The 230686-nt window shown below is 39.2% G+C and carries 201 protein-coding genes, 3 tRNA genes, 2 rRNA genes, 7 pseudogenes and 4 riboswitches (1 of these 217 cut by a window edge); of the genes and pseudogenes, 160 read left to right on the forward strand and 53 right to left on the reverse strand.

Annotation, left to right across the window (positions count from 1 at the left end):
• From ACTWPX_RS06500 to tsaD, 10 genes are all read left to right on the forward strand, one after another.
• Positions 1 to 100, forward strand: a 23S ribosomal RNA gene (locus ACTWPX_RS06500); the annotation flags it as partial.
• 89 nt (positions 101 to 189) lie between these two features.
• Positions 190 to 303: ribosomal RNA gene (gene rrf, locus ACTWPX_RS06505) — 5S ribosomal RNA — on the forward strand.
• 94 nt (positions 304 to 397) lie between these two features.
• Positions 398 to 474: transfer RNA gene (locus ACTWPX_RS06510), tRNA-Met, on the forward strand.
• A gap of 109 nt (positions 475 to 583) precedes the next feature.
• Positions 584 to 660: transfer RNA gene (locus ACTWPX_RS06515), tRNA-Met, on the forward strand.
• 40 nt (positions 661 to 700) lie between these two features.
• A tRNA-Asp gene (locus ACTWPX_RS06520) sits at positions 701 to 777 on the forward strand.
• A gap of 164 nt (positions 778 to 941) precedes the next feature.
• On the forward strand, positions 942 to 1925 hold the full coding sequence (gene thiL, locus ACTWPX_RS06525; RefSeq protein WP_443119009.1) for a thiamine-phosphate kinase: 984 nt from the start codon (positions 942 to 944) through the stop codon (positions 1923 to 1925).
• Between the two features lie 4 nt (positions 1926 to 1929).
• Complete coding sequence (tsaE, locus tag ACTWPX_RS06530) at positions 1930 to 2385, forward strand: tRNA (adenosine(37)-N6)-threonylcarbamoyltransferase complex ATPase subunit type 1 TsaE (RefSeq protein ID WP_443119010.1); 456 nt, start codon at positions 1930 to 1932, stop codon at positions 2383 to 2385.
• Positions 2382 to 3068, forward strand: a complete 687-nt coding sequence (tsaB, locus tag ACTWPX_RS06535; protein WP_443119011.1) for a tRNA (adenosine(37)-N6)-threonylcarbamoyltransferase complex dimerization subunit type 1 TsaB — start codon at positions 2382 to 2384, stop codon at positions 3066 to 3068. Before tsaE ends, tsaB begins: the two co-directional genes overlap by 4 nt.
• 1 nt (position 3069) lies before the next feature.
• A complete protein-coding gene (rimI, locus tag ACTWPX_RS06540; protein WP_443119012.1) occupies positions 3070 to 3513 on the forward strand; it encodes a ribosomal protein S18-alanine N-acetyltransferase in 444 nt (147 codons plus the stop codon).
• Positions 3510 to 4541: a tRNA (adenosine(37)-N6)-threonylcarbamoyltransferase complex transferase subunit TsaD gene (gene tsaD, locus ACTWPX_RS06545; protein WP_443119013.1), complete on the forward strand. Its 1032-nt coding sequence runs from the start codon at positions 3510 to 3512 to the stop codon at positions 4539 to 4541. Before rimI ends, tsaD begins: the two co-directional genes overlap by 4 nt.
• A 347-nt stretch (positions 4542 to 4888) precedes the next feature.
• Here the strand turns inward: tsaD and ACTWPX_RS06550 are convergent, their stop codons facing one another.
• A complete protein-coding gene (locus ACTWPX_RS06550) occupies positions 4889 to 6823 on the reverse strand; it encodes an ABC-F family ATP-binding cassette domain-containing protein (RefSeq protein WP_443119014.1) in 1935 nt (644 codons plus the stop codon).
• A gap of 167 nt (positions 6824 to 6990) precedes the next feature.
• Between ACTWPX_RS06550 and moaC the strand changes: the two genes are divergently transcribed.
• The 3 genes from moaC (at position 6991) to ACTWPX_RS06565 (ending at position 9715) form a co-directional block, all read left to right on the forward strand.
• The gene (moaC, locus tag ACTWPX_RS06555) at positions 6991 to 7476 is read left to right on the forward strand and encodes a cyclic pyranopterin monophosphate synthase MoaC (RefSeq protein ID WP_443119015.1); all 486 of its coding nucleotides are present in this window, start codon (positions 6991 to 6993) and stop codon (positions 7474 to 7476) included.
• Between the two features lie 14 nt (positions 7477 to 7490).
• Entirely contained in the window at positions 7491 to 8147 is a 657-nt protein-coding gene (locus ACTWPX_RS06560; protein ID WP_128524716.1) for a redox-sensing transcriptional repressor Rex, read from the forward strand.
• A gap of 149 nt (positions 8148 to 8296) precedes the next feature.
• Positions 8297 to 9715 carry an MDR family MFS transporter gene (locus ACTWPX_RS06565; RefSeq protein WP_443119016.1) on the forward strand — a complete coding sequence of 473 codons (1419 nt, stop codon included), beginning with the start codon at positions 8297 to 8299 and terminating at the stop codon, positions 9713 to 9715.
• A 39-nt stretch (positions 9716 to 9754) separates the two neighbouring features.
• Here the strand turns inward: ACTWPX_RS06565 and ACTWPX_RS06570 are convergent, their stop codons facing one another.
• The gene (locus ACTWPX_RS06570; RefSeq protein WP_128524714.1) at positions 9755 to 9955 is read right to left on the reverse strand and encodes a YdiK family protein; all 201 of its coding nucleotides are present in this window, start codon (positions 9953 to 9955) and stop codon (positions 9755 to 9757) included.
• 2 nt (positions 9956 to 9957) lie between these two features.
• A complete protein-coding gene (locus ACTWPX_RS06575; RefSeq protein ID WP_443119017.1) occupies positions 9958 to 10668 on the reverse strand; it encodes a lysostaphin resistance A-like protein in 711 nt (236 codons plus the stop codon).
• A 286-nt stretch (positions 10669 to 10954) separates the two neighbouring features.
• Between ACTWPX_RS06575 and groES the strand changes: the two genes are divergently transcribed.
• The 4 genes from groES (at position 10955) to ACTWPX_RS06595 (ending at position 16873) form a co-directional block, all read left to right on the forward strand.
• Positions 10955 to 11239 (forward strand): co-chaperone GroES, encoded by a 285-nt coding sequence (groES, locus tag ACTWPX_RS06580; protein ID WP_128524712.1) that lies wholly within the window; start codon positions 10955 to 10957, stop codon positions 11237 to 11239.
• A 62-nt stretch (positions 11240 to 11301) separates the two neighbouring features.
• The gene (gene groL / locus ACTWPX_RS06585; RefSeq protein ID WP_443119018.1) at positions 11302 to 12936 is read left to right on the forward strand and encodes a chaperonin GroEL; all 1635 of its coding nucleotides are present in this window, start codon (positions 11302 to 11304) and stop codon (positions 12934 to 12936) included.
• Positions 12937 to 13182: 246 nt separating this feature from the next.
• A complete protein-coding gene (locus ACTWPX_RS06590; RefSeq protein ID WP_443119019.1) occupies positions 13183 to 15051 on the forward strand; it encodes an ATP-dependent nuclease in 1869 nt (622 codons plus the stop codon).
• Positions 15044 to 16873, forward strand: a complete 1830-nt coding sequence (locus ACTWPX_RS06595; RefSeq protein WP_443119020.1) for an ATP-dependent helicase — start codon at positions 15044 to 15046, stop codon at positions 16871 to 16873. The genes ACTWPX_RS06590 and ACTWPX_RS06595 overlap by 8 nt, the downstream gene beginning before the upstream one ends.
• A gap of 77 nt (positions 16874 to 16950) precedes the next feature.
• On the opposite strand, the pseudogene ACTWPX_RS06600 reads toward ACTWPX_RS06595, so the two are convergent.
• Positions 16951 to 18115: pseudogene (locus ACTWPX_RS06600) on the reverse strand (tyrosine-type recombinase/integrase).
• Between the two features lie 22 nt (positions 18116 to 18137).
• Positions 18138 to 18635 carry an ImmA/IrrE family metallo-endopeptidase gene (locus tag ACTWPX_RS06605; protein ID WP_443119021.1) on the reverse strand — a complete coding sequence of 166 codons (498 nt, stop codon included), beginning with the start codon at positions 18633 to 18635 and terminating at the stop codon, positions 18138 to 18140.
• Positions 18636 to 19099: 464 nt separating this feature from the next.
• Here ACTWPX_RS06605 and ACTWPX_RS06610 point away from each other — a divergent pair, with 464 nt between their 5' ends.
• Complete coding sequence (locus tag ACTWPX_RS06610) at positions 19100 to 19885, forward strand: hypothetical protein (RefSeq protein WP_443119022.1); 786 nt, start codon at positions 19100 to 19102, stop codon at positions 19883 to 19885.
• A gap of 277 nt (positions 19886 to 20162) precedes the next feature.
• Here the strand turns inward: ACTWPX_RS06610 and ACTWPX_RS06615 are convergent, their stop codons facing one another.
• Entirely contained in the window at positions 20163 to 20474 is a 312-nt protein-coding gene (locus ACTWPX_RS06615) for a DUF4145 domain-containing protein (protein WP_443119023.1), read from the reverse strand.
• A gap of 149 nt (positions 20475 to 20623) precedes the next feature.
• Here ACTWPX_RS06615 and ACTWPX_RS06620 point away from each other — a divergent pair, with 149 nt between their 5' ends.
• Positions 20624 to 20866, forward strand: a complete 243-nt coding sequence (locus tag ACTWPX_RS06620) for a hypothetical protein (protein WP_443119024.1) — start codon at positions 20624 to 20626, stop codon at positions 20864 to 20866.
• Positions 20867 to 20983: 117 nt separating this feature from the next.
• Entirely contained in the window at positions 20984 to 21238 is a 255-nt protein-coding gene (locus tag ACTWPX_RS06625) for a hypothetical protein (RefSeq protein ID WP_443119025.1), read from the forward strand.
• Between the two features lie 704 nt (positions 21239 to 21942).
• On the opposite strand, the gene ACTWPX_RS06630 is transcribed toward ACTWPX_RS06625, so the two are convergent.
• Complete coding sequence (locus ACTWPX_RS06630) at positions 21943 to 22641, reverse strand: toll/interleukin-1 receptor domain-containing protein (protein ID WP_443119026.1); 699 nt, start codon at positions 22639 to 22641, stop codon at positions 21943 to 21945.
• A 313-nt stretch (positions 22642 to 22954) separates the two neighbouring features.
• Here ACTWPX_RS06630 and ACTWPX_RS06635 point away from each other — a divergent pair, with 313 nt between their 5' ends.
• Together ACTWPX_RS06635 and ACTWPX_RS06640 are read left to right on the forward strand one after the other, a co-directional pair.
• The gene (locus ACTWPX_RS06635) at positions 22955 to 24865 is read left to right on the forward strand and encodes an HNH endonuclease (RefSeq protein WP_443119027.1); all 1911 of its coding nucleotides are present in this window, start codon (positions 22955 to 22957) and stop codon (positions 24863 to 24865) included.
• A 371-nt stretch (positions 24866 to 25236) separates the two neighbouring features.
• A complete protein-coding gene (locus ACTWPX_RS06640) occupies positions 25237 to 25662 on the forward strand; it encodes a hypothetical protein (RefSeq protein ID WP_443119028.1) in 426 nt (141 codons plus the stop codon).
• Positions 25663 to 26633: 971 nt separating this feature from the next.
• Here the strand turns inward: ACTWPX_RS06640 and ACTWPX_RS06645 are convergent.
• Positions 26634 to 27653 carry a LacI family DNA-binding transcriptional regulator gene (locus ACTWPX_RS06645; RefSeq protein ID WP_443119029.1) on the reverse strand — a complete coding sequence of 340 codons (1020 nt, stop codon included), beginning with the start codon at positions 27651 to 27653 and terminating at the stop codon, positions 26634 to 26636.
• 322 nt (positions 27654 to 27975) lie between these two features.
• Between ACTWPX_RS06645 and ACTWPX_RS06650 the strand changes: the two genes are divergently transcribed.
• The 39 genes and pseudogenes from ACTWPX_RS06650 to ACTWPX_RS06840 all read left to right on the forward strand — a co-directional run bounded on the left by ACTWPX_RS06650 (position 27976) and on the right by ACTWPX_RS06840 (position 72168).
• Positions 27976 to 29277, forward strand: a complete 1302-nt coding sequence (locus ACTWPX_RS06650; RefSeq protein ID WP_443119030.1) for an ABC transporter substrate-binding protein — start codon at positions 27976 to 27978, stop codon at positions 29275 to 29277.
• An 88-nt stretch (positions 29278 to 29365) separates the two neighbouring features.
• Entirely contained in the window at positions 29366 to 30247 is an 882-nt protein-coding gene (locus ACTWPX_RS06655; RefSeq protein WP_443119031.1) for a carbohydrate ABC transporter permease, read from the forward strand.
• The gene (locus ACTWPX_RS06660; RefSeq protein WP_443119032.1) at positions 30234 to 31088 is read left to right on the forward strand and encodes a carbohydrate ABC transporter permease; all 855 of its coding nucleotides are present in this window, start codon (positions 30234 to 30236) and stop codon (positions 31086 to 31088) included. Before ACTWPX_RS06655 ends, ACTWPX_RS06660 begins: the two co-directional genes overlap by 14 nt.
• An 8-nt stretch (positions 31089 to 31096) precedes the next feature.
• Positions 31097 to 32152: a zinc-dependent alcohol dehydrogenase gene (locus ACTWPX_RS06665; RefSeq protein WP_443119502.1), complete on the forward strand. Its 1056-nt coding sequence runs from the start codon at positions 31097 to 31099 to the stop codon at positions 32150 to 32152.
• Between the two features lie 15 nt (positions 32153 to 32167).
• Complete coding sequence (locus tag ACTWPX_RS06670; RefSeq protein WP_443119033.1) at positions 32168 to 32959, forward strand: sugar phosphate isomerase/epimerase family protein; 792 nt, start codon at positions 32168 to 32170, stop codon at positions 32957 to 32959.
• A gap of 20 nt (positions 32960 to 32979) precedes the next feature.
• Positions 32980 to 34020 (forward strand): Gfo/Idh/MocA family protein, encoded by a 1041-nt coding sequence (locus ACTWPX_RS06675; protein WP_443119034.1) that lies wholly within the window; start codon positions 32980 to 32982, stop codon positions 34018 to 34020.
• The gene (locus ACTWPX_RS06680; RefSeq protein ID WP_443119035.1) at positions 34017 to 36266 is read left to right on the forward strand and encodes a glycoside hydrolase family 65 protein; all 2250 of its coding nucleotides are present in this window, start codon (positions 34017 to 34019) and stop codon (positions 36264 to 36266) included. Before ACTWPX_RS06675 ends, ACTWPX_RS06680 begins: the two co-directional genes overlap by 4 nt.
• A gap of 2 nt (positions 36267 to 36268) precedes the next feature.
• Complete coding sequence (gene pgmB, locus ACTWPX_RS06685) at positions 36269 to 36958, forward strand: beta-phosphoglucomutase (RefSeq protein ID WP_443119036.1); 690 nt, start codon at positions 36269 to 36271, stop codon at positions 36956 to 36958.
• Position 36959: 1 nt separating this feature from the next.
• Positions 36960 to 38654, forward strand: coding sequence for a sugar phosphorylase (locus ACTWPX_RS06690; protein ID WP_443119037.1), 1695 nt, complete (start codon positions 36960 to 36962; stop codon positions 38652 to 38654).
• A gap of 66 nt (positions 38655 to 38720) precedes the next feature.
• Positions 38721 to 39379 (forward strand): annotated as a pseudogene (locus ACTWPX_RS06695) (glycerate kinase family protein).
• The gene (locus tag ACTWPX_RS06700; RefSeq protein WP_443119038.1) at positions 39360 to 39776 is read left to right on the forward strand and encodes a glycerate kinase; all 417 of its coding nucleotides are present in this window, start codon (positions 39360 to 39362) and stop codon (positions 39774 to 39776) included. The pseudogene ACTWPX_RS06695 and the gene ACTWPX_RS06700 overlap by 20 nt, the downstream one beginning before the upstream one ends.
• A 120-nt stretch (positions 39777 to 39896) precedes the next feature.
• A complete protein-coding gene (locus tag ACTWPX_RS06705; protein WP_443119039.1) occupies positions 39897 to 40508 on the forward strand; it encodes a hypothetical protein in 612 nt (203 codons plus the stop codon).
• A 611-nt stretch (positions 40509 to 41119) separates the two neighbouring features.
• Complete coding sequence (locus ACTWPX_RS06710) at positions 41120 to 42937, forward strand: cache domain-containing sensor histidine kinase (protein WP_443119040.1); 1818 nt, start codon at positions 41120 to 41122, stop codon at positions 42935 to 42937.
• Entirely contained in the window at positions 42906 to 44498 is a 1593-nt protein-coding gene (locus ACTWPX_RS06715; RefSeq protein ID WP_443119041.1) for a response regulator transcription factor, read from the forward strand. Before ACTWPX_RS06710 ends, ACTWPX_RS06715 begins: the two co-directional genes overlap by 32 nt.
• 124 nt (positions 44499 to 44622) lie before the next feature.
• Positions 44623 to 46473, forward strand: a complete 1851-nt coding sequence (locus ACTWPX_RS06720; protein ID WP_443119042.1) for a glycoside hydrolase family 32 protein — start codon at positions 44623 to 44625, stop codon at positions 46471 to 46473.
• 185 nt (positions 46474 to 46658) lie between these two features.
• On the forward strand, positions 46659 to 47969 hold the full coding sequence (locus ACTWPX_RS06725) for an extracellular solute-binding protein (RefSeq protein ID WP_443119043.1): 1311 nt from the start codon (positions 46659 to 46661) through the stop codon (positions 47967 to 47969).
• A gap of 85 nt (positions 47970 to 48054) precedes the next feature.
• Positions 48055 to 48987 carry a carbohydrate ABC transporter permease gene (locus ACTWPX_RS06730; RefSeq protein ID WP_443119044.1) on the forward strand — a complete coding sequence of 311 codons (933 nt, stop codon included), beginning with the start codon at positions 48055 to 48057 and terminating at the stop codon, positions 48985 to 48987.
• Positions 48988 to 48999: 12 nt separating this feature from the next.
• Entirely contained in the window at positions 49000 to 49836 is an 837-nt protein-coding gene (locus ACTWPX_RS06735) for a carbohydrate ABC transporter permease (RefSeq protein ID WP_443119045.1), read from the forward strand.
• 35 nt (positions 49837 to 49871) lie between these two features.
• Entirely contained in the window at positions 49872 to 51317 is a 1446-nt protein-coding gene (locus ACTWPX_RS06740; protein WP_443119046.1) for a glycoside hydrolase family 32 protein, read from the forward strand.
• Between the two features lie 34 nt (positions 51318 to 51351).
• Positions 51352 to 52308 (forward strand): carbohydrate kinase family protein, encoded by a 957-nt coding sequence (locus ACTWPX_RS06745; protein ID WP_443119047.1) that lies wholly within the window; start codon positions 51352 to 51354, stop codon positions 52306 to 52308.
• Positions 52309 to 52930: 622 nt separating this feature from the next.
• A riboswitch (cobalamin riboswitch) is annotated at positions 52931 to 53120 on the forward strand.
• Positions 53121 to 53253: 133 nt separating this feature from the next.
• The gene (locus ACTWPX_RS06750; protein WP_443119048.1) at positions 53254 to 54255 is read left to right on the forward strand and encodes a helical backbone metal receptor; all 1002 of its coding nucleotides are present in this window, start codon (positions 53254 to 53256) and stop codon (positions 54253 to 54255) included.
• Entirely contained in the window at positions 54218 to 55282 is a 1065-nt protein-coding gene (locus ACTWPX_RS06755; RefSeq protein ID WP_443119049.1) for a FecCD family ABC transporter permease, read from the forward strand. Before ACTWPX_RS06750 ends, ACTWPX_RS06755 begins: the two co-directional genes overlap by 38 nt.
• The gene (locus tag ACTWPX_RS06760) at positions 55279 to 56745 is read left to right on the forward strand and encodes an adenosylcobinamide amidohydrolase (protein ID WP_443119050.1); all 1467 of its coding nucleotides are present in this window, start codon (positions 55279 to 55281) and stop codon (positions 56743 to 56745) included. The genes ACTWPX_RS06755 and ACTWPX_RS06760 overlap by 4 nt, the downstream gene beginning before the upstream one ends.
• Positions 56745 to 57716, forward strand: a complete 972-nt coding sequence (cbiB, locus tag ACTWPX_RS06765) for an adenosylcobinamide-phosphate synthase CbiB (protein WP_443119051.1) — start codon at positions 56745 to 56747, stop codon at positions 57714 to 57716. The genes ACTWPX_RS06760 and cbiB overlap by 1 nt, the downstream gene beginning before the upstream one ends.
• Positions 57682 to 58767 (forward strand): threonine-phosphate decarboxylase CobD, encoded by a 1086-nt coding sequence (gene cobD, locus ACTWPX_RS06770; RefSeq protein WP_443119052.1) that lies wholly within the window; start codon positions 57682 to 57684, stop codon positions 58765 to 58767. Before cbiB ends, cobD begins: the two co-directional genes overlap by 35 nt.
• Positions 58755 to 59291, forward strand: coding sequence for a bifunctional adenosylcobinamide kinase/adenosylcobinamide-phosphate guanylyltransferase (locus ACTWPX_RS06775; RefSeq protein ID WP_443119053.1), 537 nt, complete (start codon positions 58755 to 58757; stop codon positions 59289 to 59291). Before cobD ends, ACTWPX_RS06775 begins: the two co-directional genes overlap by 13 nt.
• Complete coding sequence (locus ACTWPX_RS06780; protein WP_443119054.1) at positions 59288 to 60757, forward strand: cobyric acid synthase; 1470 nt, start codon at positions 59288 to 59290, stop codon at positions 60755 to 60757. The genes ACTWPX_RS06775 and ACTWPX_RS06780 overlap by 4 nt, the downstream gene beginning before the upstream one ends.
• Entirely contained in the window at positions 60754 to 61548 is a 795-nt protein-coding gene (locus tag ACTWPX_RS06785; RefSeq protein ID WP_443119055.1) for an adenosylcobinamide-GDP ribazoletransferase, read from the forward strand. Before ACTWPX_RS06780 ends, ACTWPX_RS06785 begins: the two co-directional genes overlap by 4 nt.
• A complete protein-coding gene (locus tag ACTWPX_RS06790) occupies positions 61506 to 62126 on the forward strand; it encodes a histidine phosphatase family protein (protein WP_443119056.1) in 621 nt (206 codons plus the stop codon). Before ACTWPX_RS06785 ends, ACTWPX_RS06790 begins: the two co-directional genes overlap by 43 nt.
• On the forward strand, positions 62078 to 62476 hold the full coding sequence (locus ACTWPX_RS06795; RefSeq protein ID WP_443119057.1) for a bifunctional adenosylcobinamide kinase/adenosylcobinamide-phosphate guanylyltransferase: 399 nt from the start codon (positions 62078 to 62080) through the stop codon (positions 62474 to 62476). Before ACTWPX_RS06790 ends, ACTWPX_RS06795 begins: the two co-directional genes overlap by 49 nt.
• A gap of 16 nt (positions 62477 to 62492) precedes the next feature.
• Entirely contained in the window at positions 62493 to 63083 is a 591-nt protein-coding gene (locus ACTWPX_RS06800) for a cob(I)yrinic acid a,c-diamide adenosyltransferase (RefSeq protein ID WP_443119058.1), read from the forward strand.
• A complete protein-coding gene (locus tag ACTWPX_RS06805; protein ID WP_443119059.1) occupies positions 63080 to 63559 on the forward strand; it encodes an ECF transporter S component in 480 nt (159 codons plus the stop codon). The genes ACTWPX_RS06800 and ACTWPX_RS06805 overlap by 4 nt, the downstream gene beginning before the upstream one ends.
• Positions 63556 to 64272 carry an ATPase gene (locus ACTWPX_RS06810; protein WP_443119060.1) on the forward strand — a complete coding sequence of 239 codons (717 nt, stop codon included), beginning with the start codon at positions 63556 to 63558 and terminating at the stop codon, positions 64270 to 64272. Before ACTWPX_RS06805 ends, ACTWPX_RS06810 begins: the two co-directional genes overlap by 4 nt.
• Before the next feature lie 1138 nt (positions 64273 to 65410).
• Positions 65411 to 66379, forward strand: a complete 969-nt coding sequence (locus tag ACTWPX_RS06815; RefSeq protein ID WP_443119061.1) for a LacI family DNA-binding transcriptional regulator — start codon at positions 65411 to 65413, stop codon at positions 66377 to 66379.
• Between the two features lie 203 nt (positions 66380 to 66582).
• A complete protein-coding gene (locus tag ACTWPX_RS06820; RefSeq protein ID WP_443119062.1) occupies positions 66583 to 67866 on the forward strand; it encodes an ABC transporter substrate-binding protein in 1284 nt (427 codons plus the stop codon).
• A 59-nt stretch (positions 67867 to 67925) separates the two neighbouring features.
• Positions 67926 to 68801, forward strand: coding sequence for a carbohydrate ABC transporter permease (locus tag ACTWPX_RS06825; protein WP_443119063.1), 876 nt, complete (start codon positions 67926 to 67928; stop codon positions 68799 to 68801).
• Between the two features lies 1 nt (position 68802).
• The gene (locus ACTWPX_RS06830) at positions 68803 to 69645 is read left to right on the forward strand and encodes a carbohydrate ABC transporter permease (protein ID WP_443119064.1); all 843 of its coding nucleotides are present in this window, start codon (positions 68803 to 68805) and stop codon (positions 69643 to 69645) included.
• Between the two features lie 85 nt (positions 69646 to 69730).
• Positions 69731 to 71215 (forward strand): glycoside hydrolase family 32 protein, encoded by a 1485-nt coding sequence (locus tag ACTWPX_RS06835; protein ID WP_443119065.1) that lies wholly within the window; start codon positions 69731 to 69733, stop codon positions 71213 to 71215.
• Entirely contained in the window at positions 71212 to 72168 is a 957-nt protein-coding gene (locus ACTWPX_RS06840) for a carbohydrate kinase family protein (protein ID WP_443119066.1), read from the forward strand. Before ACTWPX_RS06835 ends, ACTWPX_RS06840 begins: the two co-directional genes overlap by 4 nt.
• A gap of 603 nt (positions 72169 to 72771) precedes the next feature.
• On the opposite strand, the pseudogene ACTWPX_RS06845 reads toward ACTWPX_RS06840, so the two are convergent.
• A pseudogene (locus ACTWPX_RS06845) lies at positions 72772 to 72942 on the reverse strand (ATP-binding protein); the annotation flags it as partial.
• A gap of 485 nt (positions 72943 to 73427) precedes the next feature.
• On the opposite strand from ACTWPX_RS06845, the gene ACTWPX_RS06850 reads away from it, so the two are divergent.
• From ACTWPX_RS06850 to copZ (ACTWPX_RS06940), 19 genes and pseudogenes are all read left to right on the forward strand, one after another.
• On the forward strand, positions 73428 to 75269 hold the full coding sequence (locus ACTWPX_RS06850; RefSeq protein WP_443119067.1) for a hypothetical protein: 1842 nt from the start codon (positions 73428 to 73430) through the stop codon (positions 75267 to 75269).
• A 176-nt stretch (positions 75270 to 75445) separates the two neighbouring features.
• The gene (locus ACTWPX_RS06855) at positions 75446 to 75637 is read left to right on the forward strand and encodes a hypothetical protein (protein ID WP_443119068.1); all 192 of its coding nucleotides are present in this window, start codon (positions 75446 to 75448) and stop codon (positions 75635 to 75637) included.
• A 95-nt stretch (positions 75638 to 75732) separates the two neighbouring features.
• Complete coding sequence (locus tag ACTWPX_RS06860) at positions 75733 to 77709, forward strand: TOMM precursor leader peptide-binding protein (protein ID WP_443119069.1); 1977 nt, start codon at positions 75733 to 75735, stop codon at positions 77707 to 77709.
• Positions 77710 to 77735: 26 nt separating this feature from the next.
• On the forward strand, positions 77736 to 80417 hold the full coding sequence (locus tag ACTWPX_RS06865) for a lantibiotic dehydratase (RefSeq protein ID WP_443119070.1): 2682 nt from the start codon (positions 77736 to 77738) through the stop codon (positions 80415 to 80417).
• A gap of 5 nt (positions 80418 to 80422) precedes the next feature.
• Entirely contained in the window at positions 80423 to 81433 is a 1011-nt protein-coding gene (locus ACTWPX_RS06870) for a thiopeptide-type bacteriocin biosynthesis protein (RefSeq protein ID WP_443119071.1), read from the forward strand.
• Entirely contained in the window at positions 81433 to 82509 is a 1077-nt protein-coding gene (locus tag ACTWPX_RS06875; RefSeq protein WP_443119072.1) for a lantibiotic dehydratase C-terminal domain-containing protein, read from the forward strand. Before ACTWPX_RS06870 ends, ACTWPX_RS06875 begins: the two co-directional genes overlap by 1 nt.
• A gap of 2 nt (positions 82510 to 82511) precedes the next feature.
• Positions 82512 to 84002, forward strand: a complete 1491-nt coding sequence (locus ACTWPX_RS06880) for a SagB family peptide dehydrogenase (RefSeq protein WP_443119073.1) — start codon at positions 82512 to 82514, stop codon at positions 84000 to 84002.
• A gap of 61 nt (positions 84003 to 84063) precedes the next feature.
• Complete coding sequence (locus tag ACTWPX_RS06885) at positions 84064 to 84780, forward strand: ABC transporter ATP-binding protein (protein ID WP_443119074.1); 717 nt, start codon at positions 84064 to 84066, stop codon at positions 84778 to 84780.
• A complete protein-coding gene (locus tag ACTWPX_RS06890; RefSeq protein WP_443119075.1) occupies positions 84773 to 86065 on the forward strand; it encodes an ABC transporter permease in 1293 nt (430 codons plus the stop codon). The genes ACTWPX_RS06885 and ACTWPX_RS06890 overlap by 8 nt, the downstream gene beginning before the upstream one ends.
• A 28-nt stretch (positions 86066 to 86093) precedes the next feature.
• On the forward strand, positions 86094 to 86876 hold the full coding sequence (locus ACTWPX_RS06895; protein ID WP_443119076.1) for a class I SAM-dependent methyltransferase: 783 nt from the start codon (positions 86094 to 86096) through the stop codon (positions 86874 to 86876).
• Positions 86877 to 87439: 563 nt separating this feature from the next.
• Positions 87440 to 87723 (forward strand): annotated as a pseudogene (locus tag ACTWPX_RS06900) (TSUP family transporter); the annotation flags it as partial.
• Positions 87724 to 88047: 324 nt separating this feature from the next.
• Positions 88048 to 89088 (forward strand): M14 family zinc carboxypeptidase, encoded by a 1041-nt coding sequence (locus tag ACTWPX_RS06905; RefSeq protein WP_443119077.1) that lies wholly within the window; start codon positions 88048 to 88050, stop codon positions 89086 to 89088.
• Positions 89089 to 90248: 1160 nt separating this feature from the next.
• Positions 90249 to 91040, forward strand: coding sequence for a DUF2935 domain-containing protein (locus ACTWPX_RS06910; RefSeq protein ID WP_443119078.1), 792 nt, complete (start codon positions 90249 to 90251; stop codon positions 91038 to 91040).
• Positions 91041 to 91192: 152 nt separating this feature from the next.
• Positions 91193 to 91582 (forward strand): hypothetical protein, encoded by a 390-nt coding sequence (locus tag ACTWPX_RS06915; RefSeq protein ID WP_443119079.1) that lies wholly within the window; start codon positions 91193 to 91195, stop codon positions 91580 to 91582.
• Positions 91583 to 92715: 1133 nt separating this feature from the next.
• Complete coding sequence (locus tag ACTWPX_RS06920; protein WP_443119080.1) at positions 92716 to 93174, forward strand: CopY/TcrY family copper transport repressor; 459 nt, start codon at positions 92716 to 92718, stop codon at positions 93172 to 93174.
• Positions 93175 to 93224: 50 nt separating this feature from the next.
• The gene (copZ, locus tag ACTWPX_RS06925; protein ID WP_443119081.1) at positions 93225 to 93440 is read left to right on the forward strand and encodes a copper chaperone CopZ; all 216 of its coding nucleotides are present in this window, start codon (positions 93225 to 93227) and stop codon (positions 93438 to 93440) included.
• Between the two features lie 20 nt (positions 93441 to 93460).
• The gene (locus tag ACTWPX_RS06930; RefSeq protein ID WP_443119082.1) at positions 93461 to 95917 is read left to right on the forward strand and encodes a heavy metal translocating P-type ATPase; all 2457 of its coding nucleotides are present in this window, start codon (positions 93461 to 93463) and stop codon (positions 95915 to 95917) included.
• A 17-nt stretch (positions 95918 to 95934) separates the two neighbouring features.
• Positions 95935 to 96228, forward strand: a complete 294-nt coding sequence (locus tag ACTWPX_RS06935) for a glutaredoxin family protein (RefSeq protein WP_443119083.1) — start codon at positions 95935 to 95937, stop codon at positions 96226 to 96228.
• 181 nt (positions 96229 to 96409) lie between these two features.
• On the forward strand, positions 96410 to 96655 hold the full coding sequence (gene copZ, locus ACTWPX_RS06940) for a copper chaperone CopZ (RefSeq protein WP_443119084.1): 246 nt from the start codon (positions 96410 to 96412) through the stop codon (positions 96653 to 96655).
• A 482-nt stretch (positions 96656 to 97137) separates the two neighbouring features.
• On the opposite strand, the gene ACTWPX_RS06945 is transcribed toward copZ (ACTWPX_RS06940), so the two are convergent.
• On the reverse strand, positions 97138 to 98484 hold the full coding sequence (locus ACTWPX_RS06945) for an MFS transporter (protein WP_443119085.1): 1347 nt from the start codon (positions 98482 to 98484) through the stop codon (positions 97138 to 97140).
• Between the two features lie 172 nt (positions 98485 to 98656).
• Entirely contained in the window at positions 98657 to 99421 is a 765-nt protein-coding gene (locus tag ACTWPX_RS06950; RefSeq protein ID WP_443119086.1) for an MBL fold metallo-hydrolase, read from the reverse strand.
• Between the two features lie 132 nt (positions 99422 to 99553).
• Between ACTWPX_RS06950 and ACTWPX_RS06955 the strand changes: the two genes are divergently transcribed.
• A complete protein-coding gene (locus ACTWPX_RS06955; protein WP_443119087.1) occupies positions 99554 to 99961 on the forward strand; it encodes an Lrp/AsnC family transcriptional regulator in 408 nt (135 codons plus the stop codon).
• 1134 nt (positions 99962 to 101095) lie between these two features.
• On the opposite strand, the gene ACTWPX_RS06960 is transcribed toward ACTWPX_RS06955, so the two are convergent.
• Positions 101096 to 101701, reverse strand: coding sequence for a TetR/AcrR family transcriptional regulator (locus tag ACTWPX_RS06960; protein WP_443119088.1), 606 nt, complete (start codon positions 101699 to 101701; stop codon positions 101096 to 101098).
• Positions 101702 to 101868: 167 nt separating this feature from the next.
• Here ACTWPX_RS06960 and ACTWPX_RS06965 point away from each other — a divergent pair, with 167 nt between their 5' ends.
• From ACTWPX_RS06965 to ACTWPX_RS06990, 6 genes and pseudogenes are all read left to right on the forward strand, one after another.
• Positions 101869 to 102138 carry a hypothetical protein gene (locus ACTWPX_RS06965; RefSeq protein WP_443119089.1) on the forward strand — a complete coding sequence of 90 codons (270 nt, stop codon included), beginning with the start codon at positions 101869 to 101871 and terminating at the stop codon, positions 102136 to 102138.
• Between the two features lie 100 nt (positions 102139 to 102238).
• The gene (locus ACTWPX_RS06970; RefSeq protein ID WP_443119090.1) at positions 102239 to 102613 is read left to right on the forward strand and encodes a hypothetical protein; all 375 of its coding nucleotides are present in this window, start codon (positions 102239 to 102241) and stop codon (positions 102611 to 102613) included.
• Positions 102614 to 102625: 12 nt separating this feature from the next.
• Positions 102626 to 102946 (forward strand): hypothetical protein, encoded by a 321-nt coding sequence (locus tag ACTWPX_RS06975; protein ID WP_443119091.1) that lies wholly within the window; start codon positions 102626 to 102628, stop codon positions 102944 to 102946.
• Between the two features lie 35 nt (positions 102947 to 102981).
• Positions 102982 to 103059: pseudogene (locus ACTWPX_RS06980) on the forward strand (recombinase family protein); the annotation flags it as partial.
• Positions 103060 to 103216: 157 nt separating this feature from the next.
• Positions 103217 to 104065: an NmrA/HSCARG family protein gene (locus tag ACTWPX_RS06985; protein WP_443119092.1), complete on the forward strand. Its 849-nt coding sequence runs from the start codon at positions 103217 to 103219 to the stop codon at positions 104063 to 104065.
• Between the two features lie 292 nt (positions 104066 to 104357).
• The gene (locus tag ACTWPX_RS06990; protein ID WP_443119093.1) at positions 104358 to 104549 is read left to right on the forward strand and encodes a hypothetical protein; all 192 of its coding nucleotides are present in this window, start codon (positions 104358 to 104360) and stop codon (positions 104547 to 104549) included.
• 1232 nt (positions 104550 to 105781) lie between these two features.
• Here the strand turns inward: ACTWPX_RS06990 and ACTWPX_RS06995 are convergent.
• The 3 genes from ACTWPX_RS06995 to ACTWPX_RS07005 form a co-directional block, all read right to left on the reverse strand.
• Positions 105782 to 106351 carry a CotY/CotZ family spore coat protein gene (locus tag ACTWPX_RS06995; protein ID WP_443119094.1) on the reverse strand — a complete coding sequence of 190 codons (570 nt, stop codon included), beginning with the start codon at positions 106349 to 106351 and terminating at the stop codon, positions 105782 to 105784.
• Positions 106352 to 107288: 937 nt separating this feature from the next.
• Entirely contained in the window at positions 107289 to 107411 is a 123-nt protein-coding gene (locus tag ACTWPX_RS07000) for a YjcZ family sporulation protein (RefSeq protein ID WP_443119095.1), read from the reverse strand.
• Positions 107412 to 107996: 585 nt separating this feature from the next.
• A complete protein-coding gene (locus ACTWPX_RS07005) occupies positions 107997 to 108497 on the reverse strand; it encodes a DUF3231 family protein (protein WP_443119096.1) in 501 nt (166 codons plus the stop codon).
• Positions 108498 to 109022: 525 nt separating this feature from the next.
• Here ACTWPX_RS07005 and ACTWPX_RS07010 point away from each other — a divergent pair.
• The gene (locus tag ACTWPX_RS07010) at positions 109023 to 109199 is read left to right on the forward strand and encodes a DUF3954 domain-containing protein (RefSeq protein WP_443119503.1); all 177 of its coding nucleotides are present in this window, start codon (positions 109023 to 109025) and stop codon (positions 109197 to 109199) included.
• Between the two features lie 210 nt (positions 109200 to 109409).
• Positions 109410 to 109487 (forward strand): XkdX family protein, encoded by a 78-nt coding sequence (locus ACTWPX_RS07015; protein ID WP_443119504.1) that lies wholly within the window; start codon positions 109410 to 109412, stop codon positions 109485 to 109487.
• A 43-nt stretch (positions 109488 to 109530) separates the two neighbouring features.
• Here ACTWPX_RS07015 and ACTWPX_RS07020 read toward each other — a convergent pair whose 3' ends face one another.
• On the reverse strand, positions 109531 to 110265 hold the full coding sequence (locus ACTWPX_RS07020; protein WP_443119097.1) for a hypothetical protein: 735 nt from the start codon (positions 110263 to 110265) through the stop codon (positions 109531 to 109533).
• A 282-nt stretch (positions 110266 to 110547) separates the two neighbouring features.
• Between ACTWPX_RS07020 and ACTWPX_RS07025 the strand changes: the two genes are divergently transcribed.
• From ACTWPX_RS07025 to ACTWPX_RS07035, 3 genes are all read left to right on the forward strand, one after another.
• Positions 110548 to 110748, forward strand: coding sequence for a spore germination protein (locus ACTWPX_RS07025; protein ID WP_443119098.1), 201 nt, complete (start codon positions 110548 to 110550; stop codon positions 110746 to 110748).
• Between the two features lie 151 nt (positions 110749 to 110899).
• On the forward strand, positions 110900 to 111097 hold the full coding sequence (locus ACTWPX_RS07030; protein ID WP_443119099.1) for a hypothetical protein: 198 nt from the start codon (positions 110900 to 110902) through the stop codon (positions 111095 to 111097).
• 172 nt (positions 111098 to 111269) lie between these two features.
• Entirely contained in the window at positions 111270 to 111479 is a 210-nt protein-coding gene (locus ACTWPX_RS07035) for an S-layer homology domain-containing protein (RefSeq protein WP_443119505.1), read from the forward strand.
• 67 nt (positions 111480 to 111546) lie between these two features.
• Here ACTWPX_RS07035 and ACTWPX_RS07040 read toward each other — a convergent pair whose 3' ends face one another.
• Entirely contained in the window at positions 111547 to 111720 is a 174-nt protein-coding gene (locus ACTWPX_RS07040) for a hypothetical protein (RefSeq protein ID WP_443119100.1), read from the reverse strand.
• A gap of 151 nt (positions 111721 to 111871) precedes the next feature.
• On the opposite strand from ACTWPX_RS07040, the gene ACTWPX_RS07045 reads away from it, so the two are divergent.
• On the forward strand, positions 111872 to 112159 hold the full coding sequence (locus ACTWPX_RS07045) for a hypothetical protein (protein WP_443119101.1): 288 nt from the start codon (positions 111872 to 111874) through the stop codon (positions 112157 to 112159).
• Positions 112160 to 112205: 46 nt separating this feature from the next.
• Here ACTWPX_RS07045 and ACTWPX_RS07050 read toward each other — a convergent pair whose 3' ends face one another.
• Complete coding sequence (locus tag ACTWPX_RS07050; protein WP_443119102.1) at positions 112206 to 112379, reverse strand: hypothetical protein; 174 nt, start codon at positions 112377 to 112379, stop codon at positions 112206 to 112208.
• A gap of 88 nt (positions 112380 to 112467) precedes the next feature.
• Positions 112468 to 112683, reverse strand: coding sequence for a hypothetical protein (locus ACTWPX_RS07055; RefSeq protein WP_443119103.1), 216 nt, complete (start codon positions 112681 to 112683; stop codon positions 112468 to 112470).
• Between the two features lie 96 nt (positions 112684 to 112779).
• Here ACTWPX_RS07055 and ACTWPX_RS07060 point away from each other — a divergent pair, with 96 nt between their 5' ends.
• Complete coding sequence (locus tag ACTWPX_RS07060) at positions 112780 to 113001, forward strand: hypothetical protein (protein ID WP_443119104.1); 222 nt, start codon at positions 112780 to 112782, stop codon at positions 112999 to 113001.
• 143 nt (positions 113002 to 113144) lie between these two features.
• Here ACTWPX_RS07060 and ACTWPX_RS07065 read toward each other — a convergent pair whose 3' ends face one another.
• Positions 113145 to 113588 (reverse strand): YndM family protein, encoded by a 444-nt coding sequence (locus ACTWPX_RS07065; protein WP_443119105.1) that lies wholly within the window; start codon positions 113586 to 113588, stop codon positions 113145 to 113147.
• 752 nt (positions 113589 to 114340) lie between these two features.
• Positions 114341 to 114452, forward strand: a riboswitch (TPP riboswitch).
• A 152-nt stretch (positions 114453 to 114604) separates the two neighbouring features.
• Positions 114605 to 114709: riboswitch (TPP riboswitch) on the forward strand.
• 88 nt (positions 114710 to 114797) lie between these two features.
• Between ACTWPX_RS07065 and ACTWPX_RS07070 the strand changes: the two genes are divergently transcribed.
• The 11 genes and pseudogenes from ACTWPX_RS07070 to ACTWPX_RS07120 all read left to right on the forward strand — a co-directional run bounded on the left by ACTWPX_RS07070 (position 114798) and on the right by ACTWPX_RS07120 (position 124691).
• Positions 114798 to 116087 carry an acetylornithine deacetylase gene (locus ACTWPX_RS07070; protein ID WP_443119106.1) on the forward strand — a complete coding sequence of 430 codons (1290 nt, stop codon included), beginning with the start codon at positions 114798 to 114800 and terminating at the stop codon, positions 116085 to 116087.
• Positions 116087 to 116773, forward strand: coding sequence for a thiaminase II (tenA, locus tag ACTWPX_RS07075; protein WP_443119107.1), 687 nt, complete (start codon positions 116087 to 116089; stop codon positions 116771 to 116773). Before ACTWPX_RS07070 ends, tenA begins: the two co-directional genes overlap by 1 nt.
• Before the next feature lie 83 nt (positions 116774 to 116856).
• Positions 116857 to 117000, forward strand: coding sequence for an aspartyl-phosphate phosphatase Spo0E family protein (locus ACTWPX_RS07080; protein WP_443119506.1), 144 nt, complete (start codon positions 116857 to 116859; stop codon positions 116998 to 117000).
• A gap of 294 nt (positions 117001 to 117294) precedes the next feature.
• Positions 117295 to 117831: a hypothetical protein gene (locus ACTWPX_RS07085; RefSeq protein ID WP_443119108.1), complete on the forward strand. Its 537-nt coding sequence runs from the start codon at positions 117295 to 117297 to the stop codon at positions 117829 to 117831.
• A 502-nt stretch (positions 117832 to 118333) separates the two neighbouring features.
• Complete coding sequence (locus ACTWPX_RS07090) at positions 118334 to 118903, forward strand: C1q-like domain-containing protein (protein WP_443119109.1); 570 nt, start codon at positions 118334 to 118336, stop codon at positions 118901 to 118903.
• A gap of 599 nt (positions 118904 to 119502) precedes the next feature.
• On the forward strand, positions 119503 to 120456 hold the full coding sequence (locus ACTWPX_RS07095; protein WP_443119110.1) for a flavin monoamine oxidase family protein: 954 nt from the start codon (positions 119503 to 119505) through the stop codon (positions 120454 to 120456).
• Between the two features lie 49 nt (positions 120457 to 120505).
• Positions 120506 to 120661, forward strand: a pseudogene (locus ACTWPX_RS07100) (amine oxidase); the annotation flags it as partial.
• Between the two features lie 204 nt (positions 120662 to 120865).
• Positions 120866 to 121306, forward strand: coding sequence for a cell wall hydrolase (locus ACTWPX_RS07105; RefSeq protein ID WP_443119507.1), 441 nt, complete (start codon positions 120866 to 120868; stop codon positions 121304 to 121306).
• Between the two features lie 1027 nt (positions 121307 to 122333).
• Positions 122334 to 123410 carry a DUF3231 family protein gene (locus tag ACTWPX_RS07110; protein ID WP_443119111.1) on the forward strand — a complete coding sequence of 359 codons (1077 nt, stop codon included), beginning with the start codon at positions 122334 to 122336 and terminating at the stop codon, positions 123408 to 123410.
• A gap of 16 nt (positions 123411 to 123426) precedes the next feature.
• Positions 123427 to 123891: a hypothetical protein gene (locus tag ACTWPX_RS07115; RefSeq protein ID WP_443119112.1), complete on the forward strand. Its 465-nt coding sequence runs from the start codon at positions 123427 to 123429 to the stop codon at positions 123889 to 123891.
• Positions 123892 to 124127: 236 nt separating this feature from the next.
• Complete coding sequence (locus tag ACTWPX_RS07120; RefSeq protein WP_443119113.1) at positions 124128 to 124691, forward strand: hypothetical protein; 564 nt, start codon at positions 124128 to 124130, stop codon at positions 124689 to 124691.
• Positions 124692 to 125178: 487 nt separating this feature from the next.
• On the opposite strand, the gene ACTWPX_RS07125 is transcribed toward ACTWPX_RS07120, so the two are convergent.
• The 3 genes from ACTWPX_RS07125 to ACTWPX_RS07135 form a co-directional block, all read right to left on the reverse strand.
• On the reverse strand, positions 125179 to 126273 hold the full coding sequence (locus ACTWPX_RS07125; RefSeq protein ID WP_443119114.1) for a GerAB/ArcD/ProY family transporter: 1095 nt from the start codon (positions 126271 to 126273) through the stop codon (positions 125179 to 125181).
• An 85-nt stretch (positions 126274 to 126358) separates the two neighbouring features.
• Positions 126359 to 127564 (reverse strand): Ger(x)C family spore germination protein, encoded by a 1206-nt coding sequence (locus tag ACTWPX_RS07130; protein ID WP_443119115.1) that lies wholly within the window; start codon positions 127562 to 127564, stop codon positions 126359 to 126361.
• Positions 127565 to 129184 carry a spore germination protein gene (locus ACTWPX_RS07135; protein ID WP_443119116.1) on the reverse strand — a complete coding sequence of 540 codons (1620 nt, stop codon included), beginning with the start codon at positions 129182 to 129184 and terminating at the stop codon, positions 127565 to 127567.
• Positions 129185 to 129281: 97 nt separating this feature from the next.
• Here ACTWPX_RS07135 and ACTWPX_RS07140 point away from each other — a divergent pair, with 97 nt between their 5' ends.
• From ACTWPX_RS07140 to ACTWPX_RS07165, 6 genes are all read left to right on the forward strand, one after another.
• Positions 129282 to 129428, forward strand: a complete 147-nt coding sequence (locus ACTWPX_RS07140) for a TOTE conflict system archaeo-eukaryotic primase domain-containing protein (protein ID WP_443119117.1) — start codon at positions 129282 to 129284, stop codon at positions 129426 to 129428.
• Positions 129429 to 129719: 291 nt separating this feature from the next.
• Positions 129720 to 130169, forward strand: coding sequence for a DEAD/DEAH box helicase family protein (locus tag ACTWPX_RS07145; RefSeq protein WP_443119118.1), 450 nt, complete (start codon positions 129720 to 129722; stop codon positions 130167 to 130169).
• Between the two features lie 20 nt (positions 130170 to 130189).
• Positions 130190 to 130462 (forward strand): hypothetical protein, encoded by a 273-nt coding sequence (locus ACTWPX_RS07150; protein WP_443119508.1) that lies wholly within the window; start codon positions 130190 to 130192, stop codon positions 130460 to 130462.
• Between the two features lie 272 nt (positions 130463 to 130734).
• The gene (locus ACTWPX_RS07155; protein ID WP_443119119.1) at positions 130735 to 130956 is read left to right on the forward strand and encodes a helicase; all 222 of its coding nucleotides are present in this window, start codon (positions 130735 to 130737) and stop codon (positions 130954 to 130956) included.
• 261 nt (positions 130957 to 131217) lie between these two features.
• The gene (locus ACTWPX_RS07160; protein ID WP_443119120.1) at positions 131218 to 131541 is read left to right on the forward strand and encodes a nucleotidyltransferase family protein; all 324 of its coding nucleotides are present in this window, start codon (positions 131218 to 131220) and stop codon (positions 131539 to 131541) included.
• Entirely contained in the window at positions 131517 to 131915 is a 399-nt protein-coding gene (locus ACTWPX_RS07165; RefSeq protein ID WP_128524609.1) for an HI0074 family nucleotidyltransferase substrate-binding subunit, read from the forward strand. The genes ACTWPX_RS07160 and ACTWPX_RS07165 overlap by 25 nt, the downstream gene beginning before the upstream one ends.
• 703 nt (positions 131916 to 132618) lie before the next feature.
• Here the strand turns inward: ACTWPX_RS07165 and ppdK are convergent.
• From ppdK to ACTWPX_RS07180, 3 genes and pseudogenes are all read right to left on the reverse strand, one after another.
• Positions 132619 to 135294, reverse strand: coding sequence for a pyruvate, phosphate dikinase (ppdK, locus tag ACTWPX_RS07170; protein ID WP_443119121.1), 2676 nt, complete (start codon positions 135292 to 135294; stop codon positions 132619 to 132621).
• Positions 135294 to 136112, reverse strand: coding sequence for a pyruvate, water dikinase regulatory protein (locus ACTWPX_RS07175; protein ID WP_443119122.1), 819 nt, complete (start codon positions 136110 to 136112; stop codon positions 135294 to 135296). Before ACTWPX_RS07175 ends, ppdK begins: the two co-directional genes overlap by 1 nt.
• Positions 136113 to 136517: 405 nt before the next feature.
• A pseudogene (locus tag ACTWPX_RS07180) lies at positions 136518 to 137779 on the reverse strand (sodium:solute symporter family protein); the annotation flags it as partial.
• A gap of 150 nt (positions 137780 to 137929) precedes the next feature.
• Between ACTWPX_RS07180 and ACTWPX_RS07185 the strand changes: the two are divergent.
• From ACTWPX_RS07185 to ACTWPX_RS07195, 3 genes are all read left to right on the forward strand, one after another.
• Positions 137930 to 138520 (forward strand): LPXTG cell wall anchor domain-containing protein, encoded by a 591-nt coding sequence (locus ACTWPX_RS07185; RefSeq protein WP_443119123.1) that lies wholly within the window; start codon positions 137930 to 137932, stop codon positions 138518 to 138520.
• 16 nt (positions 138521 to 138536) lie between these two features.
• On the forward strand, positions 138537 to 139154 hold the full coding sequence (locus tag ACTWPX_RS07190) for a class D sortase (RefSeq protein WP_443119124.1): 618 nt from the start codon (positions 138537 to 138539) through the stop codon (positions 139152 to 139154).
• Positions 139155 to 139554: 400 nt separating this feature from the next.
• The gene (locus ACTWPX_RS07195; protein WP_443119125.1) at positions 139555 to 139731 is read left to right on the forward strand and encodes a hypothetical protein; all 177 of its coding nucleotides are present in this window, start codon (positions 139555 to 139557) and stop codon (positions 139729 to 139731) included.
• 400 nt (positions 139732 to 140131) lie between these two features.
• Here ACTWPX_RS07195 and ACTWPX_RS07200 read toward each other — a convergent pair whose 3' ends face one another.
• Entirely contained in the window at positions 140132 to 141793 is a 1662-nt protein-coding gene (locus ACTWPX_RS07200) for a sodium:solute symporter family protein (protein ID WP_443119126.1), read from the reverse strand.
• 574 nt (positions 141794 to 142367) lie between these two features.
• On the opposite strand from ACTWPX_RS07200, the gene betB (ACTWPX_RS07205) reads away from it, so the two are divergent.
• The 4 genes from betB (ACTWPX_RS07205) to ACTWPX_RS07220 all read left to right on the forward strand — a co-directional run bounded on the left by betB (ACTWPX_RS07205) (position 142368) and on the right by ACTWPX_RS07220 (position 147602).
• A complete protein-coding gene (betB, locus tag ACTWPX_RS07205) occupies positions 142368 to 143834 on the forward strand; it encodes a betaine-aldehyde dehydrogenase (RefSeq protein WP_443119127.1) in 1467 nt (488 codons plus the stop codon).
• Between the two features lie 44 nt (positions 143835 to 143878).
• Positions 143879 to 145564, forward strand: coding sequence for a choline dehydrogenase (betA, locus tag ACTWPX_RS07210; RefSeq protein WP_443119128.1), 1686 nt, complete (start codon positions 143879 to 143881; stop codon positions 145562 to 145564).
• Between the two features lie 149 nt (positions 145565 to 145713).
• Positions 145714 to 146274 carry a choline uptake/conversion transcriptional regulator CudC gene (gene cudC, locus ACTWPX_RS07215; RefSeq protein ID WP_443119129.1) on the forward strand — a complete coding sequence of 187 codons (561 nt, stop codon included), beginning with the start codon at positions 145714 to 145716 and terminating at the stop codon, positions 146272 to 146274.
• 476 nt (positions 146275 to 146750) lie between these two features.
• On the forward strand, positions 146751 to 147602 hold the full coding sequence (locus tag ACTWPX_RS07220) for a DegV family protein (RefSeq protein ID WP_443119130.1): 852 nt from the start codon (positions 146751 to 146753) through the stop codon (positions 147600 to 147602).
• 230 nt (positions 147603 to 147832) lie between these two features.
• Here the strand turns inward: ACTWPX_RS07220 and ACTWPX_RS07225 are convergent, their stop codons facing one another.
• Both ACTWPX_RS07225 and ACTWPX_RS07230 read right to left on the reverse strand, forming a co-directional pair.
• On the reverse strand, positions 147833 to 148174 hold the full coding sequence (locus ACTWPX_RS07225; RefSeq protein WP_443119131.1) for a general stress protein: 342 nt from the start codon (positions 148172 to 148174) through the stop codon (positions 147833 to 147835).
• A gap of 199 nt (positions 148175 to 148373) precedes the next feature.
• Positions 148374 to 150173: an asparagine synthase-related protein gene (locus tag ACTWPX_RS07230; RefSeq protein WP_443119132.1), complete on the reverse strand. Its 1800-nt coding sequence runs from the start codon at positions 150171 to 150173 to the stop codon at positions 148374 to 148376.
• Between the two features lie 352 nt (positions 150174 to 150525).
• Between ACTWPX_RS07230 and ACTWPX_RS07235 the strand changes: the two genes are divergently transcribed.
• The 3 genes from ACTWPX_RS07235 to ACTWPX_RS07245 all read left to right on the forward strand — a co-directional run bounded on the left by ACTWPX_RS07235 (position 150526) and on the right by ACTWPX_RS07245 (position 153717).
• On the forward strand, positions 150526 to 151686 hold the full coding sequence (locus ACTWPX_RS07235; protein WP_443119133.1) for a cytidylyltransferase domain-containing protein: 1161 nt from the start codon (positions 150526 to 150528) through the stop codon (positions 151684 to 151686).
• 62 nt (positions 151687 to 151748) lie between these two features.
• The gene (locus ACTWPX_RS07240) at positions 151749 to 152579 is read left to right on the forward strand and encodes an N-acetylneuraminate synthase family protein (protein ID WP_443119134.1); all 831 of its coding nucleotides are present in this window, start codon (positions 151749 to 151751) and stop codon (positions 152577 to 152579) included.
• A 13-nt stretch (positions 152580 to 152592) separates the two neighbouring features.
• Positions 152593 to 153717 carry a polysaccharide pyruvyl transferase family protein gene (locus ACTWPX_RS07245; protein ID WP_443119135.1) on the forward strand — a complete coding sequence of 375 codons (1125 nt, stop codon included), beginning with the start codon at positions 152593 to 152595 and terminating at the stop codon, positions 153715 to 153717.
• A gap of 112 nt (positions 153718 to 153829) precedes the next feature.
• On the opposite strand, the gene ACTWPX_RS07250 is transcribed toward ACTWPX_RS07245, so the two are convergent.
• Entirely contained in the window at positions 153830 to 155044 is a 1215-nt protein-coding gene (locus tag ACTWPX_RS07250; RefSeq protein WP_443119136.1) for a hypothetical protein, read from the reverse strand.
• A 424-nt stretch (positions 155045 to 155468) separates the two neighbouring features.
• Between ACTWPX_RS07250 and ACTWPX_RS07255 the strand changes: the two genes are divergently transcribed.
• Positions 155469 to 156935, forward strand: a complete 1467-nt coding sequence (locus tag ACTWPX_RS07255) for a flavin monoamine oxidase family protein (protein ID WP_443119137.1) — start codon at positions 155469 to 155471, stop codon at positions 156933 to 156935.
• A 106-nt stretch (positions 156936 to 157041) separates the two neighbouring features.
• The gene (locus ACTWPX_RS07260) at positions 157042 to 158019 is read left to right on the forward strand and encodes an ornithine cyclodeaminase family protein (protein ID WP_443119138.1); all 978 of its coding nucleotides are present in this window, start codon (positions 157042 to 157044) and stop codon (positions 158017 to 158019) included.
• 362 nt (positions 158020 to 158381) lie between these two features.
• On the opposite strand, the gene ACTWPX_RS07265 is transcribed toward ACTWPX_RS07260, so the two are convergent.
• From ACTWPX_RS07265 to ACTWPX_RS07280, 4 genes are all read right to left on the reverse strand, one after another.
• Complete coding sequence (locus ACTWPX_RS07265) at positions 158382 to 158957, reverse strand: cytochrome c oxidase subunit 3 (RefSeq protein WP_443119139.1); 576 nt, start codon at positions 158955 to 158957, stop codon at positions 158382 to 158384.
• The gene (locus ACTWPX_RS07270) at positions 158950 to 160872 is read right to left on the reverse strand and encodes a cytochrome c oxidase subunit I (RefSeq protein WP_443119140.1); all 1923 of its coding nucleotides are present in this window, start codon (positions 160870 to 160872) and stop codon (positions 158950 to 158952) included. The genes ACTWPX_RS07265 and ACTWPX_RS07270 overlap by 8 nt, the downstream gene beginning before the upstream one ends.
• Before the next feature lie 21 nt (positions 160873 to 160893).
• Positions 160894 to 161577: a cytochrome c oxidase subunit II gene (coxB, locus tag ACTWPX_RS07275; RefSeq protein ID WP_443119141.1), complete on the reverse strand. Its 684-nt coding sequence runs from the start codon at positions 161575 to 161577 to the stop codon at positions 160894 to 160896.
• A 343-nt stretch (positions 161578 to 161920) separates the two neighbouring features.
• Entirely contained in the window at positions 161921 to 163531 is a 1611-nt protein-coding gene (locus tag ACTWPX_RS07280; protein ID WP_443119142.1) for an FMN-binding glutamate synthase family protein, read from the reverse strand.
• Between the two features lie 589 nt (positions 163532 to 164120).
• Here ACTWPX_RS07280 and ACTWPX_RS07285 point away from each other — a divergent pair.
• The 4 genes from ACTWPX_RS07285 (at position 164121) to ACTWPX_RS07300 (ending at position 169696) form a co-directional block, all read left to right on the forward strand.
• Positions 164121 to 165923, forward strand: a complete 1803-nt coding sequence (locus ACTWPX_RS07285) for a PTS mannitol-specific transporter subunit IIBC (protein WP_443119143.1) — start codon at positions 164121 to 164123, stop codon at positions 165921 to 165923.
• A gap of 96 nt (positions 165924 to 166019) precedes the next feature.
• Positions 166020 to 168113 (forward strand): BglG family transcription antiterminator, encoded by a 2094-nt coding sequence (locus tag ACTWPX_RS07290; RefSeq protein ID WP_443119144.1) that lies wholly within the window; start codon positions 166020 to 166022, stop codon positions 168111 to 168113.
• Positions 168114 to 168131: 18 nt separating this feature from the next.
• On the forward strand, positions 168132 to 168572 hold the full coding sequence (locus ACTWPX_RS07295; RefSeq protein WP_128524565.1) for a PTS sugar transporter subunit IIA: 441 nt from the start codon (positions 168132 to 168134) through the stop codon (positions 168570 to 168572).
• Entirely contained in the window at positions 168572 to 169696 is a 1125-nt protein-coding gene (locus ACTWPX_RS07300) for a mannitol-1-phosphate 5-dehydrogenase (RefSeq protein ID WP_443119145.1), read from the forward strand. The genes ACTWPX_RS07295 and ACTWPX_RS07300 overlap by 1 nt, the downstream gene beginning before the upstream one ends.
• 678 nt (positions 169697 to 170374) lie before the next feature.
• On the opposite strand, the gene ACTWPX_RS07305 is transcribed toward ACTWPX_RS07300, so the two are convergent.
• Positions 170375 to 171346, reverse strand: coding sequence for a C40 family peptidase (locus ACTWPX_RS07305; RefSeq protein ID WP_443119146.1), 972 nt, complete (start codon positions 171344 to 171346; stop codon positions 170375 to 170377).
• 424 nt (positions 171347 to 171770) lie between these two features.
• On the opposite strand from ACTWPX_RS07305, the gene betB (ACTWPX_RS07310) reads away from it, so the two are divergent.
• Entirely contained in the window at positions 171771 to 173243 is a 1473-nt protein-coding gene (betB, locus tag ACTWPX_RS07310; protein WP_443119509.1) for a betaine-aldehyde dehydrogenase, read from the forward strand.
• Between the two features lie 190 nt (positions 173244 to 173433).
• Complete coding sequence (gene betA / locus ACTWPX_RS07315; protein WP_443119147.1) at positions 173434 to 175122, forward strand: choline dehydrogenase; 1689 nt, start codon at positions 173434 to 173436, stop codon at positions 175120 to 175122.
• A 504-nt stretch (positions 175123 to 175626) separates the two neighbouring features.
• Here the strand turns inward: betA (ACTWPX_RS07315) and ACTWPX_RS07320 are convergent.
• From ACTWPX_RS07320 to ACTWPX_RS07330, 3 genes are all read right to left on the reverse strand, one after another.
• Positions 175627 to 176361, reverse strand: a complete 735-nt coding sequence (locus ACTWPX_RS07320) for a hypothetical protein (protein WP_443119148.1) — start codon at positions 176359 to 176361, stop codon at positions 175627 to 175629.
• A 168-nt stretch (positions 176362 to 176529) separates the two neighbouring features.
• The gene (locus ACTWPX_RS07325; RefSeq protein WP_443119149.1) at positions 176530 to 176790 is read right to left on the reverse strand and encodes a WGxxGxxG family protein; all 261 of its coding nucleotides are present in this window, start codon (positions 176788 to 176790) and stop codon (positions 176530 to 176532) included.
• A 357-nt stretch (positions 176791 to 177147) separates the two neighbouring features.
• On the reverse strand, positions 177148 to 177336 hold the full coding sequence (locus ACTWPX_RS07330) for a hypothetical protein (protein WP_443119150.1): 189 nt from the start codon (positions 177334 to 177336) through the stop codon (positions 177148 to 177150).
• Between the two features lie 189 nt (positions 177337 to 177525).
• Between ACTWPX_RS07330 and ACTWPX_RS07335 the strand changes: the two genes are divergently transcribed.
• A complete protein-coding gene (locus ACTWPX_RS07335) occupies positions 177526 to 177837 on the forward strand; it encodes a hypothetical protein (RefSeq protein ID WP_443119151.1) in 312 nt (103 codons plus the stop codon).
• 89 nt (positions 177838 to 177926) lie between these two features.
• Here the strand turns inward: ACTWPX_RS07335 and ACTWPX_RS07340 are convergent, their stop codons facing one another.
• Positions 177927 to 179849, reverse strand: coding sequence for a right-handed parallel beta-helix repeat-containing protein (locus ACTWPX_RS07340; RefSeq protein ID WP_443119152.1), 1923 nt, complete (start codon positions 179847 to 179849; stop codon positions 177927 to 177929).
• A 166-nt stretch (positions 179850 to 180015) separates the two neighbouring features.
• Here ACTWPX_RS07340 and ACTWPX_RS07345 point away from each other — a divergent pair, with 166 nt between their 5' ends.
• Positions 180016 to 180771, forward strand: coding sequence for an AraC family transcriptional regulator (locus ACTWPX_RS07345; RefSeq protein ID WP_443119153.1), 756 nt, complete (start codon positions 180016 to 180018; stop codon positions 180769 to 180771).
• Positions 180772 to 180875: 104 nt separating this feature from the next.
• A complete protein-coding gene (rlmD, locus tag ACTWPX_RS07350) occupies positions 180876 to 182336 on the forward strand; it encodes a 23S rRNA (uracil(1939)-C(5))-methyltransferase RlmD (RefSeq protein ID WP_443119154.1) in 1461 nt (486 codons plus the stop codon).
• Between the two features lie 99 nt (positions 182337 to 182435).
• Here the strand turns inward: rlmD and ACTWPX_RS07355 are convergent, their stop codons facing one another.
• The 3 genes from ACTWPX_RS07355 to ACTWPX_RS07365 form a co-directional block, all read right to left on the reverse strand.
• The gene (locus ACTWPX_RS07355; RefSeq protein WP_443119155.1) at positions 182436 to 183851 is read right to left on the reverse strand and encodes a hypothetical protein; all 1416 of its coding nucleotides are present in this window, start codon (positions 183849 to 183851) and stop codon (positions 182436 to 182438) included.
• A gap of 91 nt (positions 183852 to 183942) precedes the next feature.
• Entirely contained in the window at positions 183943 to 184416 is a 474-nt protein-coding gene (locus tag ACTWPX_RS07360; protein ID WP_443119156.1) for a CBO0543 family protein, read from the reverse strand.
• Positions 184340 to 185452, reverse strand: coding sequence for a DUF2515 family protein (locus ACTWPX_RS07365; RefSeq protein WP_443119157.1), 1113 nt, complete (start codon positions 185450 to 185452; stop codon positions 184340 to 184342). The genes ACTWPX_RS07360 and ACTWPX_RS07365 overlap by 77 nt, the downstream gene beginning before the upstream one ends.
• A gap of 112 nt (positions 185453 to 185564) precedes the next feature.
• On the opposite strand from ACTWPX_RS07365, the gene shc reads away from it, so the two are divergent.
• Both shc and ACTWPX_RS07375 read left to right on the forward strand, forming a co-directional pair.
• Positions 185565 to 187457 carry a squalene--hopene cyclase gene (shc, locus tag ACTWPX_RS07370; protein ID WP_443119158.1) on the forward strand — a complete coding sequence of 631 codons (1893 nt, stop codon included), beginning with the start codon at positions 185565 to 185567 and terminating at the stop codon, positions 187455 to 187457.
• 290 nt (positions 187458 to 187747) lie between these two features.
• Complete coding sequence (locus ACTWPX_RS07375) at positions 187748 to 188782, forward strand: NAD(P)/FAD-dependent oxidoreductase (protein ID WP_443119159.1); 1035 nt, start codon at positions 187748 to 187750, stop codon at positions 188780 to 188782.
• 158 nt (positions 188783 to 188940) lie between these two features.
• On the opposite strand, the gene ACTWPX_RS07380 is transcribed toward ACTWPX_RS07375, so the two are convergent.
• The 5 genes from ACTWPX_RS07380 to ACTWPX_RS07400 all read right to left on the reverse strand — a co-directional run bounded on the left by ACTWPX_RS07380 (position 188941) and on the right by ACTWPX_RS07400 (position 193967).
• On the reverse strand, positions 188941 to 189765 hold the full coding sequence (locus ACTWPX_RS07380) for an alpha/beta fold hydrolase (RefSeq protein ID WP_443119160.1): 825 nt from the start codon (positions 189763 to 189765) through the stop codon (positions 188941 to 188943).
• A gap of 360 nt (positions 189766 to 190125) precedes the next feature.
• The gene (gene prpB / locus ACTWPX_RS07385; protein WP_443119161.1) at positions 190126 to 191046 is read right to left on the reverse strand and encodes a methylisocitrate lyase; all 921 of its coding nucleotides are present in this window, start codon (positions 191044 to 191046) and stop codon (positions 190126 to 190128) included.
• Positions 191047 to 191071: 25 nt separating this feature from the next.
• Complete coding sequence (locus ACTWPX_RS07390) at positions 191072 to 192514, reverse strand: bifunctional 2-methylcitrate dehydratase/aconitate hydratase (protein ID WP_443119162.1); 1443 nt, start codon at positions 192512 to 192514, stop codon at positions 191072 to 191074.
• 72 nt (positions 192515 to 192586) lie between these two features.
• Entirely contained in the window at positions 192587 to 193702 is a 1116-nt protein-coding gene (gene mmgD, locus ACTWPX_RS07395) for a citrate synthase (protein WP_443119163.1), read from the reverse strand.
• Positions 193703 to 193745: 43 nt separating this feature from the next.
• Positions 193746 to 193967, reverse strand: a complete 222-nt coding sequence (locus ACTWPX_RS07400) for a hypothetical protein (protein ID WP_443119164.1) — start codon at positions 193965 to 193967, stop codon at positions 193746 to 193748.
• 165 nt (positions 193968 to 194132) lie between these two features.
• A riboswitch (cobalamin riboswitch) is annotated at positions 194133 to 194330 on the reverse strand.
• A gap of 373 nt (positions 194331 to 194703) precedes the next feature.
• On the opposite strand from ACTWPX_RS07400, the gene ACTWPX_RS07405 reads away from it, so the two are divergent.
• From ACTWPX_RS07405 to ACTWPX_RS07485, 17 genes are all read left to right on the forward strand, one after another.
• Positions 194704 to 195699 carry an ABC transporter substrate-binding protein gene (locus tag ACTWPX_RS07405; protein WP_443119165.1) on the forward strand — a complete coding sequence of 332 codons (996 nt, stop codon included), beginning with the start codon at positions 194704 to 194706 and terminating at the stop codon, positions 195697 to 195699.
• Positions 195700 to 195752: 53 nt separating this feature from the next.
• Complete coding sequence (locus ACTWPX_RS07410; protein WP_443119166.1) at positions 195753 to 196769, forward strand: FecCD family ABC transporter permease; 1017 nt, start codon at positions 195753 to 195755, stop codon at positions 196767 to 196769.
• Positions 196762 to 197805 carry a FecCD family ABC transporter permease gene (locus tag ACTWPX_RS07415; RefSeq protein ID WP_443119167.1) on the forward strand — a complete coding sequence of 348 codons (1044 nt, stop codon included), beginning with the start codon at positions 196762 to 196764 and terminating at the stop codon, positions 197803 to 197805. The genes ACTWPX_RS07410 and ACTWPX_RS07415 overlap by 8 nt, the downstream gene beginning before the upstream one ends.
• Positions 197802 to 198437, forward strand: coding sequence for a hypothetical protein (locus ACTWPX_RS07420; RefSeq protein WP_443119168.1), 636 nt, complete (start codon positions 197802 to 197804; stop codon positions 198435 to 198437). Before ACTWPX_RS07415 ends, ACTWPX_RS07420 begins: the two co-directional genes overlap by 4 nt.
• Positions 198438 to 198649: 212 nt before the next feature.
• Complete coding sequence (gene cidR, locus ACTWPX_RS07425) at positions 198650 to 199543, forward strand: cidABC operon transcriptional activator CidR (protein ID WP_443119169.1); 894 nt, start codon at positions 198650 to 198652, stop codon at positions 199541 to 199543.
• A gap of 201 nt (positions 199544 to 199744) precedes the next feature.
• Entirely contained in the window at positions 199745 to 200278 is a 534-nt protein-coding gene (locus ACTWPX_RS07430) for an acyl-CoA thioesterase (RefSeq protein ID WP_443119170.1), read from the forward strand.
• Positions 200278 to 200652 carry a hypothetical protein gene (locus ACTWPX_RS07435; protein WP_443119171.1) on the forward strand — a complete coding sequence of 125 codons (375 nt, stop codon included), beginning with the start codon at positions 200278 to 200280 and terminating at the stop codon, positions 200650 to 200652. Before ACTWPX_RS07430 ends, ACTWPX_RS07435 begins: the two co-directional genes overlap by 1 nt.
• Before the next feature lie 377 nt (positions 200653 to 201029).
• Positions 201030 to 201659, forward strand: a complete 630-nt coding sequence (locus ACTWPX_RS07440; RefSeq protein ID WP_443119510.1) for a 2OG-Fe(II) oxygenase — start codon at positions 201030 to 201032, stop codon at positions 201657 to 201659.
• 345 nt (positions 201660 to 202004) lie between these two features.
• Complete coding sequence (locus tag ACTWPX_RS07445; RefSeq protein ID WP_443119172.1) at positions 202005 to 204152, forward strand: DNA topoisomerase 3; 2148 nt, start codon at positions 202005 to 202007, stop codon at positions 204150 to 204152.
• A gap of 300 nt (positions 204153 to 204452) precedes the next feature.
• Complete coding sequence (locus ACTWPX_RS07450) at positions 204453 to 205412, forward strand: ATP-dependent 6-phosphofructokinase (protein WP_443119511.1); 960 nt, start codon at positions 204453 to 204455, stop codon at positions 205410 to 205412.
• 239 nt (positions 205413 to 205651) lie between these two features.
• The gene (locus tag ACTWPX_RS07455) at positions 205652 to 206833 is read left to right on the forward strand and encodes an alanyl-tRNA editing protein (RefSeq protein WP_443119173.1); all 1182 of its coding nucleotides are present in this window, start codon (positions 205652 to 205654) and stop codon (positions 206831 to 206833) included.
• Positions 206834 to 207085: 252 nt separating this feature from the next.
• Positions 207086 to 207604: a DUF1456 family protein gene (locus ACTWPX_RS07460; RefSeq protein WP_443119174.1), complete on the forward strand. Its 519-nt coding sequence runs from the start codon at positions 207086 to 207088 to the stop codon at positions 207602 to 207604.
• 153 nt (positions 207605 to 207757) lie between these two features.
• On the forward strand, positions 207758 to 208246 hold the full coding sequence (locus ACTWPX_RS07465) for a PH domain-containing protein (RefSeq protein ID WP_443119175.1): 489 nt from the start codon (positions 207758 to 207760) through the stop codon (positions 208244 to 208246).
• Positions 208247 to 208248: 2 nt separating this feature from the next.
• Entirely contained in the window at positions 208249 to 209835 is a 1587-nt protein-coding gene (locus ACTWPX_RS07470; RefSeq protein WP_443119176.1) for a PH domain-containing protein, read from the forward strand.
• Between the two features lie 275 nt (positions 209836 to 210110).
• Positions 210111 to 212027: an LTA synthase family protein gene (locus ACTWPX_RS07475; protein WP_443119177.1), complete on the forward strand. Its 1917-nt coding sequence runs from the start codon at positions 210111 to 210113 to the stop codon at positions 212025 to 212027.
• Positions 212028 to 212310: 283 nt separating this feature from the next.
• Entirely contained in the window at positions 212311 to 212706 is a 396-nt protein-coding gene (locus tag ACTWPX_RS07480) for a VOC family protein (protein ID WP_443119178.1), read from the forward strand.
• 314 nt (positions 212707 to 213020) lie between these two features.
• On the forward strand, positions 213021 to 213173 hold the full coding sequence (locus tag ACTWPX_RS07485) for a hypothetical protein (RefSeq protein ID WP_443119179.1): 153 nt from the start codon (positions 213021 to 213023) through the stop codon (positions 213171 to 213173).
• A 170-nt stretch (positions 213174 to 213343) separates the two neighbouring features.
• Here the strand turns inward: ACTWPX_RS07485 and ACTWPX_RS07490 are convergent, their stop codons facing one another.
• Positions 213344 to 213910, reverse strand: a complete 567-nt coding sequence (locus tag ACTWPX_RS07490; RefSeq protein ID WP_443119180.1) for a TetR/AcrR family transcriptional regulator — start codon at positions 213908 to 213910, stop codon at positions 213344 to 213346.
• 169 nt (positions 213911 to 214079) lie between these two features.
• On the opposite strand from ACTWPX_RS07490, the gene ACTWPX_RS07495 reads away from it, so the two are divergent.
• The 4 genes from ACTWPX_RS07495 (at position 214080) to ACTWPX_RS07510 (ending at position 220282) form a co-directional block, all read left to right on the forward strand.
• Positions 214080 to 216125: an efflux RND transporter permease subunit gene (locus tag ACTWPX_RS07495; protein ID WP_443119181.1), complete on the forward strand. Its 2046-nt coding sequence runs from the start codon at positions 214080 to 214082 to the stop codon at positions 216123 to 216125.
• A gap of 2 nt (positions 216126 to 216127) precedes the next feature.
• A complete protein-coding gene (locus ACTWPX_RS07500; protein WP_443119182.1) occupies positions 216128 to 217948 on the forward strand; it encodes a YhgE/Pip domain-containing protein in 1821 nt (606 codons plus the stop codon).
• Positions 217949 to 218204: 256 nt separating this feature from the next.
• The gene (locus ACTWPX_RS07505) at positions 218205 to 219347 is read left to right on the forward strand and encodes a LysM peptidoglycan-binding domain-containing protein (protein WP_443119183.1); all 1143 of its coding nucleotides are present in this window, start codon (positions 218205 to 218207) and stop codon (positions 219345 to 219347) included.
• 368 nt (positions 219348 to 219715) lie between these two features.
• Positions 219716 to 220282, forward strand: a complete 567-nt coding sequence (locus ACTWPX_RS07510; protein WP_443119184.1) for a CotY/CotZ family spore coat protein — start codon at positions 219716 to 219718, stop codon at positions 220280 to 220282.
• 55 nt (positions 220283 to 220337) lie between these two features.
• Here ACTWPX_RS07510 and ACTWPX_RS07515 read toward each other — a convergent pair whose 3' ends face one another.
• Together ACTWPX_RS07515 and ACTWPX_RS07520 are read right to left on the reverse strand one after the other, a co-directional pair.
• Positions 220338 to 220706 carry a hypothetical protein gene (locus tag ACTWPX_RS07515; RefSeq protein WP_443119185.1) on the reverse strand — a complete coding sequence of 123 codons (369 nt, stop codon included), beginning with the start codon at positions 220704 to 220706 and terminating at the stop codon, positions 220338 to 220340.
• Between the two features lie 12 nt (positions 220707 to 220718).
• A complete protein-coding gene (locus ACTWPX_RS07520; RefSeq protein WP_443119186.1) occupies positions 220719 to 221909 on the reverse strand; it encodes a ParM/StbA family protein in 1191 nt (396 codons plus the stop codon).
• 309 nt (positions 221910 to 222218) lie between these two features.
• Here ACTWPX_RS07520 and ACTWPX_RS07525 point away from each other — a divergent pair, with 309 nt between their 5' ends.
• The 3 genes from ACTWPX_RS07525 to ACTWPX_RS07535 all read left to right on the forward strand — a co-directional run bounded on the left by ACTWPX_RS07525 (position 222219) and on the right by ACTWPX_RS07535 (position 226239).
• Complete coding sequence (locus ACTWPX_RS07525) at positions 222219 to 222986, forward strand: CsxC family protein (protein WP_128524512.1); 768 nt, start codon at positions 222219 to 222221, stop codon at positions 222984 to 222986.
• A gap of 404 nt (positions 222987 to 223390) precedes the next feature.
• Complete coding sequence (locus tag ACTWPX_RS07530; RefSeq protein ID WP_443119187.1) at positions 223391 to 224158, forward strand: CsxC family protein; 768 nt, start codon at positions 223391 to 223393, stop codon at positions 224156 to 224158.
• 11 nt (positions 224159 to 224169) lie between these two features.
• Positions 224170 to 226239, forward strand: a complete 2070-nt coding sequence (locus tag ACTWPX_RS07535; protein ID WP_443119188.1) for a hypothetical protein — start codon at positions 224170 to 224172, stop codon at positions 226237 to 226239.
• Between the two features lie 211 nt (positions 226240 to 226450).
• Here ACTWPX_RS07535 and ACTWPX_RS07540 read toward each other — a convergent pair whose 3' ends face one another.
• The 3 genes from ACTWPX_RS07540 to ACTWPX_RS07550 form a co-directional block, all read right to left on the reverse strand.
• Positions 226451 to 227233 (reverse strand): CsxC family protein, encoded by a 783-nt coding sequence (locus tag ACTWPX_RS07540; protein ID WP_443119189.1) that lies wholly within the window; start codon positions 227231 to 227233, stop codon positions 226451 to 226453.
• Positions 227234 to 227603: 370 nt separating this feature from the next.
• Complete coding sequence (locus ACTWPX_RS07545; protein ID WP_443119190.1) at positions 227604 to 228125, reverse strand: hypothetical protein; 522 nt, start codon at positions 228123 to 228125, stop codon at positions 227604 to 227606.
• 112 nt (positions 228126 to 228237) lie between these two features.
• Entirely contained in the window at positions 228238 to 228504 is a 267-nt protein-coding gene (locus tag ACTWPX_RS07550; RefSeq protein ID WP_443119191.1) for a hypothetical protein, read from the reverse strand.
• A gap of 721 nt (positions 228505 to 229225) precedes the next feature.
• On the opposite strand from ACTWPX_RS07550, the gene ACTWPX_RS07555 reads away from it, so the two are divergent.
• Together ACTWPX_RS07555 and ACTWPX_RS07560 are read left to right on the forward strand one after the other, a co-directional pair.
• Complete coding sequence (locus ACTWPX_RS07555) at positions 229226 to 229843, forward strand: ECF transporter S component (protein ID WP_128524507.1); 618 nt, start codon at positions 229226 to 229228, stop codon at positions 229841 to 229843.
• Positions 229844 to 230029: 186 nt separating this feature from the next.
• Positions 230030 to 230686, forward strand: partial view of an NAD(P)-dependent malic enzyme gene (locus tag ACTWPX_RS07560; RefSeq protein ID WP_443119192.1) — the 5' portion only. The gene runs 543 nt beyond the window's last position; the window shows 657 of its 1200 coding nt (coding positions 1-657); it begins with the start codon at positions 230030 to 230032; the stop codon falls past the right edge of the window.

The following is a 230686-nucleotide window of genomic DNA, read 5'->3' on the forward strand; positions in this document are numbered from 1 at the left end:
CAAATAAGATCCCTCAGAGACGATGAGGTTGATAGGTCCGAGGTGGAAGCGTGGTGACACGTGGAGCTGACGGATACTAATGGATCGATGACTTATCTATAGATATTTCGTTCGTGAAAAGTCGAGGGTACGTTCGATGATGATGTTTCCTTATCCAGTTTTGAGGGTTCACCTCAAACTTTATATTGATGTGGTGGTGAAGGCGAAGAGGTCACACCTGTTCCCATGCCGAACACAGCAGTTAAGCTCTTCAGCGCCGATGGTAGTCGGGTCGATCCCCGTGAGAGTAGGACGCCGCCACATTGATCATATTTTAAGTTTCAATTAATTTCCTTGCAACGTGACGAACAGTCACAATTCAATCTTATGGGAACTATAATAACAATTCCCACATTATCGCGGGGTAGAGCAGTCTGGCAGCTCGTCGGGCTCATAACCCGGAGGTCGCAGGTTCAAATCCTGCCCCCGCAACCAATTTCATCTCATTTGAGGATGAACATAACCTCCACAAAATTTTCATGAAACACGATGATCAGTCACAATTTAATCTTATGGGAACTATAATAACAAATTCCCACATTATCGCGGGGTAGAGCAGTCTGGCAGCTCGTCGGGCTCATAACCCGGAGGTCGCAGGTTCAAATCCTGCCCCCGCAACCAATTTATTTGTAAATACATAATATAGATCGTTAATTTAAATGGTCCGGTAGTTCAGTTGGTTAGAATGCCTGCCTGTCACGCAGGAGGTCGCGGGTTCGAGTCCCGTCCGGACCGCCACTACTTAAATTTGAACTTTCAACCTTAGGATACCTTCCTAAGGTTTTTATTTTTGTCTAAGAATGGGGCAGGCGCGAGTGGATTTAGACTTTTGATGATTTTTTAAATCTGTCTCCTATTGGTATAATAGTAATAATTGATTTTATACGGAAAGGGAAATAGATATGGATGAGTTTTCGTTTATACGTTCAGTCCAGCCTGCTTATTATAAACAGTCTTCTCTCATTAAAGGGATCAGTGATGATGCGGCTGTTATTCGACCTTCCGGGGGAGATGTGGTCACCGCTGTAGATACAATGGTGGAAGACGTCCATTTCTCCAGGAAAACAATGCAGCCTCATCACATTGGTCATCGTGTCTTGGCTGCAAACTTGAGTGATTTAGCCGCGATGGGGAGTATACCAGCCTATTATATGGTATCAATTACGATTCCGTCAGACTGGTCTGAGGAAGAGTTGATCGAGCTGTATGCTGGGATGGATGATCTTGCTGCCCTATATCGTATGGACCTCATTGGTGGAGATACGGTTTCAGGGAGAGAGCTCTCAGTCACGGTCACGGTGATGGGGATGGTAGCTAAAGGGAAAGCGAGATATCGCTCAGCTGCGGTTCCGGGAGATGTTTTATTTGTAACGGGAACTCTAGGTGATTCTCGCGGAGGTTTAGAATGGCTTTTAAATGAGAAAAATAATTCATCTTCTGACCAAGCCTTTTTAATCGATCGGCATAGAAAGCCATGGCCAAGAGTCTCATTCGCAGAGAGTTTATCAGCACTCCAAAGAGTGGCATTGAATGATGTGAGTGATGGCATCGCAAACGAAGCGAACGAGATTGCTGAATCCTCTGGTGTGGACATTCACATTGCTAAGGATATGGTCCCTTTTTCTTCTGAATTGAAGAATACGTTTCCTGATCAATATCAGGATTGGATGTTGTCCGGGGGTGAAGATTTCGAGCTGCTGGGCGCTGTACCTTTAAGTGATTGGACACTGGTTCAGGAAAATGCGGAAGCTGCTGGTATTCAGATTACGAAGATAGGGGATGTTGACGAAGTAAGTGGTGACTCTCCTCGAGTTTTTATTAAAGAAAGCGATCAAATAGCAATATTGAAGAAATCAGGTTATACACATTTGAAGGGAAAAGGGTGAGCGGATGGCTATTTATGAATGGAAGAGTTTTTCAAGCGATGAGACAAAGGCTTTTGCAGAAAAGCTTGGGGAACGTCTTCAACCAGGAGACCTTCTCACTTTAGAGGGAGATCTGGGAGCAGGGAAAACTACGTTCACAAAAGGGCTGGGAAAAGGGCTTGGTGTTAAAAGAACTATAAACAGCCCTACTTTCACGATCATGAAAGAATACCAGGGGCGTTTCCCTTTTTATCATATGGATGTGTATCGCTTAGAGGATAGTGATGAGGACTTAGGATTTGAAGAGTATTTTGAAGGCAGTGGTGTGACGGTCGTTGAGTGGGCGCAGTTCATTAAAGAATTCTTACCTGCAGAACGTCTCGATATAACCATCAACTATAAGGATGATTCTACTCGACTACTGACCCTTCAATCGAGATCTGAGCATTTTGAAGAGATATGTAAGGAGATAATCGTATGAATATACTGGCGATCGACACATCGAATTATGTGATGGGAGTAGCTGTTCTTAAAGAAGAAACAGTTGCCGCGGAGTTTGTGACGAATATTAAAAAGAACCACTCGATCCGTTTGATGCCGGCAATCGATCATGTGATGAGAGAGACTGGTACTAAGCCGGAAGAGTTGGATCGGATTGCGGTTGCGCATGGACCAGGTTCATATACGGGGTTACGGATCGGACTAACGACAGCAAAGACGATGGCTTGGACGCTAGGAATTCCTGTTGTGGGGGTTTCGAGTTTGGAAGCTGTGGCAAGACAAGGTGTTTTTTTCGATGGCTATGTCTGTCCTTTTTTTGATGCGCGGAGAGGACTAGTTTACACTGGACTCTATAATAAGGATATGGATGTGTTACGGGAAGAAACCAATATTCTTATGGAAGAATGGTTGGAAAGCTTGAAAGAGTCAGAGCAGCCGATTTTATTTCTAAGCCAGGATCTTTCTGTCCATAAGGAAAAAATTCGTGAGATGCTCGGTGATCAAGCTGTGTTTCCATCAGCCCCATATCAATTCGCCAGGCCGTCTATCATAGCAGCTGCAGCAAAGGAAAGAGATCCAGGTTCGCTTCATGCACTGGTGCCGAACTACTTAAGGTTACCAGAAGCTGAAGCGAAATGGTTGGAGCAGCAGGAGAAGCAGTAACATGACTCTGATCAGAAGGATGACACAAGAGGATGTGGGCGCCGTGATGGTGGTGGAAAGAGCCTCCTTCGCAGTTCCTTGGACGGTGGAGACGTTTCGGAAAGAAGTGGATGATAACCCTTATGCTTTCTATTATGTGATAGAAAAAGATGGAGAGATCATTGGATATTGTGGTCTTTGGCTGATCATAGACGAAGCCAACATCACCAATATCGCGATACATCCTGATCATAGGGGACATAAATACGGTGAACGGTTGTTCCAGCATACTTGTAAGAAAGCGATTGAACATGGAGCCATTCAGTTATCGCTTGAAGTTAGAGTATCAAATACAGCCGCGCAGCATATGTACCGGAAGTTCGGTCTGGTACCTGGGGGTATCCGTAAAAGGTATTACTCGGACAATGGTGAAGATGCGTTAGTGATGTGGGTGGGATTAAAATGAGTAAAGACCAATATATTTTGGCCATCGAGACGAGCTGTGATGAAACGGCTGTCGCGATTGTAAGAAATGAAACAGAATTAGTGACAAACATCGTAGCTTCTCAAATTGAAAGCCATAAACGTTTCGGAGGGGTTGTACCAGAGATCGCTTCAAGGCATCATATTGAACAAATGACCATCACTTTGGAAGAAGCATTGCAAGAGTCCGGTCTGACGATTGATGATATGGACGCGATAACAGTAACAGAGGGACCTGGACTCGTCGGTGCCTTGCTTGTAGGTGTGAATGCAGCCAAGGCTATTGCTTTTGCTAAACAAAAACCGCTTGTAGGGGTTCATCATATTGCCGGGCATATCTATGCGAATCGTTTGGAAAAAGAATTCGAATTTCCATTGTTAGCGTTAGTAGTGTCTGGTGGTCATACAGAGCTTGTTTTAATGAGGGAGCACGGCTCGTTCGAAATCATTGGAGAGACAAGGGATGATGCAGCAGGGGAAGCATACGACAAAGTGGCAAGAACACTTAAACTCCCATACCCAGGAGGGCCGCAGATCGACCAGTTAGCTCAAGATGGGGAAGAGACGATTGATTTTCCAAGAGCATGGCTTGAAGATGGGTCTTATGATTTTAGTTTTAGTGGTCTGAAGTCTGCTGTAATTAACAGACTTCACAAAGCGAAGCAAAAGGATGAGTTCTTGAAACCTGAGGATGTAGCGGCAAGCTTCCAAGCAAGTGTTGTTGAAGTGTTATCCACAAAAGCATTCCGAGCAGCAGAGGAATATGGGGTCAAACAAATGATTGTAGCGGGGGGAGTTGCAGCTAACAAGGGACTTCGGGCAGCTCTTCATGAGAAGTTCAAATCCAGTGAAACGGAATTGCTTATTCCTCCCCTGCACTTATGCACAGACAATGCAGCCATGATTGCAGCAGCGGGCGCTGTTGCATACAATCAAGGTCATCGTTCCGGCTGGGAGTTGAATGCGAACCCAGGCTTAGATTTAGAATTGTATGGTGATAGAAAACAATAAACGTAAAGCTCTCCTTTTTCAAGGAGAGCTTTTCCTTTTTGTGCAGGAGGATGTGGATAAGTTTGCAAATTTTATCATTTTTATTATCCACAGGTGCATAAACATACAGAGGATAAAATGTTCGTGGATGGATAGGAATAGTAAAGAAATCGCTACCAAAATTGTGGATAAATTGCTTTTTATCTGTGGATAATGTGCATAACCCTGTTGAAAACTGTAATTATCAGTGTTCAAGTGTTGAAAAGTGTGTGGATAATGAACATCCATTCATACACGTCTATACATGTAAAAAACTGACACCTCAGGTCATCCAGATATTGGATGACCTGAGGTGTCAGTAACTACCATTACTCATGGAGGGTTTCCCATTCTTCCATGAGGGTTTCTAATTGTTTCTGCTTTTCTGCGTTATCTTCGGTGAGTTCCAGGGATCTTTCATGGTCTTGATAGATCTCGGGGTCACAGAGAAGTTCTTCATTTTCTTCCAGCTTCATCTCAAGCTGTTCGATTTCTTCTTCAATTTCAACAATGCGACGGTTTTTCTTTCGTTCCTCCCGTTTCACGGCTTTATCTTCTTCAAAACTATTTTTCGCTTGTGGTTCCTGTTTGTTTGGTTCGTTTTGAAGGCGTTCGGCTTCTTCGATTTGATGAAGCTCGTATTCTTCTTGCTTCTTATCTACATAGTAGTCGTAATCTCCGAGGAAGAGCCGTGTTTCTTCAGGATTCATTTCTACGATTTGAGTAGCGATTTTGTTGATAAAGTAACGGTCGTGGGAAACGAATAAAAGCGTTCCAGGATAATCGACTAGAGCAGCTTCTAACACTTCTTTACTGTCCAAATCCAAGTGGTTGGTCGGCTCGTCTAAAATCAAAAAGTTCGCTTCCTGCATCATCAATTTAGCTAGGGAGAGACGTGCCTTTTCCCCGCCACTAAGAGCAGTAACCGGCTTCAGAACATCCTCACCGGAAAAAAGGAAATTACCGAGTATAGTTCGAATATCCTTTTCATTCTTCATCGGGTACTCATCCCATAATTCATTCAAAACCGTTTTCTTTGAGTTCAATTTCGTTTGTTCTTGGTCATAATAACCGATTTGCACATTAGTACCAATCATCTTTTCTCCTTTAGAAGCTTCCAGGTCCCCTATAATCGTTTTGAGTAATGTCGTTTTACCAACACCGTTAGGACCGACAAGCGCAACAGAGTCTCCGCGGTTCAAATCGAGGGAAAGGTGATCGAACAAATAAGAAGAGCTGTCGTCATAGCGGAAGGCTAAGTCCCTTAACTTGAGAACATCGTTCCCGCTTTTTTTTGCCATTTGGAAGCTGAATTTCGCGGACTGGTTATCGTCTTTCGGCTTTTCAAGTTTGTCCATTTTCTCCAATTGTTTACGCCTGCTCTGCGCTCTTTTACTTGTTGTAGCCCGGACGATATTCTTTTGGATAAAGTCCTCCATCCGCTTGATCTCTACTTGCTGCTTCTCAAACCGTTTCAGCTCCTGCTCATAATCGGCTTCTTTTTTCTTCAAATAGTCACTGTAATTTCCATGATATTTCTTCGATGATTGGAAAGCGATTTCGTAGACAGTGTTCACAATCTTGTCTAAAAAGTAACGGTCGTGGGAGACAATGACCACGGCCCCTTGATATCCTTGTAAGTACCCCTCTAGCCACCCGAGGGTGTCGATATCCAAGTGGTTGGTCGGTTCGTCCAAGATCAGGACATCAGGGCTGGTTAACAGCAGTTTTCCAAGGGCCAGCCGGGTTTTCTGTCCACCGCTTAATGAAGTGATCGGTGTATCCCAATTAAAGTTATGGAAGTTCAAACCGTTCAGGACGGATTTGATATCAGCTTCATATTGATAGCCGCCGGCACTTTTGAAGTATTCCTGCTTACGGTCATAATCGGCCAACAGCTGTTGGTATCGACTTTGATCTTCGATTAATGCCGGTTCTGCCATCTGCATCTCCATCGAACGCAATTCTTTTTCAAGATCTTTCAAATGAGTGAAAACTTTCTCCATCTCATTCCAAATCGATTCATCCGATTGCAGACCTGTATTCTGTGCCAAATAGCCTATAGTCGTTTCTTTCGGCTTGAAAATATTCCCTTCATCGTGGCTCATATCTCCAGCCATCATTTTTAGCAAGGTTGATTTTCCTGCGCCGTTTCGTCCGACGATAGCGATCCGGTCATTCATTTGTACTTCTAATTTAATATTCGATAAAATGGTTTCTGCACCAAAACGCTTCGTCAATTGATTCAATTGCATGAGAATCATGTCGTTTCACCTCAATAGAATAAGTGTATCTTATCCTGCAGCTGACTCGCAACAGAATGCGTTGGAGTTTGTGAAATCTTTAACGACTTCTGTTTGATTTTTTGGTAGAATAAGAGTAGTGTTTCAATGAGTACCGTAACCATTTTTCACAAAAGGGGTAGGTGTGAATGGCGGAATTCAGTCATTTCAATGACCAGGGCCGTGCTCGTATGGTAGATATCTCTGAGAAGAAAGATACAGTACGGACGGCGGTAGCGAAAACAAGTGTAGAAGTAAATAATGAAATCTACGATAAAATCACCACCCAGCAAATGGAGAAGGGAGATGTCCTTTCTGTCGCCCAAGTAGCTGGAATCATGGCTGCGAAAAAGACATCAGATTGGATACCGATGTGTCACCCGTTGTCATTGAAAGGAATCGATGTATCCTTTGATTGGGAGATCGGTTCAACCCCCATGCTTTTAATTGAAGTCTCTGTTAAGACGAAGGGTAGTACAGGCGTGGAAATGGAAGCGCTAACGGCGGCTTCAGCCACTGCCTTGACGGTTTATGATATGTGTAAAGCCATTGATAAAGGAATGGTGATTGGTCCGACTTACCTGGATGAGAAAACAGGGGGTAAAAACGGAGATTATCGAAGAATAGACCGGTAAAGGAGTCAGATGCTATGGATATGGAACAGGCGAAGATCCCTCAGGCGACAGCGAAGCGTTTACCGCTTTATTATCGTTTTTTAAACAATTTACACAGCCAGGGGAAAATGCGCGTTTCATCAAAAGAATTAAGTGATGCGGTAAAGGTCGATTCAGCTACGATCCGCCGCGACTTTTCATATTTCGGTGCCCTGGGCAAAAAAGGGTATGGATACAATGTAGAATATTTGCTGTCATTTTTCCGTAAAACTCTTGATCAGGACGAAACGACAAGGGTCGCTTTGATCGGGGTCGGTAACTTAGGAACAGCTTTCTTGAATTATAATTTTACAAAAAACAATAATACAAAAATCGAAATGGCTTTTGACGCTAGTGAGGAGCGCATTGGCAGTGAAGTCGGTGGCGTCCGTGTCCATCATATCGATGATCTTGAAGAAAAGATCAGCGACTTGTCTGTGGCAATCTTGACCGTACCGGCCTCTGCCGCGCAGGGCATTGCTGATCGACTTGTCAAAGCGGGAGTTTCAGGTATTCTGAACTTCACGCCGGCGAGGATTAGTGTGCCCACTCAAGTTCGTGTCCACCATATCGATCTTGCTATCGAATTACAGGCACTCGTTTACTTTTTAAAACATTATCCTTTGAATGAAGATGGAAGTGCAGAAGAATAATAAGAGGGGATGACCAACAAGGTCGTCCTTTTTTTGTGGAGTGATTTCCAGTTCAATTGTGTGAAAAAGAGTGCACGTGGGTTAACGGATAGGCATGCGTGGTATAGTGGATAATAGTTCGTGTATCGAAATAAGGGGAGGGGACTACATTGAGCAAATTACCTCATAAATGGCTGGTCGTCGTTTCTGTCTTATTCGGAACCTTCACTGTCATTCTGAATAATAGCATGTTAAATCCGATCCTGCCTCGTTTTATTGAAATTTTCGAGTCGGATGCTGTAGCGGTCGGCTGGATCCTCACTATTTTTATGGTATCAATGGGGATGACGATGCCGCTCACAGGCTATTTCGGAGACCGGTTCGGGAAGAAGAAAGTCTACCTGACAGGACTATGTATCTTCCTTATCGGGTCTTCTATAGGGTTCTTTTCTTCAACACTTGGGATGGTCATTCTTTCAAGAGCCATCCAGGGCATGGCTGGCGGTTTAATGATGCCCATCGCAATGGCACTTATCTTTAACTCTTTCCCACGTCATGAAAGGGGCTTGGCTGTGGGTGTGTATGGGGTGGCCGCAATGGTCGCCCCTGCGATCGGCCCTACAGTCGGGGGCTTTCTCATCCAATATTTAGAGTGGCCGTGGCTGTTTGCGTTCAATATTCCATTCGGGTTGACGGGTTTGATTTTATCATCGAAATTCTTAGAACGAACAGAAACCAATCCGGAGAAACGATTCGATTTCATCGGCTTTCTCATTATTACATCTGGTATCGGAGCGGTGCTCTTTGCGTTAGGACGAGGCAGGACACTTGATACACTGCTTGATCCATTGAACATCATGTTGATCATCAGTGGTCTGATTGCGGTCGTCCTTTTTGTATTTTATGAAAATAGACAAGAGGACCCACTACTTAATCTTTCTGTGTTCAAAGTGCCTACTTATTCGGTGTCGATTCTTGTGACTTCAGCCGCATCGATTGGTTTGTTTTCAGGAATTTTCCTATTGCCGTTATTGATTCAAAATGTGTATGGTTTGAATGAAGTCATGACAGGGTTGTTGTTCTTACCGGCAGCGGCAGCCAGTGGGGTATTCATGTCCATCGGGGGAAGACTCCTGGATAAAAAAGGGCCGAAATATGTGGTACCACCAGGACTGACGATCATGGCGCTCGCCACTCTGGGGTTGAGCTTTTTACAATTGTCTACACCATATTGGCTCATTCTTCTATTGAATACTGTCCGAGGCCTGGGCATGGGGATGGGCAATATGCCTGCGACGACTTCCGGAATGAACAGTATTCCAGAGGATTTAGTCGCCCAGGGATCAGCGATGAATAACATCCTCAGACAAATTTCTTCTTCACTGGGAATCGTCTTTTTCTCGATTTATTATGAAGTGAGACGAGCGCAAGTATCAGCAAGCCCTGATATCGATATGCAGGCGGCTACATTACAGACATTGAATGAAGCGTTTCTCGTTTCCGCCATCGTTTTGATCATCGCGATTCCTTTCTCCTTCATTTTAAAAGGGGTACAGGATGATGAAGATGCTTCAGATAATAAGGCATAGAAAAAGCAGGCATCCACTAAGGAGCCTGCTTTTGTGATGTTATTTTTTCTGTGATTGTTTAAGTTTATTGTGGAGATTGTACAAGCGGATCGCTACGGCGATATTGAACGTAGCGACAATCGCTAAGATGACAGTCGTCGTGTTCCAAACGGATTCTTCAGCTGCCTGAGCTGCGATAAACGTAAAAGCGACGCCCATCGAGAGATAGAGAAAAGCCATGAATAATGGTGAAGTTCTCATAATTATAAAAAGCCTCCAATAAAGATGGTCTCCAGTTGTTCCTGCATCCGGCGGATATCCTCTTCAGTAAGAAAATACTGTGATGCGACAACAAACGAGTTCATCGCCATGTGAGCCACGATTGGTGTAATAATTCGTTTTGTTTTGACATATAGGAAGGCGAATACGACTCCCATGGAGAAGTAGACTAACATGTGCTTGAAATCGAAATGGAATGCACCGAACACGAGAGCGGACACGAGTACCGCCAGCCAGAAATTGGTCCGTTTGTAAATCGATCCGAAAATGATTTTACGGAAAATGATTTCTTCGGTAATCGGAGCGAATATCACAGGGAGCAAAATGAACAATGGTGATTCACGTGCGATTTCCATCAGCCCCATCGTGTTCTCAGATCCTGGGGGAATACCGAATAGCTCAGACTCGATGGTAGCGGCAATCGCTTGTGCGAACAATGCAAGAAATACTCCGGCGATCGACCAGAGAATGATCTTTCCCGGGCCTGCTTTATCACTGCGGACCATTTCTTCTTTCATATCCGGTTTGAGAATGACAAGAATGATGATGGTAGCAATGGTGAAACTCAAGACTGACCAGACAGCAATCGCATCAAATCTACTCATCCCGGAAGCGACTAATAATGGCGCCCCGACTAGAGCAGAAAGCTGAGTGATGACATAGGCCAGGATGATATACCAATAGCGTTTTGGCATAGATGCACGACTCCTTCTGAATTGCAGTTTATCGGACAAGGTGCAATGACCTTACAATGACCTCAATATACATACTTTATGTATTCTATCACAGTTTCAAAACCACACGTAAGGAATAAGGGTTATCGTGCGAATTTTGTCGAAAAAGAAGTATGAAAAATCGATAGTTTCTACTTGAAAAATGAAAGCGAATTGATTATGATAATAATTGTGTTAGCACTCACTATCGACGAGTGCTAATAACCGACAAAAATTGAAATCAACCTTATCAAGGAGGGTGTCCTAATTGTTAAAGCCACTTGGTGATCGTATTGTTATTGAACTTATTGAAGAAGATCAAACTACTGCGAGCGGAATTGTACTTCCTGACTCTGCAAAAGAAAAACCGCTAGAAGGTAAAGTTGTTGCAGTCGGTTCTGGCCGTATCACAGATAACGGTGAGAAAGTTGCATTGGAAGTTGCTCAAGGTGACCGCGTCGTCTATTCGAAATTCGCTGGAACAGAAGTGAAGTATGAAGGTAGCGAATACTTGATTCTACGCGAATCTGATGTACTAGCTGTCATTCAGTAGTTATTTTTTCTATAAAAATAATATACTTAGAGATACGATTTTTATGAGGAGGGCATTTTTAAATGGCTAAAGAAATTAAATTTAGTGAAGACGCACGTCGTTCAATGCTTCGTGGTGTCGATACGTTAGCAGATGCTGTAAAAGTAACACTCGGACCAAAAGGACGTAATGTCGTTCTAGATAAAAAATTCGGTTCTCCACTGATCACTAATGATGGTGTGACAATCGCTAAAGAGATCGAACTCGAAGATCACTTCGAAAACATGGGTGCACAACTCGTTTCTGAAGTTGCATCCAAGACGAATGAAATCGCTGGTGATGGGACAACAACGGCAACAGTCCTTGCACAAGCCATGATCCGTGAAGGTCTTAAAAACGTAACATCTGGTGCGAACCCGGTCGGTATCCGTCGCGGGATTGAAAAAGCGACAGCCATAGCTACTGAAGAGCTTCGTAAAATTTCTAAGCCTATCGAAGGCCGTGAGTCCATCTCCCAGGTTGCTTCCATCTCAGCCAGTGATGACGAAGTAGGTCAACTGATTGCTGAAGCTATGGAACGCGTTGGGAATGACGGTGTCATCACCATCGAAGAATCTAAAGGATTCAACACTGAGCTAGAAGTGGTTGAAGGTATGCAGTTCGACCGTGGTTACGCTTCTCCATACATGGTGACAGACCAAGATAAGATGGAAGCGACCCTTGAAGACCCATACATCTTGATTACAGATAAGAAAATCAATAACATCCAGGAAGTTCTTCCTGTACTTGAACAAGTGGTCCAACAATCCAAACCACTTCTATTGATCTCTGAAGACGTTGAGGGCGAAGCACTAGCAACACTTGTTGTGAACAAACTTCGTGGTACATTCAACGCAGTATCTGTCAAAGCTCCAGGATTCGGTGACCGTCGTAAAGCGATGCTGGAAGATATCGCAACAATGACAGGTGCCCAAGTAATCACAGAAGATCTTGGACTTGAATTGAAGAATACAACGATCGACCAGCTAGGCCGTGCGTCTAAAGCAGTCATCACAAAAGAAAACACGACAATCGTCGAAGGCGCTGGAAGTCCTGAGCAGATCTCTTCCCGTGTTGCTCAAATCCGTGCCCAAGCAGAAGAATCCACTTCTGAATTCGACAAAGAAAAATTACAAGAACGTCTTGCGAAGCTTTCTGGCGGCGTAGCTGTCATCAAAGTCGGAGCAGCGACAGAAACAGAATTGAAAGAGCGTAAACTACGCATCGAAGACGCCTTGAACTCTACACGAGCAGCGGTAGAAGAAGGCATCGTCGCTGGTGGTGGTACAGCTCTAGTGAACATCATCACCTCTGTTGAAGGTCTTGGTCTGAAGGACGATGAAGCAACTGGTGCAAGCATCGTACTTCGTGCCCTTGAAGAGCCAGTCCGTCAAATCGTTCACAATGCAGGTCAAGAAGGATCCATCATTGTCGAACGTCTGAAAGGCGAACAAGTCGGCATCGGCTTCAACGCAGCAACAGGCGAATGGGTGAACATGGTTGAACAAGGAATCGTCGACCCTACAAAAGTAACTCGTTCTGCACTTCAAAACGCAGCTTCCGTAGCAGCTATGTTCTTGACGACTGAAGCTGTAGTCGCTGATCTTCCTGATGAAGAAGGTTCTGGTGGCGGCATGCCTGACATGGGTGGCATGGGCGGAATGGGCGGCATGATGTAAGCTGTCCTCAAACCCTTTGATAGATAAGGATTTGAAGCACTATAATTGAATATTGACTGGATTTTGACTGGATTCATGTGTGAAACAAGTCTGGTCCAAAAAACCTCTCAAAAAGTTCACTGAACTTTTGAGAGGTTTTTAAATTTGAATTGCTATAACCTGTGAAAAGTAACTTTTTATTGTTTATAATAAAATCTTTTAAAGGAGGATAGGCATCTATATAATGGAAAAAGGGAGGGATTGATTGTGAGATTAAAGTCCGTAGGTATTCAAAATTACAGAACTTTCAGAGATGTGATTTTTAATTTTTCAAATTATGGTGTAATGGTAGGTGCAAATAATTCAGGAAAAACTAGTGTTTTCTCTCTGTTAGACAAAATTTTAAATCCTTTTAGAAGTCTATATTATAGCGATTTTGAAACCAGTGACTTTAGAGATTTAGACGAGCCATTAGTAGTAAATATGGTTTTTGATTATTTAAGCGAGACACAATTAAGTGAGTTTAAATTTAATCTTAAACGAGTTGAACTTGAACCATCCCAACAACCTGAAGAGGAAGGGATACAAGTTCATTTGAAGTATGTTTGCCAATATGATACATCAACTGAGAGCTTTTCAAAGAATCTTTCTATAATAGGAGAAGATGATGAGACCGGTCTAAGTGAAAAGCAAAGAAAACTATTTCCTTTTATATATAGGGGAGCTCAAAGAGACAATAGAACTGAATTAAAGATGGGGAGAAATACCTTTCTTTCTCGCTTGGTAGACACTATAGATATCGGTAATGAAGCCAAAGAATCCATTCAAAAGTTAATAGAAGAAGCTTCAGATATACTCTCGGATGAATTAAAGGAGGCTTCAGAATTAATAGAAAAAAATTCAAAACATGTTATAGATTATCCAGTTAAAGGAGAGGGAGAAGAGAAGCGCAATATACGTTTTAATCTATTGAATTTAGAGTCAGATAAACTTTTAAATAATCTCGAAATATACATATTTGAAGCTTTTAAGTCCGATTTCGAAGCTCTTACAAAACAGGGCTTGGGGTATCAAAATGCCATTGTGCTTGCAATTTTCAAGAGCTTTGCAACATCTGCAATAAAAGGGAATATGATTTTAGCACTAGAAGAGCCAGAATTATTCCTTCCACCTCATTCACAGCGAGCATTGGCTAGGGATTTTAAGGAGTTATCTGTAGATAACCAGATTCTTATAGCTACACACTCTCCCTCTTTTATGCTGAATACTAACCCTAAGGATATCATTATTTTAAGAAAGTCATTTAGTGGAAGTACAACAGTATCCCAATTTGATCAAGAAGCTACACCAAAAGAGCTAGAATGGTTTAGTAAGAGAGTGAATGCTATAAATGGGGAAGCTTTTTTTTCAAATGTAGTATGTTTAGTAGAGGGGGAAACTGAAGAAGGGTCTCTCAATGAGTTATCTTATAAATTAGATATAGAAAATGCTGATTTTTCATTCGATAAATATGGTGTTACCGTCTTAAATTGTGGAGGAAAAACCAAAATAAAAGAGTTTAATCGCCTTGTAAAATATTTCTCATTACCAACGGTAGCTTTGATAGATTTTGACCCTGATCAAACTAACTCTGAATTAGACAGGGATGAAGGCGAAATAGAGACTTTAAAAGGAATGGTTGACGAATTAATTCAACTTCCAAGGGAACCAGGTTGGGGCGATTTTGAAGGGGTTCTAACTAAAGAAGCTCCAATAATTAATTTGTTAAGAATATTAGATGATCTAGAAATAAAAAAGCTTTTTTGTGGACAGTTGATTAGATTAAATAACGTCCTAAATCTTGGAGAAGACACTAGTTTTATAAGACAGGTATCATCACAGGAAAATATTGATATAGAAGATCTTTCTCATGTTAAAGATCAGATTGAAAATATAGACCCGTCTTATGTAATGATATGGTTTCGAGCTGCTATTAAAGAAACTTTGAAAAAAGAAAAGTCCGCAATTACAGGCAAAGTTGTTGCCTCCAATTTAAGTGGAGATGCTATCCCAGGAGATTTTGCTAGGGTAATAAGAACTTGTATTGATATATCTAAGAGTCGTTTTAATCAGGAAGAGGAGAAGGTCAATGAATGATTTGAAAATTCAAGAAATTATTGACTGGGAGACCTCGGCAATGGTTTCAGCTGGTCCCGGAGCAGGAAAAACTAAATTATTAATTAGTAAGCTTGAAAAATTTGAACGGGAAAGAAGATTTGACCCCTACGGTCAAAAAGTATTAGTTTTAACATTTAATAAAAAAGCCTCTCTAGAATTACAAACACGGATAGAGATGGCTGATATTGATGATACAAGTTTTGTTGAAGTCTTTACCTATCATGGCCTAGGATACAGGATTTTAAATACTTATGGACCTTTAATTGGATTGCCAAGTCCTTTAGTATTAATTCCACAGGATGAGTATAAAGCAATAATCAAGGGTTTAGAGAAAGATTATGAAGCTTATTCATTTAATATATTCTATCAAAAATACGTTTCAATTTATGAAGAAGAAGAAAAAGAACGCTTTGTACAAAAACACGCTGATGAGTATGGGAAAGCTTTAGATAGTTATATAAAATATAAAATTGATAACGGCTACATAGACTATTCTGATTTAATATCAAAATGTATTGATTTATTGAAAAACAATGAATGGTTAAGGAGAATATTCCAAAACGCATATCCTTTCGTTTTAGTGGACGAATTTCAGGACACTGATCAAGTACAATTTGAACTTCTTTCTTTAATAGGGGAAGGGTCTAACGTTCTATCTGTAGCTGATGAAGATCAAGTTATTTATGAATTTAGGGGAGCAGAAGAACAGAATATTCAAAGGTTTGTCGAAGTATTTGATGCTAAAACATTTAATCTCTCTTATAACTATAGATCTACTAATAATATTGTCCAAGTTGCTAACTCATTAATAAGTAATAATGTGAATAGAAATACTAAAACCCCGATGCATACAAGCAATAGTGATGGCGAAAAAGTTAAATTGTACTTGAGCAAGGATATTGATGAAGAAGTAAAAAGAATAAAAAGCTTGATTTTACAGTGGATTGCAGAAGGGGAAGGTAATTGTGCAGTTCTTTTTAGAGAAAGAGTAAACATGTGTAGTCAGATTATCTCTCGAATTTCAAAGACCCTAGAGGAAGCCAATATTCAATATTATAGATTAAAACAAAATTTGATAACTAATGATAAAGTTGTAAAGTGGGTTATTGGAGCATTAACTTTTAAAGAAAACCCTAGTTTATATTCGCTTGCAGGTTTTGTTATACGTCTACCTGGTATCGGTGAGAGAAGTGTACAAAAAATAGATGAGTATATTGAAACTCACGGAGATATCCCATATAAGGAGGTTGATTTATCAATCTTCTTCAATAGAAAGCAGTCGGTTACTGTTAATGAAACTTTAGATAAACTATTTGATTTAGAGGATATTTTAGAAGTGTTTGATTATGCGTGTGAAAAAAATTATGAAGGTAAAGAGAGTGATTTCAAAAATAAAAAGAACTTTTATAGAAATATACGTTCACTCTTGTGGAAAGAATCAAAGGGATCTGCTACAGCATTGATAAGAAATTATGAATATATGCTTGATATAAGTAATTTATTAAAATTAGCCAAGAATGAAGTGTTTATTGGAACAATTCATCAAGTTAAAGGGTTAGAATTTGATAACGTTATTATTGCAGGAGTAGCTAATGAATACTTTCCTAAAATAGGGAAAGGACTAGAGAATTCTATTTATGAAGAACGACGCTTATTTTATGTAGGAATTACTCGTGCACGAAAAAACTTATGTATTACAACGTCAAGTCAATGGTATAATCCTATAGAACAGAATGTAGAGAGGTTGAGTATATCTCCTTTTTTACGTGAACTTGATCAAAGCTATGTGATTATTGAATAACATCCTGACCCGGATACTTCACTTTTTCAAACGGAGTATCCGGGCATCTTTATTGCTTACATAATTGTGTTATGATATCAATCTAATGCACCTTCCATTAGTTCACTGAACTTTTTTGATGCCTTTTCTTCCATGTTCTTTGTTATATGAGCATATATATTCATTGTGGTATTAATGTCTCCATGACCCAACCTTTGTTGAATTTCTTTAGTTCCGACGCCAGCCTCAATTAAGAGTGAGGTGTGTGTATGTCTAAAAGAATGTGGTGTTACTTTTTTTTCAATGCCACTTAGTTTTAATAAACGCCTCATACGATTTTCAACCGTTTTTATAAAATCAGGATAACAGGGTTATTAATCTCTTTTGCGAAGACAAATCCAAAATCATTATACTGATCTCTCAGAACCATTTTTATTTTTTTTTGGTAAGTTAAATGCTTCTTAAACTCACCCATCACTTGCTTGTCCATTTTTAACGTCCGTATAGATCCTTTTGTTTTAGGAGTAAGCAGCTGATAATCCTTTGTATTATTATTCGGGTTGTAATAGGTTTTTGTAATCCGGATAGTCTCATTATTAAAGTTCACATCGGGCCATTTGAGTGCCAGCATTTCTCCTACACGCAAACCACTGTAGGCAAGGGTGAGGAACATCATAAAATCTATATCTAATCCCTTTCCTTATCTGTTTTTAAAAAAGTTATTAGTTCACTCTTCTCTAGAAACTTTATTATCTCATCATTCTGCTCAAGTTCTTCCACTGTTTCAATTCTCTTTGGAATTTTTGCGAATTCACTTGGGTTTGTTTTAATAAGGTTATATTCTAACGCCTTTTTAAATAACATTCGGCCAGTAGTATGGATCCCGTCTAAGGTATTGTGGGCGTATCCTTTTTCGTGTAGGTCATCAAGAAATGCTTGATAGTGTTTTCTTGTAACATCAGAGAGCTTCATTTTCGATAAATATCTTCTGAAATGCTTCAATTCTTTAGTACGTCCGCGATGCGAGCTAACCTTAGAATTTTTCGCATAGATATTCAGCCAAACGTCTGCGAATTCGTTGAAAGTGATATTGTTCTCTTCAACATAGGAGCCTTCCCTTACCTCCCTTTCTAATGCTTCAATTCTTGCATCAGTTTTTCTGTTGAAACCACCCTTAGACCTTGTTTTTCTTTTTCCGGTGACTGGATCTACCCATTCCACTTGATAGGACCACTTGTTACCTCTTTTTCTTATATATGCCATAATTTTACCTCCTATCTAAATACTAAGTTATAAAATGTCTTTTTACTGGTACAATAGGACGTCGCTTTATTTTTTCCAGTCGTTCCTGGCATACATCTAACGGAATATTGAAATCTTGAGACCATAGATCAATGATTTCAGGGTCAGTTAACGTGTACTTTTTAATCATATGGTAGGGTAGCGAGGCGTATAGAGTGAAGTGCCTTGCATCTCTTTCTTGAAGCTCATAAAAATCTTTAGTCATTATTAACTGCCGGCCAGCATGTCTCAATGCATGACAAAGCTCATGGAAGAATTGCTCTCTTTGGTCAATATGGGGAAGGCGACTATCTAAAACAATTTCTTGAAACTTCCCTACTTTCATATAACTAGCTTGAGTTGGTCTACAGTTGACAAAGATTTGGTTCTCAAATCCAATGTTATGAACACTTAAATCAGTCGGTTCTGTAAAATTGTGAGTTTTATACCACTGAGTTATAAGGTCTTCAAGATTCGTGGTTGTGTAGCAAGGAAATCTCAAAACTAATCACCATCCTTACAAGTATTATACGAACAAATGTTCTGTTTAACAATGTTAAATTTCAAAAAAATGGATATATGTATGAGTTGGAGATAAGCATATTTGGAATCTAATTCTGTGGAAATTAAAAGTCGCTGAAATAATAAAGAAATACTTCATTAATTAAGGCATAATTATAATATTCATATGCTGATGGAGCATCTATCGAGGTTATACAAAGCCTGTGCCGATAGAAAAGTGAAACAACGACAAGATATGCTTATTTAAGTGGTAGTTAAAATGACTTCTATTGTAAATATTTTCAGGAGACATGCCCTATTGTGAAAGGATTAATATTGAGGGACATTAAGGAGGTGGTAACATTGTTTCGGTTTATTCAAAAGAGATTACTAGAGCTTAAAATAAACACCTCTCCTGATGTTACTTTATAATTAGATATGGATATTAATTAAAGGGGATTAGATATGAAATTAAATGTATTTCAAGATGGAAAAAGAATTACATTCAAATCCATAGATGGTAGTGTTTATGGTTTTACTGAATATACTAAAGAATCTTGGAGAATAATTGGTGGGAGAAATTGGTACGTAAGTGATAAAGATATAAAAAATAAAGTTCGTACTTATATCTATACCGGTAGCACCCCTTTCACCAAAAGGTACAAGAAGCTATACGAGGTAGTAATGTGTATATGGTATGGTAAGAAAAAAGTTGATAAGATGAGAGATAATAAATTTATCATTGAGCACTTAGACAACAATCCTCATAATTGTAGTATAGAAAATTTAGCTTTTGCAGACGAAGATTTGAATAAAAGCAAAGCTTTTTCTTTTGATAAAACCAGACCTAAGTTGCTCCCCAAAGTAGCAATCAATATATATAAAAATTTCATTACCCAAGAGTTTGAAATTACTTTAGGTTTCAACCAGTTATACGCTTTAACGGTAGAAGAAAATAATGAAATTAAAAGAGTTCCTTTAAATGCACTTTACCTAAAATATCACAATGATTTTGAAACGATGTTGGTAAATGCAAATTTAATAACCAACTCAATTAAAAAAGACAGCCAACTTAATGTTGAACTTTTAAACTGCTATGAATATGAGTATGTCCCAGCTAATTTTGTAATGCTTCCACCAGATGATCCATCGCCAGCTTTTATAGACAATAACGGTAAACTGATGCTTTTGTTAAATGAAAAGACACGTTTGTCAGCAGTTAGTCCGACTTGGAAAAGAACAAACTTATAAGTTTCTAAGTTTAGTGAATTTCTCTTTTTCGGGATGCTGGACATCTTACTTTTAGCATTCCACTGCGAGATGCTCAACACTAACTAACGACTATCATCATAGCCATTTCCTTAGAACATGCACAAAGAAATCACACTAAAATCTCTCACAAAAAGGAACTTGAATTTCAAGTTCCTTTTTGGATATTCTCCTTTTGATCTTGCTCTAAAGCCCCTGATTACTGAATTGTAAACAGTCCTTTCTCATTCTTATCATGTATTACCTGTTAGGTTTAATCCTAGCTCCTGTCTCTATCTCTTTTATTAATTCCTTTTAGTTTTCCAGGAGGTAATTTGCTATAAAAAGATTTTATCTTCTTCTTCCTCGCGATTAATTCTTCCACCATGATATTAATTAATTCAAATAAAAATATCACCGTATCTTGGTCGTCATTTAAATCAATTTCCCCAGGGTGAATACCTTCATTTCCATATACACGGATGGAATCTAACCCTTGTTGTACATGTTCTGGAATCTCTTTTTTAACAAGTTCACCAATCATCTCATTTAAAATGCCTTTTTTTATGTCATATTCTAGTTGAGGGATCATAAAGCCAATACTTCATGAACAATACAGGTAGACTCCGTGTGTTTATCCATTCGGTTATGAGGTTAATTAAAGAATGTTTAGAAGATATAAACGACTGTAACGCATATAGTATATATAAATAACGAAAAATATAAGAAAGGGTTGGTATGATGGCAGAACAAAAAAATACATACACGTCTGAAAACTTGGATTTACTAATTAGGGAGCTACCGAACCGATTTGAGAAAATAAATGATGATGAACTTATACAGTTTGAAAAAGAAATAAATCAAGCTACAGGCTATTTTGTAAACCTTCCACAAAATGAAGAAAATGAACATATAGTAGGGAAATTATATGAGTTAGAAGATATGATCGGAGTGGAAATTGTAAAAAGAGGTTTATTGGAATAAGATGAACACCCCTTAAAGTGTATTGAACTTACTGGGGATCAAAAATTGTTCAAATCTATCAATTTAAAAATCTTTCCTGTTTAGTTTAGCATTTACAGGGAGGGAGGAAATTATGGAATGGATTTTAAAGAATATTTAATGCGAAAACATGAATTAAAGAAGGGTGAAAAGAAATTAAAGGAAATATCAGTACAACAATATATTAATAGGCTAGAAAACATGCGTCGAAATGGGATCTATAATGAAGAAAAACAAATTGATTACATTCTGGAACAGAAAATCCAAGAGCGTTATGATGATTGGAAAACATACTTGAAAACTATTGAACACTACCTTTCATCCAAGAACTACCAAGCAAATGTTGAAGACTAAAACAATTTAGATGTCAAATCGATCTTGTTAGGGGGTGTTAATCCTGAAGGGGTTGCGTCTCCTATGGTATAACAGGCTTGGACAATAATTCTCAATCAAATATACCAAACCGATTTGGATTGCACGACCAAACCTTAGTACTTAATCTGCAAATCTAGTTGCTGTAGAATTTAGTATCCGTGATATAGACAAGACTAAAGAAATGATTAATCAAACAACATCTTCTATTATTGCTCAAATGTAACTTGATTTATCCTTCATAGCCTTATTATTTTACTGGTATATAAATTCGTATACTTGCGTCCTTTTCATGTCGCTTCCACAATCCTCTTTTGGTTTATTCACCAGTTTACAATATACTATGCAGTCTCCGCAGCCACTTCGTCATCTCACTACCTTCATTTATTTTCCTGAAACCTCATGGTACTACTGCAATTCTCGTGCCGAGTGAAGCGTAGTCGGGTATTCGCTGTTAAATATAGCACCAGACTCTCTCTTACAAAAAATACATGATGAACCTTTTGTATTTTAAAGCTATCTAGGAAAGCAGTCACGTCGCTTTCCTAGATAGTTTGGAGTCGCTTTTAGAACGTTAAATCACCAGCTCAATGACTTGGTGTAATAGCGTTAGTCAATTAACCGTCTAACGGCAGATTCTCCAAACAACCTCATCTGAATAGTAAACCAGGTTTTACAAACAGAGCTTAGATGGAGACCAGTTCTGCGAGCTTAGTTACAACGTCTGCTATTGGTTCTTCAGCAGTGCTCAGACCGGTTCGTGATCCTAGCAAGGGACTGACTTCACGGAGAGCTTCATACGTTGTGTCGTGCACAATTGGAACGAGACGCTCGCGAGCGAGGAGTACTGAAAGTTCTTTGTCGGCGATACCCTCTGCTGAGAGGCGGCGTAACAGCGCAGGAGTTACCAACACAATCCCAACTCGCGAGTTCGCCAGACCCTTGTCTATTGCGCGAAGTAACGGCAAGCCGAGGCTAACGTCCTTTTCGCTGAACCAGACGGAGATACCGTGTGACTCAAGCAAATCGTGCAATTCCTTGGCGATCCCCTTCCGGTCGTCCCACGCATGGCAGAGGAAAACGTCACGAAGGTCAGGTCGCTTTGCCAGGTCTTCAACATTATTTCGGATGGGTGTGAGCGCCCTGACCTCTTCAGGCGTGTATAACACGGAAGAACCTGTTCCCGACCAACGCGGCTTTATACTGCGACCGGAACCTCCGCTGCTACTTCGACCGCCCCCACTTCTCAGGTCCGGGGAGTAAGACGGGGAGGAGTATGACCTGTAGCCACTATTATAGCGACCATAACCCCCACCGCACGCTGGGCAGTTGGCTGCGGCACTCGCTGATTGATGTCCCCTTACTGGAGCCGTGCATCTAGCCATGTCTATTCCCCCCTAATTGAATGAGTAGCTCTGTCCCTTTTACAATATCCATTTCAATTACCTCCTTAATTTTCGGATCATTGCAATTTTTCCATTTTTATCCTCTATTGTATCAAATAAATGGGGAAGCGTTTTCTCAAATTATGCAGGCCTGTTACCTTTTTGTTGGATGAAACAAGAGGAGTTTATTATAGCTGGGTGTGGAAACTTTCGATAGTGTTTGTGTAGTAGCAGAACTGCGATGCCAATGTCATGGTAAAATAAACCTATAACACAAAAAAGGAACGAACATCTTGTGAAGGGGAGGGTGAATGTGGATCGGATCACAGGAACGGATAAGAGAATTTATTATCAATTGTTAAAAGAATTTCCAAGCCACGTTATAGGGAAGATGGAGGAGGTGGATCGATCCCTTTATGCAGAGATTGGAAAAGCAGCAAGAGAACACGGTAAAAAGCCGAAAGCCTATATCAAAGAGTTAGGATTTCAATTTAACAGAGGGGTCAATAGGAGGAGTTCTCGCTATGACAACAACGCTCTTCGAAAACTGAAAGAAGAATACTCTTGTAAATTGACTGATTTGGCGGACGACTTCGGCATCTCGAGACAAGCGATTCATCAAAAGGCGTCTGCTGAGGATGATGGAACGAAGCCGTGGCAAAGGGAAAGGTTAAGTGAAAGTGAAGAGGATGTTATCCTACAAATGATTGATAACAATGATTATATTTACGATGATGACGAAATCGTTGTAAGGTTATACAGGCATTTGCAAAAAGTGGGAGAGTTTGCGCTGTATGTGTATAGTCGGAGCAACGATCGGGTGAAATGTTTGTTTTCTCTTCCTGAAGAAATCTACGATCTATTGATTGAAAATCAGTACGATTTATACGAAGAAGTGGATTACGAGGTGAAGGAAAAAATCCCCCAATCCTCTTTGGTGCGTAGGGGGGATGATGGAGAGCTGATCATTAAGTTCAACAGAGAAGACCCGCTTACGAATAAAATAATGTACTGCGCACGTCGGCACGAAAAAACGTTTTACGAGTATGTAGAGATGCTCGGGTTTCGTGTGGAGGATAGCGAAACCGCTAACAACCGAATACCAGATGAGGCGATTATAGAGGAGTTGAGCGGGTTTGTAAATGAAGAGGGGTACGTTCACATCCCTGCAAACGACCCTGCCTATCACCGTTTGAGGAATCTAGCCAGAAACAGGGGATTCAGTACGTTTAAAGTGTTTTTTGAACACTTTGGATTTCGATATAAGAGAACTCAACGAACTCGAATGGATGCTTCAAAAAGTTTCCTGGTTGAGAAGTTAGGTTCGCATTACAAGGTGGAAGGGAATGGGGTCTATATCAGCACCTACGACCCCTTATACAACAATCTCACAGGTCATGCTCGCAGTCGGGGGCTGTCCAATGTGACGGAGCTTCTGAATTCTTGGGGCTTTGAGCGTCTTTATTTAGAGGATTTGCCAGAAAGGTACGAACCCTACGACTGGCAAAAGGATCTTGAAAAAAACAATCAAACAGTGGAAGAACGGTATATAGGAGTACTGGAAGGAATGGTCAGTGAGGGCAATCTTGTTTATATTGACTCCCGAGATTCTTTGTACAATCAACTATATGTCCTCGCTGTACAAAAAGGAATGAAGCTCAATGAACTGTTAGAAGAATGGGGATTCGAGCGGACGTATGAAAGGGGGGAAAGGGACGCCAGGGAACGAAATCTTGAGGCCATAGAAAGTGATGAGGAAAAAATCCGCGTCAATGAGAGGTTGATCGAGATCAAAAAGATTCAAGGTGAATTGGATCGTTCGGAGACGACCGTTCAAAAGATCGAACGAAGCGCGAGCCTCTCAAGAGAAATGAAAAAACTATACGGGCACAAATGTCAACTGTGCGATTACGATCCCGAGCATGGGTTTATTCCGTTGATTGAAAAAGAAGACGGAACCTACTATATGGAAGTGCACCATATTATTCCTGTTTCACAGCAGGATGAGGTGGAGGATGACTCCCATAAGAGTCTTGATAGTTATGAGAATGTGATTGTTTTATGTGCCCATCACCACCGTATGCTCCACTATCATAAGGGAGGGTACGTCAAGATGGAGGAGGCAGAAGACGGGATCCTTTGGTTTACGAATGACTCAGAAGAACGAATCCAAATTCTAACTAATTATCACCTGAAAGCGAACGATATCGAAGTTCGTATCTAATCCCCTAAATATTTACTTAATTACTTGGAACTCAAGTTTTATCTGTTGAAAGAGAAGTTATTGTGTTAAATAAAGATGAAGGTTTCAACATTAAAGAAATAACCTATCAGGATGAAAATTTCAAAAAATAAGAAAATTATCGGATTCTTTCCATTTTAAGCATTGTTTATTTACTTATAGAGTAATACTTCAGAAAATGTTTTGGAACTTTATCACTTTGTGAACGGTACTTGCGGGACAAAAAAGCCCAAGTGTACACACCTAGTACCCTACGTCCTCACGAACTAATTATGATTCATCTTTATGTATTTTAAAGACAAAGGGAGAATAAATAACGAAACCGTATTTAATATACAGTGGGGTGATATAGAATGGCTAGGCCGAAAGGACAAAAACTTGGACCGAGAACCCGGGACAACTGGCAGATCAAAATTGATTTTAACAGAAGAAATGGAAATATTGAAGAAGCAAAGCAGTTAGAGTTTCGGAGAGAGTTCTGTAAGAAGAATTTCAGTTTTATCAATCCATATCTTGAAAAATATGGTGAAAATACTGGTTTTGTTTATGTGTTAAAGACACTTAAAGGAAAACCGGTTTATAAAATTGGCAAATCGAAAAGTCTTCGCTCTCGGGTGAATCTCTACCATTCGGAAAAGAAGAATGTGGGAGTGGAACTCATATTATTGAAGCACACAAAGGATTACGAATTGTTTGAAGAAAAAACAGCATGCGGTAGAGAATGGTTTTGGCTAATTAAGGAAGATATAGAACTCCTGAAAAAATATTTTATTAGCTAAATTTGTGGATTGAATTTAGAAGTGATTTTTAAGTTCCTGTTAATTGGTTGTCTTGCTTATTTTAGCAAATATGATTACGATACAATCACAAACTTCCATAATAGTTATCCTTTTATTAATTTTTATAAATGCATTTCTCGATGGATGGGCCTCACCATATGTGTATATCCGGACAATAACGTCTTGTTTTCTTCCAGATAGGAAATAAATGATGATAAGAAAAGACATCAAATCAACACTTCACAAGTATAGAACAGAAGGTTGTTATTCGCTTAGTAGTCGAGTACTGGAGAGGCAAAATAATAAGGCTTATAAGGTGTAGAAATATAGGGGCTATTAAGTGAAGTACTTTATTCACAGGCTCATCATGTAATAAATATTAATGACATACTTTTTGACATACTATTGTTCATTTAGCTTGATTACCGATTAGATATGGATTGGTCTAGGACTTAAGGAAATGGGTTATTGGCAATTAAATTGTACCTTATTTTCCTCTATTTACTGAGGTGAATCCATGGGCGGCATAATGTAATAACGCCCAAAACCCTGATATGAAGGGTTTTGTTGCCTGGTTTAAACCCTGATTGACATACTTTTTGTCATTCAAAAAGACCAAATGTTATATTTTAGTTAGCCTCTCATTAGTTTCAGAACTTTTGAGAGGCTTATCTATGGATAGAAATATTAATTGTGTTCAGCATCTTATACTTTCCCCAAAAGACTTAATCTGTTCAGAGGGGATTAGTAATCAAATATGGTTGGACATAAGACTCCGCATATGGAGGAGTATAAGCATTTCTTTATAATAAGACAGAATAATCAATACTCGGTTAAAATAGAGAGAAAACTATAATGCTTCATACATAAACGAAAACCGCCGTAGAAGAATTATCATCCATCTACGGCGGTTTTTTGGAATTCTAGTTAGGTTTATCTATAAGATCTTGTTTTCTGTTTTAAAAGTTAACTTATACCTGTGTTTTATACTTGGAACCCTGGACAATTCGATGGGTTGGGATAATGATGTTACGTTCCAAGCTATCCTCGCCATTAATAGCTCTAAACAAATGCTTGGTCGCTGTTTTCCCAAGTTCAAACGTAGGATTCTCAATTTGAATGATGGAAGGAAATAGAAATGACGTAATTTCTGTATTGCTGTAACCGCCAATTAAAATGTCTGACGGGGTAGAGATGTTACGCTCATCCAAGTTCTTATATAGACTGAGGAGCTTCAAATCATCAGTTGCAAATATCGCAGAGGGTAATTTCTCCAATTCAAACAAGCCCTGAGAATTGCTATAGGCTTCATTCATGGTGAAGCCGCAATTAACCATGAGCTTCTCATTGATGGAAAGCTGGTTGTCCGCTAAGCATTGTTTATATCCCTCTAGTCGATCAATGGAAACGTTATATTCCTGTGGTGAGTATAAGCAGGCGATATCCTTATGGCCAAGATCTATCATGTATTGAACTAGGTTGTAACTATCTAGAAAGTTATTGGTATCTACAGAATAAATATTCTTATGCTCACCAATCACTTTACCAATTACTATGGTGGGTATATTGAATTTATCGATTTCTTTAAAGTATTCTTCGTCAGATGGGGAGCTCAACATAATGATTCCCTTTACTATTTTCGAAGCTGTTTTAGCTATACATCGCTTTAATTCTTCAACATCGTTCTGAGAAGTTTGCAGCAATACATCATAATCCTGTTCTTCTGAAAACTGCGAAATAATATGAAGGATTTCAGAAAAAAAAGGATTATTTTTGGTAGTGTTGGTGGACCGAGAGACCACAAGAATAGCATCAAATCCAGCAGACAGACCACGTGCCACTTTACTTGGCTGATAATTGAGCTCCTTAATCGCTTTTTGGACTTTTTCCTTAGCCTTGGCTGATATATTCGGATTATTATTTAACACTCTGGAAACGGTAGATTTTGAAACATTTGCTGCTTTAGCTATATCATAAATGTTTGGTTTCATATATTCACCTCTTTTGGTACCGGTTCCATTTCATCTTATCAAATCCCCTGTCAGATGTCACTACTATTCATTCGATTTATCTTTCTTTTTATAGAAAATTATGGATCTTAATTATTTTATTAGTAATGAGGATCCCTTTTATAATCAGGATTATTTCGATAATTAAGTTGACACATATCTCATAGTATAATATGATTTCAACAAATGGCAGCGCTATCATATTTTTTAATCTCATTTTGGGAGCGCTCCCTAAAATGTAAAAATTCCGTTTGTGTACAAAAAAGAGGAACATGGGAGCAGGATAAATAACAGGAGGGGTAAAATGAAGAATTCGAAACTGCGTGGGCTAATTGTAGGGTTGATGTTATCTGTGGTACTTATTGGTTGTTCTAGTCAATCCGGAGGGGGCGAGGGCAAGAGTGTAACGATTGAATTTATGCATACATCTGTCGAGCAGGAACGTCTGGATGTGATTAACGGGTTAATTAGTAAATTTGAAGAAGAAAATCCTGACATTACCATTGACCCTGTTGTTGTAGAAGAAAGTAACCTTACCACAAAAATTGTAACTCTTGCTCAATCCGGGGAACTTCCAGAAGTAATTGAAGTAGGACAGGAGTATGCGAAAGTAATGGATAAAGATGCTCTAATTGATACTGAAGCTATTAATGAAGTAATTGGGAACATTGGAGAAGATAACTACTATGAAGGGGCGCTTAAGCTCGTCAGAACAGAAGACGGGGAAAGCTACAGAGGCGTACCTATCAGTGGTTGGGTACAAGGCATTTGGTACGATAAAGAAATGTTAGCATCTAAAGGCTTTGAGGAACCTAAAAGCTGGGAGGAAGTAAGAGAAGTAGCGGAAGCATTTACGGATGTTGAAAATCAAGAATATGGAATCGCTCTGCCAACTGTGGAAAACACTTTCTCTGAACAAGCTTTCTCTCAATTCGCTCTATCTAATAATGCGAACATACTGAACTCAGAAGGGGAAATTACTTTGGATACCCCTGAAATGCGAGAGGCATTATCATTTTATAAAGACTTGGCACAATACACGATGCCTGGATCGAATGATGTAACAGAAGTAAGGGATGCCTTTATGAACGGAACGGCTCCTATGGCGATGTATTCCACTTATCTTCTGCCAGCGGTGTACGAAGCAGGTAAAGCGGAGAACTTAGGTTACGCCATCCCTAATGAAGAACAGGAAGCTGTATATGGAACAGCAAGCTCCCTTACGATTCCTGCCGGACTGGAAGACAAACAAAAAGAAGCCGCTCAAACCTTTATTGAATTTCTTTCTGAAGGGGAGAATGCTACAGAGTATGTGTTAATGTCTCCTGGCGGAGCTCAGCCGGTAAGTAAAAATGTAGTAGAAAATGAAACTTATCAATCAAATGAAGTTATTCAAGCTTTCGGTGACTTACCTACAGAAATTGCTGAATCGTTCAATGAAATCCAAGTATTTGGTCTGGTCGATGATAAAAACTATGTGAAGATGGGGGACATTACCAGCTCAAATGCTATCCCAATGATGATTAATGATGCAGTGGTCGGTGGGGCTAGTGTAGAAGAGTCCATGCAAACCGCTGAAGATCAGCTGGATAAAGTAGTAGATTAAGCGTGAATTTAAAAATAAATGCTGCAGAGTAGGGATTATTATTCTGCAGCTTCATTATTTCTTAAGAGTAGAAAGGAAGGCATGAGCTATGTTTAAAGCTAAACGCGAAACATCAGATGGAAAATTGGCATTCATATTATTGCTGCCTAGTGCGCTCTTAATATTATTGTTAATAGGCTACCCGATGTTATCCAACTTCTACATCAGTTTTTTTCAACAGTCGATTAACCCTAATCTGCCTTCTGAGTTTATTGGGTTTGAAAATTTCTCGGAGACATTAGGAGATGCAGAATTTTATAAATCTCTCGGGATTACCCTTCTTTATACCTTGTTGGTCGTTGCAGGTAGTACAGCACTAGGTCTATATGTAGCGATTTTATTTAATAGGCCCTTTAAATTCAGAAAGCTTGCTCGTTCTCTAATTATTTTATCTTATGTTACGCCTTCCATTTCACTTATTTTTGCTTGGAAGTATATGTTTAATAATGGATACGGGATTATTAATTACATTGGTAGAGACATTCTACATATTTTTGACAGAGCTCCCCTTTGGTTTGATAACCCGACAAGTAGTTTTATTTTAGTCGTTTTGTTTGCTATATGGAGATATTTCCCTTATGCCTTTATTGCCTTTTTAGCTATTCTTCAGACGATTTCACCTACTTTGTATGAAGCGGCAGAAATGGATGGGGCGAACATATGGCAGAAATTCAAAGCCGTGACTTTGCCAGCTATTATGCCCGTCATGATGACGGTGATTACGTTAAGAACGATTTGGATGTTTTACATGTTTGAAGATGTGTACTTGCTGACAAACAAAGTAAATGTTCTGGGCATCTATCTCTATGAAACAGCCTTTGCTTTTAATGATTTAGGTAAAGCTTCAGCAATTTCAGTGATTTTATTCTGTATCATCTGCACACTAATTATTGTAGTCAGGAAGCGGGTGAATCTAAATGCCAGCAGTTAATACTAAATCAGATAAAATGCTAAAACGAGTTTTTTTCTATTTTGGAATGGTGCTGTTATTGTTCATATGTTTATTTCCATTCTTCATCATGTTGATGACGGCATTTAAAAGTTCGGAGGAAGCAATAGCTACTAATCCGACTTTCTTTCCCGAACAATGGACTCTGAGACATTTTGTAGACATTTTTAATCCGGATATTTTTCCTTACTTAACCTATTTACAAAATAGTTTTATGGTCTCCTTAACAGCTTCTCTTATATCAGTAGGGATTGCCATATTTGGGGCATATGCGCTTTCAAGGTTAAATTTCAGGTGGAGAATTCAGATCAACGCCAGTTTTTACATGGTCTATATGTTTTCGGGGATTTTGCTGATTGTTCCTCTGTTTAAGCTGATTTCGGGATTTGGACTTTATGATACCAGAACCTCTCTGATAATAATTATGATTGTCCAGACCCTTCCCACCGCGATTTTAATGCTCAACAGTTATTTTGAAACGATACCTAAAGATCTGGAGGAAGCCGCGAAGATTGATGGATTAAATCGAGTGAAAGTTATTTTTTACATTATCATTCCGCTATCCTTTGCGGGGTTAGTTTCTGTTTTTGTCTATTGTTTCATGGTTGCGTGGAATGATTTTCTGTTCGCTTCTATATTCTTCTCGAGCTCTGAGAACTTCACACTTCCAGTAGGGTTATACTCCTTGTTCAGTACACCGGACTATGTGTGGGGGAGAATGATGGCAGCGTCCATTGTAACAGCGATACCAGTGGTGATCATGTATGCAATATCTGAAAGTTTAATTAAAGGAAATACAACGGATGGAGGAGTTAAAGGATGAGTGAATTTATAAAAACACTTGTGGCTACAGAACCAAGAAAAGCAGAACTTTTAAATCTTGAGACGGTCGAAATGAACGCTGACGAAGTAAAGATAGAAGTTGAATTTTCAGCTCCGAAGCATGGTACGGAGGTAGTTGATTTTAGAGGGATTACTCCTTTCATGGATGAAGAGTTTTCGGAAGAATGGAGAAGTTTTGTGCCAAGAAAAAATCCGGAGGAGAAAGGGATTGTATTTGGAGAATTTCAGCTTGGGAACATGATCGTTGGAAAAATTGTAGAAATGGGAGAACAAGTATCAGGCTATTCTTTAGGAGAGCGGGTCTGTACTTATGGACCTATCTCAGACTATGTAGTCGTAAACGGAATCAATAACCACAGATTGCTGAAAATGCCTGAGGGTGGAAAGTGGCAAAATGCTGTCTGTTATGACCCTCTCCAATTTGCCTTAGGTGCAGTGAGAGATTCTCACGTTCGTCCGGGAGACACGGTTGCCATTTCAGGACTGGGAGCCATCGGTCAACTCGCTATTCAATTAGTTGAGAGACTGGGAGCAAGCTTAGTAATCGGGGTTGATCCAATAGAAAATAGAAGAGAAATAGCTGAAGCCGGTGGGGCTGATCTGTGCTTAGACCCGGTTTCAATGGATGCAGGTTATGAGGTGAAAAAAGCCACGGATAAACAAGGAGTGGACGTCTGGATTGAAACCAGTGGAATTGGCAGTGCTTTGCAGGATGCATTGAAAGGAATAGGGTACGCCGGAACAATTGCTTATATTGCCTTTGCGAAACCTTTCCCTGCAGGATTGAATTTTGGAAGAGAAGCACATTTCAATAATGCCAACCTGGTTTTCTCAAGAGCGGCAAGCGAACCTAATCGTGATTATCCTCGTTGGAATCGGAAGCGGTTGGAGAGGACTTGCTGGCAGTTATTGATGAACGGACATTTAAACTGTGAAAAAATAATCGATCCAGTCGTTCCATTTGCAACCAGTGCAGAAGCCTACATGAAATATGTGGATCAATCACCTGAGCTAAGTATAAAAATGGGAGTTAAACATGTTTAACAAAGGAGAGGTTTGATGAAACTAGCTACACAAAATCAGGAATTTTTCCCAGAGGATATTCTGGAGAAGTTCAAATATATAAAAAGTCTAGGCTTTGAGGCTTTTGAGATTGATGGGAAGTTGTTAGTAGAGAATAAAGACGAAATTAAGCAGGCTATTCAAAAGACAGGTATTGGTGTTCATGCAGCTTGTGGCGGTTACCACGGATGGATCGGGGATTTCTCTGAAGCCAAAAGGCAAAACGGACTACGCGAAATCACGGAGATATTACAGTCACTCCAGTATGTGGGTGGAGAAGGGATTGTAGTACCTGCAGCCTGGGGGATGTTTACTTATAGACTGCCTCCGATGGAAGCACCAAGAAGTCAAGAAGAGGACTGGCGAGTAGTGAGTGATTCACTTGTTCAGTTGGATAAGGTCGCCCGAGAAACGGAAACCACCGTATTTCTAGAGCCCTTAAACCGCTATCAGGATCACATGATCAATAAAGTAGAAACGGCGAGAGAATATATTGAACAAAATAAGCTAAGAAACACAAAAATCATCGGTGATTTTTACCATATGAATATTGAAGAAGACAACTTGGTGGAGTCCTTGAAAGCACATAAGGATCTCATGACTCACATACATCTGGCGGATAATCATCGCCATCAGCCGGGGAGTGGATCCATTAATTTTCGTCAATGTTTTGAACAATTGAAAGAGAATGGATATCAGGGTTTCTTAACGATTGAATGCCGTGTAAGAGGTGAGAATCCTGAGGAAGAATACAAGCGTTCGATCGATTTTCTGCAATCGATACTATAAGAACCAGGGGAGGGAAAGGCGTGGCTAATACTAAAGTTGCCATTATCGGGGGAGGTCAGGTTGCTGAAACCAAACACATCCCAAGCTATTTAGAAATAGAAGGTGTTGAAATTGTAGCCGTCTTGAACAGCAACAAGGAGAATGCCCGCCAATTTGCTTTAAAAAATAATATTCCCGGTTATTACGGTGATATTCATGAATTACTGAAGAAGGAGAAGCCTGATTTGGTAAGTGTGTGCACTCCCAACAAATTTCATTATGAACACGTGACCTCTGCCCTTGAGGCAGGATGTCACGTGCTATGTGAAAAGCCTCCAAGCATCTTGGCCCAAGATGCCAAAGAAGTGATGGAATTAGCAGAACGTAAAGGCTTAATTCTTTCTTATAATTTCCAGCACCGTTTTTCTTTAGAGGCGAGAAGACTTCGAGAGGAATATTGCCAGGGCAGGCTTGGGGATGTGTATCACGTTAATCTATCTGCTCTTCGGAGGTCCGGAGTCCCGGGCTGGGGCAGCTTTATTAATAAGGATCTCCAGGGAGGCGGTCCGTTAATTGATATTGGCATACATATGTTGGACACAGCTTTTTATATTTTGGGCTTTCCAAAAGTGCACAAGGTAACAGGGAAGATGTTTAAGAAGATTGGTCCTTACAAATCCGAAGGCTCGTTCGGTCAATGGGACCCTGAGAAATATGAGGTCGAGGATTCTTTTTTCGGATTTATTGAACTATCCAATGGGGGATTAATACAAATTAGTACATCATTCGCTTTAAACATAAAAGAAACCAAACAGCTGAATGCTGAATTTCATGGAGATCAAGCTGGAGCGACCTTGTATCCGTTGGAAATCTATACGGACCATAAAGGTGAATTTGTCACCTTGGTGGATGAGGAAATGGTAGAAGATCAAGCTGAAAGAAGAGCTATACACTCTTTCGTGAGGACATGCAGAGGCTCCGCTGAGGAAGTTATTGCTAGTGGGGAAGAAGGATACAGAATCCAAACTCTCATAGAGTCGCTTTATAAATCAGCAGAGCTGGGAGAGAGCATTTATATATGAAGAATTTAAAACTATCAGAAGAGAGTTTTAATCTGCAGAAGTTAAATAAATTCGGTACGCTTATGACCCTCGGCAATGGTTACATGGGTGTCAGAGGAGTCCATGAGGAAAACCTGCCCATCCAAAGAAGGGGTTTTTTCATCGCGGGGATCTACAACAATACGAATGAGGAAGAGCCTGAGGAGATTGTAAATCTACCAGATGTACTGGGAGTGGAAATTGAAATAGATGGAAGGCCGTTTTCGTCTCTATGTGGAAAAATCACTGATTATCAACGAACTTTGCATATGGATAGAGGGGAAATCACTCATGACTATCTCTGGAAAAGCGAGTGTGGACTTCAATTGCAACTTTCCTTTCATAGATTGGTAGCCAAACATGACCAGCATGCAATGGCTTCTAGAATTACACTCACAAGTTTAAATAAGCCTGTCCATCTATCCATACGAACTGGCATAGATGCTCAACAAACGAACCATGGCCGACAGCATTTAAAGGAAGAAAACGTAAGGGTTTATGATGAACAATACATGCAAGGGGTTTATAAAACCACTCGTTCCAACCAATCCATCGTTTTATCTGCTGCATGTAGGTATTCGCATACCTGTAACGTGAATTATGTTGCGAAAAATCGCCAGTTAATAGGTGAGGCTGTTACCAGTCTGAGAGAAGCAGAGCCATTTACGATAGAGAAATTCATTTCGGTTTATACAAGTTTGGACGAAGAAGAAAAAGCTCTTCCGCATCTGGGATTAGAAAAAGTAAAAGAGCTAGCTGATCTTGGATATGACAAAATTCGCAAGTCTTCGGTGAATGCATGGGGCAAGTTTTGGAATGAACAAAGAATTGAAATTCATTCACCGAATGCAATGGACCAGCTTGCTATAGATTTTGCCCAATATCACTTACAAATCTTGACACCCAAACATAATAATAACCTTAGTATGGCAGCCAAGGGTTTAACGGGAGAAGGGTACAAAGGGCATGTTTTCTGGGATACTGAAATTTTTATGCTTCCTTACCATTTGTACAACGAACCGGAAACAGCAAAATCTCTCTTAGAGTACAGGTACAATCGATTATTTCCTGCCAAGGAGTTAGCGGCTCAGAAGGGGTATAAAGGTGTCCAGTTTCCTTGGGAAAGTGCACGGACAGGGAAAGAGGAAACGCCTGAATATGCAGCTATCAATATTAAGACTGGAAAAAGACAGAAAGTTGCTTCCGCACTTGCAGAACATCATATAGTCGCTGATATTGCGTTTGCTGCTCTGCACTATTATAAAGTCACGGATGACAAGAGGTTTATGAGGGAGAAAGGGTTAGAACTTCTAAAGGAAGTCAGTGAATACTGGTTAAGTCGGACTGTGGAAAGAAACGGTCAATTCCATATTCTGAATGTGATCGGCCCAGATGAGTATACGGAGTTTATTGATAATAATGCTTACACTAATTACATGGTACATTATGTGCTGCAAGAAACGCTGGAGTACATGAGTCAATTTAATCAAGAGGACCTAAAGCATAAGGCAAGGATCGAAGACGCTCTTGATCGGTTATATTTGCCCCAGGTTAATGAGGATAAGCTGATCCCTCAGGATGACACATTCTTGAACAAGCCTGCGATTGACCTGACAAAGTATAAACAAACTCAAGGTAGTCAGTCGATTTTACTTGATTATTCCAGAGAAGAAGTTAATGAAATGCAAGTTCTGAAACAAGCTGATGTGGTGATGCTGTTATACCTTTTCCCACACCTATTTTCTCAAGACGTTATGAAAAGAAATTATCGCTATTATGAGGAAAGAACGATTCACGACTCTTCCTTAAGTAAAGCGATCCATTCCATAATAGCGATGCGAAGCGGGGAGAATGAGCGAGCTTATCAGTTATTTCAAGAAGCGTGCCTAATCGATCTTGGTCCGAACCCGAAATCATCAGATGAAGGCATTCACGGGGCATCTCTAGGAGCTCTTTGGTTAGCGGTTTCTAGTTTTCTCAACATGCAATTTAGAGAGAACACCATTCATTTCGATCCCCAAATCCCTGAGTCCTGGTCCTATCTTAAATTTCCATTTTATTATCGACAAAGAAAAATGATCACAGAAATCAATGGAGGTAAACTTTATATTCGTAAAGTTTATGGGCCGCCTGTCCAGGTGGAAGCATACGGACAACGTCATTACTTGGAAGAGGATCAGCTATTTGAAATTGACAAACTAGCAAATTATCAAGAGGAAGGTAGTTGAATATGAATTCAGATCATGTAGAAGCCGTGGTGTTTGATCTTGATGGAGTAATTACAGATACGGCTCATTACCATTACTTAGCCTGGGGAAAAATAGCAGAAGAATTAGATATACCTTTCGATCCTTCAGTAAATGAAAATTTGAAAGGTGTAAGCCGCCAGGAATCTCTCCGCGTTATTTTAGACCATGGAGGTAAAGAAGATAAGTTTTCCAAGAGTGAAATGGAAAAACTGGCCAGCCAAAAAAATGAGTACTATAAAGAAATGATCCAGGAATTAACTCCTGAAGATGTTCTGCCGGGGATTATGGAGCTTATTACGGAAATCAAAAACGAAAACATACCCCTAGGGGTTGCTTCAGCTTCTAAAAATGCTCCCACTGTTCTAAGAGCCTTGGAAATGGATCATTTATTTGAATACTGCGCAGATGCAAGTCGAATGAAGCGTAGCAAACCTGATCCTGAAATTTTCCTAACCGTATGTGAAGCATTAGAGGCTCGTCCAGAACATTCAATTGGTATTGAAGATGCTAGAGTGGGGATTGAAGCTATTAAAAAGGCAGGAATGTATGCAGTAGGGGTAGGAAAGAATTTAGAAGAAGCAGATCTCACTTGGGAGAGCACTGAACATCTGAGTTGGACCTCAATCAAAAATAGTTTTCTTACTAAGAATTCAATGGCAAGGAGGGGGTAACGTGGTTCAATCTATGGAAAAGATAGCTAGTCACCTTGAAGATATTTATGGAGAAGTAGATGGATATGTGATCGGTAGATTCGAAGACTTACTAATTAAATGGGAGAAAGAAGAGTGGGAAGAAGTTCTCCCTCCTACAGAAAGAAACGTTTATCTGATTACTTATGGAGATAGCATTTATGAGGAAGATAAGCCTACACTACCAACACTGCACAAGTTTCTAAAAGAGACCGTAGGGGATTCAATTACGGATGTTCACTTACTCCCTATGTTTCCATATACTTCAGATGATGGTTTTTCTGTAACAGATTATAGAAAAATTCACCCTGATTTAGGAAACTGGGGGGACATTCGTTATTTCTCAAAAGACTACCGACTGATGTTTGATTTTGTAGCTAATCATATATCTCAATCTAGCGAATGGTTTCAAAAATATTTAGCAGGCGATCCCTATTATCAGGATTATTTCATTCCTGAGCAAGTAGAATTTGATAGTGAGAACGTAGTAAGACCAAGAACCTCCCCACTTTATCATGAATATAGGGCAGGAGATCAAACAAAAACAGCCTGGACCACTTTTAGTAAAGACCAGGTAGACGTTAATTTTAGAAATCCAGAAGTATTAATAGAGATGACGGATATACTCCTATCGTACATTCATGAAGGCGGAACCAGCATTCGGCTTGATGCCATCGGATTTATTTGGAAAGAATCAGGAACCTCAAGTATCCATTTGCCCGAAGCCCACGCTATTATTCAGCTATGGAATACGGTCGTAAATATATTTAAGCCTAATACTCAAATTATTACGGAAACCAATGTACCTCATAAGGAAAACATAAGCTATTTTGGCAATGGTACGAATGAAGCGAATATGGTCTATCAATTCGCTCTCCCGCCTCTAGTGTTATATAGTTTTATGAAAAACGATGTAGGAACATTGACAGAATGGGCAAAAACCATCCATAAAGTATCTGATCAGGCTACGTATTTTAACTTTCTTGCGAGTCATGACGGGATAGGAATGCGTCCAACAGAAGGCATATTAAGCGAAGAGGATCGTATGGAGTTAGTGGAGCAGACGAAAAAGAACGGTGGAGAAGTATCTTATAAGAGTAATCCTGATGGGACGCAGTCTGTCTATGAACTAAACATTAACTATTCAGAAGCATTGCGCGACCCACGTGAAGATACGACGAAGGAAGATGAAATAAAGAAGATGCTGGCCGCTCACTCCATTCTTCTGTCATTAATCGGTGTCCCAGCGATTTATTATCATTCGTTACTAGGCTCATCGAATGATGTAGCAGGTATGAAAGAGTCGGGAATTGCTCGTCGTATTAACAGGGAAAAGCTTGAGCTTAATGATATTAATTATAAATTAAAAAATGATCCGAGGCGATCCAGTATTTTTCAAGGTATTCAGAAAATGATAGAAATCAGGAAGCAGCATAGAGCTTTTTCACCTTTTGGGAAGCAGGAAGTTCTGGAGTTACATCCCAAAGTTTTCGCATTAATCCGTAAAAATCCAGAAACAGAAGAAGAAGTATTTTTTGCCGTCAATACCTCCAGGGAGGAGTTGGAAATCCCTCTCCCATTTCAAGGGACTGAATTATTTACAAACCAAAAAGTAGCAAATTCTATCCTTTTACCTTGCTATGGATATGTATGGGTGAAGAAAGGGCAGGTCAATTAAATGAAAATAACCATTGCTCCTGATTCTTTTAAGGGTTCCTTATCCGCTAGAGAGCTTGGTGAAGCTATGAAAGAAGGAGTATTAAATGCAGACCCCGAGGCTTTTGTCAAAGTATTACCTATGGGAGATGGTGGAGAAGGAACTCTTGAAGTTATAGAGGGTTTGATTGAAAAGAAAGTAAAAGTAAAGGTACGTGGTCCTCTGCCAGACCAAAGGGTGAAGACAAGTTTTGCCATTCTTTCCTATCAGGGAAAGGAGACTGCCTTTATCGAATGTGCCGCAGTACTGGATTAACCTTGGTGCCGAAAAATGAACGAGATCCTTATTTGTTAAACTCTTACGGTTTAGGGGAACAAATTAGAGCTGCTCTAAAATCAGGTTTTAATGATCTAATTATTTCGTTAGGTGGAAGCGCTACAACAGATGGCGGTACGGGCATGCTTCAGGCTTTAGGCTATCGCTTTTTTGACCAAGAGGACAATCTGCTAACAAGCGAAGAGAATATACTAAACCAAATCACACAGATGGATACTGCAAACGTGCTTAAAGAATTGGAAGATTGTCGCATTACTGTATTATGCGATGTAACAAATCCATTCTATGGAGAGAACGGAGCCGCCTATATCTATGGACCACAAAAAGGGGCAGATGTGAATCAAATTGCAGATCTCGATAGTGGTTTGAAAGGTTTAGCATCTTCTTGTTATGAATACCAAAAAAATTGACTTGCAATCCATAAAGGGTTCTGGTGCAGCCGGCGGACTAGGTGGTGCCTTGGCGGGAATTATGAATGCAGAATTGAAATCAGGTTTTACTGTAATTGCGGAACTACTAAGATTGGAAGACGAAATTCGAACCTCTGATTTTGTTCTAACCGGGGAAGGAAATCTTGACGCTCAATCCATGCATGGGAAAGTACCTGTTTCGGTTGCCGAATATGCTTCCAAATATCATGTACCTGCTATTGCCTTGGCAGGAGGTATCGAACTTCGAGACCATTATCATCCTTTGGAGGCGATATTCTCCATTCAGTCGTATCCATGTTCAATGGAAGAAGCCATAGAGAATACGTATGAAAATACGAAATTTACAACGGCCCAAATAGTCTCCTTATTGAAATAAAAGAGTCCTAACATTCCATGCTTAGGAAAAGATTGTTATATTGCATATAATTTTTCTCCTAGTTTTTCAAAATATAGAACAGTATATTCAATTAACAAAAATCTAGATCAAAGTAAGCAAATGAAAGAGTGTTTAAAAATAATTCGTGTAGCATTAGACGATTATTTATTGTATAGTAAGTACTCTTATGAGGATGTTAGCAATGGTAGACTTGAAGAAGTGGTAATGAAGAAAATAATTACATATTTCTTTAGGAACTTGTTGACCGAGGATTATTTTTGTGAATTTGATTATTATAATAATTCCTCTCCTTTTATCATTGAAAACGGATGTAAAAAGACGATAAAAAAGGTTGATGATTATATTGAGTATTATCAATCACACAGTCCTCATGAAAAAGACGCTATACATGAATTAGAAACTGTCAGAGCTAGTTTAAAATCATTATCTTATAAAGGGCTTATAATAGTTTACTTAGGATCTATTAGGTTTATAAATAATTACAAAAAATCAGTATGTGAACTAGATGGTTTAATCTTTACTCCTAAGCATAACGCCGAAAATATACGAGTGATTGAAGCAAAGAATTTAAGGAAAAAGAAAAGAAGAACTACAGTGGCAGCTAAACAATTAGAAGAACAATTTACACCACTATTGTCCAACTTCTTTAAGAGTAAATTAGTAACAGAAGATATAGAAGGTTTTGGAGCAGAGATAAAAATTAGAAAATAAACTGAAATTCCCTTAAAATTCTCTTATCATTGACATACATTTTGACATACTATTAAACATTTACGTTTATATCCTTATTATTTTTAAATTTTGCTCAACCCATTTGACATAGCTTTTACGTAATATTTCAGACTTTATTGTTCTTTATTTACTTCGGTGAAACTATGGGCGGCATGATGTGATAACGCCCTATCCCCTAATATGATAGGATTTCACCACCTTACAAATAGGTTTTGACTGGATTTTTCTAAAATACCTCCCTTAAGATTCATTTCTTAAGGGAGGTATTTTAGTTTTATGCCTTAGATTTCTAAAAAAATTTAAGCCCTCATCCTAAAAAGATTTAAGTAACCTCCAACTATATTCTGTTAAAATACAATAAGTTAAAAGTGATATTTTTGTAAGCGCTATCTATAAAGTGGTCAGCATGCTCGGATCTCATCTCCATTGATTAAGAAGTAAACAATAACTTCAATTGTCCAATTACTTTCGGTATGAAAATGATGTTAAATGTAACGAAACTCAATTTAAGCTAATTCCCATATTCCTTAAACGTGAATGTTATGATTGATTGTAAGAACATATATTCATAATTTCAAAGGAGCAAGAAGATGTTTTTTTCTATCCGGAATAGATTAATATTCATTTTTACAGCGTTAATTACCGTTCCGTTTATCATTCTATCCATCCTTGTTCCTGAGTATTTTATCACTGTGATGAAAAAAGAAATTACTGCATCCAGTAAACAATCTATGGATCAATATTCTCTATACCTTAGGACATTGGCCTCTCAAGCTGAAGATATTGGTAAACAGGTTTTAGTCAGTGAAACTACTCAAACATGGTTGGATATTGTTACAAGTAAAAATGCATCAAAACAAGAAAAGATCGTAGCTACAAATAATATCCAAGGTCATGTAAATCAATTAATGGTGAATAACGGGAATAATATGTCGATCACTCTTTATCTGGAGGATGGTTCAGGGATTTGGAAAGATGTTGGCCCCTTGAAAGAAAAAGAATGGTACCAAGAATTTACTGATGAAAATAAGGTTTGGACGAACTCTCATCCTGATGAGTCGCGTTATTCGTCACAAAGAGTCGGTAGTGAAATGGTTAATAGCTATTTGTTACCACTATATGATTTTTATTCATTGGAGTCTTACGGTGTAATCAAGGTTAATTTTCCAACTTCATTTTTGGAGCAATCATTAGATAAGGTGAAACCGGGAAAAGGAAATGAACAAACTTATATTATTAATGATGAAGGGGAGAATATGTTAGGCGGTCCTATCTCTACTTCAAATGAAAATATAGAGACAATCATTGAAAAAATGAAGGACACCTCAAAAGATACGGGACTTATTCAATTAAATTTTAACGGAGAAGGTCACTACATATTTTATGAAAACTTAGGAATTGGAAATATGACATTAATAAGTGAAGTAATGACAGATGATCTCTTCGGAGAGGTTTATACTTTGAGAAGAAATATGCTAATTCTTAGTAGTGTTTTGTTTGTCTTAACGATCATTGCTTCATTTAGTATTTCTTCTAGAATAGTTACTCCTCTTGAGCAACTGACTAATGCTATGAGACTTGTTGAGAAAGGAAGGTTTAAAGAGGCTAAGTGTATCATTCCCAACCAATCTGATTACAACCATGAAGTAGGCTTTGTCATTCACGTGTTTAATAATACGATTGATAAGCTCAACCATTTCATACAGAAGCATTATGAAGCAAATTTACTTCGGAAGAATGCTGAGTATAAAGCTTTGCTTCTTCAAATCAATCCTCACTTTTTGAATAATACGCTTGAAGTGATAAGTTCTCTAGCTGCTCAAGGTAGAACGGAAGATGTCACAAAGGTAAGTATTTATCTATCTCGTATGATGGCTTACTCTTTAAATACTAAAAGCAATCTTGTCACGATCAATGAGGAGCTAAGTTACATTAAGAAATACACTTCGATAATGAAGTTGCGTTATGATAATGACCTCGAGGTTCTTATAGATGAGAATTTAAATACTTCTCACGTAAAAATTATTAAATTTACTTTGCAGCCTCTTGTTGAGAATGCAATTAAATATAGCATGGAAAGTGCTGAGAAGGCTAAGGTTATTATTACTACAGTATTAGTGGGACAATGCTTAGAAATACACATAGAGGATAATGGTCCTGGAATGGAGCAGTCTCTACTTGAAGAGTTAAGATCCCATAAACCGAGTACTTCAGAGGGATTGTTAAGCAATAGTGGAAACAAAATAGGATTACGAAATGTGTTAGGAAGACTTAGTATTTCTTTTGGAGAGCGTTTCTCATATAAGATTAACTCCACCGAAGGTGAGGGAACTAGGATTAGTTTATACATAGACGGTGTAGAAGAAGGTGAAGAAGATGAAAGTTCTAAACATAATGATCGTAGATGATGAGAAACAAATAAGAAATGGATTAAGGATGAAAATTGATGAACAAAAGTTAGAGCTTTCTATTGTAGAAGAAGCTTCAAATGGAAGAGAAGCTCTTAAGAAATTAAACGAAATACCAATAGATATTCTTATCACCGATGTAAAAATGCCGGGGATGGATGGAGTAGAACTTGTTAAAAAGTGTAAGGAAATGAATTTCAAGGGCAAAATGCTTGTTTTATCTGGATATTCTGATTATGAATATGTAAGACATACGATGAAAGAAGGGGTGAAGGACTATCTCTTAAAACCAGTAGATCCTGAAGAGCTGGAAGAGGTTCTTATAAAGCTCCGGAGTGAGATAGAGGAAGATATTCGTTTAACTAGAGAGAAAAAAGACTTAAGGAGTTTAGTATCCAGTCAATTACAAGAGGTGAAGGAAAAATACTTATTACACTTAGTAAAAGAAGATTGGTTTGACCAAGAGGCAAAAGGACATCGGCTTCGCCAATTAAAGATGGAAGAATTAACTGAAGAACATGCCAAGTTTCAATTCGTTGCAATAGAAATAAGAGGAAAAGGAAACAGAGAAGATTTAATCGATCAATTATGGCTTCCCTTTCGAATGATGTGTAGGGAAATTGCCGAGAAATACGATAATGTTTATTTTTTTTATGACCAGAACTATACGCGTATGGCTCATTTTCTTTTTCAGTTACAGCATGATGACAAAGAAGAAGTTTATGAAGTAATTCACGAAGTACAGCATTATACTAACGAGTATCTGCGTTTAGGTACAGTTGTTGGTATTGGGGCTTTGATTGAAGGTTTGGGAGAGCTGAAAAACGGCTTCATATCTAGTATCATGTCTTGGAGTCAAAGTCAGATAAACTCTTATTCTCAAGTAGTGGATGGAAGCGGCCGCCAAAACCTTATAGAGTTTCCACCGCAGGTCGAAAGAAGATTGATTAACGCGGTTGAACAATTAGACTATAAAACATTTCATGAAAATGTAGTCAACATTCTTAATGGAGATGATGGTTCGATTTTTACTTTCTCCTTTGCTTCCAATAGGATATTACTTTTACTTCAGTCTTTCATTACTAAATACGGAATAGAATCTAGAAGAATTCAATCCCTTTTTTGGGAGTGTCAGCAAAATATATGGAATATGACCTCGTATAAAAAAGTCTTGGCTAAATTATTAGAATTAGCAACAAAAATAATGGAGTATATAAAAGATACTCGAATTTCAAATGGACAGTCTATTATTGAGAGTGTCCAACGTTATATTCATCAGCATTACTCAGATGATATATCACTTACAGATGTTGCTGATTTATTTCATATGAACAGTTCCTACTTATCAGATTTATTTAAAAGGCACACGGGAAACAACTTTAGTGACTATGTCACAAGAACAAGAATGGAGAAAGCTAAAGAATTCCTTAAAGACCCCCACTTAAAGGTAACAGAAGTTGCGTTTATGGTGGGTTTTTCTAACTCAGGTTATTTTAGTACCGTTTTTAAGAAGTACTATGAACAATCTCCACTCGAATTTAGAAAGTCATACGGTACTTGAGCTTCTATTTTATCTACTAAAAATAATAAAATGATGCTTCTAAAAGTATTTAACTCTTCTTTTTCTATCTTTTGATAACGTTTACATAGAGGGCGGAAAGATCGAAAAAGGAAGGGGTTGCAAGATGAAGAGTTTATGGGTGGTTGTTGTTAGTGTAACGCTGGTTCTCACTGCATGTAATGAAGAAAGTTCGAAAGTAGAGGAATCTAATGAGAATGAACTCCAGTCCATAAAGGCAGAGCCTTCTCATAATGCTGATGAAGAATACTATACAGAGAAATTCAGACCACAATATCATTTCTCAGCGGAAAGAGGGAATCTAGCTGATCCTAATGGTTTAGTGTATTTTAAGGGCGAATACCATTTGTTTTTTCAACAAAATGGACAGTGGGGCCACGCAGTTAGTAAGGATCTTATTCATTGGAAGCACTTGGATTTAGCCCTTACCTATGGGAAATTGGGCCAATCTTTATCTGGAAGCGTGGTCGTGGATGAGAATGATACAAGCGGATTTTTCGATGGGGAATCTGGGTTAGTAGCTATCTATACCAATTCTAAGGATGGTATTGAATCCCAGAGTATTGCTTACAGTAGAGATAATGGACGTACATGGAAAAAATATGAGGGGAATCCTGTAATAAATAATCCAGATATAAAAGATTTTAGAGACCCTAAAGTTATTTGGCATGAAGAAACAAAGAAGTGGGTAATGGTTGTTTCTACAAACAAGACTGCTCAATTCTATAGTTCTAAAAATCTGAAAGACTGGGAATACTTAAGCGAATTTGGATCAGGAGAAGGTTTGCAAACAGCGGTATGGGAGTGTCCAAGTTTGTTTCAATTACCTGTAGATGGTGATTCTGATCGACAAAAATGGGTCTTACATGTAAGTGTTGGAGATAATGAAGTGACAAATGGTTCCACTGCTCAATATTTTATCGGGGAGTTCGATGGCAAGAAATTTACTAATGATTACTCTTCAGATACTGTGCTAACAACAGATTATGGAAAAGACTTTTACGCAGCACAAACCTATTCCAACTTACCAGAAGATCGAGGACAGGTTTGGCTAGGGTGGATGTCGAACTGGCGTTACCCATATCAAGTACCCACTGAACCATGGATGGGAGCTATGTCTATTCCAAGAAAGTTGCAACTTATAACAAATGATAGCGGGGATATTCGTCTGATACAAAAACCGGTAGAAGAATTAAACAAATTAAGACAGGGGGAAATTAACTATAAGGATTTAAAAATAGATGGTAGTAAAACATTAGAAGGTGTTAAAGGAACTGCTTTTGAATTTAAAGCAGAAATGAGTTGGGAAGATGCTGATCAATTTGGTTTAAAAGTAAGGAAATCATCTAATGAGGAAACGATAATAGGTTATGATGTAGTGAATAAAGAAATTTACGTGGATCGAAGTAATGCGGGTCTTTCAACTCTCGTTGATAGGAATGGAGATGATTTTCAGTTCGGAAGTAAGTATACAGCGCCATTAGTTTCTAGTGATAATACGATTACTATACATGGTTATGTTGATGAATCATCAATAGAATTGTTCGTAAATGATGGGGAAAGAGTGTTGACAAATTTAATTTACCCAGAATCTACAAGTGATAGTATAGAACTCTTCTCAAACAATGGGGAGACAATTTTAAACAACTTTACGTTTTACCCTATGAAATCAGTTTGGAGGAAGAATTCAGAAAATAAACTGAGCAGACTCGTGGTTAATGAAAAGTCGTTAGATATCGAGATTGGCGAAGAGAAACAACTAAAAGCGATAACAAAACCAGACTGGGTCAACAGTGATGATGCAGATATCAGTTGGGAAATCGCTGACGATCAAATTGCCGAGCTAAAACAAAAGGAAAATGGGACGTATATTAAAGGCTTGCAAAAAGGGGCTACTTCAGTCAAAGTATCGTATAAAAATATATCCGAAACGATTGAGGTTTTTGTATTTAAATAGTTCATTTTAAAGAGCTGCGCTTATTTCAAGAGAGGGCAGCTCTTTTTTTACGCCGGATTGTAAGCGCATCCAAAAATTTTTAAATCTAAAAACTATAGATATTGAAATGAATGCTGTTAAAGCTTTGTTACATTATAGTTACACGAAGTCAATTTGCTTTTATTTAAGAAGGGAGAGCATTAACAATGAAAAAAGCGATTACAAAGCTAGCAGCCACTGCACTAATATCATCTTTGTTATTAGCTGGTTGTTCGTCGGATTCTTCAGGTGAATCAAAAGAAAACAGCGATGTGACAGAACTCACTTTCTGGAGAAATTCGGGTACTGATGTTGAAAATAAAGTATATGAGGATCTTGTTACATCTTTTGAGGAAGAGCATCCAAATATAGATGTGAAAATGACACCAATCCCATTTGCTGATTATTCAACAAAATTAAGAACGGCGCTAGCCTCAGGAAACCCACCAGATGTTTTCGCAGTAGACAGTCCTGACTTAGCTGCATATGCACAAGCAGGAGCATTGAAGTCCATTAATAAAGAAGTGACAGAAGAAGCAGACTTTGAAGATTTCCCTGAAACAACGCTTAATGGTTTAACTTATAAGGATGAAATATACGCTTTACCGATTGTTCAATCAGGAATTGCCATGTTTTACAATAAAAAATTATTTGAAGAAGCTGGTATTGAAGCACCTCCTAAAGATCCAAATAATCCATGGACGTGGGAGCAAGTGTTAGAAGCATCTAAAAAACTTGATGCCCTAGGTGAAAGCATTTACGGCATTGATCCAGGGCAAGGGTTCTCTGATGGAGAAGGTCCTTCATATTTTAAATCTCCAATTTTATGGCAGTTTGGAGGAGAAATACTTAGCCCTGACAACAAAACGGCTGATGGATATTTAAACTCGAAAGAATCTTTAGAAGCTCTCCAATTCTATAAGGATTTATACCATAAACACAAAGTAGCAGCACTGGAGCTTCCACCTGATCCATTTGCTACAGGTAAATTAGGAATTAGTATCAACGGCTCATGGGTGCTTTCTCATTACAAAAATAACTTTCCAGATTTCAAACTAGGGGAAGATTACGGAATTGCACCTCTGCCAAAAGAAGATAAACAAGTTTCTCCAAACGGAGGCTGGGCTTTAGGTATTTCTTCTAAAACAGAGTTATCAGATGAAGCGTGGGAGTTTGTTAACTATCTTACAAGTAAAGAAGGACAAACAAAATACGTACAGGCAACTGGAGATATACCTATTCGTTATTCTGTGGCTGAAGAAATTCCAGAATTAAATGAATATCCAATGAATATCTTTGTTACGCAACTTCAGGAATATTCAAAAAATCGCCCGGTTACTCCAGCCTATCCGACGGTAAGCAAAAGTATAAGGCAGTTATTTGAAGAAATTGGCCTATCTGGGAGAGAAGTAGAGCCTGCAGTGGAACAAGCTGTAAGAGATATAGACAAAGCCATACAACAAGAAATTGGAAAGTAGGTAATTTCTAATTTGCTATGAGACTTTTTAAAAGATGGGAGGAGAGGCGCTCTCCTCCTTTATTTTTTAGGAAAGGGTGAAATTGGTGGAAGATATTAAATCTTTAGGAAGACGCATGATTTTGGGAGTAAACCCTTCTAAAGTCACATATAAGCGAAGCGAACAATTAGCAGGGTTAGGATTTGTAACTCCAGTAGTAATATTATTGATTATTTTTATGTTATATCCAATGATTCAAGCGTTTATCATCAGTTTTCAGGAGTATAACTTAATAAGTTCAAATAAGGAATTAATTGGTTTAGATAATTATAAAAATTTATTGCAAGATCCTGAATTTTTGGCGAGTTTGAGACACTCCTTTTACTTTGCTGCTATTGTTGTGCCAGTTCAAGGTGCTATTTCGTTAGGTTTAGCACTGCTTATTCAAAAGAATTCACCTGTTAATGCAGTTTTTCGAACGATATTCTTTATCCCAGTTATCATTTCTACTGCTGTAGCAGCAACTGTTTTCCAGCTAATTTATAGTAAAGACTTTGGTTTACTTAACACGATGCTGGAGGCTCTTCATTTACCAACTATAAACTTTTTGTCTGACCCAGATGTAGCAATGAACGGTGTTATTATTCTCGGTATTTGGAAATCGGCCGGCTTTTTTATGATCATCTTCCTTGCAGGGTTGAATAACATTCCAATGACATTTTATGAAGCTGCGAAAGTGGATGGAGCGGGACCGATACGTCAATTCTTTTTGATAACACTTCCATTGTTAAAAAGAACTATCGCATTTGTTGCTATCATTACGACGATTGATGCTATTAAATTAGCAGCACTTGTCTATGTTCTGACAGGCGGAGGGCCTTCTGGAGCAACCGAAACGACTGTTGTATATATATTCCGTACAGCGTTCGAACAAATGAATATGGGCTACGGATCTGCGGCAGCTTTCATATTATTTGCCATAGTTTTAGTTATTTCACTATTCCAGATGAGATTATTCAGATCAGACGTGGACTACTAAGGGGGGGGACAAATGAAGAATTTAAGGAAAACACTAAAGTACTTGTTAATGATTGTGATTGCATTGATAGCCTTAATGCCAATCATTTGGATGGTATTAGGTTCGTTCAGGCCCAATGAGGAAATATTTAAGTATGCAACTAGCTTAAATCTGAATCTCTTCATTCCTGTGGACTGGACATTGCAAAACTACATCGATGTAATCACAGATGAGAAGAATCCAATCTTTATGTATATTTGGAACACATTGTTTGTAGCGGTTATTGTTACTGTCTTAGTCGTATTTTTTAATTCTATGGCAGCGTTTGCATTTGCAAAATTAGATTTCCCATTTAAAAATGTTATTTTTATTTGTTTCATGTCTGCTTTAATTATCCCCGGAGAGGTTACGTTGGTTCCCAACTATTTGTTAATGAGTGACTTAGGTTGGATCAACGACTATCGAGCATTAATTTTCCCCTCTCTTGTAAATGTATTTGGGATATTCTTGCTCAGACAATTCTTCTCTGAGATTCCAAAAGATATGATAGAAGCTGCTAGAATTGATGGTGCTTCATGGTTTCGAATCTACTGGAGTATTATACTACCTTCAGCTGTACCAGCCATGATTACACTTGGAATTATTACGTTCTTAGCGAATTGGGACTCTTACTTCTGGCCGTTAATAGTGTTAAATGATGACGCTAAACAGCTAATTCAAGTGGCAATTGCCAATTATTCTTCCTTAGCTGGGACGGAGTGGGGGAACATACTTGCTGCTAATACAGTCAGTACAATTCCAATTTTGGTAGGTTTCCTTTTCTTGCAAAAATATTATATAAGAGGAATTTCTATGACAGGATCCAAATAATCTTAAAAGCTAAGGAAAGGTCGTGTGAAAATTACATGAACAAAACCAACACAAATATAAAACGAAATACTAAGTATAGACAGTCATATCATATCACGCCCCAGCAAAACTGGATGAATGATCCAAATGGTCTTGTATATTGGAATAATGAATACCACGTATTCTTTCAACATGAACCGAACAAAACTTCTCCTGGACTGATGCATTGGGGGCATGTGAGAAGTAAGGACCTCATTCATTGGGAACACTTACCTCATGCATTGATTCCAGAAGAAGAGTATGAAAAAGATGGGTGCTGGTCTGGGAGCGCGGTAGATAATCAAGGAACATTGAGTCTTTTTTATACAGGACATAAAGAAGTGGATCCTGAGTTAGAATCAGTTAAACAGGTACAATGTTTAGCGGTAAGTACTGATGGTGTGAACTTTGAAAAAAGCAAACATAATCCAGTCATTGATTCTTTTCCTAAAGAGGGGTCTGCCCACTTCCGAGATCCGAAAGTTTGGAAGCACAAAGATGAATGGTATATGGTCGTCGGAACAAGGAAAGGGAATGTAGGGAAAGTGGTACTATATCGTTCTCTGGATTTAGTGAGCTGGGATTACGTTGGAGTGATGCTTGAAAGGAACGGAAACCAGGGGAGCATGTGGGAATGTCCGGACGTGTTCCCACTTGGGGAAAAACATATATTAATGCTTTCTCCCATTGGAATAGAAGAGGAAGGATATAGATACCAAAATCATCAGAACACCGTTTACTTTGTTGGCGACTTAGATTATGATACCGGGCAATTTCATCCCGAATCATTTCAAGAATTGGATTTAGGGTTCGACTTTTATGCAGCTCAAACTTTCAGTGACAGTATGGATAGGCGTCTTATGTTGGGATGGATGGACATGTGGGAATCTCCTATTCCTACAATAAAAGAAGGATGGGCAGGGTCCATGACAGTTCCAAGAGTATTATCACTATCCTCTGATAATCAACTGATTATGTCTCCTGTAAGTGAATTGGAGAAACTTCGTGAGAATCATTGGGGAGCTCACCATTTAGAATGGTCTAATGGTCACATCTTACCAGTCGGAGGGGAAAGTTTAGAGGTCGAGATGATGCTGAAGTTTCGTGAAGAGTGTGAGTTTGCAATTGCTGTACGTACTTCAGAGGAAATAGATGAACAAACAATTATTAAATTAGACGCATACAATCAATTGATTACGTTAGATCGATCAAAATCAGGTGAAGGAGTTTCTGGAGTGCGTTATGCGAACTTCTCTTTAAGAGAACAGGAGACAGTTTCATTGCGTATATTTATAGATCACTCGTCGGTTGAATTATTTTTAAATGGTGGTGAGTTAGTAATGTCAGCAAGAATTTATCCAGATCCTTCAAGTACTAATATCAAATTAATCGGCAGTGAAGAATCAATAGAAATCCCATTAATAAATGTGTGGAAACTAAAAAGTATTTGGAATCACAATTAAATCTATAGGGGGATGAAAAGGGGGAAGAGGTTAAATGTCATCAAGTACTTCAATTATTTGTATAGGAGAGCTGCTGGTTGACTTTATTTGTGATGATGTTGGTGTAGACTTAGTGGATGGTGTTAGTTATAAAAAGAGAGCGGGAGGAGCACCTGCAAATGTTTGTGCCACTATTTCGAAAATGGGTGGCGAGTCGATATTCTGTGGGAAAGTCGGAAATGACCCATTTGGTCATTTTTTAAAAGAATCTCTTGAAGATTCAAATGTCCATACCTCAATGGTCCAAATGGATGAGACAAACCAAACAACACTAGCTTTTGTTGCTCTCAAAGAAGATGGAGAAAGAGACTTTGTATTCAATCGTGGTGCAGATAGGTTTTTGACAGAAGAAGAGATTGATCTAGAGCAATTTAAAAATGCAGGAATCCTCCACTTTGGTTCAGCTACGGCTTTATTAGAAGAACCTCTTAAATCAACATACTTTAAACTTATGAGAGATTATAATGATGAGCACCATATCATCTCTTTTGATCCAAATTATCGACCAGATCTTTGGAGGGGAAGAGAATTAGAGTTTGTTACACTTGCAAGAAAAGCTATCTCTTGTGCACATTTCGTCAAAGTAAGTGAGGAAGAACTAAGATTGCTGACTGCTAAAGAAAATATACAAGACGGAGTAACAGAACTTCATCAACTAGGAGCCGATTTAGTTGCAGTCACCTTGGGTGAAAAAGGAACATTCATATCTAATAGAACAAATAATGGAATAGTTCCGAGTATTGAGATTAATTCTCTTGATTCGACAGGCGCTGGAGATGCATTTGTAGGAGCGTTCCTTTATCAGCTTTCCCTAGAAAAAGAGCCCCGGGAATTGTTTAATGATTATCAAAAAATTAAGAGCATGACTGCCTTTAGTAATAAGGTTGGTGCACTGGTTTGCAAAAGGTTAGGTGCTATTTCTGCTATTCCATCAATTGAGGAATTAGGTTGAATGAGATAGAGGATATATCGTTTAAGTTTTCGGTTTAATTCTTATAGAAAGAATCTAGATTAAATTCAATTTTCAAACTCGGTGCCGATTTATAGATTCTATCTTAGCTTACCCGGAATCTTCCGGTTTTCTAAGTAAATAAACACTTTATTACTCTTCAAGTCTAAGGATCATTTCCTTCGCATTTCCAGACTGATTACTTACTGGATTTTGACTGGATACTGTTCATAAAGTATTAAACCTTATTGTGTTTAATAAATTTATTCGCTAAGGGTAAACTTGCTATAACAAGGTTCTTCGCAACTTCATATTGTCCTTTTAACTAGGCGAGTGAATGGGCGGCATGATGTGATAACGCCCAACCCCTGATATGAAAAGGTTTTATAACCTTACAAAAGGTTTTGACTGGATTTTTCTCTAGAACAGCTAAAAGACTCCCTTAAGATAATCAATCTTAAGGGAGTCTTTTTTATGGATATTCTATCTTCCTTTTTTTGTTCATTACACTTTTTAGAACACACTACAGGAAATAGAGGTGCATACTTTTATTAAGGTGTAACCTTTCCCCATTTAGTTGAAAAGTGAGCAATTTCGGTCAATATCGTTTACAATGAAAAAGTAATTACATATTGGAAAAGTAGGCGCCGTTTTATTATTTCAATGGCTTAAAAGGGAAGTTGGTGCAAATCCAACACGGTCCCGCCACTGTGACAGGGAGTAACTTTGCTGGTCCACTTTGCTTATCAAGCATGGGAAGGGGCAAGGAAGCGATAATCTGGAGTCAGGAGACCTACCTGCTTTTTACACCAATTTAACCTACGCGGATAGGGAGGTGTGTCGAGAAAATTAGGAGCCCCTTTGTATGTATTGAGTTCCTGATAGTGCACATCTTTTTATCAAAAGATGTGTTTTTTTGTGTGCAAAAGACAAAAGGAGGAGTTAAATTTGAACCGAATTTGGAAGAAATTATTACCCTTATTTCTGGTTATAGGATTATTAGCCGGCTGTGCCTCTGGGGGGAATGAAGAAGCAAGCTCGACGAGTGATAACTCTCATGAAAAAAAAGAAGAACAGACAAATAGCGGAGAAGAAACAGATACATCTTATCCGTTAACCGTAACAGATGCATTGGATCATGAAGTGACGTTTAAGGAAGAACCTGAGAAAATTATCAGCACCATACCGAGTAATGGGGAGATTCTTTTCACATTAGGACTGGCTGAAGAAGTAGTCGGGGTAAGTGATTTTGCGAATTACCCCGATGAGGTGACGGAAAAGGAGAAGATTGGCGGGCAGGATTTAAATGTGGAGAAGATTCTCTCGTTAAAACCTGATTTAGTGTTGGCTCATGCATCAGGTGCGCATAACTCGGAACAAGCTTTAAAGCAGCTTCGTAATACTGGAGTGAAGGTGTTCGTTGTCCAGGATGCGACGTCTTTTGATGCAGTGTACGAGAGTATACAAACAATAGGGAGTATTACTGGAACCTCTGACAAAGCTGAAGAAATCGTGACTGGAATGAAAGAAGACTTAGAAGTGATCAAAGAGAAGGCCAGCGGAATAGCTGAAGAAGACAAGAAGAACGTATTTATCGAAGTGGCACCAGCCCCTGAAATCTATAGTGGCGGAAAAGGAACGTTCCTAAATGAAATGCTTCAAGCCATCAACGCGGATAACGTAGTCGGTGACCAAGAAGGTTGGTTCAAAATGAATAACGAGGCGATTGTTGAATTACAGCCAGAAGTTATTATTACAACGTATGGCTATTATACAGAGAACCCAAAGGAAAAGGTGTTGAGTCGTGATGGATGGGGTTCTGTTCCAGCTGTTGAAAAAGAGCAGGTCTATGATGTCCATTCGGATCTAGTCACACGTCCGGGGCCTCGTTTAGTTAAAGGGGTAAGGGAACTTGGAGAAGCTATCTATCCGGAAGTTTTCAGTGAATAAATCGTTTCAATATAGTGCTAGCTTATTAGTTTTAGTGTTTTGTATTTTTCTAGGAACATCGATAGGAAGCGTATCGATCTCATTTGAGGTTATTGCTCGCATTATAGGTGAACAATTGCTTCCTTTTTTACATATCACAGAAGGCATCGATGACATGCAGAAAGCGATCATTCTTAAAATCCGACTGCCTAGAGTGATTCTGGCTGTGCTTGTTGGCGGGGCATTGGCCATAGCAGGTGCAGCCTTTCAAGGACTGTTGAAAAACCCACTAGCTGATCCTTATACACTGGGAGTTTCTTCTGGTGCCTCAGTCGGAGCTGTGGCTGTGCTGTTTTTAGGAATCACTCTTCCCTTTGCAGGCGGATTTACCTTGCCGGCTGTAAGCATTTTAGCTGCGATAGCAACGATTGTTCTTGTCGTCAGCTTTACTAGATTAGTCGACCGTTCCATGTCAATGACGTCGATTATTTTAACCGGGATCATCTTCAGTTCCTTCTTAGGGTCACTGATCTCGTTAATGATTTCACTGACGGGAGAAGAGCTCAGGCAAATTGTGAACTGGCTTTTAGGAAGTGTGGGAATGCGCGGATGGGACTATGTTTATCTGATGCTTCCATTCTTCGTGGTGGGAGTCCTTCTTCTGATGGTAACAGGGCAAGAATTGAATGCAATGACATTTGGAGAAGAACGCGCCAAGCAGTTAGGTGTCAATGTAGAACGTCAGAAGTATATGGTTTTAATCGGTGCATCGATTTTAACAGGGGCAGCAGTCGCTGTTTCCGGAACAATAGGATTTGTCGGACTAGTTATTCCTCATATTTGTCGGAAACTTTTCGGAAGTGACCATCGTCATTTGATTCCGCTTTGTATCTTAAACGGCAGTACCTTTTTAATCTTGGCTGATCTATTTGCTCGTACGATCATATCTCCATCGGAAATGCCGATAGGAGTTGTGACAGCCTTAATTGGAGCCCCGATGTTTGCCATCATTTTAGTTAGACGACGGAGAGGAGGACAATCGGAATGATTGAGGTCAATCATCTTTACGCGGGCTATGAAAAAGATATTTTACGCGATGTTTCCTTTTTGGTTCAAAAAGGAGAAGTATTGGGCATCATCGGTCCTAATGGGAGCGGGAAAACAACTCTTTTAAAAGCTTTAAATCAAACTCTTTCTAAAGTACGTGGGGAAATTCTCATTGATGGACGTGCGGCAGATGCTTTGACGTCTAAGGAAATGGCCAGGGAAATGGCCGTCCTCCCACAACATCATCAACTATCCTTTTCCTTCAGTGTCGAGCAGACGGTATTAATGGGGCGGTACCCTTATCAGAAAGGGCTATTTAAACAGTGGAAGGTTGAGGATTACAACATTGTAGATAAAGTGATGGAGCAAACAGGTATAAAGCGATTTCGTAATAAATTACTGCTATCTTTGAGTGGCGGGGAACGACAGCGAGTATTCCTGGCCCAGGCGCTGGCCCAACAGCCTCAAATCCTGTTATTGGACGAGCCGACCAATCATTTGGATTTCAGTTATCAAAAAAACATGTTAGACGCGTTAAAGGAGATGTCCATTCAAGGAGGCCTGACAGTCATTGCGATTTTCCACGACTTGAATCTGGCCAGCCTGTATAGTGATCGACTCCTGCTTTTAGAAGAGGGGCGAGTAAGAGCGTTACATACCCCGGAAAAAGTATTGGAGGGGACTCAGTTATCTGAAGTTTACCAGTCGAGCATTAACGTTCATGCTCACCCTTATTTCTCTAAACCTCTCACGAATGTCGTACCTTCTTATACAGGTAACATAGAAAAAGTAAGTGTAGACCCCAACTATCTTGATATCTGTTCTGATCGAGTTTATTACCATAGTCCATCACCCTTGAAATGTTATTCTTCTGCAGTATTGCACCCAGGATTCGGATGGTACCGCCATTTTATCAATCTTCATGTCGACCAGTCATTTAATTGTGAAAATCCTGTTGCGTACCTCGAAGATTATGCGGATGAACAAGGCTATCAGACATATGAGACGCTAGGAATGATGACCGCAGCGATGGTCGAAGATGTCTGTGATAAAGTCATAGAGGGTGACGGATTCCGAGTGCTCGTAGTAGTGACAGCAGGTACAAGCAATGCCGTAGATGTGATCCACGCAAATCAGCATATTCAACAAGCTGTACCAGGAACGATCAACACGTGGATTTTCGTAGATGGTGATTTGTCAGAGCAGGCTTACGTGCAATCGGTGATGACAGCAACAGAGGCTAAGGTGAAAGCAATGGTGGAGCTTAATATTCGGGATGCTGTATCTGGGACGCTTGCGACCGGAACATCGACGGACAGTACATTAATCGGAAGCACCCAGCAAGGTAAGAGACTAGAATATGGTGGTTCCATTTCTCCTTTAGGAAGGGTGATAGGCAGGGCTGTGTTTGACACGACAAAGCTTGCGATTGAACGCTATTTAAAACGACGAGGTGAGGCCTGATGCTATCTCACTTGATTGCCATTACGCTTGCATATGGATTAGATCGATTGTTTGGTGATCCAAAAGGCATACCTCACCCAGTCATAGGAATAGGGAAACTGATATCGTATTTAGAAAAAGTTTGGAACCAAGGGGGAGGCAGAATAGTCAAAGGTGGATTTATGGCTGTTCTCGTCATCGGAATCTGTTTTTTCAGTAGTTTTGTGATGATTGAGCAGTTATTCGATTGGAATCACTATGCAGCAATTGGATTGGAAGCTGTACTCATTTGGACGACCATTGCTGAAAAAGGACTTCGTCAAGCTGCAATGGAAGTGTATCGTCCATTAAAGAAAGGGGACCTTCCGAGAGCGAGAAAGTATTTATCCTATATCGTCGGGCGTGACACCGATCATTTAGAAGAGCCTCAGATTGTAAGAGGGACAGTAGAAACAGTGGCAGAGAACATTAGTGATGGGGTAACAGCCCCGCTATTTTATGCCCTGATCGGAGGAGCCCCTCTCGCCATTGCCTATCGCGCAATCAACACCTGTGATTCCATGGTGGGCTACAGAAATGAGCGTTTTAAGGATTTTGGGTTTGTCTCTGCCAAATTGGATGATCTTTTTAACTTGATTCCAAGTCGGCTAACTGCTTTTGTGATGATTCTTTTTTCATCTTTTTCTATAAAAGAAAAACAGAAGCTGTTTCAGGAACTTCTCGTGCAGGCGCGGCGTCATCCAAGCCCAAACAGCGGTTGGGGAGAAGCGGCGGCTGCTTTACTTCTGGAGGTGCAATTAGGGGGGATAAATTATTATTTTGGCGAAAAATCAGAACGACCGAAGATTGGAAAAGCCTTGAGATCCCCAGCTGCTTATCATATCGAACAGGTGAACCATCTTTTAGCTATTACGGTCTGGATGTGGATGTTATTACTATGGTTAGGAGGAATCGGAATTGAATTGGCCATCACATGGAGCGAATCCAACTAAACTTTATAAAAAAATGAATGCGGAACCACCAACGTCGTTGCTTGATTTCAGCGTAAATACCAATCCATTTGGTTCGCCGGAGGGATTAAAATCCCATTTAGAAAAAATTCTCGGAAAAATTCATAGTTACCCTGACCCAGACAGTGAGCGCTTGCATCAAAGACTAGCCGAACACCATGAGGTGTCGTTAGACAATGTGTTGCTAGGCAATGGTGCATCCGAACTGATATATCTATTTGCTCAATTATGGCAAGGCAAGCATATAGGGATTGTCCAGCCGACATTTTCTGAGTACCAAAAGGCGTGTCAAGCCTATGGATGCACGATTTATCCGATCATGTTAGAAGAGCAGCATCAGTTTGCCTTACACCAATCGGATTATGAATCCTATTTGGAGAAGATTGACGTCCTCATTCTATGTCATCCAAATAATCCGACAGGAGCCATGTACCATCCACTCGTCTTACGGGATCTGATCTGCCAGTGTGAACAAAAAGGAATCGTTGTATTGATAGACGAAGCCTTCCACGACTTTGTGATAGATGAATCGTTCTATTCTCCGAGTGTTTTGGAAAACTCAAATGTCATTCTCCTTCGATCACTGACGAAAATGTTTGCTATTCCTGGTTTGCGACTCGGATATGTGCTGGGGGATCCCTCCCTGATCAAACAGATGAAAACGTACCAGCCAACTTGGAGTGTCAATGCATTTGCTGAAGAGGCGGGATTGTATTGTTTAGATGCCTCTGGTTTCCAACAACAGACTGCAGAAGCGATTTCTGTTGAGAAGCATTCTCTTTTTCCGAAGCTTAAAGAGCTGGGGTATCAGCCTATGAGGACCCAAACCAATTACTTTTTAATGAAGGATCCCTTTCATGAAGATACGAAGCAGATGATTGAGTTTTTACTGAAGAATGGGGTCATCGTAAGGCATACCTATAATTTTCCCTCTCTTGATGGAAGGTTTGTGCGGTTAGCGATTAAACGAACAGAGGAGAATGAACGCCTCTTATCCTCTCTCGAAAGGTGGAGTTCTCTATGCTTACCCTGATCATCGGCGGCGTACGAAGCGGAAAAAGTACATATGCAGAAAAGCTTGCTGTCCATTCCCAGACCGACTCTCTTTACTACATAGCTACGAGCGTCAATACAGATGAAGAAATGAATGAACGGATTATAAAGCATAAGAAGGCACGAAAAGAGGCTCCGCAGCAATGGATCGTATTTGAGCGTCCTACTCGTCCATCCTCTATCAAACTTCAGCAAAGGGGAACAGTTTTGCTTGATTGTGTCACGACATGGACAGCCAACGAATGGATGGAGAAAATAGAATCGGAAACGATGGATGAACTGGTTACACGAATGGTGACAGAGGTCGAGAAAATGATGCAGAGTACTGAACATCTTATCTTAGTATCAAATGATCTGTTCTCGGATGCAATGAAATTTGAACCAGCGATTCAAGAATTTCTGCAGTTAATAGGGAAGCTTCATCAACAACTCGTGAAAAAATCCGATCGTGCTGTGAAGATGGAGTTTAGCTATCCGCAAATCAAGAAAGGAAGAATTCTATGAAAGGAATCATGGTCCAGGGAACGGCATCCAATGTCGGGAAAAGTTTAGTCGTTACGGCCATCTGCCGCTGGCTGACGAATCAAGGATATCGTGTCGCTCCATTCAAGTCCCAGAACATGTCCAACAACTCGTACGTAACAGAAGCTGGAACAGAAATCGGACGGGCGCAGGGGGTACAGGCGGAAGCTTGTAAAACGATCGCCTTGCCCGAAATGAATCCCATTCTGTTAAAACCGAAAAATGATCAGACATCAGAAGTCATTTGCCTTGGAAAATCAGTAGAATCGTGTTCTGGAAAAGAATACCGGACGTATTTCTATGAGGCAGGAAAAAAGGTCATCGAAGAAAGTCTTGCCCAATTAGAAAAACACTTTGACTTTATCGTCATCGAAGGAGCAGGGAGTCCGGTTGAAGTGAACTTGAATGATCGGGAGCTTGTGAACATGGCTGTGGCAGATATCGCTGATATGCCTGTCATTCTTGTTGCAGATATCGATCGAGGTGGCGTATTTGCATCAATTGTCGGGACTCTTCAGCTCTTACCGGAAGCTGATCGAAGGAGAGTAAAAGGGATTATAATTAATAAATTCCGCGGGGATCCCGAGTTGTTTAACGATGGTGTTGACTGGCTAGAGCGGTACACAGGGATCCCCGTACTCGGTGTTCTTCCCTATACCGATCATGAAATTGAGGCGGAGGATTCGTTGTCCATCAGGGAAAACAAAGTTTCTTCAGCAGCCAACCCCTTAGACATTGCTGTTGTTGTATTTCCGTATCTATCAAACTTTACAGATGTCGACCCGTTTTATCAGGAGGAAGATGTAAGCATCCGTTATGTTTCTCGAAAAGAAGAATTAGGTAGACCAGATGCTATGATCCTGCCAGGCACGAGGAGTACGATAGATGATTTAGAGGAAATAAGGAATCGCGGAATTGAAGAGAAGCTTCTCGCCTATATTCGCGAAGGCGGAACGGTTGCGGGGATTTGTGGAGGATATCAAGTGCTCACCGAACAATTTATAGAAGGAGATAAGGTGATGAGTGGTATGGGGATATTTCCTATCACCACTATTTTTCAAGAGGCGAAGAAGACTCGGCGAATCAAAGGTACTGTTCATTCAAGGAGCGGCTTCCCGTCTAGTAAAGTAGAAGGGTATGAAATTCATCATGGTGACATGAAGAGTGAGAAGGGAGACCTTATCCCTTTGTTTTATCTTGAAAATGAAGAGGAAGGAGCTGTTCTTGACGGTGGGAGGATCATTGGAACTCACCTCCATCATGTCTTTCACAATGAACAATTTCGAAAAGAATGGCTAAACCGATTAAGAATCAAAAAAGACCTTCCCATACCAGCTGCTGCATTGCCAAATAAGGATCCATATGATCAGCTGGCTGAAATGTTTGAGAGCGAAGTAGACACAGATACTATCTTTTCCCTCGTTAATAATGAGGAATTTTCAAAATGAAACTATATATACAGGGGTTGATTCTAGCTATTCAATTTTTCTCGGTATTCCCAGTCAAACAGGTAATTCCTATGGAAAAAAAGCAGCTGAGAGGAGCGATCATCAGTTTGCCGTGGGTGGGTATAATGATAGGTGTTTTCCCTCTTATGTCAGCCTGGGTTTTCCTTGAATATACGCCAATGTCTACGTTTGGTGCAGCGGGGCTCACTATGGCATTCTCCATTATCGGAAGCGGAGGAATTCATTTAGATGGATGGATGGATACGAGCGATGCGTATTTTTCCTATCAACCAAAAGAAAAGCGGCTTGCTATTATGGAAGATCCTCGGACAGGCGCGTTTGGGGTTATTTCTGTCATAGGCCTTCTGTTCCTTCGATTTATCTTTATTCATGAGATGCTGGTCGTTTCCTTTTTCACGTTTGCGTTCGGAGTGCTAGCCGTCCCGTTTCTATCCCGGCTGGTGCTTGTATTTCATTTTGCCTGGACACCCTTAGCAAAAGAAAAAGGGCTGAGTCATTGGTTTGCTTCAGCTTATTCAGTAGGTGTGCTCTGGGCAAATTTAGGTAACTTCATTGTTTTGGGAGCTGTAGCAGTCCTGATTGACACGGACCTTCTGTATATGCTTGCCTTCTTATTTATAGCTGCAGCAGGCCTTTATACAATGAGTCGTTCAATAGCCCTCCAGTCATTTGGCGGAATGACTGGAGATGTACTTGGAGCAACAGTAGAAGGAGGCGAAACCTTTTTATGGATCGTGTTGTGGATTTCTACCTTATTCGTCATGGGCTGACAGAAGGAAATATAAGAAAACAGTATATCGGATGGAGTGATCTTCCTCTTCACCCGGATGGGGTGGAAGCTTTACACATCACTCGTTCCCTCATCCCTAACGTTGATATGGTGTGGACAAGCGATTTAGTCAGATGTGTCGACACGGCAGCCCAACTTTTTCCTGAGAAGAAAGCAAGGAGAACGCAATTGCTGCGTGAAATTCACTTTGGGGATTGGGAAAAGCACACTTACGAAGACTTAAAGAACAATGCTTTATATCGGAAGTGGGTATCAGAACCTGCTTCGACGGCACCTCCAAGAGGAGAGCGTTATCAAGTGTTCCAGACAAGGGTAGAACATTGGCTCTTTCGTTTTTTCTCCGAACTGGAGGAGCATCAAGATCGGAAAAACATAGCTGTCATCACCCATGGAGGGGTAATACGAGAGCTTATGCGTTGGCTCTATGGGGGCTCAAAACCTATCTGGAATTGGAACGCTCATCCTGGAGGGGGCTACCATCTTCAGATGAAACAAGGGAGGGATCAAACATGGACTTTGTTACAGGCGGAGCTTATAACGGTAAAAGTGAATGGGTAAGAGAGAAACTTCTTGAAAGAGAGAATGAAGTGACATGGATAGATTTAGCTAATGAAAAAATCTCCATTCCAGGGGCAAGCATACTAGTAGTAGAGAATATAGAATATATGGTAAAAGAAAATGAGGTAGCCAGTGCTATAGAGGAATTGGAAGAGATTTTGCATTGGGAAAAAGGAGAAGGTGGTCGTCTGGCAGTCTTGATCGGAAGTGATACAACAAAGGGGATTGTTCCTCTTGAACGATCAGATCGGGAGTGGCGTGATCGAACGGGATTTCTATTCCAAACGGTGATGAAGCAGGCAGATAGTGCTTATCTCATTTGGTTTGGGTTAGGCGAAAAATTAAAATAACAGGGAGGAATACGTAATGAGACTTTATACAAAAACGGGAGATAAGGGACAGACGAGTGTGATCGGTGGCCGTGTAGACAAAGATGATGTTCGTGTTGAAGCGTATGGCACGGTTGATGAAGCAAATAGTTTTGTCGGAAAAGCCCGAACAGAGTTAAACCTGTCAAACGAAAAATTGAAGCAATTGGATCAAGAACTGGAGCGAATTCAGCATGAACTCTTTGACTGCGGTGGGGATTTAGCCAATAAAAAATCGAACAGGAAGCTTAAACTAGAGGAAAAAAGCATTCTATGGCTAGAAGAACGAATGGATGCTTATATTAAAGAAACGCCTGGATTAAAGCGATTCATTCTTCCAGGAGGATCCGACGCCGCAGCGACCATTCATATTGCGCGAACCGTTACAAGGAGAGCGGAGCGCCTTGTTGTTTCTTTGAAAAAAATAGAAGAGGCACCTGAAGTATGTTTAAGGTATTTGAATCGACTATCCGATTACTTCTTCGCTGTGAGTCGCTATATCAATTATGTCAATGGCCATTCTGATGTAGAATACATACGAAGTGAAGAAGTTTTCCGCGGTAAAACAAAGAAAAAGGATAAGCAATGAAGCATTTTGTACTCATGGCTTTGTTTGTCTCTCTTTCAGCAGTCGGAAGCTTTATCAAAATCCCTGTCGGCCTTGGAAGTGTTGCCCTCGATGCTGCCCCTGCCTTGGCTGCATCCATCATCCTAGGGTCGTTAGGGGGAGCCGTAGTTGGAGGCCTTGGACATTTTTTGTCTGCCTTAACAGGGGGGTTCCCACTGGGGATTTTCCACCTTTTAATTGCCGGGGGAATGGCGCTTCTTTACGCTGGTTTCTCTTATCTTTACTCAATTCAGAAATGGATCGGATTGATTTTCTTCTGGGTGGGAAACAGCCTCTTGCTGCCTCTTCCTTTTTACTTTTTGATGAGTGCACCTTTTTACTATACTCTAGTTCCAGCGCTTCTAATTGGATCGTTGATCAACTTAATTCTGTTTATGGTTGTCGTTCCAAAACTCAGCATGTTGATTAGATCTACTCAAAAGGTGGTGAAACCGTGAGAGACGTCTGTTATGTTTCCGTTGATAAGACTTATGACCTCGTAATTACCTCAGATAATGCGGCTAACATCGGGGAGAAAGAGGGCGATCAAATCCGGGCTCCTTACAGCTTAGTAGCAGAGTCATTATTCCGCGTCGCCTTCATGGAAAATCGAGCTGTTGGTGCTCAACCTTTAACGGTTGTCTTATATAATTTTTCAGATGAGTACGTCTGGGAAGAATGGGTTCAAACAATTAAGAAGCAGTTGAACTCGCTGGGGTTTGATGTACCAATTACAGGGAGTACCGAATCCAACTTCCCATTACCTCAGTCGGCTTTTGGTTTATCCATTATCGGAAAAGTAGAAAAACGAAAAATAAAGGACAGGAAGACCCCTGAAGGCGCAAGGTTCGCCGTGATTGGGGACCCCCTTGTAGGAGAAGAAGTAATTGCACACCAAGAGCGTATGGTACCGTTGTCTACGTTCGAACAGGTGGTGCACCATAATGGTGTCTATGAAGTCTTGCCGGTTGGTTCAAAAGGGATTGAAAAGGAAATAAGACTGTTGCTTCAAATCAATGGTCTTTCTACATCAATTCAGTCGAATTGTGATATAGATCTACATAAACCAGCTGGTCCTTCCACATGCTTTATTATTACCTATGAAGAGGGTGAGGAAGCAGACATTCGGACATTGACAGGAGATCTTTTTCATTCCTTAACTACTTTGTAAAACAAGTCTGAAGAGTGGGTGTTGAATATCTGGGTTTGGATCGAGCAAATAAGCCCGTTACCTACATTAGTATTGAAAGTACATTATAAATATAGGTGTGAGTAAAGATTTAAAGGAGGCGCCCTATGAAAAACAGAGATTGGGAAATTCTCTCCACTCTACAAAAAGAACAAAGCTTATCTCGTGCTGCCAACAGGAGATGTAGAGATTCACAATAAAAATACCAAAAAACATAAAGTACACGATTTGATTCTGGATATTGATTATGTGTTTCAAAACCCTGCCTGTCAATTGTTCAGGATGAGATTGAATTTGGATTGAAGAATAGAGGATAATGCTGGTTTTAAATCCAAAGATTATCTTATTGGATGAATCAACGACAGGATGAACAAAGTTTGAAATCGCTCCTGGCATTAATACCTGAAAGTGTTTATTTAAAAGGGTAGCATATAGGACTAATTAATTAGGGTAACTACAACAGCCTTCTCAGTTGTAGGTCGTTTTGGGGCTGGTTTGAGGTGTTACTTCCTACTGGATATTGACTGGATTTTCTTTATTAATACTGATATCTTATTTAATCTCATACTAATATCGTGAAGATGTAAAACTGATTATATAGAGGTTTTTACATCTTATCTATTATTATTTAGTTAATACAGTGAATGGGCGGCATGATGTAATAACGCCCAAAACCCTTTAGTGAAGGGGTTTGTAGCCTTGTTAACCTCTTAAATGACATACCTTTTGCCATTCAAAATTAAATATAGGTTTTAATTAGCCTCTCAACAAAACTGTTGAGAGGCTTTTTGTTTTGTTCGAAGTAGTTTTATGTTTGTCTAGCGGTTTAAAGGGAGGGAGACATCTGCCTTTCCATTGCTTGAAGTAGCGCATTCTTAGGAGAAGTTTTGTCTATAGGAATGGGTAAATATATTTAAAGTAGTATAAGTGCAAAAATAGAATTTTTCATTCGAAACCACAGTCTGACTGTATGTATTTCTCTAATAAAGTAAATCATTAAGCGTTTTCAAAACTTTTATGGTACAGTGTAAATGGTTTACTCTTTTATAAAATCAAAGAAAATCTGATGTGGTATAATCATCTATCACACTAATAAGGTTGAAAATGGAGGCTATAAATCGTGAAACCTAAAATTGAAGATGTAGCTAAGGTTGCAGGTGTTTCTCCCACTACGGTTTCAAGAGTGATGAATAACCGTGGATATATTGGTGAAGAGACGCGAAAAAAAGTCCATAAAGCAATGGAACAGTTAAATTACTACCCAAATGAGGTTGCGCGTTCACTTTTTATTAAAAAGACATTTCTTATCGGCTTGATCTTTCCTACAACGAGTAATCCCTTCTATGGTCAATTAATCTTCCATTTAGAAAATATTGCTGCCTCCATGGGCTACAAGGTACTCTTGTGTAACAGTCAAGGAAGAGAAGACAAAGAGAAAGAATACATAAGGATGCTTCAGAGGAATCAAGTGGACGGAATCATTGCCGGAGCTCATAATAAGGGGATTGAAGAATACGAGGATCCTAAGCTCCCTGTAGTCGGTATTGATCGCTATTTATCTAAGAAAATTCCTGTGGTTTCAAGCGATAACTACTCAGGCGGGAAAACAGCCACACAGTTGCTGATCAATAGAGGTTGTAAGCATGTCGTTCACATCAATGGACCGAGTTCACTGGAAACACCAGCTAATTTAAGGCGCAAAGCTTATGAAAAAGTTATGGAAGATCATAATTTAGAATCTAAGACGTATGAATACGAATCTCAAGACTCAGTGATTAAACAGTTATTTGATGAAAATCCCAATGTAGATGGAATTTTTGCGAGTGATGACATGATCGCTTCTTTAGTCATCCGTGAGACCAAGCGGCGGGGTATGAGCATACCTGAAGACCTCAAAGTCATTGGATATGACGGGACAGAAACGACGCAATTGCTTCTGCCTGAACTAAGTACGATTGAACAACCGATCAAAGACATTGCCCAAAAAGCGTTAGAAATACTAGTGAAGCAAATAGATGGAGAAGAAAACATTCCAAAAGAAACGATTTTACCGGTGAAGTTAATAGAAAGTGATACAACCAAAAGGTAAGTGGATGTTTTCTCCCCCTCCACTTTTATAAAAAAGAAAGAAATTTATTTTTTTGAAAATTAATGTCAACCGGTTGACATATGAAACCGGTTGACATACCATAATACGTGAAGGCGGTTTCATAGAAGATCTTCGTTGCTCGTATCCGTTTGGTTTATGGTTGAATCATTACTTTTTATTTTCAAGAGGGAGGAAATAGAATCATGAGAAAACTTTTATTGTTGATGGTTTGTGTATTTGCTGGGTTTGTAATGACAGCCTGTAGTGAAGAAGAAACTTCAGGGGAAGGGCCAAATGAAGTTTCGCTATGGGTGCATACATCTAAGGAAACCGCAGAAGGTAAAGCAATGCAGAATATCATCGATCGCTTCAATGAGAAGAACGAAGAAGGGTACAAGGCTTCTATTGAATTCATTCCTAGAAGTGGTAGCGGCGGTGGATATGAGGATAAGATTAACGCAGCTTTAACTACTGATACATTACCAGATGTCTTGACGTTAGATGGTCCAAACACAGCAGCATACGCGAAGTCGAAGATTATTGCACCTATAGGGGACTACATTAGTAATAAAGATGATTTATTACCTAGTATCATTCAGCAAGGAACTTATGAAGATAAAATGTATGCGGTAGGGTATTCTGAGTCGAGTGTCGGTATCTTCTACAATAAGAAAATGTTGAAAGACGCAGGTGTCGATTTGTCTACATTACCAACTGTTGATGAACCTTGGGATTGGAATCAATTCATGGAATTATGTGACAAGCTTGTTAAAGAGTATGATCAGCCTGCAGTTGATATGGGATTGGATGATCAAAGCGAGTGGTTGATGTACGCATTTTCTCCTTTCGTATGGTCAAATGGCGGAAAAATCGTTTCGGATGACAAAACCCAGGCCACTGGTGTATTTAATGAAGAGAAAAATGTAGAAACAATGAATTTCATCCAGGATATGGTGGAAAAAGGCTATACCACTAAAACTCCTGTCGAAAAGGCGTTCCAGACAGGGAAGTATCCAATGAAATTTACAGGATCTTGGACGATTGCTGAAATGGAAAACAGTTATCCAGATGTTGAATATGGAGTCATGCCTTACCCAACATCTCCTGAAACCAATGAACTCGTTTCTCCTTCTGGGTCCTGGCAGTACGCGATGTCATCTACAACAGAGAAGAAGGATGCAGCAGGTGCATTAATTGACTTCATGACATCCACTGAGTCTTTGACAGAAATTTCCTTAGCAAACAGTGTGCTTCCAGCAGCTAAATCGGTAATAGACAATGTCGAGGATAAAGTATCACCACAAATGAATGTCCTTATCCAGCAAAACGCGAAATCGGCTCATGCTAGACCAGTTTTACCGGAATATCCAAAAGTAAGCAGAACGTTCCAACAAACAATCAGTGACTTAACCTATTTTGAAGAGAATAGTAATATCCAAACTCTATTGGATGCAAAGGCCGAGGAAATCGATAAAGCATTAAAATAAAAGATTGGTAATCCGACTTGGTATTTCCAAGTCGGATTATTTTAAAAGGGGACCTCAGGATGAAGAAATTCAATGTAAGGGATAATCTAACGGCCTATTCATTTTTAACTCCAGCTTTAATTTTAATGGGCCTGTTTTTAATACTTCCTGCAGTTATGGCGATTTATTATGCGTTTACTGATTACTATTTATTAACACCAGATGAGAAAACGTTCGTCGGTTTGGAAAATTTCATTCAATTATTTAAAGATCCAGTCTTCATACAAAGTATGAAAAATATAGGAATATTTGTCCTTTGTGTCATTCCAATACAAGTAGGAGCTGCTCTTGGACTTGCACTATTGATCAATAAAAACAGAAAAGGAAACATATTTTTCAAGGTTGCTTATTTCGCACCAGTGGTATTATCGCTAGTTGTTATTTCTGTGCTTTGGTTATATTTACTTAATCCATCAGAAGGTTTGATTAATATTCTATTAGCGAAAGTCGGCATTGAACCACAGCCATTTCTAACAAGTCCCGATCAAGCACTTTATACAATTGTGTTTGTGTCAGCATGGCAAGGCGCTGGGTACCAGATGTTAATATTCCTTGCTGGATTGCAAAACATCCCCAGCAGTGTGTATGAAGCCAGTAAAATTGATGGGGCAAATAAATGGCAGAATTTCATTCATATTACGCTGCCACTGTTAAAACCTACTACATTATTAATTATGATTACTACCTTTATTGCAGCCTTTAAGTTGATCATACAGCCGATGGTTATGACGCAAGGAGGGCCGATGAATTCTACAATGACACCCGTCTACTACATCTATCAATCTGGGTTTTCAGATCGATTGATCGGTTATGCTAGTGCGATGACTGTCGTCTTTGGAATTGTAATCGGAATTGTCACGCTCATTCAAAGTAAATTATCTGGGGAGGAGGATTAATATGAAGAAACCATTTAGAAGAATAGTAGAATATTCATTCTTGATTTTACTGGCCTGTATTTTTATTTTTCCATTGATCTGGATGGTGGCATCTTCCATGAAGCCTGAAGCTGATATTTATGTTGATATGGGCAGTATCCAATCACTCCTGCCAGCTTTGAATCCATCAGAATGGTTCCAAACCTATCAGGAATTATTTTCTAGATTTGAGGTCCTGAAATATGTCTTCAACAGTATTATTTATGCAGTAGTGGTCACCGGTGGCTCTATTGTGGTAAACGCTATGGCCGGGTATGCTTTTGCCAGATTTAATTTTAGTGGCAAGAAGTTACTTTTCGGACTGTTGTTATCACTGATGATTGTACCGGTTGAAACGTTGATCATTACACAGTTTACCATTATCCATGATTTAGGAATCGTAAATACGAGATTAGCTGTAGTACTTCCAATGATAGCCAATATGCTTTACATCTATTTATTTAGGAATTTCTTTAAGGCTGTACCGGAAGAAATCGTAGAGTCGGTCAAATTAGACGGAGCAAATTATTGGACGATATTTTGGAGGATCATCCTTCCTATGTCAAAGCCTGCTATTGCAACGGTCGGAACCTTATCTTTTATTGCGAGCTGGAACGATTACTTATGGCCATTAATGGTATTGACCGATACGGAAAAGTTCCCTTTACAAGTAGCAATTACAAACATTAATTCAACACCTCCTGTGTATACCAATCAGGTAATGGCGATTCTTACTCTATCAACCATTCCGTTAATCATTGTTTATATCGTGGCGCAAAAATACTTGCTTCAAGGAATGGGCGGTTCAGGGACAGGAATTAAATAACAGGTACAAGACTCTACTAATAACAGCACCTTTTGTCTTTTATAGATAAGTAAGGGAATATTATGAATCTATTGGAGGATCACGTATGAAAACTAACTACTTACAAAAATACAGACCATATCTGCATTACGCACCAAGAGAACATTGGATGAACGACCCAAATGGTTTAGTTTATTTCAAAGGTGAATATCACTTATTCTACCAATATTACCCGGAAGACACCGTTTGGGGACCGATGCATTGGGGACACGCAGTCAGTAAAGATTTAATTCAATGGGAAGAATTAGATATTGCATTATACCCTGATGAACTGGGAATGATTTTTTCTGGAAGTGCTATCGTAGACTGGAACAATACAACTGGTTTTTTTGCAGATGAACCAGGCTTAGTAGCGATTTTTACTAATCATTTAGAGCGTGGAGAAGAAAACGAGCCAATTCAAACACAAAGTTTGGCATACAGCCATGATCAGGGAAGGACATGGAAGAAGTATGAAGGGAACCCAGTGTTAGGTCATGATACTAAGGTAGACTTCAGAGATCCTAAAGTGATCTGGCACGAGGAGACAAAGAAGTGGATTATGGCATTAGCTACGGGACAGACCATTTCTTTTTATTCTTCTTTCAACTTAATAGAGTGGCAGTTCGAGAGCGAATTTGGAGAAAATATTGGGATTCATGACGGGGTGTGGGAATGCCCTGATTTATTTCAATTAAAAGCTGAAAATTCTAATGAACAAAGATGGGTCTTGATTGTGAGTGTGGGTGATAACCCTGAATTTGACATTGGGTCACAAACCCAATATTTTATCGGTTCTTTTGATGGTTCTACATTTACGGCTGAAAACGTTTCTGTTAACTGGCTGGATTTCGGAAAGGATAACTATGCTGGAGTTAGTTTTTCGGACATACCAAAAGAGGATGGACGACGCATCTATCTCGGGTGGATGAGTAACTGGAGATATGCGGACCAGGTTCCAACAGAAGTGTGGAGAAGTCAGATGACTCTGCCTCGGGAACTTTCCCTTTGGGAAAATGAAGATGGTTTTACCGTTGTACAACAACCAGTAAAAGAACTTGAATCCTATTTTTCTAAAAAAATTGCCACACACGACACAATTGATAGTGAGGAAGAAGTGAAAACGTATCAAGTTAGTGAATCTTATGTAGATTTGATTTTAAACCTTGAATGGATAAGTGCCGAACAATTTAATATCGTTCTCCATCATACGGAAGACCAATTTACGACAATTAAGATAGACGCATTAAAGAAGAAAGTGAAGCTGGATCGAAGCCAATCAGGGAAGGTGGATTTTTCGGATATCTTCTCCTCTGAACAGGGATTAGAATTAGAAAGTATAGAGAATATAAATCTACGCATAGTCATTGATTCTTCTTCTGTTGAACTGTTTATAAATGAAGGAAGATATGCTCTTACAAGTTTAATCTATCCAGATCAAGCATGTGAAAGTATTTCTTTGTCGACTTCTCAAGGGAAAGTCAAAGTGACCAATAGCTCTATCTCTGCACCCGTACAATCAATTGAAGTTCAAGAGGAGGAGGAAAGATGAATTCAACTTCCTCAGTCATTTGTATTGGAGAATTGTTAATTGATTTCTTTTGTAAAGATGTTAGGACCGACTTAGTCGAAGGAACTAACTTTGAAAAGCAGGCAGGCGGGGCCCCGGCAAATGTTTGTGCCACCATTGTAAAATTAGGTGGTAAAGCATCGTTCAGTGGGAAAGTCGGAAATGATCCATTTGGTCATTTTTTGAAACATACTCTTGATGAATTAGATATTGATACTTCAATGATCAAATTAGATGAAAAAAACTCAACTACATTTGCTTTTGTTTCTCTTAAGGAAGATGGAGAAAGGGATTTTGTATTTAATCGCGGTGCAGATGCTTATTTAACTGAAGAAGAGTTGAATCAATATGAACTGAAAAAAGCTGGAATTCTCCACTTTGGATCAGCTACAGCTTTATTAGAGGACCCATTCCAATCCACTTATTTAAATACGATGAAACAGTATAAATGTGATCAGCACTTCATATCCTTTGACCCTAATTATCGACCAGACCTTTGGAGAAGCAGAGAATCTGATTTTATTGAATTAGCACGTCAAGGCATCTCTCAGGCTGATTTTGTCAAAGTGAGTGAGGAAGAACTTAAGCTGATTTCAGGGGTGAATGAAATAGAACAGGGTGTCGAAGCCCTTCATCACCTGGGAACGGACTTGGTAGCCGTTACCCTGGGAAAACGCGGTACAATGATTTCGAATGGACGATTGAAAGAAGTTATTCCTAGTATTGAAGTTGAATCAATAGATTCGACGGGTGCTGGAGATGCATTTGTGGGCGCCATGCTTTATCAGCTAGCAAGAGAAGAAGAGCCTCAACAGGTTATTAATGATTTTCAAAAAATCAAAGAAATGACTACATTCAGTAACAAAGTAGGAGCGATGGTTTGCACCAAATTGGGAGCTATTTCTGCAATCCCAACACAACAAGAGATATTATAAATGAGGCTCAACACGAAAAATGACATAATTCATGACATACTTTTACTCGTAAATATTGATTGGCAGATAGAGATATTCTTATAAATACTTGGGAAGTTTTCGCTATTGTAAGGTCCTGGACGTCCTATTTATTCTCATTTGACTTGATGAAACTATGGGCGGCATGATGTAATAACGCCCAAAACCCTTTAGTGAAGGGATTTGTAGCCTTGTTAACCTCTTAAATGACATACCTTTTGCCATTCGAAATTAAATATAGGTTTCAATTAGCCTCTCAACAAAACAGTTGAGAGGCTTTTTGTTTGTGTGCCCGGCATGGGTATAAACTCTAGGGTTCAAGTCCTGAACGGTGAAGGTCGTTGTAGCCGTTAGTCAAAGGCAAGGGTGTCCAGGGTGACCTGGAATCTGAAGGAAGCCGGAGACAAATTTCCGCCCTGAGTAATACGAATCTCATAGAAGGCTGTCTGCGTATTTTGTTTGAAAAGAGCCACCTTCTCGGATAAATTGTGCAACCATTGCGGGAAAATAGAACCAGTTTCACGGTGTCAGAACCATATGAAAAAGGTGAAGAAAATTCCCCACCCTTTTAATAACGTTTAGTTTTTATTTCTGCAACCCATGTCGCTCTCTCATGGAAACTTGTCCATCAATAATTATCGAATAAGAATCATGAACAATCCTGTCTAGTATAGCGTCAGCTATCGTGGATTCACCAATGCGCTCATACCATCCTTCTGGCGCAAATTGGGAACAGAAAATAGTTGAAGCCGATTGAAAGTGGATGCTCCAGGAATACGATTACATCTGTCATAGACAGGGCTTTAGTATGTGATATTTCCTGGCCATTGTCAGACGAAGTGACAGATGATGACTTTGGGAGCATAATAAGATGCTATTTCAAGGAGGTTTCATTCAACAAAATCCTGCTTATATCTTAGAGTAGAATATAAGTCAAATTAATTTTTCAGAAAATTAATTTGACTTATGTGCATATGTATATTATCCTAGTATTTAGATTTTGTTACATTTATTGGAATGAAAATAGGAACTCAGACTTGGCCAATTACACTTAGGCATGTTTATTGAAAGTAATGATTCTCATTTGGACTATCCAGTTATCTGGCATACTACGCGGCTTCAGGTTTGGAACACTAATATATGTGTTCTCATCATTTATTATTATTGTCCAATCTTTTAATCAACTATCAAAGTTATATAAAAATCCATAAGATATATTAATAGAAAATGAGGTTTTATAAATGAAACCCAAAATAAAACCAAATGTTGTTTACTGGGCTACCGAAGAAGGAGTTGCTTTTAAAGGGAATAATGGAGTATCTATATTAAAAGGTAAAAATATTTACCCTTTAATGAGAAAGCTAGTCCCTTTTCTAGATGGATACCATAGTTTGGAAGAGCTTACTTCAAATAGTAGCGATGTGAATGCAAATGCTATAAAGAGAATAATTATTATTTTACTCGACAAAGGTTTTATCTATGATTACTTACAAGATGAAAGTAAGTTATCTAAAGCAATAATCGAAAGATTTTCGAGTGAGATTTCATTCATACATAGTTATGTGCAGAATCCTGAGAGGACATTTGAAGAATATAGAAATAGTCGCCTGTTGATTATTGGTCAGTCAAAATTAGTTTTCTCAACAGTATGGGGGTTAATTAATACTGGCAGTAAATATATTGACTATTCACTTACAAATGAACCAGAAAATTCTGATAAAGAAGATTTTTATAAAAAGCTGAGTAATGATGTTTTTCTACATAAGAACGCAGATTTAAATAAAATCAATATAGATTCTACAGAGCCTAATAATTATGATTTGGTTTTGTATTTGCAAGCTCATAAGGATAATACTAATTTAAATGATATAAACACAAAAAACAGGTTCGAGAATGTGAATTTCATCCCAATATTGTATTGTGATGATGGCGCGTTAATAGGGCCTATACCTGAAAATCATTGTTGGAAATGTGTGAGGAATAGAAGTGAAGAATTACTGGGTGATATTAACTCTGATTATATAAATGAAGAAACGAAAGTAATTTATTTATCAAACTCAGTATCATTCGAGGTATTTAAATACTTAACGAAAATAGAGACTTACGAAAAAACGAATGTAGTACTTTTAAGATTTGATGATTTTACCCAAGAACAAATTTATGTTCCTCAGGTTAAGGGTTGCAATAATTGTACTAGAACAATTAATGGAAAACTAATGCTAGAAAATCATTATTTAGATACTAGCGAAACGTACAATGACAAGGGACATAGAGAACTATTCATAGAAAAGGCACTAAACTGTGTTGTAGGAGAACGTACAGGGATACTACGCAAACTTTCTTTTGAAGATAAGGAGCAATTACCAATACAAAAGTGCGCGGTTTCATTGTGTGGAAAATATTCAGATCATCAAATTGAGGGAATTGGTGTAAATCATAAAGATGCTATGTACAATGCCCTGATAAAAGGGCTGGAGAGTTATGCGCATCAAGAATCAGTAAATCGAAACATTAGAAACTTGTATCAGCTTAACAATCAGGAGATACACTTAAATCAAGAAGTAGCTTCAAAGGATTTTGTATTTGCAATTGGTCATTCATCAAAAGAATGTTTTAATAATGGAATTGGGAATGTGGAAGTTATTGACATAGTAACTAACGGACGTATGTTCCATAAGTTAACAAAAAAGGAATTGAAAATAGATGGAGATATCCAAATTTACCTATCCATAATTAATAAATTTCTGAATGGAAAAGTGGAATTTATAGAGTTCGACACAAAATATCCCATTTCATTAATAGGGCTTATATTGGACGGAAGGTTATGGAGTGTTACGTATCATAAAGATAGACAAAATGCAGCTTTAAAAGCGGTTATTCAGAGCATAAATAAGTTACAAAATCCTTCTAGTAAGCCTATTTGTTATTACAGAGATTTACGTGCTGCTGCAATCAACTATAAAAATTCCAGTAAGGATACAGAAATAGTATTCATACCTTGGAAGGAAGATATATATTTACTAGAAAGTCTTCAATTGAAAATTCTCGGGTTTAAAGTGATTGATTCTAATTTAATACTATAGATTAATTCTAACGAATTCAAAGCTTCGAACTATTGATATATTTCTAACTCATATAGTACAGGGTTTATAGTTAAAAAGTGGGTGACTCACTTTCTCACTTCATAGTATGAATTCCAAGTGCTCGTGAAAAGTATTTTATATTTCAAGAAAATAATTCTTTGAAAGGGGGTGAAAAAATGAGTCAGAAAGTAGAAATGAACGATTTGGATTTAGAGCTTGAACTAGATTTAGGAGACCTTGAGGTTTCTGATGTAGAAGTACTTGACACTGATGAAGCCATTGGGATGGCAGAAGGACAAGCTTCATTCGCTCCTTCATTGATTTCATGTACTACCTCAATTATCTCCACATCTACTAGTTCTGGATAATTATGAGGAATCTTTAGGGTCGGTCTTTACGACCGATCCTATACATATTATTCCCTTTAATTACTATTTATAACCGAAAGTTGGAGATTTTATTCATGAAATCTTTGAAAAAAATATTATTGGTTGGAAATTTCGAATTTACCGATAAATTCAAACGAAAAATGACTACTATTGCACCTTATTTAGAATTTTATGCAGTTAATGATCTGAGTGACATCACTAAGGAACAGCTCTGTAATCACTTTAGTATAATAATTTCTCTCTATAGTTATTATGATGATAGTTTAGAATTACAAATCCAACAATGGGCTCATTTTAATCACTTATCTTATTTGCGAATTCACCTTAATATGGATGAAATTATTATCGGTCCTTATTCGGTAAAGGATAAGCCTGGCTGTCTAGAGTGTCAAATATATAGACAGGATAACGCCAATCAACTTAGTGAATTGAGAGACTCTAATGGATATGTTGAAAATGAATCTTCAAGAACATTTGTTCTGGGATATCAACATATGTCTTTAGTGTGTATGTTTGTAAAAGAAGAATTACATAGCATAGCGCGAAATAAAAAGTTGTTAACTCATAATAATATATATCGAATAGACTTAAAAACACTAAAGAGTCATTACCATAGCTTTATACCAAATCCACGTTGCAACCATTGTAGTGAATTACCTCAGGATCGAAAGGAAAGTTCAATACTAAACCTAAAATCTCGTCCATTAGAGAAAAAAGGTGATTTTAGGGTGACTAATGATAAACTTTCCTTGAAAATTTTGAGAACCGCTTTACTAGATCAAAGACAAGGCATGATCACTTCATTAACCTCATACGCAAACAAATTCCTTCCAGTAACAATTGGACATAGAGCTGTACATAATAGTAAAAAAAATGATCCTTCCATAGGTAAGGAGAACACATTTACTATGAGTGAAACAGTATCATTTCTTGAGTGCCTAGAAAGAGTAGCTGGAAGCTACCCTCAAGGAAAAAATGTAAATGTAATAGAAAGTTACGAAAGAATAGTAAATGAAGCAATCCATCCAAAAGAATTTGGACTTTACTCCCAAAAACAATATTCTTTAGAAAGTTTTACATTAAAGCCATTTGAAGACAATGAAGCTATCCCTTGGATTTGGGCATATTCAAATATATTAAAAAAGCCAGTCTTAATACCTGAAGATATTGCCTACTTTGGTAATTATGAAAGAAAAACAGAAAGGTTTGTATTAGAAACCTCCAATGGTTGCGCTTTGGGTGGGTGTATGGAGGAAGCAATATTACACGGTTTGTTTGAGGTAATTGAAAGAGATGCGTTTTTACTAATGTGGTATGCCAAACTAAGCTATCAATCCGTTAATTTAGAGTTAATCGATGATGAATATATTTATTTCTTGTATAAAAGTATTGAAACTTTAGGATATGAAGTATATGTATATAACATAACAACAGATATGAAAATACCAAGTTTTGCAGCCTTTTGTGTAAATTCTAAATTAGAAGCACCATACCTTTTTACTTCTGCAGGAACACACATAGACCCATTTAAAGCAATTAAAAGTGCGTTACAAGAGATTGCAGCACACGCGCAGAATGCTCAATTTATTTATGAGAATAACAAAGATAGGGTTTCACTCTTAAGTAAGGACCCTGAGAGAATAACTAATATAGAAGATCATTATTTGTTTTACTACGATCCAATAAATAGAGGTCATTTGGATTTCCTTTTAGAAGGTGAAAGTGAAAAGGTCGACATTAATGAGATGTTTAATACCTCGTTCAAATCTGATGATATAACTGAATATTTAAATATACTTATTGATAGAGTCATTGAACTAGGGTATGACGTAATCGTTGTCGATCAAACTCCACATTTAGATATCTATAAAGACCTTAATTTGTCGGTAGTAAAAGTATTAATACCAGGTGCCCTTCCTCCTGGGTTCGGCACGAACTATGAGAGGGTTTTAGAACTCAACCGCGTGTACAGCTATCCAATTAAAGCTGGACTAAAGAACGAAAAGCTTAATAAAAATGATTTGAATAAATCGCCACATCCATTTGCATAATTTTAAAGTGAGGTGTTTAGAAGCATATGTGTAAAGTAAAGGGTGACAAAGAACAAAATAAACTATTTTATTCGGAAGATGTCTTGTTTAGAATTGGTGGATTACCATTTGATACAATGGAACTTTTTAAGCATAGGGAGACCGTAAAAGTTATAAGAAATATGTTGAACATAGATGATAGGTTAACCTCACTAAAGGGATCTATTGATTCTGTATTATTTGACGAAATTAAGTCAGCAGAAAATGATGATATAAGAAGAAAGTTGATCAATATTAAGAGAGAAATTAAAAAAGGTAAAGTGCACAAACAGATTGATTACGCAATTAACGAATTAGACTATAATAATCGATTGTTATTGGAGGAGTTTGTTGACTTATTAAACAAGAGAAAAATACATACTGAACAAGTAGAAGGTATATTTAATAGAGAATTGACTACAATACGGGAGCACTTGCAAAATGTGAGCAATGACGAGGAATTCTTAAAGGGAGTTTTATTATCAAGTGAAAGCTTATTTTCAAAAATATACTCATATGTCAGTACTCCAATAAACGAGCAAAACAAGAAATTAAGAAAAGTAGAAAAAAATTTAATGATGTATTTAAGTAGAGTTACAGCTAAAACAAGCCCTTTTAGTACTTTTACTCCAGTCTCATTTGGTCGTTTCGACCGAGACAAAAATGTTTGTTCAGTCGATGAACGAAAAGAGAAAAGATCGTTAATTAGAATCAATTATATTATGGTTCTGTATCTTCAATCGATAGCTGAGAAGCACTTAGAGATAAAAAAAGACCTTCCCATACTAATCAATAAAAACATAAGGTTTAAGAATAACAAATTAACAGTATTCAGGTCTAAGTTACTTATGAATGGAGAAAATCCAAAGACCTTATTTTGCCAAGAATCTTTCGTGAAAATAGAGATGAATCGTATCATAGAAACTGTTGTTAATATACTTGATGGAAGTTCTCAGGTAACTTATTCCAGACTTATAATTCAACTAAAAGAAGTGTATCCCAGTTTAGAAAAAGAAAAAATAGAAAAATTCGTAAATAAATTAATTGATTATCAATTAATTGAATGCAAGTTAGATGTGCCAGATAATTCAGAAGATATTTTGCGCGATTTTATTGCTGAATTAAATCGGTATTGTACAAGTGATGTTGCAAAGACAATTGTTATGAACCTTAAGGATATGGAAGAATGTGTAAACACTTATGGGGGAGTCTCTGCATGGGAACGTAAGTTGATTTTAAGTAAGATACAAGACTTATTCGAAGAATCATGCAGAATGTTAAGTGGGGAAGTAAAAAAAATTACACCCATCATATTTGAGGATACTTCATATCAAGGGGATTTCAATTTAAAAACCTCAGATTGGTGGGAAACAAAAAAAAATCTTGGTGTGCTACAAAGGATTGTAAGTCTATTTTCAGTTAACCTGCCATATTCAATTACATTTAAAGAGTTTTTTGTTAGAAAATATGGAGTGAATGGAAGAAGTGAAGATGTCCTAGGGACATTAGATGAGTATGGGAAGTTTTTTAAAGATACATTTGACGATGAAGCTAATGAATATAACCCTTATAACCTAGAATTAATGGACACAGTAAACAAATTAAAAGGTGAGTTTTATTATCACTTGCAAGATAACATAGCGAATAATGATTCGAATGTTGAATTAGATATTAACTGGATGAAAGAGTTCTCAGAAAAAATCCCAGAAGAGGTTGAAAATATAGGATCTAATAGCTATTTCGTACAGCCGTATTACGATGAAGAAAACAAACTTATGGTTGTTCTAAATAGGATTGCATCTGGTTATGGGCAATTTATGTCAAGATTTGAACCGCTTCATTTTGATAGAGGTGAGGATAAATTTGTTAGAAATATTCGTGAAAATTATCAATCAATCCTGCCAGAAGGACATGCCTTTGCAGAACTAAACGGAACATTTGGATACAATGGAAATGTTCACAAAAATATGGCAACTTATGAATTCTCATATCCTGGTATCAGCACAAGCAGGAGTAAAGAAGAAAAATTTCTCATTGGTGACATCGAAATACTGCATAGTGCAAAAGATAATCAGTTATATTTTAAATCTGTATCTAATAACCTTTATCTACACCCATTGTATTTAGGGTTTTTGACATGGTATTTATTGCCTCCTATTTATAGAATGATATTTTTAATGGTTCCATCAACGTATTTTTCGATGCCTATATCAAGAGAATACTATAATAATGTTCCTAAGAAAGAAAGCAACGAAAAGGTAATAAAAATACCGAGAATTCAAATTGGAAACATTGTATTGTCAAAAAGGCAATGGTGGATACCTAAAAATAAGTTTAACGAAATAGAGGATAGTAATGATGTGAATTTACTTTTATCTGTAGAGCGATGGAGAAGAGAAAATGGTTTACCGAAGGAATTCTTTTTACACCTTAGTTATGATCAAAAAGAATTCTTGCTTGAGAACCCTTCTAGTTATGACAAGAATAAAGATAAGGATATCTTTAGAAAGCCTCAATATATAGACCTTGAAAATATTTACTTAATTAAATTACTTTACAAAAACATCAGTTATTGCAATCGATTTTTTGTAATAGAAGAAGTACTCCCAACGTCTCAGAACACAATTATGAATGGTTTTAAAGGTAATTATGCTACAGAGATAATCTTGGAATTAAATTATAGGAGGTGAAAAGCTTGAATATTAATTGGGTAGGTTTACACGTGTTTTATCATGACTTAAGCAGACTGGATCATTTATTAGTAAGAGGAATCCGTCCAATCATAAATGAGTTAAAAATTAATGAAGACATTCAAAAATACTTCTTCATAAGGTATTGGGACGGCGGGCCTCATGTACGGGTTAGATTATTAACTCAAGATAACAATTTTAAAAGAGTTAAAGCAGAAGCAAAAAAAAGTATATCTTCCTACTTTGAAAAAAACCCATCAAAAGTAAACTTAGAACCACAACGATATTACAACGATCTAAATGAACAAGAAAAGGTTCTGTATGAAAATCACACTATTAAAGAGTTTAAATATAATCCAGAGTACCAACGTTATGGAGGCGAATACGCAATGAGAGTTGCGGAGTCATTTTTCAAGTCCTCCAGTGATGTTTCTTTAAGCTTAATTAAAAGATATACTGATGACCGTAACAAGCTTTATAGTGTTGCGAAAGATATGATGCTGCTCACTGCCTGTTCTTTTTTTCCTCTAAACGAACATTTAATAGATTTTTTCAAAAGTTACTCCAAGTATTTTAAGGTTTATGAGAGGAATGAAGTAAATGATAGTAAAGTTTTTAGATATTGGAATTCTTCATACCACAAACAATCGGAGCAGCTTAAAAATCAAATAAAACCACTTATATCTTATGTGTCACATGGTGAAGTTGAGCAACTCTCCGCTCTTTATAAATATTGGTTTACCGAAAGTGAAAGGACATGTGTAGAATTGGATGGCCTTTACGAAAGACAACTACTTATTCATCCTTTGAACGGGAAAGAATTGGATTCGACGAACAATTCTGAAAAGATAGAATCTTATGTTTCTTATGTGCAGTCTTACATTCATATGCATAATAATAGATTAGGTATTAATCCTATTGAAGAATCATACTTGGCATATTTAATTTATAGAACTCTCTTAACAGTCTTAGAGGATAGTGAAAGCATAGCTAACTTAACTAGGGGTGAACGATAATGTGGAATACACTTAATTTATACTACCATGGTTCAGATAAAAACAAAGTGATTATCAATGAAATCGATCCAATTATACAGTACTTAAAAAGTGAAAACCTGATAGAAGGATTTTATTTTGTCAGGCATTGGGTAAAGGGACCGCACTTAAGGTTGAATTTCAAGTGTGATTCTACATTGTTTAATCATCAAGTAATACCAATAGTTTCTGGTAAGTTGGAGAAATTCCTAAAGCATTATCCATCTGAAGATATTAAAGAAGTTGATGTACATACGCATTATAAGGAATTGGCTAAAATGGAATTAATTACAGAAGATATTTTTCCATTTGAAGATAATAATTCAATTAAAACATCCACATATGAAACACATACCCTTTTAGGTAAACAAGGCTTGTTTGTTAAAGAGAAGTATTGTACAGAAACATATGGTTTAATAGTAGAATTGTTAAGAAGATCTAATGAACGCAAAGATCAACTGTTTAATGACTTAATGCATATCATGATTTTATGTATATCAACAGTTGATGATATGCGTTTTACATACCTAAGTTTTAGATCTCATTCAGAAAGTATGCTGCATGGATTTGATAAAAACAATAGGCTACGAGACCGTTTCGAGAATCAGTACAATAAGAATCAAAAGTTAATAATGTCTATCATTAAAAGAATTGAGAGAAAAGAGTTAAACGATGAATTCTTTGTTAAATGGGTAAATCATTTTAACCAATTTCACTCTTTAGTAAAAAAATTAGTAGAAAACAAGGAGATAAAACCTCCGATGCCTGAAGATACGGAGAATTTTTATCGTGAAAATGGCTTTCCTAAGAATTGGGTTACCAAGGATATGAGTAACTTCCATAATATGCTGTACTCTAGAAAGTCTTTTGATTCTGTTATAAATAGTGACATTTTTAATACCCTCCGTATAATGCTTAATGTTTTATATGTTACATTCGGACAAGTAGGAATAAAACCACTTGAGCGATATTATTTATGTTACTTAGTTGCAAATGGTGTTGAAGATTTTTTTAATATTAATTGGAAACAGCAAATAAAAAGCGCTTATGGTGATTAATTATGAGTAAAGAATATTCCAATATATATAAAGAATATTTATCGAAGTGTCATTCTCCACTAAGTGAAGCTAAATTCCATGCACAAAGAAATTGGTCAAAAATATATTATAATACACCGAAAGTTCCGTTAAAACATAATATTAATATTGAGGATAATACTATCAACGTATCTGCATTATTAAAGCTATCATATGGTCAAACTCATTTGGATGTTGTTAATAGAAAAATGCAAGATAAGAACTATACACAGAAGTTTAGAAGAGCACTTCCCTCGGGTGGTGGGTTATATCCAAACGAATTATATATCTGGATAAAGAATGACTCTCAAAGTGGAATTTATCATTACAACCCTATTGGTCACGAGCTAAGCTTGGTCAAGCAAGGTGATTTTCAGTCAGAAATAAATTCCATAATTGGTCAAGAAGGTAGTAGGCATAATTCCCCGCTTGTTTTTTTTGTCACAAGTATATTAGATAAAAATACTTATAAGTACAAATATTTAAGTTATCGTATTCAATGTCTAGACACTGGAGTTATATTACAACGATTAAAAGAAACTTTTAATGGTTTTAATTTTACTACGGATATAGTCTTGGATTTTGATGACCTAAAATCGAAGGAACTAATCAATATTGACCATAACGAAGGGATGCTGGGAATAGTAACAGCTAAATCTAACACGAAAGAAATCAGATTACCTAAGAGTTCATTCAACAGTAGAATATCAAAACAGATAAAAGAAGAAAATCATTTAGATAATAATCTGAAATATAAAGAAAGCGATGCTCTAGATTTCATTGAAAGCTTACACCACAATAGCAAGTTTAAAAGTATAACAAACAAAATTCGGAATTTAGGTTTTGATAGGTCCGAAACATCTGGATATTGTATAGAATTACCAAAAAGGGTTACTGAGAATGAAAAGGATATGTTAGAATATATTGACAATAGAAAGACTATTTTCCATCATTTCATGGGTACCATGATTACTAAAAATCAGCTATCACTAATATTATCTAAGGTATTTCAAACTAAAACCTTTAATACGAATGAGTTTCCATTAAACCTATATTTGTATTTAAGAGATATTGAAGGTGTCTCAAATGGTTTCTATAGGTATATACCGAGCGAACATAAAATGAGTTACATTAACAATGAAGATATACCTGAAAAGATAAGAGATAATGTTATACAGCCTGACTTAGACTTGTATAAAGTGAATGTTACGGCATTCATAACGGGGAATCATAATAAGGCTTATGCTTCCATTGGTAATAGAGGTTATAGAATATTGAATATTGCTGCAGGGTTACTATTAGGAAAATTGTTAAGTAACACAAATTCTATTGGATTGGGTACATACCCTTTCTTAGCTTATGACGTAAATCTTATGAAAGAAACACTCGATCTCCAAAATGATGAATATCCATTAATTATTGCATTTTTAGGCGTGAAAAATCAGAACTCAAGATTAACTTTCCAAATGTATTAATGATTGCATCTATTTAATTCACAAATCATATTACTAACTTATCAGTCAAAGGATGATTTTATTGGAACTGCTGAAAGTGTCGATTAATAGTGCCGGTTATCAAAAGACCCACAAAGTAATAGAAAACATAAATTTCACGTTACATGCTGGGGAATTGATTGGACTTTTAGGACCGAATGGTGTTGGAAAAAGTACAACAATTAAATCAATTATGGGGACTATAGATCAAATAGAAGGAAGTATAGAATTTAAAGGTCCCACCGAATCATATGCTTATATTCCTGAACAACCTATTTTTTATGAAGATCTTACTTTATGGGAACATATCCGCTTTCTCGCATCTTTAGATGGAATTAATGAGAGTGATTGCTTTTCAGAGGCGCAAGAATTGCTGAAGATATTCAATTTAGAAGAGGCAAAAGATCAATTGCCCGGAAACTTTTCAAAAGGGATGCAGCAGAAGTTGATGATTGTTCTAGCCTTTTTAATAAAGCCAGATGTTTATATTATAGATGAGCCCTTCATAGGTTTAGACCCCTTGGCATTAAGAGCATTTTTGCGATTATTAGAAGACAAAAGAAAGTTAGGGGCGGGAGTATTAATGTCAACTCATGTCTTGGATACTGCGGAAAAAATTTGTGATAAATTCCTTTTAATATCTAATGGAAGTTTAGTAGCAAGAGGTACTTTAACAGAAATAAAAGAATCAAACGCTTTAAACGCAGAGAGTTTATATGAGTGCTTTGAAAAATTATTGGTGAGGGAACAAAATGCTTGAAAAAAAGCTATTTAATAATTCATTAGAGCTAGGAAAAAGTAGAATCGTAAATTCGTACAAACGTATATATAACATATGGAAATATACTGTGGATAAAACAGTCTGGGTGTATATTATATTCCCCTTAATTATTTTCCTGCTTTATCATTATTACGAGCTTTGGAATTCGAGTGCAGCATGGCCATTCCTACTTAATGACTTTTTAGTAATAATGGTGTCATTCATTTTCATATGGGCGGGACATATGAAAGTTTACGTTGAAGAAGGAGATCAATTATTACTTCTACAAAGTAAACGGCACATTAGGTCACTTTTCCTCTTAAGTCATATACACTTATTTTTGAAGTCATTTTTCATGTGTATGTTATTTCTCATTATACTTTTACCCATATTCACTCAATACTTAACGTTACCGTTGAAAGAAATAATCTTATGGTTTTGTTATCTGTTAATTTTAGGTTTGTGCTCTACAGTTCTTAAGTATAAAACATACCAAAGGTTTCAAGGGATTAAATTATATATATCATTGACTTGTTTAGCTATTATATTATTTTTGTGGACATATTTGTATTTTGCATACTCAGGTTCATTCTACATGATCCAGCTGATACAGTTAGTAGTGAGTCTTTTAGTGTATTTGTATTATTTATACAACAGTATTGATAAGTCTAAATTAACAAAAACTACTTTTGAACTAAATATAAGAAATGAAAGTAGAGTACTCCAATTCTTATTGTCAAAATCAGCCTACATTGGAGCGCCGGAGTTTTTATACACAAAAAATAATAAGACAAAGTATCTTTATTTAATTCTCGGTAAAAATTCTTCTCTCTTCAAACAAAACAGCCAGGTTAATGGCATGACAGAAATAGTAATTAAATCTTTCATTAGAAACAAGTCTTGGCTTGTTATGTATCTTCAAGTTCTTAGTGTGGGAGTTGTTCAACTCTGGTTAATTCCAGGGTTATTCATAAAGGTGATATTTTTAATTGTTTTAATTGCTATTCTACATAAGTTTTCAAATGTGTATTGGGAAAGAGTTTTTAACCATTCATTTTTTAATTTAATATTATGGGATAAGTATAAGTACAGTTCTCGTAAATTTACTTATTTATTAATTACTCCTGGAGCTATAGTATTTAGTAGTTTATTAGGTTATATTACTTATTCATTAATCGGACTTGTGACGTCTCTCGTTTTAGGTATTCTTATTATGCATATCTATATAAAAATGTATCCCGAATTTGTATCTAAGTTCGTTGTCATTACCCGTAGTAGACTATAGTAATAATATTTGAAAGGTGTTACTCAGGATGTCGAAAATAGATGTTTTTAACGAAAAAATGAAGTCTCAAATTAACATGAGCTGGGCCCAAGAAGAGAAGGTATTGGATTTGCTTAATGTAGAGGATGGAAAGTCTGTTTTGGAAATCGGGTGTGGTCCTGGCTTTGTTACTGAAAAATTGCTAAACAAATATCCTAACAGCACATTTACTGCAACTGACTATTCACAACAAACTATAAATCATGCAAATGAATACTTGATGGTTGATACGAATAACCGCCTTTCTTTGATACAAGATGATATTTTAAATTCTAATCTTCCAGAAGGGAAATATGATTTAGCCATAGCGCGGTATGTGTTTCAACACTTGAATGATCCTAGTTTGGCAATTCATAATATCACCAAGCTGCTTAAATCTGGTGGGCAATTAATAATAATAGATGTTGATGATGACATGTGGGGAATGTTAGAACCTTCTATTCAAGAAGTAAAAAACTTATTGAAGAAGTTTGGAAATGACCAGAAAGCTGGTGGTGGAAACCGATTGATTGGTCGTGACCTTTGGAAACTGATGGATGATGGTGGTTATATAGATGTAAATTATTTAGCACTACCTATTACTAGCCATCAAATAGGATTGCAGGCTTTTACAAAATTATTAGATACGAATCAAATTCGGATGTTGTATTCTTATGGAATGCTTTCAAAGGATGAAGCTATTAAAATAATTGATTCATTTAAAGATTTTTTTTCCTCTGATGATTCTTACGCTATGTCATTATTATTTATTTCTTCTGGATTTAAGGAATAATAAAACGTATCCAATACAGCGAACCCAAGTTTTCTTATTCTATTATTGAGATTATGTCTCTAAGGGAAAAATGACATAATTCATGACATACTTTTACTCGTAAATATTGATTGTCAGATAGAGATATTTTTATAAATACTTGGGGAGTTTTCGCTATTGTAAGGTCCTGGACGTCCTATTTAATCTCATTTGACTTGATGAAACTATGGGCGGCATGATGTAATAACGCACAAAACCCTTTTATGTAGGGGCTTATGCCCTTGTACAGTCTTTAACTGACATACTTTATATCAAAATTATCAATAACAACCTCTCAGTAATGAATTGAGAGGTTGTTTTATGTTTAAACAATTCACTTCACCGTTCGTAATGTTTTTTTAGTGCAAGGCACTAATCTGCTCATAATAAAAGTAAGTAATTTTCATTATCAATTTAATATTAATGCACCTTCTGCTCCGACAATTCCTGCGCCCACACCGACTAAACTCCCTACCGAACAGGCAGCTGAGAAAGTCGTCTATCTTCAGGTGAAAGAATATAATGAGCGCTGGGCGGTCGGAAACATATTAGTTCCTATTATGTTATTAGTATTAAAAATACCTACACGAATGACGATTGCCTCATCACTAGGATCACCTTCATTTCATCCATTGGCTCTACTACCGATAAATTACTGACAGGTCAAGTCCTATACATTCCAGCAGCCATCATGATTGTGGCAAGTCTGATAGCTTCACCATTAGGAGCCAATTTTGGAAAGAAAGTAAACATCAAGATTTTACAGACGATTTTAGCTGTATTGATTTTAGGCACGGCCATCAAAATTTGGATCGAGATTTTCAGTTAAGTTAGAAGCGTGGATGTAAAGTTTCTTTCTTTAAAAACTAAGACCGTGCCGAATTTAAAAGCGAATCTTAAATATATTGGCTTTTATTTAACTGAAAAGGAATAACGTGCTTACGCATATGGCTGAAGCACGTTATTTATGTTACTTCATTCGCAACTTTAAGCTCGCCAACTCCCTTACTATGGTCTTGAAAATTTTATCCCCTCCTTCAAATCACCTACCCTTATCTAGTTAAATGTTATTATTTCCCTCAAGGTGAAAGGGATTCCAATATTCATTATTGAAGTGGTATAGACAACAAAATTTGAAGGAGGATGATGATTGATGAAGAAAAAAGTCTTATCAATGGCTTTAGCAGGTACTTTACTTGCTACGGGAGCAGCAGCAGGAACAGTATTAGCAGGTGACAACAGTGCCAATGGCCCAAACTATGAGGGCAATGAAACGATTAAAAATGAACGCCTTCATAATTATGAAGAGATGGTTAAAGTATTGGAGAAAGCTGACAGTCAATCTAAAGCTATGGAGCTTGAAACTTACGGAGAGTCTGTAAAAGGGCGAGACTTATACTTAGCAAAATTCGGTTCTGATGAAGATAACCCTACTGTATTATTTCTTACACAGCAGCATGGAAACGAGACGTTAACGACAGAAGGCGCTCTTAAACTTATTCAGAATTTAACTTCAAACGGTAAGAAAACTCAAGAAATTCTAGATAACGTAAATGTTCTTATTGCTCCACGCTTGAATGTTGATGGGGCTGAAGGAGATGTTAATTTCTCTTTAGATGATTATGTCTCAGGTACACATACGCGCTATAACGCAAACGAAGTTGATTTAAACCGAGACCACGTGGATCGTGAACAGCCTGAAACGAAGGCCTTTCATGAGAATGTTTTACAAAAATATAACCCGGATTACATGATTGATCTTCACCACCAAGGTACACAAACGACACTCGGTGATTCAGATGAGCTGGTGTCAGGTTCTATTCTTTATCCGACGACAGAAAATGTAGATGATGAAGTGCTTCAACGTTCGAAGCAACTCGGTTCTGTTGTTTACAATGCTGTAAGTGATAAAGGCTATGGCTTACTTTCTAAGTATCCTGGTGGATCAGCAGAAACGATCAGCCGTAACGGTCTTGCAGTAGAATATGATGTCGCCACGTTATTGTTTGAAATGCGTGGAATGGCCGATCACGAATACGATGATTATGTCCTAGGACAAAAGAGCAACGGGAAGCTGATTCAACAAGCTGTTACTGCAATGGAAGCAACACTTGAAGCTCTAGCTGATGGTTCTATTAACGATGCAGATACGTCCTTCTGGGATGACCTTCCACTTAGTGGTTATGGCGAATAACAATTAAATTTGGCTGCTTAAACTGAAAGTGGTCCGCATCGAAATGATGCGGACCACTCTTTTTATGGTTTTCTTTTATTTTAATAAGAAAATAAGGACAACCTCTGATAAAATTAAGTTCCCACACAATAACCATCGGACTTATTTGAAAGAAGCAGAGAAAAATACTTTTAATACAACTGATATGCTTATAGTAATAAAAGCGCAGCTAAATAACGCTATTGAAGTAAATTCGTATATTAACATTAACCACATGAGATTTAATTTTTGCTTTCCACTGATCCTCACCCACTATATTTAACCAATGATAATGACATACTTTTATTAAGCTTTTATTATATTTACACGTATTCCCTAGGTGTTTACCTCGATCAGAGTGTTATTTTAAAAGGAAATTCACTTCTTATTGGTGTTAATTACTGTGAAGAAACCATGGGCGGCATGATGTGATAGCCCCCAAACCCTTTCAACATAGGGTTTAAGAACAAATTGACTGAATTTTGACTGGTTTTTAAAATCATTTACTAAATCTACAGGTCTCTCAAGAGGTCATAAACTTGAACTATAACCTGAATAATGGACACTTATAAAAAAGTGGCCCGTTATTCGGGTTATTTCTGTTTCTAGAAATTAAACCCATTAATAATGAAACATTTTATGATTTTTTTGTGGCAATCTTGGTACTTTTCTTAGCTATATGGGGTTTAATGCTATTCATGACTAAATAAATTGTAGACCACTTATAATAATGTAGGGTGGTCTTTCACAAACAATCACAGACGAGCTAAAAAGGAATTCTCTTTTTCTTTGTCCGACGATTATACTCACTAAATGAGTTCGACTAATGATTGCGAAACAGTGAATAATTGGTGGTTTTGAGGGTTTACCAAGTATATATTATGCATCGTCTCTCTAAGGCCACAATTTTTCTTATTAATCCTTAATGCAACTAACAGCGATACCAATGGTAAACTACATACTCTATTAAATGGGAGTAAACCGGTTCTATATGTTCGTTAAATTTTTCTCTTACTAAAACCTTCAACTAAGTTCTAGTTCTTACAATGAGTGAGTTCTATTTAGGAGTATTAGATGATGGTTCTTTTAAATGAAATTAGTGCATACAATTTCCTCGGTGAAAACTTTCTAGGGGGAATTATATGGCTAGTCAATTTGTAGCTCGGTCTTTGGATGAAATCCGTTTCTGGTCTAGGATTATGAAAGAGCATGCCTTATTTCTAAGTCTCGGATTTAATTTTGATGACACGAAATTAATTCAAGAGGCACAGCAGTATATTGATTTGTTTGAACGAATTGAAGAACAATTAAGTCAATTCACTGTAAACTCTGACCCTCAACAAATAGCTGCTTTTAATAATCAAGTATATCAAGCTGCTTCATCTATTTGGGCATATAAGCGAAAAGTCCTTGGATTGTCACTACGATGTGAAATAAGGTCCAACAATTTTCCTTTATTATTAGACCATACTAGTAGGGAGGCAGCTTATTTTGGTGAACGGTTAAAAGAATTAAATGAAGGAAAATTGAGACCGACTCCTGCAAAAATCATAAAAGAGAATGTATTCTTTTTAAGGATAATGGCAGACCATTCTAAATTTATAGGTCATCTCCTCGATCCATCTGAAAGAAAATTGGTGGACCAAGCGAGAGAATTTAGCCATGATTTTGATCAACTAGTTTTCCAGGCAACCGACTTAGATTCGATGCGTCCTCAGTCAGAAACTCAACCAATTTTAGATCATTTCCTTGATGAAAATCGGGTTTCAGTAGTTGCTCTTCGAGACTTTAAGAAAACAGCAAGAGAATTGATTGAAGAATGTAAAATCAAAAGTATAATCCACCCTCTATTAGCTGACCACGTCTTCCGTGAAGCGGAAAGGTTCCTTCATATAATAGATATGTTTGAGGCTAGCCTTACTTCCAATAACTAAATTATTTCATAAAATGCTCATATAACATTTAGCATAATGGCAATCCAAATGATCAAGTAACCATTAAGACAGTATTACATTCTTTGTAATCCTAAAACTGTAATTTTCTCTTTTTAGATGAATATTTATGTATTTGAAAGGAGTGAGTTAAAATGAATGTAGACAACTATGATGACTACAATCAATATGGAGAAACAAGAAACTTACATGATAAATGTAAAAAATACATGAATTATCATGTAACTTTAACGATGACAGACGGTAGTTCTTTTGATGGTATTATCGATGATGTGGGCAGGGACAGATTTGATGTATTAGTCGGTGAAGATGCGCGGGAACCAGAGATTGAGAATGAAGGAGATACTCGTCAATTTTATGGTGGATATGGGCAAGCTAGAAGAAGATTCCGGCGCTTCAGACGTCGCAACTTTCCACTGGCATCTTTAGCAGCATTAGCGCTATTACCTTATGTTTCTCCATATCCGTACCCTTATCAATATCCATACTATCCTCAACCATATTATCCTTATCCATATTACTAAAGAAATAAGAAAAATCACTTCTTTTTCAATGAAGAGATTTGTTTGGATATGCTTAAAAGACCCCTTCATGGAGGGTAGTAAAAGAAAAAGCCCAATACTCTTTCATAAAAGTATTGGGCTAACATATAAAAATAACCCATCATGAAAGACTAAAGTGGGTGATAGGAAACTTTTACATATTCGTGTTATTTTGAGAAGTAAGAATTACAGAATAATAACCTTGTCGGGTTATTATTTAGTTTTTTTCTCGTTTCTCATCGATCGTTCCAACTCATTTAAAAGTTTATCCAACGAATAAGAAATAGCAAGTAATTGCATGGTCATTAGGGTTATTTTCATACGTTTTATACATTTTCATTCTTAATGCTTCTATTTGTTCTTGTAAACCCTTGATTCTCCACAGTTCTAAACCCCCTCTTCGCTTAAATTGCATCCGTAAAATATAAGTGGAGAAGTTCACTGAGTAAAACAACTGCAGACTAAACCATAATTATCCTCGAGCTAGTAAATTGGTTTGCTTACCTTGATGCTTCATATTCAGTAATAACCTCAGTCCACCATTGTTATTCTTGGATAATACAGATAGTTTTCTTAGACCACTATAAGGTTAAATACCGAATAATCTTATAAAAAGGGAACTTTAATAACAAGAAGATATTTCAATTTAGTTTCAGCCCTACTCTTTTCCGCAATGCTATTCCCATTATGGTAGTACCTTACAAACTTAGCAGTTTATAAAATGATAAAATTGGGGTTTTCCGGCGACAATCTAATCAGAGAACGAGTAGATATTAGGTTGATTTTTAAATAATTGTTATTAAGTGATAAGACGGTTATTTCGAAGCTAAGTCTTCATGTATAGGGGCTCAGATATGAGATGAAATTATTAAAAGTCAGGTTCATGTTTTTGTTACATGGTTTTCAATAAAGGTAACCAATAAAAACGCTTGGTAAAAAACCAAGCGTTTTTTAGTACTATTTTTTCAGGAATTTATACTGATCTAACCGCCCCACATAAATATAAAATTTTGTGAGAAGCAAAAGAAGACTTGACATTGATCGTTTACAAATGTAATCTTAAAGCATAACAAAATGTTTACAAACGTAAACGTAAGAGTAAAAGGAGTGAGATCATGAACACTGAAATAGATTCTAAGATTACCGATTCAGAATGGGAAGTTATGCGTGTGGTTTGGGCACAAGATAAAGTTACCAGTAAAGAGGTTATAGAAGTGTTACAGCAAAAAAAGGATTGGAAGCCTGCGACTACCAAAACTTTCATGGGGAGACTTGCAAAAAAAGGAATGCTTCATACTGAAAAAGTGGGAAAGAAATATCTTTATTCCTCCGGTTTAAGTGAAAGTGAATTTATCAAGAGTACCCTTGAGGTTACTTTTGACAACATTTGTGATAGGGACGTTGGTAACACAATAGTGGAGTTAATTTCCAAAGCCACGTTAAGTCATGATGATATAGAAATAATGGAGAAAGCACTTGAAATGAAGAAAAAAGAGGCTGTTGAAGAAGTCCCTTGTAGTTGTGTACCTGGTCAGTGTAAGTGTAATGATCATTGCTGTTCATCAGGATGCTGAAGTGTTATACAAAATTACCATAAGAGATAACAAAAATGGGGTGAAAATAAATGAAAAAAGCAACTTTAAAGATTACAGGAATGAGTTGTGCTCATTGTGCAAATAAAATTAAAACAACATTGCAAGACCTTCCAGGTGTCTCAAAGGCAAAAGTCAATTTAAAAAAAGAGATTGTCAAAGTTAAATATGATGAAACCGTTCAAACATTAGATAACTTAACGGCAGCTGTAAAGGAAGCTGGATATGAAGCTGAACCAGTTAATTAGAGAAAGGGAGTGGAATAGAAATGGCGACAGAAACCTTTAATGTAGAAGGGATGACTTGTGCATCATGCGTACAGAGCGTTGAAAAAGCAACGAAGAAATTGCCTGGTGTACAAGAATCTAATGTAAACTTGGCTACTGAAAAACTAAATATCCGTTTTGACGAAGATGCAGTATCCATATCAGATATTCAAGCTGCTGTAGATAAGGCCGGGTATAAGGCTTCGACAGATACGGAGCAGAAGACATTTGGTATTACGGGCATGACTTGTGCCTCCTGTGTACAATCCATCGAAAAGGTAACAGGGAAATTAGATGGTGTCATGAACTCAAATGTAAATCTAGCGACAGAAAAAATGACCATAGAGTATAACCCGAGTGTCGTATCTGTGTCAGACATTAAGGCAGCAGTAGCAAATGCAGGATATGAAGCACATGAAGATATAGAAACATCAGATTCAACCAATGAAGAAAAAGATAAAAAACAAAAGAAAATAAAATCCATGTGGACACGATTTTGGGGTTCAGCTTTTTTCACGATTCCCTTACTCTATATCTCCATGGGACACATGGTAGGCTTGCCATTGCCAGGCATAGTAGATCCGATGTTGAACCCTGATTGGTTTTCTTTTTTACAATTCATTTTGACGTTACCAGTTATGATTTTTGGTTGGAAGTTTTTCTCGGTAGGATTTAAAACGTTATTTAGGGGACATCCCAACATGGACTCATTGGTTGCGTTAGGGACTGGTGCTGCATTCGTTTACAGTTCGGGGGCGACAATCGCAATTTGGCTTGGGCATTCCAGTTACGCAGAAAATCTGTATTATGAGTCTGCAGGGGTAATCCTTACTTTAATTACATTAGGTAAATATCTTGAAGTTCGTTCCATGGGCAAAACATCAGAAGCCATTGAAAGATTAATGGGATTAGCTCCCAAGAAAGCTATCGTTGTAAGAAATGGAAAAGAAGTTGAAATTTCTGTTGATGGAGTAGTTGTAGGTGATACTGTCATCGTAAAACCTGGTGAAAAAATACCAGTTGATGGTGTTGTAATAGAAGGAACTACATCTGTTGATGAAGCCATGTTAACAGGTGAAAGTATTCCTGTAGAAAAGAATGCAGGCGATAATGTTATAGGTGCCAGTATCAACAAGAATGGTACAATCCAATATCAAGCAACCAAAGTAGGAAAAGATACAGCCTTATCACAAATTATTAAATTAGTGGAAGATGCACAAGGATCTAAAGCACCGATTGCTAAATTAGCAGATATTATTTCAGGTTATTTTGTTCCAATCGTTATAGGGATTGCTATTCTATCTGGTTTAGCTTGGTATGTCGGAGGACAAACGGGACTCTTTGCTTTAACAATTACGATTTCCGTATTGGTTATTGCTTGCCCATGTGCTCTTGGTCTTGCCACACCAACTGCGATTATGGTTGGTACTGGTAAAGGTGCAGAAAACGGAGTATTAATTAAGAGCGGTGGAGCACTTGAAACGACTCATAAAGTTCAAACGATTGTATTTGATAAAACAGGTACGATTACAGAGGGAAAACCTAAAGTTACAGACATTCTCACTGTAAATGGAATCTCAGAAGAAGAATTATTAATATTGACAGCTTCTGCTGAAAAAGGCTCTGAACATCCATTGGGTGAAGCCATTGTAAGGGGGGCCGAGGATAAAGGATTAGACTTTATTAAAGTAGAAAACTTTCATGCTATTCCTGGTCATGGAATTGAAGTAACTGTAGGTGGCAAAACATTATTAGCCGGAAACAGAAAATTAATGGATGTACGCAACATTTCCTTAGCTGCATTGGCAAACAAATCGGATGAGTTAGCAGGTCAAGGGAAAACTCCTATGTACATTGCGATTAATAATCAAATCGCTGGTATTATTGCGGTTGCCGATACGGTCAAGGAAAACAGCTTAAAAGCCATTGAAAAACTTCATAAAATGGGCATCGAAGTAGCCATGATCACAGGGGACAATAATGGTACAGCTAAGGCTATTGCCAAGCAAGTTGGAATTGATCGTGTATTAAGTGAAGTATTACCAGAAGATAAAGCAAGTGAAGTGAGGAAACTTCAAGATGAAGGAAAAAAAGTGGCCATGGTTGGAGATGGAATCAATGACGCGCCAGCTCTTGCTCAAGCAGATATTGGGATAGCTATTGGTTCAGGTACAGATGTTGCCATGGAATCTGCAGACATTGTATTGATGAGAAGCGATTTAATGGATGTTCCAACAGCCGTGGAATTAAGCAAGTCTACTATTCGAAATATCAAACAAAACTTATTTTGGGCTTTTGCATATAACGTGCTAGGTATTCCGTTTGCAATGGGAATTTTCTACCTCCTTGGTGGACCATTATTAAACCCAATGCTTGCTGGCGCTGCAATGAGCTTAAGTTCTGTTTCCGTTTTAGTAAATGCGTTGCGTTTAAAAGGATTTAAGCCCTCAGTTATGTAATCAAAGGAGAGATTAGAATGGAAGATAAACTGGAGCTGAAATTATATACAAGGCCAACATGTTCAGATTGCCAAGACACAAAGAAATATTTAACTTCTAACGATATCAAGTATACAGATAAAGATGTTAGCGAAAATCCTGGGTTGGAAGAGGACCTAAAAAGAATCTCTGGTGCTAAGATAGTACCATTACTTGCCTTTTATAAAAGGGGAATATTCGGTCGAAGAAAGCTTGTTAAACATTTTGTTGGATTTGCAAACAATAAAAACGAAATAGTGAAAATGCTACACATGAAAGAACGCAGTGAATGATCCTACTGGTGATAAAAGGTAATATTTGCTCTACCCATTAAAAAGATTGGAAAACAATCTAAGGAGGTGGTGCACAGGCACAATCACAATCGTTATGTGGTTTTTTTAAAGGGTCATTCTATACCTTACCCCGGTATAGTAATTAAAGTTTTATTCAAACAATGTGTTAGGAGGAATTGATATGCAACAGTCAACACTAAATGTACAAGGAATGTCGTGCGGGCACTGTGTCAATAAAGTGGAAGAAAACGTAGGTCAACTGGAGGGTGTGGAATCGGTTAAAGTTCATCTTTCTGACGAAAAAGTTGATGTGTCGTTTGATGAAAGTGTCGTTGAGTTGGCAGACATCAAAGGACTTATTACAAACTCTGGGTATGAAGTAGTGGAGGATCCTGGTAATGATGGCGGTTGTTCCTGCTGTCATTAAATTAAAGAGGGAGGTTAGTTCAACAAGAGATTCCATAAAACCTAGGCTTCTTTATAAGCCGAAAACGATGATTCATCAAGGATGTATAAAATCCTGTATAAACTATAAAAATGGACGATGTGAAACCCCTTGGAAGCAAAGGGGTTTTGTTTTGGTCAGGTTCTAATAGGAGTGATTATGTGAACGTGTATAAAGCTTAAAAATAGAAAAAACTACTGCTCCCGTACAGAGTTTTTCTGTTACGTAACAAAACATTAAAGTTAGGCATAATACTTTTCGTAACTTGAGTTAGGTTAAAGTAAACTAAAGTTCTGTAAACCCTTATAAATTAATATAGACTTTTTCTATCTGTAAGATGTTTTGTTTTATATAAGTTACTCCTATATGAATAAAGGCAGCTTTCAATTTCTTGCTGAAAGCAGCCTTGTTAATTAGATTTTAATTATAATTTACTATATAGCTATATATCTATATTAGTCTAACTATTTAAGAAATAAAGTATTAATAAAATTTTTTTTATCATAGCTCTTTGTTGGACTTTTCCGAGACCAAACAACTACAGGAATAAGCACTAGTGACAGAATGGCCCCAGAAAGTGATAATGCTGCAAAACTAGAATGAGCGACTACCATTCCTGATACCCCCCCACCCGCTGCTCCTGACAGTGCAAATAGTACATCGACTGATCCTTGTGTTTTTGCACGTACAGATGGGTGTGTTGAATCTATAATGAGAGCAGTCCCACTTATTAAACCAAAGTTCCAGCCTAAACCTAGTAGTACTAACGCCAGGGTAAGCAGTGGCATTGAACCTACCGGTGCAAAAGCTGCTACCAATCCAGAGGTTAGGAGTGTAGCACCAGAAGCAACAGCCATAGTAATACGGCCAAGCTTATCTACCAGTATACCTGTTAATGGTGAAGGAAGGTACATAGCTGCTATATGGAAACCTATAACTATTCCTACTTCTCCCAAACCATGATCATGATGTCCCATATGAATTGGTGTAATTGTCATAATGGCTGCCATGACAAATTGAGTAAAATTCATAATTACAACCCCTACAACAACCCCCTTTTTGTTTATGGTAGCATTCTTTAAATTTGTCCCTGTCTGTACGGTATCGTCTTTTTTCTTAGCATTTGCAATAGCTGTGGACACAACCAAAGGGTCTGGACGAAGTAAAATTAAGATAAATAATCCGGCAATAATAAAAGCAGCTGCTGACAAGATAAAGGGGCCAGCCAAGGTTGGAACACCAATTGAATCCGCAAATTCCCCCATTATATTGACCAAGTTAGGACCAACAACAGCACCCAAGGTAGTAGAAACCATGGCCATGCTTGCAGCAGTTGCCCTTTGTTTATCTGTTGCAAGGTCTGTCCCTGCATATCGCGCTTGTAGATTAGACGCTGTACCAGCTCCATAAATAAAAAGAGAAATAAATAAAAGTGGGATGCTGTTGGTTAAAGCTGCAATTATAACACCAATAGCACCTAACCCACCTGCAAGGAACCCGCCTGCAAGTCCTGCTCTACGACCAAAACGTTGTGAAGACCGACCTATAAGTAGGGCAGCTCCTGCAGAACCTAAAGTAAATAGGGCAGTTGGAATTCCTGCCGCATTTTCAGTCCCTAGCATGTCTTGTGCAAGAAGCGCTCCTACTGTTATACCGGCTCCAAGTCCTGCTCCCCCAAAGATTTGTGAAAGAATTAAAATTCTTAATGTTTTTTTATAAAGGTGTATCTGTCTTTCTGGTGAATCAATATATTCTTGCAACCATATAGGCTGGTGTGTTGAGGCATTTGTATCTTTTGCTGACATTGTCATGAACTCTACCTCCTAACGAAATATCCCTGTAGCTTTTCATGTTTGGTTTGTCATCCTTGGAACACTTCATATCGTCATTAAAAGAAGCTCATAATTAAATATTCGATAATTATGAGCTTCTTCTATTTCTTATTTTTAAATAGGAACGTGACACTATTTGTCGGTGTTCATATTAAAATTTGTAGGATTCACCATCTTCTGGTACTAAAATATTACTTGAGAACCCTTTTTCATTACTAAAGTTTTTTAATTCTTCTCTAGATAGTGTCCAATGGTTAACAGCTTCCATATGAACAGAAATAACCTTAGCATTAGGAGCCGCCTTGTGTACTTCATAGATGTCTTCTTTTCCCATAAGGAGAGAACCATATTCTATAAATTGATTATCTCCGCCATTGACGACAACAATATCTGGTTTATGGGTATCTAATTCTTCCTGTACACCTTCATACCAGACTGTATCACCAGCTACGTACAATGTTTTTTCACTTGGATGTTTAAAGACAATGCCACATACTTCCCCCATAAGCTTTAATAGTTCTTCTCCTCTTCCATGTTCGCCTCTTGTTTTAACTAATTGGATGCCTTCAAAGACAATGTTCTTTGTTAATACCTCTACATTTTGAAACCCGGTATTTTGTACTTCCTTTGCATCTTCTTCATTTTGAACGAACATTTTAATATTTTTTGGTAATAGTCTTTGCGCTGCCTCGTCAAAATGGTCTAAATGTAAGTGAGTCACAATAACTACATCAACTCCACTAATAATATCGTCAACAGAGGTTGGTAAACTCACTGAAGGATTGTTTTGATCTTGCCTGATCGTACCAGGGAAAGGTGGGTACGTACCTTTCTCTGCTAACATAGGATCAATTAAAAACTTTTTATTTGCATATTCCACAACTATCGTTGCATTTCGAATTTGTGTGATTTTCATCTTTACATCTCCCTTTCTTTTCATGTGTTCTCTAACAGTGTTAAGTGTATAATATGAGCAGCATTCAAATACACAGATAAAATAAAGTGTTTTAGGCGTTTGGCTTTATTTTTAAAAGGAGTTGACGTTCAGATGGATCAAACAGATAAGCGAATTATAGAGGAGTTATGTAGCAATAGCCGGATTACGATGAAAGAATTAGGGGATAGAGTTCACTTAACTGGACCAGCAGCCACAGCTAGAGTGGAGAAATTAGAGGACAATGGGGTTATTGAGGGTTATAGCATTAAAGTAAATCAAGCGAAATTAGGGTGTTTTACGTATGCATTTATCAATATATATATTGAAGGTACACATCATCAACCTTATCTCTCATTTATCCAAAAAAAGGAGGGATATGTCATCAATAATTATAAAATCAGTGGAGATAGCTGTTATCTTCTGGAGTGCAGGTTTCCAAGTAATGATGCGTTAAATCAATTTTTATTAGAGTTAAACAAGTATGCAAACTATAAATTATCGATCGTTATAAGTAAATAGTCATGAATAAAAATGGATATTTGTGAATAATCACTTTTAAACTGTTGGGGGGCTTGAATAGAACAACGAAGGTAGATGGGGCACCTCTTTTTCTTATTCAAAAGTTAATTTGTGAAGGTCTGTACTTTAAATTAACGGGGACGGTTGTCGTATAAGCTTTAACTACATTACATGAATACCCGATATCCTTCAATTGGTAATATATAATGAAGAAATTCGAGTAATTAACAGTATTGGTTGTAATACCAGCAAATTAACGTCTTTGGGGATTAAATCTGATGTAACCAAATAGAAAGGGGGTATTAATAATGAAATCCTACCCCATTTCTTCCCCAAAGAAACTCCTCATAAAGTTAATCATGTGCACTCCAATAGGTGTTACTTCCGACTGGATATTGACTGGATTTTCTTTATTAATACTGATATCTTATTTAATCTCATATTAATATCGTAAAGTTGGAAAGCCGAGTATATAGGGGTTTTCACATCTTATTTTTAATTATTTAGTTAATACAGTGAATGGGCGGCATGATGTGATAGCGTCCAAAACCCTTTCAACATAGGGTTTGAGAACAACTTGGCTGGATTTTGACTGGTTTTAAAAACCGTTTACTAAATTTAAAAGCCTCTCAAGAGTATATAAACTCTTGAGAGGCTTTTCTTTTAATGGGTAGCAGTCGTTCACTTGCCAATCTTCCCCTATAACTTTTTAAAATAATTGTTATAAGTGACAGGGCGATTATCTCGAAACTGAGTCTTCAAGTATAGGCCAGTTATCTGGAATAAGAGGTTGCTATATTTAATCCACAAAAGGGCCATTATCTTGAATAACCTACCAAGATTGTGAACGGGTAAAGTCGAGTATTGGGTTGTAGTTATCAATAAGCAATTGAAACATAAATTTTTCTTGAACAAAGAAAAAACCTCTTTAAATTCCTGTTAATTTAGGAATTTCACGAGAGGTTTTTTTTATATGTTGCTCTTCGAAAAATATTTCCGAGTATCTTCATGTATTTGTTTGGGTAAGACACGATCAAGTTCTTCCTTTAACCATGAAAGTGTTAGGCACCTTTTAGGATTGTACGATTATCAATTACTTCTGAAACGATACCTGACTCTTTCTTAAAAATACTATCATTCGATTTTGAAGCCGGCAGTTCGTATTGGTCCTTGGGTGATGAGTTTGGAGAGCTGGTTGGCCATCTCTTCAGGTGTAGGCTTCTCCACTTGGTTTAACCACCATTGGATGACAGCTACGAAGGCAGCGCTGATGAAATGGAGAAGGAGATCTTTCGGGATTTGGAATTGGGTTGGATCCTTCACGACTTTTTTTATGTGCCTGTCGAACTTATCACGAATCACTTCTTCTAAATTGTTCCTGAAACCATTGATTCCATTTTTACCGAACATGACTTGATAGAACATCTGATGTTTTTGTATACATTGGTAAACATTGGTGACACTGCCCTTTAACCTCTCAATATTCACTTCTTGATCTGCCTGGTCGAAAGGCGGATTGATGACGCTGATCAATTCCTGGATGACATCAGAACTCATTTTTTCCAGAAGGTCATACTTGTCATCATAGTGAAGATAGAAAGTTGCGCGGTTGATTAACGCTTCATCTGCGATCTCTTGAATGGTCATTGCATCAAAGCCCTTCTCTTGGATAAACTTCAAGAATGCTTCGTTAATGAGTTTCCTCGTCCTTTTTACTCGTAGGTCTGTTTTCTTAGCCATTTTTTCATCCCTCTTTTATCAAATAAGCAACAAATTTAAATCAGGTGTCGTTTATCATACATATCGTAAAAAATTGGTTATTGTAAGTTTCTTGTATTCTTCTATAATGGCATTGTAAACAACATAGTGTTAATTAATCAAAAACTTGTCTATTAAGGGGGATGTATATGATGAATTTCTTTAAGCAGGAGCTATTCTGGGGCGGGTTCGCTGGAATACTGATTGCTGTCATCATTTTTACATTTTCATTCATGAATCCAACACCAAAAGACATGCCGTTAGCACTCGTCGTGGAAGAAGGTGTGACACCCCCAACAGGAGAGCAGTTGAACTTCGGTAAAATGTTAGAAGAGCAAATCAAACAGAATGACAATGAGAGTGTGGAATGGACCATTCTGGAAAGTCGCGAAAAAGCAATCAATGAGGTGAATGACTAGAACTTCTATGCGTCTATCGTCATTCCGAACGATCTATCTCAAAAGATTCCTACTCTATTAGGTCCAAGTCCGCAAAATGCTGAAGTCGAGATTCTGATCAATGAGGGGTGAACAAACCAGCTGCCGCAATCGGAGAGCAAGTGCTAATGGAATCATCGCAAAGTTGAACCAACAAGTCCCAACCAATTTATATACGCAAGTGTCGGAGCGTCAGATGCCGTTAAGTGTAGAGCAAGCCCGGCAGCTCGCAAAAAACATCTCTGTAAAAGCGGAGAAACTGAACCCTGTCCCAAGTTATACCGCAAACGGTAACGCGCCAGCCGTATTCACCCAGATTATATGGCTGACGACGTTCATCAGTTCCATGATCCTTTTTACAGTGGTTAAAAAGATCGGCTTACGATGGACGTCTCTTGTCAGTCAACTGCTTGGCGGATTCATTTTCGTGAGCGGAATTACGGGTCTCGTATTCTAGTTGGCGAACAACGTGCTGGAGGTCACAATCCCTGACAAAAGCGGCATGTTGATCCTAATGCTTTTCGTCGGTCTTATGTTCTATTTCATTCAGGGAGCGTTCTTGAACTGGATTAAATATGCAGCAGCGCAGATTTTCATACTCTTGTTCTTCTTCTCGATGCCGGTCTTGACCCTGCCGCCTGAAATGTTGCCAGACATCACAAAGAGCTGGCTGTATGATTGGATTCCATTCCGTTTCAGCGTAGAGGCGTTTAAAGATATCCTGTTCTTCGAATACCGGTCTCATCAGCCTGCTCGTAATGAGCTTGTCCGTTCTGAAACCTACTGCTAAAAAGTTAGAACAACCGAAGTAAAAGAACTTGCTAGAGGGGCCGATTAAAGAAATATCAAAAAAATCACGCAGGAATGAATTATGCAGTAAAGCTATATAAAGAAGGAGGAGTATGCCTGTAAATTGAAGATCTCTTAGTAGGGATTAAATTAATAACAAAACTTGCCCTTGAACTCCTAAGTTTTAGGGGGAGGTAAAATTCGACCACAGATCATTTTCATAAAAAGGAACAATAAGGCTGGGATGACAAAATACAAGGAGGATTTCTACATGACAAATTCAGACAAAACCATTTTAGTGTTGGGTGCCACGGGAAAACAGGGAGGCGCAGTTGCCAGGAAGTTGTTAGCTGATGGATGGTCCGTGCGCGCGGTTTCGCGGCGCCCGGATCAACCGGCTGCACAAGAACTGCAAAAAAAGGGCGCCACAGTCGTTCAAGCGAACATGGATAATCAGCAATCTCTCTTGGAAGCTATGCGGGGGGTTTACGGTGTTTATAGCGTTCAACCTTTGTATTTAAAGGATCCCGAAAAAGAGATCCAACAAGGGAAAACAGTAGCGGATGTTGCCAAACAGGTCGGCGTCTCACATTTTGTATATGGCTCGGCCGGCGGCGCTGAAAGAGATAGTGGGGTTCCCCATTTTGAAACAAAGGGGCAAGTTGAGAAATATGTACGTGCTATTGGTTTACCTTTTACGGTTCTCCGTCCAGCTGGTTTCATGGAAAACTTTATAGGATTTAGTAAAGCTCATGAACAAAAATTGATGATACAGGGATTTATGGATGTGAATACGAAATTACAAATCATCTCGGTGCAAGATATTGGGGCGTTTGCTGCAATTGCCTTTAACAACCCGGAAAAATACAAGGGAATGGCAATTGAAATTGCCGGGGACGAAGTGACGCTTTCAGAAGTGGCAAAAGTGTTTAGTCAAGTATTTGATACGCCATGTAAAGTTTTGGAGTCTGCCAGGGATCAATTTCAGAAAAATAAAATGTTTGAATGGTTAGAAACTGATGGGTATCAAGCTGACATTCCTTCACTACGTAAAGTTCATCCCGAATTGCTTGATTTATCAACCTGGGTTAAAAATTCGGGATGGGATCCATTTGTTTAAGAAGAAAAAGGTGCTAATGTATAATGAATCGATAGTTGTGTGATTTTATTAAGCAACAGAAAAGGTAAGGCGGCAGATCAGTATCCGGTTAGTGTTGCCATTTTGCTTTGGCACGTTCCCACCACGCATTGGCTGGACAAATGCTTCGTAAGAGAGGAATGTTCGCAGGCCAAGAAATTCTAATTATGTAATTGTGGAATCAGGATGGTCAGTCACAAAACCCCCTCGGCCGGACATGGGGTGTTGACCATTCAACCGTTTCGAAAACGGTACGAAGAATTTACAGGTGAGGTTGTGGAGACCCAGTATCACACTTGGAATGGATATCGGTTACCTTCCAGAGATGATGGTCCAACAAGTGGAATATCGAGGTGTCGTATTTTTACCGATACAAAACAATCCTTTTAAACGAGACATGTATCTTTACGCACGACCTAATGATAACCTTGATTACTTGAACGGTCTATTTACAGATATCCAATAAAAAATCAGCTCCTCTATTAGGGAAGCTGATTTTTAAATATTCGTCAAACGTCCATTTTTTCTATTACTCATATAACTGAATTTAATGAAGAAGAAAGAATTAAATCTATAATATCATGCGACGGGAAGACCCAGGAGTCATCCTATAGAGATTCAGAATCTAATTTGAAGGTTGTCATACTTTCCAATATCGGGTCTGGTCCTTTCGAGGTTACTAAAGTAATTGAGGATGTTCTGTTAGTTTGTAAACCAAATATTTTAAAAATGCATTATCCCAAATGGGTAAAGATCTATTTCTTTTATTCTGAATTCTAGGTGATGTTTTTAGTGACTGGATTATGGCTGGATACTGTTCATAAAGTATTAAAACTTATTATGGTTTATAAATTCACTTTGCGATGGAAACCTTGGTATAACAAGATACTGAGGGTCTTATTATTGTCCTATTAAATAGTCGAGTGAATGGGCGGCATGATGTGATAGCCCCCAAAACCCTTTAAACATAGGATTTGAGAACAAATTGACTGGATTTCGACTGTTTTTTCAAATTGTCTACTCAATTTATACGCCTCTCAAGAGTTCAACACTTGTGAGAGGCTTTTCTTTTATTCTTAAATTTGTAAGAGGTGTATGTGACAAAGGGATGATTTTGTAATAATGGTTATTAAGTGACAGGACGATTAATCTCAAATTGATAACCCCTAAAATATGTACCCCCCCTCTGACATAGTATTTACCACAAAGTGACAAGAAGCGTACCAAAGAATGACAGGTCGTTTACCATTGCAATCCTTATGATTATAAGAGAATAAAGCCATTGTTTGGAGGATCAAAAATGTTATAAAAATGACTGTACTAATGGGGAATTACAGGACCGCCTCCCTCTAAGAGCATAAAAATACAAAACGCTTGAAGGTAGGGAAAAAGCAATAAATCAATTTATAAACTAAACTTCTTCTTAATGGAAGTGATCTTTAATAGATCGTTTTTTTTAAAAAATGATAAGAAAGTATAAAATTTTGACTCTAAACGGTGTTTAACACTGTGGTAGTTTTAATATATGAAGAAAAACATTCTGAAACAAATCTTCTTTGTGGAGAAGAGGGTGTTTCTTTTGAGTACAAACTAGAAATGGTATTAAAGAATGGGTGGATAATAAAGCATAAGTAGTCTATTCCTCTAGTTTCATCAAAAAAAGTGTGCATCAAAATTTCATGCACACTTCTTCTACGATTAGTCTTCGTTACGATCGCATCTTACAGCGTCATGCATTTCTTCCTGAGTAGCCATCAATGGTGTTGTAGGCTCCAAGCAAGTAATGCTGCAGAAACAGTCAAGGTCTACTGTGATACAAACGCCTGTAGAACGAAGGTTTCTTACACTGCTACCCGGGAAGTAGTCGCAAACACGGTTTCCCTCTCCGGATGGACCAGGTTGCGATCCGCCTTGAGTAACTGGAATCAAAAGTTCAAGTTTGACACAGTCTTTCTTTCCATCTACGAATTTTTTCGCTTTGAAAATCGGTGATTCCAAACACTCTAGAGCAAAGTTTGGAGACATACCTAGTTGGCGTCGAACCACTGAACTTCCGATAAAAGGCTTGCAATCTTTACAGTACAAAATGAATGGAACTGTTGTTGGGCCATTACCATTTCCTGTCGGTGAGAGCAATTCACGAATAGAACTCTCACAACTTACGTCACAGCAGTTGTCTCGGCTCGCCACCTCATCCTGTGCTTTAATGATTTCATCGAGGACTTCTCGTACGCAATTTCCTTTTCCTTTAGAATGACATGAACTCATCATCATCTCTCCCTTATTTTTTTATACCTTATCATTCTATGTTTTTTTATAACGGTTGCTTGTATAGGAGTCTATTTTCTAGCGAACCTTCAAAGTTTCTGTTTAATGAGTTGTCAGTGATTTACCTCCACTCATTTTTTCTTCCAATCGTTCAATTTTGCTCTGTAGGATGCCAGAATTTCCAGCCATAGCGCTTTCCAGTCATCACCAAGTAAAAGTTTTTCTTTGTTACATTCTAACTTTTATTTTTTTAACAACTCCATATATCAGGCAGGCATAGGAACTGTACGGGAGAGCCCGTCTGTTTTTGTGCTTTTTATGTGAGGTTTTTCCATTCTCGAATGTAGGGATACTATTAGTGGTTGTTATTTCCTCGTTCTCAAAGTCAAATCAGACCACTGTAATGCAATAAACTCGCCTCGTCTAAATCCTCCGACAGTGGCAGATAGCAAATATAATCGCCAATGTGAATGCTCGTTTTGGAGAGCCTCAAAAAGTTTTCTAACTTCTTTACCTTTTAGAAAAATGCTTAATCATGAAATTGTTGCTGTAATTTAGTCAGGCTATACTATTTATTTCTCGCATCTAAAAAAAATAATAATCCTAATAGTAGGAAGGTAGAGGATAATATTATCACTGGTAAAATCTCGTCCATTTTAATCACCGTTCTTTATTGACATATAAAAGTATTATTACCAGTAACAACTGAACTTAACTCTGATCTTACTCGGTGCAAGACGTAGATTATGCGAAGGAGAATTTAACTTGGAACAAATGGTTTTATTTCCGAAGTATTTTTTATTTATTTATTGGTTTAAGGAAGAGAAAAGTGCCCAATGAAAGATGCCTATGTATCTATACAGAGGATTATATAGTTACTATCCTCTGTACATTAAGGGAGGTTGTGAAGAGAGGCTAAAGCGCTTTTACTTTAAAATTAATAGCCGCCAAAGCCGCCGCCATAACCACCACGGCCATAAGAAGCTCCGATGATGATCAGAAGAATAAACAGAACTACAATCAAAGCAAATTTTGATCCAGATCCGTATCCTGCACCCATGTTGCCACCTCCTTTGCTCAACAATATATCTTATGGTGAAGTCAGTAGAGTGGAAAGGCGCATGTCCAATTAGTTCTAATAAATGTAAATGAGGCTCTAGGAATCTAATGCGAGCACTATCTATACGAACCTAAAAAGCAATTCACTGGCATTGTAAAAGAGTTTTATACGAAAAAAGCCAGAGCACTGTGAATGCTCTGGAAATAGGGTTTCCCACGTTACGTGGAAATATTGGGACTGCCCTAAGAGAAGTACCCCCACTTGTCGAATAGTAAACAGGGAGCTCTTAAAACTCATAATATCTTACAAAATTCTCAATGTGGGAGTAAGTAAAGGAGGAATGATGATGGTACAAATGACATTATTTAAATCCGAAGAAACTGAAGTTCCTCAATCTGTGAAGTACCCATTTGAATCTAAGAGAAACAAATTCGCAGGCTTTTAAAGGAAACCAAAGGCTCTTTGCTGAGTACGTGAAAATGATTCAAAGGCAACAGGGTGCTCCTGGGTTGAAGCAAGGATGAAGCTCTTTGAACTTAGAGACAAATAAAAAAGCCAGAGCAATGCCCTGGCACTTTAAGTACTTTAATATTTCTTATGCATAGGTGGTAAAACTAACCAACCTTTTTCCTTGTTCAATCTTAGAACTTTTGCACCGGCTTGAGCTTTATTCATGTGTAATTTGCCGAATAACATAGCAATGTCTTCTCGTGTAGATTGGCCTATGGCTTGACTGCAAGCTACTAACCCCTGGGAAATGTTCATGGAAATTCCCGCACTAATCTCTGGGTCATTAACTCTGGCACCAACTGGAATATCCTCTAGGTCTGCTACTGAGCGCTCAGGTGGTGATGGAGGTAAAACAACACCGTTAAGTTTAAGGATTTCTTCAATTTCTTGAGTCTCTTGTTTTATACCTTGGGCTAATTCCTCTAGGAATCGTTTTAACTCCTGGTCTCCTGCATGGTTATACATGGTTTGGTAATTTGCTAAGTTACCCTTAGCCACGGACAAGTAGCTCCATAGGCTAAACACTTCACCATAATGCAATGGTTCTTTCTGTTGACTTCCAGATAAAATACCCATTCTGGGATCACTCTCCTTATTTAAATTAGACAAAGGTATTATTAGTGTCACCTGCCTTTAATATTCATAAATCCCAAAAAATAGGTGAAAACATCCAGGCAGAAGGTTTTCGTAATTATTCAAATTAAAGAAATGATTTACACAAAAAAAGCCAGAGCAAAGCTCCGGCAATTGATTAGAGGGGAACTCATCCAATCAAGCTTATAAGGACAAGATGGAAGTGGATGAGCCACCTTGAAAATTATATACATGGTGGTAAAAAATTATACACAAAAATGCCAGAACATTAAGGTATGTCCTAGCGTTAGGGTGAAATTTATCTGAGGGTATTTATGATACTTGGAAGCCTATTAATAAATGTAAGTTGATTCATGGCAAAGGTAACTATATTTCTAATAGAACGCAAGGGATAAAAGATCCATTTGAGATAACCTAATAAAAAAAGCCAGAGCATAAGCCCCAGCATCAATGAAATCTGACAATCACATTATAGCATATCAAGAGGGGGATTATACATTGGCAGATGTGTCGAGAAAAGTAGAAACTGCTGAAATAGATTTGTTGGAGAACGGTGTTTATGTAGTTAAAGATGGACAAGTTATTAAAACGCCTCCACCTGAAAGTGGATACCGTGCCTTAACAATTAAATGGCAGGACGGAAAGCCTACTCAAGGGAAATTAGAACATGGTATACTTATATAAGTACAGATTATAAAAAGGCCTACTATCCAGCAGGCCTTTTTATAAATTATTCACTTAGATAATTGTTAATTTTGGGAACTTCATTATTATCTAATACATGTTTTAAGTAATCTATTACTGCGAGGTTTGGATATTCATTGGTTAATTGTTTTACTTCAAAATCTAGTTGAAGTTTTTCTCCTTCAATGCAATTAAGACTTATTACCGGATATAGGTGACTTTGTAGAATATGAATGGCTTACAGAGGATCAATATCAGGATATTACAGGAGAGGGATACTCAACCTAATATATAAAGAGGGCTCTAATAAGAGAACCCTCTTACTTTTGAGTTATCCTAATAATCCGCCATTTTCTGGGGCAGGGAGGGTGAAAGATGGGGCTGTAGTAGGGTTGTCACATCTGTTTTGATTTACATCACAAACCCGACCCATACTATCTTGTATTACAGGACGTGTGACAGTAATAGTGGTACGTAAAACAATCTTAAATAAAATACCAGTAACAAGGTCAACACCTAATGGACCAGTGAGAACTGGGACGCCAGGTTGAGTAAAGATACCTTCTACCTCAAGAGGAGCTTCTTGAAGCGTATCTTCTGGACAAGCTCCAGGGAAATCCGTATGTTCTTGGAAAGGAATTGACGTAGTTAACGTAACTGGAAGTGCTACACCTGCAATTGTTATGGTTATTGTTGCAGGTATTAGACCTATGTTTACTACCTTATCCCTAATAAGTCTTGCATTTTGGGTAATGGCATCAACATCAGGTTCTACAGTTATGGAGATGATGTCTTCTAAGACACCTAGCCCATCAAAAGCAGTGAGGGGTAGCGTCACTTCTGCTACTTTTTGTACAGTTTTTGATCCTATTATTGAATTAACTAAAACACAATCGTTAGTTAAATGAGCAGTTTTCGGAGCTGCACTTTCATTATTGCAATTGCAAGTGGATTTGCATGGCTCGACATCATGTTTTTCTGTTTTACATTTATTTTTTCGTTTTTTAGGCCTTATGGGTAATTTACCCGGCACACTTATATTTCTGTCACAATTTCTATTTCCCATTATTGAATCACCCTTTTTAAAAGTTTTAAATTCATATTCGGGATATTTTATTGTGGTGGGGCGTATTTGTGTGGGCGTATTTCCGATGTTGTGTTTCCTTATATTCAAATCTATTCTTCGTAGTGCTAGCACCCATGGAGGTGTATTTTTTATGGGAAGAAAGTAAATCGGAATGGACGAGTGGTCACGTCTAGGTGTAAACCTATATGTTAAGTTACTTCCACTTTTCAACTATACAAGCTGGTAGAATCCATCATATGTAAAGTTAAGGGGGATGATTATTTGCCTTGTATAATTATCGGGGAAATTAGAATAAATAGTATGAGTGGTGGAGTTGTAAATTTTGGAGATTCATTATATATTGCTCCAGAAAATATAAGTATATCTAGGTTTGGTGATGGAGCGGTAGATGGAAGTCAAGCCACCTCCCCAGCTTTGAACACTGGTACTGGCCAAGCAGTTACAGATCCAAATATAACATAGAAGTTAAAGGTTCTAGTATAATGTAATTGATTTTTTAAAAAAAATAAACAATTGAGTGGCTCACCATAATGGTGAGCCACTTTTATTTAAAATAGGTTAGGTTTGGTATTCATATCACCTGACCAGGTGACATCTTTAGGAGGGTTCTTTTATGAAAAATGAAATCATGACGCAAGTGTTGTTTGCTACAGCAATCATTCCTTTTGTGGTTGGTTTCTTGGAGGTTGTAAAACGATTGGCAGCTTTACCTAAAAACTATATTCCATTAATTGAAGGGAACCACCCAGAAAGGCCATGCAGGTTACGAATCCTACAAAGCTCAAAAGTGTTTGTAAGAAGTAGGCTATAAACTGTCGGTCGATGGAATCTTTGGTCCGGAAACCGATCGAGTGCTACGGAAGTTCCAGAAAGAGTATAGCCTTGAAGTTGATGGTCTCTATGGACCAAATACGAAAGCCATGGCGGAAAAGGTAAAGAAGGGGTACGCTACAGCAGATAAAAAAACAGAGGAGGAAAAACAAATGGAGAATAATTTAAAAGAGACAGGATTCAAGGATGTTAAGAAAAGTTCAATGCTACAGAAAGAGATAACAAAGGCTAAAAAAACAAAGATTGCTGTAGGTGTCGGAAATAATTTGTTCAAACCAGACCAAAAAGTTACACGGGCTGAGGCAGTAGCTTTTGCTTTTCGTGCAGTAGAAGCTGCAACTGGACAGGAAATCAAAATTTAACTGTTCAAAAGGAAGCCACGCATTAGTGTGGCTTCCTTTTGATGTATATTTTTTGATTTATCTTTTGTTATTGATCAGGAAGAGCATTTTTTAAACTTTGAGCTACTTGGCTATTTTGAATATTTTGTCCCGCTTGCTGTACCCCACCACTACGATTCATTCTATTCATTCCATACATAGCTGCTGCTCCAATTGCCCCTGCTGTTCCTAGTGCTAACCAAGAGTTTCTTCTGCGTTGCATATTTATCATTCCTTTTCAGTAAATTCTTCAAGATAGTACATATCTATTGTGCCGCGTACAAAGTATTTTATTATGGTTTATTAAAGAAGAGCCATATGTATGATAAATGAATTTCTGTAGATATTAGAGGTTGAAATAGGAGGTGGGAAAAATGAAAATCAAAGTTACGATTTTGTCGGGTTTATTACTATCCAGTGTTTTGACCGGTTGTGCAGTTAACGAACAAAATGAACCAGAAGATATTAATTACGAACCAACACGTTATGATCAAGGTGACCAAAGAGATCGGATGGACGATGATAATGACGGTGATATGGGGCCGGATTTTAACACTCCAAATGTCGATAAAGATGAACAGGAGCCTGATCTTGAAGAAGAACCATCTGAAGAGAGAAACAACAATAACAACAATCGAGAAATGGATGAACGCTTAAGGTAAGTCATTGATGTACATGAAAAAGCCCTGGTCTGGGCCAGGGCTATATTTAATGTTCATCCCCTTCATACATAAGTATTTTCACTTTCAAATAATTCATTTCATACTCTTGGTCTCCGATATGCATATAGACCTCGTTTAAAAGCTGGCGCACCTCCTCACTTAAGTTTTGCTTCGCTAATACTTCTTGCCACTTGTCCATTTTTTGCATGGTTTTATTCATAACTTTTCGCCTCCTTACTCTATAATCGTTAAAAAGGAGGGTTTTGGTGTCATTATTTTAAAAATTTATTTTAAACTTTTATATGGGCTTAGTCGTCCTCATATTTAAGCTCGAAATCCTCTACCTCATCACTAAACTCCACAGGTATCCCCATAAAGTTCAAGGTCATCATAAGTGGATCTCCATGTTCATCGACAATGGGTCGATTCCTAATTTGTTCTCCAAACCATCCCTCATTCATCTTTATTTTAGCTGCATCATCGTTAAGGAAAATTTCCATTTCTAAATCCTTGAAAGCTCTCATTTAATGACCTCCATTTTCCAGTTTACTTCTAATATGATTGTGATAACATACATATTAACAGAACAAATGTTCGTATTAAAGAGGGGGTGACTGTAAATGATGGGAATATTGAATCGTGCTGCAGATGCTAAGAAGAGTCTTGAGATAATTTATGTAGATGGGAAAGGGAACATGACTCAAAGGAAAATCCGCGTTGTAGAAGTCCGTGAAAATCAAATCCTCGCTTATTGTTACTGCCGGAATCAAGTACGCTTATTTAGTAAAGACGGAATTCTTTCAGTGTTTCCTTGTAATGAAAGGAAAAGTGTAGTCATTTGATAAATAGAACCGCAAATAAGGGGGAAAAGACCAAACTTCTTAATCACATGATTGACTACTCCTAACAAATTACAATATGTATTAAACCTGTTCAGAAAATAATCAAGGAATCCCTTTAAGGGATTCCTTGATTAAAAAGTAATTTATTTATCGTTGGTATGGTTCTCATCTGGAGTAATTTCTTCAGATGCTTCCATGCTTAATTCACTACTTGGTTTAATATTTTCTCGTTTTTCCTTTTTCTCTCTATCAAGGCTTCTTGCTACAGATTTGTGGAAGAAATACTCAAAGATTGTTAAGGAAATTGCTGAATATATTGAAGCTTCGAATACGTCATTTCCTACAGTTAAAGCATCGGTCATAAAATACAGGACAACAAAGGCTAATACGAAGTCTGCACTTGTAGCAACTGTATTATTGGATCGTGAAAGTATCATTAAGTCCCCCAATGCATACGAAAGTACATTAAGTACAAGGGTAATTAAAAATACATTTCCGAATGATACATCAAACCCGAGTCCTAAAATGATATAGAGAATTACTAAGCTTAACAAAAATTTCATGGCGAGTAGTTTTAAATGTGTCATTGAAATCACCTCCTCATTTTTTATTATCTCCAAGGGAGGGAAGGCTATCCTTGTAAATGTATCTCTAAAAAGATATGCCCTTATAATGAAGAAACTCGGGTAAGTTATTTATGATTTGGGGCAGAAATGGGGCAGAATTTTATTATTATTGCCCCAATTTCATTGGTGAACGTCGTTTTTAATCTTAAAAAACGTTGATTTAATGGTATTTAGACCTGCATGAGCGATTGCTATCCGAACTACTCCAACAGCCTTCTAAGCTGTAGGTCGTTCCGTGGCCAGTTTGAGCTTGTACTTCCGACTGGATAATGACTGGATTTTATTTATATATACACATATCCTATTTGATCTCGCACTAACAACGTAAAGTTGGAACACCGATTATCTAAGGGTTCTTACGTCTTATCTTCTATTATTTATTTAATACAGTGAATGGGCGGCATGATGTAATAACGCCCAAAACCCTGGTATGAAAGGGTTTGTAGCCTGATATAATCCCTGATTGACATACTTCTTGTCATTCAAAAATCGGAAAACCATATAAATGAAAGCCTCTCGTAGTTCAAAGAACTTTTGAGAGGCTTTTTTATGTATGTAAATAAAATAGGGATTTTTACTTTTTGTAAATATCATTCAGAAATTGTCTAGTTTCGTGGTGCCAATCCACAAATTGAAAAAAGTCAGACAACAGTATAGACGAATAAATAAAAATAATGTATGGTATAAATGAAATCAATGAAAAATTTAATAGGTGAATTCACTAGGGGAGCCTTTTTTAAAGGCTGAGATCAAAGTATAACTTTGGAACTCTTTGAACCTGACCTGGCTAAAAACACCAGTGGAGGAAAGTGCATACATGAAATATAACAATTATATTTCATCTTGTTAGTATAATTGAACAAGCCACTTTTCTTTTCTGGGAAGTGGCATTTTTTATGTCTAGAGAGTGCTGCTATGAGACTGCGTATCTATTACCCGTTCCCTACGTTCAATTCCCGGATAACAATTTAATAAGTATACTTCACTGGGGGAGCCATGAATTGGCTGAGAGAAGCTTGGAGCTTTGACCCTTATAACCTGATCTAGATCATACTAGCGGAGGGAAGTGAAGCGAGTGGAATCTTTCTTTCTATATCTATATTCAAAAGTAATAGCTCGCTCCTTCTCGTGAAGGGGCGAGCTATTTTATTTTGGAAAGGAGCAAGTATTATGGATAACAAGTTAGTTCGGTTATGGAATGAAGTGGAAGAAAGAGAAGAAGAAATTTTGACCCTATTGTCCGATTTGGTATCCTATCCAACTTTGAGTCCGCCTGCCAGAAATGCGGAGAAAGCTCAAGAGTACATGGCCGATAAAATGAAAGGTCTGGGCTTTTCCATCGAGTCATGGGATCTGTATCCAGGGGATCCTGTGGTAGTAGGCACTAAACGGGGACAAGACGAAGACCAGGCGAAGAGTCTGATCATTAACGGCCATCTCGATGTAGCAGCAATCGAGGAAAATGAGCGATGGGAGTATGATCCATTCGTATGTACGGTAACGAAAAACAAAGTAATCGGGCGCGGGGTAGCAGATATGAAAGGAGGCATGGCTGGGGTTCTTTTTGCATTGCAGGTGTTGCATGAAGCTGGTGTAGAACCTAAAGGAAATCTCTCTGTCCAATCCGTTGTTGGGGAGGAGGTTGGAGAAGCAGGGACTAAGTCTTGTTGTGATAGAGGGTATCATGCTGATTTAGCGTTAGTAGTCGATACAAGTGACTGTCATATTCAGGGGCAGGGTGGTGTGATCACTGGCTGGATAACAATCGAAAGCAGAGAAACACTTCATGATGCCCAAAGGCGGTCGATGGTCCATGCTGGGGGTGGACTCCATGGTGCTAGCGCGATAGAGAAAATGATAAAAATAATTACAGCGTTGCAAGAGTTGGAGCAGCACTGGGCAGTCACGAAATCGAGCCCTGGTTTTCCTTCCGGTTCCAATACAATCAACCCGGCTGTAATTGAAGGCGGCCGTCATGCGGCTTTCATTGCCAATCGCTGCTCGTTATGGATCACCGTCCATTACTATCCGGACGAACACTATGAAGAAGTGATCAGAGAGATAGAAACGCACATTAATCATGCAGCAAAGGCAGATCCCTGGTTAAGAGATCATCCACCTCAATTTTCATGGGGTGGTACGTCCATGATAGAAGAACAAGGAGAAATATTCCCTGCATTTTCAGTGGACACCAGGCATGCCGGGGTTGAGTTGTTGGCAAACGCACATCAACGTATTTACAAAACTCCAGTGGATTATTCTATGTCTCCTACTGTTACAGATGGGGGATGGTTAGCGGAGGCCGGCATCCCTACTGTCCTGTATGGCCCCGGAACACTAGATCAAGCACATGCTGTTAATGAGTCGCTGAATCGAAACCAGCTTTTACGGTTCACCAAAACAATGGTCACTTTTTTATATGACTGGTTTCAATATTCTGAGCGAAAGGATGAGATATGATGTTTACCGATCGTCTTTATAATCATGCTAAACCGATATGGGATGCCTATCTCGAACACCCATTTGTAATGGGGATTGGCGATGGAAGTTTAGAGCTTGAAAAATTCAAGTTTTTCATGGAGCAGGATTACTTATATTTAATAGACTATTGCCGGGTGTTTGCGTTAGGAAGCGTGAAGGCAACACGTTTAGATAGCATGGCCATGTTTGCTGATTTACTGCATTCTACTCTGAACGAAGAAATGGACCTGCATCGAAACTATGCAGGGAAACTTGGAATCAGCAAGCAAGCATTAGAAAACACCACACCTTCCTCTACACTTTTAGCTTATACGAGCTATATGCTGAACAAGGCCCATCAAGGGTCGGAGGCTGAGGTAGCGGCATGCGTGCTTGCCTGTACGTGGAGCTACAATGTTATCGGACAGACGCTGAACGAAAATGAGGGGGCCAGTGACCATGAATTCTATGGTGATTGGATAAAGATGTATGCTTCGGACGAATTTACGGAGCTTGCGGAATCTATGAAAAACTTGATGAACGAACTTGCGGATGATAAACCAGAACGAGAAAAAGCTCATTTAGAAGAAATCTTCCTTCATACGAGTAAACTAGAATATTTATTCTGGGACATGGCTTACCACAAGAAAATGTGGCTGGAGAATTCAAATCTACTGAATAGCTGAAACGATTGGCAGAAGTGAGTCTATCTAAAAATTAACTTACATTCACTAGCAAGGGAGACGGGGAAATATGGAAACGTCTACTGATCCTTGGGAATAAGCTGGGGTTAACACATAAGGAAACCTTTGAAAACAGTCAAATACTTGATGAACTATTAAATGAATTCGAAAGGGAAAATAATTCGGTAGACCACCAGCATGATGTAAGATCTCCTCAAACCCTGATGTGACGGGGAATACAGCCTCTTTGAATCAATGAATGACATACTTTGTGTCATTCGAAAACTAAAATAATGTTCTAAGAAAAAGTCTCTCAACAAATTTTCTAATTGTTGAGAGACTTTTTTAGTCGGCATATTATGGAGTACTTTAGTCTAGGGGTTCAATCGTGACCCTTCCTAAAGTTGATTCGATAGTGGACTATTCTTTCAATTTTATTAATACATAGGTCTCTCTCCCAAGCATAAAACCAATAAATACATATGTATATGGGGAGGGGAGGGATTACTATCTTAAGTAATGTTATGTATTTTGATTCAGAAGGTAACAGGGTCGACGAGCTCGATATTCAGCAAGAAGAAGCTTGCCTCTTTACCATTGATTATTGTACAACAGCGGTCGTCCCGGATGGATTTACATTTAGTTTTACTTCTTTTGATAACTTTACGGCTTGCACTGATTTGAGTGAAGTGGTTTGTATGCTGGAAGAGGAGGAAGTGGAAGGGACCGCTGAAGACCCGTGCGGTGGTACAATATCATGTCCTGTTGTCCTAGATGCCGTCCGTCTGGTCGGAACTGCCAGGTTTCACATCAATGTGGGGGACTTGACGCCAATTGAAGGAGGACTTCAACTTGGAGATCGGCCATGTACCCTTAGCAGCGATACAGCCGTATCCGTCAATCAGATTATCCGGACGATTTGCCCCACAGAAAGTTGCCAAGAGAAATGTTTTGAAACCATAGGCGCCTTTGCGTTTGCTCCACAAGTGACTACTGATGCTTGCGGGAGGCAGATTGTTACTGTCCGGGGAGGATTATTCATCGGTTTTAATGGCTGTTAATAAACGCTTGGGAAATGGAAGAACATAGAGAATGAGTCTTCTGTCTTTTTGTTGCTTTAATAGAAATTGAATTGAGGCTGTGAAAGAAGAATTTTATTCACCAGAAAATCCGGACCAGTGAATTACTTTGGTTCGGGTATTTGTGTTAACTCTAGTTTAGCGTTTACAAGAGAGTGAGCATTTAGGTGTGAAAAAAAGGAATCTCTTCAAGAATTAAAAGAACTACCTTTGAAGGATCGTGGAGAACAGCGACTATCTCATATTGAAAGTAAGCTGGATCTAGAGTTTTTCATGAAAAATGGGCCTTTTCTAATAATAACTTTATTGAGTTTTGATTTATTCACAAAATAAATACTAGGGACGTCCCCCCAAGTTTCTTATCTCCTTTTCTAAAGGAACTTTGTATCCGTTCCTCATAATGTGGTATGGGGTCAGCACCCACTCATTTCTAAAAATATTGAATATGATAATAGAGTAACAGAAAAGGAGGGAGGTAATCATTTTGAATAAAGAAGAATTGCTTCACTATTTATTGAAAGAATACCTAGCCCATTCGAAAATTGAAAAAAATACTAATATTGGAAACCCTGTTGTTAATGTGAACGTATCAGGGTGTAGTGGTGAGTCGAAGCACGATAAAAAAGATGAAAAAGATAAATCTGCTTTCAGGGCAATTAAAAGTGCGGCAACTCCAATTCCCATAGTAAATTCTAATTTTAAAGTTTCATTCAATAACGAAAAGTTTGATTTGAACAACGAATATAATAGTATCACATCAGCATTTGTTGCAGAAGAAGCAGGTGTCTATTTATTTACTGCCACACTATCATTTAACCCTAATAATGCTAACGTTGATTATGAATTTGGACTTCAGTTAACTGTTAATGGGACTGAAATAGATGTTGATGCCGATTATACAGGATTCAACGCCGTATATTTTAATACGACAGACATTAGTGAAATAGTAAGGTTACAAGCTGGTGACACAGTTGAGATTGTTGCACTGAGTACTACTCCAGGTGTAATCCCTGTTGAGCAACGATCTAGTTTCGCAGGAGCTAGACTTAGTTAAGAAAACTTATTGAAAAGGCTCATGTAACTTTCAAGTTTGAGTCACGGTGACCGATCCTCACTAAAGAAGATTGTGGGAATAAATAAAATTCAAAATAAAATGTATTATGCGTTTTCCAAGAATGAAAAAGACAAAGAATAGACCTTTTACTTTATGAGAGGGGTCTATTTCTTCTTTATATTTTTTAAAAGAGAAGTATTGTTAAGTAGAAGTGAAGCTATTTAAGTTATTCATCCTGGTAAACGATCACCTTGATACATTAGCTACATAACCAATAGCTCTTCCACCAGGTTGGTCAGGTACAGTTACCTCCGTAGTACTTAATATTCTAACATTAGTACAGCCCTAAGAGATGACATACTTTTTGGATGCTATTTCTCACTTCCGTTTATTTCCTTTTATTCATGATATAGGATAAATGTCTAATTTAACTTGCTATCACAAATAATTTAGACCGTATTTTTCATTATTTATCTTAGTGAACCTATGGGCGGCATGATGTGATCACGCCCAAACCCTTGTTATGATAAGGTTTTTTTAGCCTTATAAAAAGGTTTTGACTGGATTTTTAGAGAAACACCCCTTAAGTATTTAAACTTATGGGGTATCGTATTGGAGGAAGGGTTTATACGGTAAGGAGCCCGTTTACTTCAGGAAATTATTTAGACCTGGGTGCCATGAGAATTCCAGATAATCATGCATTGGTATTTGAGTATATAAGGCGGTTTCAATTGCCCCTCCATCCTTTCATTAATTCTTCTCCTGTCGATCTGATTTATGTAAAAAATGTATTAACCACAAGAAAAGCATACGAGGAAAACCCTGACATTTTGATTTTTCCGGTTAATGAAAACGAAAAAGGTAAAACGGCCACTGAACTCTTTCTAGAAGCTACACAACCATTTCTAGACCTTTATTCTAATAGTACCCCTAAAGAACAGGAGAAATTAAAAGCACAATACTCAGAGTATTCCATGGGGGAATTCCTTGAGTTTAATCCAATCGGAAGACCTTTGTCGATTGATGCCATAAGGAGTATCGGTGTCGTGTTAGGACTAGAAGGATTTCCGGAGTTTTCATTCGTAGACATTTTGACAGATATTATATTCCCTATTTTTAGTAAAACGGTGAGGTTTTTCGAGATTAATGGGGGTAATGACCAACTACCTTTATCTTTTATGAACGAACTGCAGCCTAATCTACGGTTGGACCGAAAAGTGGATAAGATTTATCAGATGGAAAATGAAGTTAGAATCCAAGCGAAAAGCGCTAAAACGGGTAGGTGGCATCATTACGAGGGAGATTATGCAATCGTTACTATTCCTTTTCCTGTATTTCAATTTATCGATATCTTTCCATATGATTCGATATCCTTTGATAAATGGCAGATTATTCGGGAACTTGTAAGTATTCCTGCCGTTAAAATTGGCATAGAATTTAGGCATCGTTTTTGGGAGGGGGCAGGGGAAGGGAATGCCATAACGGATTTTCCATCAAGGTTTTCTTATATTCCAAGCCATGGAATCGGTTCTAGTGGTCCAGCTATTTATTAGCGAGTTATAGTTGGGGACAGGATGCGATACTAGTTTACCCCAGGAAGAGATGGTACATGAGGTCCTGGATGACTTGGCCAGAATCTATGGGAAGGTTGTTTACGATGAATACATGCAGGCGCTTGCTTATAACTGGAGCTTAAATAAATATTCTGCAGGTGCCTTCACTTTATTCCTTCCTGGTCAAGGAGAAAAATTTTCTGAGTTCATGCGTCAACCGGAAGGTAAACTGCATTTTGCAGGAGAGCACACGTCTTCCTTTCATGGATGGATGGGGCTATCGAGTCCGGTATACGAGCAGCTATTGAAATTAATGAAAGAAGCGAGTGATGTATGTCCAGCAGCTAAAAGTGCGAAAAGCTTACATCTTTTAAAGGTTTTTTCATACAATTCCTTTAGAGGTGAGATAATGACAAGAGTTGCGTATACCGGAAATGACATCGATTTAATAGCAAGAATGATGAGGGCAGAGGCTGAAGGTGAAGGAAAGTTAGGGATGCTTATGGTTGGGAATGTCATTGTAAATCGGGCTAAAGCAGATTGTTTAGATTTTGGTGATGTAAGGTCTATACGGGATGTGATTTTTCAAGTTCAAGGTGGGAATTATTCTTTTGAAGCAGTACAAAAAGGTAATATGTTTTATAGACCGGCAAGGGAAGTAGAGAAAAGATTAGCACGAAAAGTTGTAAAGTATTGGAGACAACACCCTTCTAAGTACTCTCTTTGGTATTTTAATCCTTATGGTGAATGTCCCCCTACATGGTATGGTCAACCCTTTACAGGTCAATTTAAACAGCATTGCTATTATGAACCAGTAGCTAATACATGTGAAAGTGCTTATAGATATTAACAAAACACCCCGCAATAGTGGGATGTTAGATATTTGGTTAGTAATAGCTAAAATTTCTAACCATAGCCAATAAAAAGCTAATCCGATAAAAAAGACAATGGTTTTAAGAACGTAATACCTAGTGAATTCAGCCTTCGTACAGAGTGAGAAGGTGGGGGAGTTAGTGGTAGTTCCGAATTTCTATGGTCGAAATATAATGTTGGCAATTGGGGCTAATCAAAAAGAACGAAGAAAAGATTAAAGATTTAAAAGAAAAGCTGGAAGAGCCTGAATAGAAAATAAACGAAAGGACCTAGCGATTGTCAGGGCTTTTTTATTCAATTTTTACAAAGAAAATATGTGTAGAGTTACACTGTTATTGTATAATAAATTTCACCGGGCTTTCCAGTACATTCAATAATCCGTTCAGCCTGGCTATCCTAGTGCTCCGTCGTTTTCCGGCGGAGCTTTTTTTACGAACAAAATCGTGTATAGTGCATAATTTATATTTCTTTACTTCCAAATTTCAGTAGAGGTAGGTTTTATATCGTAGGGAATGTGGTACCCTGCTTTGCCCTTTACGGATGGCGTGTGATATCACAAAGGCATTAGAAGTAATCTGGTAAATGCAAATATTTAAAATGGAATTTTTAAGGATTTAGAAATGGCTATCTTTAATAACGATGGCTACTAAGATAAAAATCAACGAGCAATGGTTTGGGGAACAAATAAGGGATCGTCAAGTTGTGGATGAGCAAGGGGACCCACTCATGATATCCATGAACTCTATGGGGATACCTGTGGAGTTTAGTTGAATGTTTATTTCCAGGTTCCTCCCTATTAAGTGGATATTATATCTTGAAATTGAATCTTAAGGTAATTATTGAACAATAGGTTGCTCCTTATTTTACTTTTTCATACATTAAATAACTCTCTCAGGAGAATCAACAAAGTGGTTCTCCTCTTTCAATAGAACAAATATACTTTATATAATTTTAAAATATTTGCAAATGCTAATTCCATAAAGTTTTTATGGAGGTAAGTTTAAATGGATAAAAATACATCTTTGCAAATAGAAAAGGAAGTTATGGAACATATAAAAGAACATCAAAAAAATAAAAAGTTAGCAGCATCCGAAATTGGTGATTTGTTTGCAAGTTACCTTGGGGATTCTTTATTTGCTTGTGTATTTGAGCATCATCTTCAAGTAGTAGAAGACGATGAAATTAAGGACTTTATAAGATATGCATTTGATATTGCAAAAAAACATCTAAATATGATTGAGGGCATTTACACACAGGAAAATATTCCTGTTCCAGTTGGTTTTGGTGAACAGGATGTTAGGAAGGACGCACCACCACTTTTCAGTGATATGTATATGGTTTTTTATATCACAGAAATGTCCAGAGCAGGTTTACAGACATATGGGAGTGCGCTTTCTTCTTCCTCTAGACACGACATAGTTGATTATTTTGATATGTGTATTCAAGACACATTAAGCACCTATAAAAAAGGGATATATTTGTTACTTTCTAAAGGAATGGACATTATGCCTCCGAGCATCCCTTATCCTAAGAAGGTTGATTTTATTGATAATCAATCCTTTATAACTATCCTTGCAGGGAAGTATAGACCCTTAACTGCCATAGAAATCAAACATTTACAGGTTAACCTAAATACAAACACTTTAGGCAGAGCAATGATGACTGCATTTAGCCAGATTGCATCTTCAGATAAATTAAGAAAATATTTTCAAGAAGGAGCTTCGTTAGCAGAAAGACAAATCAAACAACTGGGAGAAGTACTTATGAGTGAGAGCCTTCCAGCGCCTAAACTAATGGATGCCCATATATCAGATTCTACAACTTCGCCGTTTTCAGATAAGTTGCTATTGTATCACACATCTTTATCTAACGGTATTGGAATAAAAAATTATGGTACAGCAGTCTCTGAAATAATGAGACACGATATACATGCGCAGTTTGCAATGTTGACAGGAGAGATTGCTAAATATGGAAATAAGGGAATGAAGATCCTGATAGATCATGGTTGGTTAGAAGAGCCACCTACTGCTGCTGACCGTAACAAACTTTCTAAAAAATCTCCTAGTAGCACAAAGAGATGATGGGTTGATGTTATGAATGAAAAAGCCAAAAAAACACGAAGCATTATTATGGAGTATAGCCTTCCCTGGATTTGGTCAGTTCTTAAATAGAAGGTTTCTTAAGGGAACTGTCCTTCTCGTCTTAGAGGTTATAATAAACGTTCAAAGTAATTTTAATTTAACGATTATGTACTCTTTTAGGGGGGAAATAAACACAGCAATTGAGACCCCTGATTATCAATGGCTTATGTTTTATCCTTGTATATATATGTTTGCCATGTGGGATGCCTATCGTGATGCAGAAGGTAATACAACTTCTGTTTCTTACATTCCTTTTGTATTCGCAGCATTTTTTGTAACAGTTGGGTTAATTTATTCAGCGAAAATAAAGCTTTTTGGCTTGATAATGGGACCTGTTTTTTTACCTATGCTCTTTTTAGTTCCTGGTTTAGTGGTCGGATTTATCATTTATAAGGTTATTTTAATAATGACCAAACCCTAGTACACAAAGACAAAATATTGATTTCAAGTCTTCAGGTATAGGGGCGATTGTGCAATAACATCGCTTCTATAATAAACTCATACTAGGGATTGATTTGATTGAATATCACGTTTGGGAACGTCCTTAAAAAACAGGACGTTCCCTTATTGCTATGAGATAACATAGACCTTTCTTTACAGTATAAAAATAGCGGTACTAGCAAATATTTAAAGACAGGACTTACAGGGGGACTTAGGATGGAACAATATCAACTCTATAATGAAATTTATGAAACGAAAGAGCGGCTTAGTAATTTGACAGATGAATACTGGAGTCTATACTCTGGACTTGATACATGGTATTTTTGGTTTAATATTGTAAGTGTGCTCATATCTTTTATTATTCTCTATTTAAAAATAGATGAAAATAGGTTATTTGAAATCTGTTTTTATGGTTATACAGCACATATATTATGGTCTAATGTGGATAGCGTTTTATCTAATAAAAATTTTCTAATCCATCCCCATCCTATTAGCTCATTTACACCTACGGGCATTACTGTTACAGCTGTATTGTTTCCAGTTACTTTCATGCTGATATATCAATATTGTACAAATAAGAAGAAAAGTTTTTATGTTTATACTATTATTGCATCCCTCATTTTTGGATATGGATACGGCGGTTTATCTAGCTTTTTGGATTTATTAAAAATGCACAAAGGTATGACCTTAACATATCTAGTTTTTATTGATATTGCGGTGGCTTTCCTTTCGTACTGGATGATAAAACTTTTCCTTATGTTCAAACATAGGAATAACTAATTTATAGAGCCGATTCCCAATATAAAACGTCCTATTTATACTATCCATATAAAGGGAATGTAATTATTGACGCCGGGTCATCGAAAAGTAAAAGTTTATAGCCTAAGTAGCTAGGGGTCAGGTGGAAGGTGAAATGGAATATAAATTACTCCACCAATAAAGCTGGTTCTCAAATGGGATAGCAACTTTTAAATATACCAACATCAATTATGGTTCTAGGATAGGGCCTTGCCCAATCACACATACTAGGAAAAAAGTGAAGGTGTTTCTCCATGAAAATTATCTTTATTTTCCTTTTTATAAGCATCGGAATGGGCATGATTAATTACGGAATAGACCTTTTACTAGTAAACGATAAAAAAGTAGCGATAACCAATCTGTTCAACCCTTTTTGGGTGATGAAACCTTTCGAGTTTTTATTTATAATCCTCGTAACTTTATCTTCTATTGTCGTCTTCATTCGGGCTATCAGAAATAGGCACAAAGTTTAGTTTGATTTATAATTCCTGCGGATCAAGGCAATAGCGAGCAGGATTAATGGAATCCCCACTTGAAAAGGAAGATGTATATAATAGGGAACAAGTTCGACCCCCTTTTTAATGTGATCGACTGAATTACTGGCCACACTCATGGATGATAATAAAACCACAATACTTAGTGGAAATATTAATGATGTGTATTTTTTTACATGAAATAATTCTGTAGCGCTTATGAGAGCGGTGTAAAAAAAGATGGCGATCTTAAAAAATCCTCCAATGATGAGTGTCAGTACAACTGCAACATCCAGCCGCTGGAAAAGCCCCGCCATATCGATCAAACCAATGGCCGACAACAATGGAAAGGCGGAACGGCTGGCTACATAAATACCGAGGACTGCTATATCCATAGCTACAACCCAAGTTAACAAAATGCCACTAATACTCATAGCTGACAAACCAACCCTCAAGCATAATCGGGGATGGTTCAAATAGGGGAATAACATGGTAAAAACAATAATTTCTCCAAAAGGAAAGGTAGCGGTGAGAGGGAGGGCAGTCACCACAGGCTTCCAGCCATTTTCCAAGGTGGGACGTAATTGATTGATATCAATCTGTCCAGAGACAAGTACTAACGTAGTCCCTACCACACCGACCAACATCAAAATAACAAAGAAAAATTCCCCTGTTCTTGCTAACACTTCAAACCCGTGCCAAAGTACAAAAGCAATCGACAGGATCATGATAGTGTTAATTACAAAAACTGGGGTATAGATATATGTGGACGCAGACAATAGTTCACCAAAATCACGCAAATCCCTTACTGCAATATAGAGGAAGTAAAACAAGTACAAGATCCCAAGAATCGTTCCTACATACTTGCCGAGGATTTTTTTTACATATCCGATCAAGGAAAGGTCAGGGTAAAGGCGGTAAAGAGTAAAATATACGATGAAAAGATGTAGACCGATGATCATCCCCAATAGGACAGCCAACCAGGCGTCTTTTTTAGCATCGAGTCCCGGATTTATTACGATTGCAGTGCCAAGCTCAAACAAAAGCATTAATACAAACAACTGCCAGCCGCTCACTTTGGCTTTTTCCACGCCACCAGCACCTCCCTTAGAGTTGATTTTATAAGTTTAGAAAAACGTCTCTGGGTGATTCTTACCATAGACTCAACCAACCCTACTATTTTTTTTCTAAAATTAAAGGTTTTGTCCTTAACCCTGTACCACGAATAAAGAATTCCACATTGACCTCGACATCCATCTCGCTAAAGGTGCTTGACCAGTTCCTCTCCATTTTTTTCCATTCTTTTGGATATTTCTGATTCATTGCTTCACCAAATCCAAAAACATCGGTTTCTTGTTCTTGAACGGTCTTCACAGAGGTAGTGACTTCATCTTTAATTGCTTTTGCAAGTTTTTTATTCAGTTCAATAATGACATGGGGATCGGTAAGGTCTACTGGGCACGTGACCTCTTGCAAAGATCCTTCACTCTTAATATTGACTGTGATCTTCGGTTCCCCTTGTTTGATAGTGGGCTTCAGTTTAGTATTGGCATTCCGGACTTCAACAGCTATTATACCTTCATCTTCCTCGCAAGTAGACGTGACCACTGTTTTTCGGATCTTATTTTTAACCCATGAAATACCCCGAGCTTCTTTGTCCTCAAGCCATCGTTTCAGCTTTCCATTTTGTAAAATTGCTATTCCGTTGAGTTCAATATAAGTGGACGGTCTAGCTTGCTCATTAATACTTGAATTTTGACCCTCTTGCATTTCTCCGACGAGGGCTATTCCGCTCAATGAAACTCCCTTGCTTTTAGAGGTTAGTGTTTGAATGACATCATTGATATTTTGATCAGGGGTCTCCCCCCATACTTCCGCTGTTTTTTTTGAAGCTTCCTGAATCTTCATCGCTGGGATTTTTTCCATTGGATTAAGAATACTTAAAATAGGTTTGGCGGGACCGCTCCTGGAAATAAGCACAATTGCTGTCGAGCGAAATCCGTAAAATCTTTCAGTGAAATCCAATACTTCAAAAAGTCCGTCATCCTCTGCTAAACTTTCCCCGATGATAAGGACCACCAAATGTGAGAAACTAAGCTTACGCGGTACTTCTTTTGATATCTTCCGTATAGTCTCAAATAAAGTCTGGCCCGTTTCTCTGTATGTAGTGACCGCTGTGCCTTTATAAGATTGAGACATTTCTCCCCCGCTTACTTGTGCTGGGTTTACAATCTGGAATGAAACATCATATAAGCCATCCTCCGTTTTGTCGATTCCCATTCCCATGACTAGTGCTACATCCTCCAATTCGTTCTGGTCCCAACAGCCCGCTAATAGAATCAGCACCAGAAACAGCCATACGAATACTTTCCTTTTTCTCATCTAATCACCTTTTTCATTCTTTGAGTGAGAATCATTAGAATCAGGCGGGACTGGTTTTTGACCTTTGTCTTTTCGTTGAACATTTCGCTCGCTGATCAGACGCGGGCGGGAAATCATTGACCATAAAGGCTGGCGAATGATGGAATCTTTGATATCCGACCAAATAAATGGTGCAAAAGGACTTAAATAAGGGGTCCCAAAAGAACGGAGACTACTCAAATGTGCGATAAGAATGAATAAGGCCATGAGTACACCGTACAAACCGAAGCTTCCAGCTATGACCATCAACGCAAAACGAAGAATACGCGGCGCTACCGCGATGTTGTAAGAAGGGACAGCAAAGCTTGCGATTCCTGTTAATGCCACAACAATTATAGTCGTAGCCGAAACAATCCCTGCTTGCACGGCAGCCTGTCCAAGCACAAGCCCCCCTACAATAGAAACCGCTTGCCCCACGGCTCGCGGCATACGAAGCCCAGCCTCACGTATAATTTCAAAAGTGAACTCCATGATCAGAACCTCCATAAAAAGCGGAAAGGGTACGCCTTCTTGTTGGGCGGCTAAGCTTATCAAAAGTGGAGTAGGGATCATCTGCGGATGAAAAGTCGTCAATGCAATGTAGAGGGATGGCGTCAGCAAAGAAATTGTAAAAGAAATCACTCTTAATATCCGTAAAAATGAGCTGATTACAAAGTTTTGATAGTAATCGGATGGGGTTTGGAAAAACTGGATGAACAAGGCAGGTGCCACTAATACGAATGGTGTCCCATCCACTATAATGGCAATCCGCCCTTCCATAAGGTTGCCTACTATGGCATCCGGACGCTCTGAGTTATAGATAGTCGGAAACAGTGTGATGGCAGTATCCTGAATATACTGTTCAATATAACCAGAATCGATGATATCTTCGACCTCAATCTTATTCAAACGGGTTTTGATTTCTCGCAACACTTTCTCATTAGCAATTCCTTTCATATACATGACGGCGACATCGGTCTTGCTTATACTGCCGACTTGCATAGTTTCAAATCGCAGATCAGGGCTTTTTAGATAACGTCGGATCAAGGCTACATTTGTACCTATAGACTCTGTGAACGCAACCTTAGGCCCCCGAATAACTAGTTGAGTACTGGGCTCAGTGACACCTCTCGTTTCTCCGCCTTTTGTATCACCAGTTATTGCTTCATCATAACCATCTACTAGAATGACCGTGTAACCGGACAAAACAGCTAATAACAATTTATCCCAATCAGAAACTACTATTACTTTTTCAACTGAATGGGCATGAGCTTTAATGTAATCAAAACTATTGACTCCATGATATTCTTGAGCCATCTTTTCAATAGATGCCTCAACTTTCAATGCTCCCGAAACAAATTCATTCACGTTTTTTTCATCTACTAATCCATTCATATAAACCGCTGCAGTTTCTAGTAAAGGTTCTCCGCCCATCTCAAATTGGCGAATAACTAAATCGCTGCTATCACCCAAGTCCTGCTTCAATTTATTTACATTCACTAATAAACTTTTATCAAGAGAATTATCAACGTTATAAGATGCATCTTGCTCTTTTCTCTTTTTTCTTTGCGTTTTTTTCTTATATCTATTCCATATATTCATCGGGACCCCTCGTCACAAGACTTATTGTTTCTATGATGGCCAGGGGAAAAGGCTTTTAAACGTATCGTTTGATCGGTTCTTTCCCAATCAGGATACAATGCCAAAAGGCGGGTTTGGAAACCTAATTGCACTACCTTTAATTGCACTACCTTTACAGCAATCTCCCAGGAAAAAGGGCTATAGTGTCTTTGTTAATGAAAATTTGAACCATATATTGATCAATGGTCGTATCTGGAATCTGTAAAAAAAATCAGTAAAGAAAATGTTGGATCAATTCTGGTAAAACACAACGGTTCCAACAGTTACAATGTAAAAAGGAACCCAACATCATATGATGTGGATACACCTTCTGAAATAACCATCATAAGAAAAAACGGCATACATATCCGCAAAAATAAACTTCCATCAAATATTTTGAATGAGTATAAATCTCGCCGTCATCAATAACCCTGAATTCTTTAAAGCACAATCTAGAAGGCTCTCTACGCACAAGATTCCCAGGAAAATTGACTGTAGTTATGAAGTGGAGGACTCTGTGGTTATCCCGCGAGGCTGTCTGGCAGATATAAAAGCCATTTTATTTAGGAACAAAATCAACTTCTACATCGATGATCAAACCAACAAAGGTAGCAGCCACAATATTCATTTTCGTGGGAGCCTTCTGCCCAAACAAAATGAAGCTGTCTACGCTTTGAAGATCAGTAGTTGTGGTGTCCTATCAGCGGCAACTGGTTTTGGTAAAACTGTTGTGGCGGCAGCACTAATTGCAGAGAGAAATATCAACACATTAATCATCGTGCACACCAAGCAACTGCTTACCCAGTGGAAAGAAAGTTTGCAGACTTTTATTACTTTCGATGGAAATAAGGTTGGTCAAATCGGTGGTGGTAAAAAGAAACCAACAGGTAAAGTGGATATTGCCATGATTCAGACATTGAGCAGATCAGAAGACGTGCGCGAAAAATCAAAGGCTATGGCCAGGTAATTGTTGATGAATGCCACCATATTTCAGAAGTAAGCTTTGAAAAAGTATTAAGGGGAGTAGACGCTACTTATGTTCACGGACTAACAGCAACCCCAACTAGAAAAGATGGGTTACACAAGATAGTTGCTATGCAGTGTGGGGAAATCTGTTATAAGATGACCGCCAAAAGTCAGTCAAAACTTCATCCGTTTGACCATGTACTTATTCCCCGGTTTACGAATTTCAAAATAACGACGACAACATTCAGAGGGTTTATGCGAATTTGGCTACTAATGAACAACGAAACAAGATGATATTCAACGATGTATTAAAAGAACTTGAGAATAATGCACATCCAATTATTTTGACAGAGCGGATAGAACATGTGTATGAATTGGAGAAACACTTTTAAGGATTTGCAAAAAATATAATCATATTAACTGGCAAGCTGAGTAAGCAAGAAGGGAAAGACCGCTTAAAGCTTATAGAAAATCTTTCAGATAATGAAGAGCGGCTTATTATTGCCACCGGAAAGTATATCGGAGAAGGATTTGACAATGCTAGACTGGACACTCTGTTCCTTGCCATGCCAATCGCCTGGAAAGGAACGCTCCAGCAATATGTCGGTAGATTGCATCGTGTTCATACGGATAAGAATGTTGTAAAAGTGTATGACTATGTTGATTATCGGGTTCCCGAGTTGAAAGCCATGTATGAAAAGCGCATGCAGGGATATAAGTCGATGGACTACAAAGTTCAAGGCAATGATGAAGAAAATAGTAGTGGGCAGCAGATGAAGTTATTTTGATAGATAAAATTATGGATCTGAACGAATAGTTGAAATATAAGGATGAAATTCATAATTCAAAGCACTTGTGAATTTAACTAACAAAGATTTTTTTGCCATAACTTTAAAGCGCAGTTAATGGAAGATATATTTAGGTTTTGGTGTAGTTAAAATTGGCCCCGTTACCGATCGAATTTCTGAATGGTGGAAGTGGGTAAGGAAAATCCAGCAGAGAGAAGATGTCCATATGCTATAATGGGACAAAAAAGAGGAAGGGATATTATGGGAGTTCCTGCATATTTACGGGAGCAAATTCTAGAACAACTCAAGTCGATTTTGAATGAACAACTCGGCAAGGAAAAAGCGCGTGTTTACTTATTTGGTTCCTGGGCCCGACAGGAAGAAAAGCATAGTTCGGATATCGACATCGCTATCGAATCCCACTCCCCGATCTCTCCTTTTAAATGGAACAAACTGATCGAGCAAATTGAAGAGTCTACCATCCCTTACAAGGTAGATGTAGTGGATTTACATGATGCCAAAGAAGCTCTAGTCCAACAAGTGAAAGAGGAGGGGATTTTATGGAAAGATTACGCCAAAGATTAGAAGCAGCAGAAAAAGCGTTGGCTTCCTTTGAAAAGCTAGCTAACCTTGAAAATCCGAACGATGTGGAACGAGATGCAGCGATTCAACGATTTGAATTTTCTTTCGAGGCTAGTTGGAAAGCGGCGAAGCAATATTTATATGACATAGAAGGGGTAGATGTCGGTTCTCCGAAGAGCGTCATTCGCAGTTGCAGGGAGGTCCATTTGTTGGAGGATGAGGAGGCCGTTCTAGCTTTGGAAATGGTAAATGATCGTAATTTGACCGTCCATACCTATAATGAAGAAGTGGCCATTAAAATCCACAAAAATTTGGCCAAGTATAATAACCTTCTCCATCAATGGGTTGAACGGATGAATGGGAAAGTGATGGAATAGCCATTAAAAGATAAAGACCCAGACGTTAGCAACTACGTCCGGGGCTTTGTTTATATAGAAGTTTGGCTTTATGATTTATAGTTCGCAGAGAAGGTGTTTTTGGATTTGTGAACTATATATAATCAAGTCCTCTAATACAGGGCTGCATGAATGGTATGCCTTTTAGTTAATATAAAATATCAAAAAAAAGCATAAGAGCGGATGCCTCGGAAGATTATGAGATCGACGAAGTGTGTTGGTCATAAAATAAAACTCTTGTTTGTATTCTAAATAATAAAATTATAGCTTATACAGGAAAACAGACACCACCAAGAGTATTGAATTACGTCTGTTATTCCACTATAGAGGACTGGGTTATGACTGGATACTGTTCACAAAGTATTAAAACTTATTGTGTTTAATCATTTTACTTGCTAACGAGAACCTTGTTATAACAAGGTTCTACAGGATTTGTTATAGTCTTTTCAACTAAGCGAGTGAATGGGCGGCATGATGTGATAACGCCCTAACCCCTGATACAATAGGATTTTACTACTTTACAAGCTGGTAATAAAGGGAATTTCAATAAAACCCAAAATGCAAAAAAGCCTCCTTAAGATAACCAATCTTAGGGAGACTTTTTTTTGTTTAGCATAATTCTATATACTTAGATCATCCAAATGCCGAATGAACTTCATTAAGAAAAGGTTTTCTATATCCTCGTTTAATTGTACTGAGGTTCTTTTATAGAAGTAATTTGCTCATGACGAATGGTGGCCTGAGCTGCTGCAAGCCTTGCGGAAGGGACACGGAAAGGGGAGCAGCTTACATAATCCATCCCTAGATCAAAGCAGAACTGAATCGATTCTTTTTCACCGCCATGCTCTCCGCAAATCCCTGTTTTAAGCGCGGGCTTAGTTTCTCTTCCCAGTTTCACCCCACTTTCCACAAGTTTCCCTACACCTTCCTGGTCTAACGAAACAAAAGGATTTCTTTTTAGTACCTCATTATCTACATAATTTTGAAGGAACTTGCCCTCGGCATCGTCTCGGCTAAATCCAAACGTTGTCTGAGTTAAGTCGTTGGTTCCAAAAGAGAAGAAGTCTGCCTCTTCGGCAATTTGATCGGCTGTTAGCGCTGCGCGCGGTGTTTCAATCATGGTTCCAATCAGGTAGTCGAATGCCTTTCCTGTTTCTCCCTGGATTTGCTCAGCAATCGTAGTTACCAGTTGGCGCATTTTCTTAAGTTCATTCACATGGCTGACCAAAGGAATCATGATTTCGGGTTTCACGTTTATTCCTTTGTCTATCACGTTGGCCATCGCGTTAAAAATGGCCTTGACTTGCATTTCGTAAATTTCAGGGTGCATCATACCTAAACGGCAGCCCCGATGTCCTAACATCGGATTCGATTCTTCTAATAGCCGTACTTTCCGTAACAGGTTTTGCTTTTCGTGCAGCTTGGATGAATGAGGATCGGTCAGTTGCAGGTTTGTCACCTCAACGAGCAATTCTTCTTTGTCCGGCAAAAACTCATGAAGAGGCGGATCTAATAAGCGAACGGTAATCGGGTGTCCTTGCATCGTTTCAAATATTTGCTTAAAATCCTCTTGCTGCATAGGCAGGAGTTTGTCTAGAGCTTCCTTACGTTCCTCGGTCGTTTCAGAAAGAATCATACTTTGGACCGTAGGGATACGTGAAGCATCCATAAACATATGCTCTGTACGGCAAAGACCGATGCCTCCTGCTCCAAATTCCAGGGCTTTCTCAGCATCGACCGGATTGTCAGCATTAGCCCGAACGCCCATTTTTGCTTCTTCATCCGACCAGCGAAGCAGGATCTGGAATTCCTCGGAAAGCTCTGGTTCAATCATTGGAATTTCACCCAGGAAGATTTCCCCTGTTGAACCATCAATCGTAATGGTATCCCCGTGATTCACAGTCGTAGACCCTGCGATAAATTTTTTGGACTCTAAATGAATCTTTATGGAGTCGCATCCGCATATACATGCTTTCCCCATCCCTCTAGCTACAACGGCGGCATGACTGGTCATTCCGCCGCGGCTCGTAACGGTAGCCTGGGCAGCCACAATGCCTTGTATATCATCAGGTGTAGTCTCAGGGCGGACAAGGATAACCTTCTTTCCACCCTTGGATAGTTCTTCAGCTTCATCCGCATCAAAGACAACTTGGCCGGTGGCAGCTCCCGGGGAAGCAGGCAAACCAGCAGCTAGTTGTTCCCTTTTATGCTCAGGATCGATCCGGTGGTGAAGCAGCTGATCAAGTTGGTCTGGATCCACACGTAGAAGGGCTTTCCGTTGGTCCATAATCTTTTCATTCACCATTTCAACCGCTATTCGAATGGCGGCCTGGGCGGTTCGTTTACCTGTCCGAGTCTGGAGGATAAACAGTTTCCCGCGTTCAACTGTAAATTCGATATCCTGCATATCCTTATAATGATTTTCTAAAAGGTCGCAAGTCTCAACTAATTGCTGATAGAGATCTGGCATTTCGTTCTTGAGGCTGGCAATCGGCTGAGGTGTACGGGTCCCTGCCACTACATCTTCTCCTTGAGCATTAATTAAATATTCTCCATAAAGCTTAGACTCACCGGTGGATGGGTTACGGGTAAAAGCCACTCCTGTACCCGAATCATCTCCCATATTTCCAAACACCATGCTTTGTATATTGACGGCCGTACCAAGGTGGCCAGGGATATCATGAAGGCGGCGATATAAAACCGCCCGCTGATTATTCCATGAATCAAACACGGCGTTGATCGTAAGGAAAAGTTGTTCTTTTGGATCCTCAGGAAAGGTTCGTTTTACATGTTTAAGTACAATTGATTTATATTCTGTAATCACCTGTTTCCAATCTTCAGCGGTTAGCTCGGTATCGGAATGGTAGCCTTTTTCTTCGCGGATATCTTCTAATCGTTGTTCAAAAAAGTAGTTCTCTACATTCAGGACCACATTACTGAACATTTGAATAAACCTGCGATAGGAGTCATAAGCAAATCGAGGATTGTTCGTAAGCTCTGCCATTCCTTCTACTGTGTCGTCATTCATGCCCAAGTTCAAAACAGTATCCATCATTCCTGGCATGGAATGGACGGCACCTGAGCGAACAGAAACGAGAAGCGGATTGGCAGGATCGCCTAATCGTTTATCTGTTTTAGCTTCAAGGGTGTGAAGGGCTTCTACTACTTCGGATTCGACTTCTTTCGAGATGACCTGGCCTGCATCGTAATAGGCATTACAGGCTGCTGTGGTAATGGTAAAGCCGTATGGAACAGGCAATCCAATTCGAGTCATTTCAGCTAAATTAGCGCCTTTTCCACCCAGAAGTTCCTTCTTGCCGTTTTGAGATTGATCAAATAGGAATACAAATTGGTTATTCATTATGCAAAGCTCCCCCTTTTATTAAACATGGCTAAAATGACGTCAGCTGTCTCTTCTATAGCTTTATTAGACACATCAATGATCGGACAGCCGATTTTTTTCATTATGTTTTGCGCACAATCCAGTTCTTCAAAGATCCGCTCTAATGAGGCATAATTTGCTGAGTTTGTTAAACCCAGACTTTTTAATCGTTCTCTGCGGATGTCATTTAATTTTTCAGGTGAGATGATAAGTCCAATGCACTTTTTTCTTGGAATCGTAAAAAGTTCTTGTGGAGGTGGGAGCTCTGGGATGAGAGGTACATTAGCTACCTTAAATTGTTTATTGGCTAGATACATAGAAAGTGGGGTTTTGGATGTTCGAGACACTCCAATAAGGACGATGTCTGCTTGTTTTAGGCCACGTACTTCCTGCCCGTCATCATATTTCACAGCAAACTCAATGGCTTCCACTCTTTTAAAATAGTTCTCATCTAACTTTCTCATTTGCCCGGGCTGTCGATTCGGCTGCATATCGAATGTTTGAGTGAACGCATCTAACAGAGGATACATTAAATCGACAGCCAAAATTCCTTCATCTAAAGCTCTGCGGTCAAGGTATTGCTTTAAGTCCTGAAGGGCAATGGTGTAAGCGATGATGGAAGGACTATACTTCGCATTCGAAATGACATTATTAATATCCTGATTGTCTTCGACATAAGAAAAGTGCTTAATTTCGACTTCTTTTCCAAAAAATTGGCTTGCTACAGCCTTTACCATTAGTTCAGCTGTTTCCCCGATCGAATCTGATACGACAAAGACCGTTTCTTTTTTAGTCACTATCAATCTCCTTATTCTTAAAGTAATAGAATCAGCCGAATAGAACGGCATATGGAAGTAAAGATCCAATACTTACCCCCTTGTTTTCCTCCCTTTATTGAAATGCCTTATTAAGTAAATGTGTCATACTATTTAATTTAATTAAGGATAATATAACACACTATTTAGGTGAGTAGTATAGTACCATGATTTGAGATTTGTTACAACAGAAAGATAAATTATGTTGGACTAATCAGAAAGATTGAACGAGCAATGATAATTAAGAATAGTCGTAGAGCAATAGTAAGGTTTGAGAACGATTTGACTGGATATTGACTGGATTTTAAAAAATATTGAAAAGAAAATTGCTCTTTTCTTAGATGAATGAGGATAAGTCTAAAAGTGCTCCACCTGTAAAAACTTGATGATGGTGAGCAGTCCGCATACCATCGCGAGCGTACGTAATGGGAAGAGTACGACTCCGTCTTCGATCATCGGATACGCAAGAAATGCCGGTAATCCGAGAGCGTGTTCGCCTCCTCCGAAATGAAGAAGAAGGAAACGGAAAGTCCTGCAACGTATGTGTTTGCTTTTTTATCAAACAATGCTGTCGTCAGCTGAGGGAATAACATACAGTAGACGAGGTCGGCACATAGATACCAGAGCGTGTACACGCTGTCTATGTTCAGTGCGACGATGGTTGCTGCGAGTCCAATAATGATAATAGAAACACGAATCGTACGCTTAATGTCCTTTCCAGTCGCTTTCGGTTTCACAAGCGGACGGTAAATATTCCATGCTGCCATGGAAAAAAGAGTCCATCGATGACATGACTGCTGCTGCTACGGCACCGAGCGCAACGATAGAAAAGACATAAGGTGACATATAGTTGATGACGTAAGCGAGAATCTCGGAAGCGGCACCAGGGCCTTCGATTCCGTAGCTCGCCCAGTCAGCAGAGAAACCTGCGACACCGATCATAACGGCCGGTACGGCAAGAACAATAAATAGGATACCGGCTGCAATCGAGAGCCACATCGCTGTATTTTCATTTTTCGAGGAAAGAACCCTTTGGAAATAAACCTGCCAAGGAATACCCCCGAAGATGAGCAGCAATGCATAGTCCCACCAGTTCCAGTAATAATTTCCACAGTCCGGATGATTCCAGCCATCGAGCGGCGGGAAGAGATTCGTAAATCCGCCCATGCCTTCTTTGTAAGCTCCCCATGCTTGACCGAGTCCACCGACTTCAGAGAGTGCAAACGGAACGACGAGGAATAGGCCGATGATAATCATGATGATTTGAGCTACGTCGGTGAGAGCAACTGACCACCTACCACCGACAAATGTGTAGGCGATGGCAATAATGGCGGAAATGATGATGGATGTGGTGAAGTCCAGTCCGAGAATCAGGCCGAACGTTGTTCCGAGCGCAACGAGAATCGCAGCACTCCAGAATAGTTCTCCTAAGAGTGGAGGCAGGTAAAGAACCCCTGCAACTTTTTTCCGAAACGTACTTCCAGTGGGTCGAGCATCGTCGTGAACTCGTACCTTCTCATTTTACGGGCGTAGAAAATACCACCAATAATAAGGCATAGCCCGTATCCCTAAGGTGCCTGAGCACAGACAATACCTGATGCGAACGTCGTCTCGGCTGTCCCTGCAATATATCCGCCACCCACCCATGTCCAATAAGCCCTTGCCATTCAAGGGCTTATTTGTTTATTGCAAACTTGTATCAATTACATTAAAAAATTTCGGAAAATTTACAAAAACATGTTTAATTATTAATAATATCCGAAACACAATTAATGTAACTACTTTAAGGAGGTATTAATTTGTTGAAAAGATTTTCTGTAGTAGTAGTAATGTTTTTGGTAACGCTTACAGGAATGCATAATCCTGTCTCCGCCGATAATCACGGGGAGCCACCTGTCAAAGAGTTGGAGCAGAAGTTCAATGAGTTGATTTATTTAGAGACTACAGAGGATGGCGAAGTGAAGAAATATGATTCCATGGACAGGTTAGAAGAAGAAATGAAGAGTATCATGGTTTGGCCGCTGGCGGACCATTACTTGGATACCTATTTCGATGAACGAGACGGAAAGTTGTACCTGAAAGAAATTGAAGGCCCTGTTCAGTTGAAGACGGACCAAGATTATACATTGGAAAAGGTTAGCGCTGATAAGTATAAACTGACCCAGCATGGTGAAAATCAATTACGAGGCGAATATAAATTGACAGTTACTTACAGTTATGAAGCTGGTAAATGGGTTTTCGGTGACCGTATGAACCATGTATCTTCTTCCGAAACCGGTGGAGAGTTACCTGATACGGCTACTTCTTTCCCAATCATAATGGTTTCTGGTGGTGCTATTATGGCACTCGGTGCCATTCTCCTTTTCTTCCGAAGGAAACCAACTGTTTAAATAAGGGTGGATGGACATGAAGAAACTCGGTATTTTGTTATTGCTCACAGGAATAATGATGATAGCTTTGGGCTGCTATTCCTGGTGGGAACAAACCCAGGCAGTCACCAGCAATGCGGAGGAACTTTACCAGCAGTACGAGAATTGGGATGATACCGCATATCAGCAACAGCTAAAATCCATCAGTGACAAGCAAAAGTCCCGTACCAAGCTTTATCAGCAAGGAGAAAGTGTCGGAAAGTTGGAGATTCCTCGTATAGGCACCCAATATGATGTTTACTGGGGCACAGATACTGATACGCTTAAACAAGGAGTAGGAATGTATGACAGTCAATGGACGGTCACACCGGACAATCCTGGCCATGTGGTTCTCTCCGGCCATCGTGAGACGGTGTTCACACAACTCGATGAAGTGAAAAAAGGGGACCATCTGTATGTAAATTACGAAGAAAAGACGTACGACTATCAGATTCGTAAAACGTGGATAACGGACGAAGAAGATCGTTCTGTTATTGTAGAGAAAAGCAAGCCGACACTTACCTTGACTACTTGTTATCCCTTCGATTTTGTCGGTTCTGCACCTGATCGTTATATTGTCCAGGCAGAATTAGTCTCAGTGGCCAAAAATGGATAAGCACCAACAATGCGCTGCAAAAGCAGCGCATTTCTTGATTCATACGACTGACATACTAGAGTATATTACCCTCATAGAAATAGATTTAAATAATTATGAATATTTTTAATTAATTTTATTTTTATCAAGATTTATATAAAGGTAGTAACCTATAAATTTCCTCTTTACTGGATCTTGACTGGGAGTTAGTGGTGAAGGTTGGTATCTTATTTAATCTCATTCTTACATGTTTAGTTTGAATCACCGACAATATAGATGCTTTCAACTCTTATATGTAAGTATTTCATGTATTCAGGAAATGGGCAGCATGATGTAATAACGCCTAACACCCTTTCATGAAAAGGACTTTGAAACCTGGAAAGCCTGAAATGACCAATTACCAGTCATGGGGGATAATCCCATGGCAAATACACCAACTATAAGTATTTCTGCTTCCTTCAGATTCCAGGTCGTCCGCCCTGGACACCCTTCCCATTGCCAAACGGCTACAACGACTTTCGCCGTTCGGGACTTGAATCCTAGAGTTTTTACCCATGCCGAGCACACTACTAAATATAATTATCCATCTGATTGTTGATTTTAAAAATAAATTCAGGATAAGAAGTAGCATCCCCCAACAGGCGGACTCTCTGAGTATGGGCTGGTTTTGATTTATCATTAAGTAGTGCCCGAAGAAAATCAGTTTTAGCAAAGTATGGTTGATCATTATGCTCCACCCATTCATTTAATTTAGATGTGGCTTCATGTTTTCTTTGAAGTCGGTATAAACATAAAATCATCCAACGAAAATAAACGGCTTGATTTAATTTATCGCTTGATTTCCAATCGTACCTTTAAGGATAACGCATATGCTTCTTTCTTTTCTCTAAGTGAAGAAGAGGTTAGATAGACGGTGTTCTAAAAGTGCTCCCCAGAAACTTCTCAACTCAAACAAAAAACGAGCAGCTCTTCCTTATAAAGAGCTGCTCGTTTTAAATTCAGTCTTCTCTCATTTCTGTTTTCAGCTTACTGAGAGGCTGCGGTGGGCAAGCCTTCTGGGTGAGTCGGGAAACAACGATGATGGTGAGCAGTCCGCATACCATCGCGAGTGTACGGAATGGGAAGAGTACGACGCCATCTTCGATCATCGGATACGGAAGAAATGCCGGTAATCCGAGAGCTGGTTCGCCTCCTCCTAAACGAAGGAAGAAGGAAACGGAAAGTCCTGCAATCGATCCGTATGTGTTGGCTTTTTTATCAAACAATGCTGTTGTAAGCTGAGGGAACAGCATACAGAAGACCAGGTCGGCACATAGATACCAGAGCGTGTACACGCTGTCGATGTTCAGTGCGACAATGGTGGCTGCTAGTCCAATGAGAATGATAGAAACACGAATCATACGTTTGATGTCTTTTCCTGTCGCTTTCGGTTTCACAAGCGGACGGTAAATGTTCCATGATGCCATGGAAGATGCGGAAAGGATGGAAGAATCCATCGATGACATGACCGCTGCGGCTATGGCACCAAGCGCGACAATTGCAACGCCATATGGTGACATGTAGTTGATGACGTAAGCGAGAATCTCGGAAGCGGCACCAGGGCCTTCGATTCCGTAGCTCGCCCAGTCTGCAGAGAAACCGGCGACACCGATCATAACGGCTGGTACAGCAAGGACAATACAGAGGATTCCGGCTGCAATCGAGAGCCACATTGCTGTTTTTTCATTTTTTGCTGAAAGGACCCTCTGGAAATAAACCTGCCAAGGAATACCTCCGAAGATGAGCAGCAAGGCATAGTCCCACCAGTTCCAATAATAATTTCCCCAGTCAGGATGATTCCAGCCATCGAGCGGCGGGATGAGATTCGCCATTCCGCCCATACCTTCCTTATAAGCGCCCCATGCCTCACCGAGTCCACTTACTTCAGAGAGAGCAAATGGAACGACGAGGAATAGTCCGATGAGAATCATGATGATTTGAGCTACGTCGGTGAGAGCAACAGACCACATTCCCCCGACAAATGTGTAGGCGATAGCGATAATAGCGGAAATGATGATGGATGTGTTGAAGTCCAGTCCGAGAATCAAACCGAACGTGGTTCCCAGTGCCACGAGAATCGCAGCACTCCAGAATAGTTCCCCTAAGAGTGCAGGAAGGTAAAGAACGCCTGCCACTTTTTTTCCGAAACGGACCTCCAGTGGGTCGAGCATCGTCGTGAACTCGTACCTCCTCATTTTACGGGCGTAGAAAATACCGCCGATGATCAAGCTGAGTCCGTATCCCCAAGGTGCCTGAGCCCAGACAATACCTGAGGCGAACGTCGTCTCGGCTGTCCCGGCAATATAACCTCCGCCGACCCATGTTGCGGTCATCGTGAACATCGCGACCCACAGCGGCATGGACCTGCCGGCGACCATCATATCTTTCGCGCTGCCGGATTTCTTATTAGCGGAAACGGAGCCGATGTAGAAGATGATCGCATAGGAGATGAACATGAAGATCAATGCTCCCCAATTGACATCGTTACCTGTAAGTGCGACGTACAGGGAAACGATGGCGAGTAACCCTAAAAATCCTAATAATCCTGCTTTTTCACCGTTCGTATTCTTTTTTTTTTCAGCCTGCTTCTTTTCTTGTTCTTCAGATGACTGCGGTTGCACGCTATCACTCCTTCTTATTTATAGGTTTAGTTATGGATCTGCTTGAAAGACAAACAGATAAAGTAAAGCCTGTAACAGAACCGGTTCATGTTAAATAGTTTAAAACGTTTAATAATTATTAAACAACAATATCTAATACCTTAACGTAGAATGAAAGTTTGTCAACTCGCTTCACAGGGGAAAATATGGCTCAGACACATAGCGCCAAGGCGTGAGCCGATGTGTAAAAAGTACGTGAGGGATGGTTCTGATTGCATTTTTTTAATTTGGGAAAGTTGTGACAGTAGGGAGGAACAGTCCTATTTATGGTTTAGATTCGAGTTTTAAGGTTATAGAATCTATGTACATGATGCTTCGTCAGGTTCAGACATCCTCTATTAAAAAAACAGGGGAACCCCAGACAATTTTCCCTCTATGGAACTTGTTTTCCCCACTATAGGCAACACCCCCTTATCTGATAAAAGAACGAAGTACAGCTGTTTACAACTAAAAATCCTTTTGCTAACATAAAATTATTCAAATTGTTTAAAAAAAATTAAATAAAATAAATATAACGAATGAGGAGGTACGATTTATGAAACAAATGTACATCAATGCCCAATGGGTAGATGCCCAATCAGGTCACACAAAAGACATCATCAATCCGTACAACCAGAAAGTCGTTGAGACCGTAGCTGATGGAAATGCTGATGATGCGAAGCTCGCCATCGCTGCAGCAAGAGAAGCATTTGACCATGGAGAGTGGAAAGAGACTCCTGGAGCGGAGCGCGGACAAAAAGTTCTCCGCATTGCCGAGTTGATTGAACGGGATAAGGAAGAACTGGCTAAACTCGAAACGCTCGATACCGGGAAGACGTTTGAGGAGAGCCGTGCGGATATGGACGATATCGCAGGCGTGTTCCGTTACTTTGCAGGTCTAGCGGACAAAGAAGGCGGCGAAGTGATCGAATCGCCGATCCCGGACAGTCAGAGTAAAGTCGTCCGCGAACCGGTCGGAGTGTGCGGTCAGATTACCCCTTGGAATTATCCATTGCTTCAAGCCGCATGGAAAATCGCGCCAGCTTTGGCCGCAGGAAACACGATTGTGATCAAGCCCAGCGAAATCACTCCACTTACTACAGTAAAAGTGACGGAGCTGATGGAAGAAGCAGGCTTCCCTAAAGGAGTGGTCAATCTCGTACTCGGCGACGGTGCAACCGTAGGGAACGAGCTGGCAGAAAGTAACGATGTCGACTTGCTTTCCTTCACTGGCGGTATTGAAACAGGTAAGAAAATCATGCAGACCGCAAGTAGCAATGTGAAAAATATCGCGCTTGAGCTTGGCGGGAAGAACCCGAACGTAGTATTCGCGGATGCGGATTTTGAAACGGCTGTCGATCAGACATTGAACGCCGTCTTTTTCCATGCCGGGCAGGTTTGTTCTGCAGGAGCGAGACTGATTCTTGAAGATTCCATCCACGACCGTTTTGTGGAAGAACTCAAGGAGCGCGCGAAACGCATCAAATTAGGGGATGGTTTCAAGGAAGAGACCCAGTCTGGACCGCTTATCACTGCTGAGCATCGCGACAAAGTCGAAAGTTATGTAGAGATTGGGAAGCAGGAAGGCGCGAACCTGCTTGTCGGAGGCGCACGCCCAGACGATCCAGAGTTGCAAGACGGATTTTTCTACCTGCCGACGATTTTCACAGAGTGCACTTCTGATATGAGAATTGTCCAGGAAGAAGTGTTCGGTCCAGTTCTGACCGTGGAGCGTTTCCAAACTGAAGAAGAAGCTGTGAACTTGGCGAATGATTCGATTTACGGACTTGCTGGTGCAGTGTTTACGACAGATATCGATAAAGCGGAACGTGCGGCAAGTAAGATGCGCATGGGTACAGTTTGGATCAATGATTTCCACCCATACTTTGCGCAGGCTCCGTGGGGCGGATACAAACAGTCCGGTATCGGTCGTGAGCTCGGTAAACCTGGTCTTGAAGAATATACAGAAACGAAACACATTTTCCGTAACGTGAAGCCTGAACCGATCCACTGGTTCAAGTAACTCGTCGGGATGAAATGTTGGCAAACATGAAGGAGGTTCTACCTATGAGTGAAGCATACGATATTGTTGTCATTGGAGCCGGTAGTGCGGGATCGATCCTCGGTGACCGGCTGAGTGAAGACGGAAAGAAAAGTGTACTGGTGCTGGAAGCGGGGCGCAAGGACTATGCGTGGGACTTGCTGATCCAGATGCCTGCAGCCTTGCCATTCCCTGCAGGTAAATCGCTGTACGACTGGAAATATGAATCCGATCCGGAGCCTTATATGAAAGGTCGCCGCATCAAACATGCCCGCGGAAAGTTACTTGGTGGTTCAAGTTCCATCAACGGCATGATTTATCAGCGGGGAAACCCGAAAGACTACGAGCGCTGGGGTGCCGACGAAGGAATGGACACGTGGGATTTCGCCCACTGCCTCCCATACTTCAAACGGCTGGAGAACGCACTCGGCACGGATAAAGATAACCCATATCGCGGTCATGACGGTCCTATCAAACTGGAAAAAGGGCCGGCGAAGAATCCGCTGTTCCAAGCCTTTTTCGATGCAGCTGTCGAAGCTGGCCAGTCCCGTACGCCTGATGTAAATGGATTTCGCCAGGAAGGGTTCGGGCCGTTCGATAAGCACATTTACAATGGCCGCCGTCTGTCCGCATCCCGTGCGTACTTGCACCCAGCGATGAAGCGTCAGAATCTGACAGTGAAAACTCGCGCCTTTGTCCAGCACATCGATATCGAGGGCGAGAAGGCTCGTGGCTTGACGTATAAACGAAATGGAAAAGAGCACTACGTGAAAGCAGGAGAAGTCATCCTTTCCGGTGGAGCGATCAATACGCCTCAGCTTCTTCAAATTTCCGGTGTCGGTGATTCGGAACATCTTCGCTCTGTAGGCGTGCAGCCGAAAGTGAACCTTCCTGGTGTAGGTGAGAATCTTCAGGACCACCTGGAAGTTTACATTCAGCACTCCTGCCCGCAGCCGGTATCCGAGCAGCCGAATCTGAACAAAGCACGGATGCCATGGATCGGATTGCAATGGTTACTAGCCCGCAAAGGACCAGCGGCAACGAGCCACTTTGAAGGTGGCGGATTCGCTCGTTCCAACGACGATGTCGACTATCCGAATCTGATGTATCACTTCCTGCCGGTTGCCGTACGCTACGACGGACAGAAAGCACCTGTCGAGCACGGATTCCAGGTTCACATCGGACCTATGTACTCCGATGCTCGTGGCTCACTGAAAATTCAATCCAATGATCCGAAAGCTCATCCGAGCATGGTGTACAACTATCTTTCAACGGAACAGGATAGACGGGAATGGGTCGAAGCCGTACGTGTGACTCGTGAAATCATGGCCCAGCCGGCGATGAAGCCATATAATGGTGGAGAAATTTCACCAGGCCTAGACGTGCAGACTGAAGAGGAGATCCTCGACTGGGTAGCCGAAGATGCAGAAACCGCCCTTCACCCAAGCTGTACTGCAAAAATGGGACCAGCATCCGATCCGATGGCCGTCGTCGATCCGAAGACGATGAAAGTCCATGGTATGGACAACCTACGCGTTGTGGATGCATCAGCTATGCCTTACGTTACCAACGGTAATATCCACGCCCCGGTTTTGATGCTGGCTGAAAAAGCAGCGGACATCATTAATGGTAAACAACCACTTGAACCTGAGCACCTGGATTACTACCAGCACGGTGTTCATCCTGCTGATGCAGGTACGCTAAAAGGTTGATTTGCAATTTCATAGGAAACGATACGAAATCAGGGGTCTTGTGAAGGCTCCTGATTTTGGTTTATGGTATAGTAGTGTGTGTGATGTGGTAATATTATATTGAATATAATAAACGTTTTAAAAATATAATACGAGAGGAGATGCCTCTTTTGGAAAAAAAGCCAGAAGAATTGATTGAACAAGCGGAGGGGGCTGTCGTTAATTCCATTGCCGAAACGATGGACTTATATGGTATCGCTCCATCAACCGGGCGATTATTTGCAAGGATGTACTTTAAGCATAAGCCGATGACGCTAGATGATATGAAGGATGATCTCGGAATGAGCAAACCGAGCATGAGTATTGCTGTCCGGAACCTGCAGGAGATCAGCATTGTCCAGAAAGTGTGGCAGAAGGGGTCGCGTAAGGATACCTTCATGGCGGAGAAGAACTTTTTTAAATATTTTTCTCATTTTTTTGGGAATAAATGGGATCGGGAGGCTAAGCTGAACCTCTCTGCGATTAATTATGCAGAAGGGATCCTTCAGCAGGTGGTTGAAGATAAGGAAGCAGAGGAAGAGATTATAGAAAGAGCGAAGGTGGATTATGCGCAACTTGAGGATTATCGGAAATATTGTAAGTGGCTCGAACGTCTGGCCGATTCCATCGAGTCTGGGGAGATTTTCGATTTTTTGCCGGTGGAAGAAGTGACTTCGGAGAAAAATAATTAGTTTCCGTGCCTGTCCCGCTCTGCTAAAATACTAACTTTCACATACGTTAACAACTAAAAAATCCACTCATATAAAAAATTGTCCATATTTTATTAGAACCCCAATGGGGCTGAATTTCGCTATTTTATTCTAATTCAATCAGAAGAGATAGTATTTAGAAGGAATCTGCTCTTTAAAGCAGGTTCTTTTTTGTGTCCAGTAATATACTTCCTGATGACATATTATAAAGGATAACTACTAAATGTTTTGAGGTCTCTACTATAAGGGAATTAAACATTTTTCACTTCCTCCCTTACGAAATCCTATGTCAGTGTAGTTCCCACATGTCCATTTGTTAAAACACTACTCCCTGAAATGTGCACTAAATGTACGGGAATAAAAGGTATCACATTGCTAATACGTTTTTCTCATGTATAGTGAAAGCATAATGCAGGAAGCGTGAACGTGGTCCTGAATATAACCAAGGGGGAATTAGAATGCGAAAGATAATCTTATCGACCGAAAGCGGCGCCGACTTACCGGGTGATCTAGCTAAAAAGTACGGTATTCAAGTAGTTCCCATGCACATTATTATGGATGGAAAGGATTATTTAGACGGTTCTTTGCCGGTCCAGGATATTTATGACTATTACGAACGTACGAAGAAAATACCTTCCACTACCTCCACAAACGCTCATGAGTATCAAGAATTTTTTGCAACTATAAGAGAGAATTATCCAGATTGCATCATTATACATATTGGTTATACATCAAAAGCGTCTTCTTCTTTTCAAAATGCTGTCATTGCTGCGGAAGAATTTGAAGATATTTTTCTCATAGATGCTCTGAATGTTACTGGAGGGTTAGCTGCGATTGTATTGTATGCTGCTGAGTTATTAGAAAAAGATCCGGGCATTGAACCGGAACGATTAGTTGAAAAAATAGAGGCAATCGTTCCTAAAGCAAGGCTGGCTTTCATCCCAGGCAGCCTGGAGTTTCTTAAAGCTGGAGGACGAGTAAGCAATATGGCTTCTCTGATTGGAGCTCTGTTGAAAATAAAGCCATGCATAGAGTTGAAGGATGGAAAGCTTATGCCTACAAAGAAGTATCGCGGGAAAATGGGTGGAGCTGCTGAAAAACTTTTGAGGGATTACTTAAATGAATTCGACATCGATAGAGAGCAGGTTTATTTTATCTACTCCATCGGACTCGATGAAAAGATCAAACAGCGGATGGATGAGCTTGCCGAAGAAAACGGATTCCGAAATATTAGATGGATTCAAGCGGGCGGTATGATTTCGACGCATTCTGGAGCCGGGGGTTTCGGGGTAGCAGGGTTAGAGCACTAGTACGGGGGCTATTGCTATGGTGTACCAGTTTATGATGAAGCAAAATCATCATTCACCAAGGGAAGATGAAGAGGTTGAAGGGACTTATTAAAGTTGGTCTTTTACGAATGATTGTCACGGGTGTTTTCATGCCTGTGGCAACAGTATGCTTATTGTACCTATACAATAAACAGGAGCGGAGAGATCCATGATTGGGATCTCCCCGCTTCTTAAATGAGAATCAAGCAGTTTTAAAATTTGATATCTTCTTCATTTGCTACGACCAATAATGTTTTACCCTTCTCTAATTCTTTGTGTAATTCCTTAGCCTTGGATTGTTCGAACCCGATTTCTTTCATCTTGGAAATCAACTTATCGTCTTTCCCACGGAAAATATTCTTTGTCGCTGTACCGAGTCCAGTTTCACTTACACCGATCTTGTTGGCATCTGTCTGTCTTTTCGCACGTCTGACGTGGTCATTGTCATGTGAAAGAATGTAAATATTATCTTCATCTACTCCATGTTCTTTAATTCTGTCGATAGATTCACCCATTCGTTCATCATCACCAAAAATTTGATAGTTCGGTTGCATTGATATCGCCTCCTTTAGAAAGAGGTTTCCCTGGGAGTAGAGCAACTTAAACAATGAAGAAAGTCCTGTTATCGGGAATAGAGTGACCTAATAAAATGAAACGTAATAAGACACCTTCAAAGTTGTAATACTACTTACATTTGGAGGTGTTTTTCTAATGGAAAGCGTATGCAGGGGGATAGGGATGGCACCGAAAGATCTAACAAGTGTATCCCATCTTCTTAAGCGATAACCCAAACCACGCCACTCTCATTTTTATTCCAATATCTTTTTCCATAACACTTTTCAATTCTTCAATATTAACCATACCAGATTCATCCATTGCCTTTCTCGCATATATAATACATTCAGTAAAGTCAAGTTTGTGATCAAGTATATTGTAAATGATTTGCCAAACTTGAGAAGCATTGACCGTGTTCTTTGAATTCGTTTCTTTATTTATTGATTCCCTTTCTTGCATTAGACCATTTTCGTTTACTTCTCTATAGGTCTTATATTTAGGCCGAAATATATCCTTAATACCAAGCCGTAAGTTATTATATTGAGGAAGGATCGGGGCACTTGTATATATTTGAAAACTACTGATCCCGTTTAGTCTGCAAGCTTCTGTTATTGCACGCTGATCTTCACCTTGACAATAACCTGATAATTTTGACACCAACAATAATTCCCGACCTGTTTTATAAGTTTTTTTATCATATAGTGCGATAAGCTTTCCAAATTCACTTGTTAACTTTTCTGTGTAGAACTTTTTTCCATTTTCATTCGCAGCTTCTGATACAAATAAACCAACAGTTTTTGGATATCCATTTCCTTTAACAGCATAGTGAGCAATGTAGTTCTCCCTTGTAAGAGGCAAATCCTTATTAATATTTTTCCATATTAGCTTGAAAAATTTAGAGTAATGATTGTGATCTAACACATTTTGAAGAAATTTATCTGTACTGAATAGACGCATGATATATTCATTTAAACCCGTGTTTTGTAAGCGTTCGGAGAAGTTCATCTTTCCAGGTTTAAAATAGGACTTTATCAACATTTTAAATACTTCTTTTATTGAAGTATCATTTGTATAACTATAATTATAGATTGCATCCGCATTTTGCCCGCTCATAAGAATCTCATATCCGTTTTCTTGTGCATAAGAAGCCATATGAATCCATAGTCTACCATCTTTATACTCGAATGGAAGTAGATCATCGAGTTTTCCTTGCCACTTATCGTAGAAATCTTTTATCTTAACTTCTACATAATTGATGTCTAAATTGTACTGTTCAGCAATTCTTTGAACTCCTGATTGATCTTTTAAGTTATCATCGAGCACTAAATCTTTAATTTCACCTGTTACATAGTGGATATTTACTTCTTTGTTCTTCGCAATACTAGCAATATGCATAGAATCAAGTCCTCCAGAGAGCATCATCAATGGCGCTTTCTCCTCACCTGAAAGGGCAAATAAAACCTCAGTGATAGCATCTTTTATGTTTTTATATTTCGGTTTTGGCATCTTCAAATAACCTTCAATTACCTCATTATTTATGAACTTATATACTTTAGTAGGCGTTAATAAATGAATCTTCTTATAAAACGTTCCACCACACCACGTGTGATCCCAATTCAAGAAATAAAAGATTTGAAACCAATCTAAATCTGGATCTGTTTGCTGTGGTAGTGAATATAAGTCGTTACTAATGAAAATATCCTCCGAAATTTCATTCATATACATCCGACAATGGCCATAAAAATCCACCGCGAAATTAATGATTTCCCCGTTTTTGGTTTCTACAAAAAAGCAATCACCAGTCAATCGAGGGATCAGGTCGGTAAACTTGATGTTTCTTAACTCACTTAATTTTTCAGGGGAAAATACTGATGAGTCTAGTAGAAGTGGTTTTCCATATAACCACAGCTGGGAGTCATTATTTGTTACATCTATGATATAACTTGGTATTACATCTGCCTCCCATTTACCAGTTGTCTTATTAATAGAGATTTTCATACGATTCCTCCTCATATAAATTTATCGCTCAAATGTATATGGGTGACCCTAATGGCTGGGAAACGTTTGAATATCGAAAAGGATGTATTGTGATCCTCCGTGACCGTCATCCCTCGAAGCGGTAAATCGCTTTTTTGTCTACGGAATCTGGAAGGGTAAGAAGGTCCATCGTTCAAACGCGTTTGCAAATCAAGTACTTTTCTAAATAATCAAATCTCACTAACGGCTGGCAAAATAGATTTAAATCCGAGAGCCATGATGTTTCTGGAAAGGAAACTTATAATACATTTTCAAGTAATATTTATAAAGTCGATGAGTATTTATAAGATGAATTGACCAGGAGGTATCAAATGTGAAAACAACTGCTATAATCCCTCTAAGAAAGGGTTCTAAAAGTATAATTAACAAAAATAGAAAAAAAGTATTGGGGAGACCGTTATTCACATGGGTTTTAGGTGAAGCAATTGCTAGTAACCTTGATGAGATATACATTTACACAGATGACGATTTGATAATAAATTATGTTAAAAATGAGTACAAATGGTCTGCTAAGGTGAAAGTATTGTTCAGAAGTGAGGAAAGTGCTACTGATGAAGCTAGCACGGAATTAGCTATGAAGGAATTTTCTGCAAAAATAAAATATGATTATGATGTTTTATGTCTTTTGCAGGCAACTTCTCCATTGACGACAAAGGAAGATATTAATAGCACACTGGAAAAAGTAGTAAATAATAATTTTGATTCGTGTTTAACCGTTGTAGAATATAAAAGATTCTTCTGGAAGGAAGAAGGAGTTAGTTTAAACTATGATTTTAGTAATAGACCTAGAAGACAAGAATTCAAGGGAACTTTAGTAGAAAATGGAGCAGTGTACGTTACGACTAAATCCCAATTTATCAATTCAGGCAATAGGCTGGGTGGTAATATAGGGGTGGTTAAAATGCCTGAAGATACACTTACAGAAGTGGATGAACCAAATGATTTAGTCGTGGTAGAAAAATTATTAGTAAATCGTTTAAAACAATCTAAAGGAGTACCTGCGACCATTAAAGCAGTAGTCTTTGACGTGGACGGAGTTTTTACAAATGGGAACATAACTTATTCCACGGATGGGGAGTTTTCTAAAGAATTTAATATGCAGGATGGAATGGGAATTGAGTTACTTAGAGAATGTAACTTACCAATAGTTGTCATGACTTCAGAAAAAAGTGACATAGTGGTTCACAGAATGAATAAATTACATATTGAACATGTTTACTCGGGTGTAAAAGATAAATACTCCTTGTTGGAATATTTATTGAAGGACCTCAATCTCAAAAGAAATGATTTAGCATATGTAGGTGATGATATTAATGATTTACCTAACATATGTTCAGTAGGGTGGGGGATCTGTCCTGCTAATGCAATGGAAGAAGTTAAGATGGAAAGTGATGTAATTCTAACAAATAGAGGAGGGTTTAAAGCCGTTCGAGAAGTAGTGAAATTCATCATGAATTACAACAAAAGATTTTAGGAGGAATACTTCTGAAAAAGTCTAAAGTGATCGCTGAAATTGGGGGGAATCATAAAGGTGATATGGCTGTTGCAAAAGAATTAATAAAAGTAGCAAAAATTTTTTGCAATGCTGATATTATAAAATTTCAAACAAGAAACATTAAAGTATGGGCGGAGAGAATGCCTGATATGTATAACGGTCCACATCCAAATCCACATAATTCATACGGTAATACTTATCAGGAACATAGAGAATTCCTAGAATTTTCTATAGATCAGCATGTGGAACTGAAAAGATATTGCGAGGAAATAGGAATTACTTATAGTACTTCTGTGTGGGATATTGACTCGGCAAAAGGGATAGCTGCATTAAACCCTGAATTCATAAAGATTCCATCTGCTTGTAATACAGATTACAGGATGTTGGCATGGTTGTGTGAAAATTATTCGGGAGAAATTCACGTCTCAACTGGTATGACCGACAAAAATGAGATTGATCGAATAATGAATTTGTTTATTGAAAAGAAAAGAAACAAAGATGTAGTTTTATATAACTGTACATCAGGCTATCCAGTTCCATTTGAGGATGTAGCTTTGTTAGAAATAAATAATCTTAAAAAAAAGTATGGAAATAAAATAAAAGCTATAGGTTTCTCCGGGCACCATAGAGGAATTGCAGTAGATATTGCAGCTTATACTCTGGGTGCTGAATATATTGAGAGACATTATACGCTTGATAGAACATGGCAAGGTACGGATCATGCAGCATCATTAGAGCCTGAGGGAATAAGAAGGCTAGTCAGAGATTTAGAAAGTGTTAGAAAAGCACTTAATTATAAAGAAAAAGAGATCTTAGATATCGAACAAATTCAAAGAAAGAAGTTGAAATATGTAGGAAAATACAAAAGGTAAAGGTTGGTACTAAGTGAAGGCACTTCACATTGCAAGTTTTAATGGGAATATTGGAGATATAATAAATCATGCTGGATTTGATGCGCAATTCAAAAAGAATGTTTGTAATAATATAGAATTCGTAAGGGAAGAGATTCGAGATTATTATAAAGTTAGAAATCATAAAAGTTTTAACACGGAAAAATTCATCAAATTAGCTAACAGATTTGATCTTATAGTTATTGGCGGGGGTAATTTTTTATCTCCATGGTTAGAAGTATCTAACAACGGTACAACATTTGATATATCAATTGATAATTTGAAAAAAATTAAAACCCCTATTTTATTCAATGCAGTCGGTTGTGAAGGAAGCTTAGGATACAGTGAAAACACAATTCATAACCTAAGGGAATTTTTGGATCATATTCTTTTATCTGAAGCAAGTAATAACTATTTTTTCACTGTAAGAAATGATGGATCGTATTCTTTTATAAAAGATGTTATTGGCAAGAAATACTCAAATAAAGTCTTTGAAATACCTGACAATGGCTTCTTTTGTCCTACAGAGAATTTCCAACTAAGTAATGACAAAGAAAAAATATTAGGTATATCAATTTCAGAAGATAGATTAAAGGCAAAGCTTTCCCTGGATGAATATCAATCTTTTATTAAAAAACTCACCACAATCATTTCCTTCTACGTTAAAGAATCCTATAATATTAAATTTATCCCTCACACCTTTAATGATTATAAATTTTTAATTGATTTGTTCGATTACCTGGAAGATAGTATCGTTAGAAATAATATTATTGTAAGTGGATTACAGACTAATAGCAAAAGTGGCAAAGAAGTAATTGCCTCTTATGTTAACTGCGATCAAGCTCTTGTGATGAGGTTTCATGCAAGTATTTCGTGTGTAAGGCTAAATATACCTTTTGTTGTCTTGACTTTAGATCAAAGACTTCTATCATTATTCAACAATCTGGATTTAGAAAACATTGTAAACATTAATAAAAATTGCGATGCTTTTGATATTATTGGCCATTTCAAAAAAAGCTCGCACAATTATGCTGATTTATTGGATCAACTTTATATATCACATTCATATGTTTTTAACAGTATAAAGAGGTGGGTAAATACCCATGTAACCTCAGGTTAAAATTAAAACGACGGAAATATGGACAGTAAGTTAGGCTTTTTCCCATAGGCCATCAGACTGCAAGTAATTTTTAGTAAATAAAGGATATTATTAAACTTCGTAACTACGATCATTACATTAAAAATGGATACACATAAATCTCTTCCATCGTTTCCATATATTTTTCCGGGGTCAACTTTAGTACCGCCTCTAATGTTTTGTCAGGTTCGAATAATTTTACTTTCCAAATATTCTTCAAGAAATTAAATTGGGTAATTAGTTCATGGACAGCAAATGCCTGCCAAAAGCTGTTTTTTTCTCTTTTTTTAAGTTGATAGCCTTTATAATGAGGTGTGTTTGTCAAGTATAAATTACAATGGAAAACTTTAACATATTTAGGGTTGAAGTGGAGGATGTCGAATAACACGTTGGGGAGGGCATTTGGATTTCCGCTAAATAGGAATTCAGCAGGTAAAGGAAAAAAAGCTCTACCTTCCTGGTTAGATATTTTGTCTTTCTGGTACTGATATCGAATACTTTTAAAGCACGAAAATTTTACATCGTTCAGGAAATAAGTATCTTTATTATTTAAATAGTTTGCTGTTCCACCATTATAATAAGAAACATCTATTCGATTACCAAAACCGTTCTTTGGTAATTCTCCTTTATAATTAAACCTGATCACAACATCAAAGGAGTTGATTTCTTTGGATAAATCTTCTATTACCGGCGCTGGTCCAACAATGGCTACCCTTTTCCCGCTTATATAATTAAAAAATGTCCGATCCGCTTTTGAAAAATTAGGTTCACATAAAATGTTGGCCTGTTTTTTATCACCTTTCAGTATGGTGTGGAATATTTCCCATCTATCCAATAATGACTTATCAAAGTCATTTTTTTTGATCATAGCGATAGTTTCATTCGCACTCTTGAGGTCTCCTTGGTCAGCAAATGCTTTCAAGGATTGTATTGAAGTATTATTAAATGATTCTCCAAATGAGTTATTTGTTGCACTCTCAATTCCTTTTGTCCTTGCAACATGAGCAACTTTAAAAAGACCATTGGATATTAATAAAAACACAAAACCATTCCACTTTATAGTCGGTAATGAATTTGCGCTCAGTTTAGACGTATGTTCGATAAGCACTTCTGAATAATTAGATGTGTATTTTTTTATATTGTGCCTTTGTTCTATAGCTCTTAACACCTTCTGTAAATAATCACTAGGTAACCCTTCATAATTTTCTAAGTTACTATTATATACATCGTTTAATTTTGATAACCCCTTCTGAAAAGCCTTATTATCTCCAACTTTCAATATATTTGTTATCTCGTTTGATTCCATCATTTATTTTTCATGCCACTTCTTGGCTTTTTCTTTATATCAATTGATATGGTTTTATAATTTTGAAAGCTTCTTTTATATGAAAAATTTAATCTTTTCAATTTTTTCTCTCCTAGAATTTATAATTTCTTAAACACCAATATAACTTAGGTTTAAGGCAATTTATTCTGGTTTTTTCATTCTCTATCATACATATGATTAAACTAATGTTTTTGTTACAGTTACATATTAAATACATGATTTAGGTTGAAAATATTAATCACTTTTTCAAACGGAATTTAGTACTATTTAGCCTTTCCCTCTTATTTAATAGCCTTCGCTTCAAGTCTATACTCCTTACTTGTGAAGTTTTTAATCTATGCTGTAATAGGGATGGAACATATTTCCTGAATATTTACATATAGGTTTAAATGGGGGGGAGATGTTGGTGGAAAATAATAGTACTTTAAGATATCCGAATGATTTGCTTTCAATCATCAGAAATGGTTTGCCTAAACAGGGGGAGTCCAAAAGAATTCTAATCATAGGAGCGGGAATGGCAGGGCTTGTTGCCGCTTCATTACTTAAGCAAGCAGGTCATGATGTGACTATATTAGAAGGCAACAATCGTATTGGCGGGAGAGTTTATACGATTAGATCACCCTTCTTTGGATTTGGGAATTACTTGGATGCTGGTGCAATGAGAATTCCGACAAATCACAAATTAGTGATGGAATATATACGGAAATTTGGTTTACCTGTTAATCCTTTTATCAACACCTCGCCCGAAGATTTGATTTATGCAAATAATGTCCTTACAACTAGGGAGTATTATGAAATAAATCCAGACGTTTTAAATTTTCCTTTGAAAGAGAATGAGAAAGGGAAAACTGCGAAAGAGCTTTTTTTGGAAGCTACCCAGCCTTTCATCGACCTATACTATGGTAGTACACTGGAGGAAAAGCAAAGACTGAGGGAGAAGTATTCTCATTACTCGATGAGAGAATTTTTAAAGTACAATCCCTTCAGCATTGATATGTCAGATGCTGCTATAAGGAAAATGTATGTTCTTTTAGGAATTGAGGGGTTTCCAGAGTATTCATTCATTGATATCTTAACTGATATCGCCTTCCCGATTTTCAGTCAATCTATAGATTTTATTGAAATTACGGGTGGGAACGATCTATTACCATGGTCTTTTTATCCTGAGTTAAAAGATAACATTTGGTTTAATCAGCAAGCTGAAAAAATATATCAGACCGAAAGTAGAGTAAAGGTTGAGACTATAAATCCTCAAACGAAATATAAAAGATGTTTTGATGCAGATTATGTAATTGTAACTATTCCATTTCCTTTGTTTCAATTTATAGATGTTTACCCCTATGAATCTATTTCATTTGAGAAATATCAAATAATAAGGGAACTGAACACTATAAATGCTGTCAAAATAGGAATGGAATTTAAGACCCGTTTTTGGGAGAGGGCAGGTGTAGGAAATGTTGTTACCGATCAACCGACGAGGTATTCCTACGTTTCAAGTCATGGCTTGGGCACTCATGGACCTGCCGTGTTATTAGCCAGTTACAGTTGGGGGCATGATTCAGAATTGTGGACGAGTTTACCCCTGGAGAAAAAAATCAAGGAAGCTCTCACAGATCTTTCTCAAATATACGGGGATATAGTATATGATGAGTATGTTACAACTGTGGCTTACGACTGGGGACTTAATTCCTTTTCAGCTGGAGCTTTCACTTTGTTTCTTCCAGATCAAGGGGAAATGTTAAACGAAGTGATGAGAAAACCGGAAGGGCGGTTGCATTTTGCTGGGGAAGGAGCTTCCAGTTTTCATGGTTGGATAGAAGGGGCAATTGAATCCGGTATTAGGGAAGCGTATGAAGTTAATAAAAGGATATGAAGTTACGGATGATAAAAAATTATTATATAAGCTGGTTTCAAAGAATTTATGACAATTACCATTGAAAATATATGGTTAGGAAGGAAGCAGGAAAGGATGAGTATGCTTGCTGATATTAAATAAAGAAGAACTAACTGGTTTGGTAGATATGGGAGAAATCATAGAGCGCACAGCTGTCGCATTAAAGGAATTTTCAGCAGAAAGAACAGTTACACCTATTCGTGCTGCCTTACCCTTTAATGAAGGTCAAAATACTGCATTAGTCATGCCTTCCGTAGCTGAAGAACTGGGAGGCGTGGGCTTAAAAGTAGTAACCGTAGCTCCAAATAATAATCAATTAGGGAAGAAAACCATAAATGGTGTGGTCATGCTATCAGACTTCGAAACCGGAGAACCTACCGCACTATTAGAAGGTTCTTATTTAACAATGGTTAGAACAGGCGCTTTATCTGGGGTAGCCACGAAATATTTGTCCCGTCAGGATTCTAAAAAGCTTTGTATTATCGGTACAGGGGCTCAAGCTGAAGGGCTGGTTGAATCTGTACTCTCTGTTCGGGATATTGAAGAGATTTCCCTTTTTAATCGTACAGAACAAAAAGCACACGAATTTGCTGAATATATTAAAGGGAAATTTGATAAACGTGTACGAGTATATTCAGACGCAAACGATGCTGTAAGTGAAGCTGATATTATTGTTACTGCAACAAACTCTTCAACACCGGTATTTTCTAAGTCATTAAAACCAGGTGTTCATGTGAATGCAGTAGGTTCTTTCAGGCCGACGATGCAGGAGTTACCCTCTCATGCAATGCCCTCAGCCAACAAAGTAGTGGTGGAATCAAAAGAAGCAGCTTTAGAAGAAACCGGTGATTTGCAAGTTCCAATTGAGGAAGGTATTTTTAAACCGAGCGACATCTATGGTGAGCTTGGGCAAATCGTGTCCGGAGAAAAGGAAGGCAGAGTCAGCGAAGAAGAAATCACAGTTTTCAAATCAGTTGGACTAGCTGTTGTGGATATTACAGTAGCCCAATATTTTTATAATAAAGCTATTGAAAAAAAGATAGGAACGAATGTTCAATTATAATTTGTAATTAAAGGTCTTTATTCCCCTTCCTTTTAAAAGCTCCCAAATGGCTTTGAAGAATAGTAGAAATTAACTTTCACCTTGGTAAGCTGATTTATGACCATTTCACAAAAATCAATTCTAAAGAAGGAAAAAAGAAGAATTGCTATGGCAGCTTCTAAAGTTCGTTTTTCTGTTGTAGTTTTCTCGGTTCTGCGTTGCAATTTTTAAATATTTCGTAATGAAGCCTCTCCTTAAGCTATTGATTAAGGGAGGCTTTTTTCTATTCTAATAGCTATGGTGTTCACTTTCTTGATTGTGAGAAGTCTATGATGCCGGGGCGGGGGATTTGCTTTCCTTAAAATAAGTAGTAATCATAAGAATCACAAAAGGTAAGGAGCATAAACAATCAAAAGGATAATAACCCATATTATATCAACGAAGTGCCAGTAGTAATTGAATATCTTATGTTTTTCCTTAAAGAGATTAAAAGGTAAAACTCTTCCCTGGATGAAAAGTACTATCATCCACCCCAGTCCAAACGTTACATGGGAAGCGTGCAATCCGACTAGTACATAATAAGATGACAAGAAATTGTTCGTAGATATAACGTGTCCTTCCATGATGAATTTACGAAACTCTTCTAATTCAAAGTACATAAAAGCAGCGCCTAATAAAAACGTAAGCCCAATCCCTGCCATGATCAGTTTCATATTTCGATCGTTCAGCCCTTTTTCCGCAATAAGGAGGGTCCCACTGCTTGATAGCAGAAAGATGGAGGCAAGGATGGTTGTCTTCAATTCGAATAATTCACTAGGGTGCGGGCCGACCTGAGGAGGAGTGTAAATGATATAAGTAGCAAATAATGTACTGAACATTATCGCTTCAACGAAAAGGTAGATGAAAAAGCCTGTTTTTTTATCATGAAATAAATCATGAGACGTGGTCTTACTACTCATTCTCCCTCTCCTCCTTCTCATATACGGACTTCCGCTCATCATTGAAGGCTCTTATTATAAAGGTACCTAACGACATTATCCCACCTGAAATTTGCATCCATAGCCACCCATAAATAAAACCAAAACTCAGAATAAATAAACCAGCAGACAAGAACAATGGCTGAATCGTGGGTGCAGAGATAGGTGTCGCCCTGTGGTTCTCTGTAGTAGGGATTTGCTTATTATTAATTTTCGCCCACCAAAACATATCTCTTCGTTCAATGATCGGCATCTTTTCAAACGGGTGCTCTGGTGGCGGTGACGGAATACTCCATTCCAATGTACGTCCATTCCATGGATCGTTCTCTACTTGTTTATTTTTTCGATGGGTTTTTACGATATTCCATAGGAAAAATAACATGGAAAAGCCCATGAGGTAAGCTCCAATACTACTAATAAAATTGTAAGCCCATATGCCATCGTCATATGTATAATCATAGACACGTCTAGGCATACCATTGAGCCCGGCTAAATGTTGAAGGAAGAACGTCATATGGAAACCGATGAGAAAAAGCCAAAAATGCCATTTCCCCAATTTATCATCTAATTTCATACCCGTCATTATTGGATACCAATAGTATATGGCAGCAAATGAAGCCAATATTGTAGAACCGACGATAACGTAATGGAAGTGGGCTACAACAAAGTATGAATCATGGAACTGCATGTCAGCGGCAGCTGAACTAAGCATGACTCCAGTGACTCCACCCATTACGAAGGTAGGGATAAACCCCAAAGCGAACAACATAGGGGCCTTGATGCTAATAACCCCGCGCCTCATCGTGAAAAGCCAGTTAAATACTTTGATCCCTGTAGGAATGGCTATCAGCATGGAAGCGACAGCAAAGAATGTATCAGAAAATGGGCCTAGTCCCACTGTAAACATATGGTGTGCCCATACCATTAATCCGAGTAAGCCGATTAATGCCAGTGCTGCCACCATAGAGGTGTATCCGAACACATTTTTTCTTGAGAAGTTAGAAATAATGTCGGAAAAAATACCAAACGCCGGTAAAGCGATGATATACACCTCTGGGTGGCCGAATATCCAGAAAAGGTGCTGCCAATAAACCGGATGACCTAATTCCCCCAGAAAGAAAGTGGCTCCGTAAAGCCTGTCAAATTGTAACAAGAGCAAGGCGATGGCCAGTACTGGGAAAGCAATGAGAATTAAAAAAGAAGTAATTAATGTCGCCCATGGAAAAAGGGGCATTCTCGTAAGCTTCAGTCCTGGAGCTCTTAAGCGTATTATGGTTGCCATCATATTAATAGCGGCAAATATAGTCCCAAGCCCTGAGACTTGGAGTCCGAATATGTAAAAATTGTTATTTGGTCCAACAGTAAACGAGTCGGTAGATAGAGGGGCATAGGCAGTCCATCCCATGTTTGGCGCAGCGTTAAAGAAAAATGCAAGAAAGAATATCGTTCCCCCCGTTAAAAATAAATAAAAACCAACCAAGTTTAAAAAAGGGAAAGCTAAGTCATTCGCCCCGATCTGCAGAGGGACAGCCACATTCATCAACCCGATTAAAATTGGAGTAGCTACAAAAAAGATCATCATTGTACCATGTGTGGTGAACAACTCATTAAACTTCTCTCCCTGAAAAACCCAAAATTGGTTTTCTGGCGAGATAAGCTGGGTTCGCATTAATAAAGCATCCACTCCCGCTCTAAAAAAGAAAAGCATCGAAAAGAGGATATATAATGTCCCTACTTTCCTATGATTGGTGCTTGTTGCATAATCCCAAACCAGCGGCCAATAGCGCTTTTTTGTAATCCAATATAAAACGATAGGAAGTGCTATGATGGCAGATATCCAGCCTGCAATAACGTCAGAAGGTATATTGATAAGGTTGCCGTTAAAAGTGAATTCCATAGGTTCACCCCTTTTTATCGTTTATTTTTCTTTTGCCAGCCACTTCTCGAAGTCTTCCACTGGTATTACTTCAGTAACAAATCTCATATCAGCATGCAAAATACCGCAGAACTCTGCGCATTTTCCTTGGTATGTCCCCACTTCATTCGGAGCTACCTTTAATTTATTTTCCTTTCCCGGGATAGCGTCTTTTTTCCCCACTAACCTAGGAATCCAAAAAGAATGAATCACGTCTGTGGATTTTAAGTGGAAAACCACTTCTTTGTCGACTGGAAGCACTAACTTATCATGCGTTTCTCTTCCATTTTCATATTGGAAAGTCCATCTCCATTGTTCACCAACAACATTGACGTGGAGAGCCTCTTCCGAATTTGCATCTGTATCCGATACTTGAAACGTATATATTATCGTAGGAATAGCTAATCCGGTAAGTAAAATTATAGGTACGGTCGTCCAAATGATTTCCAACGTACGGTTCCCTTCCTCATGCTGTGGGATATCTGTCCTGTTTTTATCTGTTTCTCGATATTTGACGGTAAATAGAATGAAAAGTATGGATACCACTGCAACGACAAACATCATAATGCCAAAACTCAAATTGATCAGGAAAGCTTGATCAGCTCCTGTCTCACTTATCGGGTTAAGCGTGCGAAGATTACAACCAGACAAAAATGGAGCGGTCAGGAAAATGAACCATCTCTTCATATGTAACTCAACCTTTTCCTAGAATTTTGAAAGCCATACTAATCTAAGTAACCCATAATATAAGCATCGAAACCCTTTATATAAAAGCTGTTTAGTAACTATTCATTTACGCATTCTCAGGGAAGTGTCTCGAGGTCTTTTGAAAACTCTTTAGAATATGGGTGTTGGGAAAAAACACTATCATGGTTTTTATCTTACTCCGTGAAGAGCTACTGAAGAAAAAGGATATTTCTTCAGTAGCGAAGTTGAAAATTATTTCCTCTGAAATAGTAAAGTTCGGCCCAATACTAAGGAAAAGTAAAACGTTAATTATCGTCTGCCTTAGACCCGGACATCCAAGACGTTAATATTTTTTCTCATTCCTAGCATCGTCATGGCTGGAGGTGCTCAAATGATCGGATACCGAATGAATTTGACTGAGCTCTTTTTTGTATTTAATATGTTGACGTGCAAATTTCCTTGGGGTATCAAGACCAGCAGCAATGGCCGAATTGTATAAGCCTTCTCTTAAAGACACTAAATAATTACACGTTCGATATTTCTTTTCTTCAATTTCCAGAGCTTTTTGAAGTTTAGGGTCAGTGGTTGCCACTCCTACTGGACAGTTATTCGTATGGCACACCTCTGCAAGTATGCAGCCTACGCTGATCATAAATCCTCTCGCAATATTTACCATATCTGCACCAAGTGACAAGGCCATTGCGATTTTGTCAGGAGTAACAAGTTGACCGGATGCAATTATATGGGTCTTGTCGCGGATTCGATATTTAATCATTAAATCGTGGACCAGAGGTAACGCAGCAAAAGTTGGCAGACCTGCTGAATCAGCAAGTTCAAAATAGGAGGCTCCAGTTCCACCATTCCCTCCATCTACGGTAATAAAGTCAGGAACCGATTGTTCCTCGCTCATTATTTTAATCATATCTTCTACTTCATCTTCTGACCCTACTACAATTTTTATTCCAACAGGTTTACCGCCGATTTCTCGCAATTCCTGGATAAAGGAGAGCATTTCCTTTACATTATCAAATTGATGGAAACGATTGGGGCTGTCAATATCTTCGTGAGGTTCCACGTCCCTTATAGTGGCGATTTCTTCTGTAACTTTTTTAGCAGCTACATGTCCTCCACGCGTTTTTGCTCCTTGGCCTAACTTTAATTCGAAAGCTTTTACTTGCTCAACCTCCGCTTTCTTTTTAAATTCTCCCCAAGAAAATTCCCCATCTTTAGTTCGGACCCCAAATAACCCCGGGCCAATCTGCATGATTACATCAACATCACCCTTAAGGTGATAAGAAGTCAAACTTCCTTCGCCTGTATTCATCCAAGTGCCGCCAGCCATTCCTAACCCTTTGGATAAGGCTGTGATGGCGTGGTCCCCTAAGGAACCGAAACTCATGGCTGATTGACCAATAAGGCCTTTAGTTTTAAAGGGGTGTTTAACAGTGTTTTCTCCAATGACGATTTGATCTTCTTCAGGTAGATAAAAAGGATCTAGTTTATCCTCCTTTCTATGCTCTTTTCTTGTGAAAAGTTTATTTTCATCAATTTCATATAAATAGGTTTTAATCTTTGGCTCTTGCACGACTCTTAATTCCTCATATTGTGTTGGAAACAGAGTATTCGCTATATAATAACCATTAGACTCAAAATCGCGATTAGATCCAAAGCCGATCATTCGACTATTATATTTACCAGCCACATTTACAAAAGTGAACTCGCGCCTATTGAAAGGTTTCCCGGCATTATCCTCATTATATAGATACTGCCTTAGCTCTGGCCCCATCTTCTCTAAAACGTAACGTGCTTTTCCAAGAATCGGATAATTCCGTAAAATTGAATGTTCATCCTGCCTTTTATCATGGAAATAAAGACGGAATGTTATGAAAGCCGGTACAGCAAACATGAGCAATACTAAAATCGCTAATAAGATGAGCATTACGTTTTCAAACATCTTACCACCTCCAGCTAAACCATGTATGGACCATAACAACCAGGGTAATACAAACCCATTGGACATCAAAAAAGGGAAATAACAGTCATGACTTTATGTTTTTTACGAACAAAATTTGTATGTATTTTACATCCACTGAGCTGTCACATAGAGCACTGATAAACAAAATTGCTTCATACTCTTCTCACTTATATCCTTGCTATATAACCTGTAACCAGAACGAAGTTTATTTAAACTAGTAAAAAAGGAAGCAGGTGATTCATTAATACAGGGTGAATCTCTTTCCGTATAGGGGTAATCTGTCGTATGTTTATAACACTATCAATCGCACACTTTTTGGAAACCGTGGATTATTTAACTGGACCCCATGTTACTATAAAGCTGTTTCTTTCGTTTAATAAATATAGTAGGGCAACTTATCTACTGAATTTTTCATGAGTAACTGAGTTTCTTCTATTAGAATAGTCTCAATTTAATAATGTCAACAATGCTTCTGACAAACATGCATTTAGATTAGATTGAACTGGCCCTGTAACCGCTTTAAAATTAAGTTAAAGATAAAGTATCAAAGAGACGAGGAGGAAATTTGATGGCTCAAAACAATGAGAAATCAGGAGTTAGGGCGAGAGTCCAGAAGTTCGGCAGCTTTTTAAGCAGTATGATCATGCCGAACATTGCTGCGTTTATCGCCTGGGGTATTATCACTGCTTTATTTATCCCAGATGGATGGTTACCGAATGAAGACCTTGCCGGTATGGTAGGGCCTATGATCAACTACCTATTGCCATTATTAATTGCTTTTACAGGTGGACGTTTGATTCATGGGTTACGTGGTGGAGTTGTTGCTGCAACAGCTACCATGGGTGTCATTGTCGGTTCACCGGATACGCCGATGTTCCTTGGGGCGATGGTCGCAGGTCCGATTGCTGGTTATTTAATGAAGAAAGTGGACGAATTCTTTGAAGGAAAAGTTCGTCAAGGCTTTGAAATGCTCGTAAATAACTTCTCCGCAGGGATTTTAGGTGCGGTGTTGGCTATTGCTGCTTACTACACGTTAAGCCCGCTCTTCTCAGGTATTACTGAGGTTCTCGGTATGGGTGTAGACTTCTTGATCTCTGCTGGTTTACTTCCATTAGCAAACATATTCATAGAACCTGCCAAAGTCGTGTTTTTAAACAATGCTATCAACCACGGTATCTTAACACCGCTTGGTAGCGAACAATCTGTTGAAACAGGGAAATCGATTTTATTCTTACTTGAAGCGAACCCTGGTCCTGGACTTGGCGTCTTACTAGCCTTTATGTTCTTTGGTAAAGGAGCGTCCAAACAAACGGCTCCAGGGGCAGCGATTATTCAGTTTTTGGGTGGAATACATGAGATCTACTTCCCTTATATCTTATCCAAGCCTCTTATCATTCTTGGTGCTATGGCGGGGGGTATTTCAGGAACCGCAACCTTTGCTTTCTTTAATGCTGGACTGACAGCTGCTGCTTCACCAGGTAGTATCATCGCAGTATTAGGGATGACACCAAGAGGAAGTTATGTCGGAGTTGTAGCAGGGGTGATAGTTGCTGCCGCCGTTTCCTTTATCGTATCTTCGATTATTTTGAAATCCAGTAAAGCTGATGACGAAGGTGATATGGAAGAAGCAACTGCTAGGATGGAAGGTATGAAAGGGAAGAAAAGTGGAGTATCTGATCAATTAACAGGGAAGCAGGATACTGAAAGCACTTCAAATGAAACTGTAAATACAGAAAAAGTCCCTGAACTCGATTACTCCCAAGTCGATAAAATCATTTTTGCTTGTGATGCCGGCATGGGCTCGAGCGCGATGGGATCCTCTTTGCTGAAAGATAAATTCAAAAAAGCGGACATTGACATTGAAGTCACTAACATGGCGATCAATGACTTGCCTCAGGATGTGGATGTAGTCATTACCCACAAAGACTTGACGGAACGCGCTAAGCAGAAAGTGCCTCATGCCAAACACATTTCTGTAGAGAATTTCCTGAATAGTCCTCAGTATAATGAGTTAGTGGAAGAATTAAAGAATGGTTCAAGTGCTAGTGAGGAACATGAAAGTACAGAAGATGTTCCAGCTCTTGATCGTTCCAATGTTGATAAAATCATTTTTGCCTGCGATGCAGGGATGGGATCAAGTGCGATGGGATCCTCTTTGCTGAAGAATAAATTCAAAAAAGCAAACATTGATATCAATGTCACTAACATGGCGATCAACGACTTGCCGCAGGATGTGGATGTAGTCATTACCCACAAAGATCTGACAGAACGCGCAAGGCAGAAAGCGCCAACTGCTCATCACATTTCCGTAGAGAATTTCTTGAATAGTCCTAAATATGATGAATTGGTAGAAACACTGAAAAACAATTGATTCACTTCCAAAAAAGAGTCGAATATGGCTCTTTTTTGGTTATATCATCGCTCTTAGCCCATTCTAATATTACGTGAAGAGAAGGGAGGGAATAACGTGTATATATCAGCAAGAGAAAGAAAAGTCATTCAATTGCTGCTGGAAGCTCACCAGGATATTCCCGTAAAAGAGGTCGCGGATTTGTTGGACGTCAGCACCCGGACCGTTCATCGTGATTTAAAAGGGGTGGAATCCATATTAAGTAATCATGGATTGGAGCTTCAGAAAAAATCCGGGAGCGGGTTGGCTATTCTCGGCAATAGGGAAGATGAAGATGCATTGAAATCAGCCATTTACGGACATGACTTGTTGGACTATACACCTGAAGAACGTCAAGTGTTAATTCTTTCCCGACTGCTTGAGGCAAAAGAACCTGTCAAACTGCTCACTTTTGCAAATGAGTTGGGAGTTACAGTTGCCACCATCAGTCATGATCTTGATAAAATCGAAGACGTGCTAAAAGACTTTCAATTGTACTTACTTCGAAAACGTGGATACGGTGTGGAGGTTCAAGGGGATGAGGCTAATATCAGAGAAGCGATAAGGTTCATCATCATGCAACGTATGGATGAGCACGATTTTTTACGACTTCTTCGCGACAATGTTCAGGCGGGCTCTCCCATGCTGGATTCTGTATCGGACCACCTTCTCGGTCTTGTGAACAAGGAAAAAATTTCTCTTATTGAACAAACAGTAGATACAATTCGTGAGCAGCTTGCTTATCCTTTGGCAGACAGTGCTTATATCGGATTGGTCATTCACCTGGCTTTGGCGATTGAGCGGCTTCAGCAGGGGGAATTTATACAAATGGAGGATGAATACCTCTCAGAATTAAAAGTATCCCGTGAGTTTGAAGCAGCTGAAAAATTAATAGAGAAACTGGAACAGAAATTCGATCTTGATATACCAGAGGCTGAGACAGGGTATATCACGATGCATTTAATGGGAGCAAAAGTTCGGTACAATGAAGACTTTGTTCTTGAAGAGAGTAGTTTAAGTGTAGCTTTCAAGGCTAAGCAAATGATTGAATTCGTATCTAGTTCCATTCAAATAAATTTGTATGAATCCAAACAACTGCTGAATGACTTGGTCATCCATTTAAAGCCAAGCCTATACCGGATTCAACAAGGAATGGATATTTCAAATCCATTAAAAGACCAAATTGAAGAAGATTATCCAGAACTTTTCGCTGTTTTAGAAAAAGCTGTTCAGCACGTATTCCCTCTTTTGAAATTTCCAAAGGAAGAAACCGCTTTTTTAGTCATGCATTTTGCCAGTGCCTTGTTAAATATGGAAGGGGGCAAATGGGTAAGGGCGTTAGTCGTATGTTCAAGCGGAATCGGAACAGCCAAAATTTTATCTGCTAAACTTCAAAGTCAATTTCAGGAGATTGAAGAAGTCGACCATCAGTCTTTATTTGATTTGAAAGAATTGGATTTTAGTGATTATGATTTAATTGTCTCAACGATACCACTAGAAAAAGTCGAAGATTATGTACTCGTTAACCCAATGCTCCCTACAGCTGATGTCCATCGTATTCAACATAGAATCAGGAAGGTTAAAATCGTGGAGACGATGAAGAGGGTTGATCAACCTGTGCCTGGGAAAATGGAAGATGAAACGCTTCAAGCCATTCAGGATTCTGTAAACAGTGTTCAGCGCTATGCAACAGTTGTCAGTCAAATATTGAACACGCTATATGTATATGAGTTTTCGTCACAGGACAAAAAAGAAATTTTAGACCGCACCTGTGAGCGACTTGTAAACGAAGGAGCCCTAAAGGATTGGGAGTCGATCACGAAATATTTACTTGATAGAGAAAAGATCGGGGGTCTTGGGGTCCCTGATACGGGGTTAGCTCTCTATCACACACGTCAAGATCACATCCCTGTTCCTTCTTTCACGGTGATCCTCCTTGACCATCCCATAGCTATCAAGGGAATGGATGGGGAAAGTATGAATTCGAATGTAATTATTTTAATGCTCGCCCCAAAGGATATAAGTAAAGAAGGACTTGAAGTTTTGAGTTTTCTCAGTTCTCTGCTCATTGAAGATCCTGAGAGTACGAAAGCATTTCAATCAAAAGATGAACACGTCATAAAAAACTATGTTTCTAATCAGATTCATCAGTTTTTTAAAGAAAAATTATAATCAAAGAGGAGAATGAATATGTCTGAAAATATTTTAACTGCTAAAACCATTGAAATGAACCAAAGTTTTGATTCCAAAGAGGAAGCGATTCGATATACAGGTGCCTTGCTTCGTGACAATGGTTATGTGAACGAAGAATATATTGACCATATGCTTGAACGGGAAAAGGTCACTTCAACATTCATGGGGAATTATGTAGCGATTCCGCACGGAACAGAAGATGCGAAAAAAGCAGTTCTGGAGACTGGGATCGCTGTTGTGACTGTTCCAGAAGGAGTGGACTTTGGAGATGGAAACATCGTTAAATTGCTCATCGGGATTGCCGGGAAAGGAGACGAACATTTAGAGGTCCTTTCTAAAATCGCGATTGTATGCTCAGAGGAAGAGAACATTGATAAGATTATTAGTGCAAAATCCAAAGAAGAAATCATCAGCATTTTTAATGAGGTGACGGACTGATGAAAGCCGTTCATTTCGGAGCTGGGAATATTGGAAGAGGGTTCATTGGAGCATTACTATTCCAATCAAATTATGAAACCACTTTTGTAGATGTTAACACGGAATTGATTGACGAACTGAATAAGAAAGAGTCTTACCGTGTTGAGCTCGCCGGTACGGAAGATTACATGGAAGTGACCAACGTATCCGGGTTGAACAGCTTGAATGATGAAGAAAAAGTCATAGAAGCCATTACTGAAGCAGAAGTCATTACGACGGCGGTCGGTCCGAATGTTTTACCAATGATCGCTCCTTTGCTGGCTAAAGGGTTGGGAGAGAAGAAGAGCACTGGGCTCGTCATTGCGTGCGAAAATATGGTCGGAGGTACGGAAATCCTCAAAAACCACGTGTTTGAAAACTTAGATGAAGAGCAGAAAGAATGGGTTTCTAACCGAATCAGTTTTCCAAACGCTGCGGTTGATCGGATTGTTCCTAACCAAAACCAGAAAGATCCACTAACTGTAATGGTAGAGCCGTATTATGAGTGGGTAGTAGAGACGTCTTCCGTTACCAGTGAACTCCCTGACATTAAAGGCATCACTTACGTGGAAGATTTGACACCTTACATTGAAAGAAAATTATTTACAGTAAATACCGGCCATGCTGTGGCTGCCTATCTTGGAAAATACAACGGGCACCATACAATTAAAGAAGCTCTGGAAGATGCAAAGATTAAAAATAAAATTCAAGCAGCCTTAGGTGAATCCGGTGGAGTTCTCATTGAGAAATATGGATTTAACACAGAGGAACACCAGGAATACATTGATACAATAATCAGCCGGTTCGAAAACCCGGACCTTTCTGATGAAGTCACACGGGTGGGGCGTGGCCCAATTCGTAAGCTGGGACCTAAGGATCGGCTTGTGCGCCCTGCGTTAGAATATATCCGCTTGAAAAATGAGGAACCAGTTCACCTGGCTGAAGTGATTGCAGCTGCCCTTGATTACCGTAATGAAGATGATGCAGAAGCCGTCGAGCTAGGGGATATGATTCGTAAGAAAGGTAAAGTAGGAGCCTTTTGTGAAATTGCAGAGATAAATGAGGATCATCCACTTGTCAAAGCAGTAGAAAAGCATATTAACTAAAACAGGCACCCTATTGAGTAGGCATGATGAAATGTCAACTCTATAGGGTGTTTTTCTTTAGGGAGGAGCCGAATCTGAAAAAGATGGCACCGTTTTTTTACAGAAATCGTATCCTTAATCAGGCATAGTAATTTATTATGTCATCGGTATAGATGAGACTTCATAAACAAGAGACCAACCTCTACATTTTACATTATCATCAACTACTAGTTTTCTTCTACCCATTTCTCAGTTCCATCTATAGGATTTGCTTATCTTTGGATAACAGTTCAACCACTATTGAATTCGGAAGTAGAAACGAAGTAAGAAAATACTTAAAAGAATAACGGAGGGGATAAGACGAAGCAGATTATTCACACTTGGAAACCGCATGAAGAGCTGACCAGTTTTATTTCTTTAGATGAGTTCAAGCAAATTACTTATCGTCTTGAGCTAAAGTTCACTTTGTTGGATGAGCACGGTGTTAATTCTATAGGGAAACAAGTGACGTTTATATTTGATTACCCATTTGGAGTTCGGTACTCTGAAGAAGCTGACAGAGTAGATATTATCAAAGCTGAATTAATTGATGAACAGTCTGACAGGTTTTACTATGACCGTAGTGGTTTGCTTTTTATAAAAAAACAGATGAGAGGTTTAATCACCTCTCATCTGGGTTAAAGGAATGTATATAATTATTTAATCTAAAGCACGATACAAGAATGCACTGAATTCAGCTCTTGTTGCTTCTTCGTTAGGGCGGAATGTGTTGTCATTATATCCTGTAGCAATAGAATTGGAAGCTAGTGCATACACGTCATCATAGGCCCAATGAGAAGATTTCACATCTTTAAAATGATTAGAACTGTTTTTGCTGGTAAATTCGAAAGCTCTGTTGACGATCGCGGCTATTTCAGATCGAGTAATATCTTCATCTGGTTTGAAAGTACTGTTTCCATAACCATGGACCAAACCAGCTTCAACTGCAGCATTGATGTAACCATAAGCCCAGTGAGATGAGGAGACATCCTTGAAATGACTGGAGGAAGAAGAGTTAAGGTTCAATGACTTGCTTACCATTTTAGCAACTTGTGCTCTGGTTACATTGTCTGTAGGGCCGAAACTTCCATCAGTTAAACCATTGATGATTTCTTCGTCATTTAAATGCTTTATTTCATCATAAGCCCAGTAATCAGTTGAAACATCGCTGAAGAAACTGTTATCTAAAAACCTTTTGGCACCCGTATATTTATCTCCCCAATAACCTGAGAACACGGGATCAACGGCAACTCCTCTGCTTTTAGTAGCAGAAATCATTTTCCCATCTCCGATATAGAACCCTACATGGGAGATGCCTTTTTTGTGTGTTCCGGAAAAGAAAACTAAGTCTCCTTTTTGAAGGTTCGATGCTGCTATAGATGTCCCTTGTTTATATTGATCATAGGAACCCCTTGAAAGATTAATTCCTACTTTCTCCATTACATAGTATGTAAATCCTGAACAATCAAACCCATCCGGGGATTCTCCACTCCACTCGTATGGAGTTCCAAGATGTTTTTTTGCACGTTGGATCACTTCATCGCCAGAAGCTGTTGCTGCGTGAGTATGTGGTACAAACATTGTCATTACTAAAAGGCTGGCTAAAACGACACTGAAAAATTTCCTTCCCAAAGAATATTCCTCCTGATTATGTATTGATTGGTAGTTTTTTCTCATATAATATATCGTAGCATATTATAATTCGACACGATTTTACAGTTGTGTAACAAATATGCTGAATTTCTATTTATTTTTTAATCTATCAAGTTATTGTTAATGCCTATCAGTTTGAACATAAGGCTACCTCATTTGAAGAGTTACTTATTTTCAAACACTTACGATACAAAGCTGCCAATCGAAAGACTACTCCCTTTATTGGGAAGTAGTCTTTTTGTTTATAACTCAAACAATTTTGTATTTCAGCTTTCTTTTTCATAATTATTGTTTCCTTCGAGCTAATTTTGACAGCTGTAGAAAGACATGTTAGTGTTAAAAACGTTAAATAAATTCTTAACAAACTTAACTTACTTCAAAATTGGAGTTGATCAAATTGAACTTGAACTTAAAACTGCAACAATACATTGATGGTAACTGGGTGGACGCGAAATCAGCGAACACTCGCAATATTATTAATCCATTTAACCAGGAAATTATCGCCGTTGTTCCTGAAGGTGATGAATCAGATACAAAAGCAGCCATCGCTGCAGCAAGAGCATCATTTGATAACGGAGAATGGGCTTTTACTCCAGCTACTGAACGAGGGGCTGTCGTAAGAAGAATTGCTGAATTGATCGAAAGAGACAAAGAAGAACTTGCTTATTTAGAATCTTTGGATACTGGCAAAACAGTAGAAGAAAGCCGTGGAGATATGGATGATATCGCCGACGTGTTTCGCTATTATGGAGAACTTGCTGATAAAGATGGCGGCGAGCTGATCGATTCTCCAGTGCCAAACTCGAACAGCAAAGTGGTTCATGAACCAGTGGGTGTTTGTGCACAAATTACACCGTGGAATTATCCTTTACTTCAAGCGTCCTGGAAACTGGCTCCAGCGCTTGCTACTGGAAATACGTTAATCATGAAGCCGAGTGAAATTACACCACTTACTACTATAAAAGTATTTGAACTCATGGAAGAGGCTGGCGTGCCAGCGGGTGTTGCTAACCTGGTCCTAGGTGCAGGCAGTACAGTTGGCGCAGAGCTGGCTGATAACACAGATGTAGATCTTATTTCTTTTACAGGCGGCATAGCGACCGGAAAGAAAATTATGCAAGCAGCAAGCGTGAATGTGAAGAAGCTTGCCCTAGAGCTTGGCGGGAAAAACCCGAATATCATCTTTGCTGATGCTGATTTTGATATAGCTGTCGATCAAGCAATGAATGGAGTGTTCTTCCACGCAGGACAAATCTGTTCTGCCGGTACAAGACTGATTGTAGAAGAAAGCATTCACGATGAGTTCGTTAATGCGCTTGTGGAACGAGTGAAAAAATTCAAACTGGGAAGCGGGTTTGATGAAGATACTCAAATGGGTCCGCTTATTTCAGCTGAACACCTTGAGAAAGTAGAGAAGTATGTAGAAGCAGGGGTTAAAGAAGGGGCAACCTTAGTTGTTGGCGGCAAACGTCCGGAAGATCCGGAATTGCAAAAAGGATTTTTCTACTTGCCTACAATTTTCACAGACTGCACAACAGACATGACCGTTGTTCAAGAAGAAGGTTTTGGTCCGGTTATCACGGTGGAGAAATTCAGTACAGAAAAAGAAGCAGTAAAGCTTGCGAATGACTCGATTTATGGACTTGCTGGCGGCGTTTTTACTAGCGATAGTGCAAAAGCTGAACGCTGTGCAGCAAAAATGCGCATGGGAACGGTTTGGATCAATGAATTCAACCTTTATTTCCCACACGCTCCTTGGGGTGGATTTAAGCAATCAGGTATTGGACGCGAACTAGGCAGGCTAGGGATGGAAGAATATACAGAAACAAAGCATATATTCCAAAACTATAAACCTGAATATATGAACTGGTTTTAAACAGCCCATATATTATTCATTGTTTGATAGAAGCATTATGATGAGAGGATTCAAACTCTCGCAATCTCAAGCTTCTACGAAAAACAAAATCGATTGACTGGATTTTATAAATGAAGAAGGGCTATGGAGCAATGCTTTTCCTATTGTCTGAAGCCCTTCCTTTCAATTTCAACACGGGGAGGAACAGAATATGAGTGAAACATATGACATTGTCATTGTTGGAGGCGGTAGTGCGGGTTCTGTACTCGGCGATCGTCTAAGTGAAGACGGGAAAAAAAGTGTCCTTGTTTTAGAGGCGGGACGCAGTGATTATTCATGGGACCTATTGATTCAAATGCCGGCTGCTTTGCCTTTTCCAGCAGGTAAAAGCCTTTACGATTGGAAATACGAATCAGACCCAGAGCCGCATATGAATGGTAGACGTATCAAGCACGCCCGAGGGAAGGTACTTGGCGGCTCGAGTTCCATCAACGGTATGATTTATCAACGCGGAAATCCAATGGACTATGAACGCTGGGGAGCCGATGAAGGTATGGAAACGTGGGATTTTGCACATTGCCTTCCATATTTCAAACGCCTGGAAAATGCATTAGCATCACCAAAGGATGATCTTCGCGGCCAAGATGGACCGATTAAATTGACACGGGGTCCAGCCAAAAATCCTTTATTCCAAGCTTTTTTTGACTCAGGTGTAGAAGCTGGTTATTCAAGAACCCCTGATGTAAACGGTTTTCGTCAGGAAGGGTTCGGACCGTTTGATAAGCATGTGTACAAAGGCCAGCGCTTGTCAGCTTCACGTGCCTATCTGCATCCGGCAATGAAGCGGGAGAACCTGACGGTGAGAACTCGTGCTTTCGTTAAAAGTATCGACTTCGAAGGTACTAAAGCCAAAGGATTGATCTATCAGCGAAATGGAAAGACTCATCAAGTTAAAGCAGGGGAAGTCATCCTTTCAGGAGGTGCTATCAATACGCCGCAGCTCCTTCAACTTTCAGGTGTAGGGGATGCCGAACACCTTCGCTCCCTTGGCATTGAACCAGTCGTCGATCTTCCGGGTGTAGGGGAAAACCTCCAGGATCACCTTGAAGTTTATATTCAACACGCATGTCCGGTGCCTGTTTCTGAACAGCCAAATTTAAATAAAGCACGCATGCCTTGGATTGGGTTGCAATGGATGTTCGGACGCACTGGACCCGCAGCGACCAACCATTTCGAAGGCGGAGGTTTTGTCCGTTCAAACGAGGATGTCGAATATCCGAATTTGATGTATCATTTCCTTCCGGTGGCGGTTCGGTATGATGGACAAAAAGCACCGACGGATCACGGGTTCCAAGTACACGTCGGACCTATGTATTCTGATGCCCGCGGGTCATTGAAGATTCGTTCGAAAGATCCTAAAGAGCATCCAAGCATGGTTTACAACTACCTTTCTACAGAACAGGACAAACGCGAGTGGGTGGAAGCTGTAAGAGTCACGCGTAAAATCATGTCTCAACCAGCTATGAAACCTTACAATGCAGGAGAAATCTCACCTGGTCCTACTGTTGAAACAGACGAGGAAATTTTGGAATGGGTGAAAGAAGATGCTGAAACGGCACTGCATCCGTCTTGTACTGCGAAAATGGGACCTGCCTCAGATTCTATGTCTGTCGTAGATCCGCAAACAATGAAAGTCCACGGGCTCGACAATGTCCGAGTGGTCGATGCCTCTGCCATGCCTTACGTAACAAACGGCAATATCCATGCACCTGTGTTGATGTTGGCGGAAAAGGCAGCAGACCTCATCCTTGGACGTAAACCAATGGATCCAATTGATGCTGACTTCTATCGTCACGGAGTACATCCGGCTGATGCAGGGACAGTATCCAAATTCAAATAACGCTTTCCATGAGAAGGCACTCTATCAAAATGTATTTGCTAGCGAAGCATACATTAGTGATAGAGTGCCTTCTCTTTTTTGATTGGATTGTTCATGAATATGAATATGTTAAATAACCTCAAGGGATAGATAAAAGTAGAAACACCGTTTTATAGGTTTTCATAATTATATATAGATGATTATTATTCTCAGGGAATTGGCGACATGATAGTAGGTTTAACGACTTCTCCTGAAATGTACTAAAGCTATCCCCTAAAAAAGAATAATTCCTGTGGGAAGTAGTCTTGTTAGAATTGCTCTGGGCGCATAATTTCCAGGGTTCAAAAGTACCCTGTCAGCAAAGATCAATGTAGCAAGTTAGCTGAAGGAGGATCAGGCTTAAAATAAAATCGGGTTTATATCCATTATTTGAAATGTGGATTTTATTATTTAGTCACCGTATACATATCTTACGTTTTATTGTGTGGTAGACGGCTGTATATTACCTCATTTTATTAAATTTAATTATCCTAATAGCCCACCATTATCCGGGGATGGAAGGGTGAAAGATGGTGCCGTCGTAGAATTTTCACACCTGTTTTGATTTACATCACATACTCGCCCCATACTATCCTGTATTACTGGACGTGTGACAGTAATAGTCGTACGTAAAACGATTTTAAATAAAATTCCGGTTACAAGGTCAACACCTAATGGACCAGTGAGAACTGGGACACCAGGTTGAGTGAAAATGCCCTCTACTTCAAGAGGAGCTTCTTGAAGCGTATCTTCTGGACAAGCTCCAGGGAAGTCCGTATGTTCTTGGAAAGGAATTGATGTAGTTAACGTAACAGGAAGAGCTACATCTGCAATGGTGATAGTTATTGTCGCTGGTATTAATCCTATATTTACTACTTTATCTCTAATAACTCTTGCATTCTGGGTAATTGCGTCAACGTTAGGCTCTACAGTTATGGAGACAATATCCTCTAAGACACCTAATCCCTCAAAAACTGTAAGGGGTAACGTCACTTCAGCTACTTTTTGTACGGTTTTTGAACCAACCAATGAATTAACCAAAACACAATCGTTAGTTAAATGTGCAGTTTTCGGAGCTGTACTTTTACTGTTGCAATTGCAAGTGGATTTGCAAGTTTCGACTTCACATTTTTCTGTCTTACATTTATTCTTTCGTTTTTTAGGCTTTATAGGTAATTTGCCTGGCACACTTATATTCCTTTTACAATTTTTATTTCCCATTTTTGAATCACCCTTTTTTAAGATTTAAATTCAGTTACGGGATAGTTTATTTCGCTGGAATATTTCTGTGTGGGCACATATGGGAAGGGAAATTGAATATTGTAGTGAAAGCACACTTAGTTAAACATTTACACAAAAAAGAGGCCGAGGGGGGCCTCTCCAAATCAATCAGTCTCTAGTATCTCGACGACGCAACCCAAGTAAACCGGCTAAACCAATTAGTCCAACCCATCCCCAGTCTGTATCATCATCGTCGTTATTGCCTGTTGCAACGTTTCGGACGTCATCATTGATGTTGTTGTCCATATCGACGACATCATTGTTACCATTGTTATGATTGTCTTCACCAGTGTTAGCCAATACAGAACCACCGAAAATCATTGTAGCTAAGGAAAAAGAACAAAGTAAATAAATCACTTTTTTAATCATAGATTATACCTCCTGAATTTTAGTTCAGGATTATGTTTTCACTAATAAAGGAAAATATTCATTATATTTGTGGAAATTATGAAGTGATAGACAAAAAGCAGAAAAAATTAAGAGGATTAGATTGTTCTTTAGTGGTTTGTTTTACAATGACGAAGTAAACAAAACTATTTACGAGAAATGGAAAAACGAGCATGGTAAGCTATATCCCTTGAAGGGCACGGCTTTAAAACTTAAGGATTATTCGTTTGAAAGATGTAGGCTACGGTTCCGGTTTAAATAGAACTTTTCTTTATTTTGGTTCATATTTGGTGCAGAAAAGCAAAAAGACCCCTCTTAGGGGTCTTGTAGGAATGATTTTTATTTCCCGCCAAAATTAGGGAGTGTATTTTGCATATTTTGAACTGGTTGACTATTTCTTGCTCTTTCTGCCATTTGTTTTGCACCGCCATTACGGTTCATTCGCGACATACCATACATAGCAGCGGCACCAATAGCCCCAGCAGTACCTAAAGCTAACCAAGAAGATCCGTTTTGTCGACCGTTCATCAGTAACCATCCCTTTACAGTGATTTTTAAGTTCTTATTTTTAAGAACACATTTAGTTTAATTATTTAGACATTTTTTACACAGGTAAGATTGTGCTACTTCAATAGGATATTTCCAATTTTATTGCAAAGAATGGAAGGTATGATTGACTACACCCTGGTTAAAATACTTTAAAAACGGGAGGTACTTATGACAAAGAAAAATCAAAAATATACGGACTTTGCAAACGCAGAAACACTTAATAATTTTCTTACAGCTGAAGAATTTCCTGATGGGTCTTATGGCCATCCTAAAGGGAATGAGGACCCTGTAGAAAACAAAGAGACACCATGGAAAGAAGGGCAGCAGTATTATAGTAATTTCGCTTATGAAAATCGGAATTTGCACGCAGGTCTACCCAGACAAGAAGATGGTGCTCACCCTACTCACGATGATAAAAGTGAAAAAAGTGAAGATCCTTATAATGAAACACCAAACAAAAGTAACAGTCAAATGGAATAACTAGTCGTGAATTTTAATTTAATTGTGATGAATTTTAGTATAAACTTATTTTTTCCTTGAATCGGTCTTTAACTAACGGGAATAATTACTCAGCCCCATACTTTTATATAATTTCTCCCTCTTTGCAACTTGGTGATCGGCCCCAGGACACTCTTTTCTTGCCTTTTTTCTCCAAGGTAATCTTTATCCAAGGTTACTTCGCTTCCATCTGGATTTTCAAAGTCTGCATCGACAATACGGACTCTATTCAAGGTTTGGGTCGTTTGAACACTTCCAAGCATTTCCTCGAAATTGTCTGGGAGCACAAAGGAAAGATAAACTTCGTCCCCTTCTTCAATGAGATTTAAATCAGGGTCAAATTGGTCTGCAGTTATCTTTTCGTTTTCACGTTCAAAAGATTCAGCCCCATTTAAATAAGCATTATGGTTAATATAAACAGGCTGTTCGACACTATTGAATGCTTCATGATCTCCAGGGTTTTGATGGACCACTTCGATGTATTCCTCTATCGACGCTGTATACCCATTGTAATGAACAGTGCCAACTTCTTTTAAGCCTTCCTCACCTATGAAGATGTTATTGTAATAGCGGTCATCTCCTCCATAGGTAACAGCAAACCCGGCCACCTCTGTACTATGAGGCACATGATACGGGGTGGCCCGGTCCAGCATTTTCCGATGCACCATTTCTCCACGAATCAAATTGTTGACGTAGGCTCCTCCTTGCGCATGATTGTCTAAGGCATAGTCCGCCGTCAGTATATTGTTGTCAACGATGTAGGGTCCACTGCTGACTTCTATAAACAAATCGCGATTGTTTCGATAGTAAAGGTTACTGCTTACTCTGGTCCCCTGTGTCTGCCAATCCAACCATGTTCCCAGTGAGCAGTCATGGATGCGATTGTGGTGGATTTGTACATCAATAGGGGCGTGGAGCTTAATACCTGCGATTTCATGTCCATAGAACTCTCTCTTTAAAGCGATATTATAAATATGGTTGTTATATATTTCACTAAAAACACATCCCAAATGACCGACGATCCCATTTTGTCCACAATCATATATCGTGTTGTTCCGGATCGTATGGGATCCGATTTTCTCTTTGCTCCAACCAGCTTGTCCGGCCAGGAAGACAGATTCTAACTGGTATTGATAGCCGGGCTTATCCTTTCGTTTCGAACGATAATTATTTCCTGTGGAACCTTCCTTGCCGATACTGATAGCACTACACTTGGAGTCGTGAATAACATTGTCTTCGATGATCCATCCTTTACTCCAATGGGGACCGACTAACCCTGGTTGGTCGGCTGTAGGTGGTGTCCAGGGAGTGGCCGCCTGGGCCATTTCAAAGCCTCTGACAGTAATGTAATTCACACCTGTTTCTACTGGATAAAAGCAACATTTCCGAACGTTTATTTCAACTAATTCCTTTGTAGGATCATCTCCATGAAAATTGGCATAAATGGTTGTCTTATTTTCATCTACTTCTGAAAACCAGACATATTTGGATTGGCCGGGATCGTGCGCAACAACCACCTTATTTGTCCAGTGATCCAGTACTTCCGTTTGTATAGAAGGGTTCAGGACTTGTTCGAGATTTTCAGCCTCATAAAAGGACTTCCCATTTAAATAAACATCTCCCAGGTGTCTGCCAGGGTTATATACGACCCAATCACCGAAAATTTCTTCTTTAAAGGGATTATACTCTCCAAAGAAATCGTTGGGCACAGTAAATTTCCAAACCGTTCCTTCTACTAGCTGCCAATCGTTAATTTGCTCAGATCCTTTGATGACGACTCTCTCTCCGTCAGCGGCTTTATAAGTAATCCTTCTCGTTTCGCTTAATCCTGAATTCTTCGGTTTCACCCATTCACGGTATTCTCCTTCATGGACGATGATAGTATCCCCAGCAACTGCCGCAGATGCTGCCTGATTGATGGTCAAAAATGGACTTTGTTCCGTTCCCTCGCTAAGGTCCGATCCATTTTTTGCAACATGATATTCAAAAGACATTTACCTTCCTCCTCTAGTTCAACTATTCAAGCGATGCTTTTGGCTTATCCCGGCACTTAAAAGTGAACAAGCATTATATTCATTATAAAAATTCTATAAAATTAAAACTATTCAAAATATAGTACAATATAAGACAATATTAGTGTATATGGGAAGGGGATAAGACGTGGTTTTCTTTGAGCGTCATGGAGTAGAAGAAAAGGAGTCATTTAAGCACTTCACGCTGGTTAATGAGAATTTCCCTCTCCACTTTCACCGGGCTTATGAATTAATCATCGTGAATGAAGGGGAATTGCTCGCAACCGTTGATAAAAAGAAATATTCACTACATAAAAATGATTCAGTTTTTATTTTTAATAATCAGATTCATGAGTTTAAAACAATCAATCATTCCAACATTACAATCGTCATTTTTTCACCTGAATTAATTGGACATTTTTTTGCAAACGTCAAGGGGACCATTCCTGAAAATAATGTGATTCATTTAGAGGATGTCCCTGACTTCCATGGTCTGGATTCGATTTATAGACAAAAGAGTTTTCTTTATGACATATGTGGTACTCTAGTGAACCAAACCAACCTGACTCCCGTTGCCGATTCTTCAAAAGCACAGGTGTTTCATAAAATTCTGCTTTACGTGGATAAATATTATTGTGAGGATTGCACATTAAAATCTGTTGCCAAAGATCTACAGTATGATTATGCCTATTTATCAAAGCTATTTGTTCAGATGGCAAATATATCTTTTACCGAATATCTTACTCAATACCGAATTTCACAAGCTTGTTATTTATTGAAAAATAGTCAGAAGACGATTGGTGAGATTGCTATGAGGTGCGGTTATAATAATTTGCGGTCATTTAATCGGAACTTTAAAAAGGTAACTGCCTATTCACCGAGGGAATATAGAGGGATATCGTAAAGCCTGAAGCTTTTTGGACGGGACGTTTTTTATCATCGTTTGTTTTACCGCCCGCTTTGGGTAGTTTATAATGAGGGCAAATGAACTAAAGACAGGAAGTGCCTATGAGTAAACGAAAAAGTCTTGGATATAAGAAATCCAAAAATAAACCTAAACGCTCTGAAAAATTATATGGGAAACAAAACCAATCCAGAAATAACGAGTCCAAAGGCAAGTCTCAACATGGTAAGAAGTCTGTTACCGCTGAGGTGACCTGCTCGGGCTTGACCAATGAAGGCAAAGGCATTGCCGAGTGGAAAGGGAAGCAGCTGGAAGTGCCGCTTCTTTTGCCTGGTGAAAAGGCGGAGGTGAATGTCTTTCAAAAAGGGCGCTTTGTGCACGCAGAGTTGAAGCGTGTGATCACTTCAGCAGAGGAACGGGTCGATCCACCGTGTCCGTATTATTACGAGTGCGGAGGGTGTCAGCTTCAGCATATGAGCAATCAGGCGCAATCGCGTTTCAAGCAGGAAACAGTAGAAACCTTGATGAAGCCGTTCGTAAAGCCTGAATCTATTATGACAATGGATCACCCGTATGATTACCGTAATAAAAACCACACGACATTCGGCTTGAATCACAAGCGACAGGTGATTGGCGGGCTGTATGGACCGCACACCCATGAAATCATCCCGATTGATAAGTGTCTCATTCATGATCCGAAAGCGGATGAGATCGCAGGGACAATCAAGGACTATATGAAAAATACTAAAATGCAGCCGTATAACGAAGATACTGGACGGGGGTTTTTGCGGCACGTATTGATTAAAGTTGGTAAAGTCAGCGGGGAAGTCATGGTGGTGCTGGTCGCCGCATCCTCTGAGTTCAAGGGGAAAAAGAATTTTGTGAAAACTTTACGTAAAGCTCACCCCGAAATTACGACAATGCTGCTGAATGTGAATAAACGGGACACCAGTATCGTGCTGGGCAATCAGGAGGACGTATTATTCGGCAAAGGAACAATCACAGATACTTTATGTGGACTGAAATTTGAGATATCGGCGAAATCTTTCTATCAGATCAATCCAGTCCAGACGGAGAAGTTGTATGGAAAAGCGATTGAAATGGCTGGGTTGACTGGCAATGAAACCGTAATCGATGCCTACTGCGGGATCGGTACGATTGGTCTGGTTGCCAGCCAGAAAGCAAGAAAGGTTATTGGCGTAGAGATGAATAAAGATGCGGTTAAAGACGCCATCCGAAATTCGAAACGTAACGGTGTGAAAAATGCCCGCTTCTACCAGGGTGATGCCGGGGAATTCATGGTGGAAATGGCAGAACGCGGAGATAAAGCGCATGTGGTAATTATGGATCCGCCGAGAAGCGGGAGTGATGAAGCATTCTTATCAAGCGTTGTGAAGCTTAAGCCGAAGCGGGTCGTGTATGTTTCCTGTAATCCGGAAACACAAGTACGGGATTTGAAGTACTTGGTAAAGAATGGGTATGAAGTTGAAGGAATACAGCCAGTGGATATGTTTCCACAGACTTATCATGTAGAATCAGTTGCAAAGTTAGTACTCCCAGAATAACCAGTTAATAAAAATTCGTCTACTTTAGATGTATTCATTCCATTCCATAAAAAAGATGGCGAACAGCTGCTCGCCATCTTTTTTTGATAGTGATACCTTCTATAAGAACAACACAATGAACAGTTGAAGGTAAATCTGCACCATGAGATAAAAGGCAATGGCGTATTTATAGTTAAATAGCAGACCGTTCTTGATGATGCTGAGCCGGTTCACAGAACTTAGAATGATCGATGGCAAAATCAGCGGGGACAGCATGATCGAAATTACGCTCCCTGATGTAATGCCAAGGACAACTATCTCAGGTGGATAAGGCAATTCGACCCCTTGTAAAATACCTGACACCAGCACGATGACCGTCAATGGGCCAAGTCCGATAAATCCCAGAATAATTACGACAAAAGGAAGAACCCATAGGAAGTTCAAGAATGGAACGGCATCTGTGATGTAAAAAAGTCCGTCAATAATATATTCACCATATCCCGACTGATTAACTGCGTCGATTAAAAATCCAGCTGCTAATAGAATCGAGAATTGCTGGGCTTTGTTTGGAATGCTTTTCGCACCATACGTTTTCCCATTCTCTACAATCGCACTGCTTCTCCCCCGAATGATGAAGTAAAGGATGACCCAGGCTACGATCACGATGGGGATGATGAGCAATAGCTGCACGCTCCAAATCGCATTGAGAATAAAAATGGAACCGAATAACGTTATAAATAAAAATCCGAATTCGAGCGCATCTCGATTTCCATGCGTCCCTTGCTGTTTTTTCTCTGTAATTTCAGCTAGTTGTTCGTGGATGCCTGCGGTAAGGTCCACTCCATAATGCCGTTCTTGAAAATATGAGAAGAGAACAGACAGAAGGATACCGGCGATAGAGATGAAAAAGCCTTGCAAAATGGATAAACCTAACGATGCACCAAGCGCGTGCACGGCAAAAATAAAACTCGGTATGCTGACTACCCACATTGTTGTTAAAGCGAAGGCACGAAGTAAAGCTGTCCCTTTATAATTCTCCCATGCTTCACCTTTTTGCTTGTTTAAAAAATCGTTAATCATCCCATACACCATAGGGATGGAACCGAATAACAGGAAGTAGGAGATGATTTGTGTAATGACCATCATTCCGAAATAAAACTTGCGACTTGTGTTAAGCAAGTTTTGGGCGAAATTAATGACGGATTCAATGTACGGCTTTTCTTCTAATACCCAGCTGATTGTAGGTACGATAAGTAAGAGGGCGATCAGCCCACTCATTACTGTGAAGCCCGATATGCTTGCTTCTATGAGAGAAGTACCTGCAGAAATGTGAACAATCAGGGCGATCACAAAGAGTAAAAGCGAGATCCATGCCTGTTTCATAGATAAAAAGAAATACCCGATGGCAAAGGATGCCAGACCGAATAGGGAAAGGGTCGTTGAAAGCCCTCCCTCTCCTGCGAAAGCACCGATGAAATGCATAATCACATATAGACTGATAAATAAGGTATACCCTCGTTTGGTTATTTGTTTCATTAATGATGCTCCAATCTTGCTTCAATGTGTTGACTTTACACATCGTATCACAGGGAGCATAAATAATCTCAAATCGTGCCCATGGATATTGTTAACGGTATTTGAACTGTCTGTCGGCGATCACGTGAATTCGGCGGATAAGCAGAAGGAAGACGGCATATCCAAAAAATGAATAGAGATGCTTCCAATCTGGGCTGAATGCGACCCATCCAGCCTGCTCCGAAACCGGCTCCAGCAGCATCGCCAGCAAACTGGTAAGAAGTATGAAGCTGAATCGATTCATCCCCTCCAACGTTTTCATTATCCATAAAGCTATGAAAGTGAATAAAGGGATTACGATGAGTGTAAGACGAATGTCAATTGGAAACACAGTAGGAAAGGGACGGGTCAGAAAGATATAGTGATTCTGTGCGGTGAACCATAATTCGATATACGTGGTCATTAGTGAAGCTGCCACCATTGTGAAGAGATAGGGCAAATAGGATGATTTACTGTTGGCGTTGAAATAAGACTTTTTTGGTGAAGACAGTCCATTCGAGTTTTTCGATGGTTTCACAATAGTCATGTTTAATCTCTCCATTAATGTTTTCGGCAATCGGCTCTAAATAATCGATAGCGGACCAACTCGTAAACCAGTCCCCCGCTTCTGCCTTCGCTTGGGTACTATTTTTCCAAGCATATTCAAGCCTCGGACTGTAAATGTGTTGTGAGCCTTTTTGCAGCATGCATTTTTTTGTTTGGGGGATATACAATTGTCCTGGTAATGTTTCTTTTACGTCATTAAATATGTGTGGCCAGTAATCTTTACGGGATCCTGTATGAGGAGTGGCCACAGCCCAGTTCATTATACGTTTCAGGCGATTTGAATCGGAAAATAGTATAGCGTATAGCTGCTTCCCCAATCCGATTCGTCTTGGCAGGGAAGAGAACTGGTTCAAGGTGCGCCCAACCAGTGAGTTTATTGCATAAGGTTTCTGGGGGTAGGGGAAGATGATGTGGCTCATGTTCAGCAGGTCCTGTAACTTAAACATTATTGTATTAAGGACCGTATTTTGGTACTCGGGGTGCTGGATGACCCGTTTTTCCAAGTAACTCTGTTCATTGATGATCATCGCAAGCGCTAAGGTGGTTCGGTTTTCATTTTTCCAAAACTCTGGCCAAGCCACTTCCATGAATGTTGATACGTTTAGATGCGGAAGCAGGCTGAAGTGTGGCTGCTGCCTTGTCAAACTCTCTTCATAGAGGAGAAACTGTGGGTAAATATCCTGGAAAATCAGCCAGTTTCCTCGTTCTAAAAATGAAAAGAACTGCATTTGTTCTTTTTCAGTTAATAGCTTTGCTAGAAATTCCCCTTTCAAATCAGTCATATTCCAGCCGCCATTCCGCGATACCATGTGTCCAAGAAATGCCCATTCGATTTCTGGATGCCGTAAATAGAAGTCTAAATAAGCCTTAGTGCGGGTCACATTATTAATATTATGCTTCTCTGTTTTATCACGAATCGAAGCAATCAACTGCTGGTCCTTTGAAGGTAGTGGATCAGCAGTTTGAATATCCTTTGTTTTGTATTTCTTTTGCAGCTGTTTTTTTAATTTTTCCAAGGTATGAAGTGTTTCTGTAGCCTTCAGCAGAAGTGATCACTCCTCTCAGGGAATGTCTGTTTTCACCTGTGAATAAGTATAGGTAGTATGTTTTTCAGGAGGGGTGGGTAGTATGAATCGATTTGTGGCATCTGAAATGGAACGCCTTACAAATATTTTGAAAAAGGATCAATCTCCTGACGGGTCCTGGGATTATGCGTTTGAAACTGGGGTTTCGACCGATGCCTATATGATCATTTTATTACGTTCATTGGAGATTCATGAGGAGAAGTTGGTTCAGGCATTGGTTGAAAGAATCATCAGCAAACAGGAGAAAAACGGGGCGTGGAAAGTTTTTTATGATGAAGATCAAGGGAATTTATCGGCTACGATCGAAGCTTACTACGGTCTCTTATACTCGGGATTTGTTCACAGCGATGCCCCCCATATGGTACAGGCAAAACAGTTCATCCTTAAACAAGGAGGGTTGAACAAGGCTGGGATGTTTACCAAGATCATGCTCGCATTAACAGGACAAGAAGCCTGGCCGAATTTATTTCCGATTCCACTTGAAGCGATTTTACTTCCGGGTTATTCCCCACTCAATATTTATGATATTTCGGTGTTTGGCAGAGCCAACATTGTACCGATTATGCTGCTGGCTCATAAAAAATACCGATTAACGACCTCCCGAACACCTGACTTGTCTCATCTTTATGCTCAACGTGACTTGTATTCTGATCATGATATCTATTGGGAACAGATGCGTACAATCGAATGGCGAAATTATTTATCTTCGTTAACTAATTCTCTCCAATCCAGTTTTCATACACTCAGCAACCTCGAAGAAATTGCTGCAGAACAAGCAAAACAGTATATGCTGAAGCGCGTCGAACCGGATGGTACCCTCCTTAATTATTTCAGTGCTACTTTCTTGATGATTTATGCCCTTTTATCACTGGGTATTTCTAAAAAAGACAAGCGAATCACAAATGCTGTCAATGGTTTGAAGTCGATGGCAACTTTCATAGACGGCAAAATCCATATGCAGTACACAACCGCAGACGTATGGAACACTTCCCTGATCAGTTATGCACTTCAAGAAGCAGGTATCACCGAGAATGCTGAAGTCATTCAAAAGGCAAATCGTTATTTATTTTCCAGGCAGCAGTATAAGTATGGGGATTGGGTCGTCCACAACACTTACACGAGGCCTGGAGGGTGGGGATTTTCCAATCTGAATACAATACATCCTGACGTGGATGACACTACGGCTAGTTTACGGGCAGTTAGGAAGGATATCGCTTCGCAACCGGATCTTCATCAAGTCTGGGAGCGAGGTACCCAGTGGGGAATAGCGATGCAGAACAACGACGGCGGCTGGCCATCCTTTGAGAGAAATGTTGATAAGAAAATCTTAAACCTGCTCCCCGTCCAAGGGGCGAAATTGTTACTGCTGGACCCGTCTACTGCTGATTTAACAGGTAGGACACTTGAATTCCTGGGGAATTTTACGAACTTAAATCAAAGTCATTCTCTGATAAAAAGAGGGGTTGACTGGCTGAGAAAGGATCAAAAACAAAATGGCTCATGGTATGGGCGCTGGGGGATCTGCTATATTTATGGAACATGGGCTGCCGTAACAGGTTTAATGGCATGCGGGGCTAATAGTGAAACACCGATGGTCCGCAAAGCTGTCCAGTGGCTTAAGGAAATTCAAAACGAAGATGGCGGGTGGGGAGAATCTTGTAAAAGTGATACAGAGAAGAGCTATGTGCCATTAAATGCTAGTACCCTGACTCATACCGCCTGGGCCGTAGATGCTCTCATTGCAGCTTCACCGACAACTACTCCGGCAATCGAAAATGGAATCCAATTTCTAATCGAAAAAGGAAATAACCGTGACTGGACCAGTGACTATCCGAAAGGGCAGGGGATGGGAGGAGCATTTTATATTCACTATCACAGCTATCGTTATATATGGCCGCTTCTAACATTAAGCCATTACAAGCAAAAGTTTTTTTGAGGTAAGTTATGTGAAATGGGGGTATATGTGAAGACCTTTTTCTTATGATTTGCTAGATGAAATCTGTAAGAAAAAGGTCTTCCTTATTTTTTCATCTACACAAAATACTTTTACCCTCTTAAACAAGTCAGTCATTAGTTACGGTGCCATTTTATTAATTCATGAATGTGTAGGTATCTAAGGAGCTTTTTAAAATTTTTATGAAAATACACTCTACCAACCCCTCACTTGAAAATGATTATCAATATCATTATGTTAAAAGTAACAACTTAAAAGGGAGCGGGAACAGTATGCATGACGTGATAATTATAGGCGGAGGGCCAGCGGGTCTTTTCTCAGCCTTTTACAGTGGGTTACGAAAAATGAAAACAAAAATCATTGAGAGTCATCCCTTTCTTGGTGGAAAAGTGCATGTATATCCTGAAAAAATTGTGTGGGATGTGGGTGGTTTGCCGCCGCTTCCTGGTCAGCAGTTAATAGATCAGCTGGTCGAGCAAGGAACGACGTTCGAACCGGATCTTGTTCTTGGTGAGAAAGTATCGTCGATTGAAAAAGTGGACGGAGAGTTCAGACTGCGGACGGATTCTGGTCAAGAGCATTGGTCAAAAGCGGTCATCATTGCTGTTGGAGGCGGAATCATTGAACCGATTAGGCTTAAAATACAAGGTGCTGAGAAATTCGAAGTCAGCAACCTGCATTACACCGTCCCCTCCTTTCAGCGGTTCGTTGGAAAGCGAGTCTTAATTTCTGGGGGGAGCCATTCTGCGGTGGACTGGGCGAATGAGCTTGCCCCGCTTGCCGCGGGCGTGGACTTAGTGTATCGCAAGGAAGAATTGAAGGGCCATGAAGCGAGTATTGAACTGTTGGTCAAACAGGGTGTTCACCTTCATGAGCAGTCTTCCATTCAATCTTTAACAGCAGACAAGAATGGAGAAATGATTGAGGAAGTGGTGCTTGAACATCCCCGCGATGGAATCAAACAGGTGAAAGTGGATGAAGTGATTATCAGCCATGGGTTTAACCGTGATGCTTCTTTATTGAATGAAAGTCCCATAGACTTAGAGCGTATAGATGATTTCTTTATTAAGGGAAATGTTCAAAGTGCTTCTTCTGTGCCTGGACTTTACGCAGCAGGGGACATTCTCCATCATGAAGGAAAGCTTCATTTAATTGCAGGTGCATTCCAAGATGCGGCGAATGCTGTTAACCAGGCTAAGCAGTTCATTGATCCGGATGCAACGGCAAGCGCTATGGTCTCTTCCCATAATGAACGGATGGATGAATACAATAAAAAGCTGAAAGAAAAGCGAATGGCAAAGATATAAAATGCAGGTGCCAATCTTAGTCAAATTGATTAAAATCTCGTCCGACTAATCTAAAATACCTTTCCGTAGAAAAAGACTACCACTTTCCTTAAAGGGTAGTCTTTTGGTGTGTTGCTTGAATTTATGGCGGACATATGAAGGATAAAGAAAAAGCGATTTCACTTATTTCCTTGCAAAAACCCCTCAACGATCTCATTAAACTTATCACTATGCTCCCAAAACATGAGGTGGCCGCCCAGGGTCTTCACTGTGGCGTTTGGAGTCAGCTTGCTTAGGTAGGCGGCAGCTGTTGCTGCCCAATGTTCCGCAACAATGAACATAGTCGGTATGGATTCGCTGCCTTTTGCTGCCTCTTCACGATAATCTGAGAAAAGCCCTGATGAAAACAAGTTGGCGGCAATATAGTACGGTGTTTTCAGTGATTGCTCCACAATCCATGCCAATTCCTCTTCTTTCAGTTCACGCTGGACCATGACTCCAGTCGCATAAGCCGAAATGAATTCCCGTTGTCCCTGTGGATGACGAAGGTAGTTCGTATAGGCTGCAGCCATGTCATCAAGTGGTCCTTCTACCCAATCCCGGTCCTGTTGAAGGGATAAAGATTTTGGAGGCATATCAATTAATACAAGGGACCTGATATCATCTGTTCCAAATTGGCGAATGTAATCCCATACGGTTAAGCATCCGAATGACCAGCCGATAAGCGTAGCATTTTTGATTTTTAATGCCTTCAGAACCTTTTGTAAATCCGTCCCGTGTGTGACATAGTCATTTCCTTGGACCGTTATGGTAGATCGGCCATGGCTTCTGGGATCCATCACAATCGTACGGTGAGTTTTTGAAAAATGGCGGACTTGCTCGGAAAAAACTTCTGTCGTAAACGTAAAACCTGAGATCAATACAATCGGATCTCCAGTTCCGATATCTTGAACAAATAATTCAACCCCTGGTTCCACTTCAATATAAGCTCCATTCGTTTTCATGGCTTACCTCCTGATTTTATAAAGTGAGATTATTTCTAAATCATATTCATGACAACTTCATTCCATTTCTTAATTATTGGAAATTAAATGAGGGGTATGGGTAATGTTCATGGTAAGTGAATAGTGTGACTAACATAAAAAAGTTAATTGGGAGCAAGGCACATCAGGGTGGTGACATTCATTCATGGTGAGTCATCCAAAAGCGGCGACTTCCCGAAATAAAGCGAAGCCCTTCCTAGCAAGCTTCGTGTGCTGATTTTCATTGTAAGTATTTCCGTATGAGTGGATTTAAAAAAAGAGAAAGGGGGGCTCCCTTCTCTTTTTGTAGTACATTATTCTAATGTGGAATACTTTCCTTAATCACTCATTTTCTTTCCCGATCTCCGGAAGAACAGTTTTGGCTACTTTTTCATCTAACTCTTCATAATCATAATATTTGATGGTTTCATAGAGTTCTTCACGCGATTGCATCTCTTCGAGTCTTTCTTTTTGCGTATCATTCTCAAATATTTCTGTGAAAACCCGTTCATAAGCTTTGGCTGCTACACGAAGGGAGGTGACAGGGTAAATCACCATGTCCATCCCGAATGAGCGGAACTCTTCTCCCGTGAAATAAGGTGTCTTTCCGAACTCGGTCATGTTTGCGAGCAAAGGCGCTTTAATAAAGGCAGAGGCGTGACGAAAATCTTCCTCACTTGTTAATGCTTCTGGAAAAATGGCGTCGGCGCCGGCTTCGACATACAGATTAGCGCGCTCGCGGGCTTTTTCCATCCCTTCAACCGATTTTGCGTCTGTACGTGCAACTATGACGAGGGTAGGGGCGACTTCTTTTATTGTACGTATTTTCTGCATCATTTCCTCTGGGTCTATCAGTTTCTTGCCGTTCAAGTGTCCGCATTTTTTCGGCAATAGCTGATCCTCAATCTGCACAGCGGCAACACCGGCTTCGACCATTTCTCTTGCAGCCCGTGCTACGTTCACCACTCCGCCATAGCCAGTATCAATATCAACGAGCAGAGGAAGGTCTGAAGCACGGATAAGTTCTTGTGCTTTTTCGGCTATTTCGTTCGAGTATATGAGCCCAAGATCGGGGAGAGCGCGACTTGCCGTGTAGGCAGCTCCGGATAAATAAATGGCTTGAAATCCGACGTCTCTTGCAATTTTAGCTGACATTCCATCGTGAGCGCCCGGGATTTTCAATATTTCCGGGCGTTGGATCAGGTCTTTGAAAACGTCTGCTCTTTCTGATTGGGTTGATTTAGGTTCAACAATCCATGACATAGATGGCCCTCCTTAAATAGCTAAGTTAAATCCTGAACATTTCCATGAATTGATTGACAGAGGTGTCTGTCAGTTCATCATAATCTTCGCACAAGTTAAGAATCTTGTTTACTTGACGGAAGGGGAAGCGTGTCTTCAAATTATTTTGGAATTTATTCAAAAGAAGGGGCAGTCCTTCATCACGCCGACGACGGTGGCCGATTGGAAACTCGATTGCTATCTTCTCCGTGCAGGTGCCGTCGTTGAAGAAGACCTGGACAGCATTGGCAATAGAACGTTTATCTGAATTAAGGTAATCTTTACTGTATTGTTCATTCTCAATGGTTTCCATTACCTCTCGTAAGCGGTCGATTTCAGGATTGCGGGCTACCTCATCTTCATAATGATCTGCATTCAAAGATCCATACAGGAGACCGATAGCTGTGATGTATTGTAAACAATGATCACGATCTGCCTGGTTGGTAAGCGGTCCTTTTTTATCGATAATTCGGATGGCTGATTCGTGGGTGGTAATGGTGACCTTCTTGATCTCATGGATTCTTCCTTTTACTTGGTCATGAAGTTCAATCGCCGCTTCTGCTGCTGTTTGGGCATGAAATTCAGCAGGGAAAGATATTTTAAATAAAATGTTTTCCATCACGTATGACCCAAATGGACGGGACAAATTCAATTCTTTCCCATCGAAAAGAACATCCTGAAATCCCCATCCAGACGCAGATAAGGCTGTCTTATATCCCATTTCTCCGTTCATTGTCATCAAAGCCAGCCTTACGCCACGGCTCGTTGCATCACCTGCAGCCCACGATTTACGTGAGCCAGTGTTCGGTGCATGACGATAGGTTCGAAGGCTCGAATTATCTATCCAGGCTTGGGAGACAGCATTGATGACATCTTCTTTATTGCCGCCTAACATAGCGGTCACTACTGCTGTGGTTGCGACCTTCACATATAGAACATGGTCGAGCCCCTCACGATTCAGGCTGTTTTCCAGGGCTAATACTCCTTGAATTTCATGAGCTTTGACGGTGTATTCGAGCACTGTATCCATTTTCAGCGGTTGTTTTCCTTCTGCTATCCTTTTTCGGCTGATGTAATCGGAAATCGCTAAAATTCCTCCCAAGTTGTCAGAAGGATGTCCCCACTCTGCAGCCAGCCATGTATCATTGTAATCGAGCCAGCGAATCATACATCCAATATTGAATGCCGCATGGATGGGGTCCAATTCGTAAGACGTACCAGGTACTCGGGAACCATTCGGAACAATGGTGCCAGGAATGATAGGCCCTAAATGCTTGGTACACTCAGGATATCGAAGGGCTAAAAAACCACAGCCTAACGTATCCATCAATACGTATTGTGCCGTCTCTAAAGCTTCATGGTTGCTGATTTTTCCATCAACGGCATATTCTGCGATTTGATCTAAAACATGATCGGTCTTCTGTCTCTCGTTTATTTTCACTTCTGTCATCTCCATCTCCACCTTTATTAAATATGTAATGATTACTTAATTGATAGCCGGGGCAAACCCGGCAGTTTACTTCTAAGGGTGCAGACCGCGGGGGCCGGTATAGAGAACTCTTGGTCTGAACAGTTTGTTGTTTGCATATTGCTCTGACACATGTGAGCACAACCCCAGTGTTCGTGCAGCAAAGAAAATAGGTGTGTACAATTCAATTGGGATACCTAACAAATAGTAGACTGGTGCGGCATAATAATCCAAGTTCGGATATAGACCTTTTTCTTGTTTCATCAGGTCTTCTCCTGCTTCGCACATTTCAAAAAGGTCTTCTCGATTTCTATCTTTAGACAGTTCACGTAGTGCCTCTTTCATCAAGGAGGCTCTGGGGTCCATCTTCTTCATGTAAACCCTGTGTCCGAAGCCCATGATTTTTTCTTTGTTTTTAAGTTTTTCATAGAGGAGGCGCCGGAACCCGTCTATCGTTTCACCTTCTATCAGCATGTGCATGACCGCCTCATTTGCTCCCCCGTGGAGGTTTCCTTTCAAAGAAGCTACTGCTCCGGTCAGTGCGCCGTATATGTCAGCATTTGTCGAAGCTATTACGCGTGCCGCAAAGGTTGAATTCGGCATTTCATGTTCACTATATACCATCAAAGATTGATCAAAACAGGCTGCTTCTGAAGGGGTCGGTTCATTACCTGTAATCATGTACAAGAAATTCGCACTATAGGGCAGCTTCTGTTTTGGTTCTATAACCGCTTCCTCTTGAAGAATGTGGTAGCTATTAGCAACGATGTTAGGGATTTTTGCTAGAAGTCTTCGTGACGTTTGGTCTATCTCGACTTCATGGCGTTCATCTAAGTTTTTCTCGTAACCTGCGAGTGCTGATATTCCTGTACGTAAGGCATCCATTGGATGTGTTTCTTTAGGTAATTTACTGAAAAGGGAAAAGAAATCCTCAGGGAGGTCATATTCTTTTTTCAAACCCTCTTCAATTGAGGAGCGTTCTTCATCATCAGGAAGCTCACCTCGTAATAAGAGCTGGATTAAATCGAGATAATGCTTGCTTTTGGTAAGTTCAATCAGTTCATATCCACGAAGGATGATTTCTTCAGCATCAACATCCAAATAAGACAACTTTGTCTCTGTTGCAATCACACCATTTAATCCGGGATTGTAAGTCGTTTGCTCATGCATATAGATCCTCCTAGTATTTTAGTAAACGCTTTCAAAAAAGTGTTCATGCTCTTGAAGGCACCGGTCGTTTTCCGGTGATTTCTTCATGGACAATGAAGAAGGCTTCCTCAAGGTTCTCAAGCTCCTGAATTCGACCTTCTTGCTTGATGATTTCTTCTTTTATTTTTTTGTAGATAGCTTCCAGTGGGCAGGGGACAGAAGAAAACAGGTGGTTCATGATATAAGATTTGAACAAATTTACGGTAAACTCAGTTGAATCCGTCAAATAAAGCACCTCTAGTCAAATGAAAATCAAGACAATAAAAAAACAACTTCCAGAGAAGTTGTTAAGTTGAGATTGCAGCTATCCAGAGAGAGGAGGGAATCATTAATCTACACACCTGTCCATACTCTCTAACTCGCACTTAACACCTCCTATCCTCGTAGGTATGGATGTTCGCTGAGACAGGCAGGTCTCCTGGCTTATGATCATCACTCCCTGGTCCCTTCCCATTCTCGTTTTTAACTAGAACAGTGGTATACCAGTTCGCTCCCAAATACAGTTGCGGGACAGCATCGGATTATCACCGATTTCCCTTTTAAGCAAATAAGCTGAATGCTTACCTGCACCTGAATCAAAAACATATTCAGTTTTGACTTTTTAAATATAACAAAGATTTAGAAAATAAACAATTTTTTCTGAAGGGTAGGATGACGATATATTTGATTTGAAAATAAGTTCCAATAATCGCGTTTTTGGGTGATATCAAGTATAACAACTTCAACAAGGAGTTGTTTTTTTATGCTAAAGAAAGTCTTTACCAAGCGAAATAAGAGGTTACTATATTTTCAATCAGCTTTTCAATTGCTCATTGAACCGTTGAGAAGCTCTTTTGAAATTGGGAAATTTCCCTTAGAGAATTGATAGAAAAGTCCCTTGTATAGTATTGACATTGAGAATCGTTTGCAATAATATAGTGACAGATGAAAATGATTCTCAATATCAAACAGGAGGGATACATATGCTGAGTACCCGATTACATAAAAAATGGGCACTTCTAATATTTGTTTTATTTATGGCAACACTTCTTTCAGCTTGCGGATCTGAAGGAGCTTCTTCAGAAAGTGATTCGGCAGAGGGAGGAAATGATTCTTCCAGTGAAGAGTCGGATACAAGAGAAATTGAACATGCAATGGGAACGACAACGATTGAGGGAACTCCAGAAAAAGTGGTGACTCTTTATCAAGGAGCAACGGATACAGCGACTGCATTTGATGTGGACCCTGTAGGAATCGTTGAATCATGGGTAGAGAAGCCAATTTATAAGTACCTTCGTGATGACCTTGAAGGAACTACGTTGGTAGGGGAAGAAACTCAACCAAATCTGGAAGAAATTGCAGCGCTTGAACCTGATGTCATTTTTGCATCAAAACTGCGTCATGAAGAAATTTATGAGAAACTAAAAAAAATAGCTCCTACTGTTGCTATTGATCAAGTCTATGAATTTAAAGAAACGGTAAATTTAATGGGCGAAACATTGAATAAAGAAGATAAAGCAGATGAAATCCTGAACGATTGGGATAAGCGTATCGAAGACTTTAATACAAAAGCTTCTGAGAAACTAGGGGATGAGTGGCCGCTTAACGTTTCCGTACTTAATTTCCGCAGTGACCATGCGCGTATCTATTTTGATAGTTTTGCTGGATCCATTCTTAGAGAGGCAGGGTTCACCAGACCAGAAAACCAACAATCGGATGAGTGGGGTATGAAATTAACGGATAAAGAAAGCATCACTGAGATGAATGCTGATGTCTTTTATATTTTCATGAGTGACGATCCTGCTATTAAAAATAATTTTGAGGAATGGACGAATCATCCACTATGGCAGAACTTAGACGCCGTGAAAAATGATGAGGTACACACGGTGGATGAAGTTACGTGGAACATGGCCGGTGGTATTCGAGCAGCTAACTTAATGCTTGATGACTTGTATGACCGGTTTGAATTAGAGAAATAAATCACAAAGATAGGAGGGGCCCTCCTATCTTTGTTTCTTTGGGGAGAAACATAATGAGCAAATTTATGAACAATCGACATATAAGATGGACAACCTTACTGGTTCTTTTGCTTCTATTTATATGTGCTTCTTTTTTCAGCATAGCTGTAGGGAAGACCTCTATCTCTCTCTCTGAGGTTTGGGACGCCTTCTTTCATTATGATCCTTCCAGTACGAATCAGGTCATTATTCGTACTTCGCGCTTAACTCGAACAGTAATCGCTATTACCATTGGTGCAAGTTTGTCTATTGCGGGGGCTCTAATGCAAGCATTGACGCGAAACCCATTAGCAGCACCTGACATATTCGGAGTCAATGCAGGCGCCCTCTTCTTCATTGTAGCTTCTGCGACATTCTTTTCTGTAGAATCTTTAAGCGGTTACATGTGGATTGGTTTCATTGGAGCGGGAGTGGCAGGGACAATCGTATATCTGCTAGGTTCAATGGGGGAGGATGGATTGTCCCCTATACGCATTGTCCTGGCAGGTGCTGCAATCAGTGCACTTTTCGTTTCATTTACTCAAGGAATGCTTGTTTTGGATGAACAACGTATGCAAAGCGTGTTATTTTGGCTGGCAGGATCTGTAGCAGGTCGAGAATTAGATCTCCTTTTACCTGTTCTTCCATTTATCTCAGGAGCAATTATCCTCTCGTTATTGATTGGAAAGCCTTTGAACATCCTTATGTCCGGTGATGATGTTGCTAAGAATCTTGGGCAAAACACCGGTATAGTGAAACTGGCAATCGGAATCACTATAGTGTTTTTGGCAGGAGGATCCGTGGCTGTCGCAGGTTCAGTAGGTTTCATCGGTCTGGTCGTTCCTCACATCGTCAAAGGAATCACTGGACCGAATTACCAATGGATTCTACCGATAAGCGGGTTATTCGGAGCTATCCTGTTATTGTTTGCTGATATAGCAGCACGACTTGTCATTGCACCTCAAGAAATGCCGATCGGGGTAATGACAGCACTTTTCGGAACTCCATTTTTCATTTATATCGCTAGAAAAGGGGTGAAGAAAAATGGGTGAGTTCTACACGATAAGAAATAAAGATGAAAAATTTTCGATGCAATTCCATAAACGATCGTTGTTTATTTTAATTTCCTTAATACTTGTGACCTGTGCTGTTTTTATCATCAGCCTTTCGTCTGGGAGCAGTTATATTCCAGTCGATGAGGTAATCAAGGAAATCCTCGGTGTGAGTGATCACGCTTTCATTCTTAATGAACTCCGGATGCCCCGAGTAGTCATGGGCTTTCTCGTAGGGGGCGGTCTTGGAGTGTCTGGATTGATCTTACAAGGAATTATTCGTAATCCTTTAGGTTCTCCGGACATTGTAGGCGTTACAGGCGGGGCTTCCGTAGGAGCGGTTATTTTTATCGTATTTTTCCTGGGTGAATGGAGTGTCACTTGGCTTCCTCTTGCGTCTATCATTGGTGCGGCAGTTACAACACTCATCATCTATCTTTTATCTTGGAAAAATGGTGTGACACCAATAAGATTGATTCTTATAGGAATTGGGATATCTGCACTCACCAATGCTATCGTGACAATGTTCATGGTATCGAGCGAATCTGCCATTGCTTCTAAAGTATATCTATGGTTAACCGGTAGCTTATACGGGGCAAATTGGCAGGAAGTGACGATTCTTCTTCCTATCATCCTTATTTTGATCTTCCTTTCGATCTTCTTTACGGGGATTGTGGATGTTAAGCAGTTGGGTGATGATGTAGCAATAGGTATGGGCGTCAGGGTACAGTTTTTCCGCTTTCTACTACTTGCTTTAAGTGTTGCATTAGCCGGCGCAGCTGTTTCTTTTGCAGGCGGCATCGCTTTTGTTGGATTGATCGCTCCCCATATCGCCCGGCTGATCCTGCATAACTCGTTTGCTAATTTAGTAGTCGGGTCGGCTCTGATAGGCTCGTTAATTGTGATGGGCGCTGATATCATAGCTCGTACCGCCTTTTTGCCATCTGATATTCCTGCTGGCGTATTTACAGCTGGAATCGGTGCACCATTTTTCATTTATCTACTATACCGGAACCGAAGGGCGATGAGTGAATGATCCCTGTCCAAGCATTAAAGGAAGAACATCTATGTATTGAATTTTTAAGCCATCAACAACAACGGATATCTGCTCCTAACTTGAAAATCACTGCATCAATGATGATGAAGAAGTATGCTCAAGTTATTCCTGCTCAAGTATTGGACTCGATGCTATGGGAAGAGAAAGCCAAAATCATTCCTCTTTCCTCCTCCGCTATCAGTAATGAATTGGATATTGAGGTAGACACTTTACAGATCGAATATACTGATTCACGCTTGGAAGCTTGGGAGGCACTCTTTGCTCGTCATATTGTGCCAATAATGAGGGCATTTCACAAAGTAACAAACCTCCCTCTTTTCATTTTATGGGAAAATGTAGCAGTTAGGATCAACTCATACTTTAGAAAAGCAGTGGAACGATTTCCAGAGTATGAACTAAGAGTCAACCGCCTTGCTGAAGAATTACTTCAATTAGATGGACGCTATTTCAACAATACCGAGCATCCAATGAGTAAATTCCTTACTGCTCCTGGTTGTCTCAGTGAGCAGAAAACACGGCGTACGTGCTGTTATTTTCATAAGTTGGAAAAAAAGAAAGAATCACTCACCCACTGTCTTGTGTGCCCGCTTAATAATTGGAATGAAAAATGACTTATTCTTTTTATAGTCAGTCATGGAAGATCTCCATCCAGGAGGAAATCATGATAAAATACTTTACTAGAAGAGAATAGCGGTGGAACATTGAAGGGAAGTTATAAATAGATTGTTCTGAACCATGATGAAGAGCGGACATGTGAGGTTTCCCACTGACGATTTGAAAAAGGCCATGGATGGAAAAATTCTGAACAGAAATTGGTGAATGTATGGATATCAGACACCTGAAGTATTTTATAGAAGTGACAAGGTTCAACAGCTTTACTCGAGCAGCGGATCATTTATTTGTAACCCAGCCTACGATCAGCAAAATGATCAAAAATTTAGAAGGTGAGCTTGGAGTAGAATTGTTTGACAGATCTAGGAAAAAGCTTATTTTGACAGACGCCGGTCGTGCCATTTTAGAACAAGCCCAAACCATCGATCGGGCCTTCATTAACCTGCAGACAGAGATTGATAATCTGGTCGGCCTGCAGAAGGGGCATATCCGGATCGGACTTCCTCCCATCATGGATGCTGATCATTTTATCCGGATTTTAGGCGACTTCCATCAACTATATGGGGGTATCACATTTCAATTGATGGAGAATGGAACTAGGAAAATTGAAGAAGATATCATCGCAGATAACCTGGATGTTGGGATAGCTGTTTTGCCCACAGAGGGGGATGAATTCGATCACTTTTCTTTTATGAAAGAAGAATTGCGTGTAGTCGTTCCTTATACTCACAGGTTCGCCGATAGAAAGCAGATTCGATTGGAAGAACTGGAGGAAGAGCAGTTTATCCTTTTCAATAAGGATTTCGCATTGAATGACCGGATCAGGGAGTCATGCAAAGAGGCAGGCTTTCTTCCGCAGGTAGTCTCGGAAAGTTCCCAATGGGATTTTATCGGAAAAATGATAGCTTCCGAACTGGGTATCTCCATCTTACCCTATAGTGTCTCAAATCTGCTCAAAGAAGATGTGAGAGCTATAAAAGTAGTGAAACCGACAATCGAATGGGATCTTGCAATTATCTGGAGGAAAAACCATTATTTATCCTATGCTACAAGGGAATGGTTAAAGTTTACCCAGGAGCGGCTGACGGAAAGCACCTCGAACTAGGAGGTGCTTTTTTTAATCTGAGGAATTATTAAATGCCATTCTGTGGGTATCTATGCTTTTACCACATGGATGAAAGCATTTCCATAGATAATGTCTATGTTACAGATGATTAACATCCATTTCACTTATCGAAAACAGAGGCTTACACTTGGAATATCAAACGTTTGAGATTAACAACATCACAGAAAGGATTTTATTCTTATGGCGCAAACGAAACATCCAAAAGAAAGCCTGATTGTAAACACTGACCAAGTAATGATTAATGATTTGAACAACTACAATACCCTCTTCGGCGGGGTTTTGATGAAGAAGTTGGATAACAATGCAACCCTTTCAGCGAGACGCCATGCAAGGGTGAAAGAATGTGTCACAGCCTCCACGGATTCAATTGATTTTTTACATCCGATCCACCAGACCGATTCTGTATGTGTAGAATCCTTTGTTTCCTATACTGGCACCAAATCAATGGAAATTTTTTGTAAGGTCATTGCCGAAGATATGATCACTGGAGAACGACGAATGGCAGCAACTGCATTCCTCACCTTTGTAGCATTAGATGAAAGTAAAAAGCCGATTCAGGTTCCGGGAATCATTCCGGAAACAGAGGAAGAAAAGTTTCTCTATGAATCCGGAAAAGAACGTGCTGAAACACGAAGAGTACGGAGAGAACACAGTAAAAAATTGACGGAAATGATCGTCTTGGAAAAACCTTGGGAAAAGGGAGTGGAAGTGTAATGACGTCCATGATAGCCGGTTTGAATGAATTGTATGAAGCAAAAGAAGACCTGGAAACTTTGAAGCATAATTATCCTGAGCTATGCGAACATCTGGTCCATGTAGTCAGTCTTACGAGGCAGTTACAGTTGAAATACGGTTATATGGGCTCGTTATTGATGGACGATGAACTGCCGGAATATGAACCGAAGTTTGTCAGAGGATCAATTCTCAACCTTTACCAAGAGGAAGTCCAGGGTCTGAAAAACCACTCTGAAATAGACAAACTAAAAGCGCTTATGAGAAAGCATGAAAAGGTCAGGGATTCAAAATTATTCCTACTGACGCTTGGAGCAAAGCCGGAGTTGCTGCAAGGCTCTACGATTATCAAATAATCCAGCATACTCTGCTACGGGGCTCTTTGTATGAAAGAGAATATGCTCAAACCTACCTTTGATTGTAGAAATTCTGCAAATATAAATGCTATCCTCCAAGGGCTTGAGTATGTTTGGATGGTTCCCCTGAATTGATTGATAAGAACCGATATCAATAGTCTGGTCCTGCTGTGATCATGTGTTATCACAGTGAGAGGACCAGGCTTTTTTTGAACCTGGGGGAGTAAATCCTTTAGTGAACAGTTGTGAATTTTATGAAAATTAAAGAGAATATAGTAAAAAGGTGGTAAAATGACTTATATATCACCTTATTGAGGTGATCCGGTTGTTTGGAAAGCGGTTTAGCAAATATAGAAGAGGCTGATGAAAAAGTGACAATGCAAGTGAAGGAAGCTTCAATTTTCGACCACCAGGGGAACAAGATTATCACTGAAGACCGTGAGATAGCGATTATTGCCAAAATGGAAGATCCTATGATTGCGGTGTTGGGAAACGTTATAAGTGATTCGGAATGTGAGGAACTTATCCGTGTTTCCAATGAACGGATGAACCGATCAAAGATTGGATCGAAGCATGAAGTGAGCGATATTCGGACGAGCAGCAGCACATTCCTGCCAGAGGATAATATCACTGCCAGAATTGAAAAGCGGATGGCGCAAATTATGAACGTACCTGTAGAACATGGTGAAGGAATTCACATCTTGAATTATAAACAAGGTCAAGAATACAAAGCCCATTATGATTATTTCCGATCAAAGGCCAAAGCGACGAAGAACCCAAGAATCAGTACGCTTGTTCTTTATTTGAATGATGTAGAAGAAGGAGGCCAAACCTACTTTCCGCACATGAATCTTTCTGTCTCCCCACAAAAAGGCATGGCTGTGTATTTTGAATATTTTTATTCAGACCCTGCTGTGAATGAACGCACACTTCACGGTGGCTCACCAGTCACAGTCGGTGAGAAATGGGCAGCGACGATGTGGGTGCGAAGGAAACAATACCGTTAAGGTGGAGTAGCGAAGGCTAGGGTTAAACGAACACTCTTTTAGTCAGATAGAGTAAGAGATTTGAAATCATATGAAACACCTTCTATTCCGTCATGCTGGTGATAGTGGAGGTGTTTTTCTTATGATAAAATTCCGATTTTAACATTGTCGTACTGATTTCAATTTTTAACTGTCCCTTTAAATAATCTATTCATACCTCGATTATGAGTCTTTCGGAAACATTTGATAAGGTGCCTCAGACCAAGTTTTTCACTTTATCAATCTCTTCTTATTACCCCTTTCATCTCTTGCTTTCCTTTTCATCCCATAGTAATCTTGAAGTTCATTGAAGGGAGTGGAGAGACCATGAATAGAATGGTCATCTTAGCGGAAAAACCCTCTCAGGCGAAAGCTTATGCAGAGGCCTTTACGATACAGGAAAAAACAAAAACTTACATACAATTAAAACCTGATGATACCTTTCCGAATGGAGCGACGATTACGTGGGGAGTCGGCCATCTGGTTGAATTAAAAGAACCTCACGACTATAAACCAGAGTGGAAGAGATGGAAGCTGGACCAGTTGCCGATCGTTCCGGACCGTTTCCTTGAGAAAGTATCCAAGGGGAAGTGGGAACAGTTTCAAGCGGTCAAAAAGCTGCTACAGCAAGCGGATGTGCTTGTGAATGCGGCGGATGTCGACAGGGAAGGTTCAAATATTTTTTATAGCATCCTTCGCTTAACTGGTGTAAAAGGGAAGCCGATCCAACGTTTGTGGATCAATTCGCTTGAGAAAGACGAAGTCCGTAAAGGATTTAAGAATTTACAAGATAACGACAAGGATTTGCGATTATTTGATGAGGCGAAGGCCCGTCAAATCAGTGATTGGATGGTAGGCATCAATGCCAGTCGCCTGTTTACTTTGCTCTTACAGAAGAAGGGTTTCTCAAGCCACTTGTCGATTGGACGTGTCCAATCTCCGACGGTTTATTTGATCTATCAAAGGCACAAGGAGATTGAGAACTTTGTTTCCGAACCTTACTATCAAATCGAAGGTACCTTTCAAGCTGAAACTGGCTCTTATAAAGGCATGGCTAAGATTAAGGAAAAGGATAAGGCGAAGGTCCAGGCACTTATGGACAAACATGGCCTCAAAGAGAAGGAAGACTTAACAGGGAATGTCCAAAATATAGACAAAAAGACAAAGTACCAGAAGTCACCGAAGCTGCATTCTTTATCCACCCTGCAGAGTGTAGCGAACAGACGTTGGAAATATACGCCTTCGCAAGTACTCAAGACGATGCAAAAGCTTTATGAGAAGCGTCTCGTTTCCTATCCGAGAACAGACTGTAATTTTATAACAGAAAATGAGTTTGCTTATTTAGTGAAGACCTTGAATTCCTATCAGGACACGTTAAACGTTTCTTTCACAGCGTCGTCCTTAAAACCGAAAAAAAGATATGTGGACAACAGCAAAGTTCAGGAACACTATGCGATTATACCGACAAAGTCTGTTCCTACCCAAAAGAAATTGAGTGGGCTAAGCCGTGAGGAACGCAATATTTATGATGAAGTTTTAGCAACGACACTGGCGATGTTCCACACAGACTATGTCTATGAAGAGACCACGATTTATACAAACGTACACGACCTGCCATTTAAAACTACGGGCAGAAGAGAAGTGAAAAGAGGATGGAAAGAGCTTTTTCCAAAACCTTCTCAATCAAAGCAAGAGAAAGAGCCTTTACTCCCAAATGTCAAAAATGGTGAACAAGTAGGTGCGAACCTTCATATTAAAGAAAGTATGACGCAGCCGCCTAAGCCATATACAGAAGGTCAGTTGATCAATATGATGAAAACATGCGGGAAGCTCGTGAATGATGAAGAAGATGTGGAAATTTTAAAAGAAGTCGAGGGGCTGGGAACAGAAGCCACCCGCTCAAGCATTATTGAAACGATCAAAGCTCAAAAATACATTGAAGTGAAAAGAAACAACGTCTATGTCACAGATAAAGGCATCATGCTTTGTGAAGCTATTGAAGGAACACTGTTATCAAGCCCCTCCATGACCGCGAAATGGGAGTCGTATTTAAAGAAAATCGGGAGTGGTGAAGGATCGAAACAAATGTTCATCAAACAGACAAGCCAGTTTATTGAAAAGTTAATGCAAGAAACCCCTGACGCTCTTCAACAGGTTCAAGTTCGAAGCACTGGAGGGAAAAAGAAGTGGAACGAACCGATCGCCAAATGTCCTGCCTGTTCGACTGGATCTATTGTAGATCGTTATAAATTCTATGCGTGTTCTGCTTACAAAGAAGGGTGTAAAGTGACCTTTCCAAAAAGATTAGCTGGAAAAACACTGACAAATAATATGATTAAAACGCTGTGTGAGAAGAAGCGGACGAAGGTGCTGAAAGGGTTCAAGGGAAAGAAACCGTTCAGTACTGCTTTGACACTGGACGAGGATTATAAGATTAAATTTGATTTTGGGAAGAAAGCCTTGGATAAGAGCTGACCGCTCTTCCATAAGCAGATTGAAATTTAATGAGTGACTGATCCTCAAACATGTTACTTATAATAGCATCGGGTAGGGATGAGGCACTTTTTTAATGGGCTGTAGTCAGTTTCAGCGTATGTCCTTCGTGGCCAGAAGTTAATCCTCACTGTGTCACAAGAAGTTAAAATGAGGATTAGGCTAAAGTTTGTCAGGGCTAAGCAAGATACATACGCTTTTGTGAAGTTGGGTCTCTTTTTGCTGCAAATGTAAAGGCTGGAATTTACATCTTGTTGACTAGAAGGAAAGCGAGTGATGATGTTGAATAGAATTGGTGTTTTGACAAGTGGAGAAGATGCTCCAGGAATGAATGCCGCAATACGTGCAATCGTAAGGTCCGGTCTATATGACGGAATAGAAATGGTTGGAATCAAGTATGGGTTTCAAGGAATTTTGAATGAAACAATGGAGAGAATGGACGCAGCATCCGTAGGCTCCATTATTCAACGAGGAGGAACGATCCTCCAGTCATACAAGAATCAAGAAATTGTTACTGACGCTGGCCAGCAGAAAGCAATTGCTCACTTGAAGAAACATGGAATAGACGGCCTCGTAGTTATCGGAGGCAGAGAAGCTTTGAAAGTTGCAGCCTCGTTAGCCGAAAGAGACTTTCCATGCATCGGGATACCAGCCGCGATAGAAAATGATATTCCGTATGTAGAAGAGGCTATCGGGTTTGATACGGCTCTAAATACGATCATTGAGTATGTGGATCGTATTCGTGATACAGCTTCTTCGCATGAAAAAACCTCGATTATTGAAGTTATGGGGAAAGAGAATGGGAACCTGGCTTTATGGTCTAGTCTTGCTGGTGGAGCAGAAAATATCATCATTCCTGAGAAGAAAGAGGACATAGAGAAAATTGTGGAGCAAATCAAAAGCGGAACTTCCAGAGACAAAAAGTACAGCATTATTATCGTAGCAGAAGGAACGGTGAGTGGTATCGATCTCAACGCTAAACTGAAAACAGAGACGGGGTTAGAATCACGTGTCACCGTTTTGGGGCATACCCAGCGTGGTGGTGCTCCTACCGCGAGAGATCGAGTTTTGGCTAGTCGTTTAGGTGCTCACGCAATTGAACTGTTGTTAAATAATGAATCAGGAAAATTAGTAAAGCTCGTAGATAACAAGTTGGTAAGTGATGATTTAGGTGAGGTTTTCTCGCCTAAGTCTCACCTCGATGAAAGTATGTATGACTTGTCCGGCAGATTGTCTATATAAATTGAAAGAGAGTCTGCAAGTTCTGGTTTTTTCGTTATCGGTGCTCCATAATGCAAAAGTTTTCAGTCTTGTGATTAGCTTGGTGAAAACAGTATAAATACAGTGAATGTCTGCCTCCGTCTACTCTATTTCTTTAGTGTGGCGGGTGCCAGGCATTTTTTGAAGAAACATGATGAAGAGTCTTTCCTGTAATCGAAACATGTTACGATACCTTTAGGGAAATAGAGGAGGAATGGATGATGACGAGAAAACTTTACTATGAAAACGTTTATAATATGCAATTCCAATCTAAAGTGATAAAAATAGATCAAGATGAGCGGGGCCATTATGTGGTGCTTGAAGAGACGGCGTTTTATCCGACTGGCGGCGGGCAGCCCCATGATAAAGGGACCTTGAATGGTATGGAAGTGATCGACGTCGAGGAAGTTGAAGGCGAAGTGCGTCATTATACAGATCGTTTACTATCAGAAGCAGGAAGTGTAGAAGGCATCATAGATCAAGGGCGACGGCTGGACCATATGCAGCAGCACTGTGGACAGCATATCATTTCAGCTGTTTTCCATGACAAGTTCGGAATTCCGACAACCAGCTTCCACTTAGGCACAGACTCAGTGACAATCGATTTGGATACGGAATTTCTGGACGCAGACCTGTTGGAGAAGGCGGAAGAAGAGGTCAACCGGATCATCCGTGACAACTACCCGGTTGAAACGAAATGGGTAGCTGTTGAGAAAGCATCAGAGTATCCGGTTCGTAAACCACTCGCTGTTGATGGAGACGTTCGTCTCGTCATCATTCCAGACATTGATTATAGCGGATGCGGAGGCACACACCCGAACTTCACTGGTGAAGTCATGGCCGCCAAATTTCTAGGGTGGACAAGAAACAAAAAGCAAGTACGGTTGGAGTTTGTTTGTGGTTACCGGGTCCTGCGAAAGCTTGGGCAGAAACATCAGGTACTAACTGAAATGAAGCGACTTGTGGCAAAACCGGAACAAAAGCTTGTGGAGGAAGTCGATGAACTGATCAAGATAAATAAGCAGAAAGATAAGAAAATCGCTGAACTTGAAGAACAACTCCTTGAATATGAGGCGCGTGATATCATTTCAGAGTCACAGGGGGATAAAGTGATTCAACGCGTTTTCAAAGACTATCCGATCAAAACCCTCCAATCTTTAGGTAAGGTCATCATCGAAGAAGCACCTGATGCTTACCTTATTTTCATCAGTGAACAGAATGATCAGCTGCAATTTGTACTAGCCCACGGCACGGATATCAATCGGAATATGAATGACGTTGCCAAACAAATCCTGCCCCTTATCGAGGGAAAAGGCGGAGGGAAACCGAACTTTGTCCAAGGAGGCGGCAAAAAATTCATAGACGGGCAGGATTTTGCTGAACGCGTCAAAAATGTTTTATAAATAACTATGCTGCTTATCCTATGTAAATGAAGTGAGTAAGGAATATAATGAATTTTTTGGTTTAAAGGAGAATAGGGAGCTAATCAAACGGATGTAGCCAATCGCTTATCAAAATGGATTGTTCTGCTGATAGAACAAATGCGGCCATAACAATTCAAAAGCTTTCGTTCCATCGTTGGTGATAAAGAACTCAGGGTTACTTTTTATAAGGTTGTTGGAGTGTTATGAGGCAATATTATTGGAGGTTTTTAAATGGATAATAACGATATATTAATAAGATTAAGGTATGCCCTTGATATAAAAGATCAAGATATGATTGAAATATTCAAACTTGGCGGTGTTGACCTTACGAAAGAAGAAGTCCAAAAGGTTCTCACAAAATCAGAGGACAGTTATGATGCTGAAGATGATGAAGTGTATGAAGATGAAGAGCATATCAAATGTACGAACAGCATGCTGGAGTCCTTTTTGAATGGCCTGATTACGTTTGAACGAGGACCTCAAAAAACGAAAGATGGAGAACCGGTGAAACCCGACCGGTCGATCAGGAACTACTCGAGCGTAAATAATGTCATGTTGAAAAAAGTGAAGATCGCTCTGAAATTAACGAGTGAGGATATCATCGATATTTTAAACGATGCAGGCGTTACAATCACCAAAGGAGAGGTGAGCGGCTTGTTAAGGAAAGAAGGACACAAGAATTACCGGCAGTTTGGTGATCAATACGCTAGAAACTTCTTAAAGGGATTGACGATAAAAAACAGAGGATAGATAAGGATGTAAAATATGTAATTTAAAAATGAGAGTCCCATTTCTCGACAGAGACCAGGGGCTCTCATTTTTTTTGAAACCGAAGATGTATAGCTTACGTAAAGAATAGTAATTGATTCACTAAATTGTTATTTTATGTAAGGAGTGAGTGAAGTGCATTCATTTATAGAAGCCCCAACGAAACAATTATCCAAAGACAGTGTGAAAGTCTGGTTGATTAGTGAAACGCTGTTGAACATACTTATGTTTATCATTCTTATAGGACTGTTTATCGCTGATGATTTTTTTGCATGGTACAAATGGATTGAATGGGTTTTGATTGGTTTGACCATTCTTTCTATTGTTGGAACGGTTTGGTCATTTTTTAAAGCCTTTTTGTTATACAATCATTGGCGTTATGACGTCAATGAAGAATTCCTGCAGTTGAAATCAGGAGCGCTTCATGAAGAACATCAACTGATTCCGATGACAAAAATTCAGTCTGTTTCTACTCACCAGGGTCCGCTTTTAAGAAAATACAAACTGTACACGATCAAAGTAAGTACCATCGGCTCTGTGCATGAGATCCCAGCCTTGCCAGAAGCCACTGCTCTGGAACTACGAAATCAAATCGCCACCTATGCTAAAGTTGAGGAGGTATAGCAATGAAGGAGAGTAAGCGGAACCACCCCTTGATGATGATTCAAGAATTCGGAAAGTTAATAAAAAACAGCTTGTTCTTTTTCATTTTTTTATTTGTAATCAAAGCAGGTTCCGAGGCTTGGTTCTTTGTTTATGGCCGCTACGTAGTTATAGGATTGTTTATAATGACATTGCTCTCGATTCCTATTAAATGGTTTGCGCGTACATATAAGTTAGAAGAGACCTCCATTCAAATGACCAGGAGTTTTTTTACCACAACAAAACAGACGATTCCTTATTCTAAAATTCAACATGTCAGAAGAAAAACAAACGTCTTCCATCGCTTATTCAGTGTGACATCTTTGACAGTAGAAACGAGCATCCAGGGAGAAGACAGCTCTATAAATTTTCCCGTTTTGGGAAATGAGGAAGCAGAAACAGTGGAAGCTAAAATTCAGATGAAAATAGACAAGGATGGTTCCTCGACTCCTGCCATTGCTGAAACACCGAAAGTATTGGAGGAAATGGAAGAAGAGAATTCGCGGACTGAGCAAGAGGTCTTGGAAAAAGAAGAAAATACGTTATCAGTTGAAAGGGTTGCTGAGGTGGAAGCGGAAGCTGAAGACTTTCCGGTTAAAACAGTCCATTTCACACCTGCAAAAAAGGAAATATTAAAGGCATCTCTTGCCTCGCTCAGTTTTCTAGCCGTAATACCGCTCGTCGGTTCTTTATTATCCAAGTCAGAGGAATTCCATATCGAGAAACAGGTGGATGGATTGGTATCCTTTATTCTTGAGTCGCCATGGGTGACGGCGGTCACACTCGTCTTTCTCATTTTAATCGCTGGAGGAATAGGGATTGTCCGGACATTTGTGAAATATGGAAAATATGAAATTGCATCTGATGATGGGCAAATCTATATCACCAAAGGAGTAGTGGAAGAAAACTACTTTTCTATTAAGAAAGAGAGAGTTCAAGCCGTATTAATTGAGCAAACACTTGTGAAGCGAATGATGGGGTTAGCATCTGTTCGTTTAGTATGTGCAGGAGGGAGTGGAGAGGATACTGAGGTGAGCTCACTTTTTCCTTTCCTGCCTATTCGGCGTGTAACTTCCTTGATTGGGGAATTGCTCCCTGAGTATCATTTGACAGAAAAGATGGAACGTTTACCAAAGAGGGCACTCTGGATTCGCATCCTGAAGCCGAGCTGGATATGGATCATTGCCACAATCATTCTTTATTTCGTGAAGCCTGAGCCTTTCAATATTGAATCGGCCTGGTGGCAGATTTCGCTTTTATTATCCTTGACAATCATGACTTCTCGTTTGATGGATTTTTCCCAATCTCGCTATCATATGAATGATCAATTCATGCAATTGAGATCAGGAGGCTTTACGACGAACCTATACCTTTCTAAACGGAATAAAATCATTGAAATGGAAGCTTCCCGAACGATATTTCAAAAAATGCTGGGGTTAGCTTCGGTGAACACGGTAAATCGCGCCAATCCTGTAAGACACACAACTATGGATGATGTTCCTTCAGAGTGGGTGACTGGGGCTCATCAGTGGTACATGTCCAGGAATAAGGAAATCAATATCAGTAAATGAAGCAGAATGAGTTAGCATTCTTTTGAGGAATATATTTATAAAAAAACCTTCCAATAATTTTTAACTTCCGTGTAATTTCTATGTAATATTATTAAATTAATATAACACGTAGGTGACTTTAGCCTATTTTCATATTAATTGTGTTATTATTAATCTTGTTACGAAAGTTGCGGGCATTTTCTCGCAGAATTATTGAAAGAATTTAGTTTATAAGATTTAAATTTTTATAAAATGATGAAATTATACTTGTAGGTTAATATAATGGAGGTTTTACTATGTTTTCTAAGTTTAAAACGAAAATGAAAGAACCCGCTTTTAAAAAGAAATTTATGATCTATGCTGCTGTAATGGCAATCTTCTGGCTGAAGATGTCCTTTATTCAAGGTGGGATTTTTACTCTTAATATAGAAAATGCCAATGAAGCGGCTATTTTAGCTTTTAACCCATTAAGCAGTATTTTTCTCTTATTCGGGGTAGGTATTCTACTAGCTGGACGCAGAGGACTACTGGGCATGTATATTATTGGTTCGCTGCTATTGTATGTAAACGTTCTGTTCTATCGGGAATACCATGATTTTCTTACCATTCCAATGTTAGGACAGGCTGCCAACCTGGCAGGAATGGGCAGCAGTATCACCGACATTTTATCAGGAACGGATATTTTCTTGTTTATTGATGTCTTCATTGCTGCGTTTCTATTATTCTATTTAAAACCGATGCGTTTCAAAAGTTTTATTCCTAAGCGGAAAGAAGGCTTAATTTTAGCTGTTATTGCTGTGCCCTTGTTCTTAGTGAACTTAGGCTGGGCGCAAACGGAACGCACGGAGTTATTAGAGCGGGCTTTTGATCGTAATTTGCTCGTTAAATATATCGGTGTGCTTAACTTCCACGCTTATGACATCGTCCTGCAGGGCCAGACAGAGGCCAAGAAAACTTTCGCGGACAGCAATGAACTTGTTCCGGCATTGAATTATTTGAATGAAAAGAAGACAGAACCAAACAGTGATATGACCGGCGTCGCTGAAGGGAAAAACGTGATCGTTTTATCCCTTGAGAGTACGCAGACCTTTGTTGTTGATAATAAGGTGAATGGCAAAGAGCTCACCCCTTATTTCAATGACCTGAAAGAAGAAGGAGCTTATTTCAGCAACTTCTATCACCAGGTCAAACAGGGGCGTACATCTGACTCTGAGTTTATGTTAGACAACTCTCTTTACGGATTGAACCGCGGGGCAGCCTTCTTCACTCATTCCGGAAATGAATATGAAGCAACCCCGGAAGTATTAGGTGAAAAAGGATATACGTCTTCAACAATGCATGCCAATGATGAAACATTCTGGAACCGTAATGTGATGTATGAGTCACTAGGGTATGATGAGTACTACTCTAAGAAAGATTATAATGTAACAGAAGAGAAGTCTTTTGGTTGGGGCTATTTGGACGAATATTTCTTCAGTGACTCTTTAGATAAGATGAAAGAAATGGATCAGCCGTTCTATAACAAGATGATTACACTGACGAACCACCATCCATTCACCCTTCCTGAAGATAAGAAATTCATTGAAGAAGGGAATACTTCCAGTGAAACCTTGAACCGTTACTTCCAAACGATTCGTTATCAAGATGAAGCATTAAAACAATTCGTCGAGGAATTCAAGAAGTCCGATTTGTATGATGATACGATTCTGGTTATTTATGGCGACCATTTCGGCATTTCTGAAAACCACCAACAAGCCATGGGAGAATATCTGGATAAGGATATTAATGCTTATGAACAATTCCAGCTCCAGCGTGTCCCTCTTCTTATGATTGGGGAAGGTATTGAACCACAAGAACATGATACGGTTGGCGGACAGATTGATTTACGGCCGACCATCATGAACCTTCTTGGTGTGAAAGATGAAAATCCAGTTCAATTCGGACAGGATTTATTCAGTAAAGACCGTCGTGAGATGATGATTACACGTGACGGTGGCTTCGCCAATGAAGAATATGTTGGTGTGAATGAAAGCTGTTTCGATAGAAAATCAGGTGAAGAAGTAGAAGCAGATGCTTGTGCTCCTGGATTTAAACAAGCAGAAGAGGAACTTGCGTTATCTGATTCGATTGTTTATGGAGATTTGCTTCGTTACCTTGATGAAACCGAAATGATTGAGGAAAAAGAAAAAGAGTCTTCCAAGCAAAATGAATAAAGTATCAGATAAAAGCTTGTAGAGAAACCCTGTGTTTTTCTGCAAGCTTTTTTTCAATGAAATTATATACTGCGCCTGGCCTCTGTCTTAAAGCATTCCGTCTCGTGAAGGAAAACCGCTTCACTGTACGGATGTTCTTAAGCTTGTCGAGGCTGATCAAGGTGCTTGCGCCTTTGCATGATCAAAACGGTCGGCTGACATAGTCTGAAAGTAAGAAGGAGAATAAACTCAGGAGATCGAATATGTATTCGAGAATCAATATTTTATTTAACAGGAGGACATTATGGGGAGAATCGTTCATTTTGAAATTCATGTAGACGATATGGAACGGGCGGAGAAATTTTATGGTGATGTATTTGGATGGACTTTTGAAGATTGGAGCGAATATGCGGGCATGCCTTATTTGGGAGCTGTGACCGGCGATGAAAAGGAGCCGGGAATTAACGGAGCTTTGATGAAAAGGCAAAGTGCTCCTCCAGAATTAAATCAAGCTTTGAATGCCTATGCATGCACACTGGGAGTGGAGGATTACGATGCTGTAGAGGCGAAAATCCTGGAAAATGGGGGTAAGGTCGCAATGCCTAAGTACGCTCTGCCTGGAATGGCCTGGCAGGGATACTATATAGATACAGAAGGTAACATTTTTGGCCTCCATCAACCAGATGAAAATGCAAAATAGCATATTTATAGTGATGTAATCTAAAGAACCCTTATGAGGAGGGTTCTTTTGTTTTTATTAACTTAGAGTGTTTGCCTAACTAAAATGAGGCTGGGACAAAAGGATTTTTCCGCTAGAAAACCCGAACGAATTTGGAGGCTACTGAAGAACTGCAACTTTCTGAGTTATGCATCAAAGAAAAAAGCCGTGTAGGATGATTTTATCGTTCAACTCGGCTTTTTTCAATGGACAAGAAAAGAGAGTGATCTTCTTTTTTAAATCGAAGAAAATCACTCTTTTAAGATGGACCACGTTGATTTCACGATGAGCGTTCGGTGGTGACGCCTGCGGGAACAGCGCGAGCCGAAGATCCACTTGGTCAAGTGATCTTCTTGACCAAGTTAGCTGAGGCCGTGCCCGCGGCAAGCATCCACCGACAAGCGATTCGTGTGAATCAACAACAAACTTTAACAGCTCCTCTGGATTGAAAAGGGTTTTTCAGTGGCCTCCGAATTTGTTCGGGTTTTCTTTATGATGCAATAAATACATACGCCGCTCAGGCTCCATATGATCCATTCCACCCTATTGTTCGTCTTTTCCTGTGGCAGTTAGTGTTTTGTCCCAGCCCCATTAGTTGCTTCAAGGAGGTAGGCAGCCTTTATCCTAAATGGGAAAAACCATAATTAATGAAGTGATTGATCATCACAGCCATCTCGGCAGGCGACTGATCCATATCATTATCGATCCAATCCTTGATGACATGGATGGCTCCACTGATTACAAAAGTACTTAAATACTCTGATTCTTTCTTGTTTAAGTGTTGATTCTTCATCCCGTTGTCCATCATGAATCGCCGGGTCAATTCCATCATGCGTTTTTCGAAGGTAGGGACAGAGTCCTTGTTCAACAAGGTTTGGAACATAAGCTGATTTTTTGTTACATACTCTAAGATTTTCTCAGTCATCTGTATGGATTCTTCTTCCCGTTCATAGCTATAGCTATGCAGATATCGATCCATATCCTCTGTGATTTCTTTTTCGATTTTACTGAGTAAGTCGTAATGATCAGAGTAATGGGTGTAAAAGGTCGAACGGTTAATGTCTGCGATTTCGCATACTTCTTTGACAGTGATTTCCGAAATCGGTTTTTTGGATAGTAAGGTAATCAGGCTTTCCTGCAGTACTTTGCGGGTGTATTTTTTTCTTCGATCCAATTTAGCGGTCATCGATGAAACTCCCTTTTGTTAAATTTATGTGACAATCCAACATTTTCAATAAGATGTGTTGGGAAACTAACGTAAATTAAGAAACTGTTTGTTGAATATCCAACACTGTGTCAATAAAATAATAGAGTGTATGCAAGGGATTTGCAAGAGAGGATGACGCGTTATTAATATGATCGATCGAATCATAAAGCATAAAAAAAGTATCGTTATTATATTTGCGGTTATTACTTTATTCAGTATAGTTGCACAGTTTGCCGTTTCGGTCAATTACAACATGGCGGATTATCTGCCGGAAGATTCTCCATCGATGAACGCGATGGACTTGATGAAAGAAGAGTTTGACGAACCAGTGGAGAATGCACGAGTAATGATCAAAGATGTCTCGATAACTGAGGCGCTGACCTATAAAGAAGAACTGGAAGCTATCGAAGGGGTAGGCGGGGTTACATGGCTGGATGATGTGGTGGATTTGAAAGTTCCTCTCGAAGTAGGCAGCAAGGATACCATAGAGACTTATTATCAAAATGATTCTGCTCTATTCTCTTTGAACATTGAAGAAGGATATGAAGTGGAGGCGACCGATCAAATTTATGAACTGATCGGAGAAGAGAATGCGATTGCAGGTGAAGCAGTCAACACGGCTACTTCCCAAAAAATGGCTGGCAGCGAGTCGATTTATGCAGGAGCTTTACTCGTTCCGATTATTATTTTGATTTTGGTTTTATCGACGAATTCCTGGATGGAACCGGTCTTCTTTTTGACAGCGATTGGTGTTTCTGTCCTTATCAATCTAGGGACCAACATCTTTATTGGTGAAATTTCTTTCGTGACCCAGTCCGTGGCTCCGATTCTGCAGCTTGCGGTGTCATTGGACTATGCGATTTTCCTGCTTCATAGTTTTTCGGATTATCGGAAGAGAGTGTCAGAGCCCAGGGAAGCTATGAAGCTTGCGATGAAACGATCCTTTCCAGCAATCGTTGCCAGTGCTTCCACCACATTTTTCGGCTTTACTGCACTGACCTTTATGGATTTCGGAATCGGAGCTGACTTAGGGCTCAATCTGCTAAAAGGAATTCTGCTGAGTTTCATCAGTGTGATGGTCTTTTTACCTGCTTTGACATTGATGTTCTATCACTGGATCGATCGTACTCAGCATCGGTCGTTCGTTCCGGACTTTAACAAAATCGGTAAGCGTGTTATGAAGTTCAGAATTCCAAGTTTGATCCTTGTATTATTGATTATCGTCCCGGCATTTTTAGCTCAAAGCCAGACCTCATTCATATACGGAACCGGAGAACATCCGGAGAACACACGTGCTGGCCAAGATGTGACGGCCATTCAGGAAGAGTTTGGAAAAAACATGCCTATGGTGCTGCTTGTACCAGAAGGAGACAGGGCCAAAGAGGAAGAAATGGTTCACGATTTAGAAAACCTTCCTCATGTTTCAAGTGTGCTTTCTTACGTGAACATGGTCAGTTCGGCGATCCCGCCGGATTATTTGGAGGAATCTATGACAGAATCTTTTTATTCTGATGACTTTGCACGGATCACACTTTATACGGAAACGGATGCAGAAGGGGAAAAAGCCTTTTCCTTGATCGAACAGGTCCATGAAACTGCGGATTCCTATTATGATGATACACATCTATTAGGGGAGAGCGTAACTTTGTACGATATGAAAAACATCGTCCAGGATGACAACAAATTAGTCAATTGGTTGACGATCATTACCGTGACCCTCGTACTTTTGATTACGTTCCGTTCAATCACTATTCCGCTTGTACTGTTATTGACAATACAGGCATCCGTTTGGGTCAACTTAGCCTTCCCATATTTTATGGATACGCCGCTCGTGTATGTCGGCTACCTGCTCATCAGCACAATTCAACTGGCTGCGACTGTCGACTATGCCATCTTATTCACGGAAAATTACAAACATCTACGCCAAGAAATGCCAGCGTTACAGGCTATCAGGAAAACGATCGATGATAAGATTTTTGCAATATTCGTATCAGCGTCCATCTTATCTAGTGTCGGATTCATCCTATGGATCACATCATCCAACCCGATTGTGTCATCGATAGGCTTACTGCTTGGCCGGGGCGCGTTACTGGCATTCCTCATGGTCGTATTCGTCCTGCCGGCTTTATTAGTAGTATTGGACTGGGTAATTGAAAAGACAACATTTAAAGCGAACTTTTTTAAGGGGAAATGATAATGAGATTTAAACGAATAACCGCGATGTTCATGGCGTTTCTTCTTGTCTTAGGGACAGTGCCCGTTTCAGCAGAGGAAGATGGAACCTCATCTGATGAAAAGACTGAAGAGGAGAAAGGTTCCTACTCTGAGAAGCATGAAGTGGTTTATGCCACACTGGATCCTGCCGGGGAGCAGCAAGAGATGTATGTCGTCAATAATTTCAATATTGAAGATCAGGGGACGATCATCGATCATGGACCATATAACAGTGTCCAAAATCTGACGGACCTGACAGCGGTTGAACAAAAAGATGAAAGAATCGAAGTAACTGCAAAGGATGAGGAGTTCTATTATCAGGGTACTTTGGAAGGCAAGCCACTTCCTTGGGATATCAATGTTTCTTACCAATTGGATGGGAAAACGATGCATCCTGAAGAACTGGTTGGAAAAGACGGGCATCTTCAAATTAAAATCGATACAGCTAAAAATGAAAATGCTGAGGAAATCTTTTTCAATAATTATTTAATGCAGATTACCCTTCAGCTGGATTCCGCGATATATGAAAATATAGATGCACCAGAGGGAACTGTAGCCAATTCTGGTAAGAACAGGCAAGTGACCTTTACTGTTATGCCTGAAAAAGAAGGTAGTTTTACACTTTCTGCAGATGTGACTGATTTGGAAATGGAAGGCATTGAGTTTGCAGCCATTCCTTCCTCTATGTCCATTGATGCTCCTGAAGCCGGTGGCATGAAGAACGATATGAAATCCTTATCTGATGCCACAGCTGAAATCAACCGTGGTGTTGGGGAGCTACAGAATGGCATCGCTGAATTGAATGACGGGGCCGCAAGTCTCTATGAGGGTTCAGAACAATATAAAAGCGGCATTCAAGGACTAAGCAATCAGTCTTCGGAACTTGTCGAAGGCTCTGCTTCCATCAAAAAATCACTTCAACAAATGAGTGGTTCTGTGGAATCTGGGTCTGGTGAAATGAATCTCAGCGATTTTGCAAAGATGGAAGGTGGGCTCCGTCAAATTGCTGAGGGTCTTGAGGAAACGGGAGAAAGCCTCACGAATTTAAAAAATCAGTACAGCAAAGCTCATCAGGCTTTGAGTAAGTCGATCGATGCAATCCCTGATTATCAAATTTCAGAGGAAGACATCAAGGCTTTGCATGAGAGCGGGGCAGATAAAGAAGTCGTGGATAGGCTTGCGCAAACCTATAAAACTTCACGTACAGCAAAAGAAACGTATGCGAACACCCATGAATCATTCAATGCCATAGGACCTGCCTTAGATAAAAGTGCTGGCTCACTGAATGAAATGAGTGGTGCTCTTCATACAATGGCAGATCAAGTAGGGAATAGTCTTGATAACATGGACCTGGATGAATCGATGGAGCAATTGCAGCAAGGGTTACAGGCGTTGTCTTCCAACTATAATGATTTCCACGAAGGGCTGACCGGTTATACCAATGGTGTTGATGAGGTGGCTGATTCCTATGGAGGTCTTCATAGAGGGGTTGCAGGGTTGACTGATGGGACGACTGAATTGAAAAATGGTGCGGCTGAGCTTCATAATGGAACTTCAGAGCTGGCTTCCTCTACAAGCGATTTGCCAGGTCAAATGGAAACAGAAATCGATCAGATGGTAGAGGAATATGATAAGTCTGATTTTGAACCTGTTTCATTTGTCTCCTCAAAAAATGAAAAGGTAGGATCTGTGCAATTTGTCATTAAAACAGAAAGCCTAAAAAAAGTTGAAGAAGAACAAGAGGGACAAGAGGAAGAAGAGGAAAAAAACTTTTGGGATCGTTTTTTGGATTTGTTCAGGTAAGATGAAAATCATCTCTCAATATTAAGAGAGATGATTTTTTGTGAATTTTTTCCAAACTATGGTGGTGAAAAATAATACTGAGGGGAGAGGGAGGTGTGCATTCAATAGAGAGGATGGAGTATATTTCCTGTAGTGTTTTGTAGGAAAAAGAAGAAAAGTGGAGTATAATAGAATTATAGAACACTTCTTACCACCTCTTATCTTGAATACATATGTCAACTTTATGTTGGCATAACAACTGAAAGAGGTGAGTGATATGAAGGTCAAATTTTTATCAATGCTTATGGTTGTTTTCCTATTTCTATTTACTTTCCTGGCTTATACCTCTCCTGCCTATGCTGAATCCTCAACTTTTGTCACAAAAGGAAACACCTCGAGTAAAGTCGTTGCTCTCACTTTTGATGATGGAGCCGATGGGACAAACATTTCAAAGATTCTCTCAACCCTTGACCAATATGATGTGCGATCAACGTTTTTCTTAACAGGTTCTGGGACTGCCCACCACCCGGATGACATCAGAAAGATTACCGATGCAGGGCATGAAATCGGTAACCACTCTTATTCTCACCCTGACTTTACCACACTGACACCTTCACAAATGAAAGCAGAATTAACCAAAACGGAATCGAAGATATTAAAAGTTACAGGAAAATCCACTAAGCCATTATTCAGAGCCCCCTTTGGATCTGTGAACCAAAATGTGCTGAATGCTGTTGGCAGCGCTGGTTTTACACACACCATTCATTGGAATATCGATACTCTGGATTGGAAAGGTCTGGCAAAAAATGAAGTGACAGATCGTGTTCTGAGCAATATTGTTCCAGGGTCCATTGTTTTAATGCACACCGGAGCAGGAGCGGCTGGAACTCCGTATGCCTTACCTGACATCATTCAAGAACTTGAGGCTTTAGGATATAGTTTCGTAACCGTTTCTGAACTGTTATTCAACACGCATACTGTAATAACGGGAGACACACTTTACAGTATTTCTAAAAAATATGGAGTAAGTCTCGACCAATTAGCCAAAGCCAACGGAATTGTTAATCCAGCTTTAATACGAGTCGGTCAAGTCCTTGTCATCCCTCAAGAGAAGCAAGCGACCACTTATACTGTGAAAGCTGGAGATACGCTTTATCGTATTGCCCTTAAGTATGGCATGGGTGTTCAACAATTGGCTTCTCTTAATGACATTTCAAACCCGAGTTTGATCCAGGTGGGGCAAGTATTAAAAATCACCTCCAATTCCTCGTCCTATGGTACGTATACTGTCAAATCAGGAGACACACTTTACAGGATAGCTTTGAATCACGGAACAAATTATAAGAAGCTGGCGGAAGTCAATAACATTTCTCCTCCTTACTTGATCAAGGGAGGCGACGTCTTGAATCTGCCAAAATAAGTTCAGGTTGGACCTTATTTGATAGAGGGGCAGGATGTAAGAATCCTGTCCTTCTTTTGTTTTCTTAAACCTGTTGAAAATTTTTCAATTATTGTATATCCAATATTTGCCGCATTAAACCAAAAAATTGAGAGCAAATGATTAAGCAATTGAAGTGAGGTCAAAGTCCATTCAAAGCTAATAAGTAGAATCATAGAATAGGAGCTATTTATTTTAAAACAATAGATTGGAACTGCACTTGAATATTATTTTTTTGCGGGAACTGTTCCATTCACTACTTTATTCTTCCTAGTTAGGCAACCTTATCAAACAAAACTTATTTTCTTACGTATACTATTTTAAGCAATCATGAAGGAGTGAAAATAAGTATGTGCGTAAAAAATTACGACAATGACTACCATTCCGATGGTGGAAAAGGTCGTAAAGATAAATGTTGTGATAAGAAAAATGATAAGGGTAGGATGAAACACTATAAGAATTGTGTGGAAGATGTGTTGGAAGCTATTCTATTTGCTCAAAAGAAAGCAACGAGGGATGATTGTACAACAGGTTGCAAGCAATCAATCGATGAGTTGCTGGGTAAAAAGAAAGTGAAGAAGAACACGATTCCTTTCATCTTATATTGTGGGTGTAAACCTTTTGAGGGTACAGGAGTTACCACTTATTCCTGTCATTCAAAAAGAGAGAAGCTGAAGTGTGTCAACACACATGTGTTTAAAATCAAAGCGTTGGAAAAAGAATGTGCGGTTCTTGAATTGCTGGCATTTAAATCCGATTTAAGAGGTCATAAGCATTGCCAGCCGAAACATGGAAATTCTGTATGTAAACAAATCGATGATAAACACCTTGATGACTTAGTGAATACAGGCATTTGTATCACAGTTGATTTATCCTGCTTCTGTGCGGTTACCTGCTTACCTGCTGTGAGTTTGTAAGATGGAATTTAGAAGGTATGCCTAGCGTTAGGCATACCTTCTATACATAAAGAAATTATCCTCCGAATGCCTCTAAAACATCCTCGATTTCCTTGATATTCAACTTTCGTGACGGAGTAACGTTTTTTTGTGATTGGAGGTGAACTTCCGTACTATTCCTGTATCCTTGATTCAATATCTTTTTTATTTCCTGCAATTCAGCTAACACATCATGTGAGTTTCCTTTTTTTTCTGTATTTTTGTGAAAGTAATCATTCAGTGCTGAAAACACAAGGTGCTGAAGTGTGTTGTTATTAGAATGATATTCCATTTCCTCGATGATTTGAGGAGATACGGGATGGGTATCCCCTGTTTTCACATCAATGAAATTGTCAGGAATAGTGATCACAGTTTTGCGGAAATAATCCATGTATATTCTTGACATTTATTTCACCCTTTAGCTTTTTGTAACAGCGTAATCATCGGTATATTCCTGATTTTTACTGAGGACGTGCATTTTAGCAAGAATCATTAAACCTTTGACATTCAGTTTTGCCATATCCTCTGGGAACATCAAATCAATTGGGCGCCCTCTATCACTCCACTTGACGGCTGCTTCTTTAATTTGCTTTTCAGCTATTTCTGCTGCCCCGCCTACAGCGATGTATCGAGCTGCTCCTTTGATTTCAATGGAACTGCTTCTGACACGATCAAAATGCTCCAAATATTTGATAGCCATAAGCCGCAATTGAGGCGTGATATACTTACTGATATCTTTCCTCACCCCAGCAAAAGGTTCTACATACCATTCTGATTGTCCGGCGGCTAATTTTTCCTCAAGTTCTGAACGAGAATTAAAACTGTATAATTCATTTTTACTGACTTTTTGTATGATATTATCAAGGAATTGATTGATACCGAATGGTTCTCCTTCAACAGAAGCGACAGGTTTATTATTTTTTATACCGACAAAGTCCACCGAGTCTCCGCCCAAATCGCCAATGATAATTCCTCTTGCTGAGTCTTTGGCAAGTGAATCATCCGTTATCATCAGCGAGCCTGGATCACGCGTGAGTGCTAAATAAGCAAGCGCTCCTTCTGCACCGACAATAACATCATTGATGTGGAGTTTGACCATTACTTCTTTCGGTTCTTTGACGCCGGGAACCTTGTGAAAGATGATGGTATGATCACCAAGCAACTGTTTTTTGAAGTACTCTTTCCTTTCCTTATATTGAGTAGTAGGAAGGGAGACAGCTAAATGATCTATTGTATAATCCACATTTCCATCAGAAGGGTTGTTTAGTAAGGCATGATAGGCAGCTGATGCGAAGAGGAGGATATAAGTACGTTCCTCGTCTGTTTTTTGATTATTGAAAGAGGTTAAACTAACATTTCTTTGCTTCATCGCGGATTTTCCGATATAGAAAATCTCGCGTCTATCAACGACAGATGGACTTTTTATTTCTACGATAATATTCTCCTCGAATTCCATATCTTCTTCGTCGTAAGGTTTCTCATGAAATTCTTCATCAAACAGGGCGATTGCATTGGGAACTTGATAATCCTTGACCTCACCATCATCTGATGCTAGTACTTTATACCAGCTGTTTCCAATGTCCACTGAAAAAATATGATCTTGTTTCATTTTCTACCTCCTCGAACCCATCCTATGCAAACGGGAACTGAATCTGTGCTAGTACCTATTTATAATTATGGAGAAAGCTGCTAGGACCTTAAGTTAAGGGGTCGCTTCCTCTTGAAGACTAATAGGTCCTATCTTGTTCAATAAACAGCCTGCGTAAAATAGAAAAGAAGACTCCAAAATCTTTCTACTAACCCCTCGATCAGACAAATCGTAGGAAACTTCCACGTTTATACTCCGTCATAAGACCAAGCTTACTAGAATTGAATGCATAGAATACAGGGAGGTTAATATAAAAGGAGGAAAATAGTGATGAAAAAAGATAATTGTCACGAAAATTGTGTAAACCTTAATACGTCAGCTTCTGTAGAGCAATGCACGAATGAGATGACGGATACACCAACCGTTCCTATGGGGGAACGTGTCATTAAAGTTCCGGTTGAATTAGGAGCTTTTAATGTAACCTCCCATCTTGTTGCGAATATTAATTTTCCAGAACCAGTGCTGGAAATCAAAGACATTAAGAAAAGGGTCGTCATTACTCAATGTCGTCTGATGGCTCGCCCGTCAACAGGGGGAGATGATCTATTCAGCGTTGGACCGTTCCCTTTATTCATTAAAGGTTATGTTCGTAAAAACATTCAATATGCGAGTCCTTATCATAGTTCATCTGGAGAGTGTGTATCCTCAGATATCAAGTCATTGACAGCCAAAGTTCCTTTTGAATGTATGACATCCGTTACTCTTGATTCACCTGTTCAGCTGCCTGTGAACAATAGTAGAAATGAGTTCGACTTCTTTAGAGCTCAGGAGCTTGGTTCAGGGTACCCCGAGAAAGATCAGTTCCTATCAAGTGATGTATCTCAATTTCACCAAAATAGCACTCAATCTTATAACGAGCTTCCATACTGTGAACTCATTTCGAGTAATATTTTGGAGTGGGATGAAGCGACAGATCGTCAATCATTTGGCGGAGGTCCGGTAGATGAAGGGTACTTCCACCACATGGTGGAAAAAATGGCGCTAACGTTTACGGTTAAAGTTTTGCAGAATCAACAAGTAAATATTGATGCCCTGTAAGGCGATTAGACACGTTGGCCACTATCCGTACGTAGTGGGCATCGTGTTTTTTATTGTTTTGATACTTATAAAATACCAGCCTTTAAAAATCTTATGATGTCTTGCAAAAGAAGCTCTTGAAAATTTTGGTTAACGTTGGCGATGAACCAATGTGCTTGTGCCTTTGTTCTGTTTTTTATCCTATTCCGTTCTCTTCATAAGGTTAGTGCTGGTTTTAAGTTTTGGACAAGTGTGGGGATGGGATACTAAGTGCTTATTCAATAAAGAGATTTTGTATAGGAGGATGATGACCATTGACAAATAGGGAAAGAGGGAGCCTGATACCTTGACTTCAAACTAAGAGCCCAAACATAGTCATTTAACCTACATACGATGGGTGTATATTTTGTTTAGGGGGAAGTTAAATGACAGATGAACATAACGAATCAAGCAGTTTTGAATGCGAAAGTTCTTCACATCATAAGCCATGCAAGCCAAACGTAAGCCTCGGGAAGATCGTAGCAAAGGTTCCAGTGGTATTGTCTGAACTCAACATCCAAGTGAATATCAATGAAACCATTAAATTTCCTGAACCAGTTCTTGAAATTAAGGACATAAAGAAACGTGTGAACTTGACTCAATGCCGCCTATTACTTCCAACTAATAAACTATTTATCAAAGGATTTGTCCGTAAAAACATTCAATACGCCAGTCCCTCCAATGAAATTGAGGTCACTACAGATACGACCGTAGCCTCTGACTTGCATTCCTTTACAGTCGATATTCCCTTTGACTGTGTAACGGAAATTAAGGATTTCTTATCTATACCTGTCATGCCTAAAATGAATGAGCGGGAGGAGTTCGACTTCGCAGTATCCATTCCATTACCTGAGGGTTACCCTGAGAAAGATGAATTGTTAACGAGTGATTTATCTCAATTTCACCAAAAGAGTCGTCAATTCTACAATGACCTCCCATATTGTGAGCTCCTTTCCAGCAAAATCATCGAATGGGATGAAGCATTAGACCGTATTCCGCTTCCTGGTACGGCACCTCTGAATGAGGGTTATTTTACCCAAATAGAAGAAAAAATGGTGGTCGATATATGTTTGAAAGTTCTTCAGAACCAACAGATTCGTGTCACTTCAACGACGAATGACGAAGACTGTGACTTCAGCCTATTAAATGATTGAGTTAAGCATGGATGAGGGAAGGAGGGAGGAGGGATGCCAGGAGTGCGGCACCCTTTCCAGCTGCTATGAATAGAGATGAAATAATATTCAACCAACCACATTGGAGCAGCGGACACAAACGACAGAATACGAATCGGAAACGAAAGCACAATAGTGACGATATTGAAAACCAGTATGAGCCTGAAGAGGAATCTGTTCAAATAAGTGATGATTCAAAAGAAAATAAGGTATACACTCCAGTAGATATTAAGGGGAAAGCCCCTCGACCATTGATTTATCCTCCGTCTAAAGTGATAGCTGATGCAGCATACGTCAACACTTGGATTGATGATGAAAATGCGGAAAAGGAAAACACTGTACCAAACAAGAATCGGTTTGATCACCTGGCAGAGAAGCGAAAAAGAATGGCCACCTTGCGTAGAGGGGACTTCTATGAAAAAAAGGGGATATATGCTAAAAAAGGAAGAAGTTCCTTTACTATCGAAGCTGAACAGGAATATGTAAAATCAGAGGATAAAAGTGAATCTGGGAATTCATTATATTCTGAGTTTCTAGCCATGTTAAATGAGTCATCTTCTGAAGAAAAGTGGTTCCATGAAGGGAGTCCAGAACTAGAAACGGATGATTTCAATGAAGAAGAAAATCCTTTTTCCAGTGAGAATCACTCGATATTGAAGGATATTATTTCATCGATCGAGTGCCATCTGGATGATTCAAACAGTTTTAAGAAATACTGCTTTTCTCAAAGTGATTTAGTAGATTTAGAGACGATTGAATCTTCTTCGGATGGGTTAGAGATGGTCGAATCAAGCTGTGAAACAGCCACCTCTTTGTGGAATAATATTTCTGCCATGTTAGAGGATTCCTCTTCCATGGACGAAATACTTAATGAATCCCAAATGGAAGCTGGATCGTCTGGCAATCATGGTGAGCATATAAATTTTCTTCCTCCATTTGAAGAAGAGACCAGCAGTATAGATGAAGAAAGCACCAGTATCCAAGAATCTCCTGACGAAGAAGAAGAGCCATCAATAGTTGAAGAAATAAATGCTTTCATAGAAGAAAGTACCAGTATCCAAGAAGAGACTCCTGACGAAGAAGAAGCACCACGGATGGTAGAAAAACCAAGTGTTGTCATAGAAGCCAACCACCTTATTCAAGAAGAGTCTTTTGACGAAGAAGAAGAGCCATCAATAGTTGAAGAAATAAATGCTTTCATAGAAGAAAGTACCAGTATCCAAGAAGAGTCTCCTGACGAAGAAGAAGCATCACCGATAGCAAAAGACCCAAGTGTTGTCATAGATGCTAACCCTACTATCCAAGAGGAATCTCTCAGCGAAACAGAATTTCATATATTTACAGAAGATAGGGAGTCTGTAAATGGGGAAACTATAAGTTCTATTATAGAAAGCAGTACAGCCAGCTCTGATAGTTTTCAAAGGGAAGAGGATCCTTTTCCGGATGCAGATGAAAGCTCAATGTTTGCAGGTGATTTTTTAGAGGAGCTTCTCGAAGAAGAACCGGAACAAGAGGACCTTGAGTCTAATTCACTACCTATGGGGAAGGGCCAACATCAAATGGTTAAGGTTCCTGTAGTATTAGCACATCTCATAGTTGATGTAGATGTGATGGAAACATTTGAGGTATTGGGGGGTATTTCGGAAATAACCAAGGTTGATTGGACACTTCATTCCATTAAGCAAAGGGTTGTTCTACCGTCATCCACCGTCTTTATCAAGGGTATTCTTACAGCTGATATTGTATATGTGAAAGACGACCCAGACCAAAAGGTTCATACCTTAAAATATCCTGTACAATGGAATGAATCTATGAAAGTGAAATGGCTGACCGAACCAGATGTTTCTTATACTTGCCAAAATGAATATACATTTGGACACGAAGGTGACACGCATTATGAACATCGTCAAAAATTCGCCAATCCGGTGGAGGATCAACTTCATAGTATTCATATAATCAGCCATCCTAAAGTCATTGCCCAGAAAGAAGTTTCGATTCAAGGAAATGTGCAGATATGTATAGATCTATTACAGCAAAAATACGTTTATCCACATTTTAGCTGAGGGACCTGTTTTTTTATGGAATGACAGTCAATTAAAATAAAAGACGTCTCTGATGGGAGACGTCTTTTATTTGTACTACATAAACCCCATCCTGCTCCAGCGCGTAACTTCACGAGGTCATAAGCAAACACTTTGCTGTGACAAAAACCCGCCACTTCAAAGGTTTAAACTTAAGCATGTCGGGGCTGGCCAAGACGCTTGTGCTTTTGTTTTAACGACCGGTGTATTTTCTGAAGCTGTTGTAAACGGATTGTGGAGTAGCATTTTTTATTTGGCTGTTCGTTTTTCTGCAGCTTGGTTTTGGTGGAGTAGGATCAGATTCTTGTTGCAATTGAGTCAATTTAATAACAAGATTAATATCCATTTTCTCCGTTACTTTGTTAAAGCGTCCCCAGTTATCAAAATCATGGACAATATCCAATTGGTTGACTGCAGATGCAAGAAGTTTGCAATGAATAGGCTCATTGTTGATTTCAAACGTCAAAGAACCAAATTCGCAACGGTCTGCACCCATGCCGTCTTTTGCAAGTTGTTTGCGTTGTAGAATATCGTCTTTGATGCTGTAGTCAATTCCAAATGGAGCATCTACTGGATTTGCAAGGTACACTCGATCGTAAGCTTGGAATGGAATATCGATACTATAATCTTTCACATATCCATTTCCATCTTCAACGTACTGAATGTTTTTGTGTACAATTCCTTCCACAAACAATTTCACATAATGGGGTTCGCCAACTACAGGTATAGCTTTACACTGCGTCAAGGATACATTTTTCTCAATGTTCTTGATCGCTCTTGCGTATGTCGGTAGATGGAAATCTGCTTCCGTCAGGGACTGGATGATCACATCTCCTAGTACAACTGTTTCTTCTTCATCCCCAGGCGAAGCAAACTGCTCTGATGCAGTGTACAAACTTTTCGATTTTGCGTGATGGCTAGCAGGTAGGGGTGGACAATTTTTATTACCATATCCACATCCTGTATTTTTCTTCATACTGTTCACTCCTTCTATATTTTTGTCAAAAGTCTACCTAGTAACTTTTAGACAAGTTCCTTTTGACTCACTATTACTATATGTAGTAGGGTATCTTTTGGAATGGACGTGTGTCGGTAGGCTCTGAATTTGTGTGTCTATTACCACTGAACATTATAGTATCGGGATGCGGATGATAGCCTTGTTTTTCTTTAGTAAAAAAGCTCAAGCCCTTGATCACTCCACCGGCAAGCTTGAGCAAAGCTTTAAAGTGGCGGGTTTGCCCCTGGCAATTATTTTATAAATTCTAAGACAATAAAAAAGATGACCCAGGCACAATACCCGAGTCATCTTCTAACTGATCCATGCTGCATGCCAGTCTTGAAAATCTTTATTTAAGCTGAGGTCGTTTCATTGCTTGAAGTTCTTCCTCAAAATCTCTTAAAGACGTTTCAGGCTGAAAAGGGAAAGGTTCCTCATTGGCCTCCTGTTCAGATGAAGCCTGCTTTCCTGAAGACTTGTACTTGATATGGAACTCTTCCTGAAATTCTGCAGGCATTTCCTGCCCTGGAGAGGATTGTTTCATCCCGAAGATCCATGTATCAAAATCATAAATACCCCGGTCGATGATCACACACAAATCTTCAAGCGATTGTGTCAATTCATTCAAGCAATCGAGTCCATTCCTTAAAATGATTCCTCTTTCTTTCGCCTTTTCAATTGAGTGTTCCAACTTGTAAACTTCCCCTTGGTAGGAAAACTTAATAAAGCAACTGTTTCGGTCCCAGTTGAAAGTAAAATCCTCAATCTTCAATCGTTTGATCACTTTTTCAAGCTTTCTTTCACAAACACTTTGCTCTTTGTAAGGCATCCACTTGAATAGAACATTCTTGAACGTGTGATTCCTGAACATACCATTCACCTTCCTTTATTTATTCAGCCATAAACTTCCCTCATGTAAGGTCGTTTACTATACCTCTACTAATTCTACAAAAGTTATTTTTTTCCTCTTGGTTGGTTCATATTTATTTCAAACCTTGTAAAAGTGAGTCATCCAGCTCACGTACTTTGTCATAGGAATCCAGCAAATTATCTGGAACCAACCCCCTGCCATAGTTCCAGGCATTCCTTTCTATGACCGCTTTAAGTTCAGCGATTTCTTCGTCTTCTCCGTACATGAGCGTCTTTAAATCATGTTTGTGTTTCTTGAAAGTCAAATAATAACCGATCTCATGACAAACAATGATTTTAACGATATCATCTGCCGATTCATTAATCTTGATCTTACTCATATATCCGTTCACTTGCAGGTAGTTAAAGTTGAGCGTATTTGTCGATATGTTGAAGCTCATCGGAGTAGGGAGATTATTGTTGGCTTCGTAGTTGATATTTAAATTGTGATCTTGCATTATATTTTTTATGATTTTTTCAATATGCCATATATATAGCATCCGGTTGATCACTTTCCTTTCAGGTTCTCTTAAATTCAGTATAATTGAAAGACGAATCATGACCAAGGTGCTAAGTGATTATATAGATTAGAATTTTAGTTGGAAGAGGTGATTTTTTGGTTATTCTATCAAATCATCTATGAAAAATTCTTATTCGTAGCGAAGAGAGAGTGGAAGTTCAGCTGTAAAAAGCCACTATGATAATTGCTTTAATTTAGAGATGAATTCCGCTGTGCGGGGATTCCATGGAGAACCTTCAGATGTTATGTAGGTTTATGTCGTCTCGGAGCAGGTAATATTTTGAAATTATCATTATTTTCAAAATATTGTTGAAATTACAAAGCCGACTATGTATAATTCATTTCAAGGAAGCGTTTCCACATATTTTTAAGTGCATTCTTTTAACTGTTTGTGGAAACGTTTTTACATTTAGGTGGAAATTTCAAAAGTAGTGGTTTTCCACAGCTATTGAAAGAATTAGAACCTGGGTGGTCAAAATTAAAATGAAAGGAGGAAATTGGTAAGGTCAGCTTTTAATAAAAGAGGAGGGACATGACAAACCATGATGAAAAAGAATTCTAGTTTCATAGTTGCGATGATTCCTGCCGGTATCGCTTTGAACTGGGTGGCGAATTCGATTGTAGAGATGCTCAAGCTGCCATTGTTTCTAAATAATATCGGAACTGTCTTGAATGCGATTGTGCTGGGGCCTCTATGGGGCGGCGCAACGGCTTTAATGACCAACGTGATTTTGGCTCTCATTGTTCGCTGGACCTATATACCATTTGCTATTGTCGGTATAGTTGTTGCCTTTTTATCCTACTTCTTCTTCAAAAAAGGGTGGTTCAGTAAGGGGTGGAAAGTTATCGTTTCTGGATCTGTTACAGGAATAATAGCTTCTGCTATAGCGACAGTCATTTCCGTGTATGTTTTCGGAGGATTCTCTGGTCATACGGTGGATGTATTAACGGCTGGCTTGATCGCATCTGGACAGCAAATTTTCAATGCTGCTTTCATCGCTAACATTCCTGGTACAGTGGCTGATAAAGTTTTAACCTTCTATATTGTTTGGATGATCCTCAAAATCTTCCCGATCCGTTTCCTACCTAACGCTAAAGACATAAGAGAGAAAATCGGAATGACCAGCAAAAAAAGTATAGATAAGAAAAAGACTGCATAAAAAAGAACACCAATACAACAAAATCTTGGGGATAGAGTTGTATGATGCTCCATGTACTTACTGTGAATATTATAGAAAATCTGTTGAGAAATCAAAGATGACGACTTGGTTAAACATTTGGAAAAGGGTCGAATATAGCGAGACGAATATTGGATCCTTTTCCGACTATCAGAGGAGGAATTGCGATTGGATTTGCGTCAGAAAGCTTTGAACCTCCATAAGGAATACCGTGGGAAATTGAGTGTAGAAGTAAAAGTCCCTGTAGATAGTAAAGATGATTTAAGTTTGGTTTACTCACCAGGAGTCGCTGAGCCTTGTAAAGAAATTCACGATCAGCCACAAACTATATATGATTATACGAATCGAGGGAATCTCGTTGGAGTGGTGACGAACGGAACAGCCGTCTTAGGTCTTGGGGATATCGGAGCAGCGGCTTCTTATCCTGTTATGGAAGGTAAAGCGGCTTTGTTTAAACTTTTTGCTGATATAGATGCATTTCCGATTTGTATCGATAGGAAAGACCCTGATGAATTTATTAGCGCTGTTAAAGCCTTGGAAGTAACATTTGGAGGGATAAATCTGGAGGATATTTCCGCTCCTCATTGTTTTTATATTGAAGAAACATTAAAGAATGCGCTGGATATCCCTGTTTTTCATGATGATCAACACGGGACGGCTATCGTCACAGCAGCTGGTCTGATTAATGCTTTAAAAGTGGTCAGGAAGAGTTTTGAAAACATAAAAGTAGTGATAAATGGAGCTGGTGCTGCCGGGGTAGCGGTTGTTAAATTATTATCAAGCATGGGAATCAATCATACGATTCTTTGTGATTCCAGGGGGGCG

Source organism: Halobacillus sp. H74, from assembly GCF_052246715.1.
GTDB lineage: Bacteria > Bacillota > Bacilli > Bacillales > Halobacillaceae > Halobacillus > Halobacillus litoralis_A.

Coding starts and splice junctions, on each gene's coding strand:
- groL (WP_443119018.1), top strand. CDS start 11,302: ATGGCTAAAGAAATTAAATTTAGTGAAGACGCACGTCGTTCAATGCTT.
- ACTWPX_RS06950 (WP_443119086.1), bottom strand. CDS start 99,421: ATGAAAATCACACAAATTCGAAATGCAACGATAGTTGTGGAATATGCA.
- ACTWPX_RS07240 (WP_443119134.1), top strand. CDS start 151,749: ATGGCTGTTGCAAAAGAATTAATAAAAGTAGCAAAAATTTTTTGCAAT.
- ACTWPX_RS07335 (WP_443119151.1), top strand. CDS start 177,526: ATGACAAAGAAAAATCAAAAATATACGGACTTTGCAAACGCAGAAACA.
- ACTWPX_RS06740 (WP_443119046.1), top strand. CDS start 49,872: ATGAACAAAACCAACACAAATATAAAACGAAATACTAAGTATAGACAG.
- ACTWPX_RS07525 (WP_128524512.1), top strand. CDS start 222,219: ATGAAAAAAGATAATTGTCACGAAAATTGTGTAAACCTTAATACGTCA.
- ppdK (WP_443119121.1), bottom strand. CDS start 135,294: ATGAATAACCAATTTGTATTCCTATTTGATCAATCTCAAAACGGCAAG.
- ACTWPX_RS07510 (WP_443119184.1), top strand. CDS start 219,716: ATGTGCGTAAAAAATTACGACAATGACTACCATTCCGATGGTGGAAAA.
- ACTWPX_RS07410 (WP_443119166.1), top strand. CDS start 195,753: ATGAGCAAATTTATGAACAATCGACATATAAGATGGACAACCTTACTG.
- ACTWPX_RS07110 (WP_443119111.1), top strand. CDS start 122,334: ATGGATAAAAATACATCTTTGCAAATAGAAAAGGAAGTTATGGAACAT.
- ACTWPX_RS07055 (WP_443119103.1), bottom strand. CDS start 112,683: ATGAGAGCTTTCAAGGATTTAGAAATGGAAATTTTCCTTAACGATGAT.
- ACTWPX_RS06905 (WP_443119077.1), top strand. CDS start 88,048: ATGAAGAAAAAAGTCTTATCAATGGCTTTAGCAGGTACTTTACTTGCT.
- ACTWPX_RS06700 (WP_443119038.1), top strand. CDS start 39,360: ATGAATACCAAAAAAATTGACTTGCAATCCATAAAGGGTTCTGGTGCA.
- ACTWPX_RS07535 (WP_443119188.1), top strand. CDS start 224,170: ATGAGGGAAGGAGGGAGGAGGGATGCCAGGAGTGCGGCACCCTTTCCA.
- tenA (WP_443119107.1), top strand. CDS start 116,087: ATGTTTACCGATCGTCTTTATAATCATGCTAAACCGATATGGGATGCC.
- ACTWPX_RS07405 (WP_443119165.1), top strand. CDS start 194,704: ATGCTGAGTACCCGATTACATAAAAAATGGGCACTTCTAATATTTGTT.
- ACTWPX_RS06795 (WP_443119057.1), top strand. CDS start 62,078: ATGGACTTTGTTACAGGCGGAGCTTATAACGGTAAAAGTGAATGGGTA.
- ACTWPX_RS06785 (WP_443119055.1), top strand. CDS start 60,754: ATGAAACTATATATACAGGGGTTGATTCTAGCTATTCAATTTTTCTCG.
- ACTWPX_RS06595 (WP_443119020.1), top strand. CDS start 15,044: ATGAATGATTTGAAAATTCAAGAAATTATTGACTGGGAGACCTCGGCA.
- thiL (WP_443119009.1), top strand. CDS start 942: ATGGATGAGTTTTCGTTTATACGTTCAGTCCAGCCTGCTTATTATAAA.
- ACTWPX_RS07295 (WP_128524565.1), top strand. CDS start 168,132: ATGTCTGAAAATATTTTAACTGCTAAAACCATTGAAATGAACCAAAGT.
- ACTWPX_RS07230 (WP_443119132.1), bottom strand. CDS start 150,173: ATGAAAATCTCTATTAATAAGACAACTGGTAAATGGGAGGCAGATGTA.
- ACTWPX_RS06820 (WP_443119062.1), top strand. CDS start 66,583: ATGAGAAAACTTTTATTGTTGATGGTTTGTGTATTTGCTGGGTTTGTA.
- ACTWPX_RS07550 (WP_443119191.1), bottom strand. CDS start 228,504: ATGAGTAAGATCAAGATTAATGAATCGGCAGATGATATCGTTAAAATC.
- betA (WP_443119147.1), top strand. CDS start 173,434: ATGAGTGAAACATATGACATTGTCATTGTTGGAGGCGGTAGTGCGGGT.
- ACTWPX_RS07440 (WP_443119510.1), top strand. CDS start 201,030: ATGCAAGTGAAGGAAGCTTCAATTTTCGACCACCAGGGGAACAAGATT.
- ACTWPX_RS07225 (WP_443119131.1), bottom strand. CDS start 148,174: ATGCAACCGAACTATCAAATTTTTGGTGATGATGAACGAATGGGTGAA.
- ACTWPX_RS06830 (WP_443119064.1), top strand. CDS start 68,803: ATGAAGAAACCATTTAGAAGAATAGTAGAATATTCATTCTTGATTTTA.
- copZ (WP_443119081.1), top strand. CDS start 93,225: ATGAAAAAAGCAACTTTAAAGATTACAGGAATGAGTTGTGCTCATTGT.
- ACTWPX_RS06860 (WP_443119069.1), top strand. CDS start 75,733: ATGAAATCTTTGAAAAAAATATTATTGGTTGGAAATTTCGAATTTACC.
- ACTWPX_RS07360 (WP_443119156.1), bottom strand. CDS start 184,416: ATGACTATTGTGAAACCATCGAAAAACTCGAATGGACTGTCTTCACCA.
- ACTWPX_RS06645 (WP_443119029.1), bottom strand. CDS start 27,653: ATGAAACCAAACATTTATGATATAGCTAAAGCAGCAAATGTTTCAAAA.
- coxB (WP_443119141.1), bottom strand. CDS start 161,577: ATGAAGAGATGGTTCATTTTCCTGACCGCTCCATTTTTGTCTGGTTGT.
- ACTWPX_RS07040 (WP_443119100.1), bottom strand. CDS start 111,720: ATGCAACGCAGAAGAAACTCTTGGTTAGCACTAGGAACAGCAGGGGCA.
- ACTWPX_RS07160 (WP_443119120.1), top strand. CDS start 131,218: ATGGGAGTTCCTGCATATTTACGGGAGCAAATTCTAGAACAACTCAAG.
- ACTWPX_RS06910 (WP_443119078.1), top strand. CDS start 90,249: ATGGCTAGTCAATTTGTAGCTCGGTCTTTGGATGAAATCCGTTTCTGG.
- ACTWPX_RS07415 (WP_443119167.1), top strand. CDS start 196,762: ATGGGTGAGTTCTACACGATAAGAAATAAAGATGAAAAATTTTCGATG.
- ACTWPX_RS07500 (WP_443119182.1), top strand. CDS start 216,128: ATGAGATTTAAACGAATAACCGCGATGTTCATGGCGTTTCTTCTTGTC.
- ACTWPX_RS07545 (WP_443119190.1), bottom strand. CDS start 228,125: ATGTTCAGGAATCACACGTTCAAGAATGTTCTATTCAAGTGGATGCCT.
- ACTWPX_RS07035 (WP_443119505.1), top strand. CDS start 111,270: ATGGAGAATAATTTAAAAGAGACAGGATTCAAGGATGTTAAGAAAAGT.
- ACTWPX_RS06780 (WP_443119054.1), top strand. CDS start 59,288: ATGAAAGGAATCATGGTCCAGGGAACGGCATCCAATGTCGGGAAAAGT.
- ACTWPX_RS06575 (WP_443119017.1), bottom strand. CDS start 10,668: ATGCCAAAACGCTATTGGTATATCATCCTGGCCTATGTCATCACTCAG.
- ACTWPX_RS06965 (WP_443119089.1), top strand. CDS start 101,869: ATGATGAATTTCTTTAAGCAGGAGCTATTCTGGGGCGGGTTCGCTGGA.
- ACTWPX_RS07250 (WP_443119136.1), bottom strand. CDS start 155,044: ATGATGGAATCAAACGAGATAACAAATATATTGAAAGTTGGAGATAAT.
- betA (WP_443119128.1), top strand. CDS start 143,879: ATGAGTGAAGCATACGATATTGTTGTCATTGGAGCCGGTAGTGCGGGA.
- ACTWPX_RS07355 (WP_443119155.1), bottom strand. CDS start 183,851: ATGAAACAAATAACCAAACGAGGGTATACCTTATTTATCAGTCTATAT.
- betB (WP_443119127.1), top strand. CDS start 142,368: ATGAAACAAATGTACATCAATGCCCAATGGGTAGATGCCCAATCAGGT.
- ACTWPX_RS06930 (WP_443119082.1), top strand. CDS start 93,461: ATGGCGACAGAAACCTTTAATGTAGAAGGGATGACTTGTGCATCATGC.
- ACTWPX_RS06835 (WP_443119065.1), top strand. CDS start 69,731: ATGAAAACTAACTACTTACAAAAATACAGACCATATCTGCATTACGCA.
- ACTWPX_RS06610 (WP_443119022.1), top strand. CDS start 19,100: ATGAAATTAAATGTATTTCAAGATGGAAAAAGAATTACATTCAAATCC.
- ACTWPX_RS06725 (WP_443119043.1), top strand. CDS start 46,659: ATGAAAAAAGCGATTACAAAGCTAGCAGCCACTGCACTAATATCATCT.
- ACTWPX_RS06775 (WP_443119053.1), top strand. CDS start 58,755: ATGCTTACCCTGATCATCGGCGGCGTACGAAGCGGAAAAAGTACATAT.
- ACTWPX_RS07380 (WP_443119160.1), bottom strand. CDS start 189,765: ATGAAAACGAATGGAGCTTATATTGAAGTGGAACCAGGGGTTGAATTA.
- ACTWPX_RS07005 (WP_443119096.1), bottom strand. CDS start 108,497: ATGGGTATTTTATCTGGAAGTCAACAGAAAGAACCATTGCATTATGGT.
- ACTWPX_RS06660 (WP_443119032.1), top strand. CDS start 30,234: ATGCCAGCAGTTAATACTAAATCAGATAAAATGCTAAAACGAGTTTTT.
- ACTWPX_RS07505 (WP_443119183.1), top strand. CDS start 218,205: ATGAAGGTCAAATTTTTATCAATGCTTATGGTTGTTTTCCTATTTCTA.
- ACTWPX_RS06710 (WP_443119040.1), top strand. CDS start 41,120: ATGTTTTTTTCTATCCGGAATAGATTAATATTCATTTTTACAGCGTTA.
- ACTWPX_RS06825 (WP_443119063.1), top strand. CDS start 67,926: ATGAAGAAATTCAATGTAAGGGATAATCTAACGGCCTATTCATTTTTA.
- ACTWPX_RS07435 (WP_443119171.1), top strand. CDS start 200,278: ATGACGTCCATGATAGCCGGTTTGAATGAATTGTATGAAGCAAAAGAA.
- ACTWPX_RS07085 (WP_443119108.1), top strand. CDS start 117,295: ATGTATTTTGATTCAGAAGGTAACAGGGTCGACGAGCTCGATATTCAG.
- ACTWPX_RS06800 (WP_443119058.1), top strand. CDS start 62,493: ATGAGACTTTATACAAAAACGGGAGATAAGGGACAGACGAGTGTGATC.
- ACTWPX_RS07300 (WP_443119145.1), top strand. CDS start 168,572: ATGAAAGCCGTTCATTTCGGAGCTGGGAATATTGGAAGAGGGTTCATT.
- ACTWPX_RS06915 (WP_443119079.1), top strand. CDS start 91,193: ATGAATGTAGACAACTATGATGACTACAATCAATATGGAGAAACAAGA.
- ACTWPX_RS06670 (WP_443119033.1), top strand. CDS start 32,168: ATGAAACTAGCTACACAAAATCAGGAATTTTTCCCAGAGGATATTCTG.
- ACTWPX_RS07285 (WP_443119143.1), top strand. CDS start 164,121: ATGGCTCAAAACAATGAGAAATCAGGAGTTAGGGCGAGAGTCCAGAAG.
- ACTWPX_RS06680 (WP_443119035.1), top strand. CDS start 34,017: ATGAAGAATTTAAAACTATCAGAAGAGAGTTTTAATCTGCAGAAGTTA.
- ACTWPX_RS06880 (WP_443119073.1), top strand. CDS start 82,512: ATGAGTAAAGAATATTCCAATATATATAAAGAATATTTATCGAAGTGT.
- mmgD (WP_443119163.1), bottom strand. CDS start 193,702: ATGCATGAGCAAACGACTTACAATCCCGGATTAAATGGTGTGATTGCA.
- moaC (WP_443119015.1), top strand. CDS start 6,991: ATGGCGGAATTCAGTCATTTCAATGACCAGGGCCGTGCTCGTATGGTA.
- ACTWPX_RS06920 (WP_443119080.1), top strand. CDS start 92,716: ATGAACACTGAAATAGATTCTAAGATTACCGATTCAGAATGGGAAGTT.
- ACTWPX_RS06715 (WP_443119041.1), top strand. CDS start 42,906: ATGAAAGTTCTAAACATAATGATCGTAGATGATGAGAAACAAATAAGA.
- pgmB (WP_443119036.1), top strand. CDS start 36,269: ATGAATTCAGATCATGTAGAAGCCGTGGTGTTTGATCTTGATGGAGTA.
- ACTWPX_RS06945 (WP_443119085.1), bottom strand. CDS start 98,484: ATGACAATGTCAGCAAAAGATACAAATGCCTCAACACACCAGCCTATA.
- ACTWPX_RS07115 (WP_443119112.1), top strand. CDS start 123,427: ATGAAAAAGCCAAAAAAACACGAAGCATTATTATGGAGTATAGCCTTC.
- ACTWPX_RS06625 (WP_443119025.1), top strand. CDS start 20,984: ATGGATTTTAAAGAATATTTAATGCGAAAACATGAATTAAAGAAGGGT.
- ACTWPX_RS07390 (WP_443119162.1), bottom strand. CDS start 192,514: ATGACAGAAGTGAAAATAAACGAGAGACAGAAGACCGATCATGTTTTA.
- ACTWPX_RS06745 (WP_443119047.1), top strand. CDS start 51,352: ATGTCATCAAGTACTTCAATTATTTGTATAGGAGAGCTGCTGGTTGAC.
- ACTWPX_RS07445 (WP_443119172.1), top strand. CDS start 202,005: ATGAATAGAATGGTCATCTTAGCGGAAAAACCCTCTCAGGCGAAAGCT.
- ACTWPX_RS06970 (WP_443119090.1), top strand. CDS start 102,239: ATGAGGGGTGAACAAACCAGCTGCCGCAATCGGAGAGCAAGTGCTAAT.
- ACTWPX_RS07020 (WP_443119097.1), bottom strand. CDS start 110,265: ATGGGAAATAGAAATTGTGACAGAAATATAAGTGTGCCGGGTAAATTA.
- tsaB (WP_443119011.1), top strand. CDS start 2,382: ATGAATATACTGGCGATCGACACATCGAATTATGTGATGGGAGTAGCT.
- ACTWPX_RS07555 (WP_128524507.1), top strand. CDS start 229,226: ATGATGAAAAAGAATTCTAGTTTCATAGTTGCGATGATTCCTGCCGGT.
- ACTWPX_RS06955 (WP_443119087.1), top strand. CDS start 99,554: ATGGATCAAACAGATAAGCGAATTATAGAGGAGTTATGTAGCAATAGC.
- ACTWPX_RS07480 (WP_443119178.1), top strand. CDS start 212,311: ATGGGGAGAATCGTTCATTTTGAAATTCATGTAGACGATATGGAACGG.
- ACTWPX_RS06640 (WP_443119028.1), top strand. CDS start 25,237: ATGGCTAGGCCGAAAGGACAAAAACTTGGACCGAGAACCCGGGACAAC.
- ACTWPX_RS07050 (WP_443119102.1), bottom strand. CDS start 112,379: ATGAATAAAACCATGCAAAAAATGGACAAGTGGCAAGAAGTATTAGCG.
- ACTWPX_RS06655 (WP_443119031.1), top strand. CDS start 29,366: ATGTTTAAAGCTAAACGCGAAACATCAGATGGAAAATTGGCATTCATA.
- copZ (WP_443119084.1), top strand. CDS start 96,410: ATGCAACAGTCAACACTAAATGTACAAGGAATGTCGTGCGGGCACTGT.
- ACTWPX_RS07520 (WP_443119186.1), bottom strand. CDS start 221,909: ATGAAACAAGATCATATTTTTTCAGTGGACATTGGAAACAGCTGGTAT.
- ACTWPX_RS07330 (WP_443119150.1), bottom strand. CDS start 177,336: ATGAACGGTCGACAAAACGGATCTTCTTGGTTAGCTTTAGGTACTGCT.
- ACTWPX_RS06865 (WP_443119070.1), top strand. CDS start 77,736: ATGTGTAAAGTAAAGGGTGACAAAGAACAAAATAAACTATTTTATTCG.
- ACTWPX_RS07325 (WP_443119149.1), bottom strand. CDS start 176,790: ATGATTAAAAAAGTGATTTATTTACTTTGTTCTTTTTCCTTAGCTACA.
- ACTWPX_RS06875 (WP_443119072.1), top strand. CDS start 81,433: ATGTGGAATACACTTAATTTATACTACCATGGTTCAGATAAAAACAAA.
- ACTWPX_RS07070 (WP_443119106.1), top strand. CDS start 114,798: ATGGATAACAAGTTAGTTCGGTTATGGAATGAAGTGGAAGAAAGAGAA.
- ACTWPX_RS07515 (WP_443119185.1), bottom strand. CDS start 220,706: ATGTCAAGAATATACATGGATTATTTCCGCAAAACTGTGATCACTATT.
- ACTWPX_RS07095 (WP_443119110.1), top strand. CDS start 119,503: ATGGGGTATCGTATTGGAGGAAGGGTTTATACGGTAAGGAGCCCGTTT.
- ACTWPX_RS06620 (WP_443119024.1), top strand. CDS start 20,624: ATGGCAGAACAAAAAAATACATACACGTCTGAAAACTTGGATTTACTA.
- ACTWPX_RS07195 (WP_443119125.1), top strand. CDS start 139,555: ATGGCAAATACACCAACTATAAGTATTTCTGCTTCCTTCAGATTCCAG.
- ACTWPX_RS07060 (WP_443119104.1), top strand. CDS start 112,780: ATGATGGGAATATTGAATCGTGCTGCAGATGCTAAGAAGAGTCTTGAG.
- ACTWPX_RS06735 (WP_443119045.1), top strand. CDS start 49,000: ATGAAGAATTTAAGGAAAACACTAAAGTACTTGTTAATGATTGTGATT.
- ACTWPX_RS07140 (WP_443119117.1), top strand. CDS start 129,282: ATGCCAAAAGGCGGGTTTGGAAACCTAATTGCACTACCTTTAATTGCA.
- cidR (WP_443119169.1), top strand. CDS start 198,650: ATGGATATCAGACACCTGAAGTATTTTATAGAAGTGACAAGGTTCAAC.
- ACTWPX_RS07490 (WP_443119180.1), bottom strand. CDS start 213,910: ATGACCGCTAAATTGGATCGAAGAAAAAAATACACCCGCAAAGTACTG.
- ACTWPX_RS07045 (WP_443119101.1), top strand. CDS start 111,872: ATGAAAATCAAAGTTACGATTTTGTCGGGTTTATTACTATCCAGTGTT.
- ACTWPX_RS07340 (WP_443119152.1), bottom strand. CDS start 179,849: ATGTCTTTTGAATATCATGTTGCAAAAAATGGATCGGACCTTAGCGAG.
- ACTWPX_RS06630 (WP_443119026.1), bottom strand. CDS start 22,641: ATGGCTAGATGCACGGCTCCAGTAAGGGGACATCAATCAGCGAGTGCC.
- ACTWPX_RS07265 (WP_443119139.1), bottom strand. CDS start 158,957: ATGAGTAGTAAGACCACGTCTCATGATTTATTTCATGATAAAAAAACA.
- ACTWPX_RS06650 (WP_443119030.1), top strand. CDS start 27,976: ATGAAGAATTCGAAACTGCGTGGGCTAATTGTAGGGTTGATGTTATCT.
- ACTWPX_RS06855 (WP_443119068.1), top strand. CDS start 75,446: ATGAGTCAGAAAGTAGAAATGAACGATTTGGATTTAGAGCTTGAACTA.
- rlmD (WP_443119154.1), top strand. CDS start 180,876: ATGAGTAAACGAAAAAGTCTTGGATATAAGAAATCCAAAAATAAACCT.
- ACTWPX_RS07375 (WP_443119159.1), top strand. CDS start 187,748: ATGCATGACGTGATAATTATAGGCGGAGGGCCAGCGGGTCTTTTCTCA.
- ACTWPX_RS07130 (WP_443119115.1), bottom strand. CDS start 127,564: ATGAGAAAAAGGAAAGTATTCGTATGGCTGTTTCTGGTGCTGATTCTA.
- ACTWPX_RS07030 (WP_443119099.1), top strand. CDS start 110,900: ATGAAAAATGAAATCATGACGCAAGTGTTGTTTGCTACAGCAATCATT.
- ACTWPX_RS06705 (WP_443119039.1), top strand. CDS start 39,897: ATGAAAGAGTGTTTAAAAATAATTCGTGTAGCATTAGACGATTATTTA.
- ACTWPX_RS06840 (WP_443119066.1), top strand. CDS start 71,212: ATGAATTCAACTTCCTCAGTCATTTGTATTGGAGAATTGTTAATTGAT.
- ACTWPX_RS07540 (WP_443119189.1), bottom strand. CDS start 227,233: ATGAAGAAAAATACAGGATGTGGATATGGTAATAAAAATTGTCCACCC.
- ACTWPX_RS06890 (WP_443119075.1), top strand. CDS start 84,773: ATGCTTGAAAAAAAGCTATTTAATAATTCATTAGAGCTAGGAAAAAGT.
- tsaD (WP_443119013.1), top strand. CDS start 3,510: ATGAGTAAAGACCAATATATTTTGGCCATCGAGACGAGCTGTGATGAA.
- ACTWPX_RS07165 (WP_128524609.1), top strand. CDS start 131,517: ATGGAAAGATTACGCCAAAGATTAGAAGCAGCAGAAAAAGCGTTGGCT.
- ACTWPX_RS06895 (WP_443119076.1), top strand. CDS start 86,094: ATGTCGAAAATAGATGTTTTTAACGAAAAAATGAAGTCTCAAATTAAC.
- ACTWPX_RS07495 (WP_443119181.1), top strand. CDS start 214,080: ATGATCGATCGAATCATAAAGCATAAAAAAAGTATCGTTATTATATTT.
- ACTWPX_RS06850 (WP_443119067.1), top strand. CDS start 73,428: ATGAAACCCAAAATAAAACCAAATGTTGTTTACTGGGCTACCGAAGAA.
- ACTWPX_RS07470 (WP_443119176.1), top strand. CDS start 208,249: ATGAAGGAGAGTAAGCGGAACCACCCCTTGATGATGATTCAAGAATTC.
- ACTWPX_RS07320 (WP_443119148.1), bottom strand. CDS start 176,361: ATGGGAAATAAAAATTGTAAAAGGAATATAAGTGTGCCAGGCAAATTA.
- ACTWPX_RS06760 (WP_443119050.1), top strand. CDS start 55,279: ATGATTGAGGTCAATCATCTTTACGCGGGCTATGAAAAAGATATTTTA.
- ACTWPX_RS06985 (WP_443119092.1), top strand. CDS start 103,217: ATGACAAATTCAGACAAAACCATTTTAGTGTTGGGTGCCACGGGAAAA.
- ACTWPX_RS06570 (WP_128524714.1), bottom strand. CDS start 9,955: ATGAGAACTTCACCATTATTCATGGCTTTTCTCTATCTCTCGATGGGC.
- ACTWPX_RS07270 (WP_443119140.1), bottom strand. CDS start 160,872: ATGGAATTCACTTTTAACGGCAACCTTATCAATATACCTTCTGACGTT.
- ACTWPX_RS07430 (WP_443119170.1), top strand. CDS start 199,745: ATGGCGCAAACGAAACATCCAAAAGAAAGCCTGATTGTAAACACTGAC.
- rimI (WP_443119012.1), top strand. CDS start 3,070: ATGACTCTGATCAGAAGGATGACACAAGAGGATGTGGGCGCCGTGATG.
- ACTWPX_RS07280 (WP_443119142.1), bottom strand. CDS start 163,531: ATGTTTGAAAACGTAATGCTCATCTTATTAGCGATTTTAGTATTGCTC.
- ACTWPX_RS07220 (WP_443119130.1), top strand. CDS start 146,751: ATGCGAAAGATAATCTTATCGACCGAAAGCGGCGCCGACTTACCGGGT.
- ACTWPX_RS07530 (WP_443119187.1), top strand. CDS start 223,391: ATGACAGATGAACATAACGAATCAAGCAGTTTTGAATGCGAAAGTTCT.
- ACTWPX_RS07120 (WP_443119113.1), top strand. CDS start 124,128: ATGGAACAATATCAACTCTATAATGAAATTTATGAAACGAAAGAGCGG.
- ACTWPX_RS06995 (WP_443119094.1), bottom strand. CDS start 106,351: ATGAGTTCATGTCATTCTAAAGGAAAAGGAAATTGCGTACGAGAAGTC.
- ACTWPX_RS06550 (WP_443119014.1), bottom strand. CDS start 6,823: ATGATTCTCATGCAATTGAATCAATTGACGAAGCGTTTTGGTGCAGAA.
- ACTWPX_RS06960 (WP_443119088.1), bottom strand. CDS start 101,701: ATGGCTAAGAAAACAGACCTACGAGTAAAAAGGACGAGGAAACTCATT.
- shc (WP_443119158.1), top strand. CDS start 185,565: ATGAATCGATTTGTGGCATCTGAAATGGAACGCCTTACAAATATTTTG.
- ACTWPX_RS07420 (WP_443119168.1), top strand. CDS start 197,802: ATGATCCCTGTCCAAGCATTAAAGGAAGAACATCTATGTATTGAATTT.
- ACTWPX_RS06615 (WP_443119023.1), bottom strand. CDS start 20,474: ATGATCCCTCAACTAGAATATGACATAAAAAAAGGCATTTTAAATGAG.
- ACTWPX_RS06560 (WP_128524716.1), top strand. CDS start 7,491: ATGGATATGGAACAGGCGAAGATCCCTCAGGCGACAGCGAAGCGTTTA.
- cbiB (WP_443119051.1), top strand. CDS start 56,745: ATGCTATCTCACTTGATTGCCATTACGCTTGCATATGGATTAGATCGA.
- prpB (WP_443119161.1), bottom strand. CDS start 191,046: ATGTCATGGATTGTTGAACCTAAATCAACCCAATCAGAAAGAGCAGAC.
- ACTWPX_RS07000 (WP_443119095.1), bottom strand. CDS start 107,411: ATGGGTGCAGGATACGGATCTGGATCAAAATTTGCTTTGATTGTAGTT.
- ACTWPX_RS07190 (WP_443119124.1), top strand. CDS start 138,537: ATGAAGAAACTCGGTATTTTGTTATTGCTCACAGGAATAATGATGATA.
- tsaE (WP_443119010.1), top strand. CDS start 1,930: ATGGCTATTTATGAATGGAAGAGTTTTTCAAGCGATGAGACAAAGGCT.
- ACTWPX_RS07105 (WP_443119507.1), top strand. CDS start 120,866: ATGACAAGAGTTGCGTATACCGGAAATGACATCGATTTAATAGCAAGA.
- ACTWPX_RS07460 (WP_443119174.1), top strand. CDS start 207,086: ATGGATAATAACGATATATTAATAAGATTAAGGTATGCCCTTGATATA.
- ACTWPX_RS06805 (WP_443119059.1), top strand. CDS start 63,080: ATGAAGCATTTTGTACTCATGGCTTTGTTTGTCTCTCTTTCAGCAGTC.
- ACTWPX_RS07475 (WP_443119177.1), top strand. CDS start 210,111: ATGTTTTCTAAGTTTAAAACGAAAATGAAAGAACCCGCTTTTAAAAAG.
- ACTWPX_RS07135 (WP_443119116.1), bottom strand. CDS start 129,184: ATGAATATATGGAATAGATATAAGAAAAAAACGCAAAGAAAAAAGAGA.
- ACTWPX_RS06935 (WP_443119083.1), top strand. CDS start 95,935: ATGGAAGATAAACTGGAGCTGAAATTATATACAAGGCCAACATGTTCA.
- ACTWPX_RS06790 (WP_443119056.1), top strand. CDS start 61,506: ATGGATCGTGTTGTGGATTTCTACCTTATTCGTCATGGGCTGACAGAA.
- ACTWPX_RS07155 (WP_443119119.1), top strand. CDS start 130,735: ATGCCAATCGCCTGGAAAGGAACGCTCCAGCAATATGTCGGTAGATTG.
- ACTWPX_RS06720 (WP_443119042.1), top strand. CDS start 44,623: ATGAAGAGTTTATGGGTGGTTGTTGTTAGTGTAACGCTGGTTCTCACT.
- ACTWPX_RS07455 (WP_443119173.1), top strand. CDS start 205,652: ATGACGAGAAAACTTTACTATGAAAACGTTTATAATATGCAATTCCAA.
- ACTWPX_RS07065 (WP_443119105.1), bottom strand. CDS start 113,588: ATGACACATTTAAAACTACTCGCCATGAAATTTTTGTTAAGCTTAGTA.